The 227,757-nt window shown below is 61.4% G+C and carries 214 protein-coding genes, 1 tRNA gene, 1 pseudogene and 1 riboswitch (2 of these 217 running past the window's edge); of the genes and pseudogenes, 106 read left to right on the top strand and 110 right to left on the bottom strand.

Translation table 11 applies throughout. The annotated features are described in order from the left end of the window. The 3 genes from ilvD to M2497_RS29830 form a co-directional block, all read right to left on the bottom strand. Window positions 1–1,257 carry the 5' portion of a dihydroxy-acid dehydratase gene (gene ilvD, locus M2497_RS29840; RefSeq protein WP_248485124.1) on the bottom strand. The gene continues 585 nt to the left of window position 1, outside the view, so 1,257 of the gene's 1,842 nt are visible here — the first part of the coding sequence; its start codon is at window positions 1,255–1,257; its stop codon lies beyond the left edge, outside the window. A 228-nt stretch (window positions 1,258–1,485) separates the two neighbouring features. After that, window positions 1,486–2,676 (bottom strand): MFS transporter, encoded by a 1,191-nt coding sequence (locus tag M2497_RS29835; RefSeq protein WP_248485122.1) that lies wholly within the window; start codon window positions 2,674–2,676, stop codon window positions 1,486–1,488. 125 nt (window positions 2,677–2,801) lie between these two features. Further along, a complete protein-coding gene (locus tag M2497_RS29830; RefSeq protein WP_003195152.1) occupies window positions 2,802–3,998 on the bottom strand; it encodes a class I SAM-dependent rRNA methyltransferase in 1,197 nt (398 codons plus the stop codon). Between the two features lie 277 nt (window positions 3,999–4,275). On the opposite strand from M2497_RS29830, the gene M2497_RS29825 reads away from it, so the two are divergent. Next, complete coding sequence (locus M2497_RS29825; protein WP_248488271.1) at window positions 4,276–5,088, top strand: HDOD domain-containing protein; 813 nt, start codon at window positions 4,276–4,278, stop codon at window positions 5,086–5,088. A gap of 21 nt (window positions 5,089–5,109) precedes the next feature. Further along, the gene (mutM, locus tag M2497_RS29820; RefSeq protein WP_248485120.1) at window positions 5,110–5,922 is read left to right on the top strand and encodes a bifunctional DNA-formamidopyrimidine glycosylase/DNA-(apurinic or apyrimidinic site) lyase; all 813 of its coding nucleotides are present in this window, start codon (window positions 5,110–5,112) and stop codon (window positions 5,920–5,922) included. 122 nt (window positions 5,923–6,044) lie between these two features. Here the strand turns inward: mutM and M2497_RS29815 are convergent, their stop codons facing one another. The 5 genes from M2497_RS29815 to M2497_RS29795 form a co-directional block, all read right to left on the bottom strand. Beyond that, entirely contained in the window at window positions 6,045–6,296 is a 252-nt protein-coding gene (locus tag M2497_RS29815; RefSeq protein ID WP_003176712.1) for a YfhL family 4Fe-4S dicluster ferredoxin, read from the bottom strand. 100 nt (window positions 6,297–6,396) lie between these two features. Beyond that, window positions 6,397–6,876, bottom strand: coding sequence for a pantetheine-phosphate adenylyltransferase (gene coaD, locus M2497_RS29810; protein WP_003176711.1), 480 nt, complete (start codon window positions 6,874–6,876; stop codon window positions 6,397–6,399). 114 nt (window positions 6,877–6,990) lie between these two features. Beyond that, the gene (locus M2497_RS29805) at window positions 6,991–8,586 is read right to left on the bottom strand and encodes a GMC family oxidoreductase (RefSeq protein WP_248485113.1); all 1,596 of its coding nucleotides are present in this window, start codon (window positions 8,584–8,586) and stop codon (window positions 6,991–6,993) included. A 37-nt stretch (window positions 8,587–8,623) separates the two neighbouring features. Further along, complete coding sequence (locus M2497_RS29800; protein WP_248485111.1) at window positions 8,624–9,169, bottom strand: twin-arginine translocation pathway signal protein; 546 nt, start codon at window positions 9,167–9,169, stop codon at window positions 8,624–8,626. A 28-nt stretch (window positions 9,170–9,197) separates the two neighbouring features. Next, window positions 9,198–10,625, bottom strand: a complete 1,428-nt coding sequence (locus M2497_RS29795) for a coniferyl aldehyde dehydrogenase (protein WP_248485109.1) — start codon at window positions 10,623–10,625, stop codon at window positions 9,198–9,200. A gap of 146 nt (window positions 10,626–10,771) precedes the next feature. On the opposite strand from M2497_RS29795, the gene M2497_RS29790 reads away from it, so the two are divergent. Continuing rightward, the gene (locus M2497_RS29790; protein ID WP_016976019.1) at window positions 10,772–11,443 is read left to right on the top strand and encodes a TetR/AcrR family transcriptional regulator; all 672 of its coding nucleotides are present in this window, start codon (window positions 10,772–10,774) and stop codon (window positions 11,441–11,443) included. Between the two features lie 33 nt (window positions 11,444–11,476). Then, window positions 11,477–12,331, top strand: coding sequence for a sulfurtransferase (locus M2497_RS29785; protein ID WP_248485107.1), 855 nt, complete (start codon window positions 11,477–11,479; stop codon window positions 12,329–12,331). Here the strand turns inward: M2497_RS29785 and M2497_RS29780 are convergent. The 4 genes from M2497_RS29780 to M2497_RS29765 all read right to left on the bottom strand — a co-directional run bounded on the left by M2497_RS29780 (window position 12,318) and on the right by M2497_RS29765 (window position 16,927). Further along, window positions 12,318–13,310, bottom strand: coding sequence for a hydrolase (locus tag M2497_RS29780; RefSeq protein ID WP_248485106.1), 993 nt, complete (start codon window positions 13,308–13,310; stop codon window positions 12,318–12,320). The two genes, M2497_RS29785 and M2497_RS29780, sit on opposite strands and share 14 nt — an antisense overlap. Window positions 13,311–13,480: 170 nt before the next feature. Continuing rightward, the gene (gene rsmD / locus M2497_RS29775) at window positions 13,481–14,089 is read right to left on the bottom strand and encodes a 16S rRNA (guanine(966)-N(2))-methyltransferase RsmD (protein WP_248485104.1); all 609 of its coding nucleotides are present in this window, start codon (window positions 14,087–14,089) and stop codon (window positions 13,481–13,483) included. Beyond that, a complete protein-coding gene (locus M2497_RS29770) occupies window positions 14,089–15,579 on the bottom strand; it encodes a pitrilysin family protein (RefSeq protein ID WP_248485102.1) in 1,491 nt (496 codons plus the stop codon). The genes rsmD and M2497_RS29770 overlap by 1 nt, the downstream gene beginning before the upstream one ends. Next, window positions 15,572–16,927: a pitrilysin family protein gene (locus tag M2497_RS29765; RefSeq protein ID WP_248485101.1), complete on the bottom strand. Its 1,356-nt coding sequence runs from the start codon at window positions 16,925–16,927 to the stop codon at window positions 15,572–15,574. Before M2497_RS29765 ends, M2497_RS29770 begins: the two co-directional genes overlap by 8 nt. Before the next feature lie 232 nt (window positions 16,928–17,159). Between M2497_RS29765 and ftsY the strand changes: the two genes are divergently transcribed. From ftsY to rpoH, 4 genes are all read left to right on the top strand, one after another. Beyond that, window positions 17,160–18,500 (top strand): signal recognition particle-docking protein FtsY, encoded by a 1,341-nt coding sequence (ftsY, locus tag M2497_RS29760; RefSeq protein ID WP_248485099.1) that lies wholly within the window; start codon window positions 17,160–17,162, stop codon window positions 18,498–18,500. Beyond that, the gene (ftsE, locus tag M2497_RS29755) at window positions 18,497–19,168 is read left to right on the top strand and encodes a cell division ATP-binding protein FtsE (RefSeq protein WP_003234627.1); all 672 of its coding nucleotides are present in this window, start codon (window positions 18,497–18,499) and stop codon (window positions 19,166–19,168) included. The genes ftsY and ftsE overlap by 4 nt, the downstream gene beginning before the upstream one ends. Next, entirely contained in the window at window positions 19,165–20,190 is a 1,026-nt protein-coding gene (gene ftsX, locus M2497_RS29750) for a permease-like cell division protein FtsX (protein ID WP_248485097.1), read from the top strand. The genes ftsE and ftsX overlap by 4 nt, the downstream gene beginning before the upstream one ends. A 129-nt stretch (window positions 20,191–20,319) precedes the next feature. Next, complete coding sequence (rpoH, locus tag M2497_RS29745) at window positions 20,320–21,174, top strand: RNA polymerase sigma factor RpoH (protein ID WP_016972967.1); 855 nt, start codon at window positions 20,320–20,322, stop codon at window positions 21,172–21,174. A gap of 107 nt (window positions 21,175–21,281) precedes the next feature. On the opposite strand, the gene mtgA is transcribed toward rpoH, so the two are convergent. Next, window positions 21,282–22,004 (bottom strand): monofunctional biosynthetic peptidoglycan transglycosylase, encoded by a 723-nt coding sequence (gene mtgA / locus M2497_RS29740; protein WP_248485096.1) that lies wholly within the window; start codon window positions 22,002–22,004, stop codon window positions 21,282–21,284. A gap of 74 nt (window positions 22,005–22,078) precedes the next feature. Here mtgA and M2497_RS29735 point away from each other — a divergent pair, with 74 nt between their 5' ends. The 4 genes from M2497_RS29735 to trmB all read left to right on the top strand — a co-directional run bounded on the left by M2497_RS29735 (window position 22,079) and on the right by trmB (window position 24,310). Then, complete coding sequence (locus M2497_RS29735; protein WP_058426545.1) at window positions 22,079–22,456, top strand: DUF423 domain-containing protein; 378 nt, start codon at window positions 22,079–22,081, stop codon at window positions 22,454–22,456. Between the two features lie 71 nt (window positions 22,457–22,527). Further along, complete coding sequence (thiS, locus tag M2497_RS29730; RefSeq protein ID WP_058426546.1) at window positions 22,528–22,728, top strand: sulfur carrier protein ThiS; 201 nt, start codon at window positions 22,528–22,530, stop codon at window positions 22,726–22,728. 52 nt (window positions 22,729–22,780) lie between these two features. Continuing rightward, entirely contained in the window at window positions 22,781–23,575 is a 795-nt protein-coding gene (locus M2497_RS29725; RefSeq protein WP_248485094.1) for a thiazole synthase, read from the top strand. Between the two features lie 9 nt (window positions 23,576–23,584). Further along, window positions 23,585–24,310, top strand: coding sequence for a tRNA (guanosine(46)-N7)-methyltransferase TrmB (gene trmB / locus M2497_RS29720; protein ID WP_092241969.1), 726 nt, complete (start codon window positions 23,585–23,587; stop codon window positions 24,308–24,310). Between the two features lie 142 nt (window positions 24,311–24,452). Here the strand turns inward: trmB and M2497_RS29715 are convergent, their stop codons facing one another. The 9 genes from M2497_RS29715 to M2497_RS29675 all read right to left on the bottom strand — a co-directional run bounded on the left by M2497_RS29715 (window position 24,453) and on the right by M2497_RS29675 (window position 31,068). Next, window positions 24,453–24,776, bottom strand: coding sequence for a DUF3392 domain-containing protein (locus tag M2497_RS29715; RefSeq protein ID WP_058426549.1), 324 nt, complete (start codon window positions 24,774–24,776; stop codon window positions 24,453–24,455). Window positions 24,777–24,794: 18 nt separating this feature from the next. Beyond that, window positions 24,795–25,997: a radical SAM family heme chaperone HemW gene (gene hemW, locus M2497_RS29710; RefSeq protein ID WP_248485092.1), complete on the bottom strand. Its 1,203-nt coding sequence runs from the start codon at window positions 25,995–25,997 to the stop codon at window positions 24,795–24,797. After that, window positions 25,994–26,590, bottom strand: a complete 597-nt coding sequence (gene rdgB / locus M2497_RS29705) for an RdgB/HAM1 family non-canonical purine NTP pyrophosphatase (RefSeq protein WP_025859581.1) — start codon at window positions 26,588–26,590, stop codon at window positions 25,994–25,996. The genes hemW and rdgB overlap by 4 nt, the downstream gene beginning before the upstream one ends. Continuing rightward, window positions 26,587–27,021 (bottom strand): DUF4426 domain-containing protein, encoded by a 435-nt coding sequence (locus M2497_RS29700; protein ID WP_058426552.1) that lies wholly within the window; start codon window positions 27,019–27,021, stop codon window positions 26,587–26,589. Before M2497_RS29700 ends, rdgB begins: the two co-directional genes overlap by 4 nt. Window positions 27,022–27,042: 21 nt before the next feature. Next, entirely contained in the window at window positions 27,043–27,663 is a 621-nt protein-coding gene (gene metW / locus M2497_RS29695) for a methionine biosynthesis protein MetW (protein ID WP_034109956.1), read from the bottom strand. Window positions 27,664–27,670: 7 nt separating this feature from the next. Continuing rightward, the gene (locus tag M2497_RS29690) at window positions 27,671–28,810 is read right to left on the bottom strand and encodes a homoserine O-acetyltransferase (protein WP_248485090.1); all 1,140 of its coding nucleotides are present in this window, start codon (window positions 28,808–28,810) and stop codon (window positions 27,671–27,673) included. Window positions 28,811–28,929: 119 nt separating this feature from the next. Further along, window positions 28,930–29,520, bottom strand: coding sequence for a YggT family protein (locus M2497_RS29685; protein WP_025859579.1), 591 nt, complete (start codon window positions 29,518–29,520; stop codon window positions 28,930–28,932). 9 nt (window positions 29,521–29,529) lie between these two features. Then, window positions 29,530–30,348: a pyrroline-5-carboxylate reductase gene (gene proC, locus M2497_RS29680; protein WP_248485088.1), complete on the bottom strand. Its 819-nt coding sequence runs from the start codon at window positions 30,346–30,348 to the stop codon at window positions 29,530–29,532. Window positions 30,349–30,381: 33 nt separating this feature from the next. Continuing rightward, on the bottom strand, window positions 30,382–31,068 hold the full coding sequence (locus M2497_RS29675; protein ID WP_248485087.1) for a YggS family pyridoxal phosphate-dependent enzyme: 687 nt from the start codon (window positions 31,066–31,068) through the stop codon (window positions 30,382–30,384). Window positions 31,069–31,125: 57 nt separating this feature from the next. Between M2497_RS29675 and M2497_RS29670 the strand changes: the two genes are divergently transcribed. Further along, a complete protein-coding gene (locus M2497_RS29670) occupies window positions 31,126–32,160 on the top strand; it encodes a type IV pilus twitching motility protein PilT (RefSeq protein WP_248485085.1) in 1,035 nt (344 codons plus the stop codon). Window positions 32,161–32,283: 123 nt separating this feature from the next. Here M2497_RS29670 and M2497_RS29665 read toward each other — a convergent pair whose 3' ends face one another. Next, complete coding sequence (locus M2497_RS29665; protein ID WP_058426558.1) at window positions 32,284–32,919, bottom strand: C40 family peptidase; 636 nt, start codon at window positions 32,917–32,919, stop codon at window positions 32,284–32,286. Between the two features lie 268 nt (window positions 32,920–33,187). Here M2497_RS29665 and M2497_RS29660 point away from each other — a divergent pair, with 268 nt between their 5' ends. Further along, complete coding sequence (locus M2497_RS29660; RefSeq protein WP_248488270.1) at window positions 33,188–33,598, top strand: TM2 domain-containing protein; 411 nt, start codon at window positions 33,188–33,190, stop codon at window positions 33,596–33,598. A 126-nt stretch (window positions 33,599–33,724) separates the two neighbouring features. Here the strand turns inward: M2497_RS29660 and M2497_RS29655 are convergent, their stop codons facing one another. The 7 genes from M2497_RS29655 to gshB form a co-directional block, all read right to left on the bottom strand. Further along, window positions 33,725–34,996, bottom strand: a complete 1,272-nt coding sequence (locus M2497_RS29655; protein WP_248485078.1) for a dihydroorotase — start codon at window positions 34,994–34,996, stop codon at window positions 33,725–33,727. Continuing rightward, window positions 34,993–35,997, bottom strand: a complete 1,005-nt coding sequence (locus tag M2497_RS29650; RefSeq protein WP_248485071.1) for an aspartate carbamoyltransferase catalytic subunit — start codon at window positions 35,995–35,997, stop codon at window positions 34,993–34,995. Before M2497_RS29650 ends, M2497_RS29655 begins: the two co-directional genes overlap by 4 nt. A 24-nt stretch (window positions 35,998–36,021) precedes the next feature. Next, window positions 36,022–36,528: a bifunctional pyr operon transcriptional regulator/uracil phosphoribosyltransferase PyrR gene (gene pyrR, locus M2497_RS29645; RefSeq protein WP_248485069.1), complete on the bottom strand. Its 507-nt coding sequence runs from the start codon at window positions 36,526–36,528 to the stop codon at window positions 36,022–36,024. Between the two features lie 72 nt (window positions 36,529–36,600). Continuing rightward, complete coding sequence (gene ruvX, locus M2497_RS29640) at window positions 36,601–37,038, bottom strand: Holliday junction resolvase RuvX (RefSeq protein WP_003195067.1); 438 nt, start codon at window positions 37,036–37,038, stop codon at window positions 36,601–36,603. Further along, window positions 37,038–37,607, bottom strand: a complete 570-nt coding sequence (locus M2497_RS29635) for a YqgE/AlgH family protein (RefSeq protein ID WP_248485067.1) — start codon at window positions 37,605–37,607, stop codon at window positions 37,038–37,040. Before M2497_RS29635 ends, ruvX begins: the two co-directional genes overlap by 1 nt. 67 nt (window positions 37,608–37,674) lie before the next feature. Next, window positions 37,675–38,580, bottom strand: a complete 906-nt coding sequence (locus M2497_RS29630) for an energy transducer TonB (protein ID WP_248485066.1) — start codon at window positions 38,578–38,580, stop codon at window positions 37,675–37,677. A 77-nt stretch (window positions 38,581–38,657) separates the two neighbouring features. Continuing rightward, window positions 38,658–39,611: a glutathione synthase gene (gshB, locus tag M2497_RS29625; RefSeq protein ID WP_248485064.1), complete on the bottom strand. Its 954-nt coding sequence runs from the start codon at window positions 39,609–39,611 to the stop codon at window positions 38,658–38,660. Between the two features lie 239 nt (window positions 39,612–39,850). Here gshB and pilG point away from each other — a divergent pair, with 239 nt between their 5' ends. From pilG to M2497_RS29595, 6 genes are all read left to right on the top strand, one after another. After that, on the top strand, window positions 39,851–40,258 hold the full coding sequence (gene pilG, locus M2497_RS29620; RefSeq protein WP_071490365.1) for a twitching motility response regulator PilG: 408 nt from the start codon (window positions 39,851–39,853) through the stop codon (window positions 40,256–40,258). A gap of 46 nt (window positions 40,259–40,304) precedes the next feature. Continuing rightward, entirely contained in the window at window positions 40,305–40,670 is a 366-nt protein-coding gene (gene pilH / locus M2497_RS29615; protein WP_014720320.1) for a twitching motility response regulator PilH, read from the top strand. Window positions 40,671–40,682: 12 nt separating this feature from the next. Then, entirely contained in the window at window positions 40,683–41,207 is a 525-nt protein-coding gene (locus tag M2497_RS29610; RefSeq protein ID WP_248485062.1) for a chemotaxis protein CheW, read from the top strand. Then, entirely contained in the window at window positions 41,204–43,255 is a 2,052-nt protein-coding gene (locus M2497_RS29605) for a methyl-accepting chemotaxis protein (protein WP_248485060.1), read from the top strand. The genes M2497_RS29610 and M2497_RS29605 overlap by 4 nt, the downstream gene beginning before the upstream one ends. Before the next feature lie 167 nt (window positions 43,256–43,422). After that, window positions 43,423–49,227, top strand: coding sequence for an Hpt domain-containing protein (locus M2497_RS29600; RefSeq protein WP_248485059.1), 5,805 nt, complete (start codon window positions 43,423–43,425; stop codon window positions 49,225–49,227). Next, on the top strand, window positions 49,220–49,675 hold the full coding sequence (locus M2497_RS29595; RefSeq protein WP_248485058.1) for a chemotaxis protein CheW: 456 nt from the start codon (window positions 49,220–49,222) through the stop codon (window positions 49,673–49,675). Before M2497_RS29600 ends, M2497_RS29595 begins: the two co-directional genes overlap by 8 nt. 148 nt (window positions 49,676–49,823) lie before the next feature. Here the strand turns inward: M2497_RS29595 and M2497_RS29590 are convergent, their stop codons facing one another. After that, window positions 49,824–50,111, bottom strand: coding sequence for a HigA family addiction module antitoxin (locus M2497_RS29590; protein WP_025857702.1), 288 nt, complete (start codon window positions 50,109–50,111; stop codon window positions 49,824–49,826). Between the two features lie 14 nt (window positions 50,112–50,125). Further along, window positions 50,126–50,404 (bottom strand): type II toxin-antitoxin system RelE/ParE family toxin, encoded by a 279-nt coding sequence (locus tag M2497_RS29585; protein WP_248485057.1) that lies wholly within the window; start codon window positions 50,402–50,404, stop codon window positions 50,126–50,128. A gap of 295 nt (window positions 50,405–50,699) precedes the next feature. Between M2497_RS29585 and M2497_RS29580 the strand changes: the two genes are divergently transcribed. From M2497_RS29580 to madM, 14 genes are all read left to right on the top strand, one after another. Further along, window positions 50,700–51,083 (top strand): polymorphic toxin type 44 domain-containing protein, encoded by a 384-nt coding sequence (locus M2497_RS29580; RefSeq protein WP_248485056.1) that lies wholly within the window; start codon window positions 50,700–50,702, stop codon window positions 51,081–51,083. Between the two features lie 728 nt (window positions 51,084–51,811). Then, window positions 51,812–52,051, top strand: a complete 240-nt coding sequence (locus M2497_RS29575; RefSeq protein WP_248485055.1) for a DUF6124 family protein — start codon at window positions 51,812–51,814, stop codon at window positions 52,049–52,051. A 61-nt stretch (window positions 52,052–52,112) separates the two neighbouring features. Further along, window positions 52,113–52,742 (top strand): nucleotidyltransferase domain-containing protein, encoded by a 630-nt coding sequence (locus M2497_RS29570; protein WP_248485054.1) that lies wholly within the window; start codon window positions 52,113–52,115, stop codon window positions 52,740–52,742. Next, the gene (locus M2497_RS29565; protein ID WP_248485053.1) at window positions 52,705–52,992 is read left to right on the top strand and encodes a hypothetical protein; all 288 of its coding nucleotides are present in this window, start codon (window positions 52,705–52,707) and stop codon (window positions 52,990–52,992) included. The genes M2497_RS29570 and M2497_RS29565 overlap by 38 nt, the downstream gene beginning before the upstream one ends. A 133-nt stretch (window positions 52,993–53,125) precedes the next feature. Further along, entirely contained in the window at window positions 53,126–53,848 is a 723-nt protein-coding gene (locus tag M2497_RS29560; protein WP_248485052.1) for a hypothetical protein, read from the top strand. A 120-nt stretch (window positions 53,849–53,968) separates the two neighbouring features. Further along, on the top strand, window positions 53,969–55,639 hold the full coding sequence (mdcA, locus tag M2497_RS29555; protein WP_058426576.1) for a malonate decarboxylase subunit alpha: 1,671 nt from the start codon (window positions 53,969–53,971) through the stop codon (window positions 55,637–55,639). Further along, entirely contained in the window at window positions 55,640–56,473 is an 834-nt protein-coding gene (locus tag M2497_RS29550; RefSeq protein ID WP_248485051.1) for a triphosphoribosyl-dephospho-CoA synthase, read from the top strand. Beyond that, a complete protein-coding gene (locus tag M2497_RS29545; protein ID WP_071490357.1) occupies window positions 56,473–56,772 on the top strand; it encodes a malonate decarboxylase subunit delta in 300 nt (99 codons plus the stop codon). Before M2497_RS29550 ends, M2497_RS29545 begins: the two co-directional genes overlap by 1 nt. Continuing rightward, entirely contained in the window at window positions 56,765–57,607 is an 843-nt protein-coding gene (locus M2497_RS29540) for a biotin-independent malonate decarboxylase subunit beta (protein ID WP_248485050.1), read from the top strand. The genes M2497_RS29545 and M2497_RS29540 overlap by 8 nt, the downstream gene beginning before the upstream one ends. After that, window positions 57,604–58,374 carry a biotin-independent malonate decarboxylase subunit gamma gene (gene mdcE, locus M2497_RS29535; RefSeq protein ID WP_248485049.1) on the top strand — a complete coding sequence of 257 codons (771 nt, stop codon included), beginning with the start codon at window positions 57,604–57,606 and terminating at the stop codon, window positions 58,372–58,374. Before M2497_RS29540 ends, mdcE begins: the two co-directional genes overlap by 4 nt. Then, window positions 58,368–58,955: a malonate decarboxylase holo-ACP synthase gene (locus M2497_RS29530; protein WP_248485048.1), complete on the top strand. Its 588-nt coding sequence runs from the start codon at window positions 58,368–58,370 to the stop codon at window positions 58,953–58,955. Before mdcE ends, M2497_RS29530 begins: the two co-directional genes overlap by 7 nt. After that, a complete protein-coding gene (gene mdcH, locus M2497_RS29525; protein ID WP_248485047.1) occupies window positions 58,952–59,851 on the top strand; it encodes a malonate decarboxylase subunit epsilon in 900 nt (299 codons plus the stop codon). Before M2497_RS29530 ends, mdcH begins: the two co-directional genes overlap by 4 nt. 67 nt (window positions 59,852–59,918) lie before the next feature. Beyond that, window positions 59,919–60,323, top strand: a complete 405-nt coding sequence (madL, locus tag M2497_RS29520; RefSeq protein WP_015886323.1) for a malonate transporter subunit MadL — start codon at window positions 59,919–59,921, stop codon at window positions 60,321–60,323. A gap of 1 nt (window position 60,324) precedes the next feature. After that, the gene (gene madM, locus M2497_RS29515; RefSeq protein ID WP_248485046.1) at window positions 60,325–61,089 is read left to right on the top strand and encodes a malonate transporter subunit MadM; all 765 of its coding nucleotides are present in this window, start codon (window positions 60,325–60,327) and stop codon (window positions 61,087–61,089) included. Window positions 61,090–61,182: 93 nt separating this feature from the next. Here the strand turns inward: madM and M2497_RS29510 are convergent, their stop codons facing one another. Beyond that, window positions 61,183–62,103: a LysR substrate-binding domain-containing protein gene (locus M2497_RS29510; RefSeq protein ID WP_248485045.1), complete on the bottom strand. Its 921-nt coding sequence runs from the start codon at window positions 62,101–62,103 to the stop codon at window positions 61,183–61,185. 143 nt (window positions 62,104–62,246) lie between these two features. Here M2497_RS29510 and M2497_RS29505 point away from each other — a divergent pair, with 143 nt between their 5' ends. Further along, on the top strand, window positions 62,247–62,864 hold the full coding sequence (locus M2497_RS29505; RefSeq protein WP_058426584.1) for a hemolysin III family protein: 618 nt from the start codon (window positions 62,247–62,249) through the stop codon (window positions 62,862–62,864). Here M2497_RS29505 and M2497_RS29500 read toward each other — a convergent pair. Then, a complete protein-coding gene (locus M2497_RS29500) occupies window positions 62,859–63,761 on the bottom strand; it encodes a LysR substrate-binding domain-containing protein (protein ID WP_248485044.1) in 903 nt (300 codons plus the stop codon). The genes M2497_RS29505 and M2497_RS29500 overlap by 6 nt on opposite strands. Window positions 63,762–63,869: 108 nt before the next feature. Here M2497_RS29500 and M2497_RS29495 point away from each other — a divergent pair, with 108 nt between their 5' ends. Together M2497_RS29495 and M2497_RS29490 are read left to right on the top strand one after the other, a co-directional pair. Further along, window positions 63,870–65,093: a D-amino acid dehydrogenase gene (locus M2497_RS29495; protein ID WP_248488269.1), complete on the top strand. Its 1,224-nt coding sequence runs from the start codon at window positions 63,870–63,872 to the stop codon at window positions 65,091–65,093. Window positions 65,094–65,127: 34 nt separating this feature from the next. Then, window positions 65,128–66,030, top strand: a complete 903-nt coding sequence (locus tag M2497_RS29490; RefSeq protein WP_248485043.1) for a transporter substrate-binding domain-containing protein — start codon at window positions 65,128–65,130, stop codon at window positions 66,028–66,030. A gap of 3 nt (window positions 66,031–66,033) precedes the next feature. Here the strand turns inward: M2497_RS29490 and M2497_RS29485 are convergent, their stop codons facing one another. Both M2497_RS29485 and M2497_RS29480 read right to left on the bottom strand, forming a co-directional pair. Next, window positions 66,034–66,753: a 16S rRNA (uracil(1498)-N(3))-methyltransferase gene (locus M2497_RS29485; RefSeq protein ID WP_248485042.1), complete on the bottom strand. Its 720-nt coding sequence runs from the start codon at window positions 66,751–66,753 to the stop codon at window positions 66,034–66,036. Window positions 66,754–66,783: 30 nt separating this feature from the next. Further along, window positions 66,784–68,190, bottom strand: coding sequence for an adenosylmethionine--8-amino-7-oxononanoate transaminase (locus tag M2497_RS29480; RefSeq protein ID WP_248485041.1), 1,407 nt, complete (start codon window positions 68,188–68,190; stop codon window positions 66,784–66,786). 273 nt (window positions 68,191–68,463) lie between these two features. Between M2497_RS29480 and M2497_RS29475 the strand changes: the two genes are divergently transcribed. Both M2497_RS29475 and M2497_RS29470 read left to right on the top strand, forming a co-directional pair. Next, window positions 68,464–69,015: a cytochrome b gene (locus M2497_RS29475; RefSeq protein ID WP_248485040.1), complete on the top strand. Its 552-nt coding sequence runs from the start codon at window positions 68,464–68,466 to the stop codon at window positions 69,013–69,015. 32 nt (window positions 69,016–69,047) lie between these two features. Continuing rightward, entirely contained in the window at window positions 69,048–69,626 is a 579-nt protein-coding gene (locus M2497_RS29470) for a YceI family protein (protein WP_071494446.1), read from the top strand. 65 nt (window positions 69,627–69,691) lie between these two features. Here M2497_RS29470 and M2497_RS29465 read toward each other — a convergent pair whose 3' ends face one another. The 5 genes from M2497_RS29465 to ahcY all read right to left on the bottom strand — a co-directional run bounded on the left by M2497_RS29465 (window position 69,692) and on the right by ahcY (window position 76,244). After that, window positions 69,692–71,575, bottom strand: coding sequence for a DEAD/DEAH box helicase (locus tag M2497_RS29465; protein WP_058426591.1), 1,884 nt, complete (start codon window positions 71,573–71,575; stop codon window positions 69,692–69,694). Window positions 71,576–71,796: 221 nt separating this feature from the next. Then, window positions 71,797–72,588: a transporter substrate-binding domain-containing protein gene (locus M2497_RS29460; RefSeq protein ID WP_248485039.1), complete on the bottom strand. Its 792-nt coding sequence runs from the start codon at window positions 72,586–72,588 to the stop codon at window positions 71,797–71,799. 63 nt (window positions 72,589–72,651) lie between these two features. Then, complete coding sequence (locus tag M2497_RS29455; RefSeq protein WP_248485038.1) at window positions 72,652–73,734, bottom strand: hypothetical protein; 1,083 nt, start codon at window positions 73,732–73,734, stop codon at window positions 72,652–72,654. Between the two features lie 76 nt (window positions 73,735–73,810). After that, window positions 73,811–74,656, bottom strand: coding sequence for a methylenetetrahydrofolate reductase [NAD(P)H] (gene metF, locus M2497_RS29450; protein ID WP_071494443.1), 846 nt, complete (start codon window positions 74,654–74,656; stop codon window positions 73,811–73,813). Between the two features lie 178 nt (window positions 74,657–74,834). Then, a complete protein-coding gene (ahcY, locus tag M2497_RS29445) occupies window positions 74,835–76,244 on the bottom strand; it encodes an adenosylhomocysteinase (RefSeq protein ID WP_058426595.1) in 1,410 nt (469 codons plus the stop codon). A 21-nt stretch (window positions 76,245–76,265) separates the two neighbouring features. Further along, a riboswitch (S-adenosyl-L-homocysteine riboswitch) is annotated at window positions 76,266–76,373 on the bottom strand. A 198-nt stretch (window positions 76,374–76,571) separates the two neighbouring features. Between ahcY and M2497_RS29440 the strand changes: the two genes are divergently transcribed. From M2497_RS29440 to M2497_RS29430, 3 genes are all read left to right on the top strand, one after another. Continuing rightward, on the top strand, window positions 76,572–76,976 hold the full coding sequence (locus tag M2497_RS29440; RefSeq protein ID WP_282579041.1) for a hotdog domain-containing protein: 405 nt from the start codon (window positions 76,572–76,574) through the stop codon (window positions 76,974–76,976). 104 nt (window positions 76,977–77,080) lie between these two features. Next, complete coding sequence (locus M2497_RS29435) at window positions 77,081–78,997, top strand: patatin-like phospholipase family protein (protein WP_248488268.1); 1,917 nt, start codon at window positions 77,081–77,083, stop codon at window positions 78,995–78,997. Between the two features lie 71 nt (window positions 78,998–79,068). Further along, window positions 79,069–79,956: a formate/nitrite transporter family protein gene (locus M2497_RS29430; protein WP_248485037.1), complete on the top strand. Its 888-nt coding sequence runs from the start codon at window positions 79,069–79,071 to the stop codon at window positions 79,954–79,956. Here M2497_RS29430 and M2497_RS29425 read toward each other — a convergent pair. Next, on the bottom strand, window positions 79,950–81,209 hold the full coding sequence (locus M2497_RS29425; RefSeq protein ID WP_248485036.1) for a sodium:proton antiporter: 1,260 nt from the start codon (window positions 81,207–81,209) through the stop codon (window positions 79,950–79,952). The genes M2497_RS29430 and M2497_RS29425 overlap by 7 nt on opposite strands. Before the next feature lie 203 nt (window positions 81,210–81,412). Here M2497_RS29425 and M2497_RS29420 point away from each other — a divergent pair, with 203 nt between their 5' ends. Next, window positions 81,413–81,799: an MAPEG family protein gene (locus M2497_RS29420; protein ID WP_010207167.1), complete on the top strand. Its 387-nt coding sequence runs from the start codon at window positions 81,413–81,415 to the stop codon at window positions 81,797–81,799. Window positions 81,800–82,064: 265 nt separating this feature from the next. Here M2497_RS29420 and M2497_RS29415 read toward each other — a convergent pair whose 3' ends face one another. Next, the gene (locus M2497_RS29415; RefSeq protein ID WP_248485035.1) at window positions 82,065–83,249 is read right to left on the bottom strand and encodes a murein transglycosylase A; all 1,185 of its coding nucleotides are present in this window, start codon (window positions 83,247–83,249) and stop codon (window positions 82,065–82,067) included. 129 nt (window positions 83,250–83,378) lie between these two features. Here M2497_RS29415 and M2497_RS29410 point away from each other — a divergent pair, with 129 nt between their 5' ends. Then, complete coding sequence (locus M2497_RS29410) at window positions 83,379–83,828, top strand: cytochrome c (RefSeq protein ID WP_248485034.1); 450 nt, start codon at window positions 83,379–83,381, stop codon at window positions 83,826–83,828. 6 nt (window positions 83,829–83,834) lie between these two features. On the opposite strand, the gene M2497_RS29405 is transcribed toward M2497_RS29410, so the two are convergent. The 5 genes from M2497_RS29405 to M2497_RS29385 form a co-directional block, all read right to left on the bottom strand. Further along, window positions 83,835–84,230, bottom strand: coding sequence for a DUF1090 domain-containing protein (locus tag M2497_RS29405; protein WP_248485033.1), 396 nt, complete (start codon window positions 84,228–84,230; stop codon window positions 83,835–83,837). 43 nt (window positions 84,231–84,273) lie between these two features. Beyond that, a complete protein-coding gene (gene ligB / locus M2497_RS29400; protein ID WP_248485032.1) occupies window positions 84,274–85,938 on the bottom strand; it encodes an NAD-dependent DNA ligase LigB in 1,665 nt (554 codons plus the stop codon). A 95-nt stretch (window positions 85,939–86,033) separates the two neighbouring features. Beyond that, window positions 86,034–86,384 carry a DUF1090 family protein gene (locus tag M2497_RS29395; protein WP_058426603.1) on the bottom strand — a complete coding sequence of 117 codons (351 nt, stop codon included), beginning with the start codon at window positions 86,382–86,384 and terminating at the stop codon, window positions 86,034–86,036. Between the two features lie 222 nt (window positions 86,385–86,606). Next, window positions 86,607–87,797 (bottom strand): methionine adenosyltransferase, encoded by a 1,191-nt coding sequence (gene metK / locus M2497_RS29390; protein WP_058426604.1) that lies wholly within the window; start codon window positions 87,795–87,797, stop codon window positions 86,607–86,609. Between the two features lie 19 nt (window positions 87,798–87,816). Then, entirely contained in the window at window positions 87,817–88,812 is a 996-nt protein-coding gene (locus tag M2497_RS29385; protein ID WP_248485031.1) for a metalloregulator ArsR/SmtB family transcription factor, read from the bottom strand. A gap of 261 nt (window positions 88,813–89,073) precedes the next feature. On the opposite strand from M2497_RS29385, the gene tkt reads away from it, so the two are divergent. The 6 genes from tkt (at window position 89,074) to fba (ending at window position 95,278) form a co-directional block, all read left to right on the top strand. Beyond that, entirely contained in the window at window positions 89,074–91,071 is a 1,998-nt protein-coding gene (tkt, locus tag M2497_RS29380; RefSeq protein ID WP_071490328.1) for a transketolase, read from the top strand. Window positions 91,072–91,209: 138 nt separating this feature from the next. Continuing rightward, complete coding sequence (gene epd, locus M2497_RS29375) at window positions 91,210–92,268, top strand: erythrose-4-phosphate dehydrogenase (RefSeq protein ID WP_248485030.1); 1,059 nt, start codon at window positions 91,210–91,212, stop codon at window positions 92,266–92,268. 17 nt (window positions 92,269–92,285) lie between these two features. After that, window positions 92,286–93,449: a phosphoglycerate kinase gene (locus tag M2497_RS29370; RefSeq protein WP_058426608.1), complete on the top strand. Its 1,164-nt coding sequence runs from the start codon at window positions 92,286–92,288 to the stop codon at window positions 93,447–93,449. Between the two features lie 29 nt (window positions 93,450–93,478). Beyond that, window positions 93,479–93,706 (top strand): hypothetical protein, encoded by a 228-nt coding sequence (locus tag M2497_RS29365; protein WP_248485029.1) that lies wholly within the window; start codon window positions 93,479–93,481, stop codon window positions 93,704–93,706. A gap of 47 nt (window positions 93,707–93,753) precedes the next feature. Continuing rightward, window positions 93,754–94,089, top strand: coding sequence for an MliC family protein (locus M2497_RS29360; RefSeq protein WP_016977756.1), 336 nt, complete (start codon window positions 93,754–93,756; stop codon window positions 94,087–94,089). A 124-nt stretch (window positions 94,090–94,213) separates the two neighbouring features. Then, the gene (fba, locus tag M2497_RS29355) at window positions 94,214–95,278 is read left to right on the top strand and encodes a class II fructose-bisphosphate aldolase (RefSeq protein WP_003177554.1); all 1,065 of its coding nucleotides are present in this window, start codon (window positions 94,214–94,216) and stop codon (window positions 95,276–95,278) included. Window positions 95,279–95,421: 143 nt separating this feature from the next. On the opposite strand, the gene M2497_RS29350 is transcribed toward fba, so the two are convergent. Continuing rightward, a complete protein-coding gene (locus tag M2497_RS29350; protein WP_248485028.1) occupies window positions 95,422–95,850 on the bottom strand; it encodes a hypothetical protein in 429 nt (142 codons plus the stop codon). A gap of 183 nt (window positions 95,851–96,033) precedes the next feature. Beyond that, window positions 96,034–96,699 (bottom strand): polysaccharide lyase family 7 protein, encoded by a 666-nt coding sequence (locus tag M2497_RS29345; protein WP_071494427.1) that lies wholly within the window; start codon window positions 96,697–96,699, stop codon window positions 96,034–96,036. Window positions 96,700–97,009: 310 nt separating this feature from the next. On the opposite strand from M2497_RS29345, the gene M2497_RS29340 reads away from it, so the two are divergent. Genes M2497_RS29340 through M2497_RS29330 form a run of 3 tightly spaced genes read left to right on the top strand, consistent with a single transcriptional unit; the run spans window position 97,010 to window position 99,974 of the window. Further along, complete coding sequence (locus tag M2497_RS29340) at window positions 97,010–99,115, top strand: EAL domain-containing protein (protein ID WP_248485027.1); 2,106 nt, start codon at window positions 97,010–97,012, stop codon at window positions 99,113–99,115. Between the two features lie 42 nt (window positions 99,116–99,157). After that, entirely contained in the window at window positions 99,158–99,658 is a 501-nt protein-coding gene (locus M2497_RS29335) for a M48 family metallopeptidase (protein WP_248485026.1), read from the top strand. 19 nt (window positions 99,659–99,677) lie between these two features. Beyond that, a complete protein-coding gene (locus tag M2497_RS29330; RefSeq protein WP_033898013.1) occupies window positions 99,678–99,974 on the top strand; it encodes a winged helix-turn-helix domain-containing protein in 297 nt (98 codons plus the stop codon). Here the strand turns inward: M2497_RS29330 and M2497_RS29325 are convergent. Further along, window positions 99,965–100,423, bottom strand: coding sequence for a GNAT family N-acetyltransferase (locus tag M2497_RS29325; protein ID WP_248485025.1), 459 nt, complete (start codon window positions 100,421–100,423; stop codon window positions 99,965–99,967). The two genes, M2497_RS29330 and M2497_RS29325, sit on opposite strands and share 10 nt — an antisense overlap. A gap of 201 nt (window positions 100,424–100,624) precedes the next feature. Between M2497_RS29325 and M2497_RS29320 the strand changes: the two genes are divergently transcribed. Further along, entirely contained in the window at window positions 100,625–101,362 is a 738-nt protein-coding gene (locus M2497_RS29320) for a transporter substrate-binding domain-containing protein (RefSeq protein WP_248485024.1), read from the top strand. Between the two features lie 96 nt (window positions 101,363–101,458). Here M2497_RS29320 and yccS read toward each other — a convergent pair whose 3' ends face one another. From yccS to betI, 10 genes are all read right to left on the bottom strand, one after another. Next, on the bottom strand, window positions 101,459–103,642 hold the full coding sequence (yccS, locus tag M2497_RS29315) for a YccS family putative transporter (protein WP_248485023.1): 2,184 nt from the start codon (window positions 103,640–103,642) through the stop codon (window positions 101,459–101,461). 116 nt (window positions 103,643–103,758) lie between these two features. After that, a complete protein-coding gene (locus tag M2497_RS29310; RefSeq protein WP_248485022.1) occupies window positions 103,759–104,937 on the bottom strand; it encodes an NAD(P)/FAD-dependent oxidoreductase in 1,179 nt (392 codons plus the stop codon). Between the two features lie 159 nt (window positions 104,938–105,096). Then, a complete protein-coding gene (gene dbpA, locus M2497_RS29305; RefSeq protein ID WP_232289440.1) occupies window positions 105,097–106,434 on the bottom strand; it encodes an ATP-dependent RNA helicase DbpA in 1,338 nt (445 codons plus the stop codon). A 130-nt stretch (window positions 106,435–106,564) separates the two neighbouring features. Beyond that, window positions 106,565–107,992, bottom strand: coding sequence for a multidrug transporter subunit MdtD (gene mdtD, locus M2497_RS29300; protein WP_248485021.1), 1,428 nt, complete (start codon window positions 107,990–107,992; stop codon window positions 106,565–106,567). 36 nt (window positions 107,993–108,028) lie between these two features. Continuing rightward, a complete protein-coding gene (locus M2497_RS29295; RefSeq protein WP_248485020.1) occupies window positions 108,029–108,877 on the bottom strand; it encodes an alpha/beta hydrolase in 849 nt (282 codons plus the stop codon). 288 nt (window positions 108,878–109,165) lie between these two features. Then, window positions 109,166–110,482, bottom strand: coding sequence for a TldD/PmbA family protein (locus tag M2497_RS29290; protein WP_248485019.1), 1,317 nt, complete (start codon window positions 110,480–110,482; stop codon window positions 109,166–109,168). After that, window positions 110,482–111,924: a TldD/PmbA family protein gene (locus tag M2497_RS29285; RefSeq protein WP_248485018.1), complete on the bottom strand. Its 1,443-nt coding sequence runs from the start codon at window positions 111,922–111,924 to the stop codon at window positions 110,482–110,484. Before M2497_RS29285 ends, M2497_RS29290 begins: the two co-directional genes overlap by 1 nt. 196 nt (window positions 111,925–112,120) lie before the next feature. Continuing rightward, on the bottom strand, window positions 112,121–113,824 hold the full coding sequence (gene betA / locus M2497_RS29280; protein WP_248485017.1) for a choline dehydrogenase: 1,704 nt from the start codon (window positions 113,822–113,824) through the stop codon (window positions 112,121–112,123). 91 nt (window positions 113,825–113,915) lie between these two features. Beyond that, window positions 113,916–115,388, bottom strand: coding sequence for a betaine-aldehyde dehydrogenase (betB, locus tag M2497_RS29275; protein WP_248485016.1), 1,473 nt, complete (start codon window positions 115,386–115,388; stop codon window positions 113,916–113,918). A gap of 110 nt (window positions 115,389–115,498) precedes the next feature. Then, window positions 115,499–116,092 (bottom strand): transcriptional regulator BetI, encoded by a 594-nt coding sequence (gene betI / locus M2497_RS29270; RefSeq protein WP_017735982.1) that lies wholly within the window; start codon window positions 116,090–116,092, stop codon window positions 115,499–115,501. 390 nt (window positions 116,093–116,482) lie between these two features. On the opposite strand from betI, the gene M2497_RS29265 reads away from it, so the two are divergent. Further along, complete coding sequence (locus tag M2497_RS29265; RefSeq protein WP_248488267.1) at window positions 116,483–118,417, top strand: BCCT family transporter; 1,935 nt, start codon at window positions 116,483–116,485, stop codon at window positions 118,415–118,417. 140 nt (window positions 118,418–118,557) lie between these two features. Here M2497_RS29265 and choV read toward each other — a convergent pair whose 3' ends face one another. The 3 genes from choV to M2497_RS29250 all read right to left on the bottom strand — a co-directional run bounded on the left by choV (window position 118,558) and on the right by M2497_RS29250 (window position 121,595). Beyond that, window positions 118,558–119,736: a choline ABC transporter ATP-binding protein gene (gene choV / locus M2497_RS29260; protein ID WP_248485015.1), complete on the bottom strand. Its 1,179-nt coding sequence runs from the start codon at window positions 119,734–119,736 to the stop codon at window positions 118,558–118,560. Continuing rightward, window positions 119,733–120,578 carry a choline ABC transporter permease subunit gene (choW, locus tag M2497_RS29255; RefSeq protein WP_016972877.1) on the bottom strand — a complete coding sequence of 282 codons (846 nt, stop codon included), beginning with the start codon at window positions 120,576–120,578 and terminating at the stop codon, window positions 119,733–119,735. The genes choV and choW overlap by 4 nt, the downstream gene beginning before the upstream one ends. Window positions 120,579–120,647: 69 nt before the next feature. Beyond that, the gene (locus tag M2497_RS29250; protein WP_248485014.1) at window positions 120,648–121,595 is read right to left on the bottom strand and encodes a choline ABC transporter substrate-binding protein; all 948 of its coding nucleotides are present in this window, start codon (window positions 121,593–121,595) and stop codon (window positions 120,648–120,650) included. A 415-nt stretch (window positions 121,596–122,010) separates the two neighbouring features. Here M2497_RS29250 and M2497_RS29245 point away from each other — a divergent pair, with 415 nt between their 5' ends. Together M2497_RS29245 and M2497_RS29240 are read left to right on the top strand one after the other, a co-directional pair. After that, entirely contained in the window at window positions 122,011–123,387 is a 1,377-nt protein-coding gene (locus M2497_RS29245; protein ID WP_248485013.1) for an L-serine ammonia-lyase, read from the top strand. A gap of 508 nt (window positions 123,388–123,895) precedes the next feature. Next, on the top strand, window positions 123,896–124,999 hold the full coding sequence (locus M2497_RS29240) for a GlxA family transcriptional regulator (protein ID WP_005792167.1): 1,104 nt from the start codon (window positions 123,896–123,898) through the stop codon (window positions 124,997–124,999). A 95-nt stretch (window positions 125,000–125,094) separates the two neighbouring features. Here the strand turns inward: M2497_RS29240 and M2497_RS29235 are convergent, their stop codons facing one another. Continuing rightward, window positions 125,095–125,358 (bottom strand): hypothetical protein, encoded by a 264-nt coding sequence (locus tag M2497_RS29235; RefSeq protein WP_071494411.1) that lies wholly within the window; start codon window positions 125,356–125,358, stop codon window positions 125,095–125,097. Between the two features lie 438 nt (window positions 125,359–125,796). Between M2497_RS29235 and M2497_RS29230 the strand changes: the two genes are divergently transcribed. Both M2497_RS29230 and M2497_RS29225 read left to right on the top strand, forming a co-directional pair. Continuing rightward, entirely contained in the window at window positions 125,797–127,083 is a 1,287-nt protein-coding gene (locus tag M2497_RS29230) for an ATP-binding protein (RefSeq protein ID WP_248485012.1), read from the top strand. Next, window positions 127,083–127,688, top strand: coding sequence for a hypothetical protein (locus M2497_RS29225; protein WP_248485011.1), 606 nt, complete (start codon window positions 127,083–127,085; stop codon window positions 127,686–127,688). The genes M2497_RS29230 and M2497_RS29225 overlap by 1 nt, the downstream gene beginning before the upstream one ends. A 21-nt stretch (window positions 127,689–127,709) precedes the next feature. Here M2497_RS29225 and M2497_RS29220 read toward each other — a convergent pair whose 3' ends face one another. From M2497_RS29220 to M2497_RS29200, 5 genes are all read right to left on the bottom strand, one after another. Further along, the gene (locus M2497_RS29220; protein WP_248485010.1) at window positions 127,710–128,870 is read right to left on the bottom strand and encodes a gamma-butyrobetaine dioxygenase; all 1,161 of its coding nucleotides are present in this window, start codon (window positions 128,868–128,870) and stop codon (window positions 127,710–127,712) included. A 9-nt stretch (window positions 128,871–128,879) separates the two neighbouring features. Beyond that, window positions 128,880–129,359: a thioesterase family protein gene (locus M2497_RS29215; protein ID WP_248485009.1), complete on the bottom strand. Its 480-nt coding sequence runs from the start codon at window positions 129,357–129,359 to the stop codon at window positions 128,880–128,882. Between the two features lie 13 nt (window positions 129,360–129,372). Then, entirely contained in the window at window positions 129,373–130,338 is a 966-nt protein-coding gene (locus M2497_RS29210; protein ID WP_248485008.1) for an L-carnitine dehydrogenase, read from the bottom strand. Between the two features lie 127 nt (window positions 130,339–130,465). Continuing rightward, window positions 130,466–131,353 (bottom strand): 3-keto-5-aminohexanoate cleavage protein, encoded by an 888-nt coding sequence (locus M2497_RS29205; RefSeq protein WP_058426634.1) that lies wholly within the window; start codon window positions 131,351–131,353, stop codon window positions 130,466–130,468. Between the two features lie 78 nt (window positions 131,354–131,431). Continuing rightward, window positions 131,432–132,376, bottom strand: coding sequence for a choline ABC transporter substrate-binding protein (locus tag M2497_RS29200; RefSeq protein ID WP_248485007.1), 945 nt, complete (start codon window positions 132,374–132,376; stop codon window positions 131,432–131,434). Window positions 132,377–132,570: 194 nt separating this feature from the next. Here M2497_RS29200 and M2497_RS29195 point away from each other — a divergent pair, with 194 nt between their 5' ends. Together M2497_RS29195 and M2497_RS29190 are read left to right on the top strand one after the other, a co-directional pair. Then, entirely contained in the window at window positions 132,571–133,515 is a 945-nt protein-coding gene (locus tag M2497_RS29195) for a GlxA family transcriptional regulator (RefSeq protein ID WP_028618233.1), read from the top strand. A gap of 68 nt (window positions 133,516–133,583) precedes the next feature. Next, window positions 133,584–134,750 (top strand): AAA family ATPase, encoded by a 1,167-nt coding sequence (locus M2497_RS29190; protein ID WP_248485006.1) that lies wholly within the window; start codon window positions 133,584–133,586, stop codon window positions 134,748–134,750. Between the two features lie 109 nt (window positions 134,751–134,859). Here M2497_RS29190 and M2497_RS29185 read toward each other — a convergent pair whose 3' ends face one another. Beyond that, complete coding sequence (locus M2497_RS29185; RefSeq protein ID WP_092242137.1) at window positions 134,860–135,276, bottom strand: DUF3010 family protein; 417 nt, start codon at window positions 135,274–135,276, stop codon at window positions 134,860–134,862. Window positions 135,277–135,493: 217 nt separating this feature from the next. Between M2497_RS29185 and M2497_RS29180 the strand changes: the two genes are divergently transcribed. Together M2497_RS29180 and M2497_RS29175 are read left to right on the top strand one after the other, a co-directional pair. Beyond that, the gene (locus M2497_RS29180) at window positions 135,494–135,790 is read left to right on the top strand and encodes a helix-turn-helix transcriptional regulator (RefSeq protein ID WP_248485005.1); all 297 of its coding nucleotides are present in this window, start codon (window positions 135,494–135,496) and stop codon (window positions 135,788–135,790) included. Continuing rightward, window positions 135,787–137,025 carry a type II toxin-antitoxin system HipA family toxin gene (locus M2497_RS29175; RefSeq protein ID WP_248485004.1) on the top strand — a complete coding sequence of 413 codons (1,239 nt, stop codon included), beginning with the start codon at window positions 135,787–135,789 and terminating at the stop codon, window positions 137,023–137,025. Before M2497_RS29180 ends, M2497_RS29175 begins: the two co-directional genes overlap by 4 nt. 3 nt (window positions 137,026–137,028) lie before the next feature. Here the strand turns inward: M2497_RS29175 and M2497_RS29170 are convergent, their stop codons facing one another. Further along, window positions 137,029–137,430, bottom strand: a complete 402-nt coding sequence (locus M2497_RS29170) for a lysozyme inhibitor LprI family protein (RefSeq protein ID WP_071494402.1) — start codon at window positions 137,428–137,430, stop codon at window positions 137,029–137,031. Window positions 137,431–137,649: 219 nt separating this feature from the next. On the opposite strand from M2497_RS29170, the gene M2497_RS29165 reads away from it, so the two are divergent. The 6 genes from M2497_RS29165 to M2497_RS29140 all read left to right on the top strand — a co-directional run bounded on the left by M2497_RS29165 (window position 137,650) and on the right by M2497_RS29140 (window position 145,411). Beyond that, on the top strand, window positions 137,650–138,627 hold the full coding sequence (locus M2497_RS29165; RefSeq protein WP_010207105.1) for a dipeptidase: 978 nt from the start codon (window positions 137,650–137,652) through the stop codon (window positions 138,625–138,627). A 76-nt stretch (window positions 138,628–138,703) separates the two neighbouring features. Then, the gene (locus M2497_RS29160; RefSeq protein ID WP_008083165.1) at window positions 138,704–139,234 is read left to right on the top strand and encodes a DUF5943 domain-containing protein; all 531 of its coding nucleotides are present in this window, start codon (window positions 138,704–138,706) and stop codon (window positions 139,232–139,234) included. Between the two features lie 15 nt (window positions 139,235–139,249). Continuing rightward, entirely contained in the window at window positions 139,250–141,310 is a 2,061-nt protein-coding gene (gene dgcA, locus M2497_RS29155; protein WP_248485003.1) for an NADH:flavin oxidoreductase, read from the top strand. A 156-nt stretch (window positions 141,311–141,466) separates the two neighbouring features. After that, window positions 141,467–143,410 (top strand): (Fe-S)-binding protein, encoded by a 1,944-nt coding sequence (gene dgcB, locus M2497_RS29150; protein WP_248485002.1) that lies wholly within the window; start codon window positions 141,467–141,469, stop codon window positions 143,408–143,410. After that, window positions 143,410–144,630, top strand: coding sequence for an electron transfer flavoprotein subunit alpha/FixB family protein (locus tag M2497_RS29145; protein ID WP_248485001.1), 1,221 nt, complete (start codon window positions 143,410–143,412; stop codon window positions 144,628–144,630). Before dgcB ends, M2497_RS29145 begins: the two co-directional genes overlap by 1 nt. A 10-nt stretch (window positions 144,631–144,640) precedes the next feature. Then, a complete protein-coding gene (locus tag M2497_RS29140; protein ID WP_248485000.1) occupies window positions 144,641–145,411 on the top strand; it encodes an electron transfer flavoprotein subunit beta in 771 nt (256 codons plus the stop codon). Between the two features lie 814 nt (window positions 145,412–146,225). On the opposite strand, the gene gbcA is transcribed toward M2497_RS29140, so the two are convergent. Beyond that, window positions 146,226–147,521, bottom strand: coding sequence for a glycine-betaine demethylase subunit GbcA (gbcA, locus tag M2497_RS29135; protein ID WP_058426656.1), 1,296 nt, complete (start codon window positions 147,519–147,521; stop codon window positions 146,226–146,228). A gap of 281 nt (window positions 147,522–147,802) precedes the next feature. Here gbcA and gbcB point away from each other — a divergent pair, with 281 nt between their 5' ends. Further along, window positions 147,803–148,903, top strand: a complete 1,101-nt coding sequence (gene gbcB / locus M2497_RS29130; protein ID WP_058426657.1) for a glycine-betaine demethylase subunit GbcB — start codon at window positions 147,803–147,805, stop codon at window positions 148,901–148,903. A gap of 117 nt (window positions 148,904–149,020) precedes the next feature. On the opposite strand, the gene M2497_RS29125 is transcribed toward gbcB, so the two are convergent. After that, complete coding sequence (locus M2497_RS29125; RefSeq protein ID WP_248484999.1) at window positions 149,021–149,218, bottom strand: hypothetical protein; 198 nt, start codon at window positions 149,216–149,218, stop codon at window positions 149,021–149,023. Between the two features lie 177 nt (window positions 149,219–149,395). Next, window positions 149,396–150,436, bottom strand: a complete 1,041-nt coding sequence (locus tag M2497_RS29120) for a low specificity L-threonine aldolase (RefSeq protein ID WP_248484998.1) — start codon at window positions 150,434–150,436, stop codon at window positions 149,396–149,398. 90 nt (window positions 150,437–150,526) lie between these two features. On the opposite strand from M2497_RS29120, the gene M2497_RS29115 reads away from it, so the two are divergent. The 8 genes from M2497_RS29115 to fdhA all read left to right on the top strand — a co-directional run bounded on the left by M2497_RS29115 (window position 150,527) and on the right by fdhA (window position 160,513). Further along, window positions 150,527–151,249 (top strand): TraX family protein, encoded by a 723-nt coding sequence (locus M2497_RS29115; RefSeq protein ID WP_248484997.1) that lies wholly within the window; start codon window positions 150,527–150,529, stop codon window positions 151,247–151,249. Window positions 151,250–151,486: 237 nt separating this feature from the next. Beyond that, window positions 151,487–152,740: a serine hydroxymethyltransferase gene (gene glyA / locus M2497_RS29110; RefSeq protein ID WP_248484996.1), complete on the top strand. Its 1,254-nt coding sequence runs from the start codon at window positions 151,487–151,489 to the stop codon at window positions 152,738–152,740. Window positions 152,741–152,762: 22 nt separating this feature from the next. Beyond that, window positions 152,763–154,013: a sarcosine oxidase subunit beta gene (locus M2497_RS29105; RefSeq protein ID WP_010207084.1), complete on the top strand. Its 1,251-nt coding sequence runs from the start codon at window positions 152,763–152,765 to the stop codon at window positions 154,011–154,013. A gap of 15 nt (window positions 154,014–154,028) precedes the next feature. Further along, window positions 154,029–154,331, top strand: coding sequence for a sarcosine oxidase subunit delta (locus tag M2497_RS29100; protein WP_010207083.1), 303 nt, complete (start codon window positions 154,029–154,031; stop codon window positions 154,329–154,331). Then, a complete protein-coding gene (locus M2497_RS29095) occupies window positions 154,328–157,345 on the top strand; it encodes a sarcosine oxidase subunit alpha (RefSeq protein ID WP_248484995.1) in 3,018 nt (1,005 codons plus the stop codon). Before M2497_RS29100 ends, M2497_RS29095 begins: the two co-directional genes overlap by 4 nt. A gap of 124 nt (window positions 157,346–157,469) precedes the next feature. Then, window positions 157,470–158,102, top strand: coding sequence for a sarcosine oxidase subunit gamma family protein (gene soxG / locus M2497_RS29090; protein ID WP_248484994.1), 633 nt, complete (start codon window positions 157,470–157,472; stop codon window positions 158,100–158,102). 176 nt (window positions 158,103–158,278) lie between these two features. Then, window positions 158,279–159,136 carry a formyltetrahydrofolate deformylase gene (gene purU / locus M2497_RS29085; RefSeq protein ID WP_005792124.1) on the top strand — a complete coding sequence of 286 codons (858 nt, stop codon included), beginning with the start codon at window positions 158,279–158,281 and terminating at the stop codon, window positions 159,134–159,136. Between the two features lie 177 nt (window positions 159,137–159,313). After that, window positions 159,314–160,513 carry a formaldehyde dehydrogenase, glutathione-independent gene (gene fdhA, locus M2497_RS29080; RefSeq protein ID WP_016972852.1) on the top strand — a complete coding sequence of 400 codons (1,200 nt, stop codon included), beginning with the start codon at window positions 159,314–159,316 and terminating at the stop codon, window positions 160,511–160,513. 91 nt (window positions 160,514–160,604) lie between these two features. Here fdhA and M2497_RS29075 read toward each other — a convergent pair whose 3' ends face one another. Further along, complete coding sequence (locus M2497_RS29075) at window positions 160,605–161,282, bottom strand: anti-sigma factor (RefSeq protein WP_248484993.1); 678 nt, start codon at window positions 161,280–161,282, stop codon at window positions 160,605–160,607. Continuing rightward, window positions 161,279–161,905, bottom strand: a complete 627-nt coding sequence (locus tag M2497_RS29070; RefSeq protein ID WP_248484992.1) for a sigma-70 family RNA polymerase sigma factor — start codon at window positions 161,903–161,905, stop codon at window positions 161,279–161,281. Before M2497_RS29070 ends, M2497_RS29075 begins: the two co-directional genes overlap by 4 nt. A 151-nt stretch (window positions 161,906–162,056) precedes the next feature. Between M2497_RS29070 and M2497_RS29065 the strand changes: the two genes are divergently transcribed. Together M2497_RS29065 and M2497_RS29060 are read left to right on the top strand one after the other, a co-directional pair. Next, a complete protein-coding gene (locus M2497_RS29065) occupies window positions 162,057–162,629 on the top strand; it encodes a DUF2780 domain-containing protein (RefSeq protein ID WP_071494371.1) in 573 nt (190 codons plus the stop codon). A 264-nt stretch (window positions 162,630–162,893) separates the two neighbouring features. Further along, window positions 162,894–163,442, top strand: a complete 549-nt coding sequence (locus M2497_RS29060) for a hypothetical protein (protein WP_248484991.1) — start codon at window positions 162,894–162,896, stop codon at window positions 163,440–163,442. Window positions 163,443–163,479: 37 nt separating this feature from the next. Here the strand turns inward: M2497_RS29060 and M2497_RS29055 are convergent, their stop codons facing one another. Then, the gene (locus tag M2497_RS29055) at window positions 163,480–164,358 is read right to left on the bottom strand and encodes an acyltransferase (protein WP_248484990.1); all 879 of its coding nucleotides are present in this window, start codon (window positions 164,356–164,358) and stop codon (window positions 163,480–163,482) included. A gap of 173 nt (window positions 164,359–164,531) precedes the next feature. Between M2497_RS29055 and M2497_RS29050 the strand changes: the two genes are divergently transcribed. From M2497_RS29050 to creD, 4 genes are read left to right on the top strand one after another with little or no spacing between them, the layout of a single operon-like run. After that, on the top strand, window positions 164,532–165,032 hold the full coding sequence (locus tag M2497_RS29050; RefSeq protein ID WP_248484989.1) for an ATP-dependent zinc protease: 501 nt from the start codon (window positions 164,532–164,534) through the stop codon (window positions 165,030–165,032). Between the two features lie 9 nt (window positions 165,033–165,041). Then, a complete protein-coding gene (gene creB, locus M2497_RS29045; protein WP_248484988.1) occupies window positions 165,042–165,710 on the top strand; it encodes a two-component system response regulator CreB in 669 nt (222 codons plus the stop codon). Next, the gene (creC, locus tag M2497_RS29040; protein ID WP_248484987.1) at window positions 165,710–167,149 is read left to right on the top strand and encodes a two-component system sensor histidine kinase CreC; all 1,440 of its coding nucleotides are present in this window, start codon (window positions 165,710–165,712) and stop codon (window positions 167,147–167,149) included. The genes creB and creC overlap by 1 nt, the downstream gene beginning before the upstream one ends. A 52-nt stretch (window positions 167,150–167,201) precedes the next feature. Then, window positions 167,202–168,575 (top strand): cell envelope integrity protein CreD, encoded by a 1,374-nt coding sequence (gene creD, locus M2497_RS29035; RefSeq protein WP_248484986.1) that lies wholly within the window; start codon window positions 167,202–167,204, stop codon window positions 168,573–168,575. Window positions 168,576–168,749: 174 nt separating this feature from the next. On the opposite strand, the gene M2497_RS29030 is transcribed toward creD, so the two are convergent. From M2497_RS29030 to M2497_RS28995, 8 genes are all read right to left on the bottom strand, one after another. After that, the gene (locus M2497_RS29030; protein ID WP_248484985.1) at window positions 168,750–169,379 is read right to left on the bottom strand and encodes a glutathione S-transferase family protein; all 630 of its coding nucleotides are present in this window, start codon (window positions 169,377–169,379) and stop codon (window positions 168,750–168,752) included. A gap of 34 nt (window positions 169,380–169,413) precedes the next feature. Then, complete coding sequence (locus M2497_RS29025) at window positions 169,414–169,590, bottom strand: DUF4175 domain-containing protein (protein WP_139222450.1); 177 nt, start codon at window positions 169,588–169,590, stop codon at window positions 169,414–169,416. Continuing rightward, window positions 169,587–170,681, bottom strand: a complete 1,095-nt coding sequence (locus M2497_RS29020; RefSeq protein ID WP_248484984.1) for a PepSY-associated TM helix domain-containing protein — start codon at window positions 170,679–170,681, stop codon at window positions 169,587–169,589. Before M2497_RS29020 ends, M2497_RS29025 begins: the two co-directional genes overlap by 4 nt. Before the next feature lie 62 nt (window positions 170,682–170,743). After that, window positions 170,744–173,173: a TonB-dependent siderophore receptor gene (locus tag M2497_RS29015; RefSeq protein ID WP_248484983.1), complete on the bottom strand. Its 2,430-nt coding sequence runs from the start codon at window positions 173,171–173,173 to the stop codon at window positions 170,744–170,746. Window positions 173,174–173,400: 227 nt separating this feature from the next. Beyond that, window positions 173,401–174,369 carry a FecR family protein gene (locus tag M2497_RS29010; protein ID WP_248484982.1) on the bottom strand — a complete coding sequence of 323 codons (969 nt, stop codon included), beginning with the start codon at window positions 174,367–174,369 and terminating at the stop codon, window positions 173,401–173,403. Further along, window positions 174,366–174,884, bottom strand: a complete 519-nt coding sequence (locus M2497_RS29005) for an RNA polymerase sigma factor (protein ID WP_071494360.1) — start codon at window positions 174,882–174,884, stop codon at window positions 174,366–174,368. Before M2497_RS29005 ends, M2497_RS29010 begins: the two co-directional genes overlap by 4 nt. 144 nt (window positions 174,885–175,028) lie before the next feature. Continuing rightward, window positions 175,029–175,736, bottom strand: coding sequence for a 3'-5' exonuclease (locus M2497_RS29000; RefSeq protein ID WP_248484981.1), 708 nt, complete (start codon window positions 175,734–175,736; stop codon window positions 175,029–175,031). Beyond that, complete coding sequence (locus tag M2497_RS28995) at window positions 175,733–177,655, bottom strand: putative nucleotidyltransferase substrate binding domain-containing protein (protein WP_170856044.1); 1,923 nt, start codon at window positions 177,653–177,655, stop codon at window positions 175,733–175,735. The genes M2497_RS29000 and M2497_RS28995 overlap by 4 nt, the downstream gene beginning before the upstream one ends. A gap of 246 nt (window positions 177,656–177,901) precedes the next feature. Here M2497_RS28995 and M2497_RS28990 point away from each other — a divergent pair, with 246 nt between their 5' ends. Continuing rightward, a complete protein-coding gene (locus tag M2497_RS28990; RefSeq protein WP_058426679.1) occupies window positions 177,902–178,348 on the top strand; it encodes a response regulator in 447 nt (148 codons plus the stop codon). Between the two features lie 149 nt (window positions 178,349–178,497). Here M2497_RS28990 and M2497_RS28985 read toward each other — a convergent pair whose 3' ends face one another. Further along, entirely contained in the window at window positions 178,498–180,675 is a 2,178-nt protein-coding gene (locus M2497_RS28985) for a malate synthase G (protein ID WP_248484980.1), read from the bottom strand. 266 nt (window positions 180,676–180,941) lie between these two features. On the opposite strand from M2497_RS28985, the gene M2497_RS28980 reads away from it, so the two are divergent. After that, a complete protein-coding gene (locus M2497_RS28980; protein ID WP_248484979.1) occupies window positions 180,942–181,454 on the top strand; it encodes an ACT domain-containing protein in 513 nt (170 codons plus the stop codon). A 223-nt stretch (window positions 181,455–181,677) separates the two neighbouring features. Here the strand turns inward: M2497_RS28980 and rarD are convergent, their stop codons facing one another. From rarD to M2497_RS28955, 5 genes are all read right to left on the bottom strand, one after another. Then, on the bottom strand, window positions 181,678–182,562 hold the full coding sequence (gene rarD, locus M2497_RS28975; protein WP_092242230.1) for an EamA family transporter RarD: 885 nt from the start codon (window positions 182,560–182,562) through the stop codon (window positions 181,678–181,680). 55 nt (window positions 182,563–182,617) lie between these two features. Next, window positions 182,618–183,592: a serine/threonine protein kinase gene (locus M2497_RS28970; RefSeq protein ID WP_010207031.1), complete on the bottom strand. Its 975-nt coding sequence runs from the start codon at window positions 183,590–183,592 to the stop codon at window positions 182,618–182,620. A 183-nt stretch (window positions 183,593–183,775) separates the two neighbouring features. Continuing rightward, window positions 183,776–185,674, bottom strand: coding sequence for a PhoX family phosphatase (locus M2497_RS28965; protein WP_248484978.1), 1,899 nt, complete (start codon window positions 185,672–185,674; stop codon window positions 183,776–183,778). A gap of 79 nt (window positions 185,675–185,753) precedes the next feature. After that, entirely contained in the window at window positions 185,754–186,518 is a 765-nt protein-coding gene (locus tag M2497_RS28960) for a TOBE domain-containing protein (RefSeq protein ID WP_248484977.1), read from the bottom strand. A 58-nt stretch (window positions 186,519–186,576) separates the two neighbouring features. After that, window positions 186,577–187,314: a ComF family protein gene (locus M2497_RS28955; protein WP_248484976.1), complete on the bottom strand. Its 738-nt coding sequence runs from the start codon at window positions 187,312–187,314 to the stop codon at window positions 186,577–186,579. Between the two features lie 92 nt (window positions 187,315–187,406). On the opposite strand from M2497_RS28955, the gene bioB reads away from it, so the two are divergent. The 10 genes from bioB to M2497_RS28905 all read left to right on the top strand — a co-directional run bounded on the left by bioB (window position 187,407) and on the right by M2497_RS28905 (window position 199,805). Then, window positions 187,407–188,462 (top strand): biotin synthase BioB, encoded by a 1,056-nt coding sequence (gene bioB / locus M2497_RS28950; RefSeq protein ID WP_058426686.1) that lies wholly within the window; start codon window positions 187,407–187,409, stop codon window positions 188,460–188,462. A 175-nt stretch (window positions 188,463–188,637) separates the two neighbouring features. Further along, window positions 188,638–189,819: an 8-amino-7-oxononanoate synthase gene (gene bioF, locus M2497_RS28945; RefSeq protein WP_248484975.1), complete on the top strand. Its 1,182-nt coding sequence runs from the start codon at window positions 188,638–188,640 to the stop codon at window positions 189,817–189,819. After that, window positions 189,812–190,543 carry an alpha/beta fold hydrolase gene (locus M2497_RS28940; RefSeq protein WP_248484974.1) on the top strand — a complete coding sequence of 244 codons (732 nt, stop codon included), beginning with the start codon at window positions 189,812–189,814 and terminating at the stop codon, window positions 190,541–190,543. Before bioF ends, M2497_RS28940 begins: the two co-directional genes overlap by 8 nt. Beyond that, window positions 190,536–191,348, top strand: coding sequence for a malonyl-ACP O-methyltransferase BioC (gene bioC, locus M2497_RS28935; RefSeq protein WP_248484973.1), 813 nt, complete (start codon window positions 190,536–190,538; stop codon window positions 191,346–191,348). Before M2497_RS28940 ends, bioC begins: the two co-directional genes overlap by 8 nt. Beyond that, entirely contained in the window at window positions 191,345–192,025 is a 681-nt protein-coding gene (bioD, locus tag M2497_RS28930; protein WP_248484972.1) for a dethiobiotin synthase, read from the top strand. The genes bioC and bioD overlap by 4 nt, the downstream gene beginning before the upstream one ends. A 106-nt stretch (window positions 192,026–192,131) precedes the next feature. Continuing rightward, window positions 192,132–192,413: a hypothetical protein gene (locus M2497_RS28925; protein WP_058426691.1), complete on the top strand. Its 282-nt coding sequence runs from the start codon at window positions 192,132–192,134 to the stop codon at window positions 192,411–192,413. A gap of 328 nt (window positions 192,414–192,741) precedes the next feature. Continuing rightward, window positions 192,742–194,547: an acyl-CoA dehydrogenase C-terminal domain-containing protein gene (locus M2497_RS28920; RefSeq protein ID WP_248484971.1), complete on the top strand. Its 1,806-nt coding sequence runs from the start codon at window positions 192,742–192,744 to the stop codon at window positions 194,545–194,547. A gap of 206 nt (window positions 194,548–194,753) precedes the next feature. Next, window positions 194,754–196,043 (top strand): GGDEF domain-containing protein, encoded by a 1,290-nt coding sequence (locus M2497_RS28915; protein ID WP_248484970.1) that lies wholly within the window; start codon window positions 194,754–194,756, stop codon window positions 196,041–196,043. A 90-nt stretch (window positions 196,044–196,133) separates the two neighbouring features. Continuing rightward, on the top strand, window positions 196,134–197,903 hold the full coding sequence (locus M2497_RS28910) for an acyl-CoA dehydrogenase C-terminal domain-containing protein (RefSeq protein ID WP_248484969.1): 1,770 nt from the start codon (window positions 196,134–196,136) through the stop codon (window positions 197,901–197,903). 123 nt (window positions 197,904–198,026) lie between these two features. After that, window positions 198,027–199,805, top strand: coding sequence for an acyl-CoA dehydrogenase C-terminal domain-containing protein (locus M2497_RS28905; protein ID WP_248484968.1), 1,779 nt, complete (start codon window positions 198,027–198,029; stop codon window positions 199,803–199,805). A 226-nt stretch (window positions 199,806–200,031) separates the two neighbouring features. On the opposite strand, the gene M2497_RS28900 is transcribed toward M2497_RS28905, so the two are convergent. Further along, window positions 200,032–200,931, bottom strand: a complete 900-nt coding sequence (locus M2497_RS28900) for a LysR family transcriptional regulator (protein WP_179030327.1) — start codon at window positions 200,929–200,931, stop codon at window positions 200,032–200,034. A 209-nt stretch (window positions 200,932–201,140) separates the two neighbouring features. On the opposite strand from M2497_RS28900, the gene M2497_RS28895 reads away from it, so the two are divergent. Continuing rightward, window positions 201,141–202,403 (top strand): aminotransferase class III-fold pyridoxal phosphate-dependent enzyme, encoded by a 1,263-nt coding sequence (locus M2497_RS28895; RefSeq protein ID WP_248484967.1) that lies wholly within the window; start codon window positions 201,141–201,143, stop codon window positions 202,401–202,403. 172 nt (window positions 202,404–202,575) lie between these two features. Beyond that, window positions 202,576–202,734, top strand: coding sequence for a YqaE/Pmp3 family membrane protein (locus M2497_RS28890; RefSeq protein WP_003228885.1), 159 nt, complete (start codon window positions 202,576–202,578; stop codon window positions 202,732–202,734). A gap of 5 nt (window positions 202,735–202,739) precedes the next feature. Here M2497_RS28890 and pqqE read toward each other — a convergent pair whose 3' ends face one another. The 10 genes from pqqE to M2497_RS28840 all read right to left on the bottom strand — a co-directional run bounded on the left by pqqE (window position 202,740) and on the right by M2497_RS28840 (window position 212,506). Beyond that, entirely contained in the window at window positions 202,740–203,891 is a 1,152-nt protein-coding gene (gene pqqE, locus M2497_RS28885; RefSeq protein WP_248484966.1) for a pyrroloquinoline quinone biosynthesis protein PqqE, read from the bottom strand. Then, window positions 203,863–204,138, bottom strand: coding sequence for a pyrroloquinoline quinone biosynthesis peptide chaperone PqqD (gene pqqD / locus M2497_RS28880; RefSeq protein WP_092242265.1), 276 nt, complete (start codon window positions 204,136–204,138; stop codon window positions 203,863–203,865). The genes pqqE and pqqD overlap by 29 nt, the downstream gene beginning before the upstream one ends. Further along, window positions 204,135–204,887: a pyrroloquinoline-quinone synthase PqqC gene (gene pqqC / locus M2497_RS28875; RefSeq protein ID WP_017138042.1), complete on the bottom strand. Its 753-nt coding sequence runs from the start codon at window positions 204,885–204,887 to the stop codon at window positions 204,135–204,137. The genes pqqD and pqqC overlap by 4 nt, the downstream gene beginning before the upstream one ends. 11 nt (window positions 204,888–204,898) lie before the next feature. Next, window positions 204,899–205,810, bottom strand: a complete 912-nt coding sequence (gene pqqB, locus M2497_RS28870) for a pyrroloquinoline quinone biosynthesis protein PqqB (RefSeq protein ID WP_032883902.1) — start codon at window positions 205,808–205,810, stop codon at window positions 204,899–204,901. 66 nt (window positions 205,811–205,876) lie between these two features. Beyond that, the gene (pqqA, locus tag M2497_RS28865; protein WP_003194766.1) at window positions 205,877–205,951 is read right to left on the bottom strand and encodes a pyrroloquinoline quinone precursor peptide PqqA; all 75 of its coding nucleotides are present in this window, start codon (window positions 205,949–205,951) and stop codon (window positions 205,877–205,879) included. Window positions 205,952–206,110: 159 nt separating this feature from the next. Then, a complete protein-coding gene (gene pqqF / locus M2497_RS28860) occupies window positions 206,111–208,459 on the bottom strand; it encodes a pyrroloquinoline quinone biosynthesis protein PqqF (protein WP_248484965.1) in 2,349 nt (782 codons plus the stop codon). 48 nt (window positions 208,460–208,507) lie between these two features. After that, complete coding sequence (locus M2497_RS28855) at window positions 208,508–209,302, bottom strand: carbon-nitrogen hydrolase family protein (protein ID WP_248484964.1); 795 nt, start codon at window positions 209,300–209,302, stop codon at window positions 208,508–208,510. Between the two features lie 10 nt (window positions 209,303–209,312). Then, entirely contained in the window at window positions 209,313–211,004 is a 1,692-nt protein-coding gene (locus M2497_RS28850) for an NAD(P)/FAD-dependent oxidoreductase (RefSeq protein ID WP_248484963.1), read from the bottom strand. A gap of 146 nt (window positions 211,005–211,150) precedes the next feature. Beyond that, window positions 211,151–211,597, bottom strand: coding sequence for an Lrp/AsnC family transcriptional regulator (locus M2497_RS28845; protein WP_010206997.1), 447 nt, complete (start codon window positions 211,595–211,597; stop codon window positions 211,151–211,153). Window positions 211,598–211,636: 39 nt separating this feature from the next. Beyond that, window positions 211,637–212,506 carry a LysR family transcriptional regulator gene (locus M2497_RS28840; protein WP_248484962.1) on the bottom strand — a complete coding sequence of 290 codons (870 nt, stop codon included), beginning with the start codon at window positions 212,504–212,506 and terminating at the stop codon, window positions 211,637–211,639. 112 nt (window positions 212,507–212,618) lie between these two features. Here M2497_RS28840 and M2497_RS28835 point away from each other — a divergent pair, with 112 nt between their 5' ends. From M2497_RS28835 to M2497_RS28815, 5 genes and pseudogenes are all read left to right on the top strand, one after another. Further along, complete coding sequence (locus M2497_RS28835) at window positions 212,619–213,044, top strand: VOC family protein (RefSeq protein WP_058424751.1); 426 nt, start codon at window positions 212,619–212,621, stop codon at window positions 213,042–213,044. 80 nt (window positions 213,045–213,124) lie between these two features. After that, window positions 213,125–213,355 (top strand): DUF4160 domain-containing protein, encoded by a 231-nt coding sequence (locus tag M2497_RS28830; protein WP_248484961.1) that lies wholly within the window; start codon window positions 213,125–213,127, stop codon window positions 213,353–213,355. Continuing rightward, window positions 213,343–213,807 (top strand): DUF2442 domain-containing protein, encoded by a 465-nt coding sequence (locus tag M2497_RS28825; RefSeq protein WP_248484960.1) that lies wholly within the window; start codon window positions 213,343–213,345, stop codon window positions 213,805–213,807. The genes M2497_RS28830 and M2497_RS28825 overlap by 13 nt, the downstream gene beginning before the upstream one ends. A 235-nt stretch (window positions 213,808–214,042) precedes the next feature. Further along, window positions 214,043–214,198 (top strand): annotated as a pseudogene (locus tag M2497_RS28820) (phage portal protein); the annotation flags it as partial. Between the two features lie 264 nt (window positions 214,199–214,462). Next, complete coding sequence (locus M2497_RS28815; protein ID WP_248481889.1) at window positions 214,463–215,713, top strand: IS256 family transposase; 1,251 nt, start codon at window positions 214,463–214,465, stop codon at window positions 215,711–215,713. Between the two features lie 110 nt (window positions 215,714–215,823). On the opposite strand, the gene M2497_RS28810 is transcribed toward M2497_RS28815, so the two are convergent. The 5 genes from M2497_RS28810 to rpsU all read right to left on the bottom strand — a co-directional run bounded on the left by M2497_RS28810 (window position 215,824) and on the right by rpsU (window position 224,331). Beyond that, window positions 215,824–215,900 (bottom strand) — tRNA-Ile (locus M2497_RS28810). Window positions 215,901–215,916: 16 nt separating this feature from the next. After that, window positions 215,917–219,660: a bifunctional diguanylate cyclase/phosphodiesterase gene (locus tag M2497_RS28805; RefSeq protein WP_248484959.1), complete on the bottom strand. Its 3,744-nt coding sequence runs from the start codon at window positions 219,658–219,660 to the stop codon at window positions 215,917–215,919. 121 nt (window positions 219,661–219,781) lie between these two features. Beyond that, window positions 219,782–221,629: an RNA polymerase sigma factor RpoD gene (gene rpoD, locus M2497_RS28800; protein WP_248484958.1), complete on the bottom strand. Its 1,848-nt coding sequence runs from the start codon at window positions 221,627–221,629 to the stop codon at window positions 219,782–219,784. 67 nt (window positions 221,630–221,696) lie between these two features. Further along, window positions 221,697–223,670: a DNA primase gene (gene dnaG / locus M2497_RS28795; RefSeq protein WP_078050435.1), complete on the bottom strand. Its 1,974-nt coding sequence runs from the start codon at window positions 223,668–223,670 to the stop codon at window positions 221,697–221,699. Window positions 223,671–224,115: 445 nt separating this feature from the next. Further along, complete coding sequence (rpsU, locus tag M2497_RS28790) at window positions 224,116–224,331, bottom strand: 30S ribosomal protein S21 (RefSeq protein WP_002551877.1); 216 nt, start codon at window positions 224,329–224,331, stop codon at window positions 224,116–224,118. 202 nt (window positions 224,332–224,533) lie between these two features. Here rpsU and tsaD point away from each other — a divergent pair, with 202 nt between their 5' ends. Beyond that, entirely contained in the window at window positions 224,534–225,559 is a 1,026-nt protein-coding gene (tsaD, locus tag M2497_RS28785) for a tRNA (adenosine(37)-N6)-threonylcarbamoyltransferase complex transferase subunit TsaD (RefSeq protein WP_248484957.1), read from the top strand. 24 nt (window positions 225,560–225,583) lie between these two features. Here tsaD and plsY read toward each other — a convergent pair whose 3' ends face one another. After that, on the bottom strand, window positions 225,584–226,153 hold the full coding sequence (gene plsY / locus M2497_RS28780; RefSeq protein WP_038843023.1) for a glycerol-3-phosphate 1-O-acyltransferase PlsY: 570 nt from the start codon (window positions 226,151–226,153) through the stop codon (window positions 225,584–225,586). 74 nt (window positions 226,154–226,227) lie between these two features. Here plsY and folB point away from each other — a divergent pair, with 74 nt between their 5' ends. Further along, a complete protein-coding gene (gene folB, locus M2497_RS28775) occupies window positions 226,228–226,581 on the top strand; it encodes a dihydroneopterin aldolase (RefSeq protein WP_015886183.1) in 354 nt (117 codons plus the stop codon). Next, complete coding sequence (folK, locus tag M2497_RS28770) at window positions 226,572–227,090, top strand: 2-amino-4-hydroxy-6-hydroxymethyldihydropteridine diphosphokinase (protein WP_248484956.1); 519 nt, start codon at window positions 226,572–226,574, stop codon at window positions 227,088–227,090. The genes folB and folK overlap by 10 nt, the downstream gene beginning before the upstream one ends. A gap of 71 nt (window positions 227,091–227,161) precedes the next feature. Here folK and M2497_RS28765 read toward each other — a convergent pair whose 3' ends face one another. Further along, window positions 227,162–227,757 carry the 3' portion of a multifunctional CCA addition/repair protein gene (locus tag M2497_RS28765; RefSeq protein ID WP_248484955.1) on the bottom strand. It continues 637 nt past the right edge of the window, so only the last 596 of its 1,233 coding nucleotides appear in the window; its start codon lies beyond the right edge, outside the window; it ends in the stop codon at window positions 227,162–227,164.

The raw sequence follows: 227,757 nt of genomic DNA, 5'->3' as shown, positions 1-227,757 counted from the left end.
GCCGCCTTCTTGGGAGTAGGCGTGCTCGACACTGCGGATGCAGCCGTTTTCACGGTCGTCGTCGAGGGTGTCCCAACGGGTCGACTGGCTGAATGCGGTTTGCGTCGGGATACCGGCCGGGCCAGCCTTGAAGAAGGTGTGCACGGCTTCGTCGTCGGTCTGGGTGATGTCCCACTTGGCGATGCCTTCGGCGATGGATTTGCTGTGTACGGTCGGCAGGTCGGTGTGCAGCAGGCCGCCACGGGCCAGCGAGCCAAGGATCGAGAAGATCCCGCCGGCGCGGTGCACGTCTTCCATGTGGTACTTCTGGATGTTCGGCGCAACTTTGCACAGTTGTGGCACGTGGCGGGACAGGCGGTCGATGTCGCGCAGGTCAAACGCGATCTCGGCTTCCTGGGCGGCGGCCAGCAAATGCAGGATGGTGTTGGTGGAACCGCCCATGGCGATGTCCAGGGTCATGGCGTTCTCGAACGCCTTGAAGTTGGCGATGTTACGCGGCAACACCGACTCATCGTTCTCGCCGTAGTAGCGCTTGCACAGCTCGACGATGGTGCGGCCGGCCTCCAGGAACAGTTGTTCGCGGTCGCTGTGGGTGGCCAGTGTCGAGCCGTTGCCCGGCAAGGCCAGGCCCAGGGCTTCCACCAGGCAGTTCATCGAGTTGGCGGTGAACATGCCGGAGCACGAGCCGCACGTTGGGCAAGCGCTGCGCTCGTATTCCGCGACCTTCTCGTCAGAAGCGCTGGAATCGGCGGCGATGACCATGGCGTCGACCAGGTCGAGGCCGTGGGAAGCGAGCTTGGTCTTGCCGGCTTCCATCGGGCCGCCGGACACGAAGATCACCGGGATGTTCAGGCGCAGGGCGGCCATCAGCATGCCGGGGGTGATCTTGTCGCAGTTGGAAATGCACACGATGGCGTCGGCGCAGTGGGCGTTGACCATGTACTCCACGGAGTCGGCGATGATCTCGCGGCTCGGCAGGGAATACAGCATGCCGTCATGGCCCATGGCGATGCCGTCATCCACGGCGATGGTGTTGAACTCTTTGGCGACACCGCCGGCGCGTTCGATCTCGCGGGCGACCAGCTGGCCCAGGTCCTTGAGGTGGACGTGGCCGGGTACGAATTGGGTGAACGAGTTGGCAATCGCGATGATCGGCTTCTTGAAGTCGTCATCTTTCATCCCCGTGGCACGCCACAGTGCGCGCGCGCCGGCCATGTTGCGGCCGTGGGTGGATGTTTTCGAGCGGTAATCTGGCATGGAGCACTCCGGGCGGCTAATCAAGTACTAAAGGGGAGTGAGCTTCTATTTCACTACTGGAACACCCGAAAAATGGCCGTGTGTCCGGAAGTTGCCACTCGCGTCGCGGGATCGCCGCGTGCTTGGGCCTCGAGCTCATAAACCCGCCGGGGGATGACTGGCGATGAATAGGGCCGATTCTACACCGCTGGCGGCGGGAGGGAATGACCGAAACCGTGAAGATAGCGGCTACGGGACGTGCGGGTGACGCCGCGCCCATGCGTTCAGGGCCAGGGCGACGGCGCTCAGCATCAGAAAGCACAGACCCAGCGCGGTACTCAGATGGTGGGTAAAGGTGCTGATGAATGCACTGATAAGACCACCGGCAATGAATAGCACTGCCGCCACCGCTGAGGCCGCCGTCCCTGCATTGTCCGGAAACAAGCTCATGGCCTTGGAATTGGAAATGGGGCGGGTGATGGTCGTGCCTGCTGTGCAGAGCAGCATGGGCACCAGCACGGTCGGGGTTGATAAGCCGAACTGATAGGCGAGGACCAGCATGACGATGCCCGAGATCGCGATCAGCACCAGCCCGGTGGCCATCTGGGTCGCGGCCGGTAGTCGCTTGTGCAAGAAGCCCGCACTGACACCGCCCAGTACATAAGCGGCGCCGTAGAGGAGCAGGGTCAACGAGTATTCGTGGGGCGTCAGCTGCAACTGGTCCATGAAAATCAGCGGTGACACAACGATGAACGAGAAATGACAGGCGAAGGTAATCGCGGAGATCGTGGCATAGCTGGCGAAGTGCCGGCTGGCGAAGACCTTGGTGTAGGCCTTGAACATGCTTTGGCGGCTTGGTGCCGCTTGAGGCAAGCCGCCATGGAGTAGCCGGTGAGCCATGATCAGGGTGGCTGCACAGAGCGCTATAAACACATAGAAGCTGGCTTGCCACCCCCCGTGCAGTTGCAGCCACGCGCCCAGCAGCGGGGAAACCGAAATGAAAATTCCCCCGGCCGTAGCCATGGCGATCCGCAACCGCTCTTGTTCTCTGCCGAAGAAAAGGTCCTGCACCAACGCTTGGGACAGTATGAAACCGCCGCAACCCATGGCCTGGATGACGCGAAAGAACAGGAATTGGGCGGTCGTGCTGGCGGTTAAACACCCGGCCGCACCCATGATTGCGACGAGCATGCTGGCCAGTAGCAGCTTCTTGCGGCCGATCCTGTCGGACAGCGGGCCGATCAACAGCATGGCGCAGGAAAAGCCAATGGCGAACAGGCTGACCGAGCGGGCGACCTGGGTGGTGGAGGTGGAGAAGTGTTCCGCCAGGGCGGGAAAGGAGGGCAGCACGACGTCAAGCGGGAAGACGCCCAGTAGGGTCATGGTCATCAGCCAGAAAACAATGAAAGGTTTTTCAGCCTGTGTGATTGCCGTTGACATGGGCGAGCCTCGATTCCGTGAGGGGGTCGAGGATCGAGCCTGAGCAGAGGAAAGTCAAAACCTGGTGCGGGGCGAAACTTCCTGAAAGCCTGTAGGAACCCGGAGGCCCCTACAGGCCAACGGCATCAGCTATTCGGCAACAGCCGGCACGTAATGCTCTTGATATACCGCGTCTCGGCAATCGCTGGGTGCACCGGATGATCCGGACCCTGGCCACCACGTTCCAGCATCTGGATATTACGGTCCAGGTGACGGGCGCTGGTCAGCAGGATGTTTTGCAGGTCGTCTTCCGGCAGGTGCATGGAGCACGACGCGCTGACCAGGATGCCGTCCTTGCTGAGCAGGCGCATGGCTTGCTCGTTGAGGCGGCGGTAAGCGCCTTCGCCGTTTTTCATGTCTTTCTTGCGTTTGATGAAGGCCGGCGGGTCGGCGACGATCACGTCGAAGCGTTCTTCGCTGGCTTTCAGTTCTTTCAACGCTTCAAAGACGTCGCCTTCGATGCAGGTCATCTTCTCGGCAAAGCCGTTCAGCGCGGCGTTGCGCTCCACGCCGTCGAGGGCGAAGGCGGAGGCGTCGACGCAGAACACTTCGCTGGCGCCGAAGGCTGCGGCTTGCACGCCCCAACCGCCGATGTAGCTGTACAGGTCCAGCACGCGCTTGCCCTTGGCATACGGGGCCAGGCGGGCGCGGTTCATGCGGTGGTCGTAGAACCAGCCGGTCTTCTGGCCCTGGATTACCGGGGCTTCGAATTTCACGCCGTTTTCTTCCAGCGCCACCCACTCCGGCACCAGGCCGAATACGGTTTCGACGTAGCGGTTGAGGCCTTCGGCGTCGCGCGCGGCGGAGTCGTTCTTGAACAGGATGCCGCTTGGCTTGAGCACTTGGGTCAGGGCGGCGATCACGTCTTCTTTATGCGCTTCCATGGTCGCCGAGGCGATCTGCACCACCAGGATGTCACCGAAACGGTCGACCACCAGGCCCGGCAACAGGTCGGAATCGCCGTAGACCAGGCGGTAGAACGGCTTGTCGAACAGGCGATCGCGCAGCGACAGGGCGACGTTCAGGCGGTGCACCAGCAGCGACTTGTCCAGCGGCAACTTGATATCGCGCGACAGCAGGCGGGCGCAGATCAGGTTGTTCGGGCTCATGGCCACGATGCCCAGGGTCTTGCCGCCGGCCGCTTCGAGGATGGCCTGGTCGCCCGCCTGGAAGCCGTGGAGTGGGGTGGCGGCCACGTCGATTTCGTTGCTGTAGACCCACAGGTGGCCGTTGCGCAAACGACGATCGGCGTTGGCTTTGAGACGCAGGCTTGGCAGGGACATGACGTCGCTCCGGAAAAAAGAGCGGGAGTATACCTGTTGCGGCGCGGTTCATGTGGGAGTGGGCTTGCCCGCGATGCAGGCGGCGCGGTGTATCTGACGTACGGCGGTGATGCCATCGGGAGCAAGCGCCCTCCCACATTTAGTCCGGTTTCAATCGGGCATTTGGGTGTCGGTCAGGTTTGCTTAGGGGTTAGAATCCCCGCCTAGCCCAGAGTGTGTACTTATGTCCCAAGAGCTTTCCGCCGAACAGATCCAACAGGCCCTGCAAGGCATCAGCGTGCCGCCCCAGCCGCAAATCATGGTGGATTTGCAGATGGAGCAATACATGCCCGATCCGGACCTGGAAGTGATCGCACGGCTGATCTCCCAGGACCCGGGCCTGTCCGGCGCGTTGCTGAAGATCGTCAACTCGTCGTATTACGGCCTGAGTAACAAGATCGCTTCGATCCAGCGCGCGGTGAACCTGCTGGGCAGCCGCTCGATCATCAACCTGATCAATGCGCTGTCGATCAAAGGCGAGATGAGCGACGACACCATCGTCACCCTCAACCGCTTCTGGGACACCGCCCAGGATGTGGCCATGACCTGCCTCACCCTGGCCAAGCGCACCGGCGCCCAGGCGGTGGACGAGGCCTATGCCCTGGGCCTGTTCCACGACTGTGGCGTGCCGTTGATGCTCAAGCGCTTCCCCAACTACATGTCGGTGCTGGAGCAGGCGTATGCAAATGCCGGCCCCGATTGCCGCGTGGTCGATACCGAGAACAACGCGTTCAACACCAACCATGCGGTGGTTGGCTACTACACCGCGAAATCCTGGCGCCTGCCGCAGCATGTGACTGACGCCATCGCCAACCACCACAACGCCCTGGCGATTTTCAGTGATGAGTCAGCGCGCAATTCGCAATTGAAGAACCTGCTGGCGATCCTGAAAATGGCCGAGCACATCTGCTCGTCCTACCGCGTGCTGGGTAACCAGGCGGTGGACCATGAGTGGAACGCCATCGGCCACCTGGTGCTGGATTACGTGGGGCTGTCGGACTACGACTTCGAGAGCATGAAGTTGTCGATCCGCGAACTGGGCGCCCACTGATCCTTCCTTCAAGAGGTACACATGCCCGAGTTACCAGAAGTCGAAACCACCCGGCGCGGGATCGCGCCGCACCTGGAAGGCCAGCAGGTCAGCCGCGTGGTGGTGCGCGAGCGACGCTTGCGCTGGCCGATCCCGGAAGACCTCGATGTGCGCCTGTCCGGCCAGCGCATCGTGCTGGTGGAGCGGCGGGCCAAGTACCTGTTGATCAATGCCGAAGTGGGCACCTTGATCAGCCACCTCGGCATGTCGGGCAACTTGCGCCTGGTAGAGGTTGGCATGCCAGCGGCCAAGCATGAGCATGTGGATATCGAACTGGAGTCCGGCCTGGCCTTGCGCTACACCGACCCTCGGCGGTTTGGCGCGATGCTCTGGAGCCAGGACCCCCACAACCATGAACTGCTGATCCGCCTGGGGCCGGAGCCGCTGACCGACCTGTTTGACGGTGAGCGTCTGTTCCAGCTGTCCCGTGGGCGGTCGATGGCGGTGAAGCCGTTCATCATGGACAACGCGGTGGTGGTGGGTGTGGGCAATATCTACGCGACAGAAGCGCTGTTTGCGGCGGGGATCGATCCGCGTCGCGAGGCCGGCGGTATCTCACGAGCACGTTATTTGAAGCTGGCGATCGAGATCAAGCGCGTGCTGGCGGCTGCCATCGAGCGTGGCGGCACCACGTTGCGCGACTTTATCGGCGGCGACGGGCAACCGGGCTACTTCCAGCAGGAACTGTTCGTCTATGGCCGGGGCGGCGAGGCGTGCAAGGTCTGCGGCAGCGAGTTGCGCAATGTGGTGCTGGGACAGCGCGCGAGTGTGTTTTGCCCTAAGTGCCAGAGCTGATTGATGGGTGATTGCTGATATTGCCATCGGGGGCAAGCCCCCTCCCACAGTGAAAGTGTTCGCAATCCAAATGTGGGAGGGGGCTTGCCCCCGATGAGGTCATGACAGGCGCTAAAGGTGGGTCAGGCCTTACCGGTAATCTTGCGGTACTTCTCCATCAGTTGCTCTTGCGTCTCTGGATGGGCTTCATCCAGCGGAATGCAATCCACCGGGCACACTTGCTGGCACTGAGGCTCGTCGTAGTGGCCGACGCACTGGGTGCACAGGTTCGGGTCGATCACGTAGATCTCTTCGCCTTGGGAAATTGCGGCGTTCGGGCACTCGGGTTCGCAGACGTCGCAGTTGATGCAATCGTCGGTGATGATCAGGGACATGGAAACTCCTGCCAGGGCTGTCAGCCAAGGCATCTGAAAACTAATGCGCGCAATTGTGCCGCATTGGCGCCCGCAGTGCGAGCAGGCGCCGATTGGGGGCTTATTTCTTGAAGCGCAGGGTCAGTGCATCCGCCACGGCCGGGTGCACGAACTTGGTGATATCTCCGCCCAAAGCGGCAATTTCACGAACCAACGTCGAGGAAATGAACGAATAACGCTCCGACGGCGTGAGGAACAAGCTTTCCACGTCCGGCGCCAATTGGCGGTTCATGTTGGCCAGCTGGAATTCGTATTCGAAGTCCGACACCGCACGCAGGCCGCGCAGGAACACATTGGCATTCTGCTCCTTGGCGAAATGCGCCAGCAGTGTGGAAAAGCCCACCACTTCCACATTGGGCAGGTGTTTGGTGACCTCACGCGCCAGCTCCACGCGCTGTTCCAGGGGAAACAGCGGGTTTTTCTTGGGGCTGGCTGCGACCGCGATGATCACATGGTCGAACAAGCGTGAGGCACGTTCGACCAGATCGCCATGGCCTTTGGTAATCGGGTCGAAGGTACCTGGGTACAACACTCGGTTCATCGCGTCGTCCTGGCGGAGTCCGTTGGGGAACCGGATGGTATCGCAGCCGTCCCGGTCGGGAAAGTCAACTTATGCAGAAGAAAGCACTATAGACACGGCGAATACTGTGTTTTTTCACGCTGTTTTCAGACGTTCGGCCAACGCTGTCGCCAGTTGGGCGGTCAAACCGTACACCGATAATTGTGGATTGGCCCCAATGCTGGTGGGGAATAGAGAACCATCGTGGATCGACAGATTGCGCAACTGGTGATGGCGACCCAGGCTGTCGGCCACTGCGTTTTTCGGGTCTTCACCCATGGCGCAGCCGCCCATCACATGGGCGCTGCCTAGCGTGGTTCGGTGCAGTTCCAGGTTCAACCCGTCAATCACACGGCGTGCCTCGGCCAAGGTGTTCACGAACCGCGCGTCGTGGTGTAGCGGCTTGACCGACTTGGCGCCCGCCGCGAACTGGATCTCGGCCATGCTGTGAAACGCCCGGCGCAGGCCGTCCCAGGCATAGGGGGAGACCTGATAATCGAGCACCGGCGTACCGTCACCGCGTAAATCCACGCTGCCGCCCTGGCTGTCGGGGTGAAAACCGTCACGCAACAGCGCAAGCATGGCGTGGGTATGCGGCAATTGGCTCATGTCCAAGGCGTTCTGCGTGCCATAGCCGCCGAACAAGGTGCTGGCTAAGCCTGGATGCAGGGGCGGTGCTTCCAGCTTGTAGGACATTTTGCCGGTAGTGCCGTCCTGCCATTGAAAGTGATCGGAATAGATCGACTGCGGCGCGCCGTAGAACGGGTTGATCACCTCGTCGAACAGCCCGGCGGAGAAGTTCACCAGATGCAGAAAGGTACGCTTGCCTAGCCGCGAGTGCGGGTCGGGTGCATCCGAGCGCATCAGCAGCGCCGGGCTGTTGATGCCGCCGCCGGAGAGCACGTAATGCCTGGCCTTCACGGTGATCCTGCGTCCGGTAGGCGCCACGCAACGCTCGTCCATCGCCACGCATTCCAGGCTACTGATAGCGTCGCCTTTATAGAGGAGGCGCTCGGCGCGGGCCAGGTACAACAGCTCTCCGCCTTTTTCCAGGGTGGACGGGATGGTCGTCACCAGCATCGACTGCTTGGCATTGACTGGGCAGCCCATGCCGCAATAACCCAGGTTGAAACAGCCGCGCACGTTACGTGGGATCACATGCCAGCTGTAGCCGAGCTTTTCGCAGCCTTTGCGGATGACATCGTTGTTGGCATTCGGGGGGATGGCCCACGGTGCGATGCCCAGGCGCTGCTCCATCTTTTCGAACCACGGTGCCATCTCGGCGCTGCTGTGGCCTTTCACCGCGTATTCGCTGGCCCAGTGGGCGAGGGTGGCGTCCGGGGTGCGAAAGCTCGACGTCCAGTTGATCAGCGTGGTGCCGCCCACCGCCCGGCCTTGCAGGATGGTGATGGCGCCGTCCTTGCTCATGCGGCCGATACCTTCCTGGTACAGGCTGGCGTAGGCCTCGTCTTCCAGCAGTTTGAAGTCACTGCTGGTCTTGAGCGGGCCTTCTTCGATCAGCAGCACCTTGTAGCCGGCGGCGCTGAGAATCTCGGCAGTGGTGCCGCCACCGGCGCCGCTGCCGATGATCGCCACATCGGCTTCCAGGGTCAGGTCGTTATCGAGCGCGGCGCCATTGTGGGTTTTCCAGCCACGGGCCATGCCGTCGCGGAACAGGTCGGGTACGGGCATCAGGGTCGTCTCTTGTTTTTATGGGGGGGGGGCCGAATCAAATCTTCGGTGGGCCGGGGTAACCGCAATGCGCCCAGGACGCCGGCTGGAAATACCAGGCCATGATCACCAGCTTGAGCAGCGAGCCCTGGCCCATGCGCAGCAGGTTCAGGTAGCTGTTTTCCCAGCGGTGCAGGAAGTTGCGTATCTGCTCGCCGCTGGCGTTTTCCCAACTGCCCCAGATCCCGGTCAACGGCCCACGGGTAACGCCCATGCCCAATACGTCGAACAGTTGCTGGGTGAGCTTGAACATCTCCGGCGACAGGTGTTGCAGGCTGTAGTCGAGCTTCTTAAGGGTGTCTTCAATCCCGCTGGCAACTTCCTGGGCGCTGGCCACGCCTTCGAGCAGCACCGGGATCACCGCGCGCAGGAACGGCAGGTCACTGCTGCGCAGCATGGCGAAACCGCTGGCCGGCGTGCTGCTGGAGCAACCGCTGAGGCTGGCGCCCAACCCGGCGGTCGCCAGGAAGGCGCTGGCGCACAGGCCAATCTTCAAGACGCCGCGCCGCGACAGCGCGGGTGAATCAGTCAGGCTAGGGTTCATTGTTATTGTTATCCCGTGGGTGGCGGTTTCAGCGGACGAACAGCTTCTGGATCAACTTCTGGATGGCTTTGCCGTAGGGCGGGTAGATCAGTTTCGCCGCGTTCAGGCGCTGCTTCACCAGTACACTCTTGGCTTTGCTGAACGTCAGGAAGCCTTCGTGGCCGTGGTAGTGGCCCATGCCCGACGGGCCGATGCCGCCAAAGGGCATATCGTCCTGAGCCACATGCAGCAGCGTGTCGTTCAGGCATACGCCGCCGGAGTGGGTTTCGTGGAGCACGCGGTCCTGCTCGCGCTTGTTGTAGCCGAAGTAGTACAGGGCCAGTGGGCGAGGGCGTTGGTTGATATAGGCAAAGGCCTGGTCGATACCGCGATACGGCACGATCGGCAGTACCGGGCCGAAGATCTCGTCCTGCATCACGGTCATGTCATCGCTGACATTCAGCAACAGGCTGTGGGCCATGCGCCGCGCCTGGCCCTGGTCGTACAGCGGGATCAGGGTGGCGCCTTTGTCGGTGGCGTCCTTGACGTAGGCATTCAGCCGGGCCAGTTGCCGTTCGTTGATGATGGCGGTGTAGTCCGGGTTGTCGGCCAGGGTCGGATAAAACCCGCGAACAGCCTGGGTGTAGGCCTCGACGAACGCATCAACTCGGTCTTCAGGTACCAGCACATAGTCCGGCGCCACGCAGGTTTGCCCGGCGTTCAAGGCTTTACCGAAGGCGATACGTTCGGCGGCGTCCTTGAGCGGTACATCCGCAGACACGATGGCCGGCGACTTGCCGCCCAACTCCAGGGTGACCGGCGTGAGGTGTTCGGCCGCCGCACGCATCACATGCTTGCCAATGCTGGTGGCGCCAGTAAACAGCAGGTGGTCGAAGGGTAGCTTGGAAAACGCCATGCCTACCTCGGCTTCACCCAGCACCACGCACACCAGGTCTTCGGGGAAGACTTTCGCCAGCAGCGCCTTGAGCAACTCGCCAGTGGCGGGGGTGGACTCACTGAGCTTGAGCATCACCCGGTTGCCCGCCGCCAACGCGCCGACCAGCGGACCAATGGCCAGGTACAACGGGTAGTTCCAGGGCACGATCACGCCAACTACGCCCAACGGTTGATAAATGACTTTGGCCGAGGCTGGTTGGAAGGCTATGCCTACAGCCCGCCGGGAAGGTTTCATCCAACCCTTGAGGTGTTTGCTGGCATAGTGAATGCCATGCAGGCTGGGCATCAGTTCGGCGAACAGGGTTTCGTCGGCACTGCGGTGGCTGAAGTCCTGGCTGATCGCGTCGATCAGCGCCTGGCGCTCGTCGCTGAGCAGATCGCGCAGGGCCTTGAGCCATTGCTGGCGCTGCGTGGCTGGCGGCATCGGGTTGGCGGCGTAGGCGCGGCGCTGGGTATCGAACAGGTGCTGGAGCTGGTCCAGTGCCTGGGAATCTTGCAGATAGGCAACGTTGGCAGACATGGCGGCGTTCCCGATAGTTATAGGTCTGCCTGGATTTTTAGAGTCATTACTCTAAATTGTCAAATAACATTGCAGCAACATCCGGTTTTATCCGTGCAAGGATAGGCCGTAAGATGCCTTATCACGTGTAAAGAAGCTGATCCCCTATGGCACCACGAGTAAAGACCAGCGAGCGCATTGTGCAAACCAGCCTGGAGCTTTTTAACCAGCAGGGCGAGCGCAGTGTGAGCACCAACCACATTGCCGCCCACATGGAAATTTCGCCGGGCAACCTGTACTACCACTTCCCCAACAAGCAGGCGATCATCGCCGTGCTGTTTCGCGAATACGAAGCCCTGGTGGACAGTTTCCTGCGCCCGCCCCAAGGCCGCGCCGTCACCGTCGAAGACAAACGCTTCTACCTGCAGGCCGTTCTGGCCGGCATGTGGCGCTACCGTTTCCTGCACCGCGACCTCGAACACCTGCTGGAAAGCGACCCGGAACTGGCCACCGGCTACCGGCGTTTTTCCCAGCGCTGCCTGACCCAGGGCGGCGCCATTTACCAAGGGTTTGTCGACGCTGGCATCCTCAATATGGACCCGGTGCAAACCGAAGCCCTGACCCTCAATGCCTGGATCATCCTCACCTCCTGGGTGCGCTTTCTGTGCACCACCAATGAAAACTCTGCACATTTGAGCGCCGAGGCGATCAAGCGCGGGGTGTATCAGGTGCTGGTGCTGGAGGCGGGGTTTGTCACGCCCCAGGCGAAGGAGGCCGTCGATGCCTTGTTCAAAGAATTTTACGTGCCGTTGAATCAGGCATTGGAAGAAGTGAAGTAGGACCTTTCCCGAATCTGTTCATAGGAGTCCGTCATGCCGCTCGCCCAATTGATCAGCCCCCAGCAACTGGCCGAGCGCCAGAAGTCGGCCGGGCTGGTGATCCTCGATTGCCGTTTTGCCTTGGAAGACCCGGACTACGGGCTCTGCAGCTATGCCGAAGGGCATATCGAGGGCGCGCAGTATGCTGACCTGGAGCGCCACCTCAGCGGGCCGGTGACCAAGGGTGTGACCGGTCGCCATCCGTTGCCGGAGGCAGATGCCTTCGCCGAGCAATTGCGTGCCTGGGGGATCAACGCCGACACCGATATCGTGTTGTATGACGACGGCCCTGGAGCCTATGCCGCACGGGCCTGGTGGTTGCTGGCCTGGCTGGGCAAGCGTGATGGCGTCTTTATTCTGGATGGTGGCCTCAAGGCCTGGCATGCGGCCGGGGTTCCGCTGAGCCTGGACGCACCGGTGGTTGAGCCGGGCACCTTTGTCGGTACGCCGGACAATCGCCTGGTGCTGGATGCCGAGCACCTGCAAAAACGCCTGGGCCAACCCGGGCTGACCCTGATCGATGCCCGCGCCCAGCCGCGCTTTCGTGGTGAAGTGGAACCCATCGACCCGATTGCCGGGCACATCCCTGGGGCGCAGTGTGCGGCATTCAACGAAAACCTGGGTCCGGACGGCCGCTTCTTGCCCGCCGAGCAGCTCAAGCAACGCTTCGCCGAAAAATTACAGGGGCGCTCGCCGGATGAGCTGGTGGCGTATTGCGGTTCAGGAGTGACAGCGTGCCATAACCTGTTCGCCCTGAGCCTGGCGGGTTACCCATTGGGCAAGTTGTATGCAGGGTCGTGGAGCGAGTGGATCACCGATCCGGCGCGGGCCATCGCTACCGGCGACTGAGTAACCAGGCCGGAATACGGCGCTCCAGATAGTAACCGGGGCGCTTCAACGTTCCATCGACAAAACCGACATGCCCGCCCTTGGCCAGCAATTCGAACTCGGTGCAGTCCGACAGCTCACTGGCCTCGGGCAGGCTGTGGGCAAACACAAACGGGTCATCGGCGGCCTGGATGATCAGGGTGGGCGTGCGGATATCACCCAGGTAATAGCGGCTCGACGCGCGGCGGTAATAGTCCTCGGCACTCAGGAAACCATGCAACGGCGCGGTGACCCGGCCGTCGAAGTCCCAAAACGTGCGCATCTTCTCCAACGAGCCCAGGGCTTCAAGCGTCTTCAACCCTTCCGCCCGGCCGTCCTGTAGAAAACGGCGTTGCTTGACGCGGATATACGCCAGCATTTCCCGCATGAAATGCTTCTGATAGACCCGCGAAAAGCCCAGGCCGATACGGTCTGCGCATTGGTCCAGACGGAACGGCACCGACACCGCCGCCGCGCCTTGCAGCCCCGATGCCTCGCCGGTTTCGCCCAAATGCTTGAGCAGCACATTGCCACCCAGTGAGTAACCCACCGCATACAGCGGCGCCAGCGGTCGCTTGGCCCGCAGATGGGCAATCGCCGCCGCCAGGTCTTCGCTGGCGCCGGAGTGATAGCTGCGCGCCAACAGGTTCGGTTCGCCCGAGCAGCCGCGCCAGTTCAACGCCGCGCTGGCCCAGCCTTGCGCGGCCAGGGCTTTTTGCAGGCCGGCCACGTAGGGCGAGTTGGAGGAACCGGTCAACCCGTGCAGCACCAGCACCAACGGTGCTTGCGCGTCATGGGGGCCATGCCAGTCGAGGTCGAGGAAGTCGCCGTCGTCCAGCCACAGGCGTTCGCGTTGGCGTTCGATGTGGGTGGTGGGGCGCCACAGCGGCCCCCACAGTGTCTGCAGGTGGGGGTTGCCGAGGCCGAAGGCGGGGGTGAACAGGTCGGAAGAAGGGGTCATGACACGCTCTGCTGCGGATGCATTTAACTGTGGCGAGCGGGCTTGCCCCGCGTTGGGCTGCGAAGTAGCCCCATCAATAACACCGCGAATAATCAGTTAGAACATCATTGCTGGTTTTGGGGCTGCTGCGCAGCCCAACGCGGGGCAAGCCCGCTCGCCACAAACAGAGGTCAGGCGGCGCTGCGTTGCCACAACGCGTAATACACCCGTCCGGACTTTTGTTCCCGGTGTAGCCGCCAGGTGGCCGGCAAGCCCAGGGTAGAAGGCGCGGTCTCGCTTTCAGTGTAGATCCACGAATCCGCTGCCAGCCATTGGCGTTCTTCCAGCAACGCGCACACGCTCGGCAGCAGGTTCTGGTTGAACGGCGGGTCGAGGAACACCACGTCGAATTCGCTGGCCGGCTGGGTTTCGAGATAGCGCAGCGCGTCGGCGGTTTGCACCTGGCCGGTGGTGCAGCGCAGGGTGCCCAGGTGTTCCTTGAGGCTGGACACCGCCACATTGCTGGCGTCCAGCGCCTGGCCCAGGGCGGCGCCACGGGACAGCGCCTCCAGGAACAGCGCGCCACTGCCGGCGAACGGGTCGAGTACCTTGGCGCCGGCGATGTACGGCGCGAGCCAGTTGAACAGGGTTTCACGCACGCGGTCCGGCGTCGGGCGCAGGCCTACGACGTCGGGGAAGCTCAGCTTGCGGCTGCGCCATTCGCCGCCAATGATGCGCAGCTGGCCCACCCCGTTATGCACGTTGTGGACAGGTTTTTTCGGGCGAGATGAACTGGCCATTAATGCTCCGGAACCCCGAGCGGCTGCTCGGCGGGTTTATCAGTGGGGGGCGGTAGTGGCTTTTGCGCAATCGTCGGGCCGGCGGTCACGATGACCATCTTGTCGGCGCTCAAGTGTTTGTTCATTGCAGCCTTGACCTGCTCTACGGTCAGGGCCTGGGATTGTTTCACGAAATCTTCCAGATAGGTCAGCGGCAGGTTGTAGAAACCCATCGCGCCCAACTGCCCGACGATATCGGCATTGCTCGCGGTCGACAGCGGGAAGCTGCCGGCCAGCTCGCGTTTGGCGTCATCCAGTTCCTTTTGCGTCGGGCCGGTCTTGAGGTAATCGGCCACCACGTCCTCGACCAGGCGCAGGGTGCCGCCGCTCATTTCCGCGCGGGTCTGCAGGTTGATCATGAACGGGCCGCGCACCTGCATCGGCGAGAAGCCGGAGTACACGCCATAGGTCAGGCCGCGCTTTTCACGCACTTCGCTCATCAGGCGGGTGCCGAAACCGCCGCCGCCGAGGATCTGGTTACCCAGGGACAAGGCTGCGTAGTCCGGGTCGGCACGATCGATGCCCAGTTGCGCGAACAGCAGGTGGGTTTGCTTGGATGGGAACTCGATTCGGCTCAGGCCCGGTTTGGGTTCGGTCGGCTGGGCGATCTTCGCCAGCGCCGGGCCCTTGGGCAGCGATGCAGAAGCCTTGGCCGTCATGGCTTCGGCTTCGGCGCGGGTCAGGTCACCCACCACCGCAATCACCGCGTTGCCCGCTGCGTAAGCCTTGGCGTGGAACGCCTGCAACTGCGCGAGGGTAATCTTCGGCACGCTTTCGGGCGTGCCTTCGCTCGGGTGCGCGTAGGGGTGATCGCCGTACAGGCGCTTGAACAGTTCAAGGCTGGCCAGCTTGCCGGGGTTCTGCTTCTGGTACTCGAAGCCGGCGAGGATCTGGTTCTTGATCCGGGCCAGGGAGTCGGCCGGGAAGGTCGGTTTGCCGATCACCTGGTCAAACAGGCTCAGGGCGGCGTCGCGTTTACTGCTGTCGCTGAGGCTGCGCAGGGACACCAGCGCCATGTCGCGGTAAGCGCCATTGCCGAAGTCAGCGCCCAGGCCTTCGAAATCACGGGCGATCTGGCTCACGTCCTTGCCCGGTACACCTTCGTTGAGCATGGCGTTGGTCATCAGCGCCAGGCCCGGTACGTTGCCGTCCTGGCTGCTGCCGGCGGCAAACAGGATGCGCATGTCGAACATCGGCAGTTCATGGGCTTCGACGAACAGCACCTTGGCGCCTTCGGCGGTGGTCCAGGTCTGAACGTCGAGCTTGCGGTTGGTCGGCGCCTTGCCGTCCAGTTCCGCCAGGGATTGCAGCTGGTTGCTCGATTGGGCTTTTTCCAATGCCGGGCTGGCGACGGAGTCGCTGGGGCGCAGGAAGTACACGGCGCTGGCGGCGATCAGGGTAACGACGACCAGGCCGGGGAAGATCAGGCGGCTGCTTTTGCGATCACTCATGAGCGGTCTCCTCAGGCAAAACATGGGCGACGCTCAGACGTTCGCGGGTGAAATAGGTGCGCGCGGCTTTCTGGATATCTTCCGGGGTCACGCTTTGCAGGTCGGCGAGCTCCGTGTCCATCAGTTTCCAGGACAAGCCCACGGTCTCCAGGGAGCCGATGGCCGTGGCCTGGCTGGTGATGGAGTCACGCTGGTAGACCAGGCCGGCAATGACCTGGGCGCGGATGCGTTCCAGTTCTTCGGCGGTCGGCGGCTTGGCCTTCAACTCTTCCAGCAGGCGCCACAGGCCGGCTTCTGCCTGGGCGACGGTTTTCTTCTTCTGCTGATTCGGCGTGGCGCTCAGCATGAACAGGGTATCGCCACGGGTGTAGGCGTCGTAGTTGGTGGAGGCAGCGGAAACCAGCTCTTCACCACGCTCCAATTGTTCTGAGATGCGGGCGCTGTAGCCGCCGTCCAGCAAGGCCGAGATCAGGCGCAGGGCCTGCACCGAACGTTTGTCTTCGGCGGTGGCCAGGCCCGGCACGTTAAAGCCCAGCATGACGCTCGGCAATTGGGTTTTCACATGCATCGTCAGCAGGCGCTCGCCGGGCTCGGCCAGTTCCATCGGGATCTTGGCCGGTGGCACATCACGCTTGGGGATCGGGCCGAAGTAGCGCTGGGCCAGGTTCTTCACCTCGTCCGGGGTGACATCGCCGACTACCACCAGGGTGGCGTTGTTCGGGACGTACCAGGATTGGTACCAGTGGCGCAGCTCTTCGACTTTCATGCGGTCCAGGTCGGCCATCCAGCCGATGGTCGGCGTGTGGTAGCCGCTGGCCGGGAAGGCCATGGCCTTGAAGCGCTCGTAGGCCTTGGACATCGGGTTGTCGTCGGTGCGCAGGCGGCGCTCTTCCTTGATCACCTCGATCTCGCGGCTGAACTCATCGGCCGGCAGGCGCAGGCTGGCCATGCGGTCGGCTTCCAGCTCGAAGGCGACGCCCAGGCGGTCGCGGGCCAGTACTTGGTAATAAGCGGTGTAGTCATCGCTGGTGAAGGCGTTTTCTTCGGCGCCCAGGTCACGCAGGATCAGCGAGGCTTCGCCGGGGCCGACCTTGGCGCTGCCCTTGAACATCATGTGTTCCAGGGCGTGTGACAAACCGGTCTGGCCCGGGGTTTCGTAGCTCGAACCGACCTTGTACCAGACCTGGGAAACCACCACCGGCGCGCGATGGTCTTCGCGTACGACCACCTTGAGGCCGTTGTCCAGGGTGAATTCATGGGTGGGTTGTGGGTCGGCAGCCATGGCTGAAAGAGGCAGACAAACTGTGCTGAACAGCAGGCCTGCGGCGCGGCGGGCTAGAGCATTCATTCGTTTTTAAACCTGTTGGGCTGCCCGCTTGGTCTTAGCGTCGGCGGGCGAGGAGGTGCTAGGATACTGGTCGGATTTACGGACGGCCACTGCGGCAGTCTTGTTTAGGCCCTATTTAGGCCTTACAAAATGTTGCGCATGAACGAGCTGGCTAAAAAACAGTCTGTTACGCATCGAATTTTATTTACCGACGCGCCCCTTGGCGCGTCGCTACCTTGAGATAGCCGTCTCCATGTTTGGTTCCAACGACGACAAGAAGACCCCAGCTGCGGCTGGCGAGAAGAAAGGCCTGTTCGGATGGCTGCGCAAAAAACCGCAGGAAACCGTCGACGAACAGCCGCAGGTTCTGCCTGAACCTATCCCAGAACCCATAGTAGAAGCCGAACCGGTTGCCGAAACCCCGGCGCCGGTGGTGTTGCCGATGGCCGAGCCGGTGTTGCAGCCGGTCGTCGAGGCTGCGCCGGAACCCGAGCCGGAACCAGAGCACAAACCGTGGCCGGAACTGCCGGTGGCCGAAGAACCCGTGGCGCTGGTTGAAGATGTGCAGGCTGAGCACGTCACCCCGCCGATTCCGGTTGTGGCCGAGGTGGCTGTGCCTGCGGTGATCGAGCCGGAGCCCGTCGTCGCCCCTGCCGAAACCAGCAAGACCGGCTTCTTCGCCCGCCTCAAGCAAGGCCTGAGCAAAACCAGCGCCAGCATCGGCGAAGGCATGGCCAGCCTGTTCCTCGGCAAGAAGGTCATCGATGACGAACTGCTGGAAGACATCGAAACCCGCCTGCTCACCGCCGACGTGGGCGTTGAAGCCACTGCCGTGATCATCCAGAGCCTCACCCAGAAGGTCGCGCGCAAGCAGCTGACCGACGCCGACGCGTTGTACAAATCCCTGCAGGCCGAGCTGGCCGCGATGCTCAAGCCGGTGGAAGCGCCGCTGGTGATCACCCCGAAGAAGCCTTTCGTGATCCTGGTGGTGGGCGTCAACGGTGCCGGCAAGACCACCACTATCGGCAAGCTGGCCAAGAAGCTGCAGTCCGAAGGCAAGAAAGTCATGCTGGCAGCCGGCGATACCTTCCGTGCCGCTGCGGTGGAACAGCTGCAGGTGTGGGGCGAGCGCAACAAGATCCCGGTCATCGCCCAGCACACCGGCGCCGATTCCGCCTCGGTGATCTTCGATGCCGTGCAAGCCGCCAAGGCCCGTAACATCGATGTGCTGATCGCCGATACCGCCGGTCGCCTGCACACCAAAGACAATTTGATGGAAGAGCTGAAAAAGGTTCGCCGGGTGATCGGCAAGCTCGACGCAGACGCGCCGCACGAGGTCCTGCTGGTGCTGGATGCCGGCACCGGCCAGAACGCCATCAGCCAGGCCAAACAATTCAACCAGACGGTACAACTGACCGGCCTGGCATTGACTAAGCTCGACGGCACGGCCAAGGGCGGTGTGATCTTCGCCCTGGCCAAACAGTTCGGGTTGCCGATTCGTTATATCGGCGTTGGTGAAGGCATCGACGATCTGCGCACCTTTGAAGCCGAACCCTTTGTACAGGCACTGTTTGCCGAGCGGGAGCGTTCATGATTCGATTCGAACAGGTCGGTAAACGCTATGCCAACGGGCATGTCGGCTTGCATGAGCTGAGCTTTCGAGTGCGGCGCGGCGAGTTTCTATTTGTAACCGGGCACTCCGGCGCCGGCAAAAGTACCTTGTTGCGGCTGCTGCTGGCCATGGAACGCCCGACCACTGGCAAGTTGCTGCTGGCGGGTCAGGACCTGGCCACCATCAGCAATGCGCAGATTCCATTCCTGCGCCGCCAGATCGGCGTGGTGTTCCAGAATCACCAGCTGTTGTTTGATCGCACCGTGTTCAATAACGTGGCGCTGCCGTTGCAGATCCTCGGGCTGTCCAAGGCCGAGATCGTCAAGCGCGTGGATTCGGCCCTGGAGCGCGTGGCGCTGTCGGACAAGACCGACCTTTACCCTGGCGACCTATCCACCGGCCAGCAACAGCGCGTCGGTATCGCCCGCGCCATCGTCCACCGCCCGGCGCTGCTGCTGGCGGACGAACCCACCGGTAACCTTGACCCGCGCCTGGCGGCCGAAATCATGGGCGTATTCGAAGACATCAACCGCCTGGGCACCAGCGTGCTGATCGCCAGTCACGACCTGGCACTGATCGCACGCATGCGCCATCGCATGCTGACCCTGCAACGCGGCCGCCTGATCGGTGACGGGGAGGCCGGCGTATGAGTGCAACACGCAGCCCTAAAGTCTCCGAACGCGTGGCGCCGAAACCGGCCGACCCGCAACCGCCGAAGAAAAAACACGAGCATGATGACGACGGTCCGGATTTCAGCACCTTGCTGCGCGCCTGGATCGAGAGCCATCGCGCCAGCCTGGTCGACAGCCTGCGCCGCCTGGGCAAACAGCCGATCGGCAGCTTTTTCACCTGCCTGGTGATGGCGGTGGCCCTGAGCCTGCCGATGGGTTTGTCGCTGCTGCTTAATAATGTGGAGCGCCTGGGCGGTTCCTGGCAGCGCGCAGCGCAGATTTCGCTGTACCTGAATATCGACGCCAGTGCCAAAGATGGCGAAGCGTTACGCGACGACATCAAGAACATCCCCGGCGTGGCGGATGCCGAGTACATCAGCCGCGATCAGGCGCTGGAAGAGTTCCAGCAACAGTCCGGCCTGGGCGAGGCGCTCAAGGAGCTGCCACAGAACCCGCTGCCGGGCGTGGTGCTGGTGACGCCGAACGAAGTCGATAAGCCGGCGCTGGAGGCCCTGCGACAAAAACTCGCAGAGATGCCCAAGGTACAGCAGGCGCAGCTTGATCTAGTCTGGGTAGAGCGCCTGGCGGCGATCCTCAAGCTGGGCGACCGCTTTGTGTTCGGCCTGACGGTGCTGTTGGTGTCTGCATTACTTTTGGTGATAGGTAATACCATTCGTCTTCATATTGAAAACCGTCGCACCGAGATAGAAGTGATTAAACTGGTCGGCGGCACGGACAGCTATGTGCGTCGTCCTTTTCTGTACATGGGCGCGCTTTATGGCTTCGGTGCCGGGATTTTGTCCTGGGGCGTGCTGGCTTTTGGCCTGGACTGGCTGAACGACGCGGTTGTCGGGCTTGCCGGACTCTACGGCAGTGATTTCGCCCTGGCCGGCGTGCCGGTAGCCGATGGTCTGAGTCTCTTGCTTGGCGCGGTATTGTTGGGGTATATCGGTGCTTGGATTGCGGTCGCTCGTCATTTACGCGAGCTGGCACCGAAGTAGTTAATGTCAGATTAATGTGGTTTCGTTTGTATTGACCGTATGAGTGGTTTAGGGAACTTGTCCTACGGTTCCCGGTCAATTTTCGCAGTGCTTCACTGCACGAGTTATGTGAGTCGGAGGTTTTTTCGTATGACCACTTCTTTGCAACCTGCTTATGCCTTGGTCCCGGGTGCGAACCTGGAAGCCTATGTGCACACGGTCAACAGCATTCCATTGCTGACGCCCGAGCAGGAGCGTGAACTGGCCGAGAGTCTCTACTATGAGCAGGATTTGGGGGCGGCTCGGCAGATGGTGCTCGCCCACCTGCGTTTTGTCGTACATATCGCCCGTAGCTATAGCGGCTACGGCCTGGCCCAGGCTGACCTGATCCAGGAAGGCAACGTCGGCCTGATGAAGGCGGTAAAGCGCTTCAACCCCGAGATGGGTGTGCGCCTGGTGTCGTTTGCCGTGCACTGGATCAAGGCGGAAATCCACGAATTCATCCTGCGCAACTGGCGCATCGTGAAAGTGGCGACCACCAAGGCCCAGCGCAAACTGTTCTTCAACCTGCGCAGCCAGAAGAAACGCCTGGCGTGGCTGAACAACGAGGAAGTGCACCGCGTGGCCGAAAGCCTCGGCGTGGAGCCGCGTGAAGTGCGCGAGATGGAAAGCCGCCTGACCGGCCATGACATGGCCTTCGACCCCGCTGCTGAAGCGGACGACGACAGCGCCTTCCAATCGCCGGCCAACTACCTGGAAGACCATCGCTACGACCCGGCGCGTCAACTGGAGGATGCGGACTGGAGCGACAACTCCAACCACAACCTGCATGAAGCGCTGGAAGTGCTGGACGACCGCAGCCGTGACATCCTCTACCAGCGCTGGCTGGCGGAAGACAAGGCCACGCTGCATGACCTGGCGCAGAAGTACAACGTGTCGGCCGAGCGGATTCGTCAGCTTGAGAAAAGCGCGATGAACAAGCTGAAACTGTCCATCGCAGCCTAAAAATATGGGAGGGGGCTTGCCCCCGATAGCAGAGTGTCAGTCAACATCAAGGTGACTGTTCCATCGCTATCGGGGGCAAGCCCCCTCCCACATTTGTTTTTGTTGTGTCAGTCGGACCAGGGGGCCTTGCGGGAGTTGTTCAGTTCAACCAGGTAACCGTCTCCACCCAACTGACCCATCTGCTGCCGAATCCAAGCAGCGCGCCGCGCCACATACGCCGTCGGATGACTGGCACTCCACACCCGTGGGTTGGGCAAAACAGCCGCCAGATAGCTGGCCTGCTGCCGCGATAACCCCTTGGCACTCACCCCAAAGTGATGTCGTGCCGCCGCTTCCGCCCCAAATACCCCTTCGTCCCACTCCACGCTATTGAGGTACACCTCAAGAATCCGTTGCTTGGGCCACAACACCTCGATCAACCCGGTAAACCAGGCTTCCAGGCCTTTGCGCAGATAACTGCGGCCGGCCCACAGAAACAGGTTCTTCGACACTTGCTGGCTCAACGTGCTGGCACCGCGAATCGAGCCGCCGCGCTCGTTGTGCAGGATCGCCGCCTGGATCGCGCCGAAATCAAAGCCCCAATGCTGCGGGAAGCGTTGGTCTTCGCCAGCCATCACCGCCACTTTGAGGTCATCGGAGATCTCGTCCCACGGCACCCAGGTGCGCTGCAGGTCAATGGGTTCGCCGTCGAACCAGGATTCGACCTTGCGCTCCACCATCAGCGCGGTGAAGGGCGGCGGGACGACACGAAACAGCAGCACCAGCAGCACACTGCCGATGGCAAACCATTTGACGACGTTGAGAAAGCGTTTGAAGAGGAGACGCAGCATAGAGATGGCTTGGCCGAACCCGTTGAGCGGGCCATTATACAGACCCTGCCCTATGAGTCTGACTGGAGTTCCTCATGCTGCGTGGCTTTCTGATGTTGGCTGCCTTTTTCGGCTTCACCGGTGTCGCCCTTGGCGCCTTCGCCGCCCACGGCCTGAAAAACCGCCTGAGCGCTGAGTACCTGGCGATCTTCCACACCGGCGTGACCTACCAGTTGGTGCACGCCCTGGCACTGTTCGGCGTGGCGCTGCTGGCGGCGCATATTCCTGGCCGATTGGTCAGCTGGGCGGGCATCTCGTTTACCGTCGGCATCCTGCTGTTCTCCGGCAGCCTGTATGTGCTGACCCTGACCGGCATCAGCAAACTCGGGATCATCACGCCGTTTGGCGGCCTGGCCTTCCTGCTCGGCTGGTTCTTCCTGGGCCTGGCGGCTTGGCGTTTGCAGGCAGCCTGACCAAGGGACTTGGGCCGGCAACCTCAATCGGGCTAGAATGCCGACCCCTAAAAACGATGGCGGCCCGTGGCATGCGCATTCAGTTGAACGGCGAATCCTTTGAACTGCCCGACGGTGAAACCGTTGCGGCCCTGCTGACCCGCCTGGACCTGACCGGGCGTCGCGTCGCAGTGGAACTCAACCTGGATATCGTCCCGCGTAGCCTGCACGCCGAGACCGCGCTCGCCGAAGGCGACCAGGTCGAAGTGGTCCACGCCATCGGCGGCGGCTGATCGCGCAGCTTCCTGAATTCTGCAGAACCTCACCCCATTTCGAGGATTTCCCATGAGCATCGTTCGTAGCGACAAGCCTTTCGTCCTGGCCGGCTGTACCTACCAGTCCCGCCTGCTGGTCGGCACCGGCAAGTACCGCGACATGGAAGAAACCCGCTTGGCCATCGAAGCCTCGGGCGCCGAGATCGTCACTTTCGCCGTGCGCCGCACCAACCTCGGCCAGATCGAAGGCGAGCCAAACCTGCTCGAAGTGCTGTCGCCGGACCGCTACACCTTCCTGCCGAACACCGCCGGTTGCTACGACGCCATTGAAGCCGTGCGCACCTGCCGCCTGGCCCGTGAGCTGCTCGATGGCCACAACCTTGTGAAGCTGGAAGTGCTGGCCGACCAGAAAACCCTGTTCCCCAACGTGATCGAAACCCTCAAGGCCGCCGAAACCCTGGTCAAGGAAGGTTTCGACGTGATGGTCTACACCAGCGATGACCCGATTATCGCTCGCCAACTGGCCGAGATCGGCTGCATCGCGGTGATGCCGCTGGCCGGCCTGATCGGTTCCGGCCTGGGTATCTGCAATCCCTACAACCTGCAGATCATCCTCGAAGAAGCCAAGATCCCGGTGCTGGTGGATGCGGGCGTGGGCACGGCCTCCGACGCAACCATCGCCATGGAACTGGGCTGCGATGCGGTGCTGATGAACTCGGCCATCGCCCACGCCCAGCAACCGATCCTGATGGCCGAAGCCATGAACCACGCCATCGTCGCGGGCCGCCTGGCCTACCTCGCCGGCCGCATGCCGAAAAAACTCTACGCCAGCGCCTCCTCGCCGCTGGATGGTCTGATCAAGTAAGAGCCATTGATGACTGAATCAAACGAAACGCCGAACACCCTGGAAGCAGGAGACGAGTCCAAGCACCGCCGCATCAAGAGTTTTGTGATGCGCGCCGGTCGCATGACCGAAGGCCAGCAAAAGGGCCTGGAGCAAGGTACGCCGTTGTTCGTGTTGCCATTGGCCGACGCGCCGGTGGACTACGACCAGGTGTTTGGCCGTTCGGCCCCGCGTTCCCTGGAAATCGGTTTCGGCATGGGCCACTCCCTGCTGGAAATGGCCGCCGCTGCGCCGGACCAGGACTTCATCGGCGTTGAAGTCCACCGGCCAGGTGTCGGCGCGCTGCTCAACGGCGTGTTGACCCAAGGCCTGACCAACCTGCGGGTCTACGATTGCGACGCGATCGAAGTGCTCAACCGCTGCATCGCCGACAACAGCCTCGACCGTCTGATGCTGTTCTTCCCGGACCCATGGCACAAAGCCCGTCACCACAAGCGCCGCATCGTCCAGGCCTCCTTTGCGGAACTGGTGCGCACCAAGCTGAAAGTGGGCGGCATCCTGCACATGGCCACCGATTGGGAGCCGTATGCGGAATACATGCTGGAAGTGATGAACGTGGCCCCTGGCTACCGCAACCTGGCTGAAGACGGCAAATGCGTGCCACGCCCGGCCGAGCGTCCGATTACCAAGTTCGAGCGTCGTGGTGAGCGGCTGGGGCATGGGGTGTGGGATTTGAAGTTCGAGAAGCTGGCGTAACTCGTCTCTGAGTTGCAATGCAATCAAATGTGGGAGGGGGCTTGCCCCCGATAGCAGAGTGTCAGTCACCCCATAGAGTGACTGGTCCACCGCCATCGGGGGCAAGCCCCCTCCCACATTTGTATCGACGTTTTGCTCAGGATCAGCGGCGGTCTGCGACTACGCCGATCAACACCAGTACGACAATCAACACCGGCGCCAGGCTGTAGTTATTGAACTGGCTCAACCCCCGCACAATCCACGGCGTGGCATAAATCAACGCCGCGCCGCTGCCGATCATGCACACCAGCGCCATCAACGGCACGCGCAACGCACCCGCGATGCTGCCCAGGCGTGCTTCGATCCAGCCCTTGATGTCGGCGCCAAACAGCACCAACAGGCAGCCCACCAGGGCCAGGGAGATTTCCGACAGGTTGCTACGGCTCCAGCGGGACACGGTGGCGAGCAGGTCGAGTACCAAATCCATTCGATTTCCTTAAGAGCGTCAGCTCAAAAACTTCTGCAACAGATCATTGAGAAAGAGTTGCCCGCGGTCGGTCGCCGCCAGGCGTGACGGTTCGACCTGCATTAAGCCACTTTGTTCTGCCTCGCGGCGGCCTTCATCGAGGCTCGCCAGATCGAGACCGGTACGCTCGGCGTAGAGCCTGGCATCGACGCCTTCGGTGAGGCGCAGGGCGTTCATCAGGAACTCGAATGGCAGCTCTTCGTTGGTCAGTTCCTTCGCGCCGGCCTGGAAGCTTTTGGCCGGGTTGAGGTAGTCCTTCGGTGCCCGCGTCTTCCAAGTGCGCACGATGCGCCCGTCCGGGTGGCTGAGCTTGCCGTGGGCGCCGGCGCCGATGCCGATAAAGTCACCGAAGCTCCAGTAATTGAGGTTATGCCGCGCCGGGCGACCCGGTTGGGCATAGGCCGATACTTCATATTGCGCGTAACCGTGCTCGGCGAGCAGCGCCTGGCCGGCTTCCTGGATGTCCCACAGGGTGTCGTCTTCCGGCAGCGCAGGTGGCTGGTTCCAGAACACGGTGTTGGGTTCCAGGGTCAGTTGGTACCAGGACAAGTGCGTCGGCTTCAAAGCGATGGCCTGGCGCAGGTCGCTCAAGGCATCGTCCAGGGACTGATCGGGCAGCCCGTGCATCAAGTCCAGGTTGAAGTTATCAAAGCCAGCCTGGCGCGCCATGCCGGCGGCGCGTACGGCTTCGTCGCCATTGTGGATACGGCCGAGGGCCTCAAGCTTTGCCTGCTGGAAGCTCTGGATGCCGATGGACAGGCGATTGATCCCCAGCTTGCGATAGGCCACGAATTTTTCTTGCTCGAACGTCCCGGGGTTGGCTTCCAGGGTGATCTCGATATCGCCGGCAAACGGGATGCGTGCTTCCACACCCTTGAGCAGCCGCCCCAGCGCTGCGGCGCTGAACAGGCTTGGCGTACCGCCGCCGAAGAAGATCGAACTCAGCTCACGGCCATACACGGCGTGCAGGTCCTGATCAAGGTCCGCCAGCAGCGCGTCCACATACTCTTCTTCCGGCAGCACTTTGCTGGCGGTGTGGGAGTTGAAGTCGCAATAAGGGCATTTGCGCACGCACCACGGGATGTGGATGTACAGCGCCAGGGGCGGCAGCACAGGCAAGGCCGCCCGAGGTGTTTGCGCGCCGCCGTGGATCAGCGGCTGCGCAGAGGTGTTCTGGGTCATTTCAGGCTCAGGCGTTGGCGCAGCAAATCCATTGCGCGAGCACGGTGGCTGATCTGGTTCTTGTCGGCCGGGCTCAGTTCGGCACTGGAAACGTTACGCTCCGGCACCCAGAACAGCGGGTCATAGCCAAACCCATGCTCTCCGCTGGCGGCATGCAGGATGCGCCCGTGCCACAGGCCTTCGCAGAGGATCGGCAGCGGGTCATCGGCGTGCCGCACCAGGGCCAGCACGCAGACGAACTGAGCGCCGCGTTCGGCGTCCGGTACGTCCTTGAGCGCGTCCAGCAGCTTGGCGTTGTTGGCTGCATCGCCTTTGCCGTCGGCGTAGCGTGCCGAATAGATGCCAGGCGCGCCGCCGAGGAAGTCCACCGCCAGCCCCGAGTCATCCGCCAGCGCCGGCAAACCGGAGATACGTGCGGCGTTGCGCGCCTTGAGGATAGCGTTCTCGACGAACGACAGGCCGGTCTCTTCCGGCTCCACCTGGCTGAACTCGCCGATGGAGCGCAGTTGCACGGAGTCACCGAGCATGGCTTGCAGTTCTTTGAGTTTGCCGGCGTTATGGCTGGCCAGTACGAGTTGGGTGAGGTTCATTATTCCGCCGGAAACAGTTCCTGGTTGAACTGGAAGCTATGGGCTTTGCCGCCGGTTTCAACGTTGATGGTAAACGTCTTGTATTCGCGCTGCGTCACGGAGTAGGGCGCCAGGTAATTGATGCCGCCTTTCTCGTTGATCTGCTTGAACGTCAGGACTTCGCTCTTGCCGCCCAAGTCCTTGATGGTGCCGGTCACTTGCGCGGCCACTGGGGTCACGCCCTTGATCACCGTCACGTTGATCAAGCCCTTTTCCTTGCTGCGCACCACGCCGACGGCCTGGGCGGTTTCCGGTTGCAGGAAGCTGGAGGTGAAGGTGTTGTAATGCACGGTGATGTCACCGAAGTCTTTCTTGCGATTGGCGTCGATAGCGTCGGCGGCCATGGCGCTGGCGCCCAGGCACGCGGTCAATAGAAATACAGCCAGGCGTTTCATGAGCGTCCCTCTTGAAGATGATTAGACGGCAATCTTGTGGTCCGTCAGGCCAGGACTGCTGACCCGGTAAATACCGATTTCGCCCAACAGATTGGGCCATAGTTTACTTGCCCAGCCGTGACGATGCTGTTGATCGACGGCAAGGCGGTTGATCACCTTGGCTTCACGCTCACTGCACAGGGCTTCGAAGTCTTCGAAGGTGCAGAAATGGATGTTCGGCGTGTTGTACCAGGTGTACGGCAGGAAGTCCGACACCGGCATGCGGCCCTTGGTGGCCAGGTACCAGCGGCAGCGCCAGTGCCCGAAGTTGGGGAAGGTGATGATGCACTGGCGGCCTACGCGCAGCATTTCGTCGAGGATGCGGTCCGGGTAGTGCACCGCCTGGAGGGCCTGGGTCATCACCACGATGTCGAAGCTGTTGCTGGCAAAGTTGCCCAGGCCCTTGTCCAGGTCCTGCTCGATCACGTTGATGCCCTTGGCCACGCACTGGGCGATGTTGTCCGGGTCGTTTTCCAGGCCGTAGCCGGTGACTTGCTTGTTGTCGCGCAGCCAGCTCAGCAGTTCGCCATCGCCACAGCCCAGGTCGAGCACGCGGCTGCCGGCGGGGATCCAGTCTTGGATGATTTCCAGGTCGGCTCTCATGGCGTTCTCACACAGTAATCCGGTTCATGTAATTGCCGAACGCCTGCAAGTAACGCGGGATCGGGATCAGGAAGGCGTCGTGGCCTTGCGGTGCATCGATCTCCAGGTAGCAGACGTCTTTGCGTGCCGCCATCAGCGCGTCCACCAGCTCACGGGAGCGGGCCGGCGAGAAGCGCCAGTCGGTGGTGAAGGACATCACGCAGAACTTGGCCGTGGCGCCTTCGAAGGTTTTCGCCAGGTCGTCGTCGTGGTGGGCGGCCGGGTCGAAGTAGTCCAGCGCCTTGGTCATCAGCAGGTAGGTGTTGGCATCGAAACGCCCCGAGAACTCCTCGCCCTGGTAGCGCAGGTAGCTTTCCACTTGGAACTCGACGCTGTGGAAGTCGTAGTTGAGTTTCTCGCTCTTGAGGCCACGGCCGAATTTCTCGCCCATGGAGTCATCGGACAGGTAGGTGATATGCCCGACCATCCGCGCCAGCATCAGGCCGCGCTTGGGAATCACGCCGGCTTCCTGGAACGAACCACCGTGGAACTCCGGGTCGGTGAGGATGGCCTGGCGCGCCACTTCGTTGAAGGCGATGTTCTGCGCCGACAGCTTGGGGGCCGAGGCGATTGCCAGGCAGTGGCGCACGCGGTCCGGGTAGGTGATGGTCCATTGCAGTGCCTGCATGCCGCCCAGGCTGCCGCCGATCACCGCAGCCCACTGGCTGATGCCCAGCAGGTCGGCCAGTCGCGCCTGGCTGTGTACCCAGTCTTCCACGGTGAGCACCGGGAAGTCGGCGCCGAACGGCTTGCCGGTTTCCGGATTGAGGCTGCTGGGGCCGGTGGAACCGTTGCAGCCGCCCAGGTTGTTCAGGCTGACCACAAAGAACTTGTTGGTGTCGATGGGTTTGCCGGGGCCGATGCAACTGTCCCACCAGCCGGGCTTGCGATCCTCGGCAGAGTGAAAACCGGCCGCGTGATGATGGCCGGACAAGGCGTGGCAGATCAGCACGGCGTTGCTCGCCGTGGCGTTCAGTTGGCCATAGGTTTCATAGATCAGGTCGTAGGCGGGCAGCGAACGGCCGCAGGCCAGGGCCAGCGGTTCGCTGAAGTGCGCCACTTGGGGCACGACCAGTCCAACAGAATCGGGGGGAAAGGCAGCTGGCATCGACCCTGCTCTCGTTTAAATGAGGCGTAAGTCTAAAGACCGCTGCACCTAGCGGCAAGCAATGGCCTGAGCGGTTTGAAATGTGGGAGGGGGCTTGCCCCTCTCACATTTGCTTTGCGTCAGATCAGCAGACGCAAAATCTCCGGCATCCCGGTCATGGCCGCCAGGTTGTTGATCACCAGCATGTCCAGCAACTTGAGCACCATGAACGCCAGGATCGGCGAGATATCCAGGCCGCCCAGGTTTGGCAGCAGGCGGCGGAACGGCGCCAGGGCCGGCTCGCAGATCTGGTTCACCAGCTCGGCGCCAGGGTTGTGGCTACCGGGGGCGACCCAGGACAGGATCACACTGATGATCAGGGCGAAGAAGAAGATCTTCAAGAACAGCGCGGTCACGCCGATGATGGCCCAGATCAGCAACTGTACGAAGTTGCCGGTGGTGCCGTAGGTCAGCAGCAGGGTCAGCGCCATCAAGGCCAACTGCACCAGGATCGCCAGTACCAGCGACGACATGTCCAGGCCGAACAGGCTCGGGATGATCCGGCGCAACGGCTTGAGCAGCGGTTGGGTGGCCTTGACGATGAACTGGCACAGCGGGTTGTAGAAGTTCGCACGCACCAGTTGCAGTACGAAGCGCATCAGGACGATCAGCAGGTAGAGGCTGCCGAGGGTTTGCAGCACGTAGACGGCTGCGGTATTCAAACCAATCATGTTGGCTCCTTATTTGCCCAGTTGTTCGGCGAGTTCCGCCGAGCGGTGCGCAGCGGCACCCAATGCTTTTTCCACCAGGGCTTCAAAGCCCCCGGCCTGGAACGACTCGATGGCCGCCTGTGTGGTGCCGCCCGGCGAGGTCACGCGGCGGCGCAGCTCGGCGGCATCCACATCGCTGGACACCGCCATGCGCGCAGCACCCAGGGCGGTCTGCTCGGCCAGTTGTTCGGCAACGTCCTTGGATAGGCCCAGCTTCACGCCGGCGGCGGTCATGGCTTCGATCAGGAGGAAGAAATACGCCGGGCCGCTGCCGGATACGGCGGTGACCGCGTCCAGTTGCTGTTCCTGCTCCAGCCACAGGGCGAGGCCCACGGCGGACAGCAGCTCTTGCGCCTGGTCGCGTTGTTCGGCGCTCACTTCGGCGGTGGCGTACAAGCCGCTCACGCCTTGGCTGACCAGGGCAGGGGTGTTGGGCATGCAGCGCACGATCGGCTGGGCGCCGAGCCAGGTGTTCATGCTGGCGCAGGTGATGCCGGCGGCGATGGACACCACCAGTTGCTGCGGCTGCAGGCTTGGACGCAGGCTTTCGCACACGGCCTTCATGGCCTGCGGCTTCACCGCCAGCACAATTACATCGACGCCCTGGATGGCCTCGGCGTTGTCGGCAAAGGTTTCAATACCGTGCTCGGCGCTGACGCGGGCACGGGTGTCGGCGCCCGGGTCGCTGGCGCGGATCTGCGCGGCATCCAGGCCCTTGGCCCGCAGGCCACCGATCAGGCTGGCCGCCATGTTACCGGCGCCGATAAAGGCTATACGCGTGTCTCTCATGACAGGTCCTTAGCTAAATGGAAGTCAGCCATTTCATGGCTGGCCGTAGTCGCGGGCTCCGAACAGGGCGGTACCGATCCGCACCCAGGTGGCGCCTTGGGCGATGGCCGACTCAAGGTCGTGGCTCATGCCCATGGAAAGTGTGTCCAGCGCCAGGTTCAAACTGGCTTGCAGCTCGCGCACGGTAGCGAAGGCTGCATCTTGCGCGGCGCGCTCTTCGGTCGGCTCGGGGATTGCCATCAGGCCACGCAGCTTCAGGCGCGGCAGGGCGCTGATAGCATTGGCCAGGGCTGGCAGGTCGGCGGGTGTACAGCCGGACTTGCTGGCTTCGCCGCTGACGTTGACCTGGATGCAGATGTTCAGCGGTGGCAGGTCGGCCGGGCGTTGTTCGGACAGGCGTTGTGCAATTTTGAGGCGATCCACGGAATGCACCCAGGCGAAGTTCTCGGCGATAGCGCGCGTCTTGTTCGATTGAATGGGGCCGATGAAGTGCCAACTCAAGGGCAGGTCGGTTAATTCGGCCTGTTTGCCCAGGGCTTCCTGCAGATAGTTCTCGCCAAAGTCGCGCATGCCGGCGGCATAGGCTTCGCGCACTGCCTGCGCGGGTTTGGTCTTGCTCACGGCCAGCAGGTGGATGCTGCTTGCGTCACGTTGCACGGCGTCGGCAGCGGCGCGGATGCGCTGGCTAACCTGGCCGATGTTGTCTGCTATCGTCGACATTCAAGATGCGCCCGTGGATATGGAGTCCGCGGCATTCTACTGGAAATGGAAAGCCCTATGGATATCACTGAATTACTCACGGCCAGCGTGTGCCGTGGCGCCTCCGACCTGCATTTGTCCGCCGGCCTGGCGCCGATGCTGCGGGTGGATGGCGAGGTCTGGCCGCTGGATGGGCCGGTGCTTTCACCCCCGCAAGTGGCGGACTTGTTGAGCCCATTGCTCAATCAGCACCAACAAAAGGATTTCGAAACATCTCTTGAAACGGATTTTGCCTTCGAGCTGCCCGGTGTCGCGCGGTTCCGCGCCAATGTGTTCCGGCAGGACCGTGGCATGGGCGCGGTGTTTCGTGCCATCCCGTCCGAGGTCCAAAGCCTGGAGCGCCTCGGCCTGGGGGAAGTATTCCAGCGTATTGCCCAACTGCCGCGCGGCCTGGTACTGGTGACCGGCCCCACCGGCTCGGGCAAGTCCACCACCCTGGCGGCGATGATCGATTTTCTCAATCGGCATCGGCGCCAGCACATCCTGACCCTGGAAGATCCCATCGAATTTATCCACACGCCGAAAATGGCGTTGATCAATCAACGCCAGGTGCACCGCGATACCCACAGCTTTTCCGTTGCCCTGCGCTCGGCGCTCCGGGAAGACCCGGACGTGATCCTGGTGGGTGAACTGCGCGACTTGGAAACCATCCGCCTGGCCCTGACGGCGGCTGAGACCGGGCACCTGGTGTTCGGCACCTTGCACACCTCGTCGGCGGCAAAGACCGTGGATCGGCTGGTGGACGTGTTTCCGGCGGGGGAAAAGGCCATGATCCGCTCGATGCTGTCGGAGTCGTTGCAGGCGGTGGTGTCCCAGGTGCTGGTGAGGAAGATCGGCGGCGGGCGTGTGGCGGCCCATGAAATCATGCTGGGCACGCCGGCTATCCGCAATCTGATCCGTGAGGACAAGGTGGCGCAGATGGTCTCGGCCATACAGACCGGTGGGGCGTTGGGGATGAAGACGCTGGATATGAGCTTGAGGGCGTTGGTCGGGGAGGGGGTGATCAGTCGGGAAGAGGCGCAGCAGAAGGCGAGGGTGCCTGGGGATATATGAAGCTCCAAATGAGGGAGAGGGCTTGCCTCCGATAGCAGTGGATCAGTTAGCTTATTTGTAGCTGACCCACTGTAATCGGGGGCAAGCCCCCTCCCACATTGTTTATCGCATTCCAGCCTGGAATCAGCGCTGCACGACCCGCAGGTTGTTCTGCTCTTTAGGCAGTACCCGCTTGGCAATCACGTAGTTCTTGTCCCAGAACGGTTTCTTCAGCGTGTCGATGCTGACCGCTTTGCCACGGCGCGGTGCGTGGATGAAGCGGTCGTTGCCCAGGTAGATGGCAACGTGGTTAACCTGGCGACTCTTCAGTTTGAAGAACAGCAGGTCACCCGGTTTCAAGTCCTTGCGATCAACCTTCTGCCCGTGGCCAGCGGCCATGGCGTTGGAAGTGCGCGGCAAATCCACAGCGGCGACGTCGTTGAACGCATATTTCACCAAACCGCTGCAGTCGAACCCTTTACTTGGGCTGCTGCCGCCCCAACGATAAGGAGTACCGAGCACGTTGACGGCGCGGCTAAGCACGGTGCTGCTCTGCTTGGTGTTGACGCCTACCAGGCCGGCCGTGGCTTTACCGTGGGCCTTGCTCAGTTGAGTCGGGCGGTTGACGGTCAGCTTGACCGACTTGGCGGTGCTTGGCGTGCTGTGGACTTTAGGGGTGAAACCGTTAACGTTGGGAAGTCGTTGCTCACGATTGGTGGCGTGGGCGGCCAGTGGCATTAATAGGCAAATGGTTAGCCATGTCTTGAAAAATGGTCGCATTAGGCGTGGCTCTTATGGGTTTGCGCGCAACTTTATAACAGCTTTTTGTGTCGTTCTCAGGCCGTTTGTCGACTGAACCTTGACGTCAAAATCAGGAAAAACGCGACGATTCGCCGCAATTGTCCTACACAAGTCAGGTGGCATAAGGCTTTCAGGGCAGGGAAGATACCATTTGCCGTACGTCGGGCGCCCGTAAAAAAGTCACAAAGAAAATGAAAAAATTTATCTATCGAGGCAAAAGAGGTACGCGATGAACACCTATCAGCAGATTGGCGAGCAGCAAGACACTCACAGCAAGGTGATCGGTTACCTGCTGTGGATTTTCGGTTTTACCGGAGCGCACCGCTTCTATTACGGCAAGCCGGTGACCGGTACGATCTGGTTTTTCACCTTTGGCTTGCTGGGTATCGGCTGGCTGATCGACCTGTTCCTGATCCCGGCCATGGACCGTGAAGCGGACCTGCGATTTACCGCCGGGCCTATCGAATACAACGTGGCCTGGATTCTGCTGGCGTTTCTCGGGGTGTTTGGCGTGCACCGCATGTACCAGGGCAAATGGATCTCCGGCCTGATCTACCTGCTGACCGGCGGTTTGTTCCTGGTGGGGGTGCTGTATGACTTCTGGACGTTGAATACGCAGATATCGATCCGCAATGCCGAGCGCAACAGCGGTCGCTGATCTTTAACTTCTGGTGGAGATCAAGATGTGGGAGGGGGCTTGCCCCCGATTGCAGTGGGTCAGCTACAGATAAGCTGACTGATCTACCGCTATCGGGGGCAAGCCCCCTCCCACATTGGATGTCTATCAGGCCTGGTAGGTGATGCGTCCATCCACCAGGGTGTAACGCACCGTCGCCGGCAGGCTGTGGCCGATGAACGGGCAGTTTTCACCCCTGGACAGCCAGTGTTCCCCGGCAACCGTGGAGCTGGCCGGATCAAACAGCACCAGATCCGCCGCCGAACCCACCGCCAACTTGCCCGCCGGCAGACGCAGGGCCTCGGCTGGGCCGCTGCTCAAGCGTGCCAACAATGTCGGCAAGTCCAGCAACCCATCCTCTACCAGCGTCATCGCCAGCGGCAGCAACAGTTCAACACTGCTGATACCCGGCTCTGTCGCGCCAAACGGTGCCAGCTTGGCATCCCGTTCATGGGGCTGGTGATGGCTGGAAATCGCCGAGACCACACCGGATTTCACCGCTGCGCGCAAACCGTCGCGGTCGGCCAGGGTGCGCAGGGGCGGTTGCACGTGGTACAGGCTGGAGAAGTCGATCAGCGCTTCGTCCGTCAGGATCAGTTGGTACAACGCCACATCCGCCGTCACCGGCAAGCCACGGGCCTGGGCCTGGGCGATCAAGGCCACGCCCCGCGCACTGGTCAACTGGCTGAAGTGCGCGCGCACGCCGCTTTGTTCCACCAGCAGCAGGTCACGGGCCAGGGCCACGGTCTCGGCGGTTTCCGGGATGCCCGGCAGGCCGAGGAAGCTGGCCACGGCGCCTTCATGGGCCAGGCCGCCTTCGGCAAGGTCACGGTCCTGGGAATGGAAGATCACCGTCAGGTCGAAAGTGGCCGCGTACTCCAGGGCACGTAACAGCGTGCGGGTGCTGCGAAAGCTTTCCAGACCGTTGCCGAAGGCCACGCAACCGGCGTCGCGCAGGGCGATCAGCTCGGCGAGTTGTTCGCCTTCCAGGCCCTTGCTCAGTGCGCCGATTGGGAACACTTTGCAGTTGCCGGCTTCACGGGCGCGGTCGAGGATCAGCTCAGTCACCGCCGAGGTGTCCAGCACCGGCTTGGTGTGCGGTGGGCAGCACAGGCTAGTCACGCCACCGGCGGCGGCGGCGCGGGTTTCGCTGGTGATGTTGCCCTTGCGGCTGTAACCCGGCTCGCGCAGTGCGACGTTCAGGTCGACCAGGCCAGGCGCGGCCACCAGGCCTTTGGCGTCGATGGTCTCGCTGGCGTTGAAGCCTGCGGGCGCGGCGCCAATGGCAATGATCTTGCCGGCTTCCAGATGCAGATCGGTAACTTGATCCAGGCCACTGGCCGGATCGATGACGCGGGCGCCGAGGATGCTGAGCTTCACTGGGCGTTCTCCTGCTCGAATTGACGTTGCGCGGTTTGCCCGCTCATGGCCATGGACAGCACGGCCATGCGTACGGCGATGCCGTAGGTCACCTGGTTGAGGATCACCGACTGCGGACCGTCGGCCACCGCCGACTCAATCTCCACGCCACGGTTGATCGGGCCAGGGTGCATCACGATGGCATCCGGCTTGGCGCCGGCCAGGCGTGCGGTGGTCAGGCCGAACAGGCGGAAGAACTCGCCTTCGCTCGGCAGCAGGCCACCGGTCATGCGCTCGCGTTGCAGGCGCAGCATGATCACCACGTCCACGTCCTTCAGGCCTGCAGCCATGTCGGTGTAGACCTTCACGCCGTACTGTTCGATACCGATGGGCAGCAAAGTTTTCGGCGCGATCACGCGGATATCCGGGCAACCCAGGGCTTTGAGGGCCAGCATGTTCGAGCGCGCGACCCGCGAGTGCAGGATGTCGCCGACGATCGCCACCGAGAGGTTTACAAAGCTGCCCTTGTGCCGACGGATGGTGAGCATGTCGAGCATGCCTTGGGTCGGGTGGGCGTGGCGGCCGTCACCGCCGTTGATGATCGCCACCTGCGGGCACACATGCTCGGCGATGAAGTGTGCAGCGCCGGAGTCGCCGTGGCGTACCACGAACATGTCGGCGGCCATGGCTTCCAGGTTGCGCAGGGTGTCGAGCAGGGTTTCGCCCTTGCTCGCCGATGAGGTGGACACGTTCAGCGTGATCACGTCGGCCGACAGCCGCTGGGCCGCCAGTTCGAAGGTGGTGCGGGTGCGGGTGGAGTTCTCGAAGAACACGTTGCAGATGGTCTTGCCGCGCAACAGCGGGACCTTCTTCACCGCCCGGCCACCGACTTCGAGAAACGAGTCGGCGGTGTCGAGGATTTCGGTGAGCAGTTCGCGGGGCAAACCGTCGAGGGACAAGAAGTGTTGCAACTGGCCCTGAGCATTGAGCTGCAGCGGGCGCTTGGCATCTAGAGGCGTCATCGCGGGGACTCTTTACAAGGCGGTTTAAAGGGCAAGGTCTTGCAGTTCGAGTGCGAGCGGCGTGGGACCGAGCAATTTTACCCGTTGATGGGCTTCAAGCGACAGGGTGGCGCCGACTACGTCCGGGCTGATCGGCAATTCGCCGGCGTCCAGGTCCAGCAGGCACACCAGGGTCACGCTGGCCGGGCGGCCGTAGTCGAACAGTTCGTTCATGGCGGCGCGGATGGTGCGGCCGCTCATCAATACGTCGTCGATCAGCACCAGGTGCTGGCCTTCGATCTCGAACGGCAGGGCCGACGGGCGCACTTGCGGGTGCAGGCCGTTCTGGCTGAAGTCGTCGCGGTAGAAGGACACGTCCAAGGTGCCCAGGGGCGACTCGCTGCCCAGTGCTTCCAGCAGCGCCTGGGCCACCCACACACCGCCGGTGCGAATGCCGATGAAGCGTGGCTCGCTGATGTTGCGGTGTTGCAGATGGGCCGTGAGGCTGGTGGCCATCTGGCTGATCAGTTCGGCGGGGTTCGGCAGGCTCATGGGGGCTCCTTCTAGGCCTCGCGCAGGCAAGGACCGGGCTCAAACGTAAAAAGACGCGGCAAGCCGCGTCAGTCAGGATTCAAATAAAGCGGTGTTTTCATCCAGCCAGCCCTGCAACAGCAGGGCGGCGGCGATGGCGTCTACCGGGTTGTCGCGGTAGCTGCCCTTTTGTCCGCCACGGTCACGGCGCTCGCCCTTGGCTTCAAAGGTGGTGAGGCGTTCGTCGTGGGTATAGAAGGGCAGGTTGTAGCGGCCATTGAGTCGGCGGGCGAATTTTTCGGCGCGCAGGCACATGTCGCTGGGGGTGCCGTCCATGTTCAGGGGTAGCCCGACCACGACCGCGTCGGGCTTCCACTCTTTTATGAGGGCCTCGACCTGGTTCCAGTCCGGCACGCCATTCTGGGCTTTCAAGGTACACAACTCGCGGGCCTGGCCGGTGATCACCTGGCCGACCGCTACGCCGATCTGTTTGGTGCCGTAGTCAAAGCCAAGGATCAGACGCAAAGCCATCAGGCGTGCCCCGCCTGGCTGGTCAGCAGGTTGAGGTTGATTCCTAGCGTCGCCGCCGCTGCGTCCAGGCGCAGTTCGCTGACGGTGTTGAACAGGATGTCGGCGTCGAACGGGCAGGTCAGCCAGGCATTGCTGGCCAGTTCTGCCTCCAGTTGGCCGGCTTCCCAGCCCGCGTAGCCGAGGGTGATCACGCTTTGCTCAGGGCCCACGCCATCGGCGATGGCGAACAACACGTCCTGGGAAGTGGACAGCGATACGCCGTCAAGATCGACCGTGGTCTGGAACTTCGGCCCGGTGGGGTGCAGCACAAAGCCGCGATCGGTCTGCACCGGCCCACCAATATAGATCGGCACGCCCTGGCAACGGGCCGGCGGGTCGATCTCGGGGCGCAGTTGCTCAAGGATATCCGCCAAATTCAGCGCCTGCGGGCGGTTAACTACCAACCCCATCGCACCCTTGGCGGTGTGCTCGACGATGTAGGTCAAGGTTTGCGCAAAGTTCGGGTCGGCCATATGGGGCATGGCGATCAGGAAGTGGTGCTTGAGGTAGGTCGGGCTGACATTTTTCATGTCCGCTAGTGTGGCGGGGGAGGGGCGAACTGACAAGCTGGTGATGTGCCACAGGCGGCAATTGTCATCAATTGCTCGACAGCCGATCGCCCTTGGCAAATTTCCAGGTGCGGATGATTTCCAGGCGGTCGACGTCGTTCAAGTCGCCGCTGAACGGCGCAAAGGGCGCGGCCAGGCGCACGATACGCTGGGCGGCCTGGTCCAGCAGCGGCTGGCCGGAGGACTCCAGCACTTGCACTTCATATAACGTGCCGTCGCGGTTGATTGACACCAATAGACGCAAATTCCCGTAAATCTGCTGGCGTCGGGCTTCCTCCGGGTAATTGAGGTTGCCGATACGCTCGACCTTCTTGCGCCATTCGTCCTTATACCAGGCGCCTTTGTCGCGCATGGTCGAGGCGGCATTCAGCCGGTAGATGCGCGGGCGCTTGGCGTACAGCTGCTGTTCATTGGCCAGTTCGGCTTCGAGGCTGGAGATTTCGTCGGACAGGGTCGAGCTGTCGAAAGTCGGCGCCGGTTTTACGGGCTCGGGCGTGGGTTCGGTCTTGGTTTTTTCGCGTTGGGCCGGGGCTTTCTGCGGTTTGGGGGCGATGGTGGTCACGGCGGGCTTGGGCGCTGCCTGCTTGATCTCCGGTTTGGGCGCCGGTGGCGGGGTGACTTTGTTGACCTTGTTGTCCTGGAACGGCGCCACTTCGGTGGTCTTGGGCACGGCTTTCTTGTCGAGGGTGCCGCTGCCCTGCTGGTTGTCCTGGGCGAGGAAGTCGGCCTTTTCGGGCTTCTTTTCGCTCTTGAACGTGGCAAGGGTGATTTCTAGGGTCTGGGTGATTTGCTTGGGTTCGACCATGGTAAAGCCCACGCCGAGGATCAGGGCCAAGTGAATCAACGCCGCCAGGAACAGGGTAAATCCGAGCCGATCAGCCGGGCGCACGCCGCTGTGGGAGAGTTCGGGGGGTAGCTCGGACGGGAGTGTCATGACAAAAAAACCAACATCGCGCGTTTCACAGGTGGGGCATGATAGCGCAATGTTGGTGCGTGTCCGGCTGTTCTATATCACTTGGCTTGCAGCTTGCGCTCAATGGCAGCCATCAACATTTCGCCGATGTTCGTGCCAAATGCGTTGTCGATCTCGCGAATGCAGGTGGGGCTGGTGACGTTGATTTCGGTGAGGTTCTCGCCGATCACATCCAGTCCCACGAACAGCAGGCCTTTTTCGCGCAGGGTCGGGCCAACCTGGGCGGCAATCCAACGGTCCTTGTCCGACAGAGGGCGGGCTTCACCCCGACCACCGGCTGCCAGGTTGCCACGGGTCTCGCCGGCGGCCGGGATGCGCGCCAGGCAGTAATCCACCGGCTCGCCGTCAATCATCAGGATGCGCTTGTCGCCGTCCTTGATCGCAGGCAGGTACGCCTGGCCCATGATCTGCTGGGTGCCCAGGGCGGTCAGGGTTTCCAGGATCACCGACAGGTTCGGGTCGCCTGCGCGGTGACGGAAGATCGAGGTGCCGCCCATGCCGTCCAGCGGCTTGAGGATCACATCGCCATGTTTGGCGGCGAATTCACGCAGCACGTCGGCGCGGCGGCTGACCACGGTCGGCGGCGTGCACTGTGGGAACAGGGTGGCAAACAGCTTTTCGTTGCAGTCGCGCAGGCTCTGCGGCTTGTTGACGATCAGCACGCCGGCGCGCTCGGCCTGCTCCAGCAGGTAGGTGGAGTAGACGAATTCCATGTCGAACGGCGGGTCCTTGCGCATCAGGATCACGTCCAGATCGCGCAGCGGGCTGTCGATTTCGTCTTGCAGTTCGAACCACTTTTCCGGGTTGGCAAACACCTGCAGCGGGCGCATGCGTGCACGGGCCTCGCCGTCGCCCTGGTAAAGATCGCGCTGCTCCATATAGAACAGGGTCCAGCCGCGGGCCTGGGCGGCCAGGAGCATGGCCAGCGAGCTGTCCTTTTTATAGGAAATGCTGGCGATAGGGTCCATGACAATGCCGACGCGAACGCTCATGGGGGATTTCCTCTAGCAAATAAGGGCGCATAAAAGTGGCGTCAGAGTGGCGCTGCGGCTGTTGTGGGTCAAGGAAAAACCACCTGGCCGGTTGCTCGATAGATTGCACCCGGAGACTGTGCTAAAAAGACTGCCACGGCGCAGCAGCCCTTGAATTCCGAGGCTTGTGGCGTTCATCCTGTGCAACATCAGGCAGTACACACCGAAAACCGATTCGCTGTGGCGATGGCAGAGCAGATATGGAACAGCATTCCAACGCCTTGAGAGTGATGGTGATCGACGATTCGAAGACGATCCGCCGCACCGCCGAGACCTTGTTGAAGAACACGGGGTGCGATGTCATCACGGCCATCGACGGTTTCGACGCCCTGGCCCGGATCGTGGATCATCACCCGCACATTATTTTTGTCGACATCATGATGCCGCGCCTGGATGGCTATCAGACCTGCGCGCTGGTGAAGAACAACCCGGCGTTCAAGTCGATCCCGGTGATCATGCTGTCGTCCAAGGACGGCTTGTTCGACAAGGCCAAGGGGCGCATCGTGGGTGTCGATCAGTTTTTGACCAAGCCTTTCAGCAAGGAAGAACTGCTGGGCGCGATCAAGGCCTACGTGCCGGGGTTCGCCGTAGTAGAACAAGCACACTGACGCCGCCTCACAAGGGCCGGCGTCCACCTATGTAGTGGGGAAAACCATGGCACGTGTTCTGATCGTCGACGATTCGCCGACCGAAATGTACAAACTGACCGGCATGCTGGAAAAGCATGGCCACCAGGTCCTCAAGGCCGAAAACGGTGCGGATGGTGTGGCCCTGGCCCGCCAGGAAAAGCCCGACGCCGTGCTGATGGACATCGTGATGCCGGGCCTCAATGGCTTCCAGGCCACCCGCCAGCTGTCCAAGGAGCCGGAAACCAACGGCATCCCGATCATCATCATCACCACCAAGGACCAGGAAACCGACAAGATCTGGGGCGCTCGCCAGGGCGCCAAGGACTACCTGACCAAACCGGTGGATGAAGAAACCCTGATCGCCACCCTGAACAAGGTGCTGGCCGGCTGACGGTTCGCCATCATGACCGAGTCGCAAACCGCCTTTGAGCTGCTGCTGGACATCGACCGCCGCTGTCGCCTGTTGGCCGCCGACCTGCCGTCCCAGGAAACCCGCCTGCAACGCTGGAGCGGGATCGGCTTTCGCCTGGGGCAGCACTGGTATGTGGCGCCCATGGGCGAAGTTGCCGAAGTCCTGCATGAACCGCGCTGCACGCTGATGCCCGGGGTCAAGGCCTGGGTCAAGGGTGTGGCTAACCTGCGTGGGCGCTTGTTGCCGGTGATGGACCTGGGCGGGTTCCTCGGCCTTGAGTTGTCCAAGGCGCGCAAACAGCGGCGCGTATTGGTGGTGGAATTCAACGATTTGTTTGTCGGGCTGCTGGTGGACGAGGTGATGGGGATGCAGCATTTCGCACAAGACGCACTGCTGGCGAGTGCCGCTCCCGGTGCACCGTATATCCAGGGGCGTTTCGAGGGCAACCCGCAGTGGCAGGTCTTCAGCCCCTTCGCCCTGGCCCAGGCCCCTGGCTTCATGGATGTTGCCGCATGACCACCGTTACCCCGCCAAAACCCCAGGCCGCTTCGCGCAGCCGCTCCCAGATCATCGTGCTGTTCATTGCACTGATCGTGTTCATCATGTTGCTGTTCGCCAACTTCGCGTACCTCAACACCCAGTCCACCTATGACAAGCAGTACATCGGCCACGCCGGTGAGCTGCGCGTGCTGTCCCAGCGCATCGCCAAGAACGCCACCGAAGCCGCTGCCGGCAAGGCCGCCGCGTTCAAGCTGCTGGGGGATGCGCGCAACGACTTCGCCCAGCGCTGGGGCTACCTGAAAAAAGGTGACCCGGAAACCGGCCTGCCGGCCGCGCCCAGTGCGGTACGTGCTGAAATGCGTGCGGTGCAGACCGACTGGGAAGCGCTGCTGAAAAACACCGACGCGATCCTCGCCAGCGAACAGACCGTGCTGTCCTTGCACCAGGTCGCGGCGACGCTGGCGGAAACCGTTCCGCAGTTGCAGGTGGAGTCGGAAAAGGTCGTCGACATTCTGCTGCAGCGCGGCGCCCCAGCCAGCCAGGTCGCCCTGGCCCAGCGCCAGTCGTTGCTGGCCGAGCGTATCCTGGGGGCGGTGAACACCGTACTGGCCGGCGACGAAACCGCCGTGCAGGCCGCCGACGCCTTCGGCCGCGATGCCAACCGCTTCGGCCAGGTGCTCAACGGCATGCTCCAGGGCAACCCCGGCCTGCGCATTACCCAGGTCGAAGACCGCGATGCCCGCGCGCGGCTGGCGGAAATCGCCGAGCTGTTCGAGTTTGTCTCAGGCTCCGTGGATGAAATCCTCGAAACCTCGCCGCAACTGTTCCAGGTACGTGCCTCGGCGAGCAACATCTTCAACCTGTCGCAAACCCTGCTCGATGAAGCTTCGCACCTGGCCACCGGTTTCGAAAACCTGGCCGGCGGGCGCAGCTTCGACACCATCGGCGGCTATGTGCTGGGCCTGCTGGCGCTGACCTCGATCATCCTGATCGGCCTGGTGATGGTGCGCGAGACCAATCGCCAACTGCATGAAACCGCCGAGAAGAACGAGCGCAATCAGAACGCGATCATGCGCCTGCTGGATGAAATCGAAGACCTGGCCGACGGCGACCTCACCGTGACGGCCTCGGTGACCGAAGACTTCACCGGCACCATCGCCGACTCCATCAACTATTCCGTCGACCAGTTGCGCGACCTGGTCGCCACCATCAACCTCACCGCCGGGCAAGTCGCTGGTGCAGTGCAGGACACCCAGGCCACTGCCATGCACTTGGCCCAGGCGTCTGAGCACCAGGCCCAGCAGATTGCCGAGGCCTCAACGGCGATCAACCAGATGGCCCAGTCCATCGACCAGGTATCGGCCAACGCCGCCGAATCCTCGGCGGTGGCGGAGCGCTCGGTGGAAATTGCCAACAAGGGCAACGAGGTGGTGCACAACACCATCCACGGCATGGACAACATTCGCGAACAGATCCAGGACACCGCCAAGCGCATCAAACGCCTGGGCGAGTCGTCCCAGGAGATTGGCGACATCGTCAGCCTGATCGATGACATTGCCGACCAGACCAACATCCTCGCCCTCAACGCGGCGATCCAGGCGAGCATGGCCGGGGATGCCGGGCGCGGCTTTGCGGTGGTGGCCGATGAAGTGCAGCGCCTGGCCGAGCGCTCGTCGGCGGCGACCCGGCAGATTGAAACCCTGGTGCGGGCGATCCAGGCCGACACCAACGAAGCGGTGATTTCCATGGAGCAGACCACCACCGAAGTGGTGCGCGGCGCACGGCTGGCCCAGGATGCCGGGGTGGCGCTGGAAGAGATCGAGGGCGTGTCGAAAACCCTGGCGGCGCTGATCCAGAGCATCTCCAACGCGGCGCAGCAGCAGACGAGTTCGGCGGGGCAGATCTCCCTCACCATGAACGTGATCCAGCAGATCACCACCCAGACCTCGTCGGGCTCCACGGCCACCGCCGAAAGCATCGGCAATTTGGCGAAGATGGCCAGCCAGTTGCGACGGTCGGTGTCGGGGTTCACCCTCCCGCCCGCAAAGCAGGTTGATGATTGAAATGCAGTGTCAATGTGGGAGGGGGCTTGCCCCCGATAGCAGTGGGTCAGTCACCCAATCTTTGACTGATGCACCGCCATCGGGGGCAAGCCCCCTCCCACATTTGATCTCTATCTGTCTTGAGACCTCGCACCACCAGCAACCCATGAATTCCAAGCGGAGCAGTTATGGTTGATCGGCACGACTACGTGGCCCTCGAATGGGTCAAGGGCGACATTGCCGAAACCCTGAAACAGGCCCGTTCGGCGCTCGATGCGTACGTCGAAACCTCCGACGGCGATGCGATCGGCGAGTGCCTGGCGTGTGTCCATCAAGTGCATGGCGCCCTGCAAATGGTCGAGTTCTATGGCGCGGCCCTGCTCGCCGAAGAAATCGAAGCACTGGCCCTGGCTCTGCAAGCGGGCCATGTGAGCCAGCGCGACGAAAGCATCCGCCTGCTGCAACAGGCCCTCAACCAATTGCCGTTGTATCTGGACCGTGTGCACAGCGCCCGGCGTGACCTGCCGCTGGTGGTGTTGCCATTGCTCAACGACCTACGCAGCGCGCGCGGTGAAAGCCTGCTGTCGGAGACCAGCCTGTTCAGTCCGCAACTGTTGACGATCGCCCCGTTGCCCGACGAAGCCCTGGCCCAACGCGCCGTACCCGACCTGAAAGAGCAACTGCGCCAGTGGCACCAACTGCTGCAACAGGCCTTGGCCGGGTTGCTGCGCGAAGACCACGGCCCCAGCAACCTGGAAGACATGGCGCGGGTGTTCGCGCGCCTCGAAGCCTTGTGCCAGGGCGCGCCGTTGTTGCCGCTGTGGCAAGTCACCTCGGCGCTGGTCGAAGGTATGCTCACCGGTGTGATCGCCAACAGCCCGGCGCTACGCAGCCTGCTCAAGGCCAGTGATAAACAGCTCAAGCGCCTGCTGGCCCAAGGCATCGGCGGGATCAACCAGCCGGCGCCGGATGAACTGCTCAAGAGCCTGTTGTTTTACGTCGCCAAGGTCACTCGGCCGACGCCGCGCATGCAAAGCTTGAAGGAACGCTACGGCCTGGATGAAGCCCTGCCCGACAGCGCGGTGGTCGACGCCGAGCGCGCACGCCTGGCCGGGCCGGACCGCAATGCGATGGGGTCGGTACTCGGTGCCTTGTGCGAAGAACTGGTACGGGTCAAGGAGCGCCTCGACTTGTTCGTGCGCAGCGACCGTCAACACACCAGCGACCTGGATGCACTGCTCGCACCGCTGCGGCAGATCGCCGACACCCTGGCGGTGCTGGGCTTCGGCCAGCCGCGCAAAGTCATCATCGACCAACTCGCCGTGGTGCTGAGCCTGGCTCAGGGCCAACGCGAGCCCAACGACGCGGTGCTGATGGACGTCGCCGGCGCCTTGCTCTACGTCGAAGCCACGCTGGCCGGCATGGTTGGCACCGTCGAGCCGGAGAGCCGCGAAGAAAGCCGCCTGCCCACCACCGACCTGACCCAGATTCACCAATTGGTGATTCGCGAGTCCTGCCAGTGCCTCAAGCAAGCCAAGGAACTGGTGATCGACTGCATCGAAGCCGATTGGGACCGTCAGCGCCTGGAGTCCCTGCCCGAGCTGCTGAGCCAGGTGCGCGGTGCCCTGGCGATGATCCCGTTGCCTCGCGCAGCGAGCCTGATGCGCGGGTGCACGGATTACGTCGACGAACAGTTGATGGGCAGCGACGCGCCACCGTCCGAGATGCAATTGGCGCATTTCGCCGACGTGATCAGCAGCCTGGAGTACTACCTCGAACGCATGCTCCAGGACCCCGATGCTGCAGGTGAGCGCGTGCTGGAGCTGGCCACCCAAAGCTTGGCGGCGCTGGGTTACCTGCCTGCCGAGAAACCCTGGCGCCAGGCGTTGGTTGCACCGGATGGCGCACTGCCGGCCGAACTCGCGCCGAGCCAATCCCAATTCGACGCCCTGGCCAGTCCGACGTCGCGCCTCAACCCGCCGGCCCTGCAACGTCCCGGCAGCCTGCTGCCGCCGCCCGACGACGAGGAGCCCATCGACGACGAACTGCGCGAAGTCTTCCTCGAAGAGACCGACGAAGTCCTCGAGGTGCTGCACCGTTACCTGCCCAACTGCGCGGACAAAACCGCCCAGGGTGAAATGCGCCGTGCTTTCCACACCCTCAAGGGCAGCGGCCGGATGGTGCGCGCCCTGGTCTTGGCCGAGCTGGCCTGGGCCATGGAAAACCTGCTCAACCGTGTGCTGGAGCGCAGCGTGGTGCTCGGCCCCGAGGTGCAGCAGGTGCTGGATGAAGCGGTGGCCCTGCTGCCGGAATTGATTGCTGACTTTGCCATCGACGACCAGCGCCAACGCGATGAAGTCGACACCCTGGCCGCCCGCGCACACGCCTTGGCCAGTGGCACATCTGTGCCGGCCGCCGAGCCCCATGACCCGATGTTGCTGGAGATCTTCCGCAACGAAGCCCAGAGCCACCTGGACAGCCTCAACCACTTCCTGCAACAGGCCGCCGAGCATGTGCCGCTGCAAGTCAGCGATGAACTGCAACGTGCCCTGCACACCCTCAAGGGCAGCGCCTACATGGCCGGCGTGCTGCCCATCGCCGAACTGGCACGCCCGCTGGACCACCTGACCCGCGAATACAAGGCCCACCGCCTGCCGCTGGACCTGGATGAAGTGGAATTGCTGCTGGAAGCCGAAGGCCTGTTCCAGCGTGGGCTGCGCGACCTGGACAGTGATCCCTTGGCGCCGATCAACGGTGCAGAGGACCTGATCAAGCGCACGCAAAGCCTGCTGGACCAGCAGCTTGAAGCGCTGCTCGACGTGCGTATCAAGCGCGACCCGCAGCTGATCGCCAACTTCCTGGCCCAAGGCATGGACATCCTGCTCGACGCCGAGAGCCTGCTGCGCCGCTGGCAGCAGCACCCCGGCGAGCGCCAGGAGCTGACGGCACTGCTGGATGAGCTGACCACCCTGGGCGAAGGCGCGCACGTCGCGGATCTGCACGCCATCGACGAACTCTGCGAAGCCTTGCTGGATTTGTACGGGGCGGTAGAAGAAAGCAGCCTGGCGGTGAGCGAGCGGTTTTTCCACGAGGCTGAACAGGCCCATGAAGCGCTGATCAGCATGCTCGACCAACTGGCCGCCGGCCAGGAAATCAGCCCGGCGCCGGCGCGGGTCGAGGCCTTGCGCGAACTGCTGGATGAAGCCCTCGACCCGTCCGCCACCGGCTTGATCAAAAGTGACGGCAGCCGAGTGCTGAGCATTGCCGAACTGGGCGCCGCTACCCAGCAGTTGGATCACGAAATCACGATGGACGACGAGATCGTCGAGATCTTTCTCGAAGAAGCCGTGGACATCCTCGACAGCGCTGGCCAGTCGCTCAAGCGCTGGCTGCTAGAGCCCGACAGTGCTGCGCCGTTGTCGTCATTGCAGCGCGATCTGCACACCCTCAAAGGGGGGGCGCGCATGGCCGAAATCGGCCCGATTGGCGACCTGGCCCATGAGTTGGAATGCCTGTACGAAGGGTTGGTGGACCGTCGCTACAGTTACTCCGCCGAATTGTCCCAGGTGTTGATGGCCAGCCATGAGCGCCTCGCCTTGCAGCTTGAAGAGCTGCAGCATCACCAACCCTTGAGCGACAACGCAGAGCTGATCGCCAAGGTGCGGGCGCTGCGCCAAGGCAACGCGCCTGCCGCACCGGCCGCTGCGCCAGCGGCGTCGGGCGCCGACCCTGAACTGCTGGATATCTTCCTCGAAGAGGCGGCCGACATTCTCGACAGTTCCAGTGCGGCGCTGTCGCGCTGGCAGGCCGAGCCCGGCAATCGCCAGGAGGTGGAGACCCTGCTGCGTGACCTGCATACCCTCAAGGGCGGCGCGCGCATGGTCGAGATCGCGCCCATTGGCGACCTGGCCCACGAACTGGAATTTCTCTACGAAGGCCTGTCTGCCGGCCTGCTCGCGCCGTCGCCTGAGCTGTTTGCGTTGCTGCAAGGTTGCCACGACCGCCTGGCACAGATGATCGACGCCGTGGCGGACGGCTTGCCGGTCGGCTCGGTGGACAAGCTCATCGAGCGCATCAAAAGCCTGGTACACCCCAGCCAGGAGCCGGTGACGCCGGTGGCGTTGCCTGCGGGCAAGGCGGAGGCCGTCGTGGACCCGACTGCCGACATGGTGAAGATCTCCGCCGAGCTGCTGGATGATCTGGTCAACCTGGCCGGAGAAACCTCGATCTTCCGTGGCCGCATCGAGCAGCAGGTCAACGACGCACGCATCGCTCTTACGGAAGTGGAAACCACCCTCGAACGCATGCGTGACCAACTGCGGCGTCTCGACACCGAAACCCAGGGCCGTATCCTCAGCCGCCAGCAGGCCGAGGCCGAGCGCCTGGGCTACGAAGAGTTCGACCCGCTGGAGATGGACCGCCATTCGCAGTTGCAGCAACTGTCCCGCGCATTGTCCGAATCCGCTTCCGACCTGCTCGACCTCAAGGACACCCTGGAGCGCCGCAACGAGGACGCCCACGGCCTGCTGCAGCAACAGGCGCGCATCAATACCGAGTTGCAGGAAGGCCTGATGCGTACGCGCATGGTGCCGTTCGAACGCATGCTGCCACGCCTCAAGCGTATCGTGCGCCAGGTGGCGGGCGAGCTGGGCAAGGATGTGGAATTCATCGTCGGCAATGCCGAAGGCGAGATGGACCGCAACGTGCTGGAGCGCATGGCGGCGCCGTTGGAACACATGCTGCGCAATGCCGTTGACCACGGCCTGGAGTCCCGCGATGCACGGCTGCTGGCTGGCAAACCGGAGAAAGGCCGCATCACCCTGGACCTGACCCACGAAGGCGGCGATATCGTCTTCGACATGCGCGACGACGGCGCCGGCGTGCCGTTGGAAGCCGTGCGGCGTAAGGCGATCAAGCGTGGCCTGCTGGCCCCGAATCAGGAGATCAGCGACCGTGACGTGTTGCAGTTCATCCTGCAGCCGGGCTTCTCCACTGCTGAAAAGATCACGCAGATTTCCGGGCGCGGCGTGGGCATGGACGTGGTGCATGAAGAAGTGCGCCAGCTCGGTGGCTCGATGGTCATTGATTCGACCCCGGGCGAGGGTGTGCATTTCCGCATTCGCTTGCCGTTCACCGTGTCGGTCAACCGGGCGCTGATGGTGCAGTGCGCGGACGACCAATACGCGATCCCGCTCAATACCATCGAAGGCCTGGTGCGGGTACTGCCCCATGAGCTGGCCGGGCATTACCAGCAAGATCCGCCGTGTTATGAATACGCCGGCCAGCGTTACGAGCTGTTCTACCTGGGCGACCTGCTGCACAGCGTCAGCCGCCCGAAACTGCTGGGGCAGTATCAACCGGTGCCGGTACTGCTGGTGCAGTGCAATGAGCGGCATGTGGCCATCCATGTGGACGCCATGGCCGGTACGCGGGAGATTGTGGTCAAGGGCCTGGGGCCGCAGTTTGCCGGTGTGCAGGGGCTGTCCGGCGCGACGATCCTGGGCGATGGTCGTGTGGTGTTGATCATCGACTTGCTGGCGCATATCCGTGCGCGGCAGCCGGCATTGCCGGCTCAGTCGGTGGATTCGCCACTGATCCTCAACGACCCGCTGAAAAAACGCCCGTTGCTGGTGCTGGTGGTGGACGACTCGGTCACCGTGCGCAAAGTCACCAGCCGCCTGCTGGAGCGCAACGGCATGAACGTGCTCACCGCCAAAGACGGCATCGACGCGCTGGCGGTGCTTGAAGAACACACCCCGGACCTGATGCTGCTCGACATCGAAATGCCGCGCATGGACGGCTTCGAAGTGGCGACCCAGGTGCGCAACGACCCCCGGCTGATGCGTCTGCCGATCATCATGATCACCTCGCGCACCGGCCAGAAACACCGCGACCGCGCCATGGCCATTGGCGTCAACGACTACCTGGGCAAGCCGTACCAGGAATCGGTGCTGCTCGAAAGCATCGCCTACTGGAGCAAGTCCCATGCTTGACCACCGCACCAGCCAACTCACCGGCCTGCTGCTGCCCCTGGCCGACCGCCACCTGGTGCTGCCCAATGTCGCCATCGCCGAGTTGATCGACTTCCAGCGCGGCGAACCGGCCAGCGATGCTCCGCCGTGGTACCTGCGGCAAGTGACCTGGCGCGACCGGCAAATCCCGCTGATCAGCTTTGAAGCGGTGTGCGGCGAAGCGAGCGTGACCGGCGAACGCTCGCGCATCGTGGTGTTGAATGCATTGGGCGGGCGGCCGACGTTGAAGTTTATTGCGCTGGTGATCCAGGGCATTCCCCGGTCTTACAAGCTCGACAGTGAGTTGAGTTATGTGGACGTGCCGCTGTGCACGCTGGAACTGGCGGCGGTGCAGGTGGGCGAGCATGTGGCGAAGGTGCCGGATTTGCTCGGCCTGGAGGCACTGCTGGTAGAGTCCGGCCTGGCCTGATCCCTCATTCTCAATCCCAGTGAATATCAAAATGTGGGAGGGGGCTTGCCCCCGATTGCAATCTGTCAGTCACTGCATCTGGTGGCTGACCCACTGCTATCGGGAGCAAGTCGAATCGTCGTACCGCCCCTCCCACAATCCGTAGACGTCAATCAATCCGCGCAAACCGCTCAATCACCGGCTGCTCCCGATGCTCGGCCTGCCACAAGTCGTAGGCGCTTTGCATCGACAGCCATAACTGCCCAGTGCTCACACCTGCCCGCTCAAGCCGCACCGCCAAGTCAGGACTGACAGGCGCACGCCCATGCAAAATCCTCGAAAATGTCTCACGGGCGAATCCCAGGCGCCGGGCCATTTCGGTGATGGTGATGTTCAGGGCAGGGATTACATCTTCAAGCAGGATTTCACCTGGGTGAGGGGGGTTGTGCATGCCCATATCGATACCTCTACTCAGTGGTAATCAAGATAATCAACCAGTTCGACTTGGTCGTCGAACATCCGAAAAATGATGCGCCAGTTACCACTAATGCTGACAGACCAATAGTCGATCAGGTCGCCATTCAACCGATGGAAACGCCAACCAGGCAAGTTCAGTGCATCTGGACGTTCGGCTTTGTCCAGAATGAACAGAACGCGGCGTAAGCGCTTTGCATGATTTGCGTTGATTCCACTGGTCGAGCCTGTCTCATAGAAGACCCTGAGACCTTTGTGTTTCCAGCTGACGATCATGGCACGATTGTGATGTGATACATCACGCTCTGCAATGGCCTTGCATCGGTTTTAACGGTCGGCTTCATGATGTCTGTCCGCGGAACGATTCGGAGCGGAAAGGCTAGAGACACAGGTTCCGAGCAACAACCTGAAAGCGCTGTCAGAACATTCTTTGTTGCTTGTCGGGACGACAATCGTAGGTAGGGCTCGGACTGATAGCGTGTCTGAAATTTCTGTAAGTCTCACCTTCGTATTTTTACTGATGTTTGAGTGCTAGTTTTTATCGCTCAACCCCATCAGCAAGGATTCGCAAATGGCCGTCCCTCCCATACCTTCGGGCGTTTCGCTGCAAGACAATATCGCCTTGGCCAACAACCGCAGGATGCATTTGAAGCCTGGTTCGGCCTTCGCCTATTCGTGGTTTTACTCGCAGGTCAGAGGGCGTGGCCCTTGGGATTACAAACAGAAAAGTCGCGAGTATGAGGCGTTCGGTAACTTCAACTACGGCGTCACCGGCACTGTGCTGGGTATTCCGGAGAGTGTGCTGTTGAGAGCGGCTGGTGCGGCGCAAAAGGCAGCAGGGACTTCTCGGGCGGAGTTCGGAGACTGGTGGGGCGATGCGCCGTATGGCGATGATCACAGCGACCAGCATTGGATCAAGGAGGGTATCGAATATGCCAGAGCTCAAGGGTATTAATTGGCCGGTCCAGGGCTTGTTCAACGGGCTGCTGGTGGTGTGTCTCGGGTACTTGGGTGTTGGTTGGTTGATGAGCCCAGGTCCACCGGAATTGGATGAGGTTGTGCTCAAGTATTCTCTGAATAACGGGAGCTCCATTTACGGTGCGCGAAACAATCAGGGTGGCGCTACGGTGGGCTTTTCCTACCTGTACTACGTCCACAAGGATCTGGGGAATGATCGGGAAATACTCACGACATTGGTGTCGGCACACCCTTTTCTGAAAACCAAAGAGCCGGATGTTCAAGTTACCCGGCAGGGGGGCCTTATCCGCCTCACTGTTCGAGGTGAGGTTTATGAGTACCGTAGTTACCCGCTCGAAGGTTTAGGGGCTGTGAGACTAGACATGAGGTTATAGGTCGGCAGGCTCTCGGATTTTTCCTGCAAGATTTTGGGCTGTGCATGAACTTGTCGCATGCCGTCAGCGCGCCTAGTCTTCGCCCCGTCATCGCAAAAAACGGTGACACGGACGTGCAAGTCCGGTTACATGTCGGCGCACAAACGCCCATAGCCATTCAACGGGCGTTTTTTATGCCTGCTGTACTCGTTATGGCGGCTGTGCGTGGGAGATCCCTCGGGGTCTGCCGGGGTCCGATATGCCCGGTCTTGCACACCTGCGCACAGCTGCCACCTTAATTCGCGTGCAAGCGGAAGAGGGCAGTCTCCATCACATATCGGAGTTGTAGATCATGATCAAACCTACCCCCAATCCGCCCCTCTTCACCGTAAACCCTCACCAAGACACCGAAACCCTGCTGGTCAACGCCAGCGAAACCCTGTCCTCCCTCAACGCACTCACTTGCAACCTCGCCTTCGACCTGGACACCTCCCAGCGCGCAATCATGCTCGGCATCCAGCAGATGGCGGAGCTGGGGCAGTTGCTGGTGGACCGTGCCTTGGAACAGATTTCCCCTTCTCCAGTCGCTTAAAACTTGATCGTTCCCAAAAAGGGACCTATCGTTCCCTTTTTGGGACTCTTTGGCCGCTGCCATGCACACCTTGCCGCTCAGCACTGCGCTCTTCACTGTCACCCAGCAAAAAGTGCTGGGCCTGCTTTTCGGCAAGCCCGACCAAAGCTTCTTCACCAATGAAATTGCACGCTGGGCCCAAGTGGGCAAAGGCAGTCTCACCCGTGAGCTTGAGCGGTTGCAGTTGGCGGGCATCTTGAACATGACGCGCCAGGGCAACCAGACCCATTACCAAGCCAATCCCCAATGCCCTATCTACTCGGAATTGTTAGCTATCGTGCGCAAGACCCTGAGTCTGGACGAGCCCTTGCGCGATGCACTGGCACCTTTCGCCGAGCAGATAACCTGGGCCTTTGTCTACGGTTCCATCGCCAAGGGCGAGGCGCACTCATCCAGTGACATAGATCTCATGTTGATCGGCGAAAGCCTCAACTACAGTGAAGTCATGGAGCAGCTCATGCCACTGGAAGAGCAACTGGGGCGCACCATCAACCCGACGCTTTACACCCCTGAAGACTGGATCGGCAAATGGAATGTCGGGAACAGTTTTGTGCAGCGGGTCGTGCAGCAGGACAAGATCAATCTGATTGGGGGCAACCCCCTGGAATCCACGGATGGACAGCAAGGCAAACCTGGAGAATCTGCAACGTAGCGGCGGTTTGAAGGCTGAGCCGCCGGATCGCAAAGAGTGTGATGGGCTGATGCGTTCAGCCAGGGATCGGCTGAGGGATGCCGGCAAGGTGCAGGTGAGGTTGTTGGCGCTGTGTCATGAGCGTCGGAACCTGGCGGAGTACGAAGGGTATATGGATGAGGACGAGCCGCTCTTAGCCCAGTTGATTGACAGCACGACCACGTTGCGGGGAAACGTGGAGGGCCTGTTGGCTGGCTATCAGTGGGCATGACTCGATCAAAAATGTAGGAGAGGCGTCCTGGTGAATTGTGACGGGTTGCGGATCACTTGTTCCTTTCCCCTCGTAAAGATCCCCACCCCACTGCCGATAGCCAAGGGAGTTTTTCGACAGAAGTATCGACGCAATGTGGCTTTTGGATGGGTTTGCCTGGCTGTACGACCTCAACCGTTTTACCGGCACGCTTCTGATGTGGTTTGGCGTGCTGGTGCTCACGGCAGCGGTGACCATGAACGTGCAGTCCAATCGTGGGAAGTTGTGGGGGTTCATGATTACCACCGCAGGCGCGGTGTTTATCCTGGTGTACCTGGAAAGCCTCAAGCTGATCGGTGCCGATAAGGCAATCAGGGGCGTCGTGAGCAACTTTGTGGTCATGACCCTGGGCGGTCTTGGCTCGGGTCTGCTGGCGGTGGCGATATCCAAAGGACCTACCCCGGAAGAAGACAAACAGGCCCGAGGGTTTATCCGTGATCGTCTGCTGGATGCGCTTGAATACGCCTTCGTGTACGTCGCGATTTGCGCGTTCACCGTGTTCGCGGTGTGCTTGCCACTCAACCTGCTGGGCTGGCCGCCCGTCGACGAGCATGACTTGCTGAGCCTGCTGGTGGTGTGCCTGGGGGCACTGCTGGGTTACGCCATAGCCTCCCGTCCCAGTCGCTTGAGAAACTGGGAGCAACTGGGCGGCTGCGCGCTGGTGGTGCTGCTCTTGCTGCTGTTGCCGGTTTACGCCCAGGCGCTATCAGGCCTGTGGGAGTGGAGTTGGGCGGCTGTGTTGGGGCTGCACGGTTTTGCCGCCTTGGCGTTGTTCAGGACCGTATGGTTCCACCACACCGAATGGCACCGCACCTGAACGCCCGTGTTTATTGATGCATCATTAACCCAGGCGTAACAGTCCAGCGCCCAGCTTGATTGATGGCCCCCTCAATCACTCCTAAGGTAAGCCCCACGACAGCAAACCCGTGGAGCGACCATGACAACAACAATAACCCCCGACTCACGCTGGACGCGGCGGCGCGACGAGAAGCAGCGGCGGCTCGGGCTGGTCAAACAGTACGCAGACGGTGCGGTGCTGCCCAGCGACAGGATCGTCGAGGCGCTTGAGGCGTTGATCCTCCCCGGCGACCGCGTGGTGCTGGAAGGCAACAACCAGAAACAGGCCGATTTCCTCTCGCGCTCCCTGGCCAAGGCCGACCCGGCCAAGCTCCACGATTTGCACATGATCATGCCCAGTGTCGGCCGCTCCGAGCACCTGGACCTGTTTGAAAAAGGCATCGCCCGCAAGCTCGATTTCTCCTTTGCCGGCACCCAATCCCTGCGCATCAGCCAGTTGCTCGAAGACGGCCTGCTGGAAATCGGCGCGATCCACACCTACATCGAACTCTATGCGCGGCTGGTGGTGGACCTGATCCCCAACGTAGTGCTCTCCGCCGGTTTCATGGCCGACCGCGCCGGCAACATCTACACCGGTGCCAGCACCGAAGACACCCCGGCGCTGATCGAGCCCGCCGCGTTCAGCGACGGCATTGTGATCGTGCAGGTCAACCAGTTGGTGGATGACGTTACCGACTTGCCCCGCGTCGACATCCCCGCCAGTTGGGTGGACTTCGTGGTAGTGGCCGACAAGCCGTTCTACATCGAGCCGCTGTTCACCCGCGACCCGCGCCACATCAAGCCGGTGCATGTGTTGATGGCGATGATGGCGATCCGTGGCATCTACGAAAAACACAATGTGCAGTCGCTGAACCACGGCATTGGATTCAACACCGCCGCCATCGAGTTGATCCTGCCGACCTACGGCGAATCCCTCGGCCTCAAGGGCAAGATCTGCCGCAACTGGACGCTCAACCCGCACCCCACGCTGATCCCTGCGATTGAAAGCGGCTGGGTGGAAAGCGTGCATTGCTTCGGCACCGAACTGGGCATGGAAAACTACATCGCCGCCCGCCCGGATGTGTTCTTTACCGGCCGCGACGGCTCGATGCGTTCCAATCGCATGTTCTGCCAGCTCGCCGGCCAATACGCGGTGGACTTGTTTATCGGCGCCACCCTGCAGGTCGACGGCGACGGCCATTCCTCCACCGTGACCCGTGGCCGCCTTGCCGGGTTTGGTGGCGCGCCGAACATGGGCCATGACCCGCGCGGTCGCCGTCATGGTACGCCGGCGTGGCTGGACATGCGTCACGACGATGCGCCTGAAGCCTTGTTGGAACGCGGTAAAAAACTCGTGGTGCAAATGGTCGAGACCTTCCAGGAAGGCGGCAAACCCACTTTCGTCGACACCCTCGACGCCGTGGAAGTCGCACGCAAAAGCGGCATGCCCCTGGCGCCGATCATGATCTACGGCGATGACGTCACCCACCTGCTCACCGAAGAAGGTATCGCCTACCTGTACAAGGCGCGCTCCCTAGAAGAGCGCCAGGCGATGATCGCCGCCGTCGCAGGCGTCACCGCCATCGGCATGCGCCACAACCCCAAGGACACTGCACGCATGCGCCGCGAAGGCTTGATCGCCTTACCTGAAGACCTGGGGATTCGCCGCACCGACGCCACTCGTGAACTGTTGGCCGCCAAGAGCGTGGCTGACCTGGTGGACTGGTCCGGTGGTCTGTACAACCCGCCCGCCAAATTCAGGAGCTGGTAAATGCGCGCCCTCAAACTGCATGAACTCAGCCTTGCGGATCAACTGGCCGACATGGCCGTCGATGCGCTGATCGATGAAGCCGACCTGTCGCCCAAGCCCGCCCTGGTGGACCGGCGCGGCAACGGCGCCCACAGCGATTTACACCTGGGCCTGATGCACGCCTCGGCGCTGTCGCTATGGCCGATGTTCAAGGAAATGGCCGAGGCGGCGATTGAGATCGGTGAAATCGGCTTGCCCCTGCGCGAAGCCCTCGGGCGCATTGGCCGTGAAGGTGAGCAAGCGATGCTCATCACCACCAACGGGGTGAACACCCATCGTGGCGCGATCTGGGCCCTCGGTTTGCTCACCGCCGCCGCCGCGCTGGAACCACGCGCCGTGACGCTGACCGCCGCCCAACTGGCCCTGCTCAACGACCGCTTCGCTCCGCAACCCCTGAGCCATGGCGCCCAGGTTGCCCAGCGCTACGGCGCACGCGGGGCTCGTGAAGAAGCGCAGCTCGGCTTCCCCTCGGTGGTACAACGAGGCCTGCCGCAACTGCGCAAAAGCCGCCTGCAGCATGCCGGCGAACAGAATGCGCGCCTGGATGCCTTGCTCGCGATCATGACCGAGCTGGCTGACACTTGCGTGCTTTACCGCGCCGGCACCGAGGGCCTTCAAGCCATGCAGCACGGTGCCCAAGCGGTGCTCGACGCTGGCGGCAGCGCAACCCTGGCCGGTCGTCGCCAACTGCATGAGCTGGACCAGCAACTGCTGGCCCTGAATGCCTCCCCCGGCGGCGCCGCCGACCTGTTGGCCGCCTGCCTGTTTATCGACCGCCTCGACGGAGCGTTGTGATGGAAACCTTATCCTTTGAATTCCCCGCCGGGCAGCCGCCAAAAGGCCGTGCGCTGGTGGGCTGCGTCGGCTCGGGCGACCTGGAAGTGCTGCTGGAACCGGGCACGCCGGGCACCCTGACCATCCAGGTGCAGACCTCGGTGAACGGTGCCGAGCAACGCTGGCAGCATCTGTTCGAGCGGATGTTCCAGGAGCAGACCCCGCCGGCCTTGAATATCGATATCCACGATTTTGGCGCCACCCCCGGCGTGGTGCGCTTGCGCCTGGAGCAGGGTTTCGAGGAGGTCGGCCATGACTGACTTACTCGCCAAACACAGCTTCGTGGAACTGGGCGCTCGGCAGCGCGCCAAGGCTTTGCTGGACGCCGGCTCCTACCGCGAATTGATCGACCCGTTCCAGCGCGTGATGTCGCCGTGGCTGAGCCGCCAGGGCGTGGTGCCCCAGGCCGATGACGGGGTGGTGATCGCCAAGGGTAGCATTGGCGGAAAACCGGTGGTGATTGCCGCCATCGAGGGCAACTTCCAGGGCGGCAGCCTTGGCGAGGTGGGCGGCGCGAAAATCGCCGGCGCTCTGGAGCTGGCGGCCGAAGACAATCGCAAGGGCATTCCAACCCGCGCTGTGTTGCTGCTAGAAACCGGCGGCGTGCGCTTGCAGGAAGCCAACCTGGGCCTGGCGGCCATCGCGGATATCCATGCGGCAATTGTCGACCTGCGCCAGTACCAGCCGGTGATCGGCGTGGTGGCGGGCAGTGTCGGTTGCTTTGGCGGCATGTCCATCGCCGCGGGGTTGTGCAGTTACCTTGTCGTCACCCGCGAAGCCCGCCTTGGCTTGAATGGCCCGCAAGTGATCGAACAGGAAGCTGGGCTTGAAGAGTATGACTCCCGCGACCGGCCCTTCATCTGGAGCCTCACCGGCGGCGAGCAGCGCTTCAACAGCGGCTTGGCCGACCGTTATGTAGCGGACGATGTGGCCGAGATTCAACAGACCGTCAGCGCATTGCTGCAACAGGGCCTGCCCACCCAGCAACGCAGCCGCCAATCCGAATACTACCTGGCGCGCCTGGCCGAACTGGATGCTACGCCGCAGCTCGACCCGGCGACGGTACGCGCGCTGTTTCAAGGAGAACGCTCATGAGAGGTTTGCAGTGGTTCAACGCATTGAGCGCCGGTGCAACGCCCGTTGAGGGTTTGCCGAACTCCCTGAAAGTGGCCGACGGCCTGCTGGGCGAGCAAGCCGTACGCTTTATCGCCGTGGTCACCGACGCGCAAAACCGTTTCCCCCGCGCACGCAATGGCGAAGTCGGTTTGCTCGAAGGTTGGGGTTTGGCGAAGGCTGTCGATGAAGCCATCGCCCGAGGCGACAAACGCCCGATCATTGCCATTGTCGACGTGCCCAGCCAGGCCTATGGCCGGCGCGAAGAAGCCCTCGGCATCCACCAGGCGCTGGCTGCCGCCGCCGACAGCTATGCCCGTGCCCGATTGGCCGGGCACCCGGTGATCGCGCTGCTGGTGGGCAAAGCCATGTCCGGCGCGTTCCTCGCCCATGGCTACCAGGCCAATCGCCTGATCGCCCTGCGCGACCCCGGTGTGATGGTGCACGCCATGGGCAAGGCCTCGGCGGCGCGGGTGACCCTGCGCAGCGTCGAAGAGCTGGAAGCCCTGGCCGCCAGCGTGCCGCCGATGGCCTATGACATCGACAGCTATGCCAGCCTCGGCCTGTTGTGGGAGACCTTGACGGTCAGCCAGATCGAACAGCCCACGGCGCAAGATGTGGCGCGGGTCAACGAGTGCCTGGTGAGTGCGATCAAGGATGTCGGCACGCCGGATTTGAGCAGCCGCCTCGGTGCGTCCAACCGCGCCGCTTCCAGCCATGTGCGCCAACTGCTGCGGGAGCAATGGTGAACGCCCACGACCTGCTCTGGGGCATGACCCCGGCGCACCTGCCCGCTGACGCACCGGCGTGGGCGAAGGATGCGGTTGGCACGGTGGTCGTGCGCCGCGCCATCGTCGCGCCGGGGCGGGTCGCCGTGGGCGTGCGCGGGCGTTTGCGCGAGCAGCGGTTTGCCGCGTTGATGCCGATGGCAGCCGTGCAGCGGCGGGTCGCGCCGGAGGCGTTGCGCGATGTGGTTTCGACAAGGGATCTACCGGCATTGCAAGCCCTTGATCAACTGCGGCCGGTGCTGGCGCCATTGAGTTGGGGCGTCACGGGTAGCGCTGGTTTTGAGTTGGCAACGGGCATTGAAGCACTGCATGCCCAGAGCGACCTGGACCTGATTCTGCGCACACCCGATCCGCTGGATCGCAGCGATGCACGCGACTTGTTGGCCACCTTGGACAACGCCGCGTGCGCTGTGGATATGCAACTGCAAACGCCTTTCGGTGCCGTCGCCTTGCGCGAATGGGCCGGTCCATCACGGCGGGTGCTGTTGAAAACCGCCAACGGTGCGCATTTGGTCCTTGATCCCTGGCAGGCCGTGGCATGAGCAGCCTTCTGGTGTTCCCAGGGCAGGGCGCCCAACGCCCGGGCATGCTCCAGGCGTTGCCGGCCGATGTGTTGGAACAAGCCAGCGATGCCTTGGGTGAAGACGTGCGCACCTTGGATTCTGCTGAGGCCCTGGCCAATACCCGCGCTGTACAACTTTGCCTGCTGATCGCCGGCGTGGCCCACGCCCGCCTGCTGCAACACACGCCGGACTACGTCGCAGGCCTGTCCATTGGTGCCTACGCGGCGGCGGTGATTGCCGGCGCGATGGACTTCAACGAGGCAATCAAGCTGGTCAGCCTGCGCGGTGAGCTGATGCAAAACGCTTATCCACAGGGCTACGGCATGACCGCGATCATCGGCCCCGAGTTATCCACCGTCGAAAACCTCCTGGCCGAAGTGCACAGCCCTGAAACCCCGGTGTATCTGGCCAATATCAATGCCGATAACCAGACTGTGATTGCCGGCAGCGACCAGGCCATGAAACGCGTCGCCGACCGCATCAAAGGCAACGGCATCGCCAAACGCCTGGCCGTCAGCGTGCCATCCCATTGCGCATTGTTGGACCAACCGGCCCAGGCCCTGGCCCAAGCCTTCGGTACGCTCAAGGCGCCGCGCATCACCTACCTGAGCAGCACCCGCGCACGGCCGATTCACAACCCCGAGCAATTGCGCGACGACCTGGCCTTCAACATGTGCCGCGTCGTCGACTGGCGCGGCACCGTGCAAAGCGCCTACGAGCGCGGCGTGCGCCTGCAAATCGAACTGCCACCGGGCGCAGTGCTCACCGGCCTGTCACGGCGGGTGTTTGAGCAAGGCACGGTGATCGCCTGTGAAGGCGCACGCCTGGACACCCTGCAGGCCTTGCTGCAAGAGGAGGACCGCCGCCACCGATAAAGCACTGCCCAAGGCTTTCGAAGCACAAAAACAACAATTTCGATTGAGCACTTTGAGGACAACAACAATGATTATCTACGGTGTGGCATTACTGGCGATCTGTACGCTCGCGGGCGTGATCATGGGCGACATGCTCGGCGTGTTGCTGGGTGTCAAATCCAATGTGGGCGGGGTGGGGATCGCGATGATCCTGTTGATCTGCGCCCGCCTGTGGATGCAAAAGCGTGGCGGCATGACCAAGGACTGCGAAATGGGCGTGGGATTCTGGGGCGCGATGTACATCCCCGTGGTGGTGGCGATGGCTGCGCAACAAAACGTGGTCACCGCCCTGCACGGCGGCCCGGTGGCGGTGCTCGCCGCGATCGGTTCGGTAGTGGTATGTGGTTGCACGATTGCCCTGATCAGCCGCACGCACAAGGGCGAACCGTTGCCCGATGAAGAGCCGCTGATTGCTCCAGTGGGAGGTCGCTGATATGTGGGATCTCATCGAAAAAGGCCTGGAACACAACGGCCTGATCACCGCGTTTGCCTTCGTGGGTGTGGTGATGTGGATTTCCGTGGTGCTGTCCAAGCGCCTGACCTTCGGACGCATTCATGGCTCGGCGATTGCCATCGTCATCGGCCTGGTATTGGCCTGGGTCGGCGGTACGATCACCGGCGGCCAGAAAGGCCTGGCGGACCTGGCGCTGTTCTCTGGCATCGGGTTGATGGGTGGGGCAATGCTGCGCGACTTTGCCATCGTCGCCACGGCGTTCGAAGTGCAAGCCACCGAGGCGCGCAAGGCTGGGATGATCGGCGTGGTCGCGCTGCTGCTGGGCACGATCCTGCCGTTTATCGTTGGTGCGAGCATGGCCTGGGTGTTTGGTTATCGCGATGCGATCAGCATGACCACCATTGGCGCAGGGGCTGTGACCTACATCGTCGGCCCGGTGACCGGCGCGGCGATTGGCGCGACCTCGGATGTGATGGCGCTGTCGATTGCCACCGGCTTGATCAAGGCGATCCTGGTCATGGTCGGTACGCCGGTCGCGGCGCGCTGGATGGGCTTGGACAACCCGCGTTCGGCGATGGTGTTTGGTGGGTTGGCCGGCACCGTCAGCGGTGTGACGGCGGGGCTGGCGGCGACGGATCGGCGGTTGGTGCCGTATGGCGCGCTGACGGCGACGTTCCACACCGGGCTGGGCTGCCTGCTTGGGCCTTCGCTGCTGTATTTCATTGTGCGCGGCCTGGTTGGGTAAGGGGTCTATCAGGGCCTCATCGGGGGCAAGCCCCCTCCCACATTTGGAACGCATTTCAAGTGTGGGAGGGGGCTTGCCCCCGATAGCGGTGTGTCAGGCTGGCACCTGGCGGTTGGCATACATCCGACACTCCGCCAGCAACGCCAGCAGGTTTGGGTCCCTTTCCTTGGCCTTCAAGAACACCACCCCGATATGCTGCTGCAACCGATACCTGGGTTGCAGCGGTATGAGCTTCACGCGGTTCTCATACACCGCCGCAATCCGCCCCGGCAGCAACGCATAACCCACGCCCGAGCTGACCATGCTCAGCAGCGTGAAGATGTCATTGACCTGCATCGCCACCTTCGGCTCGAACCCCGCCTGCTTGAACACACGGTTGCCATCCTGGTGCGTGGCGAAGCCTTGGGTGAGGGTGATGAAGGTCGCGTCGCGCACGTCGGCGAGGTCGATTTGCTGTTCGCGGTCGAAGGGTGAGTCGGCCGGGGTGGCGAGGAATATATCGTCGGAAAACAGCGCGATCTGTTCGCAGTCGGAGTCGTTGGCGTGCTCATCCAGGGAGATGAGGATCGCGTCTACTTCCATGTTCTTGAGCTTGTAGAGCAGGTCGAAGTTGGAACCCAGGATCAGGTCGATATTGAGCTCGCTGCGGCGGATCTTCAGGCCCATGATCAGCTGCGGCACGGTCTTCACTGTCAGCGAATACAGCGAGCCCAATTTGAAGCGTTCGGCGGAGAACCCGGCGGCTTCGCGGGTCAGGCGTACGCTGTCGACCACGTCGGCCACCAGTTTCTGCGCACGTTCTTCGAGGACGTAGGCGCTTTCCAGCGGCGTGAGGTTGCGCCCTTCGTGCTTGAACAGCGGGCAGCGCAGCGCGTTTTCCAGGGAGTGGATGGCGCGGTGTACGCTCACATTGCTGGTTTGCAGTTCGGCGGCGGCGCGGGCCAGGTTGCCGGTGCGCATGAACGCCAGGAAGATTTCCAGTTTCTTGAGGGTGAATTCTTCGTCGATCAGCATGGCCGTGGCTCTTGTTCGAATGCGGTCGATTGTGCCCGCAAAACCCTTCGGCGTCGCCGGAACGTCATAAGCCGCTTGCACTCTTATGCGCAAGGCTGGACGCTTGCCAGCCAGTCCTAACGGTTACAGGAGGTCAGCGGCACATGTACCACGGGGAACGATTCAACGCCTGGAGCCATTTGCTCGGTGCTGTCGCGGCGTGTATTGGCGCCGTGTGGATGTTGGTGGTGGCGAGCCTGGACGGCAGCCCCTGGAAGATCGTCAGTGTGGCGATCTATGGCTTTACCTTGATGGTGCTGTACAGCGCGTCCACCGTGTACCACAGCGTGCAGGGTCGCAGAAAGGAGATCATGCAGAAGGTCGATCACTTTTCGATCTACCTGTTGATCGCCGGCAGCTACACGCCGTTTTGCCTGGTGACCCTGCGCGGGCCATGGGGCTGGACGCTGTTCGGGATCGTGTGGGGGTTGGCGGTGATCGGGATCTTGCAGGAGATCAAGCCGCGCTCCGAGGCGCGCATCCTGTCGATCGTGATCTATGCGGTGATGGGCTGGATCGTGCTGGTGGCGGTCAAGCCGCTGCTGGCAGCATTGGGCACGGCCGGGTTTATCTGGCTGGCCTCGGGCGGGGTGTTGTACACCGTCGGCATCATCTTTTTTGCCTTGGAGGATCGCCTGCGGCATTCCCATGGGATCTGGCATTTGTTTGTGATCGGCGGCAGCCTGCTGCATTTTGTGGCGATCATGCATTACGTGTTATAGCCGCTCCAGAAGCTCCCTGGCACGGTGGCCAAAGATCTCCAGCAGATTGGCCAACATATGCGGCGGCGGTTCGTCGGCGCGGGTCAGGGCGTACAGGGTGATTGGCAGCGGCGGTGTGAGGGGGCGGATGCAGGTGGTGGCCGTTGACGCACCCAGCGCGGTGAAGGGATCGATCACCGTCAAACCAGCCCCGGATTCCACCATGGCGCGAGCCAGGGAATAGGTTTGCACCGAGATCGTTACCCTGGGCGGTGGGTCGACGTTTTCCAGGTAGCTGTCGAGCTTCGCCGCCAGCGGGTCGGCGCTGGAGAGGCCGATCAGCGGTGCGCCCGCCAGGTCAGCCAACGGCAAGGGCTTGCTCAGTTCGGCTGGCGGCCAATAGCCTTTGGACGCCAATGCCACCAACACGCCGTTGGCCAGCACCTGTGTGGTCAACCCCGGATGGCCGGAAAAGTTGAGCGTCAGCGCCAGGTCAATTTCACGCATCAACAGCTTCTGCACCAGCTCGCGGCTATGGTCGCTGGACAGCTCGCAGGCCATGTCCGGGTAATCGCGTTTCCACTCCAGAATCGCCGGCGGCAGCAACGACAGCGCCAGCGCCGGGATCGCGCCGATGCGCACACTCTGGCCCGGTTCACGGCGCAGGCTTTTGGCCAGGCGTCTTACGCCTTGCAGGCTATCGGTGACTTTCTCCACTTCGCGTTCCAGCGCCAGTGCTTCCGGGGTGGGCAGCAATTTGCCGCGCACCCGCAGGAACAGCGGGAAGCCCAGCTGCAATTCGGCGTGCTGCAACACCTTGGTCACCGCCGGTTGCGAGACATGCAGCAATTGCGCGGCGGCGCTGACCGAACCGGTCTGGCGGATGGCCTGGAAGATTTCGATATGACGCAAGCGCATGGCGAGTCCATAACCTTTGTTTATAGGTAGCCCATCTTTATTCATTGTCGGTGGCCTGTCACCTGCCCCTAGGCTGGAGGCTTCTTGATTCAACGACGGGCGGCGGGAATGGTGTGCATTATTGGCGGTGGGGTGATTGGACTGGCCAGCGCCTACGCGTTGGTGCGCGCAGGTCATGAGGTAACGGTGATCGATGCGCGTGACACTCTGGGCAGTGAAACCAGCTTCGCCAACGGCGGGCAATTGTCCTATCGCTACGTGGCACCACTGGCGGATAAAGGTGTACCGCTGCAAGCCATTGGCTGGTTGCTGCGCGGTGACTCGCCGCTGAAGCTGCGCCCGCGCCTTGACCCCCAACAGTGGCGCTGGATGGCGGCGTTCCTCGGCGCTTGCCGTGGCTCGGTGAATAAGCGCAATGCCGCGCACCTGCTGCGCTTGGCCTGCCTGAGCCAGGACACCTTGCAGCAGTGGCGCGAGGACGACCACCTGGACGGTTTCGACTGGCGGCGCAACGGCAAGCTGGTGACCTTTCGCAATGCCGGCTCCTTTGAGCATGCCCGCAGCAAGGTCACCGATATCCTGCAACAGCAAGTGCTCTCGGCCGCTGATTGCGCGCGCCTGGAACCGGCGTTGGCGGGCGGTGGATTTGTCGGCGGGATCTATACGCCGAATGAAGAGGTCGCTGATTGTCATGCCTTCTGCCAGCGCTTGGCGGCGCGGCTGGAGGCATCGGGACGTTGCACCTTCTTGTTAGGGCGCAAGGTCACCGGGATTCGCCATGCCGAGGGCGCGGTGCAGGCCATCGAGGTCGGTGATGAAGTGATGCCGGTCGAACATCTGGTGCTGTCGGCCGGGTATCGCAGCGCCGAGTTGGGCGTGTCGCTGCCGCTGTACCCGCTCAAGGGCTACAGCCTCAGCGTGCCGATTGGCGCCCGGCACCAGGCGCCGAACGTGAGCATCACCGACTATGACCGCAAGATGGTCTACGCGCGTATCGGCGAACAACTGCGGGTCGCGGCCATGGTGGACATCGTCGGCTTCGACGCCCGCGTCGAACCCAAGCGCCTGGCGCTGATGAAACGCCAGGCCGTGGAGACGTTTCCGCTTGCAGGGGATTACGCCCACGCAGTGGAATGGGCCGGCATGCGCCCGGCCACTCCGACCGGTGTGCCGCTGATCGGCGCAGGCGTCTACCGCAACCTGTGGCTGAACCTGGGCCACGGCGCACTCGGCTTCACCCTGGCCTGTGGCAGCGGCCAGTTACTGGCTGAATTGATCGGCCAGCAAACGCCCTCCATTGATATGCGGGGCCTTACGCCCCGCGCTGCGTGAAGACTCACAACCCGAAAACCAACGGAGAATAACAATGAAAAAGATCCTGTTGACCGGCTGCACCCTGGGGCTTTTGCTGGGCGCGCAGGCCCATGCCAATCAAACGCCGCTGGACGGCACGCTGGGCAAGATTGCCAACGCCAAGTCCATCACCTTGGGCTATCGCGATGCGTCGGTGCCGTTTTCCTACGTGGGCGATAACAGTGGCAAGCCCATGGGCTATTCAGTGGAGCTGGCGAACAAGATCGTCGAGCGCATCCAGCACAAAACCGGGGTGGCCAAGCTCAACGTGAAGTACAACCTGGTGACGTCCCAGACCCGTATCCCGCTGGTGCAGAACGGCACCGTCGACCTGGAATGCGGCTCCACCGGGGTGACCGCCGAGCGGCAGAAACAGGTGGGGTTTTCCTACGGGTTTATCTATGTGAAGGGGCAGTTGCTCACGGCAAAAGACAGCGGCATCCAGGGTTTCGCCGACCTTGCAGGCAAGAACGTGGTGACCACGGCCGGCACCACCAACGAACGTTTCCTCAAGCGCTACAACGCCGAGCACAAGGCCAATATGTTCGTGATCAGCGCCAAGGACCACGGCGAAGCCTTCAAGATGCTTGAGACCGGCCGCGCGGCGGCGTTCTACATGGACGACGCGTTGCTCTACGGCGAACGCGCCAAGGCCAAGGACCCGCACAACTGGGTGGTGGTGGGCGAGGAGCAATCGCGGGAAATCTACAGCTGCATGGTGCGCAAGGACGACCCGCAGTTCCTGGCGGTGGTCAACGAGACACTCGCAGACCTGTACCGCAGCGGAGAGATCAACGGGATTTACCAGCGCTGGTTTGAACAGCCGATTCCGCCCAAGGGCTTGAACCTGGAATTCCCGATGACCACTGAGTTGAAGGCGATCATCGCCAAACCGATCAGCGATCCGGTGGAGTAAACCCTAGAAGTCGCCCCACAGCTGTTGGGCGACGGCCAGCGCTACCACCGGCGCCGTCTCGGTACGCAACACCCGCGGGCCGAGGCGGGCGGCGTGGTAGCCGGCACCCTGGGCGGTTTCGACTTCGTGGTCGGTCAGCCCGCCCTCGGGGCCGATCAGAAACGCCAGGCTGGCAGGCTTGGCATGGCTGACCATCGGCTCGGCCACCGGGTGCAGCACCAGCTTCAAATCCGCCTCGGTCTGCTTCAACCAGTCCGCCAGCAACAGCGGTGGGTGGATCACCGGCACCGTCGAACGCCCGCATTGTTCACAGGCGCTGATCGCCACCTGGCGCCAGTGCAGCAGGCGTTTGTCGGCGCGTTCGTCCTTGAGGCGCACTTCGCAGCGCTCGCTGAAAATCGGTGTGATGGCGTTGACGCCCAGTTCGGTGGCTTTCTGGATCGCCCAGTCCATACGCTCGCCCCGGGACAGGCCCTGGCCGAGATGGATGTGCAGCGGGGATTCGGCCTGGCCTGCGAAGCTTTCCGTCAGTTGCACGGTGACGCGCTTCTTGCCGACCTCCAGCAGTGTGCCCAGGAACTCCTGGCCGGAACCGTCGAACAATTGCACGGCATCGCCTTCGCCCATGCGCAGCACGCGGCTGATGTAGTGCGCCTGGGCTTCGGGCAGTTCGTGATCGCCGATGCTCAGCGGGGTGTCGGTGAAAAAGCGGGACAGTCTCATTTCTGTTCTCTGGAAAAGGAGTGCGGGCAATCAGCCCGGATCACGGAAGCCTGGGTGGAAATCTTTTGGCACCGCCACGCTGACCTTGCTGTTGGTGGCGATATCGATGCCTTCGCTGGCGACTTCGGCGAGGAAGTCGATCTGCTCCGGGGTAATCACATAGGGCGGCAGGAAATACACCACACTGCCCAGCGGTCGCAACAGCGCGCCACGTTCCAGGGCATGCTCGAACACTTTCAAGCCACGGCGCTCCTGCCACGGGTAGGCGGTCTTGGTGGCTTTGTCCTGGACCATCTCGATGGCCAGCACCATGCCGGTCTGGCGCACTTCCGAGACATGTGGATGGTCCACCAGGTGTGCAGTGGCAGTGGCCATGCGCTGGGCCAGGGCCTTGTTGTTCTCGATGACGTTGTCTTCTTCAAAGATATCCAGCGTCGCCAGTGCCGCCGCACACGCCAGCGGGTTGCCGGTGTAGCTGTGGGAATGCAGGAAGGCGCGCAAGGTGGGGTAGTCGTCGTAGAAGGCGCTGTAGACATCTTCGGTGGTGACCACGGCGGCCAACGGCAGGTAACCGCCGGTGAGCGCCTTGGACAGGCACAGGAAGTCCGGGCGGATGCCGGCCTGCTCGCAGGCGAACATCGTCCCGGTACGGCCGAAGCCCACGGCGATTTCGTCGTGGATCAGGTGCACGCCGTAACGGTCACAGGCTTCGCGCAATAGCTTGAGGTAAACCGGGTGGTACATGCGCATGCCGCCGGCGCCCTGGATCAGCGGTTCGATAATCACAGCAGCGACGGTATCGTGGTGCTCGGCCAGGGTCTGTTCCATGACTTGGGCCATCGTGCGCGAGTGGTCTTCCCAGCTCATGCCCTCGGGGCGCAGGTAGCAGTCCGGGCTTGGCACTTTAATGGTGTCGAGCAACAGCGCCTTGTAGGTCTCGGTAAACAGCGGGACGTCGCCCACCGACATCGCGGCAATGGTTTCGCCGTGGTAGCTGTTGGTCAGGGTGACGAAGCGCTTCTTGTTCGGCAGGCCGCGGTTGAGCCAATAGTGGAAGCTCATTTTCAGTGCAACTTCGATGCACGACGAGCCGTTATCGGCATAGAAGCAACGGGTCAGGCCCTCGGGCGTCATCGCCACCAGGCGCTCGGACAGTTCAATCACCGGCTGGTGGCTGAAACCGGCGAGGATCACGTGTTCGAGTTGGTCGACCTGGTCCTTGATACGCTGGTTGATGCGCGGGTTGGCGTGGCCAAACACGTTCACCCACCAGGAGCTGACGGCGTCGAGGTAGCGCTTGCCTTCGAAGTCTTCCAGCCAGACGCCTTCACCGCGCTTGATCGGGATCAGCGGCAGTTGCTGGTGGTCTTTCATCTGGGTGCAGGGATGCCACAGCACGGCAAGGTCGCGTTGCATCCACTGGTTGTTCAAGCCCATCGGTGATCTCCTCGAAGCGGTCCTGCGGCCGGCGCAGGTGAAACAATCGCGCAAGCCTATGCAATGGGCGGCTGTGTCACAACCCATAACGGCTGAATTCGTAGTAAACGCGGGACGGTCTGTCACGTTTCTTAGGAATAGTCCTTAATCCATTGTTAACGTACTGTGCATAATCTCTTGATCGTATTTCTCGATATTTCAAAGCGAAATTTTCCGCTTTAATTCGATAGGTAAATCGCTAGTCTTGGGCACAGCTCTTACGGGATTAAGTACATGCAGCTACGCAATTCACCGGCCCGCTATGGTTGGGTCAGCATGGTTTTGCACTGGGGCGTGGCCCTGGTGGTGTTTGGCTTGTTCGCCCTGGGGTTGTGGATGGTCGGTCTCGACTACTACAGCGCCTGGCGCAAAGACGCGCCAGACCTGCACAAGAGCATTGGCATCACGCTGTTCGCCATCATGCTGGTACGTATTGTCTGGCGCATGGTGAGCCCGCCGCCGCCACCGTTGGCCAGTTACAGCCGCATGACCCGTATCGGCGCGGCCTTTGGCCACGCGTTCCTTTATCTCGGGCTGTTTGCCGTGATGATCGCCGGTTACCTGATTTCCACCGCAGACGGTGTCGGTATCCCGGTGTTTGGTCTGTTTGAGATTCCTGCCGTGGTTTCCGGGCTACCGGACCAGGCAGATAACGCGGGCCTGGTGCACCTGTACCTGGCCTGGGTGCTGGTGGTCTTCGCCGGCTTGCACGGCGTGGCTGCGTTGAAACACCACTTTATCGATCGTGATGCGACCCTCACGCGAATGCTGGGGCGCAAAGCCTGATGTTCAACCTCGACTCACAAGGAATAGAAAGCATGTTGAAAAAGACCCTCGCTGCTCTGGCAATCGGTACTGCCCTGCTGTCCGCAGGCCAGGTGATGGCTGCTGACTACAAGATCGACAAAGAAGGCCAGCACGCCTTCATCGACTGGAAAATCAGCCACCTGGGCTACAGCTACATTCACGGTACCTTCAAGGATTGGGACGGTACCTTCAGCTGGGATGCCGCCAAGCCAGAGGCCAGCAAAATCGCGGTCGACGTGAAAACCGCCAGCCTGTGGTCCAATCACGCAGAACGTGACAAGCACATCGCCAGCAAAGACTTCCTGGACGTTGCCAAGTTTGCCGACGCCAAGTTCGTGTCCACCGCAGTCAAGCCAACTGGCGCGAAAACTGCTGATGTGACTGGCGACCTGACCTTCCACGGCGTGACCAAACCGGTGACCTTCAAGGCCACCTTCAACGGTGAAGGCAAGGATCCATGGGGCGGCGAGCGTGCTGGCTTCAACGCCACCACCACCGTCAACCTGAACGACTTCGGCATCAAGGGCCCAGGCCCGTCCTCGCAGACTGTGGACCTGGACATCTCGCTGGAAGGTGTCAAGCAGAAGTAATTTCTGCCTGTACAAAAAAAGCCCCGCATCGAAAGATGCGGGGCTTTTTCATGGGGCTATAAAACTCAGCGATTGCGCGTCAGCAGCGCTGGCTTTTCACCACGAGGACGGCCTGGCAGTTGATCCAACTGCTCGGGTGTCGGGAAGCGATCTGCCTTCGACTCCTTGTGGATGATCTTCGGCGCCGGGCCACCGCGCGGGTTCTGCACGGCTGGTTCGGACAAGCGTGGCTGGTCGTCACGGGCCGGGCGGCGGTTGTTGCTGCGCGAGTCTTCACGGCGGGCCTGACCGTCACGGGGTGCGCCATTGCGCGGGCCGTTGCGCTTGGCAGGCGGCGTACCGGTGGTGCCGCCGCTGCTGTTGCGAGGGCCATTCTGACGGCCGCCCTGTGGCTGGCCGCCACGTGGAGCGCCCGCACCCGCACCCTGTGCCGGAGCACCTGGGCGACGGCCACGGCCTTGGGCCGGCTTGGCCTGGGGTACGTAGTCAACGCGGTTGCCGAAGTTATCCACATCGTCATCCAGGAACTCGTCCGGAGCACGGTCGGCAGCGGCGCGTGGCGGCTGGCTCGGCTGGCGCTGTTCGCGGGCCGGGGTGCCTTCACGGGGCTTCTGCTCACGGGCTGGGCGTTCGCCACGGCCGCTGGTGGCGGATTTTTCCTTGCCCTTGTCTTTGCCCTTGTCGCGACGCCCACCGCCACCCCCGCCGCCGTTCGGGCCATCGCCCTTCGGACCGCGTGGGTTGCGTGGGTTGCGTACGTCCGGACGCTCGCGCGCTTCTGGCTTCTCGGCCTCCACGGCGCTGGCATCGAAGCCCATCAGGTCGCCATCGGCGATTTTCTGCTTGGTCATGCGCTCGATGCTTTTCAGCAGTTTTTCTTCGTCCGGCGCGACCAGGGAGATGGCCTCGCCCGAACGACCGGCACGGCCGGTACGGCCGATACGGTGTACGTAGTCTTCATCAACGTTCGGCAGCTCGAAGTTGACCACGTGCGGCAGTTGGTCGATATCCAGGCCGCGGGCGGCGATATCGGTGGCCACCAGGATGCGCACCGAGCCGGCCTTGAAGTCGGCCAGGGCCTTGGTGCGCGCGTTCTGGCTCTTGTTGCCGTGGATGGCGACGGCGGTGAGGCCGTGCTTGTCCAGGTACTCGGCCAGGCGGTTGGCGCCGTGCTTGGTGCGGGTGAACACCAGCACCTGTTCCCAGGCGCCTGCGGTGATCAGGTGAGCCAGCAGCGCACGCTTGTGGCTGGCGGCCAGGCGGAAGACGCGTTGCTCGATCCGCTCGACCGTGGTGTTCGGCGGCGTGACTTCGATGCGCTCCGGGTTGTGCAGCAGCTTGCCGGCCAGGGCGGTGATGTCCTGGGAGAACGTGGCCGAGAACAACAGGTTCTGACGTTTGGCCGGCAGGCGGGCGAGGACCTTTTTCACGTCATGGACGAAGCCCATGTCGAGCATGCGGTCGGCTTCGTCCAGCACGAGGATTTCCACATGGGACAAGTCGACGCTGCCTTGGCCGCACAGGTCGAGCAAACGACCGGGGCAGGCCACCAGCACGTCTACGCCGCGGGACATGGCCTGAACCTGTGGGTTCATGCCGACGCCGCCGAAGATGCAGGCGCTGACGAACTTCAGGTCGCGGGCATACAGCTTGAAGCTGTCATGCACCTGGGCGGCGAGTTCGCGGGTTGGGGTCAGGACCAGTACGCGCGGTTGGCGCGGGCCGTGACGCTGGGATTTGTCCGGGTGACCGTTGGGGAACAACCGCTCCAGAATCGGGAGGGCGAAACCGCCGGTTTTACCAGTACCTGTCTGAGCCGCAACCATCAGGTCGCGACCTTGCAACACGGCGGGAATGGCCCGCTGTTGCACCGGAGTAGGCTCGGTATAGCCCGCTGCCTCGATGGCGCGGACTAAAGCCTCGGAGAGACCGAGGGAAGCAAAGGACATGAGTAATCCTGTTTTAGTTAGGGCTTGGCCCAAAGGGATAATCTTGCCGGGCGTGAATGGCGCTTAGGGGAGCGCAACCCCGTCCGGTCCTGCTGCGTCTGGCGGGCACTCCACCGGCTCGCGCGGGCTGAAAGCTGCGCTGTAGCGGGGTTGGGTGCCTTTTTCAAGACCTCAGCGGCCGGGCGTGAGCCTGGCGGAAAGGCCGGAGTATAACAGAGCAATCACTGTGCGCTGCTTTCCTGCTGCTCAACGGTGCGTCCGGAGGCCGTAATGGCTTGGATTCCACCATATTTGGCACTCAAGGCGCTATAGGCCGGCTCTTGCTTGAAGCGTTTGAGCTCGGCGGCAAAGCGCTGTACCAGCAGGTCCATGCCTGCGCTACGGCGTACCGCGAGAAATTGCTGTTGGCGGCTGACCACGGCCGGCGCCTGGCTGACCTTGCCTTCCAGGCCCAGCGCCTTGATCACATGCTGGCCTACGCGACGGTCGGTGATCACCAGGTCGATGCGTCCCAGCATCAATTTGCCGAAGTTGGCCTCATGGCTCGGTGCCGGTTCACGACTGAACAGGGGGGAGTCGCTGAACGCTGCGCCGTACAGATAGCCCGGCGATGTGCCGACGGTCAGGCCACGCAGGTCTTCGAGGCTTTGCACGGGGTGGGGGCGCTCATTGGCGTAGAACAGCGTGAACTCCACTTCCGACAGTGGCTCGCTGGGGTACAGCAGCAAGGCGTCGCGTTCATGGCTGTGAAAGATATCCAGTGCGCCATCGGCATGGCCTTGGTCGAGCATGGCCAGGCAGCGCTTCCAGGGCAGGAACTGCCATTCCACCTCCACGCCCAGGCGCTGGAACACGATCACCGTGGTTTCATAGTCCAGCCCCCGCATGCTGCCCTGGTCCTCATACACGTAGGGCGCCCAGGGCTCGGTGACAATGCGCAGCTTCTCGCCATAAGCGGCGAGGCTCAGGCAAGTGAAGAGGGCGGCAGTCAACAACTTCAGAATGACGGGCATGCCCTGAGGTTACGACGCTCCCGCACTAAAGAGAAGCTCTGGCACGCGCATCCGCGGGCCGGGCTATTTGCCCGGAGAGGTCATCAAGTGTTCGTAGATCGCTGCCCGTCGCTCGCCGAGGATCAGGCGTACCACGGGGTTGGCAAACCAGTGCTCCAACTGATGAGTGTCGATCGGGCGCTTCTGGCGTTCTTCCAGGTTCTGCCGGGCCTTGTCCCACCAAACCGGGCCACACGCCTGGTCGAACTCGTTCTCATGCTCGTAGCAGCCGTAGAGAATTTCACGGATGAATTGCTGCTGGTGCTTGGGCAGCACCAGCGTGATCAGCTTGTACAGAAGACGCTGCAGGCGGGGAGGGCGTGGCAGGTGCGCGGACACCTTGCGAGTGTCGGCCAACGCCAGTGCGCTGGTGGGCGCGGCCGCATGCTTGGCGATCCAGGCCTTGACCTTGGCGCGAAACAGCTGCTTGCGACTCCAGTAGTGGTGGATCAGGTCCGGGCATTCGCGCACGTTGACGGTGCGATAGGCGGCGATCGACAGGCAGAATTCTTCGAGGGTGTACGCGCCTTGGGCATAGGGGAACAATTCGTCCATCAAGGCGATGGAGCGGTCGAGGATGTGCGCATCCTGTTGCGTCAGGCCCATGACCCCGGAGTTGAGCGTCATCATTTCATCGTCGGCCACGCCCATGTCCAGCAGGCGCTGGCGCAAGGCGGTGTAGAGAATGCTCTCGTGGTTGTCGCCGTACTTGCTGTAGAAGGCATTGCACAGCAGGGTGCCGGGTTGCACGCGCTCGAACAGGTCCATCGGTGAATGATGGAAGAAGGTATCGGTGTCGATCAGCATGGCCACCGGCGATTCTTCCAGCACTTGGCGCAATACCACATGCTTGGTACGGAAGTGATAGCCGTGGGGTTCGCTCCAGCGTTTGCGGGTAGCTTCGTCCAGCGGGCGTACACGTACCGGCAAGAGGCGATAGGGCTCGGGGTTGTCGCTGAATACCTGGATATCCACGGCGGCTTCCGGGGTTGCCTGCAGGAAAGCCAGCGCACTGGCGATGCTGAACACCGCTTCCTGGTGGTAGGTCTCGGCGCCGAAGACCAGGTAGACCAGTTGTGGGCGGGACGGCGTGGGCACTGTATTCATGGACTGCTGGGTTCCGTGGGCATGTAAAACGACAAAGGCCCTCGTAGACGAGGGCCTTGGCACCGCCGGGCAACCTTCAGCGTGGCAGCTTGAGGTTGTTCCAGATTGCAAGGCTTGGTTCAGCCTGGTTCAGGGTATAGAAGTGCAACCCTGGCGCGCCACCTTGCAACAATTCTTCACACATTGTGCTGATGACCTGTTCGCCGAACGCCTGGATGCTCTTGACGTCGTCGCCATAGGCTTCCAGTTGTTTGCGCACCCAGCGTGGGATCTCGGCGCCGCAGGCGTCGGAGAAGCGCGCCAGCTTGCTGTAGTTGGTGATCGGCATGATGCCCGGCACGATGGGGATGTTCACGCCCATGGCTCGTACACGCTCGACGAAGTAGAAGTAGCTGTCGGCGTTGAAGAAATACTGGGTGATTGCGCTGTCGGCGCCGGCGTTGGCCTTGCGCACGAAGTTCTGCAGATCGTCTTCGAAATTGCGCGCTTGTGGATGCATCTCCGGGTAAGCCGCAACTTCGATATGGAAGTGGTCGCCGGTTTCTTCACGGATGAAGCTCACCAGGTCGTTGGCGTAGCGCAGTTCGCCGCTGGCCATGCCCATGCCGGACGGCAGGTCGCCACGCAGTGCGACGATGCGCTTGATGCCGGCAGCCTTGTATTGAGTCAGCAGGCCGCGCAGGTCGGCCTTGCTGTCGCCCACGCACGACAAATGCGGAGCGGCGGGAACTTTGACTTGGCTTTCCAGCTGCAACACGGTGTTGATCGTGCGATCACGGGTCGAGCCGCCGGCACCGTAGGTGCAGGAGAAGAAGTCGGGGTTGTAGCTGGCCAACTGTGTGGCAGTCGCCATCAGTTTTTCATGCCCAGCATCGGTCTTGGTCGGGAAAAACTCGAAGCTGTAGCGACGGTCTTGGGACATGGTAATACCCTTTGAAACTCATACAACCGGGAGATGTACACCGTCAATGTGGGAGGGGGCTTGCCCCCGATGACGAGGTATCAGTCGACATATTTGTTAACTGACATTCCGCTATCGGGGGCAAGCCCCCTCCCACATTGAAAGCCCGCCCTCACAAGGAGGGCGGGTGGTAGGCTTATCAGTAACGGTAAGCGTGCGGCTTGAACGGACCTTCGACGGTCACGCCGATATAGTCGGCCTGGGTCTTGGTCAGTTGAGTCACCACGCCGCCGAAGCCGCGGACCATTTCCAGGGCCACTTCTTCGTCGAGTTTCTTCGGCAGTACTTCCACGGTCAGGCGCTCGGCTTTCTGGGCCGGCGACAGGTCGGCGTACTTCTGGCCGAACAGGAAGATCTGGGCCAGAACCTGGTTGGCGAACGAGCCATCCATGATACGGCTTGGGTGGCCGGTAGCGTTGCCCAGGTTAACCAGGCGGCCTTCAGCCAGCAGGATCAGGTAGTCGTCGTTCTGTGGGTCGAAATCACCCGCGCCGGTGCGGTGAACCTTGTGCACCTGAGGCTTCACTTCTTCCCATGCCCAGTTCTTGCGCATGAAAGCGGTGTCGATTTCATTGTCGAAGTGACCGATGTTGCAGACTACGGCACGTTTTTTCAGCGCGGCGAGCATGTTGGCGTCGCAGACATTCACGTTACCGGTGGTGGTGACGATCAGGTCGATCTTGCCCAGCAGGGCCTTGTCGATGCTGGCGGCGGTGCCGTCGTTGACGCCGTCGATGAACGGCGAAACCACTTCAAAACCGTCCATGCAGGCTTGCATGGCGCAGATCGGGTCGACTTCGGAAACCTTGACGATCATGCCTTCCTGACGCAGGGACTGGGACGAACCCTTGCCCACGTCGCCGTAGCCGATCACCAGGGCTTGCTTGCCCGACAGCAGGTGGTCGGTGCCGCGCTTGATGGCATCGTTCAGGCTATGACGGCAGCCGTACTTGTTGTCGTTCTTGCTCTTGGTCACCGAGTCGTTGACGTTGATGGCCGGGATTTTCAGCTCGCCCTTGGCCAGCATGTCCAGCAGGCGGTGCACGCCAGTGGTGGTTTCTTCGGTCACGCCGTGGACGCGATCGAGGATCTGCGGGTACTTCTTGTGCAGCAGCTCGGTCAGGTCGCCGCCGTCGTCGAGGATCATGTTGGCATCCCAGGGCGCGCCATCTTTGAGGATGGTTTGCTCCAGGCACCACTCGTACTCTTCTTCGGTCTCGCCTTTCCAGGCGAATACCGGGATACCGGCGGCAGCGATTGCGGCAGCGGCCTGGTCTTGAGTCGAGAAGATGTTGCAGGACGACCAGCGCACTTCGGCACCCAGGGCAACCAGGGTTTCGATCAGCACGGCAGTCTGGATAGTCATGTGGATGCAGCCGAGGATCTTCGCGCCTTTGAGCGGCTGCTCGGCGGCGTACTTGCGACGCAGACCCATCAGGGCTGGCATTTCGGATTCGGCGATAAAGGTTTCGCGACGGCCCCAGGCAGCGAGGGACATGTCGGCGACTTTGTAGTCGTTGAAATCTGCAGGCGTGTTGACAGCGCTCATGAAGAGCCTCCATTCGTAGTGTGCGAATGGGCGCCGTTGTGCGTTTAGTATCAGGCCAGGTGGTACCTGTCCGGACAACGCCCCATCCGAGCCTGACAGGTTGAACCTGCTGCAGCGCCCCTCGGACAGGTGGCGGGAGAACGGTATCAACCGAAGATGACCGTTTTGAAGCGGGGGCGATTATAGCCGTGTGCGCCAGACTTCCCAAGCCTTTCTGTCGGCCATATGAAGATCGCTCATGGGGCTGATAGGCAATGGCGCGTAGAGCTTGGGGCGGGCCTCTGCCATGATGTTGCCCATCATTCGGCAACACGCTTTGGAGTGAACATGAACTTCCACACCCGCAAATGGGTAAAACCCGAAGACCTCAACCCCAACGGCACCCTGTTCGGTGGCAGCCTGCTTCGCTGGATCGATGAAGAGGCGGCCATCTACGCCATTGTCCAACTGGGCAACCAACGCGTCGTGACCAAGTACATCTCCGAAATCAACTTCGTCAGCGCCTCACGCCAGGGCGACATCATCGAGCTGGGCATCACCGCCACTGCGTTCGGTCGTACCTCCATCACCCTGACCTGTGAAGTGCGCAACAAGATCACCCGCAGCAGCATTCTCACCGTGGAAAAAATGGTCTTCGTCAACCTTGGTGAAGATGGCCTGCCAGCGCCTCATGGCCGCACTCAGATCAGGTACGTGAAGGACCAGTTCGAGGACGACACTCCTCCACAGTAATCGCGGGCCGGGTCGATTTGCTTTACCAAATCATTCCGGCTGGACCTGTCCCAGGCTCTCGCGTCACTCAGGATGACATCCTGTAGAGAGTGGCGCGTATGAATATGAAAGTGTCCAGCCCACATGCCAGTACTCAACCTCAGCCGCCTGACAATGCTGAAAAAAATGTAAAGACATTGCTGGTCAAAGGCGTAGGCGAACGCAAGGTGAGCCTTGAGCGCTCCAGCGATGGCCGGGTGGAGGTGGTTTTGTCACCGCCGCCGCTCACACATCTGGTATTGAGTGGGGGCGGGGCCAAGGGCATTGCGTTCCCAGGCATGGTCCAGGCGCTCGAAGACCACAAGGCGTTGGTGGGCGTCAAAGTGATCTCCGGCTCATCCGCGGGCGCAATTTCTGCTGCGTTGCTGGCCAGTGGCATGGATGCCAAAACTTTTGCACGCCTGTCGAACGGCCTCAACCTGCCTGAGTTGCTGAACAGCAAGAATCCTTTGATTGCAAAGCTGCAGAATGCCAGTACTGAAATTGGAAAATTGGCAGGGCGCTTGCCAGGAGCGGCCGGAAACATCGCGCAATTATTGTTCACCCTGATACCGCGCCTGCAAACCGAAGCGCAGCCCCTGGAAGACCTGATCGGCAATGAGGCGCGCAAGTCGCTGCTGGCAAAGATCGCCGGGACCCGGCGGGAAGACCGGCCTGCCGACGTCATGAAGATTGCGGACCGGCTCAGTGCAGGGAAAGGGCCGACTTTTCGCGATATTGAGGTGTTGAGTCGTCACATTCCTGCGGTCAAGCAGCTCAACATCACGGGAACCGGTCTGTTCGATGTCCGACCGCAGTTGGTGGTGTTGAATGCGAGCACCACACCGGACATGGGCATTGCCCGGGCGGCTCTTATATCTGGCTCAATGCCGGGGTTGTTCAAAAGCCCGAAAGAGAAAGGCCATGCATTTCAGGAGCACGCTGAGCAAAAGGCATTTCTGGATGGTGGACTGCTGGTCAATACGCCGTCTTCTGCGGTGATTGATCCGCCTTTTCCAGAAAGCCCCCTGTGCAAGACCGAGTCACTGGTCGTCAGGTTTGAAACTGAAAACCTGGAGCCTGCCAAGGCAGGTAGCGTGGGGAGCGGCCTGGTCGATACGATCATGGGTGTCCCGCATGCGGCTGCCGAGGGGTACCAGGAAGACAAGCTCAAGGCGCAAGCGGATCAGACTGTCGTGTTACCGCTGAAATCAGAAAAGGGTGACTTTCGTAACCTACTCAATGGCACGGTTAACTTCACCATGACCGACGATAAGAAAAAGCATCTGCAGGCGTCGGCGCGTGCGGCGGTGAGCGCACATCTGGACACGCGTGCCGCGTTGCGTGAACGCTACCAATTCCGCTCATTGGACGTCGCTGTGTTGGCCATGGACGACAAAATGCTGGCGAGCGTTGAGAGTGATCTGGAGAAGGATCCCGCCGCCAAGGATGTGCTGATGTTTCGCAAGAGCGCACAGCAAGCGATGCAGGCGCTGGAGGCCGCCATTACCGAAGCCAATCAGGCCAGTGACAAGCTGACGGTGACTCCCAGGTTGGCGGCGGCGTTGCGTAATCTGGATGCGCTGGCGCGTCGTCCCGAGTATGTCGAGTGGTTGGGGCGGCGTCTCAATGCAGTCGGCAGGCCTGATTTTCAGCAGCTTCTGCAAGTGATGAGCAAGCAGTCACCTGGCGACACAGCGGCGATGTCGAAAGTCATGACGAGCGCGGTTGCGCAGATGAGCAGGCGTGATCTTGCGGTAAAGGCCGAAAACTTCACGCGGGAAGTCATCTACCCGTCGCTCTATCGGCCTGGCCAGCCGCAGGCCAATATCGAGCTGCTGCGGCGTGCGGCCCGTGACTTGGCGGATGCCAGGACACCACCAGCGTTCAACAACGTGCTCGAAGGCATCGTCAAATACTACAAGGCGCGCAATAAACCCTGGAGCACCCCGTTCAGATCTACCACTGTGGAAGCCGCCAAGGCCTGGCGCATACCGGTTTAGTCGTCAGGCCACTGAACAGCCATCGCCGTGGCGTGTCGTAGCTACAGGCACCCCTCGGACTCTGGTACATCATGGCCACTCAAACAGACGGCAAGACCCCCAACCTGTCGCAGGAAGAGCAGCAGGACGTGGACAAGAACCAGCCGCCCCGCGCGGCGGTACTGCATGAAATAATCCGCACTCAGGGCGACCAGGAGCTTGAGCGCAGCGTTGCCGCCCTGTGGTGGTCGGCGCTGGCGGCCGGTTTGACCATGGGGCTGTCGCTGATGGCCATGGGGTTGCTCAACTCCCGTCTGCCGGAGGGCGAAGCGTTCAAGGTGATCGCCAGCTTCGGTTACTGCGCGGGCTTCCTCGCGGTGATTCTCGCGCGCCAGCAGTTGTTCACCGAAAACACCCTGACCGCCGTGCTGCCGGTGATGAGCAAGCCCACCCTGGGCAATGCCGGTCGCCTGCTGCGGTTATGGTCGGTGGTGCTGGTGGGTAACCTGTGTGGCACCTTGCTGGTGGCGTACGTGATGCTGCACTTGCCGATCTTCGATACCAGGACCGACATGGCGTTCCTTGAGATCGGGCGCAAGATCATGGAGAACGACCCCGGCCAGATGTTCGCCAAGGGCATCGTTTCCGGCTGGATGATCGCCACCATGGTGTGGATGATCCCGTCCATGGAAAGTGCCAAGATGTGGATCATCATTCTGATCACCTACCTCATGGCATTGGGCGACTTCACCCATATCGTCGTCGGCTCGGCGGAAGTGTCGTACCTGGTGTTTGCCGGCGAGTTGCCGTGGAAGGACTTCTGGCTGGTGTTCGCCGGGCCGACCCTGGCGGGCAATATCATTGGCGGCAGCTTTATCTTTGCACTGATCAGTCACGCACAGATTCGCAGTGAAAGCAGCCTGCCGAGCAAAAAAGCTGCGGACCCCAGGCATCCGCAGCGGATCAACAAGGATCAGTGAGTGTCAGGCGTGGCCTGGGGCTCGTCCTGGGTCACGCGCTTGACCAGCTTGCCGATGCTCAACCCCTGTAGCAGGATCGACGACAGCACCACGATGTAGGTGATGCTCAGCAGCAAATCGCGCTCCGGGCCCAGTGGCAAGGCCAGGGCCAGTGCCACTGAAACCCCGCCACGCAAGCCACCCCAGGTCAGGATGCGGATGGTCCCGCGTGGCACCGTGCGCCAGCGGCGCAGCAACAGAATGGCTGGGGCGACTGTCAGCAGGCGCGACAGCAGGATCGCGACGGCCAGCAGGCTGGCGGCGAACACGTGCAGCCAGTTGAACGGCAACAGCAACAGCTCCATGCCGATCAGTGCAAACAGCAGGGCGTTGAGCATGTCATCGAGCAGCTCCCAGAAGCCGTCCAGATAGCGCCGGGTCATGTCGTTCATGGCCAGCTTGCGCCCCAGGTTGCCGATGATCAGGCCGGCGACCACCATCGCGATCGGTGCCGAGACGTGCAGTTCGGTGGCCATTGCCGAGCCTCCGATCACCAGGGCCAGGGTCAGCATCACTTCGATCTGGTGTTGCTCGATGCTTTTGATCATCAGGTAAACGAGGTAGCCGATCAGGCCACCGAACACCACGCCGCCGATGGCCTCATGGGCAAACAGCATGGCGGTAGCGCCCACGGTTGGCGTCTCGCCCAGCTGTGCGATGCCCAACAATACGGTAAACACCACCACTGCCGTGCCGTCATTGAACAGCGACTCGCCGACGATGGTGGTTTTCAGGGGTTTGGAGGCGTTGGCGGTACGCAGTACACCCAGTACCGCAATCGGATCGGTGGGCGAGATCAGCGCGCCGAACAGCAGGCAGTAGAGGAAGCTTACATGCCAGCCAAACAAGGCAAAGATGTAATACGCCAGGCTGCCGATCACCACGGTGGCGATCAGCACGCCGAAGGTCGCCAGCAGGCCGATGGGCCAGCGGTAGCTGCGCAGGTCGTTCAGGTTGACGTGCAAGGCGCCGGCGAACAGCAGGAACGAGAGCATCCAGTTCATCAGCAAATCACCGAAGTCGATCTGGCCGATCAGTTGCTGGATGCGTTCCTCAAGACCGGGGTAGCCGAGAAAACTCAAGCCTTGCAGGATCAGTGAAAACACCAGCGCTGTGACCATCACGCCGATGGTGGGTGGCAGGCCGATAAAGCGAAAGTTCACGTAGGTGAGCAGGGTGGTAAGGCAAATAAAGGCGGCGACAAGTTCGAGCATCCGGGGTCCTTGGAAGTTGGGGAGAGAGCGTCGATGGGGGATGGACCGCAACAGTGGTGCGATGTTGCAGGCGTGTGGGCAAATCACCGATAGAACCTTTCCGAGCGCGGCGGTTCATAGCGGTGGGTGCGGTTTTACAGGTTTAGTGCTAAAACTCTAATTTCTGTTTAAAACTTAAAACAAAATTAAAAAAGGAATCAGTGATGACGGTGGCCTTCTGGTGTGTGTTGATCGCAATTTTCCTGCCTTATCTGTGCACAGGCGTGGCCAAGTTCAGTGGTGGCAAGTTCGGACCACGGCAGAACCACGACCCCCGCGCTTTCCTGGACACCCTCGAAGGGTTTGCCAAGCGGGCCCACAGTGCGCAACTCAACAGCTTTGAAGTCACGCCGGCGTTTGCGGCGGCCGTGATTATCGCGCACCTGGCCGGTACGGCCGAATTGGTGACCATCAATGTGCTGGCCGTGCTGTTTATCACCAGTCGCCTGCTGTACATCATCTGCTACCTGGCGGACTGGGCGATGCTGCGTTCGCTGGTGTGGTTTGTGGGGATGGCGTTGATTGCGAGTTTCTTCTTTGTCTCAATCTGACGGTTGAAGCAGGTCCCCTGTGGGTGTGGGCTTTGCTGGTGAGCGTGCTTTTTGTGTTATGAGCGTGCTTGTTGTGGTGAGCGGGCTTGCCCCGCGTTGGGTGGCGAAGCCGCCCCAGAACCATACACCTCGGTGTGCCTGAAGAAATGTGGTGAGGCTGATGAGGGCTGCTGCGCAGCCCAACGCGGGGCAAGCCCGCTCACCACAACAAGCTTGCCCACTAGCAGCCTGCTGACCCCACTGAACCAAGCTGGACAGACCGCTTTCAGGTCCCGGCAGGTGCATCCGGCACCTGCGGCAATGCTGCGCCCTTGGGCCACAACATCCATATCTGCCCCTGCTGTTTCATGTTGCCCGCCAATTCTCCCGCTGCCTCACCAGTGCCCCAGAACAGGTCCGCGCGCACTTCGCCCGTGATCGCACCGCCGGTGTCCTGGGCGGCGACGGGCCTTGTGATGGGTGAGCCATCCGGTTTGGTAGTCGACAGCCACAACAGGCTGCCCAGCGGAATCACCTTGCGATCCACCGCAACGCTGTAGCCTGCGGTCAACGGCACGTTCAGTGAACCCCGCGGGCCCTCGTTACTGTCGGGGCGGGCGCTGAAGAAGACGTAGCTGGGGTTGCTCGCCAGCAGTTCCGGGATGCGCTGCGGGTTGGCCTTGGCCCAGGCGCTGATGGCGCCCATGGTCACATCTTCTTTCTTCAACTGACCTTGCTCCACCAACCAGCGGCCGATAGGGCGATAGGGGTAGCCATTCTGGTCGCCATAACCGACGCGCAGTTGGCGCCCTCCGGCCAGTTGGATCCGGCCTGAGCCCTGGATTTGCAGGAATTGCAGGTCCATCGGGTCAGTCAGCCAGGCAATCGGTTTGGCGGTAGAGCCCTGGCCGTTGATGGCGCTGGCATCGTCGTACGGTTTGAGCACACGGCCTTCAAGGCGACCGCGCAGGCGCTTGCCCTTGAGCTCCGGGTAGATGCTTTCCAGGTTGACGATGATCAGGTCGTCCGGCACGCCATATACCGGTACGTTAGCCTTGGCGGTCTTGGTCAGGCTGCCGGGGTAGACCGGTTCGTAGTAACCGGTGATCAAGCCGTTCGGGGTGTTGTCGGCCGAGCGCAGGCCGAACACATCCAGACGCTCCTTGAGAAACCCGCGCACGGCCACGGCATTGCCGGGCACCGTAGCGGCGGCTGCGCAGGTCGCGCCCCAGATCGGGTCTGCCTTGAGGCGCTGGCAGGCGCTGCGCCAGGATTCAAAACCGGCCAGCAGGTCGTTGTCAGACACCGCCGGCAACGCCTCCCACGGCGCACTGACATAGGTGGCGACGGCGTGGGGCTTGGGAGTTTCATCTTTGGCTGCTTCTTTGCCCGCGTCGCAGCCGGCCAGCAGTGCGATCATCGGCAGAGCCCACGCCAGGCGGCGGCTCCAGGGTTTAAAGGTTACATTCATACAAACACTTCCTGAAGCGATTGCCCGCGCGGTAACACCTTCGGGCAACCCTTATTATTAATAGGGCTATTGGTCTTTATGGGCGGGACGAGGATACTGGCCGCCGTTTCCCGTGACCTCGAAGCCACCATGACTTTTAAACGAATGACTGTTGTACTGCTGGCCTGCCTGGCCCTGTCCGCCTGTGGCGGTGTTGATCCGAATTCGCCGCTGGGCCAGCGCAAGGCAATCTTCAAACAGATGCTCAAGACCGGCGAAGACCTGGGCGGCATGTTGCGTGGGCGCATCCCGTTCGACGGCGCCAAATTTGCCGAGGGTGCGGTCAAGCTGGACGCCTTGTCCCATGAGCCTTGGAAACATTTCCCAAGCGTGCGCGAAGAAGATCACACCAGCGCCAAGGACGATGTCTGGCAGAAACAGGCGCAATTCCAGCAACTGGCCCGCAACCTTGAAGCGGCCACCGGCGAATTGGTGACTGCCAGCCAAGTGCAGCCCTACAAGGCCAGTAACCTGGGGCCGGCGGTGCAGAAAGTCGAAGATGCCTGCAGCGCCTGCCATAAACAGTTCCGGGACCACTGACCGGTTTTACTGGTCGAGCTCTTCCACCGCGTCCTGCAGTTCCTTGCGGGACTCGGCGAGCTTATCCTTACGCTTGTTGATCTTGTCCGCGTCGCCTTTTTTCATGGCCTTGTCGAGGTCGGCCTGACGGCGGCTGACTTCGTGCTTGGCGTCGAGCACCTTGTTTTCACGCTCCTTCTTCAGGGAGGCGTCGGTGCAGTTGGCGGTGACTTCACTCAGGGCTTTTTCCAGGCCGGCTTGTTGCGCGCTGTTGCCGTGGGCCTTGGCTTGTTCGATCTGGATGCTGATGGCTTGGCGTTTGGCGGCGCAGCCGGTGAGGGGGGCGGCTTGTTCAGCGGCCAGCAACGGTGTGGTCATGAAGCTTGCGACGGTCAGCAAGGCAAAAGGGGCTAGAAATTTCATGTGGGGCTCCAAAGTCGCAATCTGATGGCGGGGGCAGCGGGGTTCAAAACCCGTCTATCCCCGCCATGCGTAATGTTTCAGCCAAGGCCTGTACGTGCGGGTCGCGAAAAAAAGCGCTCAGTTGCGCTGCGCGGCCCGGGCCGATGCCATCAATGTTCAGCCAGGCCTGGGTGTCTCTGGCGACCAGCGTCTGCCAGTCGCCCTCCAGGTTATTACGTGCCGCAGGCGGTACACCCAGGGCCTTGAGCCATTGTGCAAAGGGCCGCTGCCGAGCGCTGTGAAGGCTTTCGAGCACGCGTTCGCGGCTGCGATCACCGAAGCCATCAATGTTAGCAAGCTCTGCCGCGTCCAGGGTTAACCAATCGAGAAAGCCTGCGATTAGACCGGCCTGGATCAATACGTTCCAGGTCTCGCGACCTATGTGTGGCAACGCGAGGCCCTGGTTGCCACTGAGCCAGGTAAGGCGTGCCAGTAATTGTTCCTCGCAATCGGGGTCCAGTTGCCAGCAGCTCATCGCATGGAATTTGCCAGGGTTGGGCACTGGCAGGTCCACCCTGGTGGTACTGCGCAGAATGACCGCGTCCAACCGAGGAATCACCTGGCCCGCGAGGCTGATGGAGACCTGGTCGCCAGGTCGGATGTCCAACGCTTGCCAGCGTGCCAATGAGCCGACACTTACCCGGCTGATTTTCCGGTCGTCCAAGCGTACCGGCTCCAGTTCCAGCATGGGGGTGATGCGCCCGGTGCGGCCGATCTTGAACTGCACGTTGCGCACCAGTGCCAGGGCTTTGGCGGCCGGGTACTTCCATGCAGTCGCCCAATACGGCGCAACGACCTGCCAACGTTCGGCGGGTGCGCGCTGCGCCTGGTGCAGTACCACGCCATCGCTGGCGAACGGCAATGGATGGTTGTACCAATAGGTGCGCCAATGCGCGGCTTCGGTGATGTCTCGAATGGGGTGGCTGTAGCGTCGGCTATCGGTGAAGCCCCAGCGTTCCAGTGTGGCCAGGCGCTCGGTAAACGCTGCCGGCCCTTTCGGCCAAGCCCAGACGAACAGGCCAATGCCTGCGGCGTCGGTGTCGCTCAATTGTTTGCGGTTCATCAGCCCGGCCACCTTGCTACGGGCATTGAGCCCGCCGGTGGCCGACTGCACATGGCCATCGAGGCGCCAATAGAGTTCGCCTTGCAGCAGCAGGTCGATGCGCTCGGGCAACTGCTGGACTATGCCGGGGATTTTGTGCGCGGAGGCAGACCAGTCGTGGCCCTTTGCTCCATCGCCGCGGCTGATGACTTGGCTCAGGCGCCCCTTGCGATACACCAGGGTCACCGCCACACCGTCCACCTTCGGTTGAATCCAGACATCCTCGCGGGTGGCCAGCCAGGCAGCGACTGCCTGTTCATCCAGCAGTTTCTCCAGGCCGGTATGGGCAACGGGATGCAGCCGGGTACCGCGTGCACTCGCCAGTGGGTTGTCGGGCGTCAAAGGGGGGTCGGGGAAGCACTGGCGCCAGTGGGCCAGGCGCAGGCGGGCCTGGTCGTAGAGTTCATCGCTCACAGGGGATTGGCCGAGCCGGTGGTAGCTGTCATCCCACTGGCGGATTTGTTTGGCCAGGGTGCTGACCTGGGCCCGAGCATCGTCGGGGCAATCTTCGGCCCATAGGCTGAACGGTAAAATACTGAGTAAAAGGGCCATCAGTAGACGCATCATGAGCATCCTTGCTCGAAAAGGGTGCCCAGCCTAATGGAACCCTGCGGCCACAAAAAAGCCCCGGCAGAGCGGGGCTTTTTACCGGGTGTTTCTGTTTACTTGAACAGGCCGCCCAGGGCTTTCACCGCGTCAGGTTTATCGGCCTTGGCTTCCTGTGTTTGCTGCTTGGCATCGGCTTTGGCCTGCGCTTCGGAAAGTTTGTCACAGCCTTTGTTGATCTGGTCTTGCGCGGCCTTGAAGGCCTTCACTTTCAAGGTGTCCTTCTGGGCTTCGGCTGCATCGATCTTGGTTTGCAGGTCTGCGGCTTGCTTCTGGCAGTCGCCGGAATTGCCGCCACCGAGCTGCGAGCTCAGGGCGCCGCTCAGTGCGCTCAGGTCGGCGGCGTGGGCCGGCAGGGCGAACAGGCTGAGCAGAAGGGCGGCGGGGGCGAGCGTGGAGATGCGCATGAAAAACCTCAATGTTCGATTGCCTGCACGCTTGGGACTCCCGGGCTGGCGCAGGGCAATATCCAAATAAGGTGAGAGGCCCGAGAGGGCGCGGATTCTAGAGGGCCATCATTGGGCCTGCAAGCATTGGATCCAAAAAATGTGAGGGGCGTCGCGCAACGTGCGGTGCAATAAAAAGCCCCGCCAGGCGAACCCGGCGGGGCTTTTGTGCACCTTGAGCGGTTACAGGCCGGCGGCGGTACGCAGGTCGTTGGCGCGGTCGGTTTTTTCCCAGGTGAAGGTGGTGAAGGTGTCGTCGCCTACAGTCTTCTGCGCAGGGGTACGACCAAAGTGGCCGTACGCTGCGGTTTCCTGGTACATCGGGTGCAGCAGGTCGAGCATGGTGGTGATCGCGTAAGGGCGCAGGTCGAAGATCTCACGCACCAGCTTGACGATCTTGTCGTCGCTGATCTTGCCGGTGCCGAAGGTATTCAGCGAGATCGACGTAGGCTGGGCCACGCCGATAGCGTACGAAACCTGGATCTCGCAACGCTCAGCCAGGCCGGCCGCGACGATATTCTTCGCCACGTAACGACCAGCGTAGGCCGCCGAGCGGTCAACCTTGGACGGGTCTTTACCCGAGAACGCGCCACCGCCGTGACGGGCCATGCCGCCGTAGCTGTCGACGATGATCTTGCGACCGGTCAGGCCGCAGTCGCCTACCGGGCCACCGATGATGAACTGGCCAGTCGGGTTGATGTGGAACTGGGTGTCCTTGCTCAGCAGCTCGGCCGGCAGCACGTGCTTGACGATCAGCTCCATGACGCCTTCGCGCAGGTCGGCGTAGGAAACTTCCGGGTTGTGCTGGGTCGACAGTACAACCGCGTCGATACCCACGACTTTGCCGCCTTCGTAACGGCAAGTCACCTGGGACTTGGCGTCCGGGCGCAGCCACGGCAGCAGGCCGGATTTGCGGGCTTCTGCCTGACGCTGCACAAGCTGGTGCGAGAAGGTGATCGGTGCTGGCATCAGCACGTCGGTTTCGTTGCTGGCGTAGCCGAACATCAGGCCTTGGTCGCCGGCGCCTTGATCTTCTGGCTTGGCGCGGTCGACACCCTGGTTGATGTCCGGGGACTGCTTGCCGATGATGTTCATCACGCCGCAGGTCGCGCCGTCGAAGCCGACGTCGGAGCTGGTGTAGCCGATGTCGGTGATCACGTCACGAACGATCTGCTCCAGGTCAACCCAGGCGGTGGTAGTCACTTCGCCCGCGATGATCGCTACGCCGGTTTTCACCAGAGTCTCGCACGCCACACGGGCGAACTTGTCTTCAGCAATGATGGCGTCCAGCACCGCATCAGAAATCTGGTCGGCGATTTTGTCCGGATGCCCTTCAGACACGGACTCGGAGGTGAAAAGGGAGTATTCGCTCATCTCGATGTTTTCCTGATATTTACCGATGGTGAGTGTCGCCAGCCGGCCGCTGAAAATGGCGGACCTGGATCTGGAAACCATTGCGTAAACCTACATAGAGGCTATCCCCGGGAACGAGTCCCGCAGCGGTGGCCCAACGGGCCAGATCATCCTGTTCAAAACCCAACCAGAGATCACCGCAGGCCTCCCTGGCCCAATTCTGGTTGTGGCTGCATAAATCCGTAACCAGCAGGCTACCGCCGGGGTGCAGCAGCCCGGCCATTTGCTTCAGGGCCTCGGCGGGGGCGGCGAAATGGTGCAAGACCATATTCAGCACCACGCAGTCGGCCTTGATTGTCGTGCTGCTCAGTGCGTCGGCCAGTTGCAGGCGGACATTGCCCAGCGACTCGCGCTCGCAGAGCTGGCGTGCCAGGTCGAGCATCGCCGGGCTGTTGTCCAGCGCCGTGACCTGGTGAAAGCGCCGCGCCAGTTCCGGCAGGAAACCGCCATCGCCCGGGCCGACTTCCAGCGCCGTGGCCTCGTCAATGAAGCTCAGCTTGTCCAGCAGCGCCAGTACGCTGTCGCGGTATTGAGCCAGGCCTGCGATCAGGTCCTGCTGGGCACGAAACTTCTCTGCCACCCGTGCGAAAAAGTCCTGGCTGGCAGCGGCGCGCTGCCCGTGGACCTGGCCGATGCGCGATTGCACATCAAGCGGCAGGCTCAGGTTGTCCACCTCTTCGAGCAGTGCGGTGTGCAGCTTGCCGCCCAGCAGTTCGGTGTGGGGCAGGGCGCGACGATAGAAAATCGCATTGCCTTCACGGCGGGTCGCCACCAGATCGGCCTGGGCCAATACCTTCAAGTGGTGGCTCATGCCGGACTGACCGATGGCGAAGATCTGCGCCAGCTCCAGCACGCCAAAGGAATCGTTGGCCAGCGCGCGCAACACGTTCAGACGCAGCGGGTCGCCAGCGGCCTTGCACAAGGCTGCCAGTTCATCGCCGTCGTCGGCACGCAGTGAGGGCATGGGTAGATTCATAAGGCCAGCAGTCTAGTGATGGGGCGACAGGCTCGCAAGGCCAATATCAAAAAGTTTTGATATTGATCGATAAGTGGCGGTTATAAGCGGCCGCTATAACCTTTAGACGAACCGGTTAAAGGTTTCTGCAAGCGATTGGTGCCCAAAGCACAGGAAAAACACCCTCAAGTGACTATCTGTCATTGCCCGCAGGCGGTGGCTGAGGGAAAATGCCGGTCCTTTTTTCCGTTTCTTTTATATTCAAACCTCAGGAGATCAGCGATGCCCAGCCGTCGTGAGCGTGCCAACGCCATTCGTGCCCTCAGCATGGATGCCGTGCAAAAAGCCAACAGCGGCCATCCCGGTGCCCCGATGGGCATGGCGGATATCGCCGAAGTACTTTGGCGTGACTACCTGAAACACAACCCGAGCAACCCGTCGTTCGCCGACCGTGACCGCTTCGTGCTGTCCAACGGCCATGGCTCGATGCTGATCTATTCGCTGCTGCACCTGACCGGCTACGACGTCACCATCGACGACCTCAAGAGCTTCCGCCAACTGCACAGTCGCACCCCGGGCCACCCGGAATTCGGCTACACCCCAGGCGTCGAGACCACCACCGGTCCCCTGGGCCAAGGCCTGGCCAACGCCGTTGGCTTCGCGCTGGCTGAAAAAGTCCTGGGCGCGCAGTTCAACCGTCCTGGCCACGACATCGTCGACCACCACACCTACGTGTTCCTGGGTGATGGCTGCATGATGGAAGGTATTTCCCACGAAGTCGCTTCCCTGGCCGGCACGCTGGGCCTGGGCAAGCTGATCGCCTTCTACGACGACAACGGCATCTCCATCGATGGCGAAGTCGAAGGCTGGTTCACCGACGATACCCCGAAGCGTTTCGAAGCCTACAACTGGCAGGTGATCCGCAACGTCGACGGTCACGATCCGGAAGAAATCAAGACCGCCATCGACACCGCCCGCAAGAGCGCACAGCCGACCCTGATCTGCTGCAAAACCACCATCGGCTTTGGCTCGCCGAACAAGCAGGGCAAAGAAGACTGCCACGGCGCCCCACTGGGTGACGCGGAAATCGCCCTGACCCGTGAAGCGCTGAAGTGGAACCACGGCCCGTTCGAAATCCCGGCCGACATCTACGCCGAGTGGAGCGCCAAGGAAAAAGGCCTGGCCACCGAAGCCGAGTGGGACCAGCGTTTTGCGGCCTACTCCGCCGAATTCCCTGAGCTGGCCAACGAGCTGGTACGTCGCCTGGCCGGTGACCTGCCTGCCGACTTCTCGGAAAAAGCCTCGGCCTACATCGCCGAAGTCGCGGCCAAGGGCGAGACCATCGCCAGCCGTAAAGCCAGCCAGAACACCCTGAATGCCTTCGGCCCGTTGCTGCCGGAGATCCTCGGCGGTTCGGCTGACCTGGCCGGTTCCAACCTGACCCTGTGGAAAGGCTGCAAAGGTGTCTCGGCTGAAGACGCCAGCGGCAACTACATGTACTACGGCGTCCGTGAGTTCGGCATGAGCGCCATCATGAACGGCGTGTCCTTGCACGGCGGTCTGGTGCCTTACGGCGCGACCTTCCTGATGTTCATGGAATACGCGCGCAACGCCGTACGCATGGCTGCGCTGATGAAGAAGCGCGTGATCCACGTGTACACCCACGACTCCATCGGCCTGGGCGAAGACGGCCCGACGCACCAGCCGGTCGAGCAACTGACCAGCCTGCGCACCACGCCGAACCTGGATTGCTGGCGCCCAGCCGACGCGGTGGAGTCCGCCGTGGCCTGGAAGCACGCCATCGAGCGCAAGGACGGCCCTTCGGCGCTGATCTTCTCGCGTCAGAACCTGCAACACCAGGTACGTACCGACGCACAGATCGCCGACATCAGCCGTGGCGGCTACGTGCTCAAGGACTGCATCGGCGAGCCGGAGCTGATCCTGATCTCCACCGGTTCCGAAGTGGGTCTGACCGTCCAGGCGTACGACAAGCTGACCGCCCAAGGCCGCAACGTACGTGTGGTGTCGATGCCTTGCACCAGCGTGTTCGAAGCACAGGACGCCGGCTACAAGCAGTCGGTATTGCCGTTGCAGGTCAGCGCGCGTATCGCCATCGAAGCGGCTCACGCCGACTACTGGTACAAGTACGTGGGCCTGGAAGGCCGCGTGATCGGCATGACCACCTATGGTGAGTCGGCGCCGGCGCCAGCGTTGTTCGAAGAGTTCGGCTTCACCCTGGAAAACATCCTGGGTCAGGCTGAAGAGCTGCTGGAAGACTAAGTCAGTCTGCGTTGTCTGTACTGGCGCCATCGCGGGCAAGCCCGCTCCCACATTTGGATCGCGGTCTAATGTGGGAGCGGGCTTGCCCGCGATGGCGATGGTGCTTTCAACACCGAACTCACCTTGATCGAGAACCCCATGCCTCAACCGCGTCCCTACAAAGTTGCACTCAACGGCTACGGCCGCATTGGTCGTTGCGTCTTGCGTGCTCTGTTCGAGCGAGGGGCGGCGGCCGGGTTTGAAATTGTCGCGATCAACGACCTGGCCGACATGGCCAGCATCGAATACCTGACACGCTTTGACTCCACCCACGGCCGCTTCCCCGGCGAAGTGCGGGTCGAGGGCGATTGTCTGCATATTAATGGCGCTTGCGTGCAGGTCTTGCGCAGTGCCACCCCCGAAGCCATCGACTGGAAAGCACTGGGCGTCGACCTGGTGCTGGAATGTTCCGGTGTCTACCACACCCGTGCCGATGGCCAGCGTTTCCTCGACGCCGGCGCGCCGCGTGTGCTGTTTTCCCAGCCGATGGCCAGCGAGGCAGATGTCGACGCCACCATCGTCTACGGTATCAACCAGGATTGCCTGACCGGCAATGAACTGCTGGTGTCCAACGCCTCCTGTACCACCAACTGCAGCGTGCCGTTGTTGCGCCTGCTGGATCAGGCGATCGGCCTGGACTATGTGTCGATCACCACGATTCACTCGGCGATGAACGACCAGCCGGTAATCGACGCCTATCACCACGAGGACCTGCGCCGTACGCGTTCGGCGTTCCAATCGGTGATTCCGGTGTCTACCGGCCTGGCCCGGGGCATCGAGCGACTGTTGCCGGAACTTGCCGGGCGAATCCAGGCCAAAGCCGTACGGGTGCCGACGGTGAACGTGTCCTGCCTGGACATCACCATGCAGACCGTCAGTGACACCGATGCGACGGAGGTCAACCGGATCCTGCGCGACGCCGCCACCAGCGGCCCGCTTAAAGGTTTGCTGGCCTACACCGAGCTGCCCCACGCCAGTTGCGATTTCAACCATGACCCGCATTCGGCAATTGTCGATGCCAGCCAGACCCGCGTTTCCGGCCCCCGGCTGGTGAATATCCTGGCCTGGTTCGACAACGAGTGGGGTTTTGCCAACCGAATGCTGGATGTTGCGGAACATTATCTGCACATCGCCTCTAAACAACCTCATCAACAGTAATTCAGGAACTGCGACCCATGACCGTGTTGAAGATGTCCGACCTCGATCTGCAAGGTAAGCGCGTACTGATCCGCGAAGACCTCAACGTCCCAGTCAAGGACGGTGTTGTCACCAGCGATGCGCGAATCCTGGCCTCGCTGCCGACCATCAAGCTGGCCCTGGAAAAAGGCGCGGCCGTGATGGTCTGCTCCCACCTGGGTCGCCCGACCGAAGGCGAGTTCTCTGCCGAAAACAGCCTCAAGCCTGTCGCCGATTACCTGAGCAAGGCCCTGGGCCGCGACGTGCCGCTGGTGGCTGACTACCTGGGCGGTGTGGACGTCAAAGCTGGCGACATCGTGTTGTTCGAAAACGTACGCTTCAACAAGGGCGAGAAAAAGAACAGCGACGAACTGGCCCAGCAATATGCGGCGCTGTGCGACGTGTTCGTGATGGACGCATTTGGCACCGCTCACCGTGCTGAGGGTTCGACCCACGGCGTGGCCAAGTTCGCCAAGGTCGCGGCTGCCGGCCCACTGCTGGCCGCTGAACTGGACGCACTGGGCAAGGCCCTGGGCGCGCCGGCGCAACCGATGGCTGCCATCGTGGCTGGCTCCAAGGTGTCGACCAAGCTGGACGTGCTTAACAGCCTGAGCCAGATCTGCAACCAGCTGATCGTCGGCGGCGGCATTGCCAACACCTTCCTGGCGGCTGCCGGTCACCCGGTGGGCAAGTCCCTGTACGAGCCGGACCTGCTCGACACTGCTCGTGCCATCGCTGCCAAAGTCAGCGTGCCGCTGCCGGTTGATGTCGTCGTTGCCAAGGAGTTCGCCGAAAGCGCCGAAGCCACTGTCAAGCTGATCGCTGACGTGGCTGCCGACGACATGATCCTGGATATCGGCCCGCAAACTGCGGCCAACTTTGCTGAGCTGCTGAAAGCCTCCCAGACCATCCTGTGGAACGGCCCGGTCGGCGTGTTCGAATTCGACCAGTTCGGCAACGGCACCAAAGTGCTGGCCAAGGCCATCGCTGAAAGCTCGGCCTTCTCCATCGCTGGCGGCGGCGACACCCTGGCGGCTATCGATAAATATGGCGTTGCTGACCAGATCTCCTACATTTCTACCGGTGGCGGTGCGTTCCTCGAGTTCGTCGAAGGCAAGGTACTGCCAGCCGTTGAAGTGCTGGAAACCCGAGCCAAAGGCTGAGGCTCGTGATCCGGAAAAGGAGTATTCCCATGATCAAGTCGTTGGCATTGGTGATCGCAGCGGGCCTGTTGGCCGGTTGCGGCAGCACGCCGAACGCGAAGTCTGCGGCAGATGAACCTGCCCCCGGGCAGAAAAAGAGCTGCTACCAGGCCGACTGGCAAGCCGAGACCATGCCGGTGATCAACAAGCGCATCGGCAACGAACGGCTGGAGAAATACGACGCCGCGCCCAACGGTCAGGAACAGGGTTGCCCTTGATGGGTCTGATCAACTGGCGGCCGTCGGTCGCCTCACGAGGATTGGCAATGAAAGGCGTTTTCGCCCTGGCAGCCCTGGCCCTGTTGGCCGGCTGCAGCAGCATGAACATGTTCAGCAACAAGGCAGAAACTGCCGACAAGTGGACCACGTGGACCTGCGACAGCAAGGCTGAGGTGAACTGGCGCTTTGCTAATCAGGCCAAATCCGAGGTGGATGTCCGTTTGGGCGGTTCCGACCAGGTTTACCGCCTCAAGCAGGACGTTGCCGCCTCGGGCGTGCTGTACAGCGACGGCCAATTGGCGTTTCACACAAAAGGTGAGGAAGGCCTGGTTTACTGGGTCGCCACCGATGATTTGATCGGGCGTGGCTGCAAAGCGCAGTAAGCCTGACAGCAATAACGATTCAGCAAGCCAGGTGTGTAAAGCCTGGTCTGCAATAACTTGAATAGCAGCCGCCGCTACGGCAGGCTTGCACGATTAACGACCCTCGACCGGGAGAGACAACACAATGGCACTTATCAGCATGCGTCAAATGCTGGACCACGCAGCCGAGTTCGGCTACGGCGTCCCAGCCTTTAACGTCAACAACCTTGAGCAGATGCGCGCCATCATGGAAGCCGCTGACAAGACCGACTCCCCCGTGATCGTCCAGGCTTCGGCCGGTGCCCGCAAATACGCCGGTGCGCCGTTCCTGCGTCACTTGATCCTCGCCGCAATCGAAGAATTTCCGCACATCCCGGTGTGCATGCACCAGGACCACGGCACCAGCCCTGACGTGTGCCAGCGTTCCATCCAACTGGGCTTCAGCTCGGTGATGATGGACGGCTCCCTCGGCGAAGACGGCAAGACCCCGACCGACTACGAGTACAACGTACGCGTCACCCAGCAAACCGTAGCCATGGCCCACGCCTGTGGTGTTTCGGTTGAAGGCGAGCTGGGCTGCCTGGGTTCCCTGGAAACCGGCATGGCCGGCGAAGAAGACGGCATCGGTGCCGAAGGCGTGCTGGATCACAGCCAGATGCTGACCGACCCGGAAGAAGCCGCCGACTTCGTGAAAAAGACCCAAGTCGACGCCCTGGCCATCGCCATCGGTACCAGCCACGGCGCCTACAAGTTCACCAAGCCACCTACCGGCGACGTGCTGGCCATCGACCGCATCAAGGAAATCCACAAGCGCATCCCCAATACCCACTTGGTGATGCACGGTTCTTCCTCGGTCCCGCAAGAGTGGCTGGCGATCATCAACCAGTACGGCGGCGACATCAAAGAAACCTACGGCGTGCCGGTTGAAGAAATCGTCGAAGGCATCAAGTACGGCGTGCGCAAGGTCAACATCGACACCGACCTGCGCCTGGCGTCCACCGGTGCGATGCGTCGCCTGATGGCCACCAACCCGAGCGAATTCGACCCGCGTAAATTCTTCGGCGCCACCGTGACCGCGATGCGTGATGTGTGTATCGCTCGCTACGAGGCCTTCGGTACTGCCGGCAATGCTTCGAAGATCAAGCCGATCTCGTTGGAAGCGATGTATCAGCGGTATTTGAAAGGTGAGTTGAACGCTAAGGTGAACTAAGCCAATAGCGCCAAAAAAACCCGCAGAAATGCGGGTTTCTTATAGGTATGAAGTATTTTTCTAAGGACAGTGAACAGTTTTTTATCGTGGGTAACGCAATAGTTTTTCAGGTGTTGGATAAGCCATCTTAGTAATTACTATAGTTATACAACTGTAAATCTCAGGTTCTGTCCGATCTCCGTATATGTTTGAGATGCATTTTCAAGCTCCCAGTAAACATCATAGACTCCTGGGTTTGGAAGGTAGCAGGGTATTTCCTTCTCAAAATGTTCGCGTTTATTGTTGATGTAAATTTGTAGCAGCGCGGCAGTAAGAGTTATTTGTTCCAGAAACATCGTAGGAAGACCTGCGGACGGCACAGGGTAGCAATAATAAGTCAGCACATCGCCTATCCTGGTGTTGTTGCTCAATAAGTGTGACAAGACGAGATACCTGAAGGGCCTGGTGACAACTGGCATGTTTTGGGGCGGCGTCGCAAAAGAACCAGGTGGGGTGGCATTGTATATTTTTGGTTGCGACCCGGCGCCAAACCCCGAGACGGCAGGTTGGTTAATGGTGGCTATCGTTGGCATGTGTTTAACTCCTGAATGGGTACATGAGTCGGACGCACATGATTTTATAAGATGTGCCCTAGGGTGCGCACTGCAAGAAATACTATTTTTATGCTGTTTTGCTATAGCGGTAAGACGATCTTCGGAGTTCGTTATATCCAAGTAATCATTCCTCCGCCGTAGCGGGGGATGATTGAAATAACCTTACTCGTGATCAATATCCAACTTGGCAAACGTCACCCGCGCGCCTTCCTTGCTGTTGCCACTGTTGTCCTGCACATACGCCCCGGCCTTGAAGTACAACGGCTTGGCGCCCCACGCCGCGCCGATGCGTTCGTTCCACTCGCCATCTGCGGCATACACACTGAGCAGCCCGGCTTTGTTGAGGTTGATCACATAGGTAAAGCTCTTTTCCAGCGGCACATTGGAGGCAACAATGATCGTGCGCCCTTCATCCTCGTCCGGGCGCATGCGCACTTTGGCGACGATGTTGCCGGTCTGCGTCTTTTCCTTGAACTGATATTCCAGCTTGATCAGCGGTTTCTGGCTGTCATAGGCGTGGATTTGCCCGATCACGATTTTGCCGGAGGACGGCACTTGGTTGACGGCCAGGGTGGCACGCAGGAAGTTGTCCGCATCCGGATAGGTCCAGTTGCGCAGGCGCCCGTCGGCGTAGGTCTCGCGCAGTTCGCTGCGCGGGTAAATGGCGTTTTCGGTACGGGTGCCGGTGACCGGGGTCCAGAATTGGACGTTGCTGCCTTCGGCCTGGAAATATTGGTCGTTGAAGCCGCTCATCAATCTTGGGGTTTCGATGGTCGCGGGCGGAGAGCCGACAGGGATGCTGAGGTTCCAGGTGGATAGGTCGATCATGGCGTAGGCCTTTTTACAGAGGGGTGTAGGCTATGGCCCTTGGGCCAGACAGGTTCTTTATAGGTGGTGTTAACCATCTTGTTAAATCATTGCTGGCGATTTATTGGCGCCAAAGGAATGCCAAAAAGCCATGTTTCCCATGGTTCGTGGCTTGTAGCGGTTGACCGTTAGTCGGCTTCCTGAAGATTGGCGCAATGATGGCACTGAGGTTACTTCTGCTTTTTCTGAACCGGGGCTAGAGTGAGGCCTCAGAGTTTGTCCGGGTTTTCTGTCAGAAATGACCGGAGTAGTCCTAAGGAAGAGACGTAGCATGGAATGCGCTCCACACCACGGCGATGGTCATTCGGTTCTGCTTGTGGTCGATGACTACCCGGAGAACCTGCTTAGCATGCGTGCGCTGTTACAGCGTGAAGACTGGCATGTGGTGACCGCCGCGTCCGGTGTGGAAGCCCTCGAGTTGTTACTCAAACATGAAGTCGACCTGGTGCTGCTGGACGTGAAGATGCCCGGCATGGACGGCTTTGAGGTGGCGCGCCTGATGCGCGGCAGCCAGCGCACGCGCATGACACCGATCATTTTCCTCACGGCCCACGCCCAGTCGCCGGCCGCAGTACTCGAAGGCTATGCCAGTGGCGCCATCGACTACCTGTTCAAACCGTTCGACCCGCACATCCTCAAACCCAAGGTCCAGGCGTTGCTGGAACATCAGCGCAATCGCCGGGCCTTGCAGCGCCTGAGCCATGAGCTGGAGTCGGCGCGGGCGTTCAATGCCTCGGTGTTGGACAACGCCGCCGAAGGCATCCTGGTGGTGGGCGAGGGCAGCGTGATCGAGTATGCCAACCCGGCCATTTCGCGGCTGTTGAACGCTACCCTGGCCGAGTTGCGAGGCGAGAGTTTCCTGAGCTTCCTGCAAAAGCCCCATGTACCGGCCTGGCTGGGGTTCGAGATGTTCCTCGCTTACCGCCAGGGCCAGACCTGGCGCTTGCACGATGCGATCCTGCGGACCAGCCGAGGCCAGCAGGTGCCGGTGGCGTTGTCGTGCGCGCCGCTGCCGGCCGAACAGAAGGCCATGGTGGTGACCGTGCTGGACATGTCCGAAGTGCGTCACCTGCATCAACAATTGGAGTTCCAGGCGGTCACCGACCCGCTGACCGGACTGTTGAACCGGCGCGGGTTTTACCAGGCGGCGGAAAACATTTTGCTGCGCAGCGAGCGCAACGAACAGTCTCTGGTGCTGCTGTACCTGGACCTTGACGGCTTCAAGCGGGTCAATGATTCCCTTGGCCATGACGCCGGCGACCGTGTGCTGCGCTGGGTATCGGAGCAGTTGCAGGGCTGCCTGCGTTCCTATGACATTCTGGGGCGCATGGGCGGCGATGAGTTCACCGCGTTGCTGGAGCTGGAGTTCCCCGAGCAGGCGGCGAAAATTGCAGAAAAACTGATCGAACGGGTGTCTATCTGCCAGCAAGTTGAAGGTTTGGATGTGATGCTCGGTGTCAGTATCGGTATCGCCACCTTCCCGGATTGCGGCTCGGACATTAACGGTCTGTTGCGCGCGGCAGACATCGCCATGTACGAAGCCAAGCGCGCAGGCCGTCAGCAATATCGCTATTACGACCAGGAAATGAATGGCCGCGCCCGTTCGCGCCTGATGCTGGAAGACAGCGTGCGCACGGCGATTCAAAACAAGGAGTTCACCCTGGTGTACCAGCCGCAGGTGGCGTTGGCGGATGGGCGTGTGCGCGGTGTGGAAGCGCTATTGCGCTGGCGGCACCCGAGTGTCGGCGATGTGCCGCCCGGTCTGTTTCTGCCATTGCTGGAAGAAGCCCGGCTGATCAGCCAGCTCAGCACCTGGATTTACCAACAAGTCGGCGCCCAACTCCAGGCCTGGCACGCCGGCTTCGACGATGAACTGGTGCTCAGCGTGAGCCTGAGCAGCAACCAGTTCAACATGCCCAACCTGGCGAACCAGCTGCAGCAGGTGCTCGAACGACATGGGCTGCCGGGGCGGCAACTGGAGGTGGAAATCAGTGAAGACTGCCTGATGAGCAACCTTGAAGAGTCGGTCAAGCAGCTCAAGTTGCTGCGCCAGATCGGCGTGCGCACCGCCCTGGATGACTTTGGCTTGGGCAATTGTTCCCTGGCGCATCTGCGCGACCTGGCCTTCGATACCCTCAAGCTTGACCCGCAATTGGTCGCTCGCCTGCCGGGCTCGGTGCGCGATGAGGTGATGGCGCGCAGCATTATCGAGTTGTGCAAGCATTTTGATGTAGTGGTAGTGGCCGAGGGGGTGGAAACCCAGGAGCAGGCCCAATGGCTGAAGGCCAATGGTTGCCCATTCATTCAGGGCCCGATGGCGGCGCAGCCGTTGATGGCTGAGGAAGTGGCACACTGGTGCCACGCTCGCCTGCGCTGAATTCGCTACACTGGCGGCCATCCGAACCCTGTTGCAGAGCCCATGACCGCGCTGAAATACCTCCAGGCCTATCCCGCCGCCCTCCAGGAGCAAGTGCGCCAGCTGATCGCCAAGGATCAGTTGGGTGCCTACTTGGAGCAACGTTACCCCGAACGCCACGCGGTGCAGAGCGACAAGGCCCTGTACGCCTACGCGCTGGCCTTGAAGCAGGAACACCTGCGCAATGCGCCGGCCATCGACAAGGTGCTGTTCGATAATCGCCTGGACCTGACTCATCGCGCCCTCGGCCTGCACACCTCCATCTCGCGGGTGCAGGGCGGCAATCTGAAGTCGAAGAAAGAGATCCGCATTGCTGCGCTGTTCAAGGAGGCCGCGCCGCAGTTCCTGCGCATGATCGTGGTCCACGAACTGGCGCACTTCAAGGAATCGGACCACAACAAGGCGTTCTACAAACTCTGCGAGTACATGATGCCGGGCTACCATCAGGTGGAATTCGACCTGCGGGTGTACCTCACGTACCGCGACCTGCTGGGCAAACCCTGACCGCACAAGGCAACCGACCATGGATGTGAGCAAGACCAAGAGCAGCTTCTACCGCCGCCTGTACGTGGCCTACCTGATCGACAGCGGCCAGGCCAGCAGCGTCCCGGCCCTGACCGACGCCACCGGCATGCCCCGGCGCACGGCGCAGGACACGATTGCGGCATTGGCCGATCTGGATATTGTGTGTGAGTTCGAGCAGGAAGACGGTGCCCGCAACCATGCCGGGCACTATCGGATTCGCAGCTGGGGCGCGATTGATCGGCGTTGGATCGAGGCGAACCTCGGCCAGATCAAGCAGGTGCTGGGCTACCCCTGATCCTTTCGCATGCCGATGTGTGGAATATCATCCTCAAGGTATTCCTCACCCGCCACCACAAACCCATACCGCCCGTAATACCCCTGCAAATGCGCCTGGGCTGACAGGAACATCGGTGTCTCAGGCCAGATATCGGCAATCAGCTTGAGCGTCTCTTCCATCATCCGATGCCCCAGCCCGGTGCCGCGCGCCACCGGCGCTACGATCACGCGGCCGATCACCACGTCGCCGCCCTGGGATTCCGGGTCCAGCAGGCGCAGGTAAGCCACCAGTTGGTCGTCCTGCCACGCCATCAGGTGATGGGTGTCGCCTGACAAATCCTGCCCATCGAGATCCTGGTACACACATTTCTGCTCGACAACAAACACCTCGTTGCGCAAGCGCAGGATCGCGTAAAGCTGCTCCTTGCCCAGGTCATCGTGGTGTTTGCACACCCATTCAACGGTCATGGCGAGTTCTCTTATCAATGTCTGTTGCGGATAGTAAGCGCAGCGGGCAACGCTGTCTAAATCAACTATTTTTGTGAGTGAAATCAATTTGCCATCATTGAGTGCGTTCGGCACCGGTTTCTTTGTGTAATCTGAGCTACTGTTAGAACCTCGGGCCGCGCCTGAGCCAAGGCCACCGCCTGCCTGCCAAGGACTTTGAGCATGCCGCGATTCTCTCGTGCCGTTGCTTTGATTGGAGTGTTGCTGCTGGCCCAGCCGGCATTCGCGCAGCGTCTGCGTCTGGTGGCAGATGCCTGGCCGCCCTTTACCGATGCCACCTTGATCAATGGCGGGCTGGCCACCGACATCGTCAGTACCGCCCTGGCCCGTGCGGGTTACGCCAGTGACTTCGAGCAGGTGCCCTGGGCCCGTGCGCTGATGGGGGTGGGCGACGGCCGTTATGACGTGCTGATCAACGCCTGGTACGACGATGCCCGTACGAAACTGGGCCAATTCTCAGGTGAATACCTGCTCAACCGTGTGCGCTTTATCAAGCGCCGCGACGATCCCATCGAATTCCAGAACCTTGCGCAATTGCACGACTATCCCATCGCCGTGGTGCGTGGCTATGCCTATTCGGCGGCGTTCGATGGGGATGCGCAGTTGCAGAAAGTCCCGGTGCACAACTTCGCCATGGCCGTGCGTATGCTCGCGGCGCAGCGGGTGCGGTTGACGGTGGAGGATGAGTACGTGGCGCGCTATTACCTCTCGCGTGAATCGGCACGGGTGCGCAATGCGGTGGAGTTTTTGCCCCAGCCGCTGAGTGAAAACAGCCTGCACATCCTGGTCAGCCTGAAGAACCCTGAGCATGAGCAGATCGTGGCCAGCTTTGATCGGGAGATTGCCAAGATGAAGGCCGACGGCAGCTATGAGCGGCTGATGAAGGCCCATGGCATGTAGTGCCTGTGCGGACCTCATCGGGGGCAAGCCCCCTCCCACCTGTTGACTGTGTTCACAAATCAAAACTGTGGGAGGGGGCTTGCCCCCGATAGCGACCTAAGCCGCGCTGGTGTCCTTGATCAGATGCGCCGCCAACGTGCGCAACGGCCCCAGCTGCCGGCAAATCAACGCCAACTGCGTCTGCACCAACCGCTGCCCTTCATCGATCTCATCCGGCATCTGTTCCAGGTCCGCCGCCAGCGCTTCCTCGGCATCGCTCTGGATCGCGATCGGCTGCTTATTGGCCAACCCCGTGGCGATTTCATCGATGCTCGCCGCCAGGGTCTTGCCGGCGCCATCGATCAGATGTTCACGCACTTCGGCCGGCAATTGGGTTTCGCGATGCGCGCCCAGTCCTGACAAATAACTGAGCAAGGTGTGCGACAACACCAGGAACCGAAAGCCCACGTCGGCTTCCTTACGGAAATGCCCCGGCTCCATCAGCATGTTCGCCAGGGTGGTGGACAGCGCCGCATCGGCGTTGTGCGCGTTGCGCCGCGCCAGGCGGTAGGCCAGGTCGTCACTCTTGCCGGCGGCGTACTGCTGCATGATCTGGCGCAGGTAGATGCTGTTGCAGGTCAGGGTGTTGGCCAGCACTTTGTTCAAGCGGCGGCCTTGCCAGTCCGGCAGGAACAGGAACACCGCCAGGCCGGCGATCAGGCTGCCGAGCAAGGTATCGAACAGACGTGGCAGGAACAGCCCGTAGCCATCGCCGACCTGGTTGAAGCAGAACAACACCATCAGCGTGATCGCGGCGGTGGCCAGGGTGTAGCGGGTGGTGCGGTTGATAAAGAACACCAGGCCGGCGGCGATGGCGAACATCGATTGCACCAGGGGGCTCGGGAACAGGTCGAACAGTGCCCAGGCCACGGTCAAGCCGATGGCCGTGCCGATGATGCGTTGGCCGAGCTTGCGCCGCGTGGCGCCATAGTTCGGCTGGCACACGAACAGCGTGGTGAGGATGATCCAGTAGCCTTGGGACGCGTGGATTGCATGCAGCATGCCGTAGCCGACGGTCAACGCCAGCGACAGACGCAACGCATGGCGGAACAGCAGCGACGTCGGCGTCATCTGCGTGCGCAGGCGCGTCCACATTTCCTTGAGGTTGCGCGGGGCGCGGTCCAGCAGGTTGCTGTCGGTGGCGTCCGCCAGGCTGTCGGGGTTGCTGGCGTCGCCGAGCAGGCGGTCCAGGGTCGACAGGTTGGCCGCCAGGGCGCGCAACGAACGCAGCAGGCCGCGCCAGGCCGGGTTGCTCTGGATGCGCAGGTGCTCCAAGGACGCGTTGAGGTCGCCCAGGGCTTCGGCGAAGCTGTCGTCATAGATGAACGGCTGGCGCATCTGGATCGACTCGGCCAGGGTCTGGCAGGCCTTGCCTTGCTGGCGCAACAGGCGCTGGCAGCGGAACAGCACGTCGCTGTGGAAGAAGGCCTCGGCCAGGGCGTTGTACGGGTAGTGCGACGAGCTGGCACGTTCGTGGATGTCCTGGGCCAGGAAATACAGCTTCAGGTAGCGACTGACTTTCGAACCGGGGCGACCATTACCCACGCGATGCAGGATGATTTCCTTCGCGGCATTGAGCGCCGCCACCACTCGACCATTTTGCTGGGCCAGTTCCAGGCGCCGCGCTTCCACGTCCAGCTGGCGGATCGGCTCGAACAACGATGATTTGAGCTTGAGGTACCGTCCCAGTTCACGGAACAGCCGCGCCAGGCTCTGTTGCACCGGCTGGTTGGAAAATAGCGCCTGCCACAGCACCGACAGCGCGCCATACCAGGCGGCACCGGCCACCAACAGCAGCGGCTCGTGCCAGAAATCGCTGACGGCGCCGCCGCGCTGGTCCACGCCGATCATGGTGTATACCGACAGGATCAGCGTCGCTGAGGCTATCGCGCCATAGCGCTCGCCCAAGGCACCGAGCATGGTCAGGCAGAAGGTGGCCAGGGCCAGGGAGACCGCGAAGATCAAGGGATAAGGGAACAGCAACTCCACCGACAGCGCGGCGATGCTGAAACACACCAGCGTCACCGCCAGGGCGTTGAGGCGGCCTTGCCAACTGTCATCGGTCTCGGCCAGGGCGCTGGCGATGATCCCCAGGAACAGCGGGATCAGCAGTGTCATTTCATCCTGGTACCAGCACAGCGCCATGCTGCCGGTGAGGGCGATGAATACCCGAATGCTGTAGCTGAATTTATCCAGTGCCCACAGGCGCCGCAGGGACTGCTTGAACGAGGTCGATGACATGAAGTCTGGAGTCTTCCGGGACGATGCCGCTAAATTGAGCCATCAGTGACGTCACGGCAAGCGTGGCGATCACATCAATTCGCAAAATATCTCCCACATTTGACCGATTACATCCTTCAGGCGTACTGCGCCGCGGCGTAGCCGGACGCCCACGCCCACTGGAAGTTGAACCCGCCCAGGTGACCGGTTACATCCAGCACTTCACCGATAAAGTACAGGCCAGGGCTTTTCAGTGATTCCATAGTCTTGGACGACACTTCCCGCGTGTCCACGCCCCCCAGCGTGACTTCGGCCGTGCGATAACCCTCGGTGCCCGCCGGCACCAACTGCCAATTGCCGAGTTTTTGTGCGATGTCGGCAATTTCGGCATGGGTGTACTGCTTCATCGGCTTGGATGCGAACCACGTCTCGGCCAGCAGGTTGGCCATCTTCTTGGTAAAGATCTCGCCCAGCAGGGTTTTCAATTCGCTGTTGGGGCGCTCGGCTTGTTGCTGTTGCAGCCAGGTGTGGGCGTCGTGGTCGGGCAGCAGGTTGATTTCAACCGTGTCGCCGGATTCCCAGTAAGAAGAAATCTGCAAAATCGCCGGCCCGCTGAGGCCACGATGGGTAAAGAGGATGTTCTCGCGAAAGCTCTGGCCGTTGCAGCTGACCAGGCAATCCACCGACGTACCCGACAACTCGCCACACAAGTCCTTGAGCTGGTCGGTGATGGTGAACGGCACCAGCCCGGCGCGGGTCGGCAGCAGTTCGTGGCCGAATTGTCTGGCCACCTGGTAACCAAAGCCGGTCGCGCCCAGGGTCGGGATCGACAGGCCGCCGGTGGCAATCACCAGGGATTCACAGCGCAACTCGCCCAAGGTGGTCTGCAACTGATAGCCGCTGTCCAGCCTGGCAATTTCCTGGATCGAGGTGTCCAGGTGCAGGCTTACGCCGACCTGAATGCACTCATCGAGCAGCATGCCGAGGATGTCGCTGGATTTGTTATCGCAGAATAGCTGGCCGAGTTTCTTCTCGTGGTAGGGCACACCGTGCTTGGCCACCAGCGCGATGAAGTCCCACTGGGTGTAGCGGGCCAGGGCGGACTTGCAAAAGTGCGCATTGTGCGAGAGGAAGTTGGCCGGCTCGGTGTACATATTGGTGAAGTTGCAGCGGCCACCGCCGGACATCAGGATCTTCTTGCCGGCCTTGTTCGCATGGTCGATCAACATCACCTTGCGCCCACGCCCGGCGGCGGTCAGCGCGCACATCAAGCCTGCGGCGCCGGCGCCAATGATCACAACTTCGGTCGAGCGCAAAACGGTGTCCTCATACAAGTTCTGAGTTGGAATACATTCAAATGTGGGAGGGGGCTTGCCCCCGATAGCAGTGTGTCAGTCAGCGCATCGGTAACTGATAGATTGCTATCGGGGGCAAGCCCCCTCCCACATTGGATCTCCATTGAAGGGGAGATCGTGTTACAGGATTCGAACGCGCAGCGAACGGCCTTTGATCTTGCCATCGTTCAAGCGCTGCAAGGCCTGCTTGGCGATCCCGCGCTCCACGGCCACGAAGGCCTGGAAGTCAAAGATCGCGATCTTGCCGACCTGGGCACCCGGGATGCCGGCTTCACCGGTCAACGCGCCGAGGATATCGCCCGGTCGAACCTTGTCTTTACGCCCGGCAGCGATGCACAGGGTGCTCATCTGCGGCAGCAATGGGCCACCGCTTTGCGGCTTGAGGTTGTCCAGTTGGTCCCAGTTCAACGGTGACTTCTGCAGTTGCTCGATGGCCTGGGCACGGTGCGCTTCGGACGGGGCGACCAGGCTGATGGCGATGCCGGTCTCACCGGCACGACCGGTACGGCCGACGCGGTGGATGTGGATCTCCGAATCGCGGGCCAGTTCGACGTTGATCACCATGTCCAGCGAGTCGATGTCCAGGCCACGGGCTGCAACGTCAGTGGCAACCAACACGGAGGTGCTGCGGTTGGCGAACATCGCCAGCACCTGGTCGCGGTCGCGCTGTTCCAGGTCGCCATGCAGGCCAACGGCGGAAATACCCTTGGCGGTCAGGTGATCCACGGTTTCCTGCACTTGCTGTTTGGTAAAGCAGAAGGCTACGCAGGAGGCCGGGCGGAAATGCGCCAGCACCTTGGTCACGGCGTCCATGCGTTCTTCCGGCGAAATTTCGTAGAAACGCTGCTCGATCTGGTCATCGGAGTGGAACGCCTCGGCTTTCACCTGCTGCGGCGCGCGCATGAATTTCGAGGCCAGCTGCTTGATGCTCACCGGGTAGGTGGCCGAGAACAGCAGGGTCTGGCGGCGCGGCGGGGTCTTGCTGATGATGTCTTCGATGGCGTCGTAGAAGCCCATGTCGAGCATGCGGTCGGCTTCATCGAGGATCAGCGTGTTGAGGCCGTCCAGCACCAGCGAACCTTTGCGCAAGTGCTGCTGGATGCGGCCCGGCGTACCGACGATGACGTGGGCGCCGTGTTCGAGGGAGGCGATCTGCGGGCCGAGGGACACGCCACCGCACAGGGTCAGTACCTTGATGTTGTCTTCGGCACGGGCCAGGCGACGGATTTCCTTGGCGACCTGGTCGGCCAGCTCACGGGTCGGGCACATCACCAGGGCCTGGCAGCCAAAGTAGCGCGGGTTGATCGGGTTCAACAGGCCGATGCCGAATGCAGCTGTCTTGCCGCTGCCGGTCTTGGCCTGGGCAATCAGGTCCAGCCCTTTGAGGATCACCGGCAAGCTTTGCGCCTGGATCTGCGTCATCTCGACATAACCCAGCGAGTCGAGGTTAGCCAGCATGGCGGCGGACAGGGGCAAAGTATTAAAAGCGGTGGCGATGGTAGTCACGGGACTGGCTCTGCAAAACAAAATGTCGCGCAGTGTACCAGTCCCGTGGGAATTTCCCTGCAAGTTCTAGACGAGAAGCCTATTAATGCTCGATGTCGTGCTCGCGGCTGACTACTCGTTTGCCGTCGGTGGGCGACAATTGCAGGAAGATCGCCGCTGCCAGCATCGCCATGATGCCCACGGTGAGGAAGGTCAGTTGGAACGCACCGAGTACGCTTTCCACCCCATCATTACCGGTTTCGGCGGTGAACCCGCCGAGCAGCGCACCGGCGCAGGCCACGCCGAGGCTGAGGGACAACTGCGCCACCACTGACAGCAAACTGTTGCCGCTGCTGGCCTGGGCGTCGTCGAGGTCGATCAGGGTGACGGTGTTCATCGCGGTAAATTGCAGGGAATTGATCGCCCCCAGTACCGCCAGCATGCACAACAGCAGCGGGTAGGGCGTGTGCTCGCTGACCAGGCCCATGCTCGCCAGCATGATGCCCAGCGCCAGGGTGTTGCCGGTGAGCACGATGCGGTAGCCCAGGCGTTCGATCAGGGTGCGGGCGATGGATTTGGCAAACATCGCCGCCGCCGCCAGGGGCAGCATGCTCATACCCGCTTCGGACGGCGAGTAGCCCAGCGCGACCTGCAACAGCAGCGGCACCAGGAACGGCAACGCGCCACTGCCCAAGCGTGCAAACAGGTTGCCGAGGATACCCACGGCAAAGGTGCGGGTCTTGAACAGCACCGGTGAAAACAGCGGGTTGTCGATATGCCCGGCGCGCAGCCAGTACGCCGCCAGGCACGCCAGCCCGCCGAACAGCAGCAACATCACCCGCAGGTGCGGCAGGTGCAGTTCGCCCAGGCCTTCCATGGCGATGGTGATCAACACCATCGCCGCGCCAAACAATAGAAACCCCACGCCATCAAAGCGTGTGCGTTCGCTGCCGCGCAGGTCGGGGATCAGTTTCCACACGGCGTAACAGCCGACCATGCCCACCGGCAGGTTGATCAGGAAGATCCAGTGCCAGGTCAGGTATTGCACCATCCAGCCACCCATGGTCGGGCCGAGCAGCGGGCCGAGCAGGCCGGGGATGGTAATGAAGCCCATGATGCGCACCAGTTCGGAGCGGGGGTAAGCGCGCAGCACCACCAAGCGGCCGACCGGCAACATCAGCGCGCCGCCCAGGCCCTGGATCACCCGGGCGCCCACCAGCATGGTCAGGCTGCTGGACAAGGCGCATAGCAGCGAACCAATGCTGAACAGCATGATGGCGCCAAAGAAGATTTTCTTGGTGCCGAAGCGGTCGGCAATCCAGCCTGAGGCCGGGATGAGCAAGGCGACGGTGAGCATGTAGGCGATCACCACCCCTTGCATGCGCAGCGGGTTTTCCGCGAGGTCCCGGGCCATGGCCGGCAATGCCGTGTTGAGGATCGTCCCGTCCAGCGACTGCATGAAGAAGGCAATCGCGACCACCCAGGGGAGCCAGCGGGCGGTCTTGGCATCGAGCGGGACGCGATTGGGCATAGAGAACCTTTTTGTTAGCTGGCTATGTGTCGGCGATTATGCGCCAACCGGGGTGCTTTTTCCCACCAGGAAATCCAGCAGTTCACGGTGTACCGCGGTGGCCGCTTCGTTGGATTCGAGGTCGAGCAAGTGGCCGGTGTGTTCGGCCACGGCAAAGCTGCTGCGCCCCACGTACTGCTTGAACAATTGCGCCTCGGCGGCGGGGGTGTATTCGTCGAGCGCGCCGTTGAGGAAGTGCACCGGTGTTTCAATCTGCTTGAGTGCTGGCAGGTAATTGCCGTCGCCCAAGCCCAGCACCTGGTGGATATGAAAACGCGCCTGGCGGTATTCGGTGGTGGCCATGCTCGACAGGTGCCGGTGATTGTTGCGCTTGAGCCGGGGCGAGAGGTATTTGCCCACGGTCTCGTTAAGCAGGTGGCCAACGGCCGACTTGTCGTCCGCTTCGATCAACACGCGCACGCGCTCCACATAGTCGAGCATGGCCTGGTTGAGGTTGGGCGCCAGGGCCATCACCACCGAGCTTTCGATGGACGGCGGGTTGTGGGCCAGGGTCAGCAGGGTTGAGATGCCACCCCAGGAGGCTGACACCAGGTGGTTGACCTGGAAGCGCTCGACCAAGGCGCGCAGCATATGCACCTCGTCATCCTTGGTGACCAGGTCCAGGTCGGTATTGTGTTCGCGGGAATAACCGGAGAACGGCAAGTCGAACAGCAGCACATTGAAATGCTCGGCCAGGCATTTGCTGGTGCGGGCGAAGGAGCGCGTGGTGGACAGCGCGCCGTTGACCATCAGGACGGTCTTTTTTTCCGAATCGTTTCCTAGCTGCTCAACATGAACGTTGTAGTGCTTGAACAGCTTTTCTATGACAAAACTTCCATGATTCATGTCAACGCTCCAGCTTGCCCTTCCCGGGCAAGGTCATGCTCTCGTGGGTGGGGTGGCGGGGTGCCACTAACCCTTATAACGAGGTTTTTTGCAGGCGACAACAGGCTGCCCGTGCAGGTGGGGAAGACAAGAATTAACCGTAGGAAGGGGCGAAACAGAGATGTCTGAACTCAGCACAACTCAATGTGGGAGGGGGCTTGCCCCCGATTGCAGCGTGTCAGCTGATGAATACTTGGCTGATACACCGCTATCGGGAGCAAGCCCCCTCCCACAGGGGAACTGCTGTGTTTAGAGGGTGAGGGTCAGGCGTTTGACCAAGGCACCCGGCAACAGGTTGGAGGCCGTGTTGCGCTGGCTGTACGTGCTGGCCGAGAGCAGCAGTTCCCGCTCAGCGGTCAGGGCTTCCAACTGCGTACCCAGCAGGTTGTACACGCTGTCATCAAAGCGCATGGTGCTGACCGGTGCCTTGATTTCGCCGTCTTCCACCCAGAACGTGGCGAAGCGTGTCATGCCGGTCAGGCGCGCCGCCGGCAGGTCGGAGTAGTTCAAATACCACAGGTTGCTGATGTACAACCCGGTGCCCAATTGCTTGAGGATATCGGCCTGGGCCAGGTCGCCGGCGGCCATCTGCAAGGCGCTGGGGGACTCGTCGCTGCTGGCGCCGTTGGTGCTCAGGCCATATTCGGCGGCGCTGCGCGAGTTGATCAACTGGCCTGCGCCTTTGCCCGCGTTGATCAACGTGACGTCGCCGCGCGGGTAGCCTTCGGTGGAGAACGCCTGGCTCAGGGAGCCGCTGATCTGTTCGTCGACGGTCACCAGCGGGCTCAGGGATTGTTCACCGGCATACAGCTTTTGCAGCGAACTGCCTTTGCTGGCGATGGCCTGGGCGGAAAAACCACCCCAGGTGATGAGACTGATGATTTCTTCCAGCGCCGCCGGGGCGAGGTAGGCGCGGTACTGCCCGGGTGCCAGCTTATGCAGCGGGCGGCCGAGGAATTCCAATTGCTCGCGGGCTTGCTGGAAGCGCGCGGCGAACTCGGCGCTGTCCCAGGTGTGCCCGGCGTAGCTGGCCTTGACCGCTTCGCCATTGGCGTGGAACAGGCTGAAATCGAAGTTGAAGCTGTTGGCGCGGTGCCAGCCGAACGCGCCGTCCGAGCTGGCAAAGCCACGGCTGATCGGGCCGGAAGCGTAGAACCCGACCAAATCAACGCCCTCAGCCGCCTGGCTGATGTCTTCCAACACCCGGGCCAGGTCCGGCAGCGGTCGCGTTTGTTCGTTGTTGCTTTGCCAGGCGTTGTGGTTCAGCAGCAGGTACGGGTCCTTGGGTAGCAACGGCAAGGTGTCGCGCAGTTGTTGCAGGCCGTCGGCCAAACGTTGGCGGTCCAGTTCCGCTGCGCCGGACAAGGTGATGCCCAGGTCGGCATGGCGGCCATTGTTGATCAGTTTCAGGCTGAGGCTGGCTTGTTGCACCTGGCCGGCCTGGCGCACCTTGGCGTGGTTGAAGCGCACGAACTCGGACGCTTCATCCGCATAGCCCAGGTGGAATTGTTCGTTGTCGGTGATGGCCTGTTTGAGCCACTCCACCAGTGCCTTGAAGTTGTTCATCAGGCATCTCCCCCAAATACGTCGACATCGCTGAATACGCAGGCCGGCGAGGCATGGCCGACGCGAATCACCTGGTTGGGTTCACCTTTGCCGCAGTTCGGCGTGCCCAGCACCTTGAACGTACTGGCATCGCCGACCGCGCTGAGGTTGCGCCAGAAGTTCGCGGAAATGGCCCGGTAGTTGGGGTTTTTCACCACGCCTTTCAACTCGCCATTTTCGATCAGTTGGCCCCATTCGCAGCCGAACTGGAATTTATTGCGCGCATCGTCGATGGACCACGAGCGGTTAGTCGACATCAGGATGCCGTTTTCGATACCGCCGATCAGTTGCGCGAGGCTCTTGTCGCCCGCTTCGATATTCAAGTTGGCCATGCGATCGATGGGCGCGCGGTTCCAGCTGCTGGCCCGGCTGTTGGCCACGCCTTGCATGCCCGCACGGAATTGCGACAGCGCGCCACCGAGCGGTTTGAGCAGCAGCCCCTCACGGATCAGGAACTGTTTGCTGGCTTTGGTGCCTTCGTCGTCGTGGCCGTAGCTGGCGAGCTGCTCGGGAATGTCCGGGTCGAAGGTCACGTTCAGCAGCGGGGAGCCATATTGCAGGTGGCCGAAGTCGCTGGCCTTCACAAAACTGGTGCCGGCGTAATTGCGCTCGTCGCCGAGGATGCGGTCCAACTCCAGCGGGTGGCCGATGGACTCGTGGATCTGCAGGATCATCTGATCGGGCATCAGCAGCAGGTCACGCGGGCCGCTGGGCGTGTTCGGCGCGGCCAGCAGTTGCAGGGCCTCGTCGGCGATGCGTGGCGCGGCACCGACCAGGCCGAAGCGGCTGATTACGTCGAACCCGCCTTGCTGGCCGAAGTTGCTGCCGCCGAGGGTGCGGGTCTGGCTGTCATTGCCGTCGTAGGCGGTGACGTTGACGCCGGGGAACACAAAGCGCTGGGCCTGGCGCAACTCGGCACCGGCACTGTTCAGGTAGATCTGCTCGACGTGGGTCAGGCCCAGGCTGACTTCCCAGCTCACCAGGCGCTCGTCCTTCGGCACGGAGGCCGATTCGCTGCCGAGTAACTGGTAGCAATCGCTCAGGGATGGGAAGGGCTGTTGAAGGTTGGGCGACAGGTAATCGGCGACGTCGCTGGAGACGTGTTGCTCGCGCAGGTCGAGCAGGGCGTGGGGCAAGATCTGCCGGGCTTGCTGTTCGGCACGCTCAAGGGCGGCTTGCAGGCCGGCCAGGGAAATATCGTTGGTCGCGGCGTAGGCTTCCACGCCATTGAGGCGCACGGTGAGCATGGCGCCCTCGTCGTGGCTCAGGTGCGGCGGTTCGGCGACGTTCTTGCGTACGGCCAGGTACTGGCCGGATTCACGTACGTAGCGCAGCGAGAAAAATTCGGCACGGGTGCGCAGGGCACTGAAATGCTGTTTGAGTGTGGCGTGGTGATCGAACATGGGGCCTTCCTTGTGGGCGGCTCGTCGCGGGCAGGCAGACAGAGTAGCTGATCAAGGAGGGGTTTTGCAGTGACTGGTCGGGCCTCTTCGGGGGCAAGCCCCCTCCCACACTTGATCGGGTTCACACGGTCAAAAATGTGGGAGGGGGCTTGTCGAGTCGTCGCACCGCCCCGATGGGAACACCGTGGTGTATCCGTTACTGCGCGGTAGGACCCACTTCACGCAGCGGCTTGCCACGCACCGGAGCATCACCCGCCACGTAGTAGTCGGCGGTGCTGCGTGGCAATGGCTGGCGGCCACGGATCTTGTCGGCGATTTTCTCGGCGATCATGATCGTCGGCGCGTTCAGGTTGCCGGTGGTGATGATCGGCATGATCGACGCATCGACCACACGCAGACCCTGCATGCCATGCACGCGGCCTTCGCCATCGACGACAGCCATCTCGTCGGTGCCCATCTTGCACGAGCAGGACGGGTGGAACGCGGTTTCGGCGTGCTCGCGGATGAACTTGTCCAGTTGCTCATCGGTTTGCACGTCGATGCCCGGGCTGATTTCGCGGCCACGGTACGGGTCCAGCGCCGGCTGCTGCATGATTTCACGGGTCAGGCGGATGCCGTCGCGGAATTCCTGCCAGTCCTGCTCGGTGGCCATGTAGTTGAAGAGGATGCTCGGGTAGTCCCGTGGGTTCTTCGACTTCAGCTGGACGCGGCCACGGCTTGGCGAGCGCATGGAGCCCATGTGTGCCTGGAAGCCGTGCTCTTTTACGCCGTTGCTGCCGTTGTAGTTAATCGCGACCGGCAGGAAGTGGTACTGGATGTTCGGCCATTCGAACTCTTCACGGGTGCGGATAAACCCGCCCGCTTCGAACTGGTTGCTGGCGCCGATGCCGGTGCCGTTGAACAGCCACTCGGCACCAATGGCCGGTTGGTTGTACCAGAGCAGCGACGGGTACAGCGACACCGGTTGGGTGCAGGCGTATTGCAGGTACAGCTCAAGGTGGTCCTGCAGGTTTTCGCCGACGCCCGGCAGGTCGTGGACCACCGGGATGTCGAGGCTTTCCAGCAGTTTGGCCGGGCCGACACCGGAGCGTTGCAGCAGTTGCGGCGAAGCAATTGCGCCGCTGCACACCAGCACTTCCTTACGGGCGCGGGCTTCAACACGCTCTTCGGCGGCACCGATCAGGTAACGCACGCCAACGGCACGCTTGCCTTCAAACAACACTTTGTCGGTGAGGGCATGGGTGACGATGGTCAGGGTCGAACGCTTCTTGGCGGTGTCCAGGTAACCGCGTGCGGTACTGGCGCGACGGCCGTTCGGCGTGACGGTACGGTCCATCGGGCCGAAGCCTTCCTGCTGGTAGCCGTTCAAGTCTTCGGTACGCGGGTAACCGGCCTGCACGCCGGCTTCGACCATGGCGTGGAACAGCGGGTTGTTGCCGGCTTTAGGCGTGGTCACGCTGACCGGGCCATCGCCGCCGTGCCAGTCGTTGGGGCCGATGTCGCGGGTTTCGGCCTTGCGGAAATACGGCAGGCAGTCGAGGTAGGTCCAGTCTTCCAGGCCTGGCAGCTTCGACCAATTGTCGTAGTCCATGGCGTTGCCGCGGATGTAGCACATGCCGTTGATCAGCGAGGAACCGCCCAGGCCCTTGCCGCGACCGCATTCCATACGGCGGCCGTCCATGTGCGGCTCTGGATCGGTCTCGTAGGCCCAGTTGTAGCGGCGGCCTTGCAGCGGGAACGCCAGGGCGGCTGGCATCTGGGTACGGAAGTCGAAACGGTAGTCCGGGCCGCCGGCTTCCAGCAGCAGGACGGTGACGCCTTCGTCTTCGGTCAGACGGGTCGCCAGGGTGTTACCGGCGGAGCCGGCACCCACAATGATGTAATCGTATTCTTGGGACATTGGATGCACCCTCTTTGATGTGTGGTCAGGTCGGGCCTCATCGGGGGCTTGCCCCCGATGGCGGCCTCACAGGCAATACAAATCCCGGCTCTTAGAACACCGAGGCGTAGTCGCCCAGCTCAACCTGTACCGATTTGATGCGGGTGAAGTTGTTCAGCGAGCTGATGCCGTTCTCACGGCCAACACCCGATTGCTTGTAGCCACCGACCGGCATCTTCGCGTCGGATTCGCCCCAGGCGTTGATCCAGCAGATACCCGCTTCCAATTGGTGAATCACGCGGTGGGCGCGGTTCAGGTCCTTGGTCACCAGGCCAGCGGCCAGGCCGAAGTCGGTGTCGTTGGCGCGACGGATCACTTCTTCTTCGGTCTCGTAAGTGAGGATGCTCATCACTGGGCCGAAGATTTCTTCGCGGACGATGGTCATCTCGTCGGTGCAGTCGGTGAACACGGTTGGGGCAACAAAGGCGCCTTTGGCGAAGTCGCCGTCGGTCAGGCGGTCGCCGCCGCACAGTACGCGTGCGCCTTCTTCCTTACCTTTGGCGATGTAGCCCAGCACGCTTTCCATGTGGGCGAAGCTGACCAGCGGGCCGAAGTTGGTGGTGTCGTCCTGCGGGTTGCCAACGCGGATGCGCGCCACACGCTCGACGATCTTGGCTTCGAACACGGCTTGCAGGTGCTTGGGTACGAACACGCGAGTGCCGTTGGTGCAGACCTGGCCGGAGCTGTAGAAGTTGGCCATCATCGCGATGTCGGCGGCACGATCCAGGTCGGCGTCTTCGAACACGATCAGCGGCGACTTGCCGCCCAGTTCCATGGTCACTTCCTTGAGCGAGGAGCTCGAAGCGCTGGCCATGACCTTCTTGCCGGTGTCGGTGCCGCCGGTGAACGAGACTTTCTCGATGCGTGGGTGCTCGGTCAGCCAGGTGCCGACTTCACGACCGCTGCCGGTCAGCACGTTGAACACGCCCGCTGGAACGCCGGCTTCGGTGTAGATCTCGGCCAGTTTCAGGGTGGTCAGCGAGGTGACTTCGCTTGGCTTGAAGATCATTGCGTTACCGGCGGCCAGGGCCGGTGCGGATTTCCACAGGGCGATCTGGATCGGATAGTTCCACGCGCCGATACCGGCGACCACGCCCAGCGGCTCGCGGCGGGTGTAGACGAACGAGGTGTCGCGCAGCGGGATCTGCTCGCCTTCGATGGCTGGCACCAGGCCTGCGTAGTATTCCAGCACGTCGGCGCCGGTGACGATGTCGACGTATTTGGTTTCGGAGAAGGCTTTACCGGTGTCCAGGGTTTCCAGGGCGGCCAGTTCGTCGTTGCGTTCGCGCAGGATGTCGACGGCACGGCGCAGGATGCGCGAACGCTCCATGGCGGTCATCGCGGCCCAGATTTTCTGGCCTTTTTCGGCGCTGACCACGGCACGTTCAACGTCGTCTTTCGTCGCGCGTTGCACTTGGGCGAGAACTTCACCGTTAGCCGGGTTGATGGCTTCGAAGGTGGCATCGCTGCCAGCGTCGCTGTAGCCGCCGTCAATGTAGAGTTTTTGCAGGTCGAAACGGGCCATAAAGTCCTCGCAAGTGCATAAGTGGTTGGCGTTACCCGCCGTAGGTGGGCCATGAAGGTGTGGCAACACTGAGCGGCAGACGTTCAGGGGTTGAGCGGTTTATGTGTGCTCTAACTCACCTGCTTGGCCAATTGGAAATCCATGTATTCGTAAGCGATCCGTTGCGCCTGCGCCGTGTCGAAAGCGTCTCCCGACAGGGCGCCGCGCAACCACAAACCGTCGATCAGGGCCGCCAGGCCGCGGGCTGCTTTGCGTGCGTGCGGCAGCGGCAGCACTCGGCGGAACTGGCAGCACAGGTTGGAATACAGACGTTGATCGTTGATCCGCTGCAACCTGTGCAATGACGGGTGGTGCATGCTGGTGGCCCAGAAGGCCAGCCAGGTTTTCATTGCCGGTCCGTTGACCTGGCTGGCGTCGAAGTTGCCCTCGATGATCACCTGCAGGTGCGCCCGTGGGCTGTCGTCCGTCAGCGCCTGTCGGCGTTCGTGGACGTTGTCGATCAGCGCGTTCATCAAGTAGCGCATCGTCGCTGCAATAAGGCCGTTCTTGTCCTTGAAGTAGTGACTGATGATACCGTTCGAGACGCCGGCCAAACGGGCGATCAGCGCAATGCTGGCATCTCCCATTCCGACCTGATCGATGGCCGTCAACGTGGCTTCGATCAATTGCTGGCGGCGTATGGGTTGCATACCGACCTTGGGCATGTAGCACCTCTCCTTAGGCCTGCGGCGGGCGATAAACGTCCGTCGGCTTGATGGCCAGTCTATTTTGTTTTGATTGAACGTTCAATCAACAAAGAATAAGATCTGCGACAAATGGTCGCTGCCTACAGATATTTCCTACCTGGGAGCCGCGACATCTGACACCTGCAAAAATCCTTGAAACAGGCCGTATCAGGGCCTGTACACCGCTTCGGCGGGGTTCAGGAATTTTCGGGGTGTCTTTATAACACCCGTCCGTCGACTGCCGAAAAATCGATGTCCCGGGATAACCGTTGCCTTGTGTTTCTCTCTCGCACTGCCCGGAGCATCTGCGCCATGAGTTCTGCCTCTCTTATAAAAACCCCACCAGAAAAGGTGCGGGTCAACGGTTGGGTGTTCTACACCTCCACCGCGCTGATTCTGTTGTTGACCGCCATTCTGATCATCGCCCCGCAGGAGGCCGGGCGCATGCTCGGTGTCGCCCAGGCGTGGCTGTCGAAAAGCTTCGGCTGGTACTACATGGTGGTCATCGCCGCCTACCTGGTGTTTGTGGTGGGCCTGGCGTTTTCGTCCTACGGCAAGTTGAAACTGGGCAGCAAGGACGATACCCCGGACTTCAGCTACGGCGCCTGGGCCGGCATGTTGTTCTCGTCGGGTATCGGCATCTCGCTGCTGTACTTCGGCGCCTCGGAGCCGTTGGATCACTACTTCAACCCGCCCGAAGGCACAGCCGCCAGCAACGGCGCCGCCCGCCAGGCACTGCAACTGACCTTCCTGCACTGGGGCCTGCATGGCTGGGCGATCTATGCCCTGGTCGGCCTGGCCGTGGCGTACTTCGCGTATCGGCATAACCAGCCGCTGGCCCTGCGTTCGGCGCTGTACCCGCTGGTGGGCGAGCGTTGGGTGAAAGGCGCGGCCGGCCATGCGGTAGACGGTTTCGGCATGTTCGTGACCCTGCTGGGCCTGGTGACGAACCTGGGGATCGGTTCGATGCAGGTGTCGTCCGGGTTGGAAAACCTGTTCGGCATGCAGCACAGCAACACCAACCTGTTGATCGTGATCATCGTGATGAGCACCGTGGCGACCATCGCCGCAGTGTCGGGCGTGGAGAACGGCATTCGCCGTCTGTCCAACCTCAACATCGTGCTGTTCAGCGGCCTGTTGATTTTCGTGCTGTTGTTCGGCCCGACCCTGCATTTGCTCAATGGCCTGGTGCAGAACACTGGGGACTACCTCAACGGCATCATCCTGAAAACCTTCGACCTGTACGTGTACGAAGGCGACGCCGACAAGACCGAACGTTGGATGGGCCTGTGGACCCTGTTCTACTGGGCGTGGTGGATTTCCTGGGCGCCATTCGTGGGCATGTTCATTGCGCGGATTTCCCGTGGTCGCACGGTGCGCGAACTGGTGGCCGGCGTGCTGCTGATCCCGTTGGGCTTTACCCTGGCGTGGTTGTCGATCTTCGGTAACTCGGCGCTGGACCTGGTGCTGAACCACGGTGCGGTGGAGTTGGGCAAGACCGCACTGGAACAGCCGTCGATGGCCATCTATCAACTGCTGGAGCATTACCCGGCGTCGAAAATCGTCATCGGCGTATCGATCTTCGTCGGCTTCGTGCTGTTCCTGACCCCGGCGGATTCCGGTGCGGTGATGATGGCCAACCTGTCGTGCAAAGGCGGCAATGTTGACGAAGATGCGCCGCACTGGCTGCGGATCTTCTGGTCGGCGGTGATCACCCTGGTGACCATCGGCCTGCTGTTCGCCGGCAACTTCGAAGCCATGCAAACCATGGTGGTGCTGGCGGGGCTGCCGTTCTCGGTGGTGCTGATCTTCTTTATGTTCGGTTTGCACAAGGCGATGCGCCAGGACGTGGCCATCGAACAGGAGCAGGCGCAATTGGCCGAGCGGGGTCGCCGTGGTTTCAGCGAGCGTCTGACGGCGCTGGACCTGCAACCTAGCCAAGGCACCGTGCAGCGCTTTATGGACAAACACGTGACGCCGGCGTTGGAAGAGGCGGCGACGGCGTTGCGTGATCAGGGCTTGGAAGTGCAGACCTTGCTCGGCAAGTCCAAGCGCTGCATCGGTGTACGCATCGAGATGGAAGAGGGCAACCCGTTTGTCTATGAAGTGAGCCTGGATGCCTACTCGTCGGCGCCGAGTGACCTGCCCGAGGAAGAGCGCACTCGCTACTACCGTGCCGAGGTGTACCTGCACAACGGGCCTCAGGAATACGACCTGATGGGCTTCGCCCAGGAACAGATCACCCGGGACGTGCTCGATCAGTTTGAAAGCCATCGGCAACTCCTTGGCCGGGTCTATAGCTGAAGCCTGGTAGTGCTTTAAATGTGGGAGGGGGCTTGCCCCCGATTGCAGTATGTCAGTCAGTATATTTATTACTGATCCACTGCTATCGGGGGCAAGCCCCCTCCCACATTGACCCCGTTTCTACAGTGAGATGTGCAGTGTTAGCCCAGGTTCTTGCCGAGCAGGGCGTGGTACAGCTCGCTGTCTCCGAGAATCCCCACCACCTGATTGTTGTCATGCAACACCAGCTTGTTCCCGGTGTGATAACGAATCTGCAACGCGTCGCGCATGCCGATGTTCGAGTCCACCAGTGTCGGTAGCCGGCCCAGGTCTTCCACCGCTTGCCCCGGCGCCCAGTTCTGCAGGTTCATCACCGCGCCATTCTGGCGAGCGCCCTTGATGGTGTTGCCTTCGGCCAGGTCCAGCCACGAGTCGCCGCCCGGGTCCAGGCATACCGAACCGTTGACGCGCTTGCAGTTGTCCAGGGTGCGCATCAGGCTGCGGCCGCACAGCACGTTCAGCGGGTTGGTGTGGGCGACGAAGGTACGCACATAGTCGTCCGCCGGGTTCAGCACGATCTCTTCCGGCACGCTGTACTGGATGATCTTGCCGTCTTTCATGATCGCGATACGGCTGCCCAGCTTGAGCGCTTCATCGAGGTCGTGGCTCACGAACACGATGGTCTTGCTCAGCTTGCGTTGCAGTTCCAGCAACTCGTCCTGCAGGCCCTGGCGGATCAGTGGGTCGAGGGCGGAGAAGGGTTCGTCCATCAGCAGGATATCGGCGTCCATCGCCAGCGCTCGGGCCAGGCCGACGCGCTGCTGCATGCCGCCGGAGAGTTCGTCCGGCTTCTTGTTGCGCCACTGGGTCAGACCCACCAGCTCGAGTTTCTCATCCACCAGTTTGCGGCGGTCTTTCTCCGGGCGGCCCTGCATCTCCAGGCCGAAGCTGATGTTTTCGCGCACCGTCAGCCAAGGCATCAGGGCGAACTTCTGGAACACCATGGCGATGCGCTTGGTGCGCATCATTTTCAGCTCGGCGGGGGTGCAGGATGCGATGTCGATCTGGCGACCTTCATGCTCCACGAACAGCTGGCCACGGCTCACGGTGTTGAGGCCGTTGATGCAGCGCAACAGGCTCGATTTGCCGGAACCCGACAGGCCCATCAGCACGCAGATTTCGCCTTTCTCGATATCCAGGCTGGCTTTTTCCACGCCGACAATCTGCCCGGTCTTTTTCAGGATCTCGTTACGGCTCATGCCCTGGTCCAGCAGCTTGAGCGCTTCGCGTGGGTCTTTGGAGAAGATCACGTCGACTTTGTCGAATCGGATAATGCTCATGCATCACCCCCTACTTTAGCGTCGGGTTGTTTGCAGATGCGGTCGAGCATGATGGCCAGCAAGACAATTGCCAGGCCGGCTTCAAAGCCCAGGGCGATGTCGGCGGTGTTGAGTGCGTTGACCACCGGTTTGCCGAGGCCGTCGGCGCCCACCAGGGCCGCGATCACCACCATCGACAGCGACAGCATGATGCATTGGGTAATGCCGGCGGCAATGCTCGGCATGGCGTGGGGCAGTTCGATGCGCGAGAGCAGCTGACGGCGCGAGCAGCCAAAGGCCTTGCCGGCGTCCATCAACTCTTGCGGTACATCACGGATACCCAGGTAGGTCAGGCGGATCGGCGCGGCAATCGCGAACACCACCGTGGAAATCAGCCCAGGCACCACACCCAGCCCGAAGAGGGTCAGGGTAGGGATGAGGTAGACGAAGGTCGGTACGGTCTGCATCAGATCGAGCACCGGCCGCATCATGGTGTAGAACAACGGTTTGTGCGCGGCAACAATGCCCAGCGGCACACCGATGACCACGCAGACCAGGGTGGCGAACAGCACTTGCGCCAGGGTCTCCATGGTTTCCTGCCAGTAACCCAGGTTGAGGATCAGCAGGAAGGAGGCGATGACAAACACAGTCAGCCCCCATTTACGTTGAATAAAGTGAGCCAGCAGCGCAATCAGACCGATCAATGCCAGCGGATTGAACCAGGTCAGCGCAAACGTCACGCCGTGGATCATCGTTTCCAGGGTCGATGCGATTGCGTCGAAGTAGTTGGCGCCGTGTTGGGTCAACCATTCGACGAAGGCAGCGATGTACTGGCCTAGTGGGATTTTCTGTTCAGTCAGCATGGTAGTGAATGTCCACATGCGAAGAGGGAAAACATCCCGGGGCAGCGCACCGCCCCGGGGTCAGCGGCATTACTTGGAGAGGTAAGCTTTCACGGCGTCCAGGCCAGGTTTGCCATCAACGGTGGTGACGCCGGCGAGCCAAGTGTCGAGTACTTGCGGGTTCTTCTTCAGCCAAGCTTTCGCCGCGGCGTCGGGTTTCATCTTGTCGTCCAGGACATTACCCATCAGGGTGCTTTCCATGTTCAGGGTGAACACCAGGTTCTTCAGCAACTGGCCCACGTTGCTGCATTCCTGGGTGTAGCCCTTGCGGGTGTTGGTGTAGATGGTGGCCTGGCCGTAGTTGGGGCCGAACGAATCGTCACCCCCGGTCAGGTACTTCATCTTGAAGCGGGTGTTCATCGGGTGCGGTTCCCAGCCGAGGAACACGATGGCCTGGTCGCGCTTGGTGGCGCGTTCAACCTGAGAGAGCATGCCGGCTTCGCTGGATTCGACGACTTTGAAACCGGCGGTTTTCAGGCCGAAGGCGTCTTTGTCGATCAGCGTCTGGATGGTGCGGTTGCCGTCGTTACCCGGCTCGATGCCGTAGATCTTGCCGCCCAGCTCATCCTTGAATTTGGCGATATCGGCGAAGTCCTTCAGGCCTTTGTTGTACAGCGCTTCCGGGACCGCCAGGGTGTACTTGGCGTTCTCCAGGTTGGCACGCACGGTCTCCACGGTGCCGGCATCACGGTACTGCTTGATGTCGTTTTCCATGGTCGGCATCCAGTTGCCGAGGAAGATATCCATGTTCTTGCCGTCGGCCAGGGACTTGTAGGTCACCGGCACCGAAATCATCGTGGTGCGCGGCTTGTAGCCCAGGCCCTTGAGGATTTCGCTGGTAGTGGCGGTGGTGACGGTGATATCGGTCCAGCCGACATCGGAGAAGTTGACGGTCTGACATTGTGCCGGTTCTGCAGCGTGCGCCAGGACTGGCAGACTCAGCATGGCGGCCAACAACAACGAGGGTGAAGCTTTCATGGGGCTAGACTCCTGTGTTTTTTCTGGCGGCGTTCGCCGCGCTTTATAAGTGTTGCGGTTGGAGCGTGCGACAACAGCTCTGGCACGGTGCCTTGCAAACGAGTCGAGACTGATCATGTACCAGTGAAAATCTGACGCCTACAGGGGGCGTCGTATCCAGTACAGGGAGGGTCGTATCCAGTGTCGGTGACGTCGCTTACAGGTTTTTCCCAAGGCAAAACTGCAGTTTTTGCCCATCTGCACCGCTAAAAACGGCCAAAACCGGTGATCGCACAGACGCGGCGCTGGTGAGCATGGGTGCGTCGGTGTGAGACGCCGTGACGGTGAACAAAAGCTTGATGATGCCGCCATCTGGGCGATCTGAGCGTAGCAGCTCCTTGGTGTCCGGCCTGTTCACCTGCGGAGTTCCACGTTAATGGCTATCAGTGTTTTCGACCTGTTCAAGATCGGCATCGGGCCTTCGAGTTCTCACACCGTCGGCCCCATGCGCGCCGCGGCGTTGTTCGTTCAAGGCTTGCGTGAACGTGAACTGTTGGAGCAAGTGCGGCGCGTCGAAGTTCAGCTCTACGGCTCCTTGTCGGCCACCGGCATCGGCCACGGCAGCGATACAGCGACCATCATGGGCCTGATGGGCGAATGGCCTGACGCTATCGATCCGTCGCAAATCGGCCTGCGCATTCACACCCTGCGCGAGACCGACACCTTGCTGCTGGACGGGCGCCTGCCAGTGCCCTTCGTCTGGGCGCGGGACATGCGCCTGCTCGACGAAAACCTGCCGTTCCATCCCAACGCCATGACCCTGGTGGTGTCGGGTGACAACGGCGAGCTGCACCGCGACACCTACTACTCGGTGGGCGGCGGTTTCGTAGTGGATGAAGCCCAGGCGCAAAGCGGCGTGGCCGACATGGACCGCACCGAGTTGCCTTACGATTTTTCCAGCGCGGTGGAGCTGTTGCAGCTGTGCAAGACCCACAACCTGCGCGTGGCCGAGTTGATGATGGCCAACGAGAAGGTCTGGCGTTCTGAAGATGAAATCCGCAGCGGCCTTATGAAGCTCTGGCGTGCCATGCAGGATTGCGTTGAGCAAGGCCTCAAGCACGAAGGCATCCTGCCCGGTGGCCTCAACGTGCGTCGGCGTGCCGCCAAGCTGCACCGCAGCCTGCAGGAGTTGAACAAGCCGAATGTGATCGGTTCGACCCTGAGTGCCATGGAATGGGTCAACCTGTTCGCCCTGGCGGTGAACGAAGAAAACGCCGCCGGTGGACGCATGGTCACCGCACCCACCAACGGCGCGGCTGGGATCATCCCGGCGGTGCTGCACTACTTCATGAAGTTCAGCGAGGAAGTCACCGAAGCCAATGTGGTCGACTACCTGCTCGGTGCGGCGGCGGTGGGCATTCTGTGCAAGAAGAACGCCTCGATCTCCGGCGCCGAAGTCGGCTGCCAGGGTGAAGTCGGTTCTGCCTGCGCCATGGCCGCCGCCGGGCTGGCCGAGATCCTCGGCGCCACGCCGGAACAACTGTGCAACGCCGCCGAGATCGGCCTGGAACACAACCTGGGCCTGACCTGCGACCCGGTGGGCGGGCTGGTGCAAGTGCCGTGCATCGAGCGCAACGCAATCGCGGCGGTGAAAGCGATCAACGCGGCGCAAATGGCGCTGCGCGGCGACGGCCAGCACTTTATCTCCCTGGACCGGGTGATCCGCACCATGCGCGATACCGGGGCGGACATGCATGACAAGTACAAAGAGACCTCGCGCGGTGGGTTGGCGGTCAGCGCCGTGGAGTGCTGAGACCGCGTTGCCTGCATCGGGGGCAAGGCCCCTCCCACATTTGGATTGGTGAACACAGTCAAAGGTGGGAGGGGGCTCGCCCCCGATAGCAATCATCCAGGCGCCGCTGCGCAAAAAGTGAACACCCCAACCAAAAGCGCCACCTTTTAGCGCGTCGCAAATAGATAAGTAGCTTGCGAACGATTTCCGACCTGACCACCGGTCTCCCGCGCGTTGGGTGACAGACTTCTCCCACGCCCGCAAAGCGCCTTCCCACAAGTGCTACCGATCTGCTCACACACCTTGTCCGGGCATGTTCCTACGGCCAATTCCAGCCATAACCATACTTGCTGCGCGGGCTTGTTTAGACGCGTCATGAGGTCGTTTTTAGGAGTTATTGGACGGCCATTCAAATTTAGGCATGGCATTTGCTCTATCAATTCAAAGCCTCTCTCCTCGCCGGATGAAGAGCGCAATAACAAGAGCCTCGCCTGAGGCCATCACCCGCTTTGTGTGAGGAGATACCGCGATGACGTCGTTCAACTCCGGGGCCCAACCCCAGAACCGTGCGCCTCAATCCATCGGCTTTTTGCTGCTGGACAATTTCACGCTGATTTCCCTGGCCTCCGCAGTCGAACCGCTGCGCATGGCCAACCAGCTCTCCGGCCGCGAGCTGTATCGCTGGACGACCTTGAGCGTCGACGGAAACCAGGTGTGGGCCAGCGACGGTCTGCAAATCACTCCCGATGCTTCCATGCACAAAGCCCCGGCCCTGGACACCGTGATCGTGTGCGGTGGCGTAGGTATCCAGCGTACCGTGACTCGTGAACACGTGTCGTGGCTGCAAAGCCAGGCACGCCAATCGCGCCGCTTGGGCGCGGTATGCACCGGCAGTTGGGCCCTGGCCTGTGCCGGTCTGCTCGACGGTTTTGATTGCAGCGTGCACTGGGAATGCCTGGCCTCTATGCAGGAAGCCTTCCCCCGCGTGGCCATGAGCACTCGCCTGTTCACCCTCGACCGTAACCGCTTCACCAGCTCCGGCGGCACCGCGCCGCTGGACATGATGCTGCACCTGATCAGCCGCGATCACGGTCGCGAACTGTCGGCCGCCATCTCCGAGATGTTTGTGTACGAGCGCATCCGCAACGAGCAAGACCACCAACGCGTGCCGCTCAAGCACATGCTCGGCACCAACCAGCCGAAGCTGCAGGAAATCGTGGCGTTGATGGAAGCCAACCTGGAAGAGCCGATCGACCTGGATGAGCTGGCGGTGTACGTCGCCGTCTCCCGTCGCCAGTTGGAGCGGTTGTTCCAGAAGTACCTGCACTGCTCGCCGTCGCGTTACTACCTCAAGCTGCGCCTGATCCGTGCACGGCAGCTGCTCAAGCAAACGCCGATGTCGATCATCGAAGTGGCGTCGGTGTGCGGGTTTGTGTCCACGCCGCATTTCTCCAAGTGCTACCGCGAATACTTCGGCATTCCGCCAAGAGATGAGCGCGTCGGCTCCAACACCACCCAGCAGGTGGCGATGATGCCGATTCCTCAGGCGCTGGTGTTGTCACCGTTGTCGGGGCCGATGTCGGCGTTGAGCCAGGCGCGCAACGAGTCGACGTTTGCCAGCGTGCGGCTCTAGACCGAGGTGTCTGTATCGGGGGCAAGCCCCCTCCCACATTTGGATGGGTGAACACAGTCAAAGGTGGGAGGGGGCTTGCCCCCGATAGGAATCGATCAGGCGCGGGAGTTCTGCTTGAACTGCACCAGTGCCGGCAACAGCTGCTTATCGATCGCCTGGCGCACGGCCGGCAGAATCGTTGCACTGCCGGTGTACATCTGCTCCACCATGCCCTTGAGCGCCTTGGCCCGCGCCTCGCTCAAACCACGCACCGCGCACTCGCAGGCCTGCTCGGCGGTGGCGCCGCTGGAGACTTCGAAACCCAGCGAGCGCAGTTGGCCCAGCAGGTCATCCTGGTCAATCAAATCCGCATGCATCATGACGTTTATCCTGGTGTAGGGAACGGGGCTTGATTGGGATTCTGGTAGGCCTCCGACCGGTCGGCAAGGGCAGAATCCACGAATGGCTCAGATGGCTATGAGCAGGTCGTTTTCGGGTCATATACCGATAGCAGTAATGGGCACACTGAACACCAGCACGCACCTTGAAGGTTTGGTCACCCTCGGGATGCAAGGCTCACACAAAGCGCTATGCCCCGATCTTGTCACGGCTTGATCGGGGCTTTTTTGTTTTGGGCGCCCCGTTTCTAGAAGGGTGGGATGAATAGGGGATAGCTAGTCGTTATTGTTTGGCATTAGCATTGCCGCAGCTCAAATGCCCGGAATGCCTATATGCTGTTTACTTACACGGGTGGGCTTTACCAGCGTTGTTGGCGTCCAACCTAGCCCACGCTCTCAGGCAAATCAAAAGGTAATGCAATGCTAAAGCTCCTGTCTCTCAAAGGTGTCGGCCCTGCTGAAAAGTTTGGGCCGGTTGAGTTTGCGCCTCGTCTCAACTTCATCACGGGTGACAATGGCCTCGGCAAAAGCTTTCTGCTGGATGCTGCCTGGTGGGCTTTGACGCGCACTTGGGCACGTGGAGCAGAGGCGATTCCTAGAGAATCCTCCAATGCGGCTAGTATTGGTTTTGCGTTCAGCAAGGTGACGGCTGGAGACAAGGAAGGTGAGGTTCATTTCAAAGACGGTTTTTGGCGCCAGCCTAAGGCTCGACCATCCATCCCGGGAATTGTTATTTATGCTGGGGTGGATGGCAGTTTTTCTGCTTGGGACCCTGCGCGTAACTATTGGACGGATCAGCAGGCTGGAACTGAAGAGAAAATTCGAGCGTTTAACTTTTCTCCCGATGAGGTATGGAAAGGGGCAATTTCGGAAAAGGGAACAAATATATGTAATGGTTTAATTCATGACTGGGTTCGTTGGCAGCGAACGGCGGGAGACCCTTCTTTCAAAGAGTTAACGGTCGCATTGGATGCATTGTCGCCATCGGGCATTGAGAAGTTGTCGCCGGGCGAGCCCTGCCATATAGGCCCTCTGGACGAGACCGAATATCCAACATTGCGCATGTCCTATGGCCTTGACGTCCCACTGGTTCATGCCTCTGCGGGAATGCGTCGAATTGCTGCGCTGGCCTACATGATTGTCTGGACTTGGAATGGCCATAAGCGCGCCTGCAAGCAGCGAAAAGTTAACCCTGCCAAAGAAATTATTTTCCTGATCGACGAAGTCGAATGCCATTTGCATCCTCAATGGCAGCGTCGGATCGTGCCTGCTCTTTTGAAAGTGGTAGAGGAGATGACGCAAGAAAAAGTTGCAGTGCAGCTGATCGTAGCGACCCACTCCCCACTGGTATTGGCCTCGGCCGAGCCTGAGTTTATTGAAGAGAAAGATGCCGTTTTCAACATTCACCTTGAGGCTGGAGAAGCCAAGGTCACTAAAGAGGTGTGGTCCAAGCAAGGCGATGTCGTGAACTGGCTAGTCTCGGATGTTTTTGGTTTGCAACAGGCCCGTTCAGTTGCCGCAGAAGACGCAATCGAAGCCGCCGAGGCATGGATGCGTGGTGATAAGGAACAGCTGCCAGAAAAGTTGAGTACGAAGTCAGCTATTCATCAAGAGTTGGTTCGGGTTTTACCAGGTCTTGATGACTTTTGGCCACGCTGGGTCGTTTCTCAGGGCAAACCTGAAAAAGCAACGAAAGGGAAAAAATAATGACGCCTGTGTCGAATCCTATCCCGGAGCCAGATAAGTTTGATGAAAAATGTCGAAAACCGGGTGGTGTTTGGCTTAAGGAAAACCCGACTGCCGAGAGACCAAGAGACTTGTGGTCACCCTTCAGGCATGCGCTGGCGGACGGGTTTTATGACCGGTGTGGTTATGCCGCGATGTATATCCCCAGTGGTACTGTCGATCATGGTGTCAGTTACAACGAGGATCGATTGCTTGCTTACGAATGGTCGAACTATCGATACATTGACGGATGGATTAACAGCTCTAAAAGCAAGCAAGTGGCTGCTGGATTGTTGGACCCATTTGAAGTGCAGGAAGGATGGTTCGAAATCAGTCTGCCATCCCTTCAATTGGTATTAACGGATGCTGTTCCAGCCGAATTCCGAGAGCGCGCGGAAAATACGCTCAAGAAACTCCCCATCAGGGATGATGAACGGATAATGAGGCCTCGACGCAAATGGCTGAGCCTTTATGAGAAGAATGGCGATTTAGAAATGCTGCGTGAAATGGCGCCTCTCATTGCCGCCGCTGTAGAAAAAAAAGAGGCCCTTGAGGCTGCACAATTGCCAGATGAGGAGGCTAGGTAACCTAGCGCAACCAACCCAATGTTATCGCTGCAACACCAGGATTCTGGAGAGCAATTCATCCCGGTCGATGTAGCACCCCTGGAAGTGCCGCGCACCGGAAGCCGGGTTGAAGGCATTGCGCGCATGCAAGGTGCGGCGGTTATCAAAGCACCACAGCTCACCCGGATTCAGGCGCTGTACCACGCGAAAGCGATCTTCCCGCGTCATCGCGATAAAGCGCCGATAGGCGCGATACAGCAACGGCATCTGCTCCACGCTCGTCTCAAACGGCCCGCGTAGAAAATTGGCCATGCGGATCTCCGCAACATCCCCAGAGGCATCCAGCGCAATGATCGGTGCCAGGCGACGGTAGTCGCTATGACGGTCCTTGTTGCGAAACTCCACCGGGATGTCGCACAGCGCCCGGAACGCTTCGGGGGCTTCTGTGCGCAGGGTATAGGCGATGGCAAAACCGTCGACAAAAATGCTCTCGCCACCGTCTGCATCATTCACCAGGCAATGCAAAAACTGCAGGCCCGGTTGCAGCTCCCGCGTCGGCAAATCACTGTGCAACGGCAGGTTGAAAGCGGTGTAGGCATTGCTGTCGGCATCGGCCTTGGATTGCACGTTGAACAGCACGCCGAAGTTGCTCTCGCGGATGAAGGAAATGCGCTTGGCCACCAGCGCCAGGGCGCCGGGCTCGGTGGGCACGCCGCGGATTTGCGTGAGGCCGCAATCGCGTAGCGCCAGCAACCATTGCAACAATGTGTGCGGGTCTTCCATGACTGCTGAATAGTCGAATACCGGCAGTTGGAAGCGGCTGTCCCACAGTTGGGATTTGGGTTTCGCCGCCTGGCGTTCGGCACGCGACTCATCGTCGTAGGCATGCGCCCGCAGCCAGCCGGGATCGTACTGGCTGCGGTGGCCACCGCGCCATTGCACGCTCAGCAAGCCTTGATCGATGCGAGCGTCGACAGCACTGAGGTGCTCGTCCACGTCGACAATCTCCAGCACCTGCTCGCGGGTCACGCTGTATACGCACTCGGGGCACGGGCAGTTGTCCCGCAGCCATTGATGATGAAACGGGCTGACCCGTCCATCGGCCCATTGCACATGAATCTGATCATCCAGCACCCGCACCTGCGCAAGGTCACAGATCTTCGGGTAGGTACGGAAATCGGCAACAGCGGCGGCGGTTTGCATGGTGGCTCCTTATTGTTTTTTGGGTGGCAGTCCAATCACTCGGCCGAGCAGGGCAGGGCGCGGCAGGTCAGCCTGCTCGGCGCTGATGGCAGTGAGTCTTTCCAGTGTGGTCTCGGTGAACGGCGCGGCGTGCGGGCCGGCCAGGTCCACGTGCAACAGCATCTGTTCGTTGCCCGCCAGTTCCTTCTCATCCCCCACCAGGTGCAGGCTGTGATAGAGGTGCAGGCGCTTGGCGTCATGGGCGATCAGCTGGGTATGCACCTCCACGTCGGCGCCGAGTTTCACTTCGTGCAGGTAGTTCAGGTGCAACTCCAGAGTGAACAGCGAATGGCCGCTGGCTTCGCGGTTTTCACTGTCCAGCCCGAGGGTGTCCATCAGCGCGTCGGTGGCGTAGCTGAAGATCAGCAGGTAGAACGCGTCGCGCAGGTGGCCGTTGTAGTCCACCCAGTCGGGGTGGACCTGGGTGGTGTAGGTGGTGAGTGCGGGCATGTCGGGGTTTCCGTTATTCAGCGAAGGTCATGCCGTGCTTGGCCTTGGTGGTTTTCACCGCTTCCAGCACCGCCAGCAGGCAATCATCACGATAGCGTTCCAGCGCCGAAATGCTGTGCTTGCCCAACTGATCGCTGGTGCCGTCGACCACATCGTCGATCAGCTTGTCGGTCAGTTCCGGCGCCGGCAGGTAGGTCCACGGCAATTGCAATGCCGGGCCGAACTGCGCCATGAAGTGCCGCATGCCGGCATCGCCACCCGCCAGGGTATAGGTGAGGAACGTGCCCATGAACGACCAGCGCAGGCCAGCGCCGAAGCGAATTGCATCGTCGATTTCGCCGGTGGTAGCGACGCCGTCATTGACCAAGTGAAGTGCTTCACGCCACAGCGCTTCCAGCAGGCGGTCGGCGATAAAGCCAGGCACTTCCTTGCGCACATGCAGCGGGCGCATGCCGAGGGATTCATACACCTTGATCGCAGCCTGGATGGCTTCTGGCGCGGTGTTCTTGCCGCCGACGACCTCCACCAGCGGCAACAGGTAAACCGGGTTGAACGGATGGCCGACCACACAGCGTTCCGGGTGGGTCGAACCTTCGTAGAACTCACTCGGCAACAGGCCCGAGGTGCTTGAACCGATCAACGCATTCGGCTTGGCTGCTGCGCTGATCTTGCTGTGCAGGTCGAGCTTCAGCTCCAGGCGCTCCGGGGCGCTTTCCTGGATGAAGTCGGCGTCTTTCACACACGCTTCGATGGTCGCGACGAAGCGCAGGCGCTCTTGCGAGGCACCCGGCGCCAGGCCTTGTTTCTCCAGGGCGCCCCAGGCGTTGGCGACGCGCTTGCGCAGTGCGGCTTCGGCACCGGGCGCCGGGTCCCAGGCGACCACATCCAGGCCATGGGCCAGGGCGCGGGACACCCAGCCGCTGCCGATGACACCGCTGCCGAGGGCGGCGAAGGTTTTGATTTCAGTGATAAAGCTCATGGCACATTCCTATGGATTTCGGTGGCCCAGTGTGGGAAGGGGCTTGCCCCCGATAGCGGTGTGTCAGTCGATACATTCGGTACTGATGCACCGTAATCGGGGGCAAGCCCCCTCCCACATTTTTTGATTAGCGGCGTTTGGTGAGGCCCATTTTTATGCGTCCTTCGGCCGGGGTCATGACCCGTGCGCCGAGGCGGCTGAGGATTTCACTCGCCCGCTCCACAAGCTGGCCGTTGGTCGCAAGCACACCTTTGTCCAGCCACAGGTTGTCCTCCAAGCCGACCCGCACGTTGCCGCCCAGCAGCACCGCTTGGGCCGCCATCGGCATTTGCATGCGGCCGATGCCGAAGCCGGCCCACACGGCGTCGGCGGGCAGGTTGTCGACCATGGCCTTCATGGTGGTGGTGTCGGCCGGTGCGCCCCATGGGATGCCCAGGCACAGTTGGAACAGCGGGTTGTCGAGCAGGCCTTCCTTGATCATCTGCTTGGCGAACCACAGGTGACCGGTGTCGAAGATTTCCAGCTCGGCCTTTACGCCCAGCTCCTGGATGCGTTTGGCGCCCGCCCGCAGTTGCGCCGGGGTGGACACGTAAATGGTGTCGCCATCGCCGAAGTTCAGGGTGCCGCAGTCCAGGGTGCAGATTTCCGGCAGCAGCGCTTCGACGTGGGCCAGGCGGGTCAGCGGGCCGACCAGGTCGGTGTTGGGGCCGAACTCCATCGGGTTTTCGCCGCCACCGATCTCCAGGTCGCCGCCCATGCCGGCGGTGAGGTTGACGATGATGTCGATGTCGGCCTCGCGGATGCGCTCCATCACTTCGCGGTACAGGGCGACGTCGCGGCTGAACTTGCCGGTTTGCGGGTCGCGCACATGGCAATGCACCACGGTCGCGCCGGCCTTGGCGGCTTCCACCGCAGCGGCGGCGATTTGCTTGGGGGTGACCGGCACGTGTGGGCTTTTGCTGGTCGTGTCGCCAGCACCGGTGAGTGCGCAGGTGATGATGACGTCGTGGTTCATGAGGCAGGTTCCTTACAGGCGGGCGTAGTGATGCCGTGCGCAGCCGGGAATGGCTGCGACACGGTGATTCGAATCAGGTTATTTGCTGGTCAGTTGCAGGTTGGCCGCAGCCGGCTTGCCGTCGAAGGTGGTCACGCCTTCCAGCCAGCGGGCCTGGTCTTGCGGGTGATCCTTGAGCCACTGTTTGGCGGACTCGATGGCGTCCTTGTGATCCAGCAACGGCTGCATCATCCGGCTCTCGTCGGCGGCGGTGAAGGTCAGGTTGGTCAGCAGTTTGTGCACGTTGGGGCACTGCTCGGCGTAGTTCGGTGCAGTGACGCTCCACACGGTGGCCATGCCTTCGTTCGGCCCCAGGGCGTCGTCGCTGCCGGTGAGGTAGGTCATGGCGACGTTGACGTTCATCGGGTGCGGCGCCCAGCCGAAGAACACCACGGCTTCCTTGCGGCGCACGGCGCGGTCGACGGCGGCGAGCATGCCGGCTTCACTGGACTCGACCAGCTGGAATTTGCCCAGGCCGAACTGGTTCTTGGCGATCATCGCCTTGATCTGGGTGTTGGCGCCCGAGCCTGGCTCGATGCCGTAGATTTTGCCGCCCAGCTCTTTCTCGAACTTGGCGATGTCGGCGAAGGTTTTCAGGCCCTTGTCTGCCAGGTAGGTGGGCACGGCGAGGGTGGCGCGGGCGTCTTCCAGGCTGGGCTTGTCGAGCACCTTGACTTGCTTGGCGTCGACGAACGGCGTGATGGTCTGGGTCATCAGCGGGTTCCAGTAGCCCAGGAACAGGTCCAGGCGCTGGTCGCGGATACCGGCGAAGATGATTTGCTGGGAGGCGCTGGTCTGTTTGGTCTTGTAGCCGAGGCCTTCGAGCAACACTTGGGTCATGGCGCTGGTGGCGATTACGTCGGTCCAGTTCACCACGCCCATGCGCACGTTCTGGCAGGATGCCGCGTCGGCAGCCAGTACGTTCGTGCTCAAGATGGCGCTGGCGCTGAGTGCGAGCACGCAGCGGCTGATCAGTCGGTTCATGGTGGATCCCTCGGCAGGTCGTTATTGTGGGGTCCGGCGTCTTTGTGCGCCGTGGGATCAAATTACGCAGCTTGAGGGCCGACAAAACGCACGGCGGCGACCAGCTCTTGCACTGCAGCGACCTGTGCTCTTGAATGGCTCGTTGAACTGGCGTATCACAGTGAGCACGCTGCCCGTCCGACGAGAGCGCCACCATGTCCCAGGATTTCTACTTTCTGCTGATGCCGGGCTTTTCGGCCATCGGCTTTATCTCTGCGCTGGAGCCGCTGCGGGTGGCCAACCGCTTCCGTGGCGAGCTGTACCGCTGGCATGTGTTGAGTGCCGATGGCGGCGCGGTATTGGCGAGCAATGGCATGTCGGTCAACGCCGACGCCGCGCTGGAACCGTTGAAAAAGGGCGCGACGTTATTGGTGGTGGCGGGCTTCGAACCGTTGCAGTTCGCCACGCCTGCGTTGGAGCACTGGCTGCGTCGCCTCGATCACGATGGCGTGACCCTCGGCGCCATCGACACCGGCGCCTGCGTCCTCGCCGAAGCCGGCCTGCTCGACGGCCACCGCCTCACCCTGCACTGGGAAGCCATCGACGCGTTCAAGGAATCCTATCCCCAACTGACCGTCACCCAGGAGCTGTTCGAGATCGACCGCCGCCGCATCACCTGTGCCGGTGGCACCGCTTCCATCGACCTGATGCTCGACCTGATCGCCCAGGCCCACGGCCCTGAGCTTGCGATCCAGGTCTCTGAACAATTCGTGCTTGGCCGTATCCGCCCACGCAAAGACCACCAGCGCATGCAGATCGCCACGCGCTACGGCATCAACAACAAGAAACTGGTGCAAGTGATCGGCGAGATGGAACAGCACACCGAACCGCCGCTGAGCACCTTGGCCCTGGCCGAGGCGATCAAAGTCACCCGGCGCCAGTTGGAGCGCCTGTTTCGCCTGCACCTGAACGACACCCCAAGTAACTTCTACCTCGGCCTGCGCCTGGAAAAAGCCCGGCAGCTCTTGCGCCAAAGCGGCATGAGTGTGCTGGAGGTGAGTATTGCGTGCGGGTTCGAGTCGCCGTCGTACTTCACCCGCAGTTATCGGGCGCGGTTTGCGAAATGTCCGAGGGAGGATCGGCGACGGGAGGTGGTGTAATGGGCAATTATAGTCAATTATACTCGCGACTATAATTTATAGTCCTTTCCATAATTGAGTATAAAACCATGTCCAAGCACAGCGGCTTTGTATTCCGCCGCCCCACCCTGGCTAGCAGCATTGCCGACGGGCTGGTAGGCGCAGGCATCCAGGATTTCACCTCTGGCCTGTTTCTCGCAGCGCCGCGTCGTACGGGCAAAAGTACTTTTTTACGTGAAGATCTGATCCCGGAGTGTCAGCTTCGAGGTTGGCTTACCGTGTATGTCGATCTGTGGGCAGACAAAGAGAAAGATCCCGCGGAGTTGATTGCCAGTGCGATTGCTGCCGCGCTGGTGCCCTATGAAAAGGGCATTCGCAAGCTGGCCAAGCACATTGGAATCGAGAAACTGAGCTTTCTGCGTACCCTGTCCTGGGACTTCAGCAAGCCTCAATTGCCGCTTGGCGCGACGTTGACCCAGGCCTTGGAGTTGCTCCACCGCGTAGCGGAAAAACCTGTCGTGCTGGTGATTGACGAGGCCCAGCACGCCTTGACCAGCGATTCGGGCATCAATGCGATGTTCGCCCTCAAGGCTGCCCGGGATCAGCTGAACCAAGGGCGTGACGAGGACGGCAGCGGTTTGCATCTGGTGTTCACCGGCTCCAATCGCGACAAGCTGGCTCACTTGGTACTGGGTAAAAGTCAGCCGTTCTTCGGCTCCAGCATCACGCCGTTCCCGCTGCTGGGTAAAGAGTTCACCCAGGCCTACACCGCGCACCTCAACGCGCACCTGGCCAAGACCAACCAATTCAACGCCGCCGATATTGATGAAGCCTTTGAACTCGTCGGCCGGCGTCCCGAGATGTTGCGCACGATCATCGGTGAAGTGGCACTGGAGCTGGGTGAGGCCAGCAACCTCGGCCAGTTGCTGCACAGTCGTGCCGAACTGCTGCGTGCCGGTGTGTGGACCGAATTCGAAAGCGCCTGGAACAACCTCACCATCCCCCAGCGCGCCGTGCTGGAAGTGATGGTGCAGCGCTCGCAAAACAACGAACCCTTCGCGCCGTTCACCGACAGCACCCTAACGGCGGTCAGCAAGGCGCTGGAGGACATGGGCAGCGACGTGGTGCCGGGCACCCAGACGATTCAGGCCTGTATCGATGCCCTTCGCGATAAAGAGCTGGTGTGGAAGTCGAGCCGGGGAGGGTATGCCCTGGAGGACAAAACCTTTGGCGACTGGCTGCGCAACAAGCGCTGACATGTGGGAGGGGGCTTGCCCCCGATGACAGGCTGTCAGTTGATACAACGTTGGCTGACCCACCGCTATCGGGGGCAAGCCCCCTCCCACAGTAGATTAATGATGTGGCCTATTTCTTCAGCAGCGCCGAACACGCCGCCTTGTAAGCCTCATGCTGATACTTGTTCAGCGTCGCCGGCAGTTCGAAGTTGTGCTTCTTATTCTGCGCATTAAGGGTCTGCGGCGACAGCAACGTCACCTCAACCCCATCCAGCAACTGAAACACGCCTTCAATCTTGAACGTGGTCGGGCCACCGGCGAATTCACCTTTCTTGCTGCGCTTCTTGATCGCGATACGCTCGATGGCGTTTTCCTGCACAAATGCCTTTACCTGTGCGGCGAAGGCTTTGACGTTGGCGGCCTCGTCGTCGTCTTCCAGGGCAATTTTCTTGGTCGCCAGGGCGACGTGGGCCAGCGTCTGGTTGTCCAGTGACGCGACGGCGATGATGGCTTCGCTGCCTTTGATTTCGATGCCGCAGGTTTTCATGGTCTGGCCTTGAAGGATGTGAGATGGCGCAGATGGTCGCGCACCTTTCGAGAAGGGTCAAAGGTGTCGCAGGCCAGATGAAACTCATAAAAATATAAGAGATAAAATATTGTCTGTTATTAACAATAAATTCTATTTTTGGATAACCCGTTGTCCGTTATGTGATAGGTTTATTCAGCGCCTGCTACACTTGCTAACACTCACTTGAGGTCGAACCATGGCCCTTACTCATATTCTCTACGCCCCCGGCGAGATTGCTTTGCAGATCGCAGGGAATGCCAAGGCGCTGCGGCTGAGCAAGAACCTTTCTCGCCGAGCCCTGGCAGCCCAGTCGGGGGTTGCCGAGTCCACGCTCAAGCGCTTTGAAACGACCGGAAAGGTTTCCCTTGATGCCTTGCTGCTGATTGCGATGAGCCTGGGGGTAGGCGCACAAATGGCGAATCTGTTCAGCGCGCCGCCGCCGATCAGTCTTCAGGAATTGAAAGGTCAAACCAGGCTTCGAGGACGTCGATGAAAACAGTCTCCGCATTGCACGTCATGTTGCAAGGTTCACACGTCGGTGAGCTGGTGGATGCGCCCGGCAGGGGAATTTATTTTTCGTATGATCCGGGTTGGCTGGCGAACGGCTTCAACTTGGCGCCGCTGTACATGGACTTCTCTTCTACGCCTCAGTTGGCGGCCGACCCGTTGCTGTTCGGTGGCCTGCCGGGAGCGTTCAGCGATTCGTTGCCCGATGGCTGGGGGCTGTTGCTGATGGACCGGTTTTTTCGCATGGAACTGGGGATTGAACGGCGTACGATCCGCCCATTGGACCGGCTGGCCTATATGGGCAACCGGGGCATGGGGGCGCTGGAGTACAGGCCGATGTTCGAGAAGGATCCAGAGCCAGGCGAGTTGGACCTGGCCTCCCTTTACCAGGCTTCGCAAAACGTGTTGTCTGGGGAAACGCATGAGGTGATCGAGTCATTGCGCCTGGCGGGCGGCTCTCCCGGTGGTGCGCGACCAAAAGCGGTGATTGGGCTTTCGGCCGACAAGACGCAGGCCATCTCTTCATTTGGCGATATGCCTGAAGGCTATGAACACTGGTTGATCAAATTCCGCAGCCAGGACGAGCCTCGCGACAGTGGCGCTATCGAGCAAGCCTACGCCATGGTCGCTCGTAACGCGGGGGTCGAGGTCTCGGATTCAAGCTTGCTCGAGGTGCAGACGGATACCGGCGTAGAACGTTTCTTCAGCACTCGACGCTTTGACCGCACCGGCCACATCAAGCGTCATATGCTGACCAGCGCGGCGATCCTGTATGCCGATTTCCGCATGCCCAGCCTTGACTACGGCGACCTGTTGCGTCTGACCTTCGCCATCACCCAAAACGCCGGGGATGTGCAGAAAATGGCCCGGCTGATGGTCTTCAATGCGTTGGCACACAATCGCGACGATCACGCGAAAAACTTCTCTTTCTTCGGCTCTTCGGCTGGCTGGCAGATGGCGCCAGCCTATGACCTGACGTTTGCCACTACCAGCGGTGGCGGGAATGAGCACACCTGTGCTTTTGCAGGTGCAGGCCAGCCATCACGTCAGGCGATCAAGAAGGTCTGCGCACTCTTCAGCTTTCTCGAGCCCGACCTTTACATCGAGCAGACGATGGAGGCCTTATCGCAGTGGGGCCAGCATTGCGCGGACCTCAATATCGACAAGACTCAGCGTGATCATCTGCAAATGGCCTTCAACTCAATATGGAAGGCCTTTTAACCGTCACTCTTGCCCAATCGACTCCAAAAACTCCGACCGCTCATCACTCATCCGTGCCAGGCAGTCATTCTGTGCAATCGCATAGGCCTTGGTGCCGGTCACCGCCGGGAAGGTGTCCACGGCACAATCAGCATCACGCAGTTTTTCCCACTTCTGCTGGGCATCCTTCAGACGAGCGGTAATGTCCGCCAGCTTGGTCTTGTCGCTGCCGTAGGTCGACGCCATGCGTTCGAGCAGGCCTTGATAGTTGTCTTTGAGCAGTTGTTCGGCGGTGGTTTTGTTATAGGTGGCGCATTCCAGGGTTTGCTTGTCGTTTTCGATGCCGTCGCACGGCGTGCTGTCGGTGTCTTCAGCCGCGTGGACGCCGGTTGCGATTAGTGCCAAAGCCAGGAAAATCGATTTCATTGCGCCGTCTCATATCAGGTAATGCCCGAATTCTGGCTCAAGCGTAAGACAAAGAACAGCCGCGAGTCAGACCTCTCTTAACAGCCTTTGTCGCGGATTGACGCTTTCGGCAATTCCCCTGTCGTTTTTGCACCCGGCTCTGTCGGCCCCTGGGCATATGCTGGCCCCAAAGCGCCGGCAGACGATTCGGCGCATGAATCGCCAATAAGGGGACGCCTGATGAGCCCAGCCGAATTGCACGCCGACAGCATCGTTATCGACGGGCTGATTATTGCCAAGTGGAACCGCGACCTGTTCGAGGACATGCGCAAAGGGGGGCTCACCGCCGCCAACTGCACGGTGTCGGTGTGGGAAGGGTTCCAGGCCACCATCAACAATATCGTGGCCAGCCAGACCCTGATCCGTGAGAACAGCGACCTGGTGATCCCGGTGAAGACCACCGCGGACATCCGTAAAGCCAAGGAGCAGGGCAAGACCGGCATCATCTTCGGCTTCCAGAACGCCCATGCGTTTGAAGACCAGTTGGGCTACGTCGAGATCTTCAAGCAGCTCGGCGTCGGCGTGGTGCAGATGTGCTACAACACCCAGAATCTGGTCGGCACCGGTTGCTACGAGCGCGACGGCGGCCTGTCGGGCTTCGGGCGTGAGATCGTCGCCGAGATGAACCGCGTCGGCATCATGTGTGACCTGTCCCACGTGGGTTCCAAGACGTCCGAAGAAGTCATCCTCGAATCGAAAAAGCCAGTGTGTTACTCCCACTGCCTGCCGTCCGGCCTTAAAGAACACCCGCGCAACAAGTCCGATGAAGAGCTGAAGTTCATCGCCGACCACGGTGGTTTTGTCGGTGTGACCATGTTCGCGCCGTTCCTGGCCAAGGGCATCGATTCGACCATCGACGATTACGCCGAAGCCATCGAATACACCATGAATATCGTCGGCGAAGACGCCATCGGCATCGGCACCGACTTCACCCAGGGCCATGGCCAGGATTTCTTCGAAATGCTGACCCATGACAAGGGCTATGCACGCCGCCTGACCAGCTTCGGCAAGATCATCAACCCGCTGGGCATCCGCACCGTGGGCGAGTTCCCCAACCTCACCGAGACCCTGCTCAAACGCGGCCACCCTGAGCGTGTGGTGCGCAAGATCATGGGCGAGAACTGGGTCAACGTCCTCAAGGACGTCTGGGGCGAGTAAGCCACCGCCACCGCATCTTCTTCCCCGGCCATCCGCGCCGGGGCACTACACAAGAATTTTCTGGAGTTAAGTTTCCATGGCCAAGATCGCCCCGCAATTGCCTATCGAAGTCGACAGCGAAACCGGTGTCTGGACTTCCGACGCCCTGCCGATGCTGTACGTGCCGCGCCATTTCTTCGTCAACAACCACATGGGCATCGAAGAAGTGCTGGGCGCCGAGGCTTACGCCGAAATCCTCTACAAGGCCGGCTACAAGTCCGCCTGGCACTGGTGCGAGAAAGAAGCCGAATGCCACGGCCTGGAAGGCGTCGCGGTGTTCGAGCACTACATGAAGCGCCTGTCGCAACGCGGCTGGGGCCTGTTCAAGATCCAGGACATCGACCTCGACAAAGGCACCGCCAGCGTCAAGCTCGAACACTCGGCGTTCGTCTACGTGTACGGCAAGGTCGGGCGCAAGGTCGACTACATGTTCACCGGCTGGTTTGCCGGTGCCATGGACCAGATTCTTGAGGCCCGTGGCAGCAAGATCCGCACTGTGGCCGAACAAGTCTACGGAGGCTCCGAAGAGGGCCACGATGACGGCCTGTTCACCGTCAAGCCGTTGTAAGCCGAGGACCGTGCCATGGCTTTCGAAGCAATGTTCCAGCCGATCCAGATCGGCAAACTGACCATCCGCAACCGCGTGCTCAGTACCGCCCACGCCGAGGTGTATGCCACCGACGGCGGGATGACCACTGACCGCTATGTGAAGTACTACGAAGAGAAAGCCAAGGGCGGTATCGGCCTGGCAATCTGCGGTGGCTCCTCGGTGGTGGCCATCGACAGCCCGCAGGAATGGTGGAGCTCGGTGAACCTGTCCACCGACCGCATCATCCCGCACTTCCAGAACCTGGCTGACGCCATGCACAAGCATGGTGCCAAGATCATGATCCAGATTACCCACATGGGCCGTCGCTCGCGTTGGGACGGCTTCAACTGGCCGACGCTGATGTCGCCGTCCGGCGTGCGTGAGCCGGTGCACCGCGCCACCTGCAAGACCATCGAACCGGAAGAAATCTGGCGCGTGATCGGCAACTACGCCCAGGCCGCGCGCCGCGCCAAGGCCGGTGGCCTGGACGGGGTGGAACTGTCCGCCGTGCACCAGCACATGATCGACCAGTTCTGGAGCCCGCGGGTCAACAAGCGGACCGACGAATGGGGCGGCAGCTTCGAAGGCCGCATGAAGTTCGGCCTGGAAGTGCTGAAGGCCGTGCGTGCCGAGGTCGGTGACGACTTCTGCGTGGGCATGCGCCTGTGCGGTGACGAGTTCCACCCGGACGGTTTGTCCCACGAGGACATGAAGCAGATCGCCAAGTATTACGACGACACCGGCATGCTCGATTTCATCGGCGTGGTGGGCTCGGGTTGCGACACCCACAACACCCTGGCCAACGTGATCCCCAACATGAGTTATCCACCGGAGCCGTTTTTGCACCTGGCCGCCGGTATCAAGGAAGTGGTCAAGGTCCCGGTGCTGCACGCGCAGAACATCAAGGACCCGAACCAGGCCACGCGCATTTTGGAAGGCGGTTACGTGGACATGGTCGGCATGACCCGTGCACATATCGCCGACCCGCACCTGATCGCCAAGATCAAGATGGGCCAGATCGACCAGATCAAGCAATGCGTCGGCGCCAACTACTGCATCGACCGCCAATACCAGGGCCTGGACGTACTGTGCATCCAGAACGCCGCGACCTCCCGTGAATACATGGGCGTGCCGCATATCATCGAAAAAACCACCGGCGTCAAACGCAAGGTCGTGGTGGTCGGTGCCGGTCCTGCCGGGATGGAAGCCGCGCGCGTGGCCGCCGAACGTGGCCATGATGTGACCCTGCTGGAGAAGAAAGAATTTATCGGTGGGCAGATCACCACCGCTTCGAAAGCGCCGCAGCGTGACCAGATCGCCGGCATCACCCGCTGGTATCAGCTGGAGCTGGCGCGCCTGAAAGTCGACCTGCGCCTGGGCGTGGCGGCGGATGCCGACACCATCTTGGACCTGCGCCCCGATGTGGTAGTGCTGGCGGTGGGCGGGCACCCGAATGTGGAGCAGAACGAACACTGGGGCGCCGCCGAAGGTTTGGTGGTGAGCAGTTGGGACGTGCTCGACGGCAAGGTGGCGCCGGGCAAGAACGTGCTGGTGTACGACACCATCTGCGAATTCACCGGTATGTCGGTGGCGGATTTCCTGGCGGACAAAGGCAGCCAGGTCGAGATCGTCACCGACGACATCAAGCCGGGCGTGGCCATCGGCGGTACGTCGTTCCCGACCTACTACCGCAGCATGTACCCCAAGGAAGTGATCATGACCGGCGACATGATGCTGGAAAAGGTCTACCGCGAGGGCGACAAGCTGGTGGCGGTGCTGGAGAACGAATACACCGGCGCCAAAGAGGAGCGGGTGGTCGATCAGGTGGTGGTGGAGAACGGCGTGCGTCCGGATGAAGCCATCTACTACGCGCTCAAGGAAGGCTCGCGCAACAAAGGCCAGATCGACGTCGAGGCCTTGTTCGCGATCAAGCCGCAGCCGTGCCTGAGCGAGACGGGCGATGGGTACTTGCTGTTCCGCATCGGCGACTGTGTGGCGCAGCGTAATACCCACGCTGCGATCTACGACGCCCTGCGCCTCTGCAAAGACTTTTGATGAGGTGAACGCGGTCAAATATGGGAGGGGGCTTGCCCCCGATGGCTTAGTGTCAGTTGATACAGCTGTAGCTGACCCACTGCCATCGGGGGCAAGCCCCCTCCCACATTAAGGCCGGTTTCACAGTAGACCTGTGTGGTCTGTGGGAGCTTCACCATGTTGAACACCTTGCTGCCTATTCTCTTGTTTGCCGCCCTGGGCCTCGCCGTCCTCGGCGCCCTGCGCCGGGTGAACATGTGGCGCCGTGGCCGCGCGTCCAAAGTCGACCTGCTGGGCGGCCTGCTGGCCATGCCCAAGCGCTACATGGTCGACCTGCACCACGTGGTCGCCCGTGACAAGTACATCGCCAACACTCACGTCGCCACGGCACTGGGCTTTGTGCTGTCGGCATTGCTGGCGATCCTGGTCCACGGTTTCGGCCTGCACAACCGTATCCTCGGCTACGCCTTGCTGCTGGCCTCGGTGCTGATGTTTGTCGGCGCCACCTTCGTCTATCTGCGTCGGCGCAACCCGCCGTCGCGCCTGTCGAAAGGCCCGTGGATGCGCCTGCCGAAAAGCCTGATGGCGTTCTCGGTGAGCTTCTTCCTGGTGACCCTGCCGGTGGCCGGGATTTTGCCAGCAGACTTCGGTGGCTGGTTGCTCGCCGCTTTGCTGGGCGTGGGCGTGTTATGGGGCGTGAGCGAGATGTTCTTCGGCATGACCTGGGGCGGCCCGATGAAACACGCCTTTGCCGGTGCCCTGCACCTGGCCTGGCACCGCCGCGCCGAGCGTTTTGGCGGTGGGCGTTCCACCGGGTTGAAACCGCTGGACCTCAGTGACAAGACTGCGCCCCTGGGTGTGGAGAAACCCAAGGATTTCACCTGGAACCAACTGCTCGGTTTCGACGCCTGCGTGCAGTGCGGCAAGTGCGAAGCCGCGTGCCCGGCGTTCGCCGCCGGCCAGCCGCTGAACCCGAAAAAGCTGATCCAGGACATGGTGGTCGGCCTGGCTGGCGGCACCGATGCCAGGTTCGCCGGCAGCCCGTATCCGGGCAAACCCGTGGGCGAGCACGGCGGCAACCCGCACCAGCCGATCGTCAACGGCCTGGTGGACGCCGAGACCCTGTGGTCGTGCACCACCTGCCGTGCCTGCGTGGAAGAGTGCCCGATGATGATCGAGCACGTAGACGCCATCGTCGACATGCGCCGCCACCTCACCTTGGAAAAGGGCGCCACGCCGAACAAGGGCGCCGAAGTCCTGGAAAACCTGATCGCCACCGACAACCCTGGCGGCTTCGCGCCGGGTGGCCGCCTGAACTGGGCGGCGGATTTGAACCTGCCATTGCTTAGCGAAAAAGGTAGTGCCGAGGTGCTGTTCTGGGTCGGTGATGGCGCGTTCGACATGCGCAACCAACGCACCTTGCGCGCCTTCGTCAAAGTGCTGAAAGCGGCCAAGGTCGACTTTGCCGTGCTCGGCCTGGAAGAACGCGACAGCGGCGACGTCGCCCGGCGCCTGGGCGATGAAGCGACCTTCCAACTGCTGGCTTCGCGCAATATCCAGACCCTGGCCAAGTACAGCTTCAAGCGCATCGTCACCTGCGACCCGCACAGCTTCCATGTGCTGAAAAACGAGTACGGCGCCTTCAACGGCAACTACGTGGTGCAGCACCACAGCACCTTCATGGCCGAGTTGATCGGTGAGGGCGCGCTGAACCTGGGGCTGCACAAAGGCAACAGCGTGACCTATCACGACCCTTGTTATCTGGGCCGCTACAACGGCGAATACGAGGCGCCGCGCCAAGTGCTGCGAGCGCTGGGCATCGAGGTCAAGGAGATGCAACGCTCGGGCTTCCGTTCACGCTGCTGCGGCGGTGGTGGCGGTGCGCCGATCACTGACATTCCCGGCAAGCAACGTATCCCCGATATGCGCATGGAAGACATCCGCGAAACCGGTGCCGAGCTGGTGGCCGTGGGTTGCCCGCAATGCACCGCGATGCTGGAAGGCGTGGTCGAGCCGCGCCCATTGATCAAGGACATTGCCGAGCTGGTGGCCGACGCATTGCTGGAAGGCGCTGCACCGGCCAAAGCCCCACTCAAGCGTGAACCTGCGGAGGTGCACTGATGAGCGACATTATCCGCCGCGACCCACGGGCCGAATGGATCGCCCGCAACCGCCTGCACCCGCTGCATGCGGCAATGCAACCGGTGCAGCACAGCTGGATGGGGCCTAACGGCGTCATCCGCAAGAATGTGCATGGCGTCGGTTTTATCGGCCCCAACGGCATCAAGCGCATCGACCGCAGTGGCGCCCAGCAGGGCGGTGCGGCCAAACGTACGGCAGCGGTGGAAGTGCAATTGCCGCTGCATCAGATTGCAGCCCCCGCGTTCTACATCAACGTGGTACCGGACATGGTCGGCGGCCGCCTGAGCAGTCACGACCGCGACCTGCTTGGCCTGGCACGGCAACTGGCCGGCAGCGACGGCGCGGTGCTGGCGGTGGTGTTTGGTGAACACAAGGAAAGTGCGTTTGCCACGGCGGGTGTCGACCGTTTGCTGGTGCTGGAAGGCCATGCATTCGACGGTTATTCACCGGAGCAACGCGTCCAGGGCCTGCGGGCTGTGGATAACCAGCTCAACCCGCGCCACTGGCTGCTGCCGGACAGCCGCAGCGGGGGGGGCGAGTTGGGTCGGCGCTTTGCCGCCAGCCTCAAGGAGCGCCCGGCCACGCGGGTGTGGCAGATCAAGGGTGACGAGTGCATCGGCCGTGCCGGTGCTGGCCAGGAAGACTTGGCTCGGCCACTGCCGCGCTTGATCCTGGCGGCTGCCGAATGTGCCGACCCGGTCAGCGAGACCCGTCACGAAGTGCTGCCCGTAGAGTTATCCACAGCCCTGGCGCGCAGCCTGCCACGCATCGAAGACCTCGGCGCGGTGGCGGTGGACCCGGCGGCGATTCCGATGGCCGAGGCAGAGTTCATTTTCTCCGGCGGCAACGGCGTGAAGGACTGGGCGCTGTTCCACCAGACCGCCGCCGCCCTGGGCGCCACCGAAGGCGCCTCGCGGGTGGCGGTGGACGATGGCTTCATGGCGCGCGATCGCCAGGTCGGCGCCAGCGGCACCTGGGTCACGGCGCGGGTCTACGTGGCCGTGGGTATTTCCGGGGCGATCCAGCACCTGCAAGGCATCGGTGCTTGCGACAAGGTGGTGGCGATCAACCTCGACGCTGGCTGCGACATGATCAAGCGTGCCGACCTGTCGGTGATCGGCGAAAGCGCCGCAATACTGCACGCCTTGATCGCAGCGGTCGAGGCCTACCGCAATGGCGCCAAGCGCGATGCAGCTTAAGGATATGGTCATGAACACGAATGTAATCAGCCTGGTGTCCATCGGCGCCCACCCTACCTCCGGGCGCCCGCGCCGTGCCGAGCAGGATGCGCGTGCCGTGGAACTGGGCCTGCAAATGGCGGGGGATAAGTTGCAGGTGTTGCACGCCGGCAACATCGCCGAACCGACCTTGCGCAGCTACCTGGGCATGGGCCTGCCGCAATTGCATGTGCTGGAGCAACCGGCGGGCAGCGATGCGTTGCCGGTGCTCAGCGAGTACCTGCGCGATGCCGGTGCCCAGGTGGTGCTCGCCGGCAGCCAGGCCGAAACCGGTGAAGGCTCGGGCATGCTGCCGTTCCTGCTGGCCGAGCAACTGGGCTGGCCGCTGATCGTCGGGCTGGCGCAGGTGGAGTCCATTGAGGGCGGCGTGGCCCATGTGCTGCAAGCCTTGCCCCGTGGTCAGCGGCGGCGCTTGAAGGTGCGTTTGCCGTTCCTGGCGACCGTGGATAACGCTGCGCCCAAGCCACGGCAAAGCGCCTACGGCCCGGCGCAGCGCGGCGAGTTGGCGGCGCATGACGTCCAGATTGAAGAGGATGAGTTGTTCAATGCTGCGGTGTTGCAGCCGGCCAAGCCACGGCCCAAGCGCCTCAAGGTGATCAAGGCCAAAAGCGGCGCTGACCGTATGAAGGCTGCAACGGCCAAGGCCAGTGGCGGTGGTGGGCAGGTGCTCAAAGGCCTGAGCCCTGAGGCGGGCGCAGAGGCCATTCTCAAGCTACTCATCGAAGAAGGCGTGGTGCGCTGAACCCAGACTGTAGAAGGGGGCTTGCCTCCTCCTACAGGGTTCTTACCCACAATCCCTGTTGATCCACTTGTGGATAACCTGTTCGCGGCTGTCCGCACCCCTTGTATTTCAAGCTCTCCAGCCCTCTGTACGAAAAACAACCAGGCTAACTGACGGTTTTTATTCAGGTTTTTCGCCGATCAAGCTGATTCTCCGATGCAGAGTTGCCCCCAAAGTCTGTTGGCGCTTCTGTGGATAAGATGTTCGCTGTCGGCTCTAGCCCTTATAAATAAAGGCTTTGGTGGGGGTGATTAAAATATGACCAGAATCGCGCATTTGGCATGAAAATGTCAGTGGAAGCCTTGATTTTCATGGTCTTTATTGGGTTTTCCACAAAGGATTAAAAGTTGCCCCCAAAGTCTGTTGGCGGTTATGTGGATAACATGTTCGCTATCCGATAAAAGGCCCGTAAACACAGGGTTTGATCGGTGTGGTCAAAAAATGATCGATTGTGCCTATTCTCGAATTACCTGGGGTCACGGCGAGTTTTCCACAGTGCGCAGCACAGTTGCCCACAAAGTCTGTGCGCGTTTCTGTGGATAAGATGTTGGTGCTGCTTCACAGCCCAGGTAACACCTGGCTTACAAGGAAGTGATCAAAAAATACCCAGCTTGCGGCATGGGCAGATTATTTGTAGTGAGCGGGCTTGCCCCGCGCTGGGCGGCGCAGCCGCCCCAATAAAAACACCGCGCTCTGCCAGGCAGGTCGCGGTGTCTGGTTTCAGGGCGGCTGCGCCGCCCAACGCGGGACAAGCCCGCTCACTACAAAAAGCGGTTTATCCCTGTACAGGCACGCCTTTGAGGTACGGTGCCGGTGCTGCGCCCAGGTTGTTCAGCATGCGCTCGCTGTACCAATCCACGAAGTTCACCACGCCGAACTCATAGGTCTTGGAATACGGGCCAGGCTGGTAGGCGGTGGAGTTGATGCCGCGCTGGTTCTCTTCGGCCAGGCGACGGTCCTGGTCGTTGGTGGCGTCCCACACTTCGCGCATGCGCGCTACGTCGTAGTCCACGCCTTCCACGGCGTCCTTGTGCACCAGCCACTTGGTGGTGACCATGGTTTCCTGGGCGCTGATCGGCCACACCGTGAACACGATGATGTGGTCGCCCATGCAGTGGTTCCACGAGTGAGGCAGGTGCAGGATGCGCATCGAGCCCAGGTCCGGGTTCTTGATGCGGCCCATGAGCTTGGCGCAGCCCTGCTTGCCGTCCATGGTCATCGATACGGTGCCCTTGAGCAGCGGCATGCGCACGATGCGGTTACGCAGGCCGAAGCTGGCGTGGGCGTAAGGGATCTTCTCGGCATCCCAGGCGGCGGCGGAGGCGGCCACATGGTCCTTGAACGCCTGGTCGGCGCGTGGGTCGGTGACGTCGTCCCATTCCAGCAGGGTTTTCAGCAGTTCCGGGTGCGATGCGTTGCAGTGGTAGCACTCACGGTTGTTTTCCAGCACCAGCTTCCAGTTGGCTTTTTCCATCAAGGTGGTTTGCACCGCCACCTTGGTGTTCTCCATGTCGTAGGGTTCCATGTAGTGGTTCAGCGTCGACAGGAAGTCATCGATGGCTGGCGGGTTCTCGGCCAGGCTGATGAAGATGTAGCCGCCGGCGGTCTTCACATTCACTGGCTTGAGGCCGTACTGCTTCATGTCGAAGTCGGCGCCCATCTCGGTGCCGGCGAACAGCAGGCGACCGTCCAGTTCGTAGGTCCACTGATGGTAGTGGCATACGAGTTTGGCGACCTTGCCCTTGTCGCTGGTGCACAAGCGCGAACCACGGTGGCGGCACACGTTGTGGAACGCATGCACCACGCCTTCGGCGCCACGGATCACGATGATCGGGTTTTTGCCCACTTGCAGGGTCAGGTAGTTGCCCTTGGTGGGGATTTCGCAGGTCATGCCGGCGATCAACCACTCTTTCTGGAAGATCTCCTGCATGTCGATATCAAACAGTCGCTCATCAGAGTAGAACGGCTGCGGCAGCGAGAAAGTGCGCTCGCGCTCTTGCAGCATCTGCGCGGTGGCCTTGCGTGCGGGTTCCAGCGGATCGCCCAAGCTTAAGGTTGCGGTGACGTCCATCGTGTGTGTCCTCATGGCCATTCTGTGTGGCCGGCGAATAGTGGCTACGGTTGTACTACGCAAGGCATAAAGAAAGCGTCGTTGTTGGGAGCGAGTGTGGGGCCGCGCAACGTCAGAACCTTATCCATGGGCGACATGGCCCAATCTGTTCCCGACGCGCAACCCTAGGTCGTTGGGGGCTGGTCGCGATAAGTATGTGAATGTCGCAGATAGGTAAATGGGTGGTTCCGGCGTTACGCAGAATCGCCACCATAAGGCCGACGTCGGCGGTGGAGAACAACATGTCCAATAATTTCCTGAATCCGGTAACCACCCAGACCTGGGCCAATGGTCGGCACATCGTCCGGTGCGTCAAAGTCATCCAGGAAACCTGGGACGTGCGCACCTTTTGCTTTATGGCCGACCAGCCGATCCTGTTCTTCTTCAAGCCAGGGCAGTTCGTCACCCTGGAGTTGGAGATCGAAGGCCAGCCGATCATGCGCTCCTACACCATTTCCAGCTCACCGTCGGTGCCGTACAGCTTCTCGGTGACCATCAAGCGCGTGCCGGGCGGCAAGGTTTCCAACTGGCTGCATGACACGTTGCACGAGGGCCAGGAGCTCGCGGTACACGGACCGGTGGGCCTGTTCAATGCCATCGACTTTCCTAGCCCGAAAGTGTTGTACCTCAGCGGCGGCGTCGGCATCACGCCGGTGATGTCCATGGCCCGTTGGTTCTACGACACCAACGCCAACGTCGACATGACGTTTATCCACAGCGCCCGCTCGCCCAAAGACATCATTTACCACCGCGAGCTGGAGCACATGGCGTCGCGGATCGACAACTTCAGCCTGCACCTGATCTGCGAGAAACACGGGTTGGGTGAGCCATGGGCCGGTTATCGCGGTTACCTGAACCACAAGATGCTCGAACTGATGGTGCCGGACTTCCTCGAGCGCGAAGTGTTCTGCTGCGGGCCTACGCCGTATATGAACGCGGTGAAGCGCCTGCTGGAAGTGGCGGGTTTCGACATGACGCGGTATCACGAGGAGTCCTTCGGCGCCACGCCGCCGGAGGCCCGTGCGGATGCGGTGGAGCAAGCCGAGCAGGCCGCCGACGCACCGGAAATCGACCTGGCGGATCTGCACCAGGTGGAGTTCATTGCGTCGGGCAAGAGCATTCGCGTGGCGCCGGGCGAAACCGTGCACGCAGCAGCAGCCAAGCTTGGCCTGTTGATTCCAAAAGCTTGTGGCATGGGTATCTGCGGGACGTGCAAGGTACTGAAGCTGGGCGGCGAGGTCGAGATGGACCACAACGGCGGGATTACCGAGGAAGATGAGGCCGAAGGCTACATCCTGTCGTGCTGCAGCGTGCCGAAGGGTGATGTGCGTATCGAGTTCTGACTAACGAAGCCGGTCTAAATGTGGGAGGGGGCTTGCCCCCGATAGCAGTGTGTCAGTCAGCGCATTGGTTAATGCCCCACCGCCATCGGGGGCAAGCCCCCCTCCCACAGTCAGTGGTTAACGCACGAACAGGTTGATGATGTACGCACCGGATGCTGTCATTTCGAACTCTTTACCGGTGACGGTAAAGAGCCTTGAAGGCTCGATGATAGTGTCACCAACATTCGCCAGTTTCCTCAGGTCGTCCAGGCCGACGAGGGTGGCGTTGGCCTCGGATCGAAGCTGAGAATCAGTCGTGTAGCATTGAATTTCCATGATGTTGCCCTCTGTGGGATTTCCATTTCCAGCCGACTATTCGGCAGGCAGTCAGCCCCGAAACAACGCGTCCGTTGCGTTCGGGGTGACGAGATCTTATCCAGGGCAGGGGCTAGATAGATACTGTCAGAAATACGTACAAACAGTCTCTGAAATCGGGCTGAAATGCCCGTGGCATCAGGCTTCCATCACTTTCCGAATATCCGCCGCCAGTTCTCTTACACGCTCTTCCTCGGTATCCCACGCACACATGAAGCGCGCGCCGCCTTTGCCGATGAAGGTATAGAAACGCCAGCCCTTGGCCGTCAGCGCTGCGATAGCCGGCTCCGACAGTTGCAGGAACACGCCGTTGGCCTGCACCGGGAACATCAACTCCACACCGGGAATATCCGCCACCAGGCTGCTCAGCAGTTGCGCGCAGTGGTTGGCATGGCGTGCGTGTTTGAGCCAGGCGTCGTTTTCCAGCAGGCCCACCCACGGGGCCGAAAGAAAGCGCATTTTCGACGCCAACTGCCCGGCCTGTTTGCAGCGGTAGTCGAAGTCCTCGGCGAGCTTGTGGTTGAAGAACAGGATCGCTTCACCCACGGCCATGCCGTTCTTGGTTCCGCCAAAACACAGCACGTCCACACCAGCTTTCCAGGTCAGGTCGGCGGGCGAGCAGCCGAGGAACGCGCAGGCGTTGGAGAAGCGTGCGCCGTCCATGTGCAGGTTCAGGCCCAGCTCTTTGCAGGTGACGCTGATGGCGCGGATTTCTTCCGGGGTGTAAACGCTGCCGACTTCCGTGGCTTGGGTCAGGGTGACCACGCGTGGCTTGGGGTAGTGGATGTCCTGGCGCTTGAGGGCGATCTCGCGGATCGAGTCCGGGGTCAGCTTGCCGTTTTCGGTGCGGGCGGTGAGCAGTTTGGAGCCGTTGGAGAAAAACTCCGGCGCGCCGCATTCGTCGGTTTCGACGTGGGCGGTTTCCGAGCAAATCACGCTATGGTAGCTCTGGCACAGCGAAGACAGCGCGAGCGAGTTGGCGGCGGTGCCGTTGAAGGCGAAGAACACTTCGCAGTCGGTTTCGAACAAGTTGCGGAAACCGTCTGCGGCGCGGTGGGTCCATTCATCATCGCCGTAGGCACGCTGATGGCCCTGGTTGGCTTGTTCCATGGCGGCCCAGGCTTCCGGGCAGATGCCGGAATAGTTGTCACTGGCGAATTGTTGGCTCTTGTCGGTCATGGCCCATTCCTGTGGTCGATGTTGGTGCGCACTGTAACCAAGATTGTCGCGGGTGCGCACGCTCTGTAAATGCAAAGTCACTGGGGAATTATGCACGGTACTGGAACGATGCCTGTCGGACGTGTCCGCGATGGCGCCTTGGATCTGCTCAAGTGGCTGGCGCTGTTGAGTATGGTGCTGGACCACCTGCGCTATGTCGGTTTAAGCCTGGATGGCCTGTATGTGCCGGGGCGCCTGGCATTTCCGTGGTTTTGCCTGGCGATTGCGGCGAATTTGCACCGGGCGAAAAACGCGCCGGTGAGCGGGAGTTACCTGGGCTGGTTGTTGCTGTTCAGCGTGATCAGCGAGGTGCCGTATCGGATGTTAATCGAGGATGCCGATACGTTGAATGTGTTGCCAACCCTGGCGCTGGGTTTGCTGGTTGCCCGAGGATGGCAGCAGAAGGCGCTTTTTGATCGAGGATTGGCGCTAATTGCCGTCACGATTGCGGCCGTGTTTTCCGCGCAGTTGATGTTCGGTTTGTTTGGGGTCTTGCTGCCGCTGGCTATGCTATTGGTGTTCAGTCGCCCATGGTATTTCAGCGTATTGCCAGGTTTGGTCTGTGTCGCCGCCAATCAATGGCAAATCCTGCTCGATAGCGGCACGCCTGTGGCGCTGTTGGGGTTGGCTGCGTGCCTGATTGCGCCATTGGCAGGCTTGGTCTTATTGCGACATGGGAAAAACATCTCGCCACCCGCCATGCGTCGCTGGGCCTACACCCTCTATCCCCTGCATTTCCTGCTGCTGCTACTCATCCGCCAGATCATCGTATAAACCCTGGTGGGAGGGGGCTTGCCCCCGATAGCGGTGGGCCAGCTTGCAGATGCAGTGGCTGACGCTCCGCAATCGGGGGCAAGCCCCCTCCCACATTTTTTCCGCGTTGTTCCCGCTATGTCGTAAACGCACCTTTGCGTGGCGTGCGTAGGCATTTGACCTGCCTGCGCCAGCCCTACCATCGCATCAAAGGGCCCTGCACGGGCCTCAACAATACGAAAGGCTGGGAGAGACGCGATGTTCAGCAAACAAGACCAGATCCAGGGATATGACGACGCACTGCTGGCGGCCATGAATGCCGAGGAACAGCGCCAGGAAGATCATATCGAGCTGATCGCGTCGGAGAACTACACCAGCAAACGCGTGATGGAAGCCCAAGGCAGCGGCCTCACCAACAAATACGCCGAAGGCTACCCGGGCAAGCGCTACTACGGCGGCTGCGAGCATGTGGATAAAGTCGAGGCCCTGGCCATCGAGCGCGCCAAGCAGCTGTTCGGCGCCGATTACGCCAACGTGCAGCCGCACTCCGGTTCGTCCGCCAACAGCGCGGTGTACCTGGCGCTGATCAATGCCGGCGACACCATCCTGGGCATGAGCCTGGCCCACGGCGGTCACTTGACCCACGGCGCCAAAGTGTCGTCCTCGGGCAAGCTGTACAACGCGGTGCAGTACGGCATCAACACCGACACCGGCCTGATCGACTACGACGAAGTCGAGCGCCTGGCCGTCGAACACAAGCCGAAAATGGTCGTGGCCGGTTTCTCCGCCTACTCCAAGACCCTGGATTTCCCACGCTTCCGTCAGATCGCGGACAAAGTGGGCGCGCTGCTGTTCGTCGACATGGCCCACGTCGCCGGCCTGGTTGCCGCCGGCCTGTACCCGAACCCGCTGCCCTACGCCGATGTGGTCACCACCACCACCCACAAGACCCTGCGCGGTCCTCGCGGCGGCCTGATCCTGGCCAAGTCCAACGAAGAAATTGAAAAGAAACTCAACGCCGCCGTATTCCCCGGCGCCCAGGGCGGCCCGCTGATGCACGTCATCGCCGGCAAGGCCGTGTGCTTCAAGGAAGCGCTGGAGCCAGGCTTCAAGGCTTACCAGCAACAAGTGATCGACAACGCCCAGGCCATGGCCAGCGTGTTTATCAAACGCGGCTACGATGTAGTGTCCGGCGGCACTGATAACCACCTGTTCCTGGTCAGCCTGATCCGTCAGGGCCTCACCGGCAAAGAGGCGGACGCCGCCCTCGGTCGCGCCCACATCACCGTCAACAAGAACGCCGTGCCGAATGACCCGCAGTCGCCGTTCGTGACCTCGGGCCTGCGCATCGGCACCCCGGCGGTGACCACGCGTGGTTTCAAAGTGCCGCAGTGCATCGAACTGGCCGGCTGGATCTGCGACATCCTCGACAACCTCGGCGACGCCGATGTCGAGGCCAACGTGGCCAAGCACGTGTCTGCCCTGTGCGCTGATTTCCCGGTTTATCGCTGAGCGCGGTTTTGGAGTAATGACTATGCAACGCTACTCGGGCTTCGGCCTCTTCAAGCACTCCCTCAGCCACCACGAAAACTGGCAGAAGATGTGGCGCACGCCGACCCCCAAGAAGGTCTACGACGTGGTCATCGTCGGCGGCGGCGGGCATGGTCTGGCGACCGCCTATTACCTGGCCAAAGAGCACGGCATCACCAACGTGGCCGTGGTCGAGAAAGGCTGGCTGGGCGGCGGTAACACCGCGCGCAACACCACCATCGTGCGTTCCAACTACCTGTGGGACGAGTCGGCGCACCTGTACGAGCACGCGATGAAACTGTGGGAGGGTCTGTCCCAGGACCTCAACTACAACGTGATGTTCTCCCAGCGTGGCGTGTACAACCTGTGCCACACCTTGCAGGACATCCGTGATTCCGAGCGCCGCGTCAGCGCCAACCGCCTCAACGGCGTGGACGGCGAACTGCTCAACGCCAAGCAAGTGGCCGACGAGATCCCGTACCTCGACTGCTCGAAAAACACCCGCTACCCGGTGCTCGGCGCCACCGTGCAACGGCGTGGTGGCGTGGCCCGTCACGATGCCGTGGCCTGGGGCTTCGCGCGTGCCGCCGACGCATTGGGCGTGGATTTGATCCAGCAGACCGAAGTGATCGGCTTCCGCAAGGAAAACGGCGTGTGCATCGGCGTGGAAACCAACAAGGGCTTCATCGGCGCCAAGCGCGTCGGTGTGGTCACCGCCGGCAACTCCGGGCACATGGCTTCGCTCGCCGGCTTCCGCCTGCCGATCGAATCCCACCCGCTGCAAGCGCTGGTGTCGGAGCCGATCAAGCCGATTATCGACAGCGTGATCATGTCCAACGCCGTGCACGGCTACATCAGCCAGTCCGACAAGGGCGACCTGGTGATCGGCGCCGGTATCGACGGCTACAACGGCTACGGCCAGCGCGGTTCGTACCCGGTGATCGAACACACCATCCAGGCCATCGTCGAGATGTTCCCGGTGCTGTCCCGCGTGCGCATGAACCGCCAGTGGGGCGGCATCGTCGACACCACGCCCGATGCCTGCCCGATCATCTCCAAGACTCCCGTGCCGAACATGTTCTTCAACTGCGGTTGGGGCACCGGTGGCTTCAAGGCCACGCCGGGCTCAGGCAACGTGTTTGCCGCCAGCCTGGCCAAGGGTGAAATGCACCCGTTGGCGGCACCTTTTTCCATCGACCGTTTCCACAACGGTGCGTTGATCGACGAACACGGCGCTGCGGCCGTCGCCCACTAACAGGAGAAATTCCCTATGTTGCATATCTTCTGTCCTCACTGTGGCGAACTGCGCTCCGAAGAGGAATTCCACGCGTCCGGCCAAGCGCACATCCCGCGTCCGCTGGACCCGAATGCCTGCACCGATGAAGAGTGGGGCGACTACATGTTCTTCCGCGACAACCCCCGTGGCCTGCACCACGAGCTGTGGATTCATGCCGCCGGTTGCCGCCAGTACTTCAACGCGACCCGCGACACACTGACCTACGAAATTCTTGAAACCTACAAGATCGGTGAGAAGCCACAATTCACCGCCAAGGCCTCTGGAGAGAAGGTATGAGCCAGACCAATCGCCTGTCCAACGGTGGCCGGATCGACCGTAATAAAGTCCTGACGTTTACTTTCAACGGCCAGACCTACAAAGGCTTTGAAGGCGACACATTGGCCGCAGCCCTGTTGGCCAACGGCGTCGATATCATTGGCCGCAGCTTCAAGTACTCGCGCCCGCGCGGTATCTTTGCCGCCGGTGCCGAAGAGCCGAACGCGGTGCTGCAGATCGGCGCCACCGAAGCCACCCAGATTCCCAACGTGCGCGCCACCCAACAGGCGCTGTACCAGGGCCTGGTCGCCACCAGCACCAACGGCTGGCCGAACGTCAACAATGACGTGATGGGCATCCTCGGCAAGGTCGGCGGCAAGCTGATGCCGCCGGGTTTCTACTACAAAACCTTCATGTACCCGCAATCGTTCTGGATGACGTACGAGAAGTACATTCGTAAGGCCGCCGGTCTTGGCCGCTCGCCGACCGAGAATGATCCGGACACCTACGACAACTTCAACCGTCACTGTGACGTGCTGGTCGTCGGCGCCGGCCCTGCTGGCCTGGCTGCCGCACTGGCCGCCGCCCGCAGCGGTGCCCGCGTGATCCTCGCCGATGAGCAGGAAGAGTTCGGCGGTTCGCTGCTGGATTCGCGTGAAAGCCTCGACGGCAAGCCAGCGGCTGAATGGGTTGCCAGCGTCATCGCTGAATTGAAAGCGCTGCCGGACGTGGTGCTGCTGCCTCGTGCCACTGTCAACGGCTACCACGACCATAACTTCCTGACCATTCACGAACGCCTCACCGACCACCTCGGTGACCGTGCGCCGATTGGCGTGGTGCGCCAGCGTATCCACCGGGTGCGCGCCAAGCGTGTGGTGCTGGCGACCGGTGCGTGCGAGCGTCCGCTGGTGTACGGCAACAACGACGTGCCGGGCAACATGCTGGCCGGTGCGGTCTCCACTTACGTGCGTCGCTACGGCGTGGCACCCGGCAAGAAACTGGTGCTGTCGACCAACAACGACCACGCCTACCGCGTTGCGCTGGACTGGCTCGATGCGGGCCTTGCAGTGGTGGCGGTGGCCGATGTGCGCCACAACCCACGTGGTGCGCTGGTGGAAGAGGCCCGCGCCAAAGGCATTCGTATCCTCACCGGCAGCGCCGTGATCGAAGCCCGTGGCAGCAAGCACGTGACCGCCGCCCGCGTGGCCGCGATCGATGTGAAAGCGCATAAAGTCACCAGCCCAGGTGAATGGCTGGAGTGTGACCTGGTAGCCAGCTCCGGCGGCTACAGCCCGGTGGTCCACCTGGCTTCGCACCTGGGCGGCAAGCCGACCTGGCGTGAAGATATCCTCGGTTTTGTACCGGGCGAAGCGCCGCAGAAACGCGTGTGCGTCGGTGGCATCAACGGCGTCTACGGCCTTGGCGACTCCCTGGCGGATGGTTTTGAAGGCGGCGTGCGCGCTGCCAGCGAAGCCGGTTTCGCGCCCGTGGAAGGTACCTTGCCAAAAGCCTTGAGCCGCCTGGAAGAGCCGACTTTGGCTATTTACCAAGTGCCACACGACAAGCCCACAGCACGAGCGCCGAAGCAATTCGTCGACCTGCAGAACGACGTGACCGCCGCCGCCATCGAACTGGCGACCCGCGAAGGTTTCGAGTCGGTCGAGCACGTCAAGCGCTACACCGCGCTGGGCTTCGGTACCGACCAGGGCAAGCTGGGCAACGTCAACGGCCTGGCCATTGCCGCCCGTTCGCTGAACGTGACCATCCCGCAGATGGGCACCACCATGTTCCGTCCCAACTACACGCCGGTCACCTTTGGCGCGGTAGCGGGCCGTCACTGTGGGCACATCTTCGAGCCGGTGCGCTACACCGCGCTGCACGCCTGGCACGTGAAGAACGGCGCCGAGTTTGAAGATGTCGGCCAGTGGAAACGCCCGTGGTACTTCCCACGCAACGGTGAAGACCTGCACACCGCAGTCAAGCGCGAATGCCTGGCCGTACGCGACAGCGTCGGCCTGCTGGACGCGTCCACCCTCGGCAAGATCGACATCCAGGGCCCCGACGCGCGGGAGTTCCTCAACCGCATCTACACCAACGCCTGGACCAAGCTCGACGTGGGCAAGGCGCGCTATGGCCTGATGTGCAAGGAAGATGGCATGGTCTTCGACGACGGCGTGACTGCCTGCCTGGCCGACAACCACTTCCTGATGACCACCACCACTGGCGGCGCGGCACGCGTGCTGCAGTGGCTGGAAATCTACCAACAGACCGAATGGCCAGACCTCAAGGTGTACTTCACCTCGGTCACCGACCACTGGGCGACCATGACGCTGTCTGGCCCCAACAGCCGCAAGCTGCTGGCCGAAGTCACCGACATCGATCTGGACAAGGACGGTTTTCCGTTCATGACCTGGAAGGAAGGCCTGGTGGGCGGCGTACCGGCGCGGGTGTTCCGCATTTCGTTTACCGGTGAGCTGTCGTACGAAATCAACGTGCAGGCCGACTACGCCATGGGCGTGCTGGAAAAAATTGTCGACGCCGGCAAGAAGTACAACCTGACGCCGTACGGCACCGAGACCATGCACGTGCTGCGGGCCGAGAAGGGCTTCATCATTGTCGGCCAGGACACCGACGGCTCGATGACCCCGGACGACCTGAACATGGGCTGGTGTGTGGGCCGCACTAAACCGTTCTCGTGGATCGGCTGGCGCGGCATGAACCGTGAAGACTGCGTGCGTGAAGAGCGTAAGCAACTGGTGGGCTTGAAGCCGGTCGATCCGAAGGTGTGGCTGCCGGAAGGCGCGCAACTGGTGTTTGATCCGAAGCAGTCGATCCCGATGAAGATGGTCGGTCACGTCACCTCAAGCTATGCCCACAACTCCCTCGGCTATTCGTTCGCGATGGCGGTGGTGAAGGGTGGCTTGAAGCGTATCGGCGAGCGGGTGTTCTCACCGCAGGCCGATGGCAGCGTGATCGAGGCGGAGATTGTTTCTTCGGTGTTCTTCGACCCGAAAGGCGATCGCCAGAACATCTGATGGATCGAGTCGCCTGTATCGGGGGCAAGCCCCCTCCCACATGTTGAAATGCATTCCCCTGTGGGAGGGGGCTTGCCCCCGATGAGGCCAGAACAGACACCACAGCATTTAGAACAGGTGCTTTATGACAGCAGCCAATGTTTACCAACAACGCCCCACCTCCGGCGCCAAGGCCGAGTCGTCGCTGCACCATGCCGACCTCGCCAGCCTGGTCGGCAAGGGCCGCAAGAACGCCGGTGTGACCGTGCGTGAAAAGAAACTCCTGGGCCACCTGACTATTCGTGGCGACGGCCATGACGCAGCCTTCGCCGCCGGCGTGCACAAAGCTGTCGGCATCGAGTTGCCGGGAGCCCTGCAAGTGATCGTCAAGGGCGAAACCAGCCTGCAATGGCTCGGCCCGGATGAGTGGTTGCTGATCGTGCCGAGCGGTGAAGAATTCGCCGCCGAGCAAAACCTGCGCGCCGCCCTGGGCGACCTGCATATCCAGGTCGTCAATGTCAGCGGCGGCCAGCAGATCCTCGAACTCAGCGGCCCGAACGTGCGCGATGTGCTGATGAAGTCCACCAGCTACGACGTGCACCCCAACAACTTCCCGGTGGGCAAGGCAGTGGGCACGGTGTTCGCCAAGTCGCAACTGGTGATCCGCCACACGGCTGAAGACACCTGGGAGCTGCTGATCCGTCGCAGCTTCTCGGACTACTGGTGGTTGTGGTTGCAGGATGCCTCGGCCGAGTTCGGCCTGAGCGTCCAAGCCTGATTGAATGAGCACAAGAGGGCTGTTGTGGCGAGGGGGCTTGTCCCCCGTTGGAGCGCGCAGCGGTCCCAATACAGTCAGCGCATTTATCATGAAATAACCGAGCAGCAGGTTTAAGGGCTGCTTCGCAGCCCAACGGGGGACAAGCCCCCTCGCCACAAGGGCCTGAGGATTGCACTATGAGCCGCGCACCCGATACATGGATTTTGACCGCCGACTGCCCCAGCGTGCTCGGCACGGTGGACGCGGTCACCCGCTACCTGTTCGAACAGGGTTGCTACGTCACTGAGCATCACTCGTTCGATGATCGGCTTTCGGGCCGGTTCTTTATCCGCGTGGAATTCCGCCAGCCCGACGGTTTTGACGAGCAGGCGTTCCGCGATGGCCTGGCCACGCGGGGTGAAGCCTTCGGCATGATCTTCGAGCTGACGGCGCCGAACTACCGGCCAAAAGTGGTGATCATGGTCTCCAAGGCCGATCACTGCCTCAACGACCTGCTGTACCGCCAGCGCATCGGCCAGCTGTCGATGGACGTGGTCGCGGTGGTGTCCAATCACCCCGATCTGAAACCGTTGGCCGACTGGCACCAGATTCCCTACTACCATTTCCCCCTCGACCCCAACGACAAACCGTCCCAGGAGCGTCAGGTGTGGCAAGTGGTGGAAGACACCGGCGCCGAATTGGTGATTCTTGCGCGCTACATGCAAGTGCTGTCGCCGGAGCTGTGCCGCAAGCTGGATGGCAAGGCCATCAATATTCACCACTCGTTGTTGCCGGGGTTCAAGGGCGCCAAGCCGTATCACCAGGCGTACAACAAGGGTGTAAAGCTGGTAGGCGCTACGGCGCATTACATCAACAACGACCTGGACGAAGGCCCGATCATCGCCCAGGGCGTGGAGGTGGTGGACCACAGCCACTATCCCGAGGACTTGATTGCCAAGGGGCGGGATATCGAAGGGCTGACGTTGGCCCGGGCGGTGGGGTATCACATTGAGCGGCGGGTGTTTTTGAATGCCAATCGGACGGTGGTGCTCTGACTGGCGCCAATCGGGGGCAAGCCCCCTCCCACCTTTGGAATGCGGTCGAATGTGGGAGGGGGCTTGCCCCCGATGAGGCCCTCACTAACAACGCAAGAACAGCATCTGTACCCGAGCACTTAACGCGCTGCCTCCCTGGGCAACGCAGTTCCATAAAAACAACAGCGAGGTGAAAGCATGTCTGGTAATCGTGGTGTCGTGTATCTCGGCAACGGCAAGGTCGAAGTACAGAAAATCGACTATCCCAAAATGCAGGACCCCCGTGGCAGGAAGATCGAGCACGGCGTCATCCTGCGCGTGGTCTCCACCAACATCTGCGGCTCCGACCAACACATGGTGCGTGGCCGTACCACTGCCCAGACCGGCCTGGTGCTCGGTCATGAAATTACCGGTGAAGTGATCGAGAAGGGCAGCGACGTCGAGAACCTGAAAATCGGCGACCTGGTTTCCGTACCGTTCAACGTAGCCTGCGGCCGCTGCCGCTCATGCAAAGAGCAACACACTGGCGTGTGCCTGACCGTCAACCCGGCCCGTGCCGGTGGCGCCTACGGCTATGTCGACATGGGTGACTGGACCGGCGGCCAGGCCGAATACGTACTGGTGCCGTACGCCGACTTCAACCTGCTCAAACTGCCGGATCGCGACAAGGCCATGGAGAAAATCCGCGACCTGACCTGCCTCTCCGACATTCTCCCGACCGGCTATCACGGCGCCGTCACTGCCGGCGTTGGCCCAGGCAGCACGGTCTACATCGCCGGTGCCGGTCCTGTGGGCCTGGCGGCTGCCGCTTCCGCCCGCCTGCTGGGCGCTGCCGTGGTGATCATCGGCGACGTCAACCCGGTCCGCCTGGCCCACGCCAAGGCCCAGGGTTTCGAAATTGCCGACCTGTCCAAGGACACCCCGCTGCACGAACAGATCGCCGCACTGCTGGGCGAGCCGGAAGTGGACTGCGCCGTCGATGCCGTGGGCTTCGAAGCCCGGGGCCACGGCCATGAAGGGGTCAAGGCAGAAGCCCCGGCCACCGTACTCAACTCGCTGATGGGCGTGGTGCGCGTGGCGGGCAAGATCGGTATCCCAGGCCTCTACGTCACCGAAGATCCGGGTGCCGTGGATGCCGCCGCAAAAATGGGCAGCCTGAGCATTCGCTTTGGTTTGGGCTGGGCTAAATCCCACAGCTTCCACACTGGGCAAACGCCGGTGATGAAGTACAACCGCCAGCTGATGCAGGCGATCATGTGGGACCGTATCAACATTGCCGAAATCGTGGGTGTGCAGGTGATCAGCCTGGATGATGCGCCACGCGGGTATGGCGAGTTCGATGCGGGTGTGCCGAAGAAGTTTGTGATTGATCCGCACAAACTGTTCAGCGCGGCTTAAATCCCTGGGATACCGCGTTCCAGATGTGGGAGGGGCAAGCCCTCCCACAGATCTAACAGTCTGCGCGCCGGGTTCCTGGCGCCATCTCACCTCAAAGTGATGCCAATTGACCCTGATACAGCACCGGCCCGGTCGGTTGGCCGGTAGGCGAGCCCCCTTGTGGCTCCAGGCTGACGGCGAGGGTCAGCGGTGTTTTCAGCAGCGCCTGCTGCGTTTTGTTCAACGCGATTCGACCTTTGCCCGCCACTGGCACCAGGCCCAGTGATATCGGCTTGCCCCCGGCAGGAATGGCCCACAGTTCCAGGGCGCGTGTCGGCTCAAGAGCGGCCAATGTCAGCGGCTCGACTTGTAGGTGGTCGGCAAACGCCTTGATCTGCAGCGCCGGTTGCTGGTTGGCGGCGACCAGCGTGGCGTTGTATTCCATTCCCAGGTCGCGCTGGTAGAGCACGCCCACCAGCACAGCAATGACGATGCCAAACGCCGCCGCCTGCAGGCGCAGGTTCATCCAGAACGGTTTTTTCGCCGGCACATGCAGCACCTGCGGCTCTATGCGTGCCTTGATGCCTTCCCAGACATGCGCCGGCACCGCTCGCTCGGGCAAGGCACCGGTCAGGCTGGCGAGCGCGTCCTGCCAATGGCCGAGTTCCACGCGTAGTGCGGCATCCTCCAGAAGTAGCGCATCAAAACGCCGGCGCGCGGTGGCGGGCATCAGGCCTATGGCATAGTCGGCGGCGAGGGCGCGACGCAGGGCGGTGGTCTGGTAGTTCATGATTCAAGGCACCTGCGCAGGCGTTCCATGCCGCGACGAATCCAGGATTTGACCGAGCCCAGGGGCGCGGCCAAGTGTTCGGCCAATTCCGAGCACGACAGGCCCTGGAAGTAAGCCACGCTGATCGACTGGCGTTGCATGCCGTCGAGGGTGTCCAGGCAACGGTTCAAGGCGCGGGCTTGGCGTTCGTTGTCGAGTTGGTCGTGAGCGCTGGGGGCGTCATCGAGCAAGGCGTCTTGCTGACCCTCGGCCAGCGGCTGTTCACGGTGCTTGCGCAATTGGTCGATGGCCAGGTTGCGGGTGATGTTGACCATCCAGGTCATCGGCGCAGATAGGTGCGCTTCGTAGCGGGAGGCGTTGTACCAGATGCGCACGAAGGCTTCCTGCAACACCTCTTCGGCCAGGTCAGGGCGGCCCATGAAACGCAGGGCCACGCCGTGCAGGCGCGGCGACACGCTGCGGTAGAGGGTTTCGAATGCCTGGCGGTTACCTAGGGCACATTGCGCCAGCAAAGGGCGCAATGGGTCAGCATCATCGGCGCTAATAGGGCTTCTCCAGACCCTCGTTCGAGGGTGACGGGACTGCACGCGGTAAGCGGAGGGTAGTTCAGCCTGGGCATTCATTCCATCCAACTCCGAGTGGCGTATGCAGGCTATACGCGGGCCGAGGCGATTCGGATGCAGATAAATCTGAACTAACCTTGGTGTGGGAACAATCGTTCCCGACTGTCAGTCAAACGCCTGCTTTTAGCTCCTACACCCAGAGGTTGTTTCGATGAAGATTTCACGCGGTTTCGCCCTTTCCTGCCTGATGACCCTGGCAGCCGGCCCGGTGCTCGCCGCAGGGTTCAGCCTTGGCGACGCGGCCAATGCCATTTCCGGCATGCAGGGTGGTAACAACAAGGCAGCCGCTGCTGCACCGTCGTCCGAGACGGCCGGCCTGTTGAGCGCCCTGACCTCGCAACTGAACATCACCCCCGAGCAAGCGGTCGGCGGTACGGGCGCCATGCTGGGCCTGGCCAAGAACAAATTGAGCGGCAACGACTATTCGCAACTGGGCAATAGTGTGCCGGGCCTCGACCAACTGTCGGGCAATAATGCGTTGGGCAGCCTCGGGGCCTTGAGCGGGATGCTCGGCCAGGCTGGCGGTAGCAAGACCAGCGGCCTCGACGGCCTGCTGGGCAATGTGAAGAACACCAACGACCTGAACACTGCGTTCAGCGCCCTGGGCATGGACAGTGGGATGGTAGGCCAGTTTGCGCCGGTGATCCTGCAATACTTGGGTGGACAGGGTGCGAACCAGTCATTGCTGGGTAAATTGGCCTCGGCCTGGGGCACTGGCAACTGACGGATGTTCAGCATGCCTTTTTGCCTCTCCGTGGCGGGCTCATCCAGTGCGGGGGGGGCTTACGAGGATGCGCGGTCACTGTGCTCGTGTATTCCTCTATTGGTATCGTCTTCGTCTGTGTTGGAAGGACGACTGACTGCGTAATATCCTGTGATATAGCGCTGGGAACTGTGGGAGGTTGAGTGGCCACCTAATAAGAACTCTCTCATCAATCGCTAAGAGCGGTATTTGAGAGACTCTTCAACTGACCGAAATGGTGCTCCAATGACTCAGATTAATTCACAGTTCCCAATGTCTTCCGGTATTTCTTTCGAGCAGGCCCAGGCAGCGGTTCGTGTGGCCCGGCAAGGCCTCACCCTGCCGTCCGGGTTGATCCAGGATATACGCAATGCCTGGGAGGTGGCAGGGAGCAGCAAGAAGCCGGACTTGCAACTCAAGCAACTGCTTTCGGATCTTCGACGTTTTGTGGAACACACTCAATCTGAGCAAAAATCGAATTTTCCGCTGGGTGCCAATGCATTGTTCGCGGGCATAAAAGCGCCGACGAACGAGGAGTCGGAGAAATTCGTTGCCGCTTACAAGAAAGCGGTGGCTGATAGCACTACCAACTCCTTGGGCGGAGACGAGATGCTTTCCAGCATGAGGGATTTCCTCAAAGCCGAAGCTTCCGAAAAAGGCCTTGAGCCGGCCGATCTTGAACGCCTGGCTGCGGTAGCGAAAGCGTTCCTGAAGCTCGATGGCGCGGTAAACACCTCTGATGCTGACTTGATTGCCAGTCTCAAAGCTGCGCTCGAAGGCGCCAAAGCATTTTGATCGGGATGGTGGGGCACCTGAACGACGCCATGCCGTATTACTTGAGCAATAGCTGAATGCGCTGATCCTTCTCCTGCCAGAGCTGGTTCACCCAGCTCTGGACAGTCTGGCGAAACGCCGGATCGTTCTCGTAGTCCCCTTGCCATAGCGCCGGGTCCAGTTCGCGGGTGCGGATATCAATGATCACCTTCGGTACCGAACCGCTGATCAACGCCCAGAACCCCGGAATCTTTTGCTGCGGATACACCACCGTCACGTCCAGCACCGCGTCCAGTTGCTCTCCCATCGCCGCCAGCACAAACGCCACGCCGCCCGCCTTGGGCTTGAGCAAGCGGGTGAAAGGTGAGCCCTGCTGTTTGCGCTTGGCCTCGCTGAACCGCGTGCCTTCCAGATAATTGACCACTGTCACCGGCTGGCGCTTGAACAGCTCGCAGGCCTCTTTGGTGATCTTCAAATCCTGCCCCGCCAGTTCGGGATGCTTGGCCAGGAACGCCTTGGTGTAGCGCTTCATGAACGGGTAATCCAGCGCCCACCAGGCCAGGCCCAGGAAGGGCACCCAGATCAGCTCTTTTTTCAGGAAGAATTTGAAGAACGGCGTACGGCGGTTGAGGGCCTGGATCAAGGCCGGGATATCCACCCAGGACTGGTGGTTGCTGATCACCAGGTAACTGGTGTCACCCCGCAGATCGCCGCCGCCGCGAATGTCCCACTGGGTCGGGATGCACAGCGAGAAAATCAGCTTGTCGATCTCGGCCCAGGTCTCGGCGATCCACATTACCGCCCATGACATGTAGTCACGCAAGCGCCCCGGGGCTACCAGCTTGAGCAGGGCAAACACCATCAACGGGCCGAACAGCACGAGGGTGTTGAGCAAGAGCAGCAGGGTGACGAAACAGCCGGTGAGCAGGCGGCGCATAAGTAACTCTTGGAATCTTGTGGGCGGGCCATCATAAGCAAGGTGAGTCTAGAGGCCAAATCGCAAATCACCGTACGAATGTTTCACAATGTGCCGGGTATGGTGGGATGAGCTAACTAACCGGCGCTTTTGCGGTCTAGAATCCGCCTACTTCTTTCCGAGGAAATCACTTCGTGAAACTGCTCCTTGCCTCTTTGGCCCTGGCTGCCCTGCCGGTCATGGCCGCCGAACCGACCCTCTACGGTCGCTACGAATACATCCAGCTGCCGGAGATCGGCGAAACCTTCAAGGCCAAGATGGACACCGGCGCGCTCACCGCCTCGCTGTCGGCCCGTGACATCCAAACCTTCACCCGTGACGGTGACGATTGGGTGCGTTTCCGCCTCGGCGGCAAGGACGCGTCCAATAAGGTCTACGAACACAAAGTCTCGCGCATCAGCAAGATCAAGAGCCGCGCCGACGAAGACGAGGACAAGGACGAAGCCACCGTGGCCAAGCGCCCGGTGATCGACCTGGAAATGTGCCTGGGCGACGTCAAGCGCACCGTCGAGGTCAACCTCACCGACCGCAGCAGCTTCAACTACCCGCTGTTGATCGGCGCCAAGGCTCTGCGCGAGTTCGGCGCTGCGGTCAACCCGGCGCGTCGTTACACTGCTGACAAACCGGACTGCTGACGGACCACCATGCCCCACATCCTGATTGTCGAAGACGAAGCGGCGATAGCCGACACGCTGATATTCGCCCTGCAAGGCGAGGGCTTCACCACCACCTGGCTGACACTCGGCCAGGCTGCGCTGGAGCATCAACGCCAGACGCCGGCCGATCTGATCATCCTTGACATTGGCCTGCCGGACATCACCGGGTTTGAAACCTGCAAGCAACTGCGCCGGTTCAGCGAAGTGCCGGTGATGTTCCTCAGCGCGCGGGATGGCGAGATCGACCGGGTGGTGGGGCTGGAAATCGGCGCCGACGATTATGTGGTCAAGCCGTTCAGCCCACGGGAAGTGACGGCGCGGGTCAGGGCGATCCTCAAGCGGATTGGTCCAGGGGCTGCGCCGGCGGTATTCCAGGTAGACCTGGAGCGCATGCAGATCATGTATCGCGGTCAGCCGTTGAGCCTCACACGTCACGAATTCCGCCTGTTGCAAAGCCTGTTGGAACAACCCGAGCGCGTATTCAGCCGCGAGCAGCTGTTGGACGCGGTCGGCGTCGCGGCGGATGCCGGTTACGAGCGCAATATCGACAGCCATATCAAAAGCCTGCGCAGCAAGTTACGCAATGTGGCTGCCGACGCCGAGCCGATCCAGACCCATCGCGGTCTTGGCTACAGCTACAGCCCAGGCAACAGCTGATGCGCCTGGGGCTGCGGATTTTCCTGGTGTACGCGCTGTTTATCGGCCTGACCGGCTACTTCGTGCTCAGCACCGTGATGAAGGAAATCCGCCCCGGCGTGCGCCAGTCCACCGAAGAAACCCTGGTGGACACCGCCAACCTGCTGGCCGAAATCCTGCGCGACGATGTGAAGAACGGCACCCTCGGCCAAAGCCACTGGCCTGAACTGCTCAAGGCCTACGGCAATCGCCAGCCGGGCGCGACGATCTGGGGGCTGCCGAAGAACCAGGTCAATCACCGCATCTACGTGACCGATGCCAAGGGCACCGTGCTGCTCGACTCCACGGGCGAAGCGGTGGGGCAGGACTATTCCAAGTGGAACGATGTGTACCTGACCCTGCGCGGCGAGTACGGTGCCCGCTCCACACGCAGCGAGCTGGATGACCCCACTTCCTCGGTGATGCACGTGGGCGCGCCGATCCGTGACAACGGCCAGATCATCGGCGTGGTCACCGTGGCCAAGCCGAACAGCTCGTTGCAGCCCTACGTCGACCGCACCGAGCGGCGCCTGCTGTGGTACGGCGCGGGCCTGGTGATTCTCGGCCTGTTGCTCGGCGCGCTGCTGTCGTGGTGGCTGAGCGTTGCGCTGCGTCGCTTGACGGCCTACGCCGAGGCGGTCAGCGAGGGCCGGCGCGCCGAGTTGCCGCATTACCGTGGCGGCGAACTCAAACAGCTGTCCACCGCCGTCGAACACATGCGCACGCAACTGGAAGGCAAGGCCTACGTCGAACACTACGTGCACACTCTGACCCACGAATTGAAGAGCCCGCTGGCCGCGATACGCGGTGCGGCAGAGCTGTTGCAGGGCGATATGACCCGTGAGCAACAGCAGCGCTTCGTCGGCAATATCGACAGCGAAAGCGCGCGCCTGCAGCAGTTGATCGAACGTCTGCTGAACCTGGCGCAGGTCGAGCAACGCCAGGGCCTGGAAGAGCAGGTGAGCATCCTGCTGGCAGCCATGGTCGATGATGTGCTCAAGGCGCAATGTGCGCGGATCGAAGGTTCCGGATTGCACGTTGAACAGACGATTGCGGCGGATGTGAAGGTGTACGGCGAACCCTTCCTGCTGCGCCAGGCCCTGGGCAACCTGCTGGATAACGCCCTGGATTTCACACCGCCTGGCGGCACCTTGAAATTCAGCGCGCAGACCCGGCACAACGACGTGCAGGTGAGCCTGTTCAACCAGGCCGCGCCGATTCCCGACTACGCCCTGCCGCGCCTGAGCGAACGGTTCTATTCGCTGCCACGCCCGGCCAGTGGGCGCAAAAGCACCGGCCTGGGCCTCAACTTTGTCGAGGAAGTGATGAAGCTGCACGGCGGCGCGTTGCAGATCGGTAATGTGCAAGGTGGCGTGCAAGTGGTGCTGCATCTCCATACAGTCTCCACATTGCCCACATAAATCTCCCACACAGGCTGCCCAGACTCTCCCCCATCAAAACAGGGAGAGACCCATGAACCGCAGCCTGCTTTTCAAACTTGGCGCGATTGCGCTGCTGATCCTGCTGTTGCTGATTCCGTTGCTGATGATCAACGGCATCATCAGCGACCGCCAGCAACTGCGCGACGGCGTCCTGATGGACATCGCCCGCAGCTCCAGCTACGCCCAGCGCCTCACCGGCCCGGTGATGGTGGTGCCGTATCGCAAGACCGTCCGCGAGTGGAAGCTCAATGAAAAGCTCAACAAACGCTACGAAGTCACCCGTGAAGAGCGTGGTCGTCTGTATTTCCTGCCGGACCGTTTTGAACTCGACGGCAAGGTGCAGACCGAACTGCGTGCACGCGGCATCTACCAGGCGCGGCTGTTCCATGCCGACAACCGCATCAGCGGGCGCTTCGAATTGCCTGCGCAGCTGGGCATCACCGAGGACTTTGCCGATTACCGCTTTGATCCGGCGTTTCTGGCGGTGGGCATCAGCGATATTCGCGGCATCGAGAATGCGTTGAAGTTGGAGCTGGGCAGCCAGCAACTGGAGTTCGAGCCGGGCTCTCAGGTGGACTGGCTGGGTGAAGGCGTGCACGTGGCGCTGCCTGAGCAGGACAGCAAAAAGCCCTCTGTCGTGGACTTTGCCTTCGACCTGCGCCTGCAAGGCACCGAACAATTGCAAGTGGTGCCGGTGGGCAAGACCAGCCAGGTGTCACTCGCCTCCAACTGGCCGCACCCCAGCTTTATCGGCAACTTCCTGCCGGCGCAACGTGAGGTCACCGACAAGGGGTTTACCGCCAACTGGCAGACCTCATTTTTCTCCACCAACCTCGAACAGGCCCTGCAAACCTGCCTGGACGGCCAGGGCTGCAATGACTTCAACAACCGCAGCTTCGGCGTGAACTTCATCGACCCGGTGGACCAATACCTCAAGAGCGACCGTGCGATCAAATACGCGCTGCTGTTCATCGCCCTTACTTTTGCCGGCTTCTTCCTGTTCGAAGTGCTCAAGAGCCTGGCGGTGCACCCGGTGCAGTACGCGTTGGTGGGCTTTGCGCTGGCGTTCTTCTACCTACTGTTGTTGTCGTTGTCCGAGCACATAGGCTTCGCCCTGGCCTACCTGATCTCGGCCAGTGCGTGCGTGTTGTTGATCGGCTTCTATGTGTGCCACGTGCTGCGCAGCGTCGCCCATGGCCTGGGCTTTTCGGCGGGGCTGGCGGCGTTGTATGGCTTGCTCTACGGGTTGTTGAGTGCCGAGGACTACGCGCTGCTGATGGGCTCGCTGTTGCTTTTCGGCCTGTTGGGCACGGTGATGGTGCTGACGCGTAAATTGGACTGGTATGGCGTGGGCAAGCGGAAGCCGGCTGAGCCGTTGATGTTTGACCTGGAGGCGGTGCAATGATCGGGTTGCGGGAAGATCAGCAAATGAAGGCGAGGATCATCGACTATCTCAACCTTGCCACCGGCCAGTGTGGGAGGGGGCTTGCCCCCGATTGCAGTGTGTCTGTTACTTCACCTGTAGCTGACCCACCGCCATCGGGGGCAAGCCCCCTCCCACACCGGACTACAGTGACTGTCAAAGCGGTGGCTGGGTTTCCAGCATCGAAGGGCGCTGGCTGACCTCCGCGTACCAAGCGGCAAGCTGCGGGTTGTCCAGGCGCCATTGCATATCCGGGTGGCGGAAGTCGAGGTAACCCAGGGCGCAAGCCACGCTGATGGCGGCGATATCGAAGTGGCTGGCCAGCTCGGCAATCGCGTCGGCTTCCAGCTCGGCGAGGGTGCGACGGATCTTGTTGCGCTGTTCGTCGAGCCATTGGTCCCAGTGTTTTTCTGCCGGGCGCAGGGCGGTTTCGTAGCGCACCAGCACGGCGGCATCCATGATGCCGTCGGCCATCGAGGCCAGGGTCAGGCGGCGCCAGCGGGCCGAGCCGTCGCGGGGGATCAGCGGGTTGCCGACGTGTTGGTGGTCGAAGTAATCGAGGATCACCCGGCTGTCGTGCAGCACCGTGCCATCGGCCAGGCGCAGGGCCGGGATCTTGCCCACGGGGTTGCCTTGCACCACCTGCGCATCCGGGTTGACCGGGGTCGGCATGCAGCCGTGCAGGGCGACGCGGTCCTGCTGGCCGGTTTCAGCCAGCAGCACGCGAACCTTACGAACAAACGGTGAAGCGGGGTTTTGGAACAAGGTCATGCTGGGAGCGGACATGGGCATTCCTCTGATTGGGCTGCGCTAATCTATCTCACCGTTTGAGCAAGGCCCAAGTGCCAATTGCAGCGGGAATGCCCAACCCGAGCCAACTGAGCGAATCCCACAGCCCATCGCCGAGCAGCGCTGCAAACAACCCGGCGGCGCTTAGCAGGCCGATCCCCAGCGGAACCCCGAAAACCTTCCAGAAACTCGACTGACGTGGCTTCATGCTCGGCGCCTTACGATCCACAGGTAAATCCCGCTCACCAGCACGATGATGGTCAGCACATCCAGCGCCGCCCACAGGATCTTCATCGGCATGCCGCCGTAATCGCCAAAATGCAGCGGTTGGGACATGCCCATGGCGTCCATGTACCACGGGCGTTCGGCGATGGCGGTGACGGCCAGGGTGCTGGCGTCGATCAGTACCGGCGTGAGCAAATGCGAGGTGAGGTGGGTGCTACCTTTCATGAACACCGCGTAATGGTGCTCGCTGGAAAAGCGTGTGCCGGGGAACGCGATGAAGTCCGGTTCCATGCCGGGGGCGGCCTTGGCGGCAATCGCCAGCAGCTCGGTGGCCGGTGCGCGCTGGGTCAGCGGCGGGGCGTTTTTGTAAGGTTCGATCATGGCGCTGAGGCTGTCCTGGCGCCACGCGTCGATGATCAGGTCGGCGCAGGCGCTGATTACGCCGGTCACGCCCACTACCAGTGCCCAGGTCAGCGTGACCACGCCGATCAGGTTGTGCAGGTCGAGCCAGCGCAGGCGGGTGGATTTGTCCTGACGCACAGTGGCGAATTTCAGGCGGCGCATGAACGGCAGGTACAGCACCGTGCCGGAGATGATCGCCAGCACAAACAGAACCCCCATGAACGCCAGCAGCAACTTGCCCGGCAGGCCAGCGAACATATCCACATGCAAGCGCAGCAGGAACAGCGTGAATCCGCCGTTGGCCGCCGGGGTTTCCATGGCTTCGCCGGTGCGCGCGTCGAGCATGAAGGTGTGCGACGAGTTGGGTTCGGTGCCGGCGGTGGCGGCCATGATTGCGATCACACCGTTCTTGTCGTCTTCGTCCCAGGCCAGGTACTGCATGGCGTCGCCGGGGCGATGGGCCTGCGCTTTGGCTACAAGCTGCTGGAGGTTGAGCTGCGGCGTATCGGCGGGCATCTGCGCCAGTTCCGGCTCGTTGCCCAGCAGGTGGTCGATCTCGTGGTGAAACACCAGCGGCAGGCCGGTGAGGGCGAGCAGCAGCAGGAATACCGTGCAGATCAGGCTGGTCCAGGTGTGGATGAAGGACCAGCGGCGGATGGTTTGGCTTTTCATGTTTTCAACCTTCAGACACACCAAAGCCGCCCCTTGGGCGGCCCGGCGGTTAACTCAGCTGATTACCACTGGTAGGTGGCGCTGGCGACGACGCTGCGTTGGTCGCCGAAGTAGCAGTAGTTGCCGTCACAGGTGGACAGGTAGTCCTTGTTGAACAGGTTGGTGGCGTTCAACTTGACCGATGCGCCCTTGAGGCTGTTGTCCAGGCGGCCGAGGTCGTAGTGCACCGCGCCGTCGAATACGGTGTAGGCGTTGGCCTTGCCCAGCCAGGTGTTGGCCTGGTCGCCGTAGGTGTTGCCGGTGTAGCGGGCGCCAAAGCCGATGCCGAAGCCGTCGAGCAGGCCGGTGTGCCAGGTGTAGTCGGTCCAGAGTGAGGCTTGCTGGTTGGGCATCAGTTGCAGGCGGTTGCCTTTGTATTGGCCCTTTTGTACCTCAGACTTGGCCAGGGTGTAGGCCGCGATCACCTTGAGGTTTTCGGTGACATCGGATACCGCTTCCAATTCCAGGCCCTTGACCTTCACTTCGCCAGTCTGGTCGGTGACCGAGATGCCACCGGACTGGAAGCTGGTGACGAGTACGTTTTTCTGGGTCAGGTCATACACCGCTGCACTCAACAACGTGTTGGAGCCTGGTGGCTGGTACTTGACCCCCAGTTCCCACTGCTTGCCTTCAGTCGGCTTGTAGGACAGCACCGGGTCAACGCTGGCGTTGCTGGCTGGCTGGAAGGATTCGGCATAGGACAGGTACGGTACAAAGCCCGAGTCGAATACATAGCTCAGTGCCGCGTTGCCACTGAAGTTCTTGCTGCGGTCGGTGTTGGTGGCGTCGTTCTTATTGAAGTAAGTGGTGCCCTGGTGCACCCAGTCCTCGCGACCGCCCAGGGTCAGGCGCCATTTATCCAGGGCCATCTGGTCTTGTGCATAGAGGCCGGTCTGTACGGTTTTCTGGTTGTAGTCGTAGAACGCCGTCGAGCGCGCTGGGCGTACGGTTGGCTGGGTGTTGATCGGATTGAATATATTGATACTCGAGGCCCCACCGAAAATCGACAAGTAGGACGTGTCGGTGCGCTGGTGGTCCAGACCCAGCAGCAGCGTGTGGGTGACGTCGCCGGTCGCGAAATCAGCCTGGAAATTGTTGTCCACCGCGAACTGGCCGATGTTCTCGTCAACGTTGGTGGTCGAGCGGCTGATGTTGCCCGCTGCGTCTGCTGGCGAAAAGATGTAGGAACCGACGGTCAATTGCTGGAACGACAACTCCGACTTGGTGTAGCGCAGGTTCTGCTTGAACTGCCAGGTATCGTTGAAGCGATGCTCGAACGCATAGCCCAGCGCGTAGTAGGTACGGTCGTAGAACTCGTAGTCCGGATCGCCGAGGTTCTTGTGGTGCGACACGTCGCCCAGCGGCGAATTGATCTTGGTGCCTTGGATCGGCAGGAACTGACTGGTGGTGCCGGTATCATCGCGGGTGAACTGCGAAAGGAACGTCAGCTTGGTGTCCGGGTCGATGTTCCAGGTCAGGCTCGGCGCAATGTTGTAGCGCTTGTTGTCGATATGATCGACCTGGGTGCCGGCATCCCGCACCACGCCGCTGAGGCCATAGAGGAACCGGCCTTCGTCATCGATCTTGCCGGTGCTGGCGAAGTTGATCTGGCGGTAGTTGTCGCTGCCGTATTGCACCTGTACGGCATTGCTCGACTCGGCACTGGGGCGGCGGCTGACCATGTCCAGCAGGCCGCCCGGTGGGGTCTGGCCGTAGATCGACGAGGCCGGGCCGCGCAGCAGGGCGAGGCGATCGAGGTTCCAGGTTTCGGCTTTCGGGTTGGCGTACACACCGCGTGGCAGCGGCAGGCCGTCGAGGAACTGGGTCGGTTCGAAGCCGCGCACGCGCATCCAGTCGTAGCGGGTGTCGCTGCCGTAGCTGGCGGAGACGATGCCGGGCATGTATTTGACCGCGTCATCCAGGTTCTGCACGTTGCGGTCCTGCATCTGCTGGCGCGTTGCAACCGAGATCGAGCGCGGCGCCTCGACCAGCGCGGTGTCAGTCTTGGTGCCGGCGGCGGTGCGCTTGGCCAGGTAGCCGTCGACCGGGCCCCAGGCGCTTTCATAACTGTCCTGCCCGGTGATATTGGTGGTCGGCAACGCCACGACGCCCTCCGGAACCGGCACCAGGGTATAAGTCCCCGCACTGCTTTGCTCCAACTGCAGGCCCGTCCCACGCAACGCCTCACGCAGCGCACCGGGTGCATCGAACTGGCCCTGGACCGGCGCCGAGGTCTTGCCCGATGCCAGTGCCGGGCTGAGGGTCAGTGCCAGGCCGCCCTGGCTGGCGATCTGGTTCAGGGTGCTCGCCAGTGGCGCCGCCGGCAAGTTGTAGGCGCGCACGCTGGACGCCTGTTCGGCGGCGATCAGCAAAGGGCTGACCAGCGGGGTGCCGAGGGCAATGGCCACGGCTAACAGGCTGGGGCGCAACAAGGTGTCTAGCGTGCGGGACATAGGGCGGCTCCTGAATGGAAGTAATTCGCAATTGCCTATGTGCCGAACGAGAATCAGAAAGTGATAGGGCAGGGTGAAAATATTTTTCCCCGGGGCGTAAGGTGTGCTTGCGGGCCTCTTCGCGGGCAAGCCCGGCTCCCACATTCGACCGTGTTTTTTCAGGTAGAACGCGGTCAAGTGTGGGAGCTGGCTTGCCTGCGAAAGCGATAGCCAAGGCACCGCTAAAACTAAGGCTTGCCCTTAACCGTCACCCACCACGGCGTGTGCTGCTCGATCTGCACCGGCAGGGTCGGCAGCAGCGCATTGAGCGCCAGCGTGGTGTCGCGCAATGGGAAGCTGCCAGTGATGCGCAAATCGGCCACGTTTTTATCCACACCCAGGTAACCGGTGCGGTAGCGGCTCAATTCCTCGATCACATCGCCCAGGCGGGCGTTGTCCACCACCAGCATGCCGCGGGTCCAGGCGTCGGTGGCGGGGGTAACGGCCAGCAGTGGGCCGAGGCCGTCGCTGCGCATCAGCACTTGCTGGCCGGCCTTGAAGATCTGCTCCTGATGCAGCGCCTCGGGCTGGGCCGCCACCGCCGATTGCAGCACGCTCAAGCGCGTGGCGTCGTCTTCGCGTTTGACGATAAACCGCGTACCCAGGGCCCGCAGGCTGCCGTCGCGGGTTTGCACATAGAACGGGCGCGCATCGTTATGGCCGGTCTCGACCAGGATCTCGCCTTCCTGCAACACGATCAGGCGGCGCTTTTCATCAAAACGCACGTCGATGGCGCTGTGGGTATTTAGGTTGATCACCGTACCGTCTGCCAGCTTCAGCGTGCGCTGTTCACCCGTGGCGGTGCGTTGGTCGGCCAGCCAATAGTGGATCGGCACATAGCGTTCGCCGGCAAACAACGCCAGGCCGATCACCAGTGCGATGCTCGCCAGCCCACTGCCCAGCTTGCGCACGCGTTGGCGAATACCTTCGCGCGATTGCAACAAGGCCACCCGCGCCGGGCCCGAGGCCACGCTAAAACGCTGGTCGAGCATGCCCAGTTGGTGCCAGGCGCGGGCGTGCTCTCCATCGCTGGCCAGCCATTTATCGAACTCTTCGCGCTCAATGGCGCTGCCGTCGCCTGAATCAAGGGACAACTGCCAGGCAATCGCGGCATCCAGCACGCGGGCCGAGACCGGTTTAGAACTGATCACTGTCATGTTGGCTCGCCGTACAGTGCGATGTAGCACTGGCGAATGCCCTGGGCCAGGTACTGGCGCACCCGCGGCACCGAGACGCCGAGGCGCTGGGCGATTTCCGCGTGGCCCAGGCCGTCTAGGCGGTTATAGAGGAAGGCGGCGCGGGCCTTGCTCGACAGTTTGCCGAGCAGGCGGTCGATGGCCTTGAGGTCTTCGAGAATCAGGTGCTGTTCTTCCGGCGAGGGGTGTTCGCTCTCCGGGATCAGCATCAGTTCGGTGAGGTAGGCCTGTTCCAGGGCGGCGCGGCGGAAGTAGTCGAACAGCAAGCCCTTGGCGATTGCCACCAAAAAGGCCCGTGGCTCGCGGGGCTCACGCAACTCGTCACGGCCGAGCAGGCGCATGAAGGTGTCCTGGCTCAGGTCTTCGGCGCGGCTTGGGCAGGCCACGTTGCGTCGAAGCCAGGCCAACAGCCAACTGCGATGGTCGCGATACAACGCACCAACAAGCTCACTGCGTGGGTTCTGGATCGACGACAAGGCATCACCTGATAAACGCGATGTTTAAACTAACGAGAATTATTCGCGATTGTGTCAGAGCCGTCGAGTGTGCGCAATTGGCGTCTGTCGGTTGATCGTTCCCACGCTCAGCGTGGGAATGCCTCCCAGGACGCTCCGCGTCCGCTAGAAAGAGGGCGCTTGTTGACGCCGTTTCCATTGGCTCAAACGCTCTTGCAGCGCCTGTGGCGTGTCGATGTGTTGCGCCCGTGCGCGGCTGAACAGGATGAGCATCAGCTCTGCCGTGGCCAGGGCATCGGCGCTGGCGTGATGGCGCTCGCCCACGTGCAGGTTGAAATGGTTGATCCAGTCGTCCAGCCCGGCCTCGCGGATATGCGCGTCGGGGCACAGCAAAGGGGCGATGTCGGCCACGTCCAGGAACGGGTGGGCCAGGCGGTAACCCAGGCTGTCCTTGAGCGCCCGGCACAGCATGTGTTGATCGAATGGCGCATGGAAGGCCAGTAAAGGGCTGTCGCCGACGAACTCCATGAAATCCAGCAGTGCCTCGGCCGGGTCGCTGCCGGCGGCAATGGCACTGGGGCCGAGGCCGTGGATCAGTACGCTGGGGCTGAGTCTGGTCTCGGCGCGTTGCAGGGTGCGTTCGAACATCTGGGAGAAGTCCACCGCACCGTCCTCGATCACCACCGCGCCGATGGACAGCACCTGGTCGCGATTGAGGTTCAGGCCGCTGGTTTCCAGGTCCACCACCACCCAGCGTTGGCTGCGCAAAGGTTGGTTGCCTAGCGGCGAAGGCTTGCACAGTTGCTCCAGGCGCTGTTGTTGCGCGCTGTCGAGCCCCGGTTTTTTCGTACGCAGCCAGTTGAACAAGCTCACAGCTGATACCGCAACGTCAGGCTGCTTTGCAGGCGTTGGGCCTGGCGCAGGGATTCACGCAGGATGCGCCGGTCCAGATGGTTGAGGCTGTCGGGGTCGACACGGTTGGAGTACGGCTGGTTCTCGCGGGTCTGCAACTGGTGCTGCTGCATGCGGGTTTGCTGGATAAAGTGGTAAGCCTCTTCATAGGCGGCGCCGTCCAGGGGCTCAATGACTTCCTTGACCACCAGTTGGCGCAGGCGCTCCAGGGTGTTGTTGGCATGGATACCATTGGCCAGGGCCAGCAGGCGCGCGCCGTCCACAAACGGCGTAAGGCCCTGCACCTTGAGGTCGAGGGTGGCTTTTTCGCCACCTTTACGGGTCAGCACAAACTCGCGGAAACGTCCTACAGGCGGGCGCTGGCGCAACGCGTTCTCGGCCAGCATGCGTTGGAACAATCGGTTGTCCGCGACCTGATCCAGAATGCCCTGGCGCAGTTGCTCGCAGCCACGCTCGTCGCCCCACACCACCCGCAGATCGAAATAGATACTGGAACCCAGCAGATTCTCCGGCGTGGCCTCGCGGATAAACGCTGCGAAACGGCGCGCCCACTCAGCCCGCGACAGGCACAACTCCGGGTTGCCGGCCATGATATTGCCCTTGCACAAGCTGAACCCGCAGAGCGCCAGGCTCTGGTTGATCTGCTGCGCCAGCGGCAGCAGCCGGCCACGCATCTCGGCCGCTTCGGCGGCGTCCTTGGCATCGAACAGGATGCCATTGTCCTGGTCGGTATACAGCGTCTGCTCGCGGCGGCCTTCGCTGCCAAAGCACAGCCAGCTGAACGGCACGCCGGGGTCGCCTTTCTCGGCCAGGGTCAATTCGATCACCCGGCACACGGTGTGATCGTTGAGCAGCGTAATAATGTGGGTGATCTGAGTGGACGACGCGCCATGGGCCAGCATGCGCTCCACCAGTTGACCGATTTCACCGCGAATCGCCACCAAGTTATCCACCCGCGGTGCGTTGCGGATGGTTCGCGCCAGGTGCACCAGGTCCACCCGTTGCAGGGAAAACAGGTCGCGTTCGGACACCACGCCGCACAGGCGCTGCTCCTTGACCAGGCACACATGGGCGATATGCCGCTCGGTCATGGCGATGGCCGCGTCGAAGGCGCTGTGGTCCGGGGTCAGGAAAAACGGTGCCTGGGTCATATGGCCTTCAATGGCCCGGCTGAAATCGCTGGTGCCATCGGCCACCACCTGGCGCAGGTCGCGCAGGGTGAAAATCCCCAGGGGCGCTTTGTGTTCATCGACGATCACGATGCTGCCCACCTGCTGCTCATGCATCAGCGTGACGGCCTCGCGCAGCGGCGTGGTTGGGCTGCACGTTACCGGGTGGCGCATGGCCAATTCACCCAGGCGAGTGTTCAGGGAGTATTGAGTGCCAAGGGTTTCCACCGCCTTTTGCTGCACTTGCTGGTTGACCTGGTCCAACAGGCTGCTGACGCCGCGCAGGGCAAAGTCGCGAAACGGGCTGGACAGCGCGAACAGCTTGATAAACGCCGGTTTGTTCAGTTGCAGGCAGAAGGTGTCTTCGGCGGCCTTGTGCTCGGTGCGGGTGGCCCGTTCACCGAGCAGGGCTGCCAGGGGGAAGCATTCGCCCGTCGTGATTTCAAAGGTGGTTTCGGCGCTGTCCGGCCGCTCGCCCACAACGCGGCCCTGCTTGACGATATAAAAATGCTCTACCGGCCCGCCCGATGGTTTGAGGATGCTGTCGCCGGGGCTGTAGAAGCGTAACTGACACTGTTCCACCAAAAACGCCAGGTGGGCGTTTTCCATCTGGTTGAACGGCGGGAAACGTTGCAGGAATTGCAGGGTGCCGTGGATATTTTGCAATACGGCAGTTTTCCCCGCCTGGGCGTAGGCATCAGCTTTACTCATAACAGTGACCGCAGTTTTTTTGTCGTTATCGTCCCTCATGGTCGACTCCTGCGCAGCGGGTGCCCATTGGACGTAAGTCTAGGTCGATACAAACGGCACACACCTAGGGAAAAACCTTACATGACTATCGTCCAAACCCCGTAGAACACCCACTAGTCAAACTTTCCGACGAAGTGCACATTGATCGCCCTTCCGCAGATGTCTGACGAGTGTGCTGGGAGCTAGATGAGAATTGCTGAGAACTGTATGTCCGACCACGATATTTTGAGCGATGCCGAGCGCGAGGCGTTGAGCGCCGTGATGCTGGAGCCTGATTTACCGCCACAACGCGTGTTGATTGTTGACGACGACAAGGACGCGCGTGAACTGCTGGCGGAAATCCTGGGGCTGGACGGCATTCGCTGCATGACTGCCGACAGTGGTGAGGCAGCGTGGGATTTGTTGAAGTCCAGCAGCTCCATCGGTTTGCTGATCACCGACCTGCGCATGGCGCCCAGCAATGGCCTGGAACTGATCCGACAAGTGCGTGAATCCACCCGGGCAGCGCTGCCGATCATCATCATGTCGGGGGACGCCGAAGCGCCGGACGTGATCGATGCGATGCATTTGAGCGTGGTGGACTTCTTGCTCAAGCCGATTGATAGCGTGAAATTGGCAAAGATGGTGAAGCGGGAGTTGGGGATGGCGTCCTGATTCTGCGGTGTCTATAACGGCCTCATCGGGGGCAAGCCCCCTCCCACATGTTCTATTAGTTGTGGGAGGGGGCTTGCCCCCGATAGCGCCAGTTCAGCCACCACAACCCTAAAGAAAAAGCCCCGATCTCTCGATCAGGGCTTTTTCATTTACAGGCCGTTTTTAGCCTTGAACTCCCGACGCCGACGGTGCAGCACCGGCTCGGTGTACCCGTTTGGCTGCTTGGTCCCTTCAATCACCAACTCCACCGCTGCCTGGAACGCGATGTTGCTGTCGAAGTCCGGTGCCAGTGGGCGATACAGTTTGTCCCCGGCATTCTGACGGTCTACCACCGGCGCCATGCGCTTGAGGCTTTCCATCACCTGGGCTTCGTTGACGATGCCGTGGCGCAGCCAGTTGGCGATGTGCTGGCTGGAGATACGCAGGGTGGCGCGGTCTTCCATCAGGCCCACATCGTTGATGTCCGGCACTTTCGAACAGCCGACGCCCTGGTCGATCCAGCGCACCACATAGCCCAGGATGCCTTGGGCGTTGTTGTCCAGTTCGTTGCGGATTTCCTCGTCAGACCAATCGGTGTTGCTGGCCAGGGGAATGGTCAGGATGTCGTCCACCGACGCGCGTTCGCGCTTGGCCAATTCGGCCTGGCGGGCGAATACGTCGACCTTGTGGTAGTGCAACACGTGCAGCGCAGCCGCCGTAGGCGACGGTACCCACGCGGTGTTGGCGCCGGCCAGTGGGTGGGCGATTTTCTGTTCGAGCATCGCCGCCATCAGGTCGGGCATCGCCCACATGCCTTTACCGATCTGCGCACGGCCTTGCAGCCCGGTGCTCAAGCCGATATCGACGTTCCAGTTTTCATAGGCGCCGATCCATTTTTCTGCCTTCATTGCCGCCTTGCGCACCATCGCGCCGGCTTCCATGGAGGTGTGGATCTCGTCGCCGGTACGGTCGAGGAAACCGGTGTTGATAAACACCACACGCTCGCTGGCGGCCTTGATGCAGGCCTTGAGGTTGACCGTGGTGCGGCGTTCCTCGTCCATGATCCCGACTTTCAGGGTATTGCGTGGCAGGTTCAGCACGTCTTCGATGCGGCCGAACAGCTCGTTGGTGAACGCGGCTTCTTCCGGGCCGTGCATCTTCGGTTTCACGATGTACACGGAACCGGTGCGGCTGTTCTTGCGGCTGCCGTTGCCATTGAGGCTGTGAATCGCCGCCAGGCTGGTGATCAGCCCGTCGAGAATGCCTTCGGGCACTTCGTTGCCGTCTTTGTCGAGGATCGCGTCGATGGTCATCAGATGACCCACGTTGCGCACGAACAACAGCGAACGGCCATGCAGCGTCACGTCCTGGCCATTTACGCCGGTGTACACGCGGTCGGCGTTCATGGTGCGGGTGAAGGTCTTGCCGCCCTTGGCCACTTCTTCGGCCAGGTCGCCCTTCATCAGGCCGAGCCAGTTGCGGTAGATCACCACTTTGTCGTCGGCATCCACGGCGGCGACGGAGTCTTCGCAGTCCATGATGGTGGTCAGCGCGGCTTCCACCAGCACGTCTTTGACGCCGGCGGCGTCGGTCTGGCCGACCGGGGTGCTGGCGTCGATCTGGATTTCGAAGTGCAGGCCGTTGTGTTTCAGCAGGATCGCAATCGGCTCCGCCGCAGGGCCCTGGTAGCCGATCAACTGGGCATCGTCGCGCAGGCCGCTGTTGCTGCCGCCCTTGAGGCTGACGATCAGCGTGCCATCGACGATCTTGTAGCCGGTCGACTCCACATGGCTGCCAGCGCTAAGCGGGGCGGCCTCATCGAGGAAGGCGCGGGCGAAGGCGATCACCTTGTCGCCACGGACCTTGTTGTAGCCCTGGCCCTTCTCGGCGCCGTCGGCTTCGCTGATGGCGTCGGTGCCATACAGCGCGTCATACAGCGAGCCCCAACGCGCATTCGAGGCGTTGAGGGCGAAGCGCGCGTTCATCACCGGCACCACCAGCTGCGGGCCGGCCATGCGGGCGATCTCGTCATCGACGTTTTGGGTCGTGGCCTGGAAATCCGCGGCTTCTGGCAGCAGGTATCCAATGTCTTGCAGGAAGGCTTTGTAAGCCATCGGGTCGTGCGCCTGGCCTGCGTGAGTCTGGTGCCAGGTATCGATCCGCGCTTGGAAATCGTCGCGTTTGGCGAGTAGGGCTTTGTTCTTCGGTGCCAGGTCGTGGATGACCTTGTCGGCACCGGCCCAGAACTGGTCGGCAGTGATGCCGGTACCGGGAATGGCTTCGTTGTTCACGAAGTCGAACAGGACTTTGGCGACCTGCAGGCCACCGACTTGAACGTGTTCAGTCATTGCTTGCCTCACTCTGCGGAGCTTATGCGCTTTTTCAGATTTTCATTATGTAGTGCACGGTTGGGCATACTACATGATGACTTGCGGTTGTGAAAATTAGACTAAATACGTCGTTTAGCGACCCACTTTGGTCGTACGGTCACAGCGGAGAACCGGATGTTCTCAAAAAACTATTGGATTGTTCCAGATAAATATAAAAATGGTACACGATTTGTTTTCGAGGGCTTCCGAGTCCACCTTGTAGATTGAATTCAGAGGGCTTTGCCATGGACCATCTTGTACTCACAATTATCGCCGCCGACAAACCCGGTCTGGTCGAGCGCATCGCACAGAACATCGCCGCCCACGGTGGCAACTGGCTGGAAAGCCGCATGGCGCACATGGCCGGGCAATTTGCCGGGATCCTGCGCGTCGGCGTTCCTACAGAGAACCGTCAGGCGCTGGTCGGTGCGCTGGAGGACTTATCCACACACGGCATTCGCGTGCTGGTGGGTGAGGGCAGCAGCGGGCAGGCCTCAGCCTCCAAGTCGATCATGATGACGCTGGTGGGCAATGACCGTGCGGGCATTGTGCGCGAGATCACGGCGCTGCTGAGCAAGCAGGGCGTGAACCTGGAGAGCCTGAGCACGGACGTGCGCCCGGCGCCCATGAGCGGTGATCCGTTGTTTACCGCCGAGGCGCTGTTGCAGGTGCCGGCAGCGTTATCCCTGGATACTTTGCAATTGTCCCTGGAAACCCTGGCCGATGATCTGATGGTGGAGCTGCACCACGAGGAATAATCTGCCCACAGGGTTATGCATGGAAATCTTGCATGGGCCTGTGGATAACCTGTAGAGACCCGGCGCCAGGCCACGCCGTGCGGGGTTCTTCGCTACTTGAGCAAAAAACGAGCAGTTTCAAGGGCTTGTGCACAAATGGCGGGGATCAGGTTGTGGATAACCTTGGGGTGGATGTCTGCAAGCCACGTAGATTATGGCTTGCAGAGGTTTGTACGTTATTTGATCAGCGTTTGCGTGCGCTGAGCCAGATGTCCATGCTGTACACCACCAGGCCCGCCCAGATGAACGCGAAGGCGGTCAAAGTGCTTGGTGCCAGATGCTCGCCGAACAGCAGCACGGCTTCCAGCAATACCAGGGTCGGCGCGACGTACTGCAAAAAGCCCAGGGCGGTATAGGGCAAATGCCGTGCGGCGGCGTTGAAACACACCAGCGGGATCAGTGTCACCGGGCCGGCGGCTACCAGCCACCAGGCTTCGGAGGTGCCCCAGAATTCCATCTGCGCACTGTGGGCGGTCGGATTGAACAGCAGCCATGCAACCGCAATCGGCACCAGCATCCAGGTTTCCACCACCAGCCCTGGCAGCGCTTTCACCGGTGCCTGCTTGCGGATCAGCCCGTAGAAACCAAAGGTCAACGCCAGTACCAGCGACACCCACGGCAAGCTGCCCACCTGCCACACCTGTTGCGCCACACCCACCGCAGCCAGCCCAACGGCGACCCACTGTAAACGGCGCAGGCGTTCACCCAGGATCAACATGCCCAGCACCACATTCACCAACGGGTTGATGTAGTAACCCAGGCTCGCTTCCAGCATGCGCCCGGTGTTGACCGACCACACGTAGGTCAGCCAGTTACCCGCGATTAACGACCCACTGAGGGCCAGGATCGCCAGGCGCTTGGGGTTGTCACGCAGTTCGCGGAACCAGCCGGGATGCTTCCAGACCATCAACAGCAAACCGCCGAACAGCGCCGACCACAGCACGCGGTGCACGATGATTTCGGCGGCGGGCACGCTGGCGATGGCTTTGAAGTAGAGCGGGAACAGACCCCAGATGACATAGGCGCTCAGGCCCAGGATGTACCCCTTGCGGGGGTTGGCGGCTTGCATTGCGAAATCCTTGCTTAGGCAGCTAACAAAGCGCGATTGTAAGGATATTTGTCAGTCAAAACAGCTTCAGTGGCTCTTCATTCAACGCCGAGAGCTGTTCGCGCAAGGCCAACACCTGATCGCCCCAATACCGCTCACTGCCAAACCACGGGAAACTATGGGGGAACGCCGGGTCATCCCAGCGCCGTGCCAGCCAGGCGCTGTAATGCATCAGGCGCAAGGCGCGCAGGGGTTCGATCAGCGCCAGTTCACGCGGGTCGAAGTCGTGGAACTCCTGATAGCCGTCCATCAACTCCGACAGTTGCCCCAGGCATTCCTGACGGTCGCCGGCGAGCATCATCCACAGGTCCTGAACCGCCGGGCCCATGCGGCAGTCATCCAGGTCGACGATGTGGAACATCTCGTCGCGGCACATCATGTTGCCGGGGTGGCAATCGCCGTGCATGCGGATGTTCTTGTGCGGCGTGGCCTTGTACACCTCTTCCACGCGCTTGAGCAGGTCGCGGGCCACGGACTCGTAGGCCGGCAGCAGGCTTTTGGGGATGAAATTGCCTTCCAGCAAGGTGGTGAGGGAATCGTGACCGAAGTTCTTCACGCCCAGGGCTTCACGATGTTCGAACGGGCGGGTCGAGCCCACCGCATGCAAACGGCCGAGCAGTTGCCCGAGGCGATAGAGTTGGTCGAGGTTGCCCGGTTCCGGCGCACGGCCGCCACGGCGCGGGAACAGGGTGAAGCGGAAGCCGGCATGTTCGAACAGGCTTTCGCCGTTGTGGATCAGCGGTGCCACCACCGGCACTTCGCATTCGGCCAGTTCGAAGGTGAAGCGGTGTTCTTCAAGGATCGCCTCGTTGGTCCAGCGCTGCGGGCGATAGAACTTGGCGATCAGCGGCTCGGAGTCTTCGATGCCCACTTGGTAGACGCGGTTTTCGTAGCTGTTGAGCGCCAATACGCGCGCATCGCTGAGGAAACCGATGCTTTCGACAGCGTCGAGTACCAGGTCGGGGGTGAGTGTTTCAAACGGGTGGGCCATGCGAACTCCTGCGCGCAGCAGGGCGCCGCGTCCGGCCGGGTATGGTAACGCACCGGGGCTGAGATAGGTGGTGGCTGTGCCATTGCTATCGGGGGCAAGCCCCCTCCCACATTGACTGCATTCACATATTTTGACTGTGAACACAGTCAGTGTGGGAGGGGGCTTGCCCCCGATGAGGCCTTGTCAGGCTCCGACGATACCGCCGTCATCCCGCCGAATTGCCATCACTGACGAGCGCGGCTTGCCATTCGGCAGATGTTCCGGCCAGGTCGAACCGCCGGTTTCGCCTGGGTGCTGAATCCCCACAAACAGCGTCTTCTGATCCGGCGAGAAGCTGATGCCTGTCACCTCACAGGCCACCGGCCCTACCATGAAACGGCGGATTTCCCCGGTAGACGGGTCGGCGCAGAGCATCTGGTTATTGCCCATCCCGGCGAAGTCACCCGCGTTGCTGTAGTCGCCATCGGTGAGAATCCACAAGCGCCCGGCCTTGTCGAAACCCAGGCCATCCGGGCTGTTGAACATGTTCTGCGGGTTGATGTTCGACGAGCCACCCTTCGGCGTGCCGGCGTGCACGCCCGGGTTGCCGGCCACTACAAACAGGTCCCAGCTGAATTCCGTGGAACCGTGGTTATCCGCGTCGGCCTTCCAGCGCAGGATCTGGCCGTAGACGTTTTTCTCACGCGGGTTGGGGCCGCCGACCGGCTGGCCGTCTTCACCGCGCTTGGCGTTGTTGGTGAGGGTGCAATAGACCTGGCCATCGGTGGGGCTGACCACGATCCATTCCGGGCGGTCCATGCGGGTGGCTTTCACCACACTGGCGGCCAGGCGCGCGTGGATCAGCACCTCGGCCTGGCTGGCGAAACCTGTGCTGGCGTCGATGCCGTTCTTGCCGTGGCTGAGCTCGACCCATTGGCCCTTGCCCTTGGGATGGTCGGCGTTGCCGTCGCCCGCATCGAAGATCGCCACGTACAAGGTGCCGTGGTCGAGCAGGTCCTTGTTGGCCTTGGGGTTGTGGTGGTTGATCGGGTCGCGGCTGACGAACTTGTAGATGAACTCGCCGCGCTCGTCGTCGCCCATGTACACCACGGCGCGGCCGTCACGGGTTTCGGCCAGGGCGGCGTTTTCATGCTTGAAGCGGCCCAGGGCGGTGCGTTTGACGGGGGTGGACTTGGGGTCGAACGGGTCGATTTCCACCACCCAACCGTGGCGGTTGAGCTCGTTGGGGTTCTTGGCGATGTCAAAGCGCGGGTCGTGCGGGTGCCAGTTGATGTCTTTGCTGGCGGCTACCACCCCGTAGCGTTTCTGCCCGGCGTCGAAGGTTTGTTGTGGGTTGCTGCTGCCAAAACAGTCGGTGAAGTTCTCTTCGCACGTCAGATAGGTGCCCCACGGTGTCTTGCCGTTGGCGCAGTTCTGGAAAGTGCCGAGGGCCTTCTTGCCGGTTTTGTCGGCGCTGGTTTTCAGCCAGGCGTGGCCGGCGGCGGGGCCGCTGAGATTGATCGGCGAGTTGCCGTGGATGCGCCGGTTGTAGCGCGAGTCCTGCACGAACTGCCAGGTGTCGCCCTTGCGCCGCACTTCGATCACCGACACGCCTTCGCTGGCCTGGGCCTTGCGCACGTCTTCGGCCGATTGCGGCGCGCCGCCGTGGGCGAAGAGGTAGCGGTAATTGGTGTATTCGTTGTTGATCGCCATCAGCGCACGGTTGTCGTCGCCCGGGAAGGCGAACAGGCTCATGCCGTCGTTGTTGTCACCGAACTGCTGTTCCTGGGCCTTGGCCGTGCCGTTGCCGGACGGGTCGAAGGCGGGTGCGCTCTTGCTCAGCGGTTGGCCCCAACTGATCAGCACCGAGGCGCTGTAGCCTGGCGGCAAGGTGATTGCGTCACTGGTGGCGGCGGCGATGCTGGTAAAGCCCAGCAGCGGGCTGGCGCTGGCGGCGTTGACGGCCAGGGCGCTGCGGGTCAGCAGGTTGCCGCCGAGGAACATCGCGGCACCGCACAAGGCGCCGGCGCCGATAAAGCGGCGGCGGGTGAGGCCGACCATCTGTTCCAGGTCGGTGGCTTGGTTTTCTTCTAATAGGCTCATCTCAGGCTCCCTGCGGTTTTTGCAGACACCATAAGGAGCGGGCGTGACGAAATTGTTGCAGTTTGAAGGCGGGCTGCGGCTACACCGGCGTACCGAGCAGCACATTGCTGGGCGCGAATTGCACGGTGATGGTTTTACCTTCGGCGGCGCCCACGTCCTTGAGTGCCTCGGGCCGCGCCAGGGCGCATAAAACCTGGCCATTGGGCAGGGCAATGCGCACTTCGCTGGGGCCGTCGTCGGCGTCGAGAATGACGTCGACGGTGCCGCTCATGCAATTGTGTCCAGGTGTTGCAGCTTGCTCGGATGCGAGCACTTCCAGCCAGCCGGCCTTGATCAGCGCCACCACTTCCACGCCGGTTTCCAGTTCCAGGCGTTGCGTGCTGTCATGGGTGATCTGCGCGTCCAGGCTCAGGCCACCGGCCAGTTGCAGGCGGATCAGGTCGTTACGGCCCTGCTGCTCGATGGCGATCACCTGGCCATGCAATTGGTTGCGCGCGCTGGTGCGCAGCATCAAGCGGCCCAGCAGGTTGAAGTCGCTGGCGGCTTCATCGGAACCCAGCACTTCGGCTTGCAGCACTTGCAGGCGCTGATAAAGACGCAGCACGCGCTCACCTTCGGCCGTCAGCTTCGCGCCACCGCCGCCCTTGCCGCCCACGCTGCGTTCCACCAACGGCTTTTGTGCCAGGTTGTTCAGCTCGTCGATGGCATCCCACGCCGCCTTGTAACTCAAGCCTGCGCTTTTGGCCGCACGGGTGATGGAACCCTGCTCGGCGATATGTGCCAGTAAGGCAATGCGCTGGGGGCGGCGGATGATGTGTTGGCTGAGGGAGGTTGGCAGAGACATGTGGATACGCTTGGCTGGGATGAGCCGAACGTTGCGGGCAAGGTGGGCTGGAGTCAAGTCAACTGCCCGGTTTGGGTGTGCGGGCCAGGCAATACACATCGACCTGCTTCGCACCGGCGTTCATCAATAACCGCGCCAGGCTATGGGCCGTGGCGCCGGTCGTCAGCACGTCGTCGACCAGGGCGAAGTGGCGGCCCTGCACCTGGGCGTGGGGCGCCAGGGCGAAGGCACCGAGCAGGTTGCGTTTACGGGTCTTGGCGTCGAGTGCCTGCTGTGCCACGGTTTCATGGGGGCGTAACAACAGCTGTTCATCGTGGGGAATGTTCAAGTCGCTGCTGAGCCAGCGTGCCAGCATCAACGCCTGGTTGTAGCCGCGTTCGCGCAGGCGCTTGCGGGCCATGGGCACCGGTAGCAGGCAGTCGGGGCGGGTGAGTCCGGTGTTATCAAAGCGATGGTGCAGGTGCTGCGCCAACAGCCACGCCAGCATCTGCCCGAGGGGCCAGCGTGCCTGATGCTTGAAGCGGCTGATCAGACTGTCGATGGGGAAGCTGTAGGACCAGGGGGCGATGACCTGTTTAAACGCGGGGGGATTTTTTTGGCATTGTCCGCAAGTCAAACCCTCCATCGGCAGGGGCAGGGCACACACATCGCAGTGCTCCATGAGCCAGGGCAGCTCGGTTTCGCAGACGTTGCACACACAATGGGCGGATTGTGTCGCTTCATCACAGATTAAACAGGTTTGTATGTTATTTGACCAGATGTAAACCTGGTGTTTGTGTCTCGGTTGACAGTGCATGAATCTTCCTTAAATATGCCGAGCATCCGTGTCGTGCCTGTGGGTATTGCCCTTCCCGCAGCGCTTGCCAAAGCATAATCAAGGAATCGCCCATGAGCGCCAGCACCACCGCCACCTTGCGTCACGATTGGTCCCTCGCCGAAGTCAAAGCGCTGTTCGTGCAGCCATTCAATGACCTGCTGTTCCAGGCGCAGACCGTGCACCGCGCGCATTTCGACGCCAACCGTGTGCAAGTGTCGACGCTGCTCTCGATCAAGACCGGCGCCTGCCCGGAAGATTGCAAATATTGTCCGCAGTCGGGCCACTACAACACCGGCCTCGAAAAAGAGAAGCTGATGGAAGTGCAGAAGGTCCTCGAAGAGGCTGCCCGCGCCAAAGCCATCGGCTCGACGCGCTTCTGCATGGGCGCCGCCTGGAAGCACCCGTCGGCCAAAGACATGCCCTACGTGTTGCAGATGGTCAAAGGCGTAAAGGCCATGGGCCTTGAAACCTGCATGACCCTCGGCCGCCTCGACCAGGACCAGACAGAAGCCCTGGCCCAGGCCGGCCTGGACTACTACAACCACAACCTCGACACCTCGCCGGAGTTCTACGGCAGCATCATCACCACCCGCACCTACAGCGAGCGCCTGCAAACCCTGGCCTATGTACGTGATTCGGGGATGAAGATCTGCTCCGGCGGCATCCTCGGCATGGGCGAGTCCCTCGACGACCGCGCCAATTTGCTGATCCAACTGGCCAACCTGCCGGAGCATCCGGAGTCGGTGCCGATCAACATGCTGGTGAAAGTGGCGGGCACGCCGCTGGAAAACGCCGAAGACATCGACCCGTTCGACTTCATCCGCATGCTCGCCGTGGCGCGCATCCTGATGCCGAAGTCCCATGTGCGCCTGTCGGCCGGCCGTGAAGCGATGAACGAGCAGATGCAGGCGTTGGCGTTCTTTGCCGGTGCCAACTCGATCTTCTACGGCGACAAGTTGCTGACCACCGCCAACCCGCAGGCTGACAAGGACATGCAACTGTTTGCGCGCCTGGGCATCCTGCCGGAAGCCCGTGAAGAACATGCCGATGAAGTGCACCAGGCCGCAATCGAGCAGGCGTTGGTGGAGCAGAAGAGCAGCGAGCAGTTCTATAACGCCGTTGTTTGATTGAAATGCCAGCCACCTGTGGGAAACGGCTGGTGTGGGAGGGGGCTTGCCCCCGATAGCGATGGGTCAGTCGACACCTGCATCAACTGACAGATTGCAATCGGGGGCAAGCCCCCTCCCACACTGGATCCCCGCCACATTCTTGACCGCCTACATCTGTTTAATCGAGGCCTGCATGTCTTTCGATCTCGCCGCGCGTCTCGCTGCCCGCCGTGCCGAACACCTTTATCGCCAACGCCCGCTACTCGACAGCCCCCAGGGCCCGGAAGTGGTGGTGGACGGCCAGCCGCTGCTGGCGTTCTGCAATAACGATTACCTGGGCCTGGCCAATCACCCGCAGGTGATCGAGGCCTGGCGCGCCGGTGCCTCGCGTTGGGGTGTGGGCGGCGGCGCTTCGCACCTGGTGGTCGGGCATGCCACGCCACACCATGAACTGGAAGAAGCCCTGGCCGACCTCACCGGTCGCCCGCGTGCGCTGCTGTTTACCACCGGCTACATGGCCAACCTCGGCGCGGTCACGGCATTGGTGGGGCAGGGCGATACGGTGCTGGAAGACCGTCTCAACCATGCGTCGCTGCTGGATGCGGGCTTGCTCTCGGGTGCGCGTTTCAATCGTTACCTGCATAACGATGTGCAGAGCCTGGCCAAGCGCCTGGAGAAAGCTACCGGCAATACCCTAGTGGTCACCGATGGTGTATTCAGCATGGACGGCGACCTGGCCGACCTGCCCGCGCTGGCCCGCGAAACCAAGGCCAAAGGCGCCTGGTTGATGGTAGATGACGCCCATGGCTTTGGCCCCCTGGGCGCCAACGGCGGCGGGATCGTCGAGCATTTCGGCCTGAGCCAGGAGGACGTGCCGGTGCTGGTCGGCACCCTCGGCAAGGCGTTCGGCACGGCCGGGGCATTTGTGGCCGGCAGTGAAGAGCTGATCGAAAGCCTGATCCAGTTCGCCCGCCCGTACATCTACACCACCAGCCAACCGCCCGCCCTGGCCTGTGCCACCTTGAAAAGCCTGGAACTGTTGCGCAGCGAACATTGGCGGCGCGAGCACCTCAACCGCCTGATCCGCCAGTTCCGCCAGGGCGCCGAGCAGATTGGGCTGGAGCTGATGGACAGCTTTACGCCGATCCAACCCGTCCTGATCGGCGACAGCGCCAAGGCCGTGCGCCTGTCGCAGATGCTGCGTGAACGCGGCCTGATGGTGACGGCGATCCGCCCACCCACCGTGCCCGCCGGCAGCGCGCGTCTGCGCGTGACATTGACGGCAGCCCACAGCGCGGCGCAGGTGCAGCTATTGTTAAACGCATTGGAAGCGTGTTTCCGCTTGTTAGGCAGTTCGGAGCGAGGCCATGCGTGATCGACTGATATTACTGCCCGGCTGGGGCCTCGGTGTATCGCCGCTGGAGCCGTTGGCCGCCGCCTTGCAAGGTTTGGACGAGCACCTGCAGGTGCAGATCGAACCGTTGCCTGCACTGGACTCCAGCGACCTGAACGAGTGGCTCGACGAACTCGACGCTACGCTGCCGGACAACGCCTGGCTGGGCGGCTGGTCCCTGGGCGGCATGCTGGCCTCGGAACTGGCGGCGCGGCGCGGCGAACGTTGCTGCGGCCTGCTGACGCTGGCGAGTAACCCGTGTTTCGTCGCCCACGCTGGCTGGCCAAGCGCGATGCCCGCCGAGACCTTCGATGCATTCCTCGCCGGCTGCCATGCCGACTCCCAAGTCACCCTCAAACGCTTCGGTTTGTTGTGCGCCAAGGGTGCCGAAGACCCGCGCGGGCTGTCGCGCCTGCTGGTCAGTAGCGCGCCGAACACGCCGCCCAGTGTGTTGATGCCCGGCCTTGAGCTACTCGCCCAGTTGGATACCCGTGAAGCCTTATTGGCCTATCGCGGCCCGCAGTTGCACCTGTTCGCCGGCCTGGATGGGTTGGTGCCCGCCGAAGCCGCCAGCGACCTGCTGGCCCTGCTGCCGGATGTTGAAATCGGCCTGATTGAACAGGCCGGCCACGCTTTTCTTCTGGAAGACCCTCACGGTGTAGCGGGGGCCATCCAGGCTTTTTTGCATGAGTGCGTCGATGACTGATTTATCCCACGCCCCGCTGCCGGGTGCGTTGCCGGACAAGCGCCAGGTGGCGGCGTCCTTTTCCCGTGCCGCCGCCAGTTACGACAGCGTCGCCGAGTTGCAGCGGGCGGTGGGCTGCCAATTGCTGGCGCGCTTACCGGCCGATACCGCGCCGCAACGTTGGTTGGACATGGGCTGCGGCACCGGTTATTTCAGCCGTGTGCTGGGGGAGCGCTGGCCCGCCAGCCAAGGCATCGCGTTGGACATCGCCGAAGGCATGCTCAACCACGCACGCCCCCTGGGTGGCGCCGAGCACTTCATCGCCGGCGACGCCGAACGCTTGCCGCTCAAAGCTGACAGCGTGCAGCTGATCTTCTCGTCCCTCGCGGTGCAGTGGTGTGCGAATTTCGAGGCGGTACTCAGCGAGGCCCATCGGGTGTTGCAACCGGGCGGTGTGCTGGCCTTCGCCAGTCTCTGCACGGGCACCCTGGAAGAGCTGCGCGAGAGCTGGCGTGCGGCGGATGGCCTGGTGCATGTCAATCGCTTCCGCACCTTCGAGGCGTATCAACAAGTGTGTGCGGCCAGCGGCCTGCGGGTGGTGAGCCTGGAGCGCCGTCCTCATGTGTTGCATTACCCGGATGTGCGCAGCCTGACCCACGAATTGAAGGCCCTGGGCGCGCATAACCTCAACCCCGGTCGCCCCGGTGGGTTGACGGGGCGCGCGCGGATTGTTGCACTGGTGCACGCGTATGAGCGGTTCCGCCAGGCCCAAGGCCTGCCGGCGACTTACCAAGTGGTGTATGCCGTACTGGAGAAACCTCTATGAGCGCCGCCTACTTCATCACCGGCACCGACACCGATGTCGGCAAAACCACCATCGCCGCCGGTCTGTTGCACGCGGCGCGGCAAGCCGGCAGAAGCACCGCGGCGGGTAAGCCGGTGGCCTCCGGTTGCCAGGTCACGCCCAAGGGCTTGCGCAACGCCGATGCGTTGGCGTTGCTGTCCGAATGCTCGCTGCCGTTTAGTTATGCCGAGGTCAATCCGGTGGCGTTCGAACCGGCCATCGCACCCCATCTGGCGGCGCGGGAGGCGGGTTTCTCGCTCACCGTGCAATCGTTGTTGAAGCCCATGCAGCAGATCCTGGCACGGCAAGCGGATTTCACCCTGATCGAAGGCGCCGGTGGCTGGCGCGTGCCATTGGCTGACCAGGCGAATATGTCGGACCTGGCCATGGCGCTGAAATTGCCGGTGATCCTGGTGGTGGGGGTGCGCCTGGGTTGCATCAGCCATGCCTTGCTGACCGCCGAAGCCATCGCCCGGGATGGCCTGCCGTTGGCCGGGTGGGTGGCGAATATCATCGACCCCAAGACCTCCCGTCTGGAAGAAAACCTTGCCACCCTGGCTGAGCGCCTGCCTGCGCCATGCTTGGGGCGTGTGCCGAAACTCAAGCACGCCGGGGCTGAAGCGGTTGCCGAGTACTTGCAACTGGACCTGCTTGACTGATTTTGGCTATCGACAAGGCATTATGCCATTATTGTTTTTGACGAGCCCTTTGACGGGATATCTGCTTCAATTCAACTTCACGATTCTCTAAAGGCAGGCTTACGCCATGGAAATCTCTGGAAGCAGCGCGTTTTACTCGGGCCTGAGCAGCATTCAGTCCGGGCAGAACCGTGTCGATCAGGCCGCCGGCAGAATTGCCAGCGCCGCGACCACTCAGCCATCGGACGCGCAAAGCGACCGTCTGCAAGCCAACGACCGCGCCCAGCCGTCCAACTCGGCCAGCAACATGGTTGAAATGGCCCAAGGCAAGTTCCAAGTGGAACTCGGCGCTAAAGTCGCCAAGGCTTCCGATGAAATGCTCGGTACCCTGATCGACACCTACGCCTGATCTGCTGGCGCTAAAAAATGTGGGAGGGGGCTTGCCCCCGATAGTGATGGACCAGCCAATGTGTGTATGGCTGACACTGCGCTATCGGGGGCAAGCCCCCTCCCACATTTTTACTGTGTCGTCCTTCTGAACTTCTACACTCCCCCAGTCATGTGGCGTCTAGCCGCAAGCGTTACCGTGCGCGCCATTGACCCGCGTCATGACAAACGGCATCCGGACGACGCTTGACATCCCCAGGTCGTAAACGTATGTTTCAAACACCTGTTTGACCGCCCCAACACTTCCACGCGGTTGTTCATTCCAGATACATCAGCAGAGGTTTATCGCTATGCCTGACTACAAGGCCCCCTTGCGTGATATTCGCTTCGTTCGTGACGAACTGCTTGGCTATGAAGCGCACTATCAGAGCCTGCCGGCTTGCCAGGACGCTACCCCGGACATGGTTGACGCCATCCTTGAAGAAGGCGCCAAGTTTTGTGAGCAAGTGCTGGCACCGCTGAACCGCGTGGGCGACATCGAAGGCTGCACCTGGAGTGAGTCGGGCGTTAAAACCCCTACCGGTTTCAAAGAAGCCTACAAACAATTCGTAGAAGGCGGCTGGCCAAGCCTGGCCCACGACGTGGAGCACGGCGGCCAGGGCCTGCCGGAATCCCTGGGCCTGGCCGTGAGCGAAATGGTCGGCGCCGCCAACTGGTCGTGGGGCATGTACCCAGGCCTGTCCCACGGTGCGATGAACACTATCTCCGAGCACGGCACGCCCGAGCAGCAAGAGGCCTACCTGACCAAACTGGTGTCGGGCGAATGGACCGGCACTATGTGCCTGACCGAGCCACACTGCGGCACCGACCTGGGCATGCTGCGCACCAAGGCCGAGCCTCAGGCGGATGGTTCCTATAAGGTCTCCGGCACCAAGATCTTCATCTCGGCCGGTGAACACGACATGGCCGACAACATCGTCCATATCGTACTGGCCCGCCTGCCGGACGCACCGGCCGGCACCAAAGGCATCTCGCTGTTCATCGTGCCGAAGTTCCTGCCGAACGCCGATGGCTCGATTGGCGCGCGCAACGCCGTGAGCTGTGGTTCCCTGGAACACAAGATGGGCATCCACGGCAACGCCACCTGCGTGATGAACTTCGACGCGGCCACCGGTTTCCTGATCGGCCCGGCGAACAAAGGCCTGAACTGCATGTTCACCTTTATGAACACCGCTCGCCTGGGTACCGCGCTGCAAGGCCTGTCCCACGCCGAAATCGGCTTCCAGGGTGGCCTGAAATATGCCCTCGATCGCCTGCAAATGCGCTCCCTGACCGGCCCGAAAGCCCCGGACAAAGCCGCCGACCCGATCATCGTGCACCCCGACGTGCGCCGCATGCTGCTGACCATGAAGGCCTTTGCCGAAGGCAACCGTGCGATGGTGTACTTCACCGCCAAGCAAGTGGACATCGTCAAATACGGCACCGACGAAGACGCCAAGAAACAGGCTGACGGCCTGCTGGCCTTCATGACCCCGATCGCCAAGGCGTTCATGACCGAAGTCGGCTTTGAATCGGCCAACCACGGCGTGCAGATCTACGGCGGCCACGGCTTCATCGCCGAGTGGGGCATGGAGCAGAACGTTCGCGACAGCCGCATTTCGATGCTGTACGAAGGCACGACCGGCATCCAGGCCCTCGACCTGCTGGGCCGTAAAGTGCTGATGACCCAAGGCGAAGCGCTCAAGGGCTTCACCAAGATCGTGCACAAGTTCTGCCAGGCCAACGAAGGCAACGAAGCGGTCAAAGAGTTCGTTGCACCGCTGGCTGCGCTGAACAAAGAGTGGGGCGAGTTGACTATGAAGGTCGGCATGGCCGCGATGAAAGACCGCGAAGAAGTGGGTGCCGCCTCGGTGGACTACCTGATGTACTCCGGTTACGCCTGCCTGGCTTACTTCTGGGCCGACATGGCGCGCCTGGCGGCCGAGAAACTGGCTGCCGGCACCACCGAAGAAGCGTTCTACACCGCCAAGCTGCAGACCGCGCGCTTCTACTTCCAGCGCATCCTGCCGCGTACCCTGGCCCACAAAGCCACCATGCTGTCGGGTGCCAACAACCTGATGGACATGAAAGAAGAAGACTTCGGCCTGGCTTACTAAGCCTTACCGGTTCACTTCCAGAGCCGCCGCTCCTCTACGGGGGCGGCGGCTTTTTTGTGGGCGATAAAAAACCACACCGCAGCACTCAGGGATTACCGCCGGCTGCCGTTACAGTGATGGCAATGTGATGCATGTGTGTCAGGTTGTGCTTAACTGTCCATATAGAGGCACAGTGCCATCATTTTTTGCGGGTCGGAGTTTTACCCTTGTCACGCGTGTCCGCTGTACGTTTCAGTCATTTTCTACCTTCGTTGCTGCTCTTGCTGGCCGGGCTCTCGGCTGCGTACGTCAAGGACCTCAACGTTTTCTTCACCTCACTGTTCAATGTGTTGCCGACCCTGGTGCTGTTGCTCGGTGGTTCGTACTGCGCGGTGTACCGCCGCCAGCGTGAACTGTTCCTGATGATCACGGTATACATCGCCTACTTCCTGCTCGATACCCAGACCGACTTCTACCGCGACAATGGCCGCGTGCGCGAAGACGCCGCCGTGGTGTTCCACCTGTGCTGCCTGCTGCTGCCGTTGTTGTTCAGCATCTACGCGCTGTGGCAGGAGAAGACCCACCTGTTTCGTGACTTTGTCGCCCGTGGCGCGGTGTTGCTGGCGGTGGGCAGCGTGGCCCTGGCGCTGGAGCAGAGTTATCCCCAGGCGGTGCTGAACTGGCTGGCGGAGATCCGCTGGCCGGCGCTGCATGGCAGCTGGATGAGCCTGATCCAGCTGTCGTACCCGATGTTCCTGATCGGCTTCCTGACCCTGGCGGCGCAATACTGGTACCAGCCGCGCCCGCTGCATGCGGCGCAACTGGTGGGGTTGCTGGGCCTGTTCTGGATGTTGCCGCAGACGTTCATCCTGCCCTTCACCCTGAATATCATGTGCAGCCAGGTGATGCTGATGATCGCGGCCGGTGTGGCCCACGAGGCTTATCAAATGGCCTTCCGCGATGAGCTGACCGGCTTGCCGGGGCGTCGTGCGCTGAACGAGCGCATGCAGCGGCTGGGGCGCAACTACGTGCTGGCGATGAGCGACGTCGATCACTTCAAGCGCTTCAACGACACCCATGGTCATGACGTGGGCGACCAGGTATTGCGGCTGGTGGCGAGCAAGCTGTCCAAGGTCAACGGCGGCGGGCGCGCCTACCGCTACGGTGGTGAAGAGTTCGCCGTGGTGTTCGCCGGCAAGACCCTGGATGAATGCATGCCGCACCTAGAGGAGATCCGCGAGATCATCGCCGACTACGACATCAAGCTGCGTAATTCGGACCGCCCCCAGGACGATCAACAGGGTCGCCAGCGCCGTTCGGGCAGCGGCGCCTCCAGTGTCTCGGTGACCATCAGTATCGGCGTGGCCGAACGCCAGGCCGAGCAGCGCTCCCCCGAGGAAGTGCTCAAGTCCGCCGACCAGGCGCTGTACGCCGCCAAGGGCGCCGGGCGTAACTGCGTGGTGGCGTCCGGGCAGACCCGGCGTGGCGCGGTGCGCATGCAGAGCGCTGCCGGTTGAGTGATGGCGGTGTATTCAGCGGTTCTACAGTGATTGTCCCAGGCGTTGGCCGGCAGTAGGTTGAAACCATCTGCTGACGGAGACATTGCCATGCCTGAGTACAAAGCTCCCCTTCGCGACATGCGCTTTCTGATCGACAACGTGTTTGATTTCCACGGTCACTACGCCGCGTTGGGTGCCACCGACGCCAGCCCGGACATGGTCGGCGCGATCCTCGAAGAGGGCGCGAAATTCTGCGAGAACGTACTCGCGCCGCTCAACCGCAGCGGCGACGAAGAAGGCTGTCATTTCGACAATGGCGTGGTCACCACGCCCAAGGGCTTCAAGGAAGCCTTCGCCCAGTACGTGGAGGGCGGCTGGCACGGCGTGGCGGCGGACCCGGCCTACGGTGGCCAGGGCTTGCCGCAGTCGCTCGGCCTGGTGCTGAGCGAGATGATCGGCTCCAGCAACACCTCCTGGGGCATGTACCCGGGGCTGACCCACGGCGCGATGTCGGCGATCCACGCCCACGGCACCGCCGAGCAAAAAGACACCTATCTGACCAAGCTCACAGCGGGCGAATGGACCGGCACCATGTGCCTCACCGAAGCTCATTGCGGCACCGACCTGGGCCTGATCAAGACCCGTGCCGTGCCCCAGGCAGACGGCAGCTATGCGGTCACCGGCAGCAAGATCTTCATCTCCGCCGGCGAACACGACATGAGCGCCAATATCATCCATCTGGTGCTGGCCAAGCTGCCGGATGCGCCGGCAGGCACCAAGGGTATCTCGCTGTTTATCGTGCCCAAATTCCATGCCGATACGGGTGAGCGCAATGCGGTGCACTGCGGTTCCATCGAATACAAGATGGGCATCAAGGCGTCCGCTACCTGTGTGCTGAACTTCGATGGCGCCAGGGGCTTCCTGATCGGCGAGCCGAACAAGGGCCTCAACTGCATGTTCACCATGATGAACCACGCGCGCCTGGGCACCGGCATGCAGGGCCTGTGCAATGGCGAAGCGAGCTTCCAGGGTGCGATCAAATACGCCAACGACCGTCTGCAAATGCGCGCGCTGACCGGCGCCAAGGCCCCGGACAAAGCGGCTGACCCGATCATCGTGCACCCCGATGTGCGCCGCATGCTGCTGACCATGAAGGCCTTCAACGAAGGCAACCGCGCACTGACCTACTTCACCGCGCAATTGCTCGACACCGCGCACCTGAGCAGTGACGCCGGCCAGCGCCAGGATGCCGAAGACCTGTTGGCGTTCCTCACGCCCATCTGCAAAGCCTTTATGACCGATACCGGCCTTGAGGTGACCAACCACGGCATGCAGATCTTCGGCGGCCACGGTTACATCCGTGAATGGGGCATGGAGCAGCTGGCGCGCGATGCGCGGATTGCGCCGATCTATGAAGGCACCAACGGCATCCAGGCCCTCGACCTGCTGGGGCGCAAGGTGCTGGGCAGCCAGGGCAAGTTGCTGCGTGGGTTTACCAAAATCGTGCATAAGTTCTGCGGGGCGAATGCCGAGCACCCACAACTCAAGGCCTATGTGGCGCAGCTCAATCAGTTGAACGGGGAATGGGGCGAGTTGACGACGAAGGTCGGCATGGCCGCCATGAAGAACGCCGATGAGGTGGGCTCGGCAGCCGTGGATTACCTGATGTACAGCGGTTACGTGGTGCTCGCGTACCTGTGGCTGCGCATGGCGATCGCTGCTCTTGAACAGCCAGATGGCGATTTTGCCAAGGCCAAGCTGGCCACGTGCGAGTTCTACTTCAAGCGTCTACTGCCGCGTACGGCTACCCATCGCGCTGCCGTGGAAGCGGGCAGCGAATGCCTGATGAGTCTGCCTGCGGAGGCGTTTGCGTGGTAATGACTTAAAAATACCAATCAGTCACAAGTGGACCCTATGTGTCTGAAAAGTTGTTCGGGTACACTCTGAGCCTGTAAAACCGACTCTTACCGAATTATTTTTCACGTTCTCACGAGGTTTGCCATGGCTGATTACAAAGCGCCGCTGCGTGATATGCGCTTCGTCCTCAACGAAGTCTTTGAGGTCGCCACCACTTGGGCCCAGTTGCCGGCATTGGCAGACACCGTTGACGCCGAAACCGTAGAGGCCATCCTCGAAGAAGCCGGCAAGGTCACCGCCAAATCCATCGCCCCGCTCAGCCGTGGTGGCGATGAACAAGGTTGCCGTTGGGATAATACCGCCGTGTTTACCCCGGACGGTTTCCCACAGGCCTACAAAACCTACGCTGAAGGCGGTTGGGTGGGTGTAGGCGGTGATCCTGCGTTCGGCGGCATGGGCATGCCCAAGGCCGTGTCGGCCCAGGTCGAAGAGATGATCAACTCGTCGAGCCTGGCCTTTGGCCTGTACCCGATGCTGACGTCTGGCGCCTGTGTGTCGATCAACACCCACGCCAGCGAAGCACTCAAGGCCACATACCTGCCGAAGATGTATTCCGGCGAGTGGGCCGGTTCCATGTGCCTGACCGAGGCCCACGCCGGGACCGACCTGGGGATGATCCGCACCAAGGCTGAGCCGCAGGCGGACGGTTCCTACACAGTCAGCGGCACCAAGATCTTTATCACCGGCGGTGAGCACGACCTCACCGATAACATCATCCACTTGGTCCTGGCCAAGCTGCCGGACGCGCCGGCGGGGCCCAAGGGGATTTCGCTGTTCCTGGTGCCGAAGTTCATGGTGAACACCGACGGCAGCCTGGGTGCCCGTAACGCTGTGAGCTGCGGCTCCATTGAGCACAAGATGGGGATCCAGGCGTCGGCGACCTGCGTAATGAACTTCGACGAGGCCGTGGGTTACCTGGTGGGCGAGCCGAACCGAGGTCTGGCGGCGATGTTTACCATGATGAACTACGAGCGTCTGGGGGTGGGTATCCAGGGCCTGGCGTCCGGCGAGCGTTCCTACCAGAACGCCATCGAATACGCCCGCGACCGCCTGCAAAGCCGTGCACCGACCGGCGCCCAGGCCAAAGACAAAATGGCCGACCCGATCATCGTGCACCCGGACGTGCGGCGCATGCTGCTGACCATGAAAGCCGCCAACGAAGGTGGCCGGGCGTTCTCCACCTACGTGGCGACGCAACTGGACATCGCCAAGTTCAGCGACGACGCCGCCGCCCGTGAGCGTGCGGATAACCTGGTGGCGTTGCTGACACCCGTGGCAAAGGCGTTCCTGAGCGACCTGGGTCTGGAAACCACTATGCTGGGCCAGCAGGTGTTTGGCGGCCACGGTTACATTCGCGAGTGGGGCCAGGAGCAACTGGTGCGCGATGTGCGCATCACCCAGATCTACGAAGGCACCAACGGCATCCAGGCTTTGGACCTGATGGGACGCAAGATCGTCGGCAGTGGCGGGGCGTTCTACACCTTGTTTGCCGATGAGATCCGCGCGTTCATTGCCTCGGCGGGGGCCGAGCTGGCTGAATTCACCAAACCGTTGAGTGCGGCGGTGGATAACCTGGATGAGTTGACCGCCTGGGTGCTGGACCGCGCCAAGACCAACCCGAATGAGATCGGCGCGGCGTCGGTGGAGTACCTGCATGCCTTTGGCTACATGGCGTATGCCTACATGTGGGCGCGCATGGCCAAGGCCGCGTTGGGCAAGGAGTCGGAAGAAGACTTCTACGCCAGCAAGCTCGGGACTGCACGCTTCTACTTTGCGCGCCTGTTGCCGCGCATCCACTCGCTGAGTGCATCGGTAAAAGCCGGTAGCGAATCACTGTTTTTGCTGGATGAAGCCCTGTTCTAAAGGCTTGGAGGGCGTGTAAGCATTCTCTTACATGACGTACTGCTATTCGTCCTCTATCGCCATATTGGATCCACGGATAATCTACTTCACATGGACGTCGCGCAGGAAGCGCAAAGCAACAACACGGACACGTAGGATTCTGCCAGGACGGCGGAGTGAAATGGATGTCAGGGAAACAGTCTGCAAAGCCCCGCTTCGGCGGGGTTTTCTTTTGCCCGCGAAAAAGTCAGGCAGGCGCCTGCGGGGCATTCATCACGTCTTCCAGCAAGGTGCGCAGCAACGCCACCGTCGCCTGCTGGCGTTGCACATCGCGGCATACCAAACCGACTTTCAGCGGCACCCTGGGTTCACTCAAGGGTTTCCACAGCAGCGCCTGGCTGTTGTGTTCATCCTGGGAGCGCCCCGGCAGTACCGTCGCCAGCTTGGTATGAGGCAGGCTATCGAGAATTCCCGCCATGGTATTGAGCTCTGCCTGCACTTGCGGGCGCCGCCCGAGGTTGGACAGTTGGCCCTGCCAGATCTGCCGGACCTGGAATTCTTCCCCGAGCAGCAACATCGGCAACTCTGCGGCCTGCTTCAGTGAGACTTTCTTGAATTCGCGCAAGGGATGGTCTTCTGGGATGACCACCTTCAACTCATCTTCGTACAACAACACGCCGTGCAGCCCCGGCTGGCGTGGCGGCAAGTAGCTGATGCCGATATCCAGCGAGCCGTTGAGTAGCCGCCGCTCAATCTCAATTCCAGTCAATTCGTAAATCTGCACCACCAAATGTGGCTGGGCCTTGCGCACGCGCTCAAGCATCTGCGGGACCAGGCTGGTGTGCACAGTTTGCAGCACGCCGATGGCCAACGTGCGCATCGCCTGGCCCTTGAAGTTGCGCAGGGCCTCAACCGCCTGCTGCATGCCATCGATCAATGGCAGGGCGTGGTTGTACAGCGTATGCGCCGCCAGTGTCGGCAGCAGGCGCTTGCTGCTGCGTTCGAACAGGCTCACATCCAGGTTCTGCTCCAACTGGCGAATCTGCTGGGACAGCGCCGGCTGGGAGATCGACAGACGCTCGGCGGCACGGCCTACGTGGCCTTCCTCATACACCGCGACGAAATAACGCAGTTGCTTGAAATCCATAAGACTTACTTATCGAAAAAGCTGGAAAATCGAAATGGCCGCTGGCCCCCGAGGCGCCTAGTCTAGCGCCTATTCGCAGGGCTTACAGGGCCGGATCGGGCAATGAACAGCGTTTATGTTGATAGCGTTTACATAGGCAAGGCAAAAAACCTCAAGGCAATAATGACGGGTCGCAGCGACCAAGGTCCGATTACTATTGGGGGTGAATCATGAATCTGTTCCGTCGCCCCGCGCCGAGCCTGGACGATTTAGTTCTGGAGACGCCCAGCGATAATCCTCCCAACGAATCCCTGATGCCCTCCGTAGCGCGGCCACCCCAAGTCTTCGTGCGCGGCCAGGGTTCCTGGCTGTGGGACAGCGATGACAGGGCTTACCTGGATTTCAGCCAGGGAAACGCCGCCAACAGCCTCGGCCACAGCCCGCAGGTGTTGATCAAGGCACTGGCCGACCAGACTCAGGCGCTGATCAACCCAGGCAACGGCTTGCATAACCGCGCTCAACTCAACCTCGCCGAGCGCCTGTGCCATCGCACCGGCAGTGACCAGGCTTACCTGCTTAACAGCGGCGCGGAAGCCGTTGAAGCCGCGATCAAGTTGGCGCGCAAATGGGGCCAACTGCATCGCGGCGGCGCCTATCGCATCATCAGCGCGAGCGGTGGTTGCCATGGCCGTAGCTTTGCGGCGATGTCGGCGTCGGCAAGTACGCTTGAAAACCGTTTTGAACCACAGTTGCCCGGTTTCAGCCATGTGCCCTTCAACGATCTGCCGGCCCTGCATGCAGCAGTCGACGCACAAACTGTCGCCATCCTGCTGGAGCCGATCCAGGGCGAAGCGGGTGTAATCCCCGCGACAGAGCACTATCTCAAGGGCGTCGAGCGCCTGTGCCGTGAACTGGGGATCTTGCTGATCCTCGACGAAGTGCAAACCGGCATGGGCCGCTGCGGCACTTTGCTCGCCGAGCAACAATACGGCGTACGTGCCGACATCATCACCCTCGGCAAAGGCCTGGGTGGTGGGGTTCCCGTTGCAGCGCTATTGGCTCGCGGCAAGGCCTGTTGCTTCGAAGTGGGCGAGCTGGAAGGCACCCACCATGGCAACGCGCTGATGGCGTCGGCCGGGCTGGCAGTACTCGACTCCGTGCTGGAGCACGGCTTTATGGATCACGTGCGTGAGACCGGCTTGTACCTGGGCGAAGGTCTTGCCCGCCTGGCCTACCGCTACGGCCACGGTCAACTGCGTGGCCATGGCCTGATGTGGGGCCTGACGTTGTCGGATGATTCTGCGGATGCTGTTGTAAAAGCGGCGCTGCACGAAGGCCTGATCCTTCAAGCTCCGCAACCCAACTGCCTGCGCTTCACCCCGGCCCTGACCGTGAGCAAAAGCAACATCGACGAAATGCTCCTGCGCCTGGCCCGCGCCTTCTCCCGCGTGCGTACCGCCCAACTGCAATGCCGCAAGGGTATCGCCGTTTAACCCTTATTCCTGAACCGTCTCGCGGTCTACGCAGCGCCTCCGGCCTGATTCTTTTGGCCGGGGGCGTTTTTTTGCCTGGATGGCCCAACGCCAGATCCCACTGAACCCTCACGAACGCCCAAGGTCGATTAGCTACACGGCTCACACGAGCCGATTTTCTGGAGCTGATCCCATGGATTTCATTCGTATCATCATCGCCATTCTGTTGCCGCCACTGGGTGTGTTCCTGCAAGTGGGTTTCGGCGGCGCGTTCTGGCTGAATATCCTGCTGACCCTGTGCGGCTACATCCCGGGCATCGTGCACGCGGTGTACATCATCGCCAAGCGCTGAGGCCGTCAGCCTTTTGCGATAAGCCGTGAGTTGCGCTCATTGCGAAAGGCCAACTGCTGGATGGTCTGGGTGGCGTATTCGGCTTCTTCCCGCGCTTGCAGGATAATGCCGTGCTGCTCGGACTTGCTGCACACCGGGTCGGCATTGCTCGCGTCCCCCGTGAGCATGAAGGCCTGGCATCGGCAGCCGCCGAAATCCTTTTCCTTTTCATCGCATGACCGGCACGGTTCGGGCATCCAGTCGTAGCCACGAAAGCGGTTGAAGCCGAACGAGTCGTACCAGATGTGCTGCATGCTGTGGTCGCGCACATTGGGAAATTGCACCGGCATCTGTCGGGCGCCGTGGCAGGGCAGGGCGGTGCCGTCTGGCGTCACCGTCAGAAAGATACTGCCCCAGCCGTTCATGCAGGCTTTCGGGCGTTCTTCGTAGTAGTCCGGAGTGACGAAGATCAGCTTGCACGGGTGACCTTCCGCTTCCAGCTTGGCGCGATATTCGTTGGTGATGCGTTCGGCGCGCACCAATTGTTGCCGAGTCGGCAACAAGCCCACCCGATTGAGCTGTGCCCAGCCGTAGAACTGGCAGGTGGCGAGCTCCACGAAGTCGGCCTCCAGCGCAATGCACAGCTCGATGATGCGGTCGATCTTGTCGATGTTGTGCCGATGGGTCACGAAGTTGAGCACCATCGGGTAGCCGTGGGCCTTCACCGCACGGGCCATCTCCAATTTCTGCGCAAAGGCTTTTTTCGAGCCGGCCAGCAGGTTATTCACCTGTTCGTCGCTGGCCTGGAAACTGATCTGGATATGGTCCAGACCGGCCTTCTTGAAGTCGCTGATCTTCTGCTCGGTCAACCCGATGCCGGAGGTGATCAGGTTGGTATAGAACCCCAGTTTGCGTGCTTCAGCGATCAACTCGGCAAGGTCCTGGCGCACCAGCGGCTCACCGCCGGAAAACCCCAGCTGCGCGGCCCCCATCTCGCGGGCTTCGCGAAACACCTTGAACCACTGCTCGGTCGTCAGCTCCTTGCCCTGCTCGGCAAAGTCCAACGGATTGGAGCAGTACGGGCACTGCAACGGGCAGCGGTACGTCAGCTCGGCCAGCAACCACAGCGGCAGGCCGATGGCCGGCTTTTCAGGCAAGGGTGATCCAGTGCTCAGCACGGGCGACCTCCATGAATTGCTCGATATCTTCACCGAGCTCAGGCACACCAGGAAATTGTTTCTCCAGCTCGGCGATGATGGCCGCCACGTCGCGCTCGCCGTCGATCAAGCCACCGATCAATGCGGCGCTGTCGTTGAGCTTGATCATGCCTTCGGGGTAGAGCAACACGTGGCCTTTTTGCGCCGGCTCGTACTGGTAACGGTAGCCTGGGCGCCAGGTCGGTTTCTTGCTGCGGTCAAAGCTCATAGGGTGATCCCTTTATGCCACACCCGCTGCTCGGTCACGCTGTGATACGGCGGGCGCTTGAGTTCATAGGCCATGCTCATGGCATCGAGCATGCTCCACAGGATGTCGAGTTTGAACTGGAGAATCTCCAGCATGCGCTCCTGGCCTTCGCGGGTGGTGTAGTGCTGCAGGGTGATCGCCAGCCCGTGTTCCACATCGCGGCGGGCCTGGCCCAGGCGGGTGCGGAAGTATTCATAGCCGGCCGGGTCGATCCAGGGGTAATGCTGCGGCCAACTGTCGAGGCGCGACTGGTGGATCTGCGGCGCGAACAGCTCGGTCAGCGAGCTGCTGGCGGCCTCCTGCCAACTGGCGCGGCGGGCGAAGTTGACGTAGGCATCTACCGCGAATCGTACGCCGGGCAGTACCAATTCCTGCGAGCGCAGTTGGTCGGGGTCGAGGCCTACCGCCTGTCCCAGGCGCAGCCAGGCTTCGATGCCGCCGTCTTCACCGGGGGCGCCATCGTGGTCGAGCAGGCGCTGGATCCACTCGCGACGGATCTCACGGTCCGGGCAGTTGGCCAGGATCGCAGCGTCTTTGAGCGGGATGTTCACCTGGTAGTAGAAACGGTTGGCGACCCAGCCCTGGATCTGCTCGCGGGTGGCGCGGCCTTCGTACATCGCCACGTGATACGGGTGGTGGATGTGGTAGAAGGCGCCCTTGGCTCGCAGGGCGGCTTCGAATTCGGCGGTGGTCAATGGCGTGTCAGTCATCTCGTCAGCTCCTACAATTCAATGCTCATGCCGTCGTAAGCCACTTCGACATTGCGCCGCACCAATTCCGCTCGCTCGGGGGAGTCTTCATCGAGGATCGGGTTGGTGTTGTTGATGTGGATAAGCACCTTGCGCTGCTCGGGCAACTGTTCCAGCACTTCGAGCATGCCGCCGGGGCCGTTTTGCGCCAGGTGGCCCATCTCGCGGCCGGTGCGGGTGCCCACGCCACGGCGCTGCATTTCATCGTCATCCCACATCGTGCCGTCCACCAGCAGGCAGTCGCTGCCGGCCATGATCTCCAGCAATGGCGCGTCGACCTTGCCCAGGCCCGGGGCGTAGAACAGTTTGCCGCCAGTGCGCAGGTCTTCGACGATCAGGCCAATGTTGTCGCCCGGGTGCGGGTCGAAGCGGTGTGGCGAGTAAGGCGGCGCTGCGCTGCGCAACGGCAGCGGGGTGAAGCGCAGGTTGGGGCAGGCCGGGATGGTGAAGCTGGCGTCCAGCTCGATACGGTTCCAGGCCAGGCCACCGTTCCAGTGGGTGAGCATGGTGAACAGCGGGAAACCGGTGCTGAGGTCTTCATGGACCATGTCGGTGCACCACACCTGGTGCGGGCAGCCTTCGCGCAGGCTCAATAGGCCGGTGGTGTGATCGATCTGGCTGTCCATCAGGATGATCGCGCTGATGCCGGTATCGCGCAGGGCGCGGCCGGGTTGCATCGGTGCAAAGCCCTGGAGTTGCGCGCGGATATCCGGCGAGGCGTTGCACAGTACCCAATTCACGCCATCGTCGGAGATCGCGATGGACGACTGGGTGCGCGCCTGGGCCCGCAGGCTGCCATCACGAAAACCCGCGCAGTTCACGCAGTTGCAGTTCCACTGCGGGAAACCACCGCCGGCGGCGGAACCTAGAATCTGGACAAACATGGCAGCTCCATCAAGCTCAAAACAAAAACGCCCCGGGCGAACCGAGGCGTTGTAGTACCCAGCGGATTAACGGCTGGCGAAGTACATGGTGACTTCGAAACCGATGCGCAGATCAGTGTAAGCAGGTTTGGACCAGGTCATATTCATACTCCTACGAAGGGATGGGACGTTTACTACCAAGTAATACATATAGTCCACCTCCAGTCGGAGATGTTCAGATGTGTGCGTGGGAATATTACTCAATTCTTTTCAAGTTAGCGCTGTCTTGAGGGAGAAAGCCTTTTGCAGGGGCGGCAATGATCACCCTGCCGCTTGCCACTTAGTCGATATGCGCGGTCCGTTGGCCACGCAGCGCCAGCCGCCTGTGGCGTCGTTCAACTGCTCGGCGGCACGCTGCAATTCTGCGCGGGTACAGGTTCTGATCTGGGTTTGAAGTTGAGCCAGGTAGTCCGACGGATGGCCTGCCAGATGGGCGTGCCACAGAAGTTCGGCGGCTTGGGCGTTGGGCAGTGTCTGTGCGCTGAACTGCTCGGCCAAGGCCAGGTTGCCCAAGTCGTCGCGGCTATCGATCAGTACTGGCAGTTGCTTCAGGAAGGTGTGCAGGTGATCGGCAATGCCTGACAGGGACAGGCTAGGCGATTGCACGCCGAACAGCAGGCCGGTCTGGCCGTTTATCTGTCGGATACCGCTGAACACGGCGTAGCCGATTTGCAGCTCTACCCGCAGGCGCTGGTAGAACGGCGCCTGGAGCAGATGGCCGAGCAGTCGCCAGGCGGCTTCGTCCGCCAAGGATTGGCGTGGTGTTGGACAAAACAGCAGCAGGGCGGCTTCGTTTGAGTCGGCTTCTACTTCATGCCAGATACGTTGGCCGCTGAGGGATGGCGCGACATGATTGAGGCTTGCAGGTTGCCCCGGCAGGCGGGCCGCAGCGGTTTTGATCGCGGCTTCATGGGCGGTAGAGAAACCCAGCCCCAGGCCTTGCCAACGTGCGGTGTCCCACGCGGCTGTTTCGGACGTGGTCGTGGCGCAGCAAGCGGGCAGCGCCTTGAGCAATTCGCGGATGGCGATCATGGGCGGCGCGGCGGCTTGTGCCTCTTGCGGATCGCCCAGGCGTTGCGCCAGCACTTCCAGAACTGCTGGGATCGGCTCCTGTAGCCCGACCATTTTCACCAGCCAGTGACTGCCCAGGTTTTCGAACGACACTTCGACACCCGCCTGGCGGGCATTGTCGCGCAACGACTGCAACGCGCTTTCCTGATGTGGCGGAGCTGATTGCCATTGCAGATACAACGCGCCTTCGTGGCTGTCGTCCGCCAATGCCTGGCTGAAGGCCAGTGCCGATGCATCACGACGCCCTCGGGAGCGATCCTGGGCAAACGTGCGCAAGCCTCGGTGGGCGCTGGTCTGGCCGCGAATCAGGCCGGCGCGTTCTTCCTTCACCGGCGGGCGCAGGAAAGGGTTATTCGGCGGCAGTTGCCATGGGTGTTCGGAGGGTGGCAAGCGCAGCGATTCAAGCAGGGCCTCAAGGGCGACGGCATCCTGTTCCGACAGGTCCTGGCGGTCATTTCGGGCCAATGCCAGGGCGTCTTGGGTTTGCTGTTGGCGAGCGGCCAGCAGAGCAAACGCTTCGCGCAACGCAGCCCAGTCGCTGTGTGCGAAAAAGCTCAGCCAGTCGTACAGCAAAGCCTCGACTTGTGTGGCTGATTCAGCGGGACCACTGAGCGTAATGTCGATATCCAGCACTGCTTGCCCGGCGAAGTGATACAGCACCGATGCCTGCAGTGCGCTCGCCAGGTGTCGCGCTTTCAGTTCGGCCAGCAATCCGCCGGGTGCCGACGCGTTAAGCCAGGTGCAGAGAAACTCCAGCGCTTCACGGGGCGCATCACAGGTGATGACCTGGTGCAGATGATCATTGGCAATGTGCTGATAGTGCTGCGCTTGCCCCGGCATCAAGGCCGGGGGCACGGATTGCGGGCGCAGAAGCCCTGAAGTCAGCTGTTCACTGAACCGCTGTGCCAAGGTTTCCAGTGCCTCCAGCGATTGTGGGCCGGCCAGGCTCAAGGTCATCTGCCCGCTCTGATAGAACTGCGTGTGAAATTCCTGCAAGGCTTGCTGAAAGGTCTCTCGCTCAACTGGCAGGCTGTCGCGGTTGCCTGCATGAAAGCCACGTAGCGGATGATCCACCGCCAAACCTTCCAACAGTGCGACTTGTTGTTGCGCCTGTGCATCTTGGGACCAGGCGATAAATTCCGCGTGCAGCACCTCACGCTCACGCAATTGATCCTCCAGCGCCAGGCGCGGATGGGTCAGCATGTCGGCCAAGCGCTCCAGGCCCCCGGCAAACGTGGCATCCGGCAGTTCAAAGAAGAAGTCCGTGGTGCGTTCACGGGTGCTGGCATTGACCTGGCCCCCATGGCGTTGCACGTAGGCCATCAAACCGTCATCCGTGGGAAAACGCGCGGTCCCGAGAAACAGCAAATGCTCCAGGAAATGCGCCAGTCCCGGCCACGCCAACGGTACGTCATGGCTGCCGGCCGCCACCCTCAGCACGGCGGCGCAACGCTTCAGTCGTGGGGCATGACGCAAGGAAACCCGCAGGCCATTGGCCAGGGTCAGATGAAGGTGATGAGGGTGGGCCGGCGCAGGCATGGGCACTTCCGAAACAGAGAATGCGCCTATGCTAGCAAACCGGCCGGATCAGGGCTTGTGCAGCGCGCCGTACAACTCGGGGCGGCGGTCTTGCAGGTAGTGGTTGGCCGCGCGGGCGTCGAGGAGCGATTGGCGCTCCAGCGTACCGACGATCAAGGCTTCATCCAGGCCTGCCTGGGCAATGCGCTGTCCATTCGGTGCGGCAATGCTGCTCTGCCCGCAGTACTGGATCTCGCCTTCGTGCCCGCAGTAATTGGCGTAGGCCACATAACACTGGTTTTCAAAGGCCCGCACCCGCACGGTGACATCGGCGACAAAGTCGAACGGCACCATGTTGGCAGTGGGCACCAGGATCAGCTCGGCGCCAGCCAAGGCCAGGCGCCGGGTGTTTTCCGGGAACTCCAGGTCATAGCAGATCAGGAAACCGAGCTTCCAGCCGTTGAGTTCTACCAGTGGGAAATCATCGTCACCGGCGCTGAACATCGAATGGTCCAGGTCGCCAAACAGGTGAGTCTTGCGGTAGTTGCACAAACGCTGGCCGTGGGCATCGATCAACTGCACGGCGTTGTAGATCTGGCCATCTGCGGCCCGCTCAGGATAGCCGTATAGAATCGCCAGCCCGGCGCTTCTGGCCAGTTCGGCAATGGCCTGCGCCGACGGCCCGTCTTGCGCCTCGGCCAAGGCGCCAACGGCTTCGGCACCGATGTTGTAGCCGCTGAGGAACATCTCCGGCAGCACCAGCACATCGGCATCGGAGGCCTCATGCGCCAGTTGATGCAGGCGCTTGAGGTTGCCGGCCACATCCAGCGGCAGCGGCGGGCATTGGTACAGGGCGACACGCATGTTCAACTCCTTAATCCGCCAGGGCGATCGGCCCGATTTCATCGAACACATCACCTGGCCCCGGGTTCTCCGGGTGAGTGCTGCCGCCGAAGTGGGTCATGATGCCCCACACCGCGTTCAGTGAGGTTTGCACGGCGCCTTCGACCCAGGCCGGCGTCCAGGACACATCGTCACCGGCGATAAAAATCCCACGCTGTTCGGCGGGCATGTCCTTCTGCATGAAGTGCGCGTACATGCGCTGGTTGTAGCGATAGTGACCCGGCAACGCGCCCTTGAAGGCCCCGAGGAAGTGCGGGTCGGCTTCCCAGGACACGGTGATTGGATCGCCAATGATGCGCGCCTTGATATCGACCTTCGGGTAGATCTTTTTCAGCGCATCGAGGGCCAGCTTCACCCGCTTGTCGATGGGCTGCGGCAGCATTTTCAGGGCGTCGCTCATCCACGAGTACGAGAGGCAGATCACCCCCGGCTTGTCGTCGCCGTTATCGAACAGGTAGGTGCCCCGGGTCAGGCGGTCGGTGAGGGTCATGCTCATCAGGTCGCGGCCGGTTTCCGGGTCTTTGTCTTTCCAGAACGGGCGGTCGACCATCACGAAAGTTTTTGATGACTGCATGTAGCGCGTGCGGTCCAGGGCCATCCACATTTTTTGCGAGAACAGGCTTTCGTCGCATTCGATCTGGGTGGTCAGCAGCCAGCTCTGGCAGGTGGTCAGCACGGCGGCGTATTCACGGGTGTCGCCATAGTTGTCGGTGACGGCGAAACGGCCATCGGCGGCGTGGGCAATGCGTTTGACGCCCGCGCGTGGCGCGCCGCGATGCAGTGAACTCAGGCTGGTGCCGGCCGGCCAGTGGGCGCAACGCTGCGGCACATGGCGCCAGATGCCCATGGGCACCTGGGCCACGCCGCCGACCACCAGGTGTTGGTGGTCGTCGCAGTTGGTCATCACCACGCGGAAGATTTCCAGCATCGAGTTGGGGAAATCCGAGTCCCAGCCGCCGGTGCCGAAACCCACCTGGCCGAAGACTTCACGGTGCAGGAACGACAGCTTGGCGAACGCCTTGGAGGTGGCGACGAAGTCGTAGAAGGTGCGGTCATCCCACAGCGGCACCAGCTTGTTCCACAATTCCTTGAGGCGCGGTACATCGCGGTCGCGGATGGCCTGCTGGATATCACCGAACTGTGAACCGGCTTCCAGCGCATCGGCCCAGGCGTCGGCGACTTCCTGGAACAGCACCGGCAAGTCGGAGAGTTTTTGTGCGTAGTGGGTCTGGCCTTCAAGGTCGATGACCGTGCTGCCGGAGGCCGGGGTCAGCGGGTTGGGGAAGGGTTTGGTTTCCAGGCCGAGCTTGTCCACATAGTGGTAGAACGCCGTCGACGATACCGGAAAACGCATGCCGCCCAGCTCGGCGATAATGCCTTCGGCGCCTTCAAAGGCTTGGGAGCGCAAGCGGCCGCCCATTTTTGAGGCTTCATACACCACCGGCTTGAGGCCCAGCTTCATCAACTCGTAAGCGGCCACCAGGCCCGCGATCCCGGCACCGACGATCGCCACTTCGGCGCCATGGTTGGCGGCGGGGATGCTGCCCAGGCCGGCGGGGTGTTCGATCCAGTCATCAAAGGCGAACGGGAAGTCCGGGCCGAAGATGGTGATGGGTTTTTTACCGTCTGCAGGGTGGCGATTGCTTTTGTTGGACGTGTTCATGGCTGACCTGGCTGATGACTCGGCGGGGCACGACCCGCTGAGTATAGGAAATGATGGCAGCCAGTTTAGGGAGTGTAGCGTTCGTTAATAAGACGCAAAGTGTCGTCGGATTGATCTGTTTTTAGTCAGAATGACGAAGCTGTTGGTCAGATTGGTTGGCCGCGATCCAGTTTGTTACTGAGGATGATCGATGTGGTGGTTTTTTCCACGCCGTCGACGCTGCCAATCTGGTCGAGCAATTGGTCCAACTGCTCCGGCGAATCCGTGCGCAGCCAGGCCACATAATCAAACTCGCCACTCACCGCGCACAACTGCTGCACCTGGGCCATGGCACTCAACCGGCGCAACACTTCTTTGCCCGAGCGCGCTTGTACGGTAATGCCCACATAAGCCTGCAAACCACCATCGACCACCCGCTGCCCGAGGCGCACGCCATAACCGGTGATCACCTGGGTTTTCTCCAGGCGTGCCAGGCGTGACGTCACCGTGGTGCGCGCGATACCCAACTGCCGGGCGAGCATGGCCACGCTTTCGCGGGCGTTGATCTGCAGGGCGGCGATCAGTTGGCGGTCGATTTCATCTAGGGCGGGCAAGGCGAGGGCTCCGATGCGGGGGGGCAGTGTGTTGGCATCTTACAGGTTGGCGTCGGCGAGCAGGCAGCGGGTAAACAGTTGCGGCACGGGCAGGTGGCGTTGACTGTAGCGGCTCAGCAGGATGATTTCGCGGTAAAAGGTCCGGCTGCCCAATGGGATGATTCGCACGTTGGGCGAGCGCTCCAGCCACAACCCGGCTTGAGGAATCAGCGATACCCCCAGGCCGCATTCGACCATCTTGACGATGGCTTCCAGCTCATCCAATTCCAATGCTACCTGCACGTCGAGTTTATGTTCCTTCAGGAATCGGCTGACCAGGCGACCGCCAAAGGAAGCGCGGTCATAGCGCACATGCGGCTGCGTCGCGAGCAACTGCAACGGGTCATCACCGGCCAACGTGTGAGGCACGATCAGCGCGAACGGCTCCTTGCGCAGCAGCTGCACGTGCAGTTCCTTGGGCAGGTCGAAGGGCGGGCGGATGATGATCGCCGAGTCCAGTTCACCGGCGTCCACCCGGCTCAACAACTCCAGGGACACGCCGGGTATCAGCTTGCACTCCACCGTCGGCGCCACCTGGCGCAAACGCACCAGTGCCTGAGGCAACAGACCGGTTTGCGCGGTGGTGATGGCTCCCACCTTCAACTCGCCCCGGTATTCGTTGGCATCCACCGGCACCGCCATGCGGTTGAAGGTTTCCAGGATCTCCCTGGCCAACGGCAAGGCACGCAAACCCGCAGCATTCAACGTGGCCTGGCGCCCGGTACGGTCGAACAACGGCACACCGAGCGCCTGCTCCAATTGGCGGATCTGCGCACTCACCGCCGACTGCGTCAGTCCGATATGCATACCCGCCGCCGCGAACGTGCCGTGGCGGGTTACTGCGATAAAGGTCTTCAGTTCACGCAGCATAGGTGTCTCGATTGATCGAAATAATTTGAGCTCGATGCAAAAACTATCGTCTTTTCATCGATGGGGGCAAGGCTAAACTCGGGGTACTTAACGCCCATAGAGGTTTGACCTGATGACACTCGCCCCTTTCCACCTGGCAATCCCGGTCTACGACCTGGCCGCTGCGCGGCATTTCTACGGTGAAGTCTTTGGCCTTGAAGAAGGACGCTCAAGCGATCATTGGGTCGACTTCAACTTCTTCGGCCACCAGTTGGTGATCCACGAACACCCCAAGACCGCCTCCCAGGAGTCGGCGCACACCAACGCGGTCGACGGCCACAACGTGCCCGTGCCGCATTTTGGCGTGGTACTGGGATGGGAAGACTGGCATGCCTTGGCGGAACGCTTGCAGGCGCGGCAAACCCGCTTCGTGCTGGAGCCACATATTCGGTTCAAGGGGCAGGTGGGGGAGCAGGCGACGCTGTTTCTGTTTGATCCATGCGGGAACGCGCTGGAGTTCAAGGCGTTCAAGGATATTGGGCAGTTGTTTGCGAAGTGAGGGCTTTTGCTGGTGGCGGATGTGCTCATGGCAACTTCCCATCACTTTATGTATCGCCAAATTGGCTATATTATTTTGGCATGTCTACCAAATACCGATTTCGCGACAAGTACCGCATAGAGCTGCGGGAAAAGGACCACCTGCCGCCCCACGTGCACTTGACGGGCGGCGGCGTCGATGTCTTGATAAGCCTTGAAACATGTGAGGCGATGCTGGGCAGAGCGCCGACGATGGTGCTGAAAGAGGCTTTGGCCTGGGTGCGAGCGCACCAAGACGAATTACTGGAGGAGTGGCATAAATGGCATCCATGAAACGCCCCCGCCTGCGGGCTGTGCAGGCGCGTCCCGGCCATGTGCTGGAGCTGACATTTATCGACGGCCAACAGTTTGTGCTGGATATGAGCAAAGACGTGGCCACCTATCCGGGGCTCAAACCGTTGCAAGCGGCCAAAGCCTTTAAAGGTGCGACCGTTGGCGACGATGGCTGGACCGTGGAATGGCCCGAACTGGACATTCAGATCGGTGCCGACACGCTGTACCTGGACGCATTGGCCCAGGCCGCACCGGATGAGAACACCCGGATCTTCATCGGTTGGCGTGCCCGCACCGGGCTTAACTTGTCGCAAGCCGCCGAGGCGTTGGGTGTCGGCACGCGTAGCATCACCCGTTACAGCAACGGGCGCGAAGCTGTACCGCGTACGCTGGCGCTGGCGTGCCTGGGTTGGGATCACCTGCAAGAGCGGCCCCAGCTGAAACGGGCCTAACGCCTTAACGGCGATACTGATCACGTTGCCCCCGAACCCCGCCCTGTGCGGGGTTTTTGTTAGCCTTTCAACGCCCTGGCAATCCCGTTCGCCACGGCGATCTCCATGCGTTTCCAATACTCACTTTCCAGCCACATGGCCGTGCCCAGGTTGTCCGCCGTGGGCTCGGGACGGCGCCACCCTGTTGTTGGGGGGGGGCGGCGTTGAAGTACTTGGTCACGTCTTGGGGGGGGCGAGGGTGAACCCCGCGTTGGCGGGTTGCATGCCGGAGAATGCGGCGGGGTTTGGGGATGTGGAGAAGATTGATCGGGTGTACACGAATAATGAGATACGGCCGATCCGGCAGTTGTTTTTGCAGGTGAATAGGCGGTTGCGTGTGGATCGACGGTAGGGTGGGTTGAGCACAGATAGACATGTGTTTATGCACCCGAAGGGGCGCAAACAGTGATGGCTGGACTCACGTACAGGTTGAGGTCGGTGAGAAAGAAATTACGGGCTGGATTGCGCGCCGTTACCTACTGGAGTTTTAACATTTCAGGTGGGAGTGGACGTTTTGTGGAGGGGAAGGGAATTTTCACATTTTTCAGCACTGACTTTTCAAGCGGGGGTGTCAGTAATTTTGTGTTCGGGCATAACATGAGTAAGAGGTGCATGTATGCCAACCAAAAAGAAACCCGCGTTGCGAGAGCTGCCGAAAATCCCGAAAGAGCTTCTCGAGCAATTCACCGATGGTCCGATGACCGCTGAAGCCATCGAGGACGCGTCTGCGGCGTTCAAGAAGGCTTTGATCGAGCGAGCGCTGAGTGCTGAGCTCGGTCATCACCTGGGCTATCCGCCGGGCGCACAGCGCCCAGAGGATGAAACCAACCAGCGCAATGGCAAGAGCGGCAAGACGGTTCTCACCGGCGATGGCCCGCTCCGACTGGATATTCCACGTGATCGGGACGGCAGTTTTTCCCCTATCCTGATTCCCAAGCACGAGCGCCGCTACACCGGGTTCGATGACAAGATCATTGCCATGTATGCCCGTGGAATGACGGTCAGAGAGATCCGGGCGTTTCTTTCCGAGCAGTACGGTACTGATGTTTCTCCGGACTTCATCAGCTCTGTGACCGACGAGGTCATGGCAGAGATCGGTGCATGGCAACAGCGGCCTTTGGAGCCGATGTATCCGGTTATTTTCTTCGATGCTCTACGGGTCAAAATCCGCGAAGAGGGGCTGGTTCGCAACAAGGCGATCTACTTGGCCCTGGGTGTTTTGCCTGACGGAACACGCGATATTCTCGGCATCTGGATAGAAAATACCGAGGGCGCCAAGTTCTGGATGAAGGTTTTCAACGACCTCAAGACACGCGGCGTCGAAGACGTGTTGATTGCTGTGACCGATGGCCTCAAAGGCATGCCAGAAGCGCTCAACGCCGTGTTTCCAGACACGACACTGCAAACATGCATTGTTCATCTGATCCGCAACAGCCTTGATTACGCGGCTTGGGACAAGCGTCGCGAACTGGCCAAGGCGCTTAAGCCGATCTATCAGGCGGTGACCGCCGAAGCGGCCGAGCAGGCGCTGGATGCGTTTGAAAGTGGGCCATGGGGCAAGCAATATCCGACGGTAGTGGCTGCCTGGCGTCGCGCTTGGGATCGTGTGGTCCCATTTTTCGTGTTCCCGCCGGCGATCCGAAAAGTGATCTACACGACCAACGCCATCGAGAGCATCAACGCTCAGTTGCGCAAGATCATCAAGACGCGCGGCCACTTCCCGACCGACGATGCGGCGACAAAACTGATCTGGCTTGGACTGCGCAATATCACCGCCAACTGGGGCTCAGCGGCCCATGATTGGAAAAGTGCGATGAATCAATTTGCGATTCTTTACGGAGATCGATTTATCAGGCCTACCTGGTAAAAGCAGGGCCTGCCTGACGGCAGGCCGTTACCGGCCCGCACACAAAATATCTGACAGTCCCTTTCAAGCTCTAGATACGACAAAAGCCGCGCAATGCGCGGCTTTTGAATTGGTGGGCCCACACGGACTTGAACCGTGGACCAAAGGATTATGAGTCCTCTGCTCTGACCAACTGAGCTATAGGCCCTGTAACAGGTCGCGGATTATAACGATGGTTTCCCCGCTGTGCCATCCGAAAAATCCTCAATGCTCATACGAAGAAACGTAGCAGCAAAAAGCTCCGGCGGCAGCGGCAGGCTGACGATGTAGCCTTGCATCTGTTCGCAGCCTTCGGCGGCGAGGAAGGCTTGTTGTGCTGGGTTCTCCACGCCTTCGGCGATGATGGTGAATTGCATGCTGTGGCCCAGGGCGATGATGGCGCGCACGATGGCGGCGTCGTGGGGGTCGTCGGGCAGGCCGCGGACGAAGGATTGGTCGATCTTCAGGTAATCCAGGGGCAGGCGTTTGAGATAGCTGAGGGAAGAGTAACCGGTGCCGAAGTCATCGATTGCCAGTTGTACGCCGAGGTCTTTGAGTTGGTGCAGCACCTCCAGCGCTTCTTCGGCCTGGCTCATGATGAAGTTTTCGGTGATCTCCAGTTGCAGGCAGCCCGGGTCGAGTCGATAGTCGCGCAATAGCTGTTCGATGCGTGCCAGCAAGCCGGGGTGGCGCAGTTGAGCGCCGGCCAGGTTCACCGACAGTGGGCCGAACTCCTCGAACGTGCCTTGCCAGGTGTGCAGTTGCCGGCAGGCCTGCTCCAGCACCCAATCACCGATCTGCAGGATCATGCCGTTCTCTTCGGCCAGGGCGATGAAGTGTTCGGGCGGTACGTCGCCAAAAGTGGGGTGATGCCAGCGGATCAATGCTTCGGCACCGATCAGTTCCTGGGTGATCAGGCTCCGTTTGGGCTGGTAGTACAGGCTTAGTTCGTTGCGCTCGATGGCGCGACGCAGTTCATGTTCCAGCGCCACGCGCTCGTTGGCCTGGGCGGTGAGGTCGCGGGTGTAGCTTTCGACCCGGTTGCGCCCCTTGGCCTTGGAGCGGTACATCGCCGCGTCGGCGTTCTTGACCAGCGTGGCGACGTCGGTGCCGTCCTGTGGGTAGAGGCTGGTGCCGATGCTGGCACTGATAAAGAACTCGTGCTCACCGGCCTGGAACGGCGGTGTAAAGCAGGCCAGCAGTTTATTGGCGAGGTTCTGGGCGTCGTTGGCGTGCTGCAGGCCGGGGAGCAGAATGATGAATTCGTCGCCGCCCAGGCGTGCCACGGTGTCGATGTCGCGCAGTTGCTCCTTGAGGCGTACGGCGATGTCTTTGAGCAGCAGGTCGCCGATCGGGTGGCCGAGGCTGTCGTTGATGTGTTTGAAACGGTCCAGGTCAAGAAACAGCACGGCGCCTTGTTTGCCGGTTTCCTGGTGGCCGTTGAGGGCGGCCTGCAGTCGACTTTCGAACAGCGTGCGGTTGGGCAAGCCGGTCAAAGGGTCGTGATGCGCCTGGTAGTCGAGGCGCGCCTGGGCCAGTTTGAGGCTGGAAATGTCGGCGAACACCGCGACGAAATGCGTGATCAACTGGTCGCGGTTGCGCACGGCACTGATGGTCAGCCAGCTGGGGTACAACTCGCCGTTCTTGCGACGGTTGGATATCTCGCCTTGCCAGTGCCCTTGGGCGGTCAATTGGTGCCACATCGCCGCATAAAACGCGCTGTCGTGCAGGCCGGAAGCGAGCAGGCGCGGGGTGCTACCGAGGGCTTCGGCCTCGCTGTAGCCGGTGATTTCGCTGAAGGCACGGTTGACGGCGCTGATGTTCTGCCGGGTGTCGGTGATCAACACACCTTCGGCTGTGCTCTCGAACACGGTGGCAGCTTGTTGCAGTTTTTCCTGCATCAGTTGGCGTTCGGTGATGTCTCGAGCGATGGTCAGCATGCAGTCGTCATCGCCAATCGGCAGTGGGCGGCTGGATAGCTCGCACAGGCGAATCTGACCATCGCTGCGGCGTATGTGGCAGATGAAGTCGCGCACAAAGCCATCGCGCTGCATCAGTTCGAGCATGTGTTTGCGTTCGTTGAGGTCGACCCAGATGCCCAGGTCCAAGGTGGACTGATCGACGGAGGCGGCGCTGTTGAAACCTGTGATCCGGCTGAAACCATCGTTCACTTCTATCAGCAGGCCATCGCGCTGGCGGCTCAACAGCAAGCCGTCGGGGGAGGCGTGGAAGGCCTTGGCGAATTTCTCCTCGGAGGTTTGCAGCTGTTGCTGGGTTTCCTTGAGTTGGGTGATGTCGCGCACCACCACCACGATGGCCTCTGTAGTGTCGAGTTGAAACGGCTCGGCGGAAATCAGCCCGGTGAAGGCTTGGCCATTGCTGCGCAGAAAGGGCATTTCCAGGTTGCGGATGCTGGTGGTCTGCAACCGCTGCAGCAGATCGGGGCCTGCGCCCTGGATGCCCCAGATGTTCAGCTCGGTAGCGGTTTTACCCACGACCTGTTCGGCTGTCAGCCCGACCTGGTCCTCGAACGCTTTGTTCACCTCCAGCAGGCAGCCGTCGGACAGCCGTGCAATCACCAGGATGTCCGGGCATTGCTGGAACACCGAGGCGAACTTCTGCTCAGACAGTTGCAGGGCCTCTTCGGTGCGCTTTGCCTCACTGATGTCGATCATCAAGCCGCGCAGCACGGGCTCATGGCCGTGCTCGATCAGGCTGACGATGTCACGCACCCACAAGCAACGGTTGTCGGCGGTGATGACCCGGTAATCAACGCTGTGGTCACGGTTGGCGCGGGTTTCGCGTTGGCAGTAGGATTCGGTGCGAATCAGGTCGGCGGGGTGAATGATGTTGCGCCAGAAGCCCGGAATCAGCCAGTGGGCCCGCGGGTAACCCAGCAGTTCCTCGGCGTGGGGTGATACATAGCTGTAGGTGAAATCGGTAACGCTGGCTTCCCAGGCGATCGCGGACAAGCTCTCCACCAGGCCGCGATAGTGGTACTCGCTGCTGCGCAGTTCCTGTTCGAGGGCTACGCGGCGGGAGATTTCCGAACTGAGCCGGCGATTGATCCGGATCACCACGGCCAGCACCGTACTCAGCAGCAACACTGTGGGCAGGCCGTAAGTCAGCAAGTCGGTCCAGAACGTACGGTGGTCGGTAAAGCTGCCGACCCAGTGTTGCTGGATCGCGTCGGTTTCCTCCGCGCTAAGGTCGGCCAGTACCTTGTCGAGGATGCTCACCAGCATTTTGTTGTCGCGCGGTACGCCCATCGCCAACTGGTAGCGGTAGGGCGTTTCGCCGCTGACGTACAAGCCGTCGAGCTTGAGTTGGCGCAGGCTCCAGACGCTTGAGGCGAGGTCGCCGACGACCGCATCCACTTCGTCCGTGGCCAAGGCTTGCAGCGTCGAACTCACATTCGGCATGGCCACCAGGTTGAGGTCGGGATGGTGCGTGCGCAGCAGTTCATGGGGCGCGTAGTTTTCCACCACGGCAATCTTCAGCCCGTAGAGATCCTTCAGGTTGCGCGGTTTGGCCCCGCCTTCGTGGGCCAGGATGACGATGGGGAAGTCCAGGTACGGGCGAGTGAACGCCATGTAACCTTGGCGCTCCGGTGTGGACATGATGCCAGGCAGCAGGTCGAGCTGGTTGTTGCGGGCCAGCTCCAGCACCGCGCTCCAGTTCACCGGTTCGATCAGCTTGACCCGTATACCCAGGCGATCCTGGATCAGACGCACGTAATCCGCCGCCAAACCTTGGTAGCGACCCTCTTCGTCACGGTATTCAAAGGGTGGCCATGACGCGTCCACCCCCAGGCGCAGCTCCTGATGGTCCGCCAACCAGCCACGCTCATCATCAGTGAGAGTCAACGCGCCAGCCGTTGCGGTCCAGGTCAGCAGCGACAGCAGTAACACAGTCGGCAATCTGGGCATAACGGTCTCGTTATGGCACGGGGAATGTTTCGAGTGTAGACGGGCATTGCGAGGGAGGGGCGTTGCGAGGGATTTTATCTATACAAAACAAAACCCCCGGCCTGGGCCGGGGGTTCTGGTGTCACTCGTCGAGGAAGGAGCGCAGATGCTCGCTTCGCGTCGGGTGGCGCAACTTGCGCAGCGCCTTGGCTTCGATCTGACGGATCCGCTCGCGGGTCACGTCAAACTGTTTACCGACTTCCTCAAGGGTGTGGTCGGTATTCATGTCGATGCCGAAACGCATGCGCAGTACCTTGGCTTCACGGGCAGTGAGGCCGGACAGTACGTCGCGAGTCGCTTCTTTCAAGCTCTCAACAGTGGCGACATCGATTGGCGACTGCATGGTCGAGTCTTCGATGAAGTCACCCAGATGGGAGTCTTCGTCATCACCGATCGGGGTTTCCATGGAGATCGGCTCTTTTGCGATCTTCAATACCTTGCGGATTTTATCCTCAGGCATTTCCATGCGTTCGCCCAACTCTTCCGGTGTCGGTTCGCGACCCATTTCCTGCAACATCTGCCGGGAAATGCGGTTGAGCTTGTTGATCGTCTCGATCATGTGCACCGGAATACGGATGGTGCGGGCCTGGTCGGCGATCGAGCGAGTGATCGCCTGACGGATCCACCAGGTGGCATAAGTCGAGAACTTGTAGCCGCGACGGTATTCGAACTTGTCCACAGCCTTCATCAAGCCGATGTTGCCTTCCTGGATCAGGTCGAGGAATTGCAGGCCACGGTTGGTGTACTTCTTGGCGATGGAGATCACCAGACGCAGGTTGGCTTCAACCATCTCTTTCTTCGCGCGGCGGGCCTTGGCCTCACCGATCGACATGCGACGGTTGATGTCCTTGATCTCGGCGATCGTCAGACCGGTTTCGGTCTCAAGCGCAGTCAGCTTCTGCTGGCAACGGATGATGTCCGGCTGCAGGCGACCAATGGCTTCAGCGTATTTCGCCTTGCCTTTGGCCAGTGCGTCGGTCCAGCTTTCGTCTACTTCGTTGCCCGGGAACTGGCGCAGGAAGTCGGCACGCGGCATGCGGGCATCACGCACGCACAGCTGCATGATTGCGCGCTCTTGGGCACGCAGACGCTCCAGGGCACTGCGAACACGCTCAACCAGGCCTTCGAATTGCTTTGGCACCAGCTTGATCGGCATGAACAGCTCAGCCAGGGCCACCAGCTCGGCAATCGCCTGCTTGTTGGCGCGACCGTGCTTTTTCAGAGCCTTGCGGGTGATTTCCATTTGATCGGAAACCGCACCGAAACGCTGGGCAGCGATGATCGGGTCCGGACCGCTTTCGACTTCATCTTCGTCGTCGCTGGCTTCAGCGTCGTCGTCTTCGGAGTCGTCGTCCGCTTTCGCAGCCTTGGCATCGACAGGCGGCGGTACCTCAGCGGCAGGCGGCGCAATGCCGTCGTCCGGGTCGATATAACCACTCAGAACGTCGGACAGGCGACCACCTTCGGTGGTGACGCGGGTGTACTCGGAGAGAATGTGGTCAACCGTGCCTGGGAAGTGCGCGATTGCGCCCATCACTTCACGGATACCCTCTTCGATACGCTTGGCGATTTCGATTTCGCCTTCGCGTGTCAGCAGCTCGACGGTACCCATTTCACGCATATACATGCGCACAGGGTCGGTGGTACGACCGATATCGGTCTCCACAGCAGCCAGCGCGGCAGCCGCTTCTTCTGCGGCAGCCTCGTCGGTATCGGCGTCCGCCAGCATAAGGGAATCCTTATCTGGCGCAGCTTCGAATACGTTGATCCCCATGTCGTTAATCATGCGGATGATGTCTTCCACCTGCTCTGGATCTGAAATATCCTCAGGCAGGTGGTCGTTGACCTCCGCGTAAGTCAGGTAACCCTGCTCACGACCGAGAACGATCAACTCTTTGATACGTGACTGCTGTTGCGCTTTTCCGGACATAACACCCTATCCACTGAAGGTCTTGGCGGGCAAAAAACAAGCCGAGGATTATACCCGAGCTATGACCTCACACGCCAGCTGAGGTCGGGTTTGATGCGGAAACATTCTGTTTTAAGAGGTCGCGCATCTGTTTTGCTATCTGAATTTGCTCTTCAGCCGACAATCCCGGCTGCCTCGCTCTCTTGATCAGTTCATCGAGGGTCTGCGTGTGCTGACCCGCGGATAACCTAGTAATGGTGTCTAAAAACTGTTGTTCAAGGTTATCGCCGTCAATTAGCCACTCCTTTTCCGCGAGGGCTTTGAGCAGGCGGCCTTGTTCGGTGCCATGCCAACGAGCCATCAATTGAATTGAGTTTAGCTTAGGATTTTTCTGTACCGCCTCGATCAGGGCGATCAGTACCTGGGCATAGGTGTTGCTCTCGTTGGCAAAATGATCCGCGCTCTCGACTTTCTCCGCCAGCTGCGGGTGGTGGATGAGCGTGCGCAGGGCAATCAGCGTCGGCGCTTCCACGGCAACCGGGGTGCGCGGGGCGTAGGCCTCATCGCCGTCGCCGCGCTTGCCGTTCTTGCTCCAGGGTTTCTTGTCCCATTTCTTGCCGCCGGCACCGGGTTTCTTCGGCGTCCACTCCTGTTGGGGCGCGTAGGCCTCCTGGGGTTGGTGGAAGTCGGAGTAGTCCGGCATGGCGTCGTAATCCATGCCTGGGTCGTAGGCGGGTGGCGCTGCGTCATGCGGTGCGTTATGCACCAGCTGGCTGACGGCTTCGCCACTGAGGCCGGTGATTTCCAGCAGGCGCATGCGCATCAGGGACTTCAGGTTGGCGCCTGGTACTTTATCGATCAGCGGTGCCGCGAGGGTGGCCATATGGGCCTTGCCTTCGAGGGAGCGCGGATCTGCTTCTTCGGTCAGTTGCTGGAAGAAATAGTCGGCCAGCGGCTGCGCGTGTTGATTGATGCGCGCGCGGAATGCGTCGGTGCCTTCGGAGCGCACCAGGGTGTCCGGGTCTTCACCTTCGGGCAGGAACAGGAAGCGCGCACGGCGTCCGTCCTGCAGGCTCGACAGCGTAGCTTCGAGCGCGCGCCAGGCGGCGTTGCGGCCGGCCTGGTCGCCGTCGAAGCAGAACAACACGCTGGGCACCACACGAAACAGGCGTTTCATGTGTTCTTCGCTGGTGGCGGTGCCCAAAGTGGCGACGGCGTTGCGCAGGCCTTGTTGGGCGAGCGCGATCACGTCCATATAGCCTTCGACCACGATGATTTCATCGAGGTTGCGGTTGTTCTTGCGGGCTTCGAACAGGCCATAGAGTTCCTGGCCTTTGTGGAACACCGGGGTTTCCGGGGAGTTCAGGTATTTTGGCTTGTCGTCGCCCAGTACGCGGCCACCAAAGGCGATGATGCGGCCTCGGCTGTCGCGGATCGGGAACATCACGCGGTCGCGGAAGCGGTCATAGCGTTTGCCGGTCTCGGCGTTCTCCACCAGCAGGCCGGCGTCGATCATGGCCTTTTGCTGGAGGGTGTCACTGCTCAGGTGCTTGTACAGGTTGTCCCAGCCGGGCGGGGCGAACCCCAGGCCAAAGTCGCGGGCAATTTCGCCGGTGAGGCCGCGTCCCTTGAGGTAGTCGACGGCGGCCTTGCGCTGCGGATGGCTTTTAAGCGCCTGACGGTAGAAGTCGGCAGCGGCGGTCAGCAGCGGGTACAGCGGCGAATCGGTGGGTTGCCGCGGTTTGTGCGGGCGGCCGCTTTCTTCGCGGGGGATTTCCATGCCGGCGGCTTTCGCCAGTTCCTCGACGGCCTGGGGGAAGTCCAGGTTGTCGTGGTCCATGATGAAGCCGAGGGCATTACCGCCCGCGCCGCAGCCGAAGCAGTAGTAGAACTGCTTGTCGGGGCTGACGCTGAACGACGGGGTCTTTTCCTTGTGGAACGGGCAGCAGGCGGTGTAGTTCTTGCCGGCTTTCTTCATTTGCACGCGCGAGCTGACCACATCGACGATGTCGGTGCGGTTCAGAAGGTCGTCAATAAAGCTCTGGGGAATCAGCCCGGCCATGGCGTTCTCGTCATCACTGCGTGTAAATGAGGGCCCGTGAGGTGTTCAAGCGCGCGTATCGAGTGCTCGAGCATCCAGCGACTGCATGGGTTGTACGGAAGTGTATCTGCCGAATATTCACTGACGTTAGTTTCTGATCAGTCTTCGGTGTGGAAATGTTGCCCCGGCGTCCGGTCTTGGCCGTTGATGGGCCTCGGAAACGCCTCGTTGGGCGCAGTCGACACGGTTGGTCGGCTGTTTACAGAATGAGTGTGCTCGTCAGTAGCCTTGATAGGCTCGTCAGAAGAGACGTGCACCGCTGGCAAAAGAGCCAGTCCTGACGTGTGAAGCAGTTGTCTCGGTCGCATGTGCGGCGTCAACGGTGAAGCATCAAGCGATATCCGCAAATGCCATTAGCCCGGCTGAGGGCCGGGCTTGGCAGAAGCTTGCTACGAACGTCTGTGTATTAGTACAGACGAACGGCGCGGCGCTGTTCGCGCTGAACTTTCTTGGCGTGACGCTTAACAGCGGCTGCTGCTTTGCGCTTACGCTCAGAAGTTGGCTTCTCGTAAAATTCGCGGCTACGAACTTCAGCCAGTACACCGGCTTTTTCGCAGGAGCGCTTGAAACGACGCAGAGCTACGTCGAAGGGTTCGTTCTCTTTAACTTTGACGGCTGGCATCCAGAGCTACCTTCTTTCATTACCGGGATCAACGTTCTCGTCGCAAAAAATTCGCGGCTGAGGTCGTCGGTTTTTAAGGGTTGCGGATGTTAACCCCTCATTGCCCGGAATGCAAAGCCTCTGATCGAAAACCGCTAGTCGGGAGGGGGAGTGGCGACTATTATGCGCGCCTTCGAATTCAGCCTCTACAAGGCGCAAACCCATGCTAGTACTGGGACTTGAAACCTCCTGCGACGAAACCGGTGTCGCACTTTACGACAGTGAACGCGGGCTCCTGGCCGATGCGCTGTTCAGCCAGATCGACCTGCACCGTGCCTATGGCGGCGTCGTGCCGGAGCTGGCCAGCCGTGATCACGTCAAGCGCATGCTGCCCCTGATCCGCCAGGTGCTGGACGAGGCCGGCTGCGTGCCGACCGAGATCGATGCCATCGCCTACACCGCTGGCCCCGGATTGGTCGGAGCCCTGCTGGTTGGGGCCTCTTGCGCCCAGGCGCTGGCCTTTGCCTGGGGCATTCCGGCGCTCGGCGTGCACCATATGGAAGGCCATCTATTGGCTCCCATGCTGGAGAAAACCCCGCCACAGTTCCCGTTCGTCGCTTTGTTGGTTTCGGGCGGCCATACGCAGCTGGTTCAGGTGGACGGAATCGGCCAATACACCCTTTTGGGTGAATCTTTGGACGATGCTGCCGGTGAAGCCTTCGACAAGACCGCGAAGATGATGGGCCTCAATTATCCCGGCGGCCCGGAAATCGCCCGTCTTGCCGAAAAAGGCGTGGCCGGCCGCTACACCTTCCCGCGCCCGATGTGTGATCGCCCCGGCCTGATGTTCAGTTTCAGCGGCTTGAAAACCTCTGCGTTGAACACCTGGCAGCACAGCGTCAGCGCCGGGGACGACAGTGAGCAAGCCCGTTGCGACATCGCGCTGGCGTTCCAGCAGGCCGTGGTGGAGACTTTGACCATCAAGTGCAAACGCGCCCTCAAGCAGGCCAGCATGAAGCGCCTGGTGATCGCCGGCGGCGTCAGTGCCAACAAGGCCTTGCGCACTTCGCTGGAAAAAATGCTCGGCGACATGAAAGGCGATGTGTTCTACGCGCGGCCGGAATTCTGCACCGACAACGGCGCGATGATCGCCTACGCCGGTTGCCAGCGCCTGCAGGCCGGGCAGCATGAAAGCCTGGCGATCAGCGTGCAGGCACGTTGGCCGATGGAGCAGTTGTCGCCGCTGTAACGCCGCAACGTGAATTGAAGGTATTTAAAAATGCCGTTCGCGCCCGGCAAACAGGTCGCGTAAATTGCCCCGGTGGCGCCAGACGATCAGCAGTGTCAGCACGCTCATCGGCAGCAGCGCCGCCGGTTCTTGCCAGGCCAGCAACGGCAGGGTGAGCGGGGTGGCGATCAGCGCGGCGAGTGAGCTGGTGCGGGTCAGGTAGAACGTCAGCAGCCAGGCGAGTACAGCCAGCAACGCTGCCGGTGGATAAATCCCCAGCAGCATGCCGGCAGCCGTAGCGACGCCTTTGCCGCCGCGAAAGCGGAAGTACAGGGGAAACAGATGGCCGAGGACCGCGCAGACGCCGATCCAGGCCTGCTGTTGCAGGGGCAGGCCGGCGAGGCTGGCGATCAGCACGGGCAACAAGCCCTTGCACAGGTCGCCCAGCAGCGTCAGCACGGCGAGCTTCTTGCCGGCCAGGCGCAACATATTGGTGGCGCCGGCATTGCCTGAGCCACTCATTCGCGGATCGGGGTTTCCCGTCAGGCGGCTGAGCAAAATGGCGAAGGACAGCGAGCCGAGCAGGTAGGCGAAAATCGCCAGTGACCAAAACATGCTAACTATTCCGGGCGAGGACGCCCTGATTCTAACGGGGCATCGCGCCCTTGTCGTGCTGCGGAGAAGAGTGCTTGGACAGAGTGTTTATCGAAGGCCTGGAAGTCGACACCGTCATTGGGGCCTACGACTGGGAGCGCGGAATCCGCCAATGCCTGCGCCTGGACCTGAGCTTTGCCTGGGACAACCGCCCGGCTGCGGCCGGGGACGACCTGACCCTGGCGCTGGATTACGCCAGCGTGTCCGCGCGCATCCAGGCCTTTGCCGAGCAATCCCAGTACCAGTTGGTGGAAACCTTTGCCGAGCGCCTGGCGGAAGTGCTGATGAGTGAATTCCAGATTCCCTGGCTGCACCTCAAGCTGACCAAGCCTGGTGCCGTGCCGGCTGCCAAGGGCGTGGGCGTGGAGATCGAGCGCGGATGTCGCTAACTCAGGTTTACCTTGGCCTCGGCAGCAATATCGAGCGTGAGTCTCACCTGTGCGCCGGCTTGGATGCGCTGGCGAGTTTCTTGACCGATATGCGCTGCTCGGCGGTGTTCGAAAGCCAGCCGGTGGGCATCAAGAGTGGGCCGTTCTTCAATCTGGTGGTGTCGGCGTATACCGATCTGCCGCTGATGGAACTGGATCGCCGGTTGAAATTCATCGAGGCCGACAATGGTCGCTATGCGCCGGACCGCAAAGGGCTGCCGTTGGATATCGACGTGTTGTTGTTTGGCGACCTGGTGGGCAACTTTGACGGTTTGATCCTGCCTAGGGCCGAGATCCTGAAAAACGCCTTTGTGTTGTGGCCGCTGTCGTTGATGGCGCCGGAGCGCGTGCATCCCGAGGCGGGCAAGACGCTAGCCGAGTTGTGGCGCGATGCGCAGATCGACCAGGTGCTGGCGCCTGTCGCGTTCGAATGGCAGGGCCAGCCACTGACACCAAACGCTCTTCTGTAGGAGCGAGCTTGCTCGCGAAGAACGTCAACGATAGCGCAGCGCTCTCAGGTTTTTCGCGAGCAAGCTCGCTCCTACATCAGGGCGTGTTGTTCTTTGTAGGCCTTCAGCGCTTTTAGTCGTTCGCGCTTGAGCGCCTCACCCAGCTCCGGGCCTTTGAAACCTTTCTCCAGCAGTGGCGCAACGGCTACCTCGCGGGCCGCCTTGGCCGCCCCGCGCAGATAATCCGCCTGTGGATAACTTCTTTGCTCCAGGCCCTTGCGACCGCGGGCGTCCATCTCGCAGGCGACCACGAACTCTTCAAAGCGCTGTGGCCGCCGGTACACGTCGAAACTTTGCAGCAACTCCAGCAATGTCGAGGCCTTCAGCTCGAGAGCCCGATGGCCATGGGTGTGATATTGGCCCACCAGCAGTGCCAATTCCTGGCAATCCCTCGGCACCTTGAAGCGTTCATTGACCGCCTTGATCAGCTTCAAGCCCCGGTGTTCGTGGGCGATGTGCTGCGGCAACTTATCCACAGGCGTCGTGCCCTTGCCCAAATCGTGCAGCAGGCAAGCCCAGCGTACAGTCAGCGGCTGCTGGTGCAGTGCGGTCTGTTCCAGCACGCTCAAGGTGTGCACGCCCGTATCGATTTCCGGGTGATGGGCTTCGGGTTGTGGCACGCCGAACA

Source organism: Pseudomonas sp. CYM-20-01, from assembly GCF_023169845.1.
In the GTDB taxonomy this organism is placed as follows: domain Bacteria; phylum Pseudomonadota; class Gammaproteobacteria; order Pseudomonadales; family Pseudomonadaceae; genus Aquipseudomonas; species Aquipseudomonas azotoformans.
The sequence above is the reverse complement of the archived record's forward strand: the minus strand, read 5'-3'. Positions and strand labels throughout refer to the sequence as shown.

Coding starts and splice junctions, on each gene's coding strand:
- M2497_RS29610 (WP_248485062.1), top strand. CDS start 40,683: ATGACCGAGTCGCAAACCGCCTTTGAGCTGCTGCTGGACATCGACCGC.
- M2497_RS29545 (WP_071490357.1), top strand. CDS start 56,473: ATGGAAACCTTATCCTTTGAATTCCCCGCCGGGCAGCCGCCAAAAGGC.
- M2497_RS29685 (WP_025859579.1), bottom strand. CDS start 29,520: ATGATTGGTTTGAATACCGCAGCCGTCTACGTGCTGCAAACCCTCGGC.
- M2497_RS29165 (WP_010207105.1), top strand. CDS start 137,650: ATGAGCCCAGCCGAATTGCACGCCGACAGCATCGTTATCGACGGGCTG.
- plsY (WP_038843023.1), bottom strand. CDS start 226,153: ATGTTTTGGTCACTGGCGATTTTCGCCTACCTGCTCGGCTCGCTGTCC.
- pilG (WP_071490365.1), top strand. CDS start 39,851: ATGGAACAGCATTCCAACGCCTTGAGAGTGATGGTGATCGACGATTCG.
- M2497_RS29540 (WP_248485050.1), top strand. CDS start 56,765: ATGACTGACTTACTCGCCAAACACAGCTTCGTGGAACTGGGCGCTCGG.
- M2497_RS28960 (WP_248484977.1), bottom strand. CDS start 186,518: ATGTCTCTGCCAACCTCCCTCAGCCAACACATCATCCGCCGCCCCCAG.
- M2497_RS29440 (WP_282579041.1), top strand. CDS start 76,572: ATGAACTTCCACACCCGCAAATGGGTAAAACCCGAAGACCTCAACCCC.
- hemW (WP_248485092.1), bottom strand. CDS start 25,997: ATGACCCAGAACACCTCTGCGCAGCCGCTGATCCACGGCGGCGCGCAA.
- M2497_RS29140 (WP_248485000.1), top strand. CDS start 144,641: ATGAACACGAATGTAATCAGCCTGGTGTCCATCGGCGCCCACCCTACC.
- M2497_RS29205 (WP_058426634.1), bottom strand. CDS start 131,353: ATGAACCACGACGTCATCATCACCTGCGCACTCACCGGTGCTGGCGAC.
- bioD (WP_248484972.1), top strand. CDS start 191,345: ATGAGCGCCGCCTACTTCATCACCGGCACCGACACCGATGTCGGCAAA.
- M2497_RS28890 (WP_003228885.1), top strand. CDS start 202,576: ATGGATTTCATTCGTATCATCATCGCCATTCTGTTGCCGCCACTGGGT.
- M2497_RS29330 (WP_033898013.1), top strand. CDS start 99,678: ATGGATGTGAGCAAGACCAAGAGCAGCTTCTACCGCCGCCTGTACGTG.
- M2497_RS29295 (WP_248485020.1), bottom strand. CDS start 108,877: ATGAATCATGGAAGTTTTGTCATAGAAAAGCTGTTCAAGCACTACAAC.
- M2497_RS29410 (WP_248485034.1), top strand. CDS start 83,379: ATGACTTTTAAACGAATGACTGTTGTACTGCTGGCCTGCCTGGCCCTG.
- M2497_RS29405 (WP_248485033.1), bottom strand. CDS start 84,230: ATGAAATTTCTAGCCCCTTTTGCCTTGCTGACCGTCGCAAGCTTCATG.
- M2497_RS29690 (WP_248485090.1), bottom strand. CDS start 28,810: ATGCCAGCTGCCTTTCCCCCCGATTCTGTTGGACTGGTCGTGCCCCAA.
- M2497_RS29780 (WP_248485106.1), bottom strand. CDS start 13,310: ATGACCCCTTCTTCCGACCTGTTCACCCCCGCCTTCGGCCTCGGCAAC.
- M2497_RS29100 (WP_010207083.1), top strand. CDS start 154,029: ATGTTGCATATCTTCTGTCCTCACTGTGGCGAACTGCGCTCCGAAGAG.
- M2497_RS29675 (WP_248485087.1), bottom strand. CDS start 31,068: ATGTCGACGATAGCAGACAACATCGGCCAGGTTAGCCAGCGCATCCGC.
- M2497_RS29160 (WP_008083165.1), top strand. CDS start 138,704: ATGGCCAAGATCGCCCCGCAATTGCCTATCGAAGTCGACAGCGAAACC.
- M2497_RS28835 (WP_058424751.1), top strand. CDS start 212,619: ATGACACTCGCCCCTTTCCACCTGGCAATCCCGGTCTACGACCTGGCC.
- M2497_RS29180 (WP_248485005.1), top strand. CDS start 135,494: ATGGCCCTTACTCATATTCTCTACGCCCCCGGCGAGATTGCTTTGCAG.
- ftsY (WP_248485099.1), top strand. CDS start 17,160: ATGTTTGGTTCCAACGACGACAAGAAGACCCCAGCTGCGGCTGGCGAG.
- metK (WP_058426604.1), bottom strand. CDS start 87,797: ATGAGCGAATACTCCCTTTTCACCTCCGAGTCCGTGTCTGAAGGGCAT.
- fba (WP_003177554.1), top strand. CDS start 94,214: ATGGCACTTATCAGCATGCGTCAAATGCTGGACCACGCAGCCGAGTTC.
- betI (WP_017735982.1), bottom strand. CDS start 116,092: ATGCCCAAGGTCGGTATGCAACCCATACGCCGCCAGCAATTGATCGAA.
- M2497_RS29215 (WP_248485009.1), bottom strand. CDS start 129,359: ATGCCCGCACTCACCACCTACACCACCCAGGTCCACCCCGACTGGGTG.
- M2497_RS28900 (WP_179030327.1), bottom strand. CDS start 200,931: ATGGATTTCAAGCAACTGCGTTATTTCGTCGCGGTGTATGAGGAAGGC.
- M2497_RS29735 (WP_058426545.1), top strand. CDS start 22,079: ATGCTGCGTGGCTTTCTGATGTTGGCTGCCTTTTTCGGCTTCACCGGT.
- rsmD (WP_248485104.1), bottom strand. CDS start 14,089: ATGGCCAGTTCATCTCGCCCGAAAAAACCTGTCCACAACGTGCATAAC.
- bioB (WP_058426686.1), top strand. CDS start 187,407: ATGAGCGCCAGCACCACCGCCACCTTGCGTCACGATTGGTCCCTCGCC.
- M2497_RS28970 (WP_010207031.1), bottom strand. CDS start 183,592: ATGGCCCACCCGTTTGAAACACTCACCCCCGACCTGGTACTCGACGCT.
- M2497_RS29095 (WP_248484995.1), top strand. CDS start 154,328: ATGAGCCAGACCAATCGCCTGTCCAACGGTGGCCGGATCGACCGTAAT.
- choW (WP_016972877.1), bottom strand. CDS start 120,578: ATGCTGACTGAACAGAAAATCCCACTAGGCCAGTACATCGCTGCCTTC.
- M2497_RS28910 (WP_248484969.1), top strand. CDS start 196,134: ATGCCTGAGTACAAAGCTCCCCTTCGCGACATGCGCTTTCTGATCGAC.
- M2497_RS29370 (WP_058426608.1), top strand. CDS start 92,286: ATGACCGTGTTGAAGATGTCCGACCTCGATCTGCAAGGTAAGCGCGTA.
- M2497_RS29345 (WP_071494427.1), bottom strand. CDS start 96,699: ATGATCGACCTATCCACCTGGAACCTCAGCATCCCTGTCGGCTCTCCG.
- ahcY (WP_058426595.1), bottom strand. CDS start 76,244: ATGAGCGCTGTCAACACGCCTGCAGATTTCAACGACTACAAAGTCGCC.
- choV (WP_248485015.1), bottom strand. CDS start 119,736: ATGAGCATTATCCGATTCGACAAAGTCGACGTGATCTTCTCCAAAGAC.
- M2497_RS29125 (WP_248484999.1), bottom strand. CDS start 149,218: ATGGAAATTCAATGCTACACGACTGATTCTCAGCTTCGATCCGAGGCC.
- M2497_RS29725 (WP_248485094.1), top strand. CDS start 22,781: ATGAGCATCGTTCGTAGCGACAAGCCTTTCGTCCTGGCCGGCTGTACC.
- M2497_RS28990 (WP_058426679.1), top strand. CDS start 177,902: ATGTCCGACCACGATATTTTGAGCGATGCCGAGCGCGAGGCGTTGAGC.
- M2497_RS29020 (WP_248484984.1), bottom strand. CDS start 170,681: ATGAAAAGCCAAACCATCCGCCGCTGGTCCTTCATCCACACCTGGACC.
- M2497_RS29385 (WP_248485031.1), bottom strand. CDS start 88,812: ATGAATCTACCCATGCCCTCACTGCGTGCCGACGACGGCGATGAACTG.
- ruvX (WP_003195067.1), bottom strand. CDS start 37,038: ATGGCTTTGCGTCTGATCCTTGGCTTTGACTACGGCACCAAACAGATC.
- rpoH (WP_016972967.1), top strand. CDS start 20,320: ATGACCACTTCTTTGCAACCTGCTTATGCCTTGGTCCCGGGTGCGAAC.
- ftsX (WP_248485097.1), top strand. CDS start 19,165: ATGAGTGCAACACGCAGCCCTAAAGTCTCCGAACGCGTGGCGCCGAAA.
- epd (WP_248485030.1), top strand. CDS start 91,210: ATGCCTCAACCGCGTCCCTACAAAGTTGCACTCAACGGCTACGGCCGC.
- M2497_RS29070 (WP_248484992.1), bottom strand. CDS start 161,905: ATGAATGCCCAGGCTGAACTACCCTCCGCTTACCGCGTGCAGTCCCGT.
- madM (WP_248485046.1), top strand. CDS start 60,325: ATGTGGGATCTCATCGAAAAAGGCCTGGAACACAACGGCCTGATCACC.
- bioF (WP_248484975.1), top strand. CDS start 188,638: ATGTCTTTCGATCTCGCCGCGCGTCTCGCTGCCCGCCGTGCCGAACAC.
- M2497_RS29485 (WP_248485042.1), bottom strand. CDS start 66,753: ATGAGACTGTCCCGCTTTTTCACCGACACCCCGCTGAGCATCGGCGAT.
- M2497_RS28980 (WP_248484979.1), top strand. CDS start 180,942: ATGGACCATCTTGTACTCACAATTATCGCCGCCGACAAACCCGGTCTG.
- M2497_RS29075 (WP_248484993.1), bottom strand. CDS start 161,282: ATGAACTACCAGACCACCGCCCTGCGTCGCGCCCTCGCCGCCGACTAT.
- yccS (WP_248485023.1), bottom strand. CDS start 103,642: ATGTCATCGACCTCGTTCAAGCAGTCCCTGCGGCGCCTGTGGGCACTG.
- mutM (WP_248485120.1), top strand. CDS start 5,110: ATGCCCGAGTTACCAGAAGTCGAAACCACCCGGCGCGGGATCGCGCCG.
- rpoD (WP_248484958.1), bottom strand. CDS start 221,629: ATGTCCGGAAAAGCGCAACAGCAGTCACGTATCAAAGAGTTGATCGTT.
- M2497_RS29425 (WP_248485036.1), bottom strand. CDS start 81,209: ATGCTCGAACTTGTCGCCGCCTTTATTTGCCTTACCACCCTGCTCACC.
- M2497_RS29585 (WP_248485057.1), bottom strand. CDS start 50,404: ATGATCGTCAGCTGGAAACACAAAGGTCTCAGGGTCTTCTATGAGACA.
- M2497_RS29025 (WP_139222450.1), bottom strand. CDS start 169,590: ATGAAGCCACGTCAGTCGAGTTTCTGGAAGGTTTTCGGGGTTCCGCTG.
- M2497_RS28840 (WP_248484962.1), bottom strand. CDS start 212,506: ATGCTGCGTGAACTGAAGACCTTTATCGCAGTAACCCGCCACGGCACG.
- mdcH (WP_248485047.1), top strand. CDS start 58,952: ATGAGCAGCCTTCTGGTGTTCCCAGGGCAGGGCGCCCAACGCCCGGGC.
- M2497_RS28995 (WP_170856044.1), bottom strand. CDS start 177,655: ATGAGTAAAGCTGATGCCTACGCCCAGGCGGGGAAAACTGCCGTATTG.
- M2497_RS29195 (WP_028618233.1), top strand. CDS start 132,571: ATGTCCCAGGATTTCTACTTTCTGCTGATGCCGGGCTTTTCGGCCATC.
- purU (WP_005792124.1), top strand. CDS start 158,279: ATGAGCCGCGCACCCGATACATGGATTTTGACCGCCGACTGCCCCAGC.
- pqqB (WP_032883902.1), bottom strand. CDS start 205,810: ATGTTTGTCCAGATTCTAGGTTCCGCCGCCGGCGGTGGTTTCCCGCAG.
- gshB (WP_248485064.1), bottom strand. CDS start 39,611: ATGAGCGTTCGCGTCGGCATTGTCATGGACCCTATCGCCAGCATTTCC.
- M2497_RS29395 (WP_058426603.1), bottom strand. CDS start 86,384: ATGCGCATCTCCACGCTCGCCCCCGCCGCCCTTCTGCTCAGCCTGTTC.
- metW (WP_034109956.1), bottom strand. CDS start 27,663: ATGAGAGCCGACCTGGAAATCATCCAAGACTGGATCCCCGCCGGCAGC.
- M2497_RS29430 (WP_248485037.1), top strand. CDS start 79,069: ATGGCCACTCAAACAGACGGCAAGACCCCCAACCTGTCGCAGGAAGAG.
- M2497_RS29065 (WP_071494371.1), top strand. CDS start 162,057: ATGAAGATTTCACGCGGTTTCGCCCTTTCCTGCCTGATGACCCTGGCA.
- M2497_RS28825 (WP_248484960.1), top strand. CDS start 213,343: ATGGCATCCATGAAACGCCCCCGCCTGCGGGCTGTGCAGGCGCGTCCC.
- M2497_RS29415 (WP_248485035.1), bottom strand. CDS start 83,249: ATGAATGTAACCTTTAAACCCTGGAGCCGCCGCCTGGCGTGGGCTCTG.
- M2497_RS29220 (WP_248485010.1), bottom strand. CDS start 128,870: ATGCAAACCGCCGCCGCTGTTGCCGATTTCCGTACCTACCCGAAGATC.
- M2497_RS28955 (WP_248484976.1), bottom strand. CDS start 187,314: ATGCACTGTCAACCGAGACACAAACACCAGGTTTACATCTGGTCAAAT.
- soxG (WP_248484994.1), top strand. CDS start 157,470: ATGACAGCAGCCAATGTTTACCAACAACGCCCCACCTCCGGCGCCAAG.
- M2497_RS29105 (WP_010207084.1), top strand. CDS start 152,763: ATGCAACGCTACTCGGGCTTCGGCCTCTTCAAGCACTCCCTCAGCCAC.
- M2497_RS29250 (WP_248485014.1), bottom strand. CDS start 121,595: ATGAAAGCTTCACCCTCGTTGTTGTTGGCCGCCATGCTGAGTCTGCCA.
- M2497_RS29770 (WP_248485102.1), bottom strand. CDS start 15,579: ATGAGTGATCGCAAAAGCAGCCGCCTGATCTTCCCCGGCCTGGTCGTC.
- proC (WP_248485088.1), bottom strand. CDS start 30,348: ATGAGAGACACGCGTATAGCCTTTATCGGCGCCGGTAACATGGCGGCC.
- M2497_RS29225 (WP_248485011.1), top strand. CDS start 127,083: ATGACGCCTGTGTCGAATCCTATCCCGGAGCCAGATAAGTTTGATGAA.
- M2497_RS29360 (WP_016977756.1), top strand. CDS start 93,754: ATGAAAGGCGTTTTCGCCCTGGCAGCCCTGGCCCTGTTGGCCGGCTGC.
- M2497_RS29170 (WP_071494402.1), bottom strand. CDS start 137,430: ATGAAATCGATTTTCCTGGCTTTGGCACTAATCGCAACCGGCGTCCAC.
- M2497_RS29060 (WP_248484991.1), top strand. CDS start 162,894: ATGACTCAGATTAATTCACAGTTCCCAATGTCTTCCGGTATTTCTTTC.
- betB (WP_248485016.1), bottom strand. CDS start 115,388: ATGGCCCGTTTCGACCTGCAAAAACTCTACATTGACGGCGGCTACAGC.
- M2497_RS28925 (WP_058426691.1), top strand. CDS start 192,132: ATGGAAATCTCTGGAAGCAGCGCGTTTTACTCGGGCCTGAGCAGCATT.
- M2497_RS29580 (WP_248485056.1), top strand. CDS start 50,700: ATGGCCGTCCCTCCCATACCTTCGGGCGTTTCGCTGCAAGACAATATC.
- M2497_RS29200 (WP_248485007.1), bottom strand. CDS start 132,376: ATGAACCGACTGATCAGCCGCTGCGTGCTCGCACTCAGCGCCAGCGCC.
- M2497_RS29145 (WP_248485001.1), top strand. CDS start 143,410: ATGAGCGACATTATCCGCCGCGACCCACGGGCCGAATGGATCGCCCGC.
- dgcB (WP_248485002.1), top strand. CDS start 141,467: ATGTTGAACACCTTGCTGCCTATTCTCTTGTTTGCCGCCCTGGGCCTC.
- M2497_RS29240 (WP_005792167.1), top strand. CDS start 123,896: ATGACGTCGTTCAACTCCGGGGCCCAACCCCAGAACCGTGCGCCTCAA.
- M2497_RS29560 (WP_248485052.1), top strand. CDS start 53,126: ATGTGGCTTTTGGATGGGTTTGCCTGGCTGTACGACCTCAACCGTTTT.
- M2497_RS29470 (WP_071494446.1), top strand. CDS start 69,048: ATGTTGAAAAAGACCCTCGCTGCTCTGGCAATCGGTACTGCCCTGCTG.
- M2497_RS29550 (WP_248485051.1), top strand. CDS start 55,640: ATGCGCGCCCTCAAACTGCATGAACTCAGCCTTGCGGATCAACTGGCC.
- M2497_RS29715 (WP_058426549.1), bottom strand. CDS start 24,776: ATGGATTTGGTACTCGACCTGCTCGCCACCGTGTCCCGCTGGAGCCGT.
- gbcA (WP_058426656.1), bottom strand. CDS start 147,521: ATGGACGTCACCGCAACCTTAAGCTTGGGCGATCCGCTGGAACCCGCA.
- M2497_RS29210 (WP_248485008.1), bottom strand. CDS start 130,338: ATGAGCTTTATCACTGAAATCAAAACCTTCGCCGCCCTCGGCAGCGGT.
- M2497_RS29115 (WP_248484997.1), top strand. CDS start 150,527: ATGCACGGTACTGGAACGATGCCTGTCGGACGTGTCCGCGATGGCGCC.
- M2497_RS28815 (WP_248481889.1), top strand. CDS start 214,463: ATGCCAACCAAAAAGAAACCCGCGTTGCGAGAGCTGCCGAAAATCCCG.
- folK (WP_248484956.1), top strand. CDS start 226,572: ATGTCGCTAACTCAGGTTTACCTTGGCCTCGGCAGCAATATCGAGCGT.
- M2497_RS29460 (WP_248485039.1), bottom strand. CDS start 72,588: ATGCCCGTCATTCTGAAGTTGTTGACTGCCGCCCTCTTCACTTGCCTG.
- rpsU (WP_002551877.1), bottom strand. CDS start 224,331: ATGCCAGCCGTCAAAGTTAAAGAGAACGAACCCTTCGACGTAGCTCTG.
- M2497_RS29320 (WP_248485024.1), top strand. CDS start 100,625: ATGCCGCGATTCTCTCGTGCCGTTGCTTTGATTGGAGTGTTGCTGCTG.
- M2497_RS28830 (WP_248484961.1), top strand. CDS start 213,125: ATGTCTACCAAATACCGATTTCGCGACAAGTACCGCATAGAGCTGCGG.
- dbpA (WP_232289440.1), bottom strand. CDS start 106,434: ATGCTGGCTAACCTCGACTCGCTGGGTTATGTCGAGATGACGCAGATC.
- dnaG (WP_078050435.1), bottom strand. CDS start 223,670: ATGGCCGGGCTGATTCCCCAGAGCTTTATTGACGACCTTCTGAACCGC.
- M2497_RS29670 (WP_248485085.1), top strand. CDS start 31,126: ATGGATATCACTGAATTACTCACGGCCAGCGTGTGCCGTGGCGCCTCC.
- M2497_RS29835 (WP_248485122.1), bottom strand. CDS start 2,676: ATGTCAACGGCAATCACACAGGCTGAAAAACCTTTCATTGTTTTCTGG.
- mdcE (WP_248485049.1), top strand. CDS start 57,604: ATGAGAGGTTTGCAGTGGTTCAACGCATTGAGCGCCGGTGCAACGCCC.
- M2497_RS28805 (WP_248484959.1), bottom strand. CDS start 219,660: ATGCCCAGATTGCCGACTGTGTTACTGCTGTCGCTGCTGACCTGGACC.
- pyrR (WP_248485069.1), bottom strand. CDS start 36,528: ATGAGCCTGCCGAACCCCGCCGAACTGATCAGCCAGATGGCCACCAGC.
- M2497_RS29600 (WP_248485059.1), top strand. CDS start 43,423: ATGGTTGATCGGCACGACTACGTGGCCCTCGAATGGGTCAAGGGCGAC.
- bioC (WP_248484973.1), top strand. CDS start 190,536: ATGACTGATTTATCCCACGCCCCGCTGCCGGGTGCGTTGCCGGACAAG.
- M2497_RS29530 (WP_248485048.1), top strand. CDS start 58,368: ATGGTGAACGCCCACGACCTGCTCTGGGGCATGACCCCGGCGCACCTG.
- M2497_RS29570 (WP_248485054.1), top strand. CDS start 52,113: ATGCACACCTTGCCGCTCAGCACTGCGCTCTTCACTGTCACCCAGCAA.
- M2497_RS29475 (WP_248485040.1), top strand. CDS start 68,464: ATGCAGCTACGCAATTCACCGGCCCGCTATGGTTGGGTCAGCATGGTT.
- M2497_RS29635 (WP_248485067.1), bottom strand. CDS start 37,607: ATGAAAAATGTCAGCCCGACCTACCTCAAGCACCACTTCCTGATCGCC.
- creC (WP_248484987.1), top strand. CDS start 165,710: ATGCGCCTGGGGCTGCGGATTTTCCTGGTGTACGCGCTGTTTATCGGC.
- M2497_RS29185 (WP_092242137.1), bottom strand. CDS start 135,276: ATGAAAACCTGCGGCATCGAAATCAAAGGCAGCGAAGCCATCATCGCC.
- madL (WP_015886323.1), top strand. CDS start 59,919: ATGATTATCTACGGTGTGGCATTACTGGCGATCTGTACGCTCGCGGGC.
- dgcA (WP_248485003.1), top strand. CDS start 139,250: ATGGCTTTCGAAGCAATGTTCCAGCCGATCCAGATCGGCAAACTGACC.
- M2497_RS28855 (WP_248484964.1), bottom strand. CDS start 209,302: ATGCGTGTCGCCCTGTACCAATGCCCGCCGCTGCCGCTGGATGTGGCC.
- pilH (WP_014720320.1), top strand. CDS start 40,305: ATGGCACGTGTTCTGATCGTCGACGATTCGCCGACCGAAATGTACAAA.
- glyA (WP_248484996.1), top strand. CDS start 151,487: ATGTTCAGCAAACAAGACCAGATCCAGGGATATGACGACGCACTGCTG.
- M2497_RS29480 (WP_248485041.1), bottom strand. CDS start 68,190: ATGGGCTTGAACAACCAGTGGATGCAACGCGACCTTGCCGTGCTGTGG.
- M2497_RS28920 (WP_248484971.1), top strand. CDS start 192,742: ATGCCTGACTACAAGGCCCCCTTGCGTGATATTCGCTTCGTTCGTGAC.
- M2497_RS29700 (WP_058426552.1), bottom strand. CDS start 27,021: ATGAAACGCCTGGCTGTATTTCTATTGACCGCGTGCCTGGGCGCCAGC.
- M2497_RS28965 (WP_248484978.1), bottom strand. CDS start 185,674: ATGAGCCTATTAGAAGAAAACCAAGCCACCGACCTGGAACAGATGGTC.
- mtgA (WP_248485096.1), bottom strand. CDS start 22,004: ATGCTGCGTCTCCTCTTCAAACGCTTTCTCAACGTCGTCAAATGGTTT.
- creD (WP_248484986.1), top strand. CDS start 167,202: ATGAACCGCAGCCTGCTTTTCAAACTTGGCGCGATTGCGCTGCTGATC.
- tsaD (WP_248484957.1), top strand. CDS start 224,534: ATGCTAGTACTGGGACTTGAAACCTCCTGCGACGAAACCGGTGTCGCA.
- M2497_RS29590 (WP_025857702.1), bottom strand. CDS start 50,111: ATGGGCATGCACAACCCCCCTCACCCAGGTGAAATCCTGCTTGAAGAT.
- M2497_RS28895 (WP_248484967.1), top strand. CDS start 201,141: ATGAATCTGTTCCGTCGCCCCGCGCCGAGCCTGGACGATTTAGTTCTG.
- ftsE (WP_003234627.1), top strand. CDS start 18,497: ATGATTCGATTCGAACAGGTCGGTAAACGCTATGCCAACGGGCATGTC.
- M2497_RS29630 (WP_248485066.1), bottom strand. CDS start 38,580: ATGACACTCCCGTCCGAGCTACCCCCCGAACTCTCCCACAGCGGCGTG.
- M2497_RS29055 (WP_248484990.1), bottom strand. CDS start 164,358: ATGCGCCGCCTGCTCACCGGCTGTTTCGTCACCCTGCTGCTCTTGCTC.
- gbcB (WP_058426657.1), top strand. CDS start 147,803: ATGTCCAATAATTTCCTGAATCCGGTAACCACCCAGACCTGGGCCAAT.
- M2497_RS29785 (WP_248485107.1), top strand. CDS start 11,477: ATGCCGCTCGCCCAATTGATCAGCCCCCAGCAACTGGCCGAGCGCCAG.
- tkt (WP_071490328.1), top strand. CDS start 89,074: ATGCCCAGCCGTCGTGAGCGTGCCAACGCCATTCGTGCCCTCAGCATG.
- M2497_RS29465 (WP_058426591.1), bottom strand. CDS start 71,575: ATGTCCTTTGCTTCCCTCGGTCTCTCCGAGGCTTTAGTCCGCGCCATC.
- M2497_RS29435 (WP_248488268.1), top strand. CDS start 77,081: ATGAAAGTGTCCAGCCCACATGCCAGTACTCAACCTCAGCCGCCTGAC.
- M2497_RS29175 (WP_248485004.1), top strand. CDS start 135,787: ATGAAAACAGTCTCCGCATTGCACGTCATGTTGCAAGGTTCACACGTC.
- mdtD (WP_248485021.1), bottom strand. CDS start 107,992: ATGCCCAATCGCGTCCCGCTCGATGCCAAGACCGCCCGCTGGCTCCCC.
- creB (WP_248484988.1), top strand. CDS start 165,042: ATGCCCCACATCCTGATTGTCGAAGACGAAGCGGCGATAGCCGACACG.
- fdhA (WP_016972852.1), top strand. CDS start 159,314: ATGTCTGGTAATCGTGGTGTCGTGTATCTCGGCAACGGCAAGGTCGAA.
- M2497_RS29650 (WP_248485071.1), bottom strand. CDS start 35,997: ATGACGCCTCTAGATGCCAAGCGCCCGCTGCAGCTCAATGCTCAGGGC.
- M2497_RS29490 (WP_248485043.1), top strand. CDS start 65,128: ATGAAAAAGATCCTGTTGACCGGCTGCACCCTGGGGCTTTTGCTGGGC.
- M2497_RS29340 (WP_248485027.1), top strand. CDS start 97,010: ATGGAATGCGCTCCACACCACGGCGATGGTCATTCGGTTCTGCTTGTG.
- M2497_RS29665 (WP_058426558.1), bottom strand. CDS start 32,919: ATGCGACCATTTTTCAAGACATGGCTAACCATTTGCCTATTAATGCCA.
- betA (WP_248485017.1), bottom strand. CDS start 113,824: ATGTCCCAAGAATACGATTACATCATTGTGGGTGCCGGCTCCGCCGGT.
- pqqD (WP_092242265.1), bottom strand. CDS start 204,138: ATGAGCTTTGACCGCAGCAAGAAACCGACCTGGCGCCCAGGCTACCGT.
- M2497_RS29800 (WP_248485111.1), bottom strand. CDS start 9,169: ATGAACCCTAGCCTGACTGATTCACCCGCGCTGTCGCGGCGCGGCGTC.
- M2497_RS29565 (WP_248485053.1), top strand. CDS start 52,705: ATGGACAGCAAGGCAAACCTGGAGAATCTGCAACGTAGCGGCGGTTTG.
- M2497_RS29815 (WP_003176712.1), bottom strand. CDS start 6,296: ATGTCCCTGATCATCACCGACGATTGCATCAACTGCGACGTCTGCGAA.
- M2497_RS29420 (WP_010207167.1), top strand. CDS start 81,413: ATGACGGTGGCCTTCTGGTGTGTGTTGATCGCAATTTTCCTGCCTTAT.
- M2497_RS29510 (WP_248485045.1), bottom strand. CDS start 62,103: ATGCTGATCGACGAAGAATTCACCCTCAAGAAACTGGAAATCTTCCTG.
- M2497_RS29010 (WP_248484982.1), bottom strand. CDS start 174,369: ATGACAGTGATCAGTTCTAAACCGGTCTCGGCCCGCGTGCTGGATGCC.
- M2497_RS29365 (WP_248485029.1), top strand. CDS start 93,479: ATGATCAAGTCGTTGGCATTGGTGATCGCAGCGGGCCTGTTGGCCGGT.
- M2497_RS29120 (WP_248484998.1), bottom strand. CDS start 150,436: ATGACCGACAAGAGCCAACAATTCGCCAGTGACAACTATTCCGGCATC.
- pqqC (WP_017138042.1), bottom strand. CDS start 204,887: ATGACTGACACGCCATTGACCACCGCCGAATTCGAAGCCGCCCTGCGA.
- M2497_RS29190 (WP_248485006.1), top strand. CDS start 133,584: ATGTCCAAGCACAGCGGCTTTGTATTCCGCCGCCCCACCCTGGCTAGC.
- M2497_RS29285 (WP_248485018.1), bottom strand. CDS start 111,924: ATGTTCGATCACCACGCCACACTCAAACAGCATTTCAGTGCCCTGCGC.
- M2497_RS29765 (WP_248485101.1), bottom strand. CDS start 16,927: ATGAATGCTCTAGCCCGCCGCGCCGCAGGCCTGCTGTTCAGCACAGTT.
- ligB (WP_248485032.1), bottom strand. CDS start 85,938: ATGATGCGTCTACTGATGGCCCTTTTACTCAGTATTTTACCGTTCAGC.
- M2497_RS29015 (WP_248484983.1), bottom strand. CDS start 173,173: ATGTCCCGCACGCTAGACACCTTGTTGCGCCCCAGCCTGTTAGCCGTG.
- M2497_RS29595 (WP_248485058.1), top strand. CDS start 49,220: ATGCTTGACCACCGCACCAGCCAACTCACCGGCCTGCTGCTGCCCCTG.
- M2497_RS29030 (WP_248484985.1), bottom strand. CDS start 169,379: ATGTCCGCTCCCAGCATGACCTTGTTCCAAAACCCCGCTTCACCGTTT.
- M2497_RS29505 (WP_058426584.1), top strand. CDS start 62,247: ATGTACCACGGGGAACGATTCAACGCCTGGAGCCATTTGCTCGGTGCT.
- pqqF (WP_248484965.1), bottom strand. CDS start 208,459: ATGCCTGCGCCGGCCCACCCTCATCACCTTCATCTGACCCTGGCCAAT.
- M2497_RS29455 (WP_248485038.1), bottom strand. CDS start 73,734: ATGAATACAGTGCCCACGCCGTCCCGCCCACAACTGGTCTACCTGGTC.
- M2497_RS29230 (WP_248485012.1), top strand. CDS start 125,797: ATGCTAAAGCTCCTGTCTCTCAAAGGTGTCGGCCCTGCTGAAAAGTTT.
- M2497_RS28850 (WP_248484963.1), bottom strand. CDS start 211,004: ATGAACACGTCCAACAAAAGCAATCGCCACCCTGCAGACGGTAAAAAA.
- M2497_RS29805 (WP_248485113.1), bottom strand. CDS start 8,586: ATGCCCGTACCCGACCTGTTCCGCGACGGCATGGCCCGTGGCTGGAAA.
- M2497_RS29350 (WP_248485028.1), bottom strand. CDS start 95,850: ATGCCAACGATAGCCACCATTAACCAACCTGCCGTCTCGGGGTTTGGC.
- M2497_RS29245 (WP_248485013.1), top strand. CDS start 122,011: ATGGCTATCAGTGTTTTCGACCTGTTCAAGATCGGCATCGGGCCTTCG.
- M2497_RS29335 (WP_248485026.1), top strand. CDS start 99,158: ATGACCGCGCTGAAATACCTCCAGGCCTATCCCGCCGCCCTCCAGGAG.
- M2497_RS29235 (WP_071494411.1), bottom strand. CDS start 125,358: ATGATGCATGCGGATTTGATTGACCAGGATGACCTGCTGGGCCAACTG.
- trmB (WP_092241969.1), top strand. CDS start 23,585: ATGACTGAATCAAACGAAACGCCGAACACCCTGGAAGCAGGAGACGAG.
- M2497_RS29290 (WP_248485019.1), bottom strand. CDS start 110,482: ATGAACAACTTCAAGGCACTGGTGGAGTGGCTCAAACAGGCCATCACC.
- M2497_RS29795 (WP_248485109.1), bottom strand. CDS start 10,625: ATGTCTGCCAACGTTGCCTATCTGCAAGATTCCCAGGCACTGGACCAG.
- M2497_RS29605 (WP_248485060.1), top strand. CDS start 41,204: ATGACCACCGTTACCCCGCCAAAACCCCAGGCCGCTTCGCGCAGCCGC.
- M2497_RS29500 (WP_248485044.1), bottom strand. CDS start 63,761: ATGCGCTTGCGTCATATCGAAATCTTCCAGGCCATCCGCCAGACCGGT.
- metF (WP_071494443.1), bottom strand. CDS start 74,656: ATGTCCCAAGACCGTCGCTACAGCTTCGAGTTTTTCCCGACCAAGACC.
- M2497_RS28985 (WP_248484980.1), bottom strand. CDS start 180,675: ATGACTGAACACGTTCAAGTCGGTGGCCTGCAGGTCGCCAAAGTCCTG.
- M2497_RS28940 (WP_248484974.1), top strand. CDS start 189,812: ATGCGTGATCGACTGATATTACTGCCCGGCTGGGGCCTCGGTGTATCG.
- rarD (WP_092242230.1), bottom strand. CDS start 182,562: ATGCAAGCCGCCAACCCCCGCAAGGGGTACATCCTGGGCCTGAGCGCC.
- thiS (WP_058426546.1), top strand. CDS start 22,528: ATGCGCATTCAGTTGAACGGCGAATCCTTTGAACTGCCCGACGGTGAA.
- coaD (WP_003176711.1), bottom strand. CDS start 6,876: ATGAACCGAGTGTTGTACCCAGGTACCTTCGACCCGATTACCAAAGGC.
- M2497_RS28905 (WP_248484968.1), top strand. CDS start 198,027: ATGGCTGATTACAAAGCGCCGCTGCGTGATATGCGCTTCGTCCTCAAC.
- mdcA (WP_058426576.1), top strand. CDS start 53,969: ATGACAACAACAATAACCCCCGACTCACGCTGGACGCGGCGGCGCGAC.
- M2497_RS29325 (WP_248485025.1), bottom strand. CDS start 100,423: ATGACCGTTGAATGGGTGTGCAAACACCACGATGACCTGGGCAAGGAG.
- M2497_RS29790 (WP_016976019.1), top strand. CDS start 10,772: ATGGCACCACGAGTAAAGACCAGCGAGCGCATTGTGCAAACCAGCCTG.
- M2497_RS29830 (WP_003195152.1), bottom strand. CDS start 3,998: ATGTCCCTGCCAAGCCTGCGTCTCAAAGCCAACGCCGATCGTCGTTTG.
- M2497_RS29575 (WP_248485055.1), top strand. CDS start 51,812: ATGATCAAACCTACCCCCAATCCGCCCCTCTTCACCGTAAACCCTCAC.
- M2497_RS29495 (WP_248488269.1), top strand. CDS start 63,870: ATGGTGTGCATTATTGGCGGTGGGGTGATTGGACTGGCCAGCGCCTAC.